A 167376-nucleotide genomic window follows, 5' to 3' on the forward strand; every position below is an offset into this window, starting at 1 on the left:
CCCGCCTCATTTACATTATGGAATGTACAAAGATAATGGCTATACAGAATGGTCTTATGACCCTTACCCACATTTACGATTATGGGAAAAGCAGGAACGGCAAAAAGCTCGAAAAAAATAAGGTGCTGGGCACCCTTTATGGGAGCCCCGCACCTTTTTTAATTTGTGCTGATTTTTTTAGCAAATAATGCAAATGCAATTAATAAAAAGACGATTGCAATAAGCGGTATTAGAATGCTTTCTGTAAATCCTAAAAGTAAATAACCAACAGAAGAAATTCCCGCAGAAATTAATGCATAAGGAAGCTGTGTGACAACATGATCCATATGATTACAGCCTGCCCCTGTCGAGGATAAAATCGTCGTATCTGAGATTGGCGAACAATGGTCTCCAAACACGGCCCCTGCAAGAACAGCAGCCATTGCTGGAAGCAATAAACCGAAATCAACCGTTGCTGCAATATCTCCTGCTATTGGTAAGAGAATCCCAAACGATCCCCATGAAGTTCCTGTAGAAAATGCCATGATCCCTGCAATAATAAATAGAATGACTGGTAAAAATGCAATATTGATCTCAGACTTTTCCACAATACCGGCAAGATATTTACCTGTTTCCAGCTGACCAATTAAATCAACAATCACCCACGCAAAAAGCAGTATATAGACTGCAGGCAGCATAGATTTAATCCCTTCTATTATCCCTCTTGAAAATACATTTGCCTTTACACCTTTTAAGATGAAGGCCTGACGGTAAAATAAAAGCAAGGTTACTGCTAGACCAAACAAACCGCCATAAAGAAGAGACGCCGCTACATCTGTATTCTCAAAAATAGCTAATATCGTTGCATTTCCTTCAACTGCCTGACTGCCTGTCCAAAGCATAGAACCAACTGTTCCAACTACAAGCGCTAAAATCGGATAAATTAAATCTCCTACTGCCCCTTTACTGCTTGTTGGAAGTTCTTCTTTTAACTCTCCTGGTGCTTGTTTATGAGGATCAAGTACTTCTCCAGTTGAGATCGCACGCTGTTCATGTGTTTTCATTTTACCAAGCTCCACATTCATGAAAGCAACGATGAACACAATCGCTAACGTCGTCCAGACATAGAAATTCATTGGAATCATTTGAATAAACGCTGAAAAAGCTGTAAATTGTGATACCTGATGTGTTGCTAAAATCCCTCCGATGATGGCGATAATATATGCCCCCCAGCTTGATATCGGAGATACGACACAGACTGGTGCAGAGGTTGAATCAATCAAATAAGCTAACTTTGCACGAGAGACCTTTTGACGATCTGTGATCGGCCGTGAAATTTGTCCAACGGCAAGTGCATTAAAATAATCATCAATAAAAATAATCATGCCAAGAATAGCTGCTACTACCTGTGCACCTGCCCGCGACTTTACACGTTTTATTGCCCATTCACCGAAGGCACGGCTGCCGCCCGAAATCGAAATAAAAGCAGTGATCGTACCAAGAATAAATAAGAAAAGGATAATATACACATTCCATGTATTTAATTCCCCTTCTGAGATAAAAAGTGCCGTCACAGCATTCACGATGATCGAAATCGCTTCAATTACATTAAATTCTGCTAATAAGATGGAAGCAGATACAATCCCGACACCTAGTGACAGGAGCACTCTTTTGGTTAAAATAACCATTAAGATCGCCACGATAGGCGGAATTAATGATAGAAAAGTATTCGTCATTTCAAATATGTCCTCCTAAGTAGTTTGACTATGGGGCAGCTCAAATATATTATGAAAAAACCACGCAAAAAAGAGCAATGATAGAGAAAAATCTACCATTACTCTTTGCAATTTTAAGTAATTCGATTCTCCATCACGATCTGTAGCTCCCCATTATGAAAGTATTTCATAATGACAGTGTTACTTTTATTCAAAGTAACCCCAGTAACATCATGCTGACCCATCATGTTACTTCGGCAAAACTTCCTTTCAGCTATGTTCATTGTTGTCATCCTCACATAACTTACTCTTAAATTCTGCTCCTCTACCCCACCGAAATGATAAGGTGTATGAAATTATGTTCCTACTATAACAAAATTCCTATATCTAGTCTACTGGTATTTCAATGGAAGGAGCCCCACTTTCTCCGCTATTATTGTAAAACTGTGGAACATCGCCTTCCAGCAACCCAAGCGCAATCGGTATCTCTTGTTCGAGCTCCGCGACTCCTGTAGCAAATGGAATAATAATTTGAACATTTACCTTCAGCTTGATCAGTACCTCGATAAAGACATTATTGATGCCAACCTCTTTGAATTTCGTTTCGATGTTTGACTCCATGTCTCCAATTGCGTTAAAGCGAACCGGTATCCGCGGTCCCAGATTCCCCAAAAGGGCATTATTTGTAGCCTGACCTAAAGGGACATAATAAACAATTCCGTTTTCACCACTAGCAGGATCTGTTTCGATTTCTACTCCGGCCACGGATTCGGCCAGGTCAGTTAGATTTCCGCTTTCTGCCTTTTTAATATTGTTCAATATTAAATTAGTGGTTTCCCCTAGTTCATTGTATATTTTTTCCGTATCAAAATTGACCATCGATGTTTCAGGGTTTTTAACAAGCACATCATTTATGTCCATTACTTTTCTTTCCAAAATCGCTTTATTAATGACAAGAGAGGCAATCTGCCTCGTTTGTGATTCTGCATAAGCCATTAATGTGGGCTTGAGGCCTTCGTTTATAATCCATAAACCTGCAGTGGTGGAAAATATAAAAAACACAAATGTTAGTAAAAAAACATACCTGAAAGGCAGCGGACCTCTCCGCGGGAGGCGACCGCGAAATTTAGGCAAAACAAATCCCCCCTTTACAAGCTATATGTATGCTCGTTAGGAGGGAACTAGCTCAAAAATATGGGTAACTTTTGAATTATTTTGAGAAAGTTGTGTCGCATCCTGTAATGACAACGGACAGCTCTTTCATTAAGTCTAACTCATACGGGGTAACATTTAAGCCATCTTTCTCTAGTATTTTCACTTTTGGCCGGTCGCTTTTACCGCTGTTTTGCTCAGATACAATGCCCTTTCTTCCATCGCTTAACTCAACGGTTATCCCAACAGGATAGATCGCAACCGCTTTACGGAAGGCATTGACGATTTCTTCTTCAAATAATGTGCCTGAACCGGCAAAAAGGATTTCCAATCCGTCATGTGGCAGCATTGCCTTGCGATAGACTCGATTCGATGTCACAGCATCGAAAACATCCGCAACGGCAATGATTTTACCAAAACGGTGAATTTCATTCCCTTTAATTCCTCTTGGATAACCTGAACCATTAATTCGCTCATGATGCTGGTATGCACAATGGGCGACAAGCAGTGAAATGGTATGTACATCTTTTAGAAGCCGGAAGCCATCTTCAGGATGCTGCTTTACAATTTGAAATTCTTCGTCTGTCAATCTCCCAGGCTTTAGCAGGATATCTGTCGGGATTTTCATCTTTCCTACATCATGCATAATCGCGCCAAGGCCAAGCGTTTCAATTTCCTTTTGCGGGAGTCCAAGTTCCATCCCGATCGCCAAAGAATATAATGTAACATTAAAAGAGTGGGTGAAGATATAATCATCATATGTAAATACATCTGATAGTATCGATAATAAGTCGCCATTATTTTTGATTTCTTCATGGAGCTGGCGTATGATATCTGTGAAATTTTGAGAGGCTCTTTCAACAACGAACGATCTTGATAAAGTTGCATCAACTTGTATTTGATGAAAAGTCGACTCAATCGACTTAATTGCTTTCACCTTTAATTCTCGTGGAAAAGCCTCTTTATATTGAATGTCCTCAGTTTTGGCATCTTTAATATAAACATAGGCTATCCCCATCTCAAGAAGTCTTTTCAGCATACGTTCATTTAACGCAACACCATCACTGAGCAAGACCTGCCCTTTATCGTTATAGATCGTTTTCGCAAGAATCGCACCTGGTTCAACAGTCGCAGTTGATACTAATCTCATTGCTAACTCCCATTTCCACATCAGTATAATTTTCCTATCTATCATTTTACGGCATTTTAACAAATTTCGACATACTTTTCATGAATTTTTTATTGTCAAAAAAAACCCGCCGGCAGCGGGTTCATGTTAAATCATCTTGAGCAGTGCGTCTTTTCCAATCATTCCTTTATGAATACCTAATGTCTCTGCTTCTAACGTAACAGATTCTAAAGGAGCTTCAAGCAGCTGATCGATTGTTTTTACACCAACTGCCCTGCCAGCAATCACTTTTCGATCTTTGAGCTTTTCATTCAATAATCCTACGTCTAAAGCACCGCACATAATATATCCTTTATCACTTGTCACAACAAGTAAATTTGTTTTAGGTAAAGCGACAGATACGCTTAAAAATGTGTGACCATTTATTTCGATTGGAGTTAGTTCAACCATTTTTTCACGCTCCTTTCCCTTCCCTTATCAATCTATGATAATGGTGGGAAAAGCGTGTATACATCTCTATTTTTAGGTATTTCCACTATTGGAAAGTGCTGGTTACCCTCCCGTAACCCCTTCATAAATTAAACGTATGCCAATAAAGAGTAAGAATAGCCTAAATAATAGTACAAGCGTTGCGCTGCCTAATTTCTGATTGACAAATGCCCCTAGCTTCGCCCCAATCCATGCACCAGGTACTAAAGCGAGAGCAAACATCCAGTTCACATTTCCGAGACTGATATGAGTAATTGAGCTTACAATCGCTGATAAAAAAATCATAAACATCGATGTTGCTACTGCTACATGGGGCGGAAATAAGAAGATAAGAATCATTGCCGGAACCATCAACGAACCGCCGCCAATCCCAAAAATCCCTGAGCAAAAACCGACGATAAATGAAATGATAATGGCAATGACAGGTTGATAGCCATACTGAAACGTTTCTCCATGTAAGTCTGTAAATGTGCGTTTGACTCCTCCGTTTACTGAAAGCGTAACCGGCTTTAGTTTTCCTCTTACCATTAATACAATGGAAATAATAATAATAAATACCCCAAAATAGATATTGAAGGATGTCATATCTAAAGCCTTGTTCACATATGCCCCGACAATGCCGCCAGGACCGCTTCCGATAAAAAAGATCATCCCGCTTTTGTAATCAACCGTCTTGTGTTTCATATAAGACAATGTCGACGATAATCCAGTAAAGATCATTATCAACAAGGAAGTCCCAACCGCAACCTGCGGGGTGATCTCCCCGAGGAGATTCGTATATGTACTAAAATAAAGCAATGCAGGGACAACAATAATGCCGCCTCCTAAGCCCATTAACGCACCGATTGTTCCAGCTGCGAGCCCGATCATTAATAAAATTAGCCACTCCACTTCCATTCCACCTCCAACTGGCATCGTTATTTTCTATATCTTTGATGCCTAGTAATTAAGTTCCTCTCTCTCAAAATAGATCCAACTGCCTTGGGGCAAGGTTATCATAATGAATCCCTAACATATCAATAAATTGCCTCCCATTATCTGCAGCGTCGCCGCCTGAATTGTTATTAAAGACAGCATAAACCTTTTGTGATTGCTTCTGTAATTCTTTGATATTGGCAATCCATGACCGTAATTCCTGCTCATTATAGCGATAAAGGTACCTGACTTCTCTCCAATTTACATCTTTTCTCTTCTGCCAGCCATGAACATTACGCCCATGGAAGCGGACAAGTACCTTTTCAGAATGAGTAGACTGAAGAACAGTCGGTACTGAGCCTTCCCCTGACTGCGGTTCGTCACGTATACTATGAATCCACTTCTCATCCCTCATAAATTGCAGCGTCTGCTTAATCAAATTTGGTGTGAACCAAGACTGATTTCTAAATTCAAGTGCACAAGGAAAATCCCCCATTTCCTCTTTGCACCATCTAAGATAGCTGACGTTTTCTCTTTTACAATCAAACCATGGAGGAAATTGAAAGAGTACCATGGCAAGCTTCCCTGCTTCAGAATAAGGTGTCAATGACTCCTTAAAGGCTTGAAACATATCGCGCTTGCTATCGAAAGGGATTTCCCCTCTTTCATGCCCTGTCATTCCCTGATAAGCCTTGACAATAAACTGAAAGCCATCAGGAGTATCCTGCACCCACTTTTGGGAGTTTCTGAGCGGCTGTACCGCATAAAAAGAAGCATCTACTTCGACCGTTGGAAAATAGCTTGCATAGTCTTTTAATTTGTCCCTCGCTGTTGTGTGCGGTCCATAGAGACTATCATGATCTCCCCAGCCTGTCAGACCGATATAAATCATTCTATCACCTCACTAAATGGCTAAAATTCTTAATTATTACTGTACATGATTAATTTATACCTGTCATTACGAAATAAAAAAATCCGTTCAGCCACATAAGGGCGAACGGAAACTATGATGTTAAAAAGAAGCAATAATATTCGTTTATATCCAGCAACATTCATGTTAAAATCAATGATATAAGAGGTTTCTAACAGTGATGCAAAAGTGAACCAAAAACAATCCGGAAAAGGGCGATTCCAATGGATGATAAATTAGATTTGCTTTTAAAAGAAATCCACGAAATTAAGACTACTATGGCTACAAAACAAGATGTTGAGATCGTTAACGTGAAATTGGACAAGCTTTCTGAAAGTATCGAGAAGAAACATATCGAAAATGTTAACTCCGACAATCTCTTACTTAAAGAAATCCAGTCACTCCGGGAAGGCGTTGTATTCGTCAATCGCAAAGTAGCTGACGCTGAGCTGGAAATTAGCATGATGAAACAAAGGAATCAATAGAAATAACTAAAAACAATAAAAAATACAAGAGATAGATTTAAGGCACCTAGAACTTACAATTTGTTTAGGTGCCTTATTATTTTAGGAGGGAACAGGTTGCAGCCGTTAATTGTTTGTAATTCTTGTGGAAGGGCAAGAATTAAATTCGGAGATCTTAATAATCAACAGCTATGTGAAGATTGTTATGGTAAATTAAATTCAATTGATGAAGTCACGAATGATATCGATTTTATTGCTATTGATTTCGAAATCGCTAACAACAAGATGAGCAGTGCATGTTCATTAGGCATGGCTTTTGTAAAAGACCATGATATTATTCACGAAAAGTATTTCTTAATACAACCTCCTTCACTAGAATTCGATAAAGAAACTACAAAAATTCATGGATTAACAGCAGATAATGTACGAAATGAGAGAAAGTTTGATGAAATTTGGACAGAAATCAGTTCTCATTTTACATTTACTCCAATTATTGCTCATAATGCTCAATTTGACATGAGTGTATTGTATTCTTGCTTAACCGAGTATTCTTTGGAATTACCAAATTTTGAATACATAGATAGCATTACGCTAAGTACAAAAGCGTGCAATGGACAAGGAATTGGAAATTCACTAATAGAACGTTTAGATTATTTCGGTATAGAACATAATGAACATCACAATGCCATGGCAGATGCTAGAGCATGTGCTCAATTAGTCATCGCTTGTATGAAAAGCAAGAAGAGAAAGACACTCCATACGTATCTCAGTATGTTTGGGAAAGGAATTACCGTTCGCAATTTTTCAGACCTTAAACCTCAAACTCACTTTATAAAGAGGAACCGATTCAAGGCCAACCGTATTGCAATATCAGAAATTTCGGTAACTGTTGACACTATTCGTACAGATCATCCTTTTTTCGGAAAAAACATTGTATTTACAGGTGATTTGAATACATTGGATAGAAAAGATGCCATGCAAAGAGTAGTGAATCTAGGTGGTGTGGTAAAAAGTGGAATTAGCGGTAAGACTGATTACCTAGTTGTTGGTACTCAAGATAAATCTGTAGTTGGGGAAAATGGTACTAGTACAAAAGAGGCGAAGGCTTATTCTCTAATTGAACAAGGTAAAGAAATTAACATAATAAACGAGCATACATTTTTGAAATTAATAAATGATTACTAAGCGTAATACAATTACTTGCTAAAACACGTTCCCCACATTAAAGAGTATGATTCTAAATATAACCGTACATTTTATAATCGCTGTCATTACGAAATAAAAAAATCCGTTCAGCCACTTAAGGGCGAACGGATTTTTTTTATCAATAGGAATTATCCAATTGAACCTTCCATCTCGAACTTGATTAATTTTGCTCGAAATGGCACGAAATGATTTATAAAAAAGTCGGTTAAACCCCGATATAAAGCCATTTCTTCAAATGGTTTAAAATGGATTATGTTTTCAACTTGGCATGGACTTGGCACGGTGTTGGCACACAGAAACTCTTCTCTTTTGAGAGGGTTTTTATCAATTCATGCTTAATTTATTCATCATCACCATCTTCTAACAATTCCCTTATCCCTTGTAGCTTTTCTTCTACTCGGTCTTGTATCTCTGCACCAATACCTGCAATGAAATTCAATTGGTGATCAGGTCCCCAAGTTTCATCCTCTAAATGATTATTGTATGCCATTTTTACATTTGGAAATATTTCAAGGACAAAAAGCATTAATAAACATGCCTTCTTTTTAATTGGATCTGGTTCTAAGAAATATCTACCAACATGACTTTGTTCATTGAATTTAAAAGTTCCACTAAGCGTTAGTTCAACTTCTAGATTCTCATCCCCATATTTAAAATCAGGGGTTAAGGACTTAAGGCTATCATTGTTAAAAAGGAAGGCAAGTGTAACCAATATTCTTGAAATTCTGTTTCCTCTACCCCACATATTATTGACTAAGTCTCTTGTATTTCCACTGTAACCAGTAAGAGCGTCAACAAAAGAATTTGATCCAGGATATAACTCCCTGTTAGTAAAATTCATATGTCTTTGAAAAACCCAATAGAAAAAATCCTCAGTAACCTCAAGATTATCAGCAACTATTTCGTTATTACTAGTACAGTTGTTAGCTGCTCGTAAAGCCGTTAAGGTATTTGCACCACTACCTCTTAATGATATAAATTTAACTCGACCCATGTATTCGAAAACGAAAAAAGTTAGCTCGATTAATTTTATTCTTCTTTCCCTAAGGGGATTATTTCTTTCGTTTGTTACAACTTTCTCTCTTCTATAATTGACTTGAGCAAAACTAATGGCATTTTCTTCTGCATTATTCAACAAAAATGCGTAGTCATCATTTTGAATAACTTCAATACTAAATTCAAGTGTCTGGTCGTTGTAGGGGTCTGTTTCTGTAACTCTCCAATTTAAGTAAGATTGATAAATTTCGATAACTTGTCCAAAATTTCTATCATTATTTAAATTCCAAATCGAAAAACTTTCCATTTAGGTGTTTTCACCCTTCGACTATTTTAATTTTAAAGGCTTCTGTGGTACTTTTTACTTTCAGTGCTCTATACTTAGGTTGTGATTTAATTTTGGGTTGAATGTTTCCTTGATAATTATTTATTCTCCTAGCAATCACCTTTAAGTTCACTTCATAACTTTCTAAACTCTTTATATTCTCATTAAATAAATGTTTTGGTTTAACTATGAGTACATTTTCATCCTTTTTATGATCAAATGCCTCTTCATCAGAATGTTTTATGCTGTCTATCTCCAAAGTAAGCCACTTAGGATAATCTAACCTTATTTCTGTTTCTATGTTTTTAATAGGTTTATCCCTTTGAACACTTATTTTACACTTTAAAGGAAGGATTTGCTCTGCTTCAGCATAATCCAATGTAACAGAATTTTGTTGTTTCCTATCAGTGATACTAACGGTATATATAATAGAAGGTTTAAATCTTGCCTTTATTAATTCATAAATAATATTTATTAAAGAAGTATTAAAAGCGAGATCAAATGCCCATTTTATTTTGTCATCTTTGATATCACTTATTGGTTTAATCCAATCAGAGATATTAAAAAAATAATAGGATATTAAAAGTGCTAAAAACGGAAATAGAAATTTAAATGAACTTTCTAGCAATAAATTCTTTGTATTCATATTACTTCTAAATCCTCACAAAAATTGGCGTAAGTATGTCCTTTATTATCTTTAAAACTCGATCATTCTTACCCAAAATTACACCATTACTGTAAATTTCAAATTTATCTCTATTCTTCATATCCAAAAATACAATTGATTTAATATCGATACTCTCATCATTTACAAGCCAATCTATTTCTTTAAGGAGAGAATTCACTAAAACTTTATTACCTTTTGCAATGTTTATTTGATTTATAAATTCTCTTATATCAGAAAAATCGTAATTATCAATCGAATCAATAAATTTGATTTCCAATAAATAATAACTGTTATCATATAACTTTTGAATGAGCTGTTTAAAAACCGAAGTAGTAAAAATTATTTGCCGTAGATCCTTTTGAAAAGCTTCATCCAAAATCATCCGATAGCTTTTTTGGGAATAATCATACTCAACAAATTCAATTTGGTTAAGCTTATCATCAATAAATATTTTGAATTGAGTTGACATGATTGTTCCCTCCCATCTCTTGTATCAAAGTAAACCTCTTCCTTTTAAATATATCAAGACTTTATGAATCTGTCTCCACATTTAATCGTAAAAACAACTTTTTATTCTATTTCTTCCCTATAAAAATAAACATATGCAAGGTTGAAATACTTATTCCTGAAATATTGTTGTTTACAAGAGTGGCTAACAAGGCAATTTATCCTCCATATTGTTTCTAAATTTCTGTTCCTCCAAAACTTTCAATAGCTGCGTTTATGTCTTGATCTCCAATAATTATTACCTTCTCCAAATTGCATACGTATTTGCCCTAATCGTTTTTTTCATTGGGGCCGACTCAATGCTTGATTTCCTCTTAATTCAAAACCCTGAGTTATCGAATCGACGTAATGAACATCACCATTTAAACAAAAAATAAGACCAACATTTCAGTGGTCTTTAGTTTTCTTATTCAACTAACGCACCCATATAGTTTAAGTGAAAAAATTCACATATTCTTCATTTTAGATTCATGTCTCCAGTTAGTGCAAAGTACCAATATCATCCTTACCTATAACTAAGATTGAAACAATATTCTAAAATTAATTTTTTCCAAGTGCTAACTTTATTCCTAAATAAATTAGTGCGATACCAGAAAATCGGTCAAAGATTCTTTCTACAGAAGGTTTTTTAAACCACGAGCTAATGTAAGTAAGAATGTAAAGATATAAAGTAAACCACAATAAAACAGTTATTATAAAAAGCCCTGCGAGTATCATTGACTGCAGAATTATATTTCCTTTTAAATCAATAAACTGTGGAAGAAAAGAAATATAAAACATAATGGCTTTAGGATTTAGAAGTGTACTTGCTAATCCTTGGAAATAAGAAGTTTTAGTTTTTGAATTTTTTTGAGCAACTTGTAATTCAGCCTCTAAATTCGATTTAATTTCTGTGTTTTCTTTTTCCTTATTCTTTATACTAGACAGGATTGCTTTAATTCCTAGATAAAGAAGGTAAACACCTCCAGTATATTTGATGACTTCAAAAAGCACTATAGATTTTGCAATAATGGCTGTGAACCCAAGTATAGAAGCTGTTGCATAAATAATATGTCCTGTCACAACTCCATATGAAGTCATACGACCTGCATATCTATTAATTGTAAGTGCATTTTTAGTAATCAAAATAAAGTCGGGACCTGGAGTCATAATGATAATAAGGGATACAAAAATAAACATATAATAATGGGACATACAAGCAAATCTCCTTCCATTCTTAATTAGCTACATGAGTTTGAATCTTAACTTCAATAGGTTGCTTCTTTATTACTACCACAAATAGACTTGCTACTAAACAAAACATTCCTGCTAGAGCAAATGCCCATGAATAGGAGTTGAAAATGTTATATATCACCCCTGCTCCCCCTGCAGCTACCGCTGCACCTAATTGGTGCGATGCAAATATCCATCCGTATACGATTCCACTTTTTTCTTTACCAAAGATTTGCCTTGAGATATTAATCGTTGGTGGTACCGTTGCAATCCAATCTAAACCATAAAATACTGAAAATATAATAAGAAAAGTCATTGACCCTTCAGAAAGTGCAAATGGGAGAAATACAAGTGATGCTCCTCTTAAACCATAATACCAAAACAACAACCATCGATTATCAAATCGATCGGAAAGCCAACCAGAAAGAGTGGCTCCAATTAAATCAAACACGCCCATCAATGAAAGCATGGATGCAGCTGCAACTGCAGTAAAACCAAATCCTATGCAATAAGAAATAAAGTGAGTGCCGATTAAACCACTGGTCGAAAGCCCACAGATAAAGAAGCTTACTGCTAACAACCAGAATTCCTTTACTTTTACCACTTCATATAACGTTTGTAAGGCAACAATGACAGGATTTTTCTTTTGGACTTTTTCACTCCCACTTACTTCTTCTTCTAACCCGTACGCAAGCAAACCTATTTCTTTTGGTGAGTTTTTCATAAATAAAAGGATGATCGATAGCATGATGACACTAAGAATGAGGATAAGACCCATTGCCCATCTCCATGAATGCGTTTCTATGATGATTGCAAGTATTGGGAGAAGGACTAATTGTCCAGTTGCCGTACTCGCCGTTAAAATACCAAGTGCAAGTCCTCTTCTTTTTTCAAACCATGTATTTGCAATATATGGGCTTAATACGGTTAGGAATAACCCAGAACCTAAGCCTATAATAACTCCCCAAATCAAGATTAATTGCCAAGGTTTCACCATAAAATAGGTAAGCAACACTCCGACCAATAACGTTGTCATGGCTAAAATCATCATTTTCTTTACACCCGTCACCTCTATTAGTGCCGCCATAAAAGGGCCCGAAAAACCGTAGAGTAGAAGGCCTACCGCAAAAGCTAATGAGATCGTTGCCCGTTCCCATCCGAACTCGGTTTCAAATGGAACAATGAAGACCCCTGATGATGAACGAACTATACCAGCTATAAGAATGGAAAAAAAAGCAACTGATAAAATAACCCAACTATAATGAATACGTTTCAAACCATCACCCCACTATCATTTAATCCCTATGTTTAATTCAGCTACTGAATATAGAACTGCTCTCCCAGCCATCTTTACTCGTGTATCTTCATGTTTACAATAAAGAGTACCGCCTCTGCTAGATAGTTGTCTTGCAACTAATTCCTGTTTTTCTAATCTTTTCGCCCAAAAAGGAATTAGGCTACAATGCAAAGAACCTGTTACTGGATCTTCGTTTACTTTTAACTTAGGGAAAAAACCTCTGGAAACAAAATCGAATTCACTGCCTTTGGCTGTAACACAAACACCCAATCCTTCTGGTAATCTTTCTAATTGGGCAAAGTCAGGAGTTACGTTTCTCACTTCTTCCTCGGACTCTAATACGAAAACAAGGTCTCTATTTAAGTACGTTTCTTTTGGCACAATTCCCAAGGCTTCGATCATTTGATCAGTTGAACAAATTTCCTCCGAAGGAACGGAAGGGAAATCCAGTTCATATAAATCATCTTGCTTATTTACCGTTAATTCTCCACTAATTGTATTGAACTTGACACTATTCAAATGCTCCTCATAATAATTCAGAATGATAAATGCCGTTGCTAACGTGGCGTGCCCACAAAGGTTAATCTCTCCACCAGGTGTAAACCATCGCAGTCGATAATGTGCTCCTTCTTTTACTGCAAATGCTGTTTCCGATAGGTTATTTTCAATCGCTATTTTCTGCATGAGTCCATCTGAAATCCAACCATTCATGATACATACTCCTGCTGGATTTCCTTCAAACACTTTTTCAGCAAAAGCATCAACTACAAAATATTTCATCACAATTCCTCCAGTGTTATAATGTGTTTAACAATTTATTGATAGTTTACATTTATTTGTATATAACACTCAACCCCTATGTATAACACTTAAAGGAGATTAAGTCATGCACATTGAGATTCAACGTAATGCTGACATTTCATTAACAAAGCAAATATACCATTCCATTCTCGATCATATCCGTTCAGATCTCTTAGAAGAAGATTTACAATTACCTTCTGTAAGAGAACTCTCAAAACAGATTGGAGTAAGTTTAGTTACTGTAGTAAAGGCCTATCAAAAGCTAGAACAAGAGGGGTATATCACATCTGTTCAAGGGAAAGGAACGTTTATAAGAAAGACAAATATCAAAGAAGCTGAAAAAAAGGAAGGAGCCATTTCCTACGATTGGCAGCTTTCCATTCAAGATTATTTACCTAGGTCTCAATTTGCTCGTTTCCATCAAGTCCCTGAAAAAATTCATCTTTCATCTTCTATGATAGATCCTGGACTCTTACCTAATCGATATTTAGAGCAAGAAATTCATAAAATGCTTTCTGAGAATCCAAAAGTTCTATCACAATATGGAGAAATTCAAGGAGATAAAGAACTTAGACAGGCTATGGTTGAGTATTTAAAAAGAATGGATGTTCCAACTACCCCAGATAATATATTAGTTACAAGTGGTTCACAACAAGGAATAGACCTAGTTGCTCGTACATTCGTTGGACCAGGTGATGTGGTAGTCATGGAAGCCCCGACTTATCCAGGAGCTATTGATGTGTTTCGTGGGAGAGGTGCAACAATCCTTACCGTACCTGTTGACAGTGATGGGATGAGAGTTGATTTACTTCAGAATTTGTGTGATAAGTATAAACCTAAAATCATTTATACCGTCCCTACTTTTCACAATCCAACTGGTGCTGTGATGCCCACAAAACGTCGTAGACAAATTCTTGAGATTGCTAAAAGTACGCAGTGTTTAGTGATTGAGGATGATCCATGTAGTGAAATCTATTTTGAAAGAAAACCTCCTGCATCGATGATAAGTCTGGACCAAGACGGTCATGTCATTTACTTGAAAGGTTTAAGCAAAATATTAGCTCCAGGCTGTAGAATTGGAATATTAGCTGCTTCTGGCTCTATATTTAAACGTCTATTAGCTGCCAAGGCTAACGCCGACTTAGGCAGTCCTTTGCTTACACAGAAAGCCATCATTCCATTTATTACTTCAAAAAGAATGATGGATCATTTAAAAAAATTAAGAACAGCTCTAAAGATAAGGCGTGATGTTGTTCTGGAGATTCTGTCACAACATTCACCTAAAGAGGTTTCTTGGTTCGTACCAAAAGGGGGATTAAATGTATGGCTCACTCTTCCTTTCTGGCTTAATACGGATCACCTCTTATTAGAAGCAAAGAATGAACAAATCACTTTTTTGCCTGGTTCAACTTGTTTTCCTACAAACCAGGAAAATCATTATCTTCGAATAAGTTTCTCATATATGAATGAGCCACAATTAGAACAGGGTGTAAAAACCATTTGTAACATCCTTCAATTGGCAATTGATTCAAAAATTAAACAAGATAGTTCGCCATATTTTTAAATAGACCTCCTATGTAAAAGCTTTCGGAGATAAATAATAAAAATACCCCATTGAACTGGGGTATTTTGTTCTAGAAAATTTCTAACCCTTCTTCAATAAGAAAAAATGACCGCCGCAGCGATCATCATCCTGAACAAAAGCACCTTTTGAGGTCCAAATTAAATTACTCTTCTGTTAAAACTCTGTCCCGTTTACTAGTAGGTTGAGAAATAACCAAAAATTCAACATCTTTATTTGAGTCATTAATCATTTGATGTGGTGTTAAAGGTAGTATTTCAACTCCCTCTTGAGGGTTCAAAATAATGCGTTCTCCATTAACTTCTAACGTAGCAGTGCCAGATAATACAAAGAAAAATTGACGTGCTTGATTATGAAAATGCCTTACTTCTGAAGTGTTAACGGGCATCCGTTCGTGAATGACACTTAATTCATTGCTATTTACTAAATGCCATCCATCACATATATTTCCCCATATGTAATGTTCTGCGTTATGTTTACTTATCTTCATACAAAAATAACTCCTCTTATTCTTTTTATTTAATTTTAAATTTCTAGGATAGTTAGTACAACAAATAAACTTATTGAAGTAACCTGCTTCGTTCAATAAAAAGCAGCTACTTTCTACATAGCTGCCTAAATAATTGAAGGTTTGAACATTTCGCTTTTTATCCTGCCATCTTTTTATAAATCCAAAAAAATACATGTAAGCATCACGCAGAAAAATTCTTCTCCCGCCGCCGGTTCCCTAACTGGAGCTTTGTTATTTTCTAGAGGGGGGACTAGGCAAGCTCTTTTTGCAACAAATCTTTTAATGTGTTTTCAATTTCTGTTATGCTATTGATTCTCCCAAACTTGGATTCATATCTTTCAATCAGATTTGGCTCTAGCCTGATCATAACAGCACGATAGCTTTCCTTCCTCCGTTGTTCCATTGATCGTTCATCTTGTTCCTTCTTAGCTTTAAACGTTCTCTTCACCTTTGTCCAAACCAATGCCCGGACAAATTCCTCCAGCGTCATCTTTGCCTTGTTAGCAGCTTGAACCAATGGTTCCTTTACTTCCTTATCAAACTCAAGCGTCAGCCAATCCTGTGGGTCACCCTCCGTTTGTGGTTGGATTAATTCATCCACCTTTTCAAAGCCTTCAATCGCTGTCCGGGCAAAAGTTTTATATCCTTGGTTATTTATATGGCACGCAGAGATAACCGCTTTATATTCCTGCTCCGTTATCCGCACCTTAACTTTCCCATCAAAAGGCTTCTCTGCCTTTTCCTCATTCTGAAACCACTGAAACCCTCTTTTTCTCTGTTCTTTACTCGGCAATTGCTCTTTTGTAATTTTCACCGTTATATACCCACTTTCAGTTTCATTAAATTTAATTGTGCTGTCATCTTTCTCGTTTGATGAGAACCTACCTGACTTCTTCCAGCAACACTTAATCCCGTCTGAATTTGATCATCAAACAGGATTTCATCAACAAAGCCATGTCGTAAAGCCTGTTCTGGTGTTAGCCATGTTTCAGCATCAAACATTGACAATAGCTCACTCTCCGTTTTGCCTGTTTTTAATCTGTAGGCATTTGCCAGAGTTTGATTCACGTTCTTTAACACACCTGACATATGATTCATGTCCCTATAATCACCGCTTGCGCCATGAATAGAGGCATTGTGAATCATTATCTGCCCCACAGGGGTGATTCGCACCACATCTCCAGCCATGGCAATGACCGATGCTATACTCGCTGCTAGACCAACAATATTGACCGTTACACGCCCTCCGTTGAGGGAGTAGGCTCTTAAAGCCGAATAAATCTCACTCCCGGCAAACACATCTCCGCCACCCGAGTTAATGTCCACTTCCACAGGTTGACCTTTAGCCTCAGCAAGTTGTTCATGAACAATTTTAGGACTTGTTGCTTCTATATCAAGCCATTCGTAAACGGGGTAATCATTGTTTGAGACGATTGCGCCTTTGATCATAATTTTTTTTGCCATTTGGTTGTCTCTTCTTTCCTCAGTAAAATGTCGGGACAGATGGCTCATGTTTCATTGCTTCTCTTGCCTCTATTTCAAGTTGCTTATTTTTCAATTGTTCCAGTTGAAATAAGGCTTTTTCTTTTGCTGTTGTTGGCTGTTTTTCTTCATTCTTTTGTGCTTCCAGTGCTTTTTTCAGATACCAATTGTTCTGCCATTCTTTTATTTTTTCCGGGTTCTGCTTTCGATAATTTCTCATGTACTCTCGATGGTAAGCCCGTTTCCCTTCTGTGATTAATTCATCCACTTTGCACACCTCTTCTAATTTATCTTTTATCCTTAATTTTAATATTCCTAATGTTTAAATTATTATTCATAAGTCATACTATTAAATGGACATTTTATAAATATTTGGTCATCACATCGCCACACCTAACTACTTTGTAGGTGTCGAAAACCTCTACAATTAAGCCAGCCATTAAAGGCTGGTCTTTTATTTTCACTTTCCATTATCTATTACCCAATGCAATAAACCTTTTACCCATAATGATGACCCGTTATTCGATTATTGCGACTCAAAAAAAACACATCGATGTGGTCAAACATGGTTAAATTGTGGTGTGCTTCAACCTTGCAGCACCAAGGATTTTTGGTAAATAACCACAAAACCACAATTTTTTACTGAAATTATTTTTTTTTCATTTTTTTAAAGCAAGGTGATCTCTTTTATTTTTATAGAAACAAAAAAGATACCAATATAAATATATAAAATTTAAATTAAGTTCAGTTGATTATTTTATTTAGCTTTTTTTTAAAAAAAAGTTGTGGTTTTGTGGTTTTTTCTTTCAATCCCTTTGAAGAGTAGAGCTAAGACCGACCACAAAAAAACCACATCGACCACGATTCAGTACAAAATTGTGGTTGATGTGATTGTTTAGATAACTTTTTTCTCTTTGAATAACCAATTTGATTTTCCTTTGAATGATGTATTCTTGAAATCTAAGCTGTGAACTTCTAAAATAGTTTCTTTTAATTGCTTATTGTTTAAAGGAGTTCCACCGACATTCTCTTTATGCCAAGTCAGATAATCATCGTGAACTTGAGGAGAACGTTTATTAATAAAATAGTCTTTGCCTTTAGAACGTACCCAAGCGAGAGAAGAATTATTTTCTTCGTGGTATTGCTCCGTATAATCCCTAATTTTCTTTGATTCCGAAAAATTCCGTTCCTTATATAACCTCTTGTATGCTTCTATTACAAGCTTCAACCAATATTCCATGGCTTCTTGCGAGGTTAATTTTTTCTGTATGTCTGGATCATCAGCCTTCGGTTTTGCAAAAGCCGGACACATTTTTACCCGGCGCTTCCACGCCTCCCCTTTTTCAGAGGTTTTTAAGATATGGTTTGTTGTAAAAATTTGAGTTGCTGAAATTGCTTCATGGAATGAACTTTTATACAAATTCCGTAATTCTATGTCATCATAAGCAGTCAAATTTTTGAGCACTTGTATTTGGGCTTTGTTAATCATTTTGTCCTCTCTCAAATCATCACAGCAGTTAGCTAGTTTCCCTCGTATACTAATTAAGTAACTTTCATCGGTGAAACGGTGTAATGGAACGGATGAAACATTTTCACTTCCCAAAAAAGTCCGTATTATATTCAATAAGACTCCTTTACCATTTCCACCATCTCCATGTAAAAATATAGCCTTTTGAAAGTGTTTACTGCCACGTTTTACATTGATGTCTGTAATAAGAGCATGGGCCATAATTTCCGGTATGAATTGAATGTAAGCTTCATCATTACCAGTGAAAGTTCTAAGGAACTCGTCCACCACTGGCACAGGTGTAGCCTCAGGATCATATGCAATATCAATGTAATAAGGTGTAAAATCTGTATAGTTAAAATCCAACCACTGACCGTTGTATAAGTATCCGTTATTAAATTTGATTACCCAACCTTCTGGTGGCGCACTAACAAATGGAGCACAAATTTCTATTTGTCTAATCACTTCGTTTACATAACGACTCTTTTGACCTTTAAGCTCTTGGGCGACTTTACTTTTAACATAATTGTCCCCTTTACAGTAATGATTCCGGTCATAAAAATATAGGGAATCATTAAATCTTACAATTCTTAATTTATCTATCAATTGTCTAGCTGCATCATATTCGTTATTGTTTTCAACCTTGATGGTGTCATCTTGAATCAGTGCGTCAAGTTCTTTTTTCTGTAATGAAAGAGGTAATGAAAAAGTATCACTAATAACAGGAGAGTTACTATTAATAAACTTTAAAATTTCTATATAATTTTTTACAACATGCTTTATTTTTAATTTATGAGCAAATAACATATTTTTTCTATTAACTAGTTCTCTGTCATAGATATCCTCTTCATCCTCATAGCGCCTTTCATCAGGATCACCTGTATATTTGTGAAACTCCTCAGCGTCTTTAATACAAGTTAAAAAATCAGGCAATTCTTGTCTATCACCTTCGTTTTCAATATCTTCTGGTATTTCCTTTTCGGTACATATCTCCCATCTTACCTTGAACCCTAAAGCACAAACTCCTTCGGGCTCATGCTTATATAAAACAGGTTTATTGAACCACATACGAATACTATTGTCTGTCTCGCACATTTCTGTTTCAATATTAAACGTGTAAAGCATGTCATCAATAATATCTATGTCTACATCTGATATATCTACCATTATTATTTCATCAACAACTGTATGTTCTTGGCTACCTTCCAATTTCATTCTTGCTTCCCTCACTTTAATTTTTATCCTGGTTTTCCACAATCTCAAAATTTTCATTGAAATCGCATTCCAAAATATCCGATATTTGCTTAGCAACTGAGGGACTTGGACTTCTTGTTCCTTTTAAAATGAATCCAATATGATGTTTTGAAACCCCAAGTGTTTTTGCCAAATCGGTATTAGAAAACCCTTTACGAATGAGCCATTTCTTTAACTTTACTTCGTCTTTAATTTGAATTTTCATATAATACCTCTTTCTTGTATTCAAATGAGAACATTATCCATCTTTTACATTCTGATGAAAATTATTCATAAAAGGATATAAAAGATAAAAAGATGTTTCTAGTGAATACATGTATGGCAATACTGATGTAAGGCACAACAGAACAGGAGGCTTTACATATGAACAAATTCGGGAGTTATTTGAAGGATTTACGAAAACGCAATTCTTTGACAACAAGAAGGCTAGCTGATCTGACTAATGTATCAGCATCTTATATCTCAAACGTGGAAAATGGAAAACGTGGAATACCTTCTGCAGAGGTTTTAGAACGACTTGCTGAAGTATTGCAAGCTGACTATGTTGAATTTCTAAAAGCAGCCGGTCATACTGCTATACCCATTCCTTTTGGCGATACATTGAATAAAGGAAATTTATTATTTAAAGTACCTTATGAGGAAAATGTTTTTAATCCAGAGGATAGGGTTATGACTACCAGAGCGCTTACAGAAGCAGAAATCATGAAAAGATTTTTTGATTTAGATCGGCTGCTGAATGCTGAGAAAACATTAAATTATAAAGGAATCACTTTTACGGACAAACAAAGGCAACTATTAAAAACATTTCTAGATGCTCTTTTAAGCAATCTAAACCCGAATGAAAACTCCGCCAATTGGCAAAATGCTAAAATAGAATAACACGCCTTTGGCTTCCCTTTACAATTTAACCATACGCCCACAGAGGCCCGTAAAGGCCATTCCCCGGCGTTTTAAGGGTATTCGATAAATATATTCTTGGAGCGCAAAGAAGGCAGCCACTAAAAAAGTGACTGCCTTAATAAGTGCTCTAATCCCATTCTATGACGCCACCTTTTTTTCTAACATCTATTTTCCAACGATTGATATATTCCTCTACGTCTTTACGATGGAATAACCACTTCTTTCCCACCCGTATAGAAGGAAAATCCGGATTGTATATAAATAATTTTTCTACCGTTGGTCTGCTTAACATAAGCATTTTACAAAGTTCCTTTGTATCCATAAATATTGTTTGACGTTCAACTTCCTCCGCCCTTTTTCGGATTTCCTCTAAATACAATTCTTTAAATTCACTTTCATCAATAGAAAAGTTAATCATGTCAGTTCCTCCTTAGTTGGTTATTGTTTTTAATACATTTCACAAAGCAAAATACAAACTGTCAGTTTATATAATGCAAATTAACACAATTAAAAAACAAATGCAAACTATCAGTTTACAAATTAAAATTTTTAGATATACTGTGAATGAAAGGAGGGGATTTTTAATGAAGAGTTTTGGAAAGTATCTCAAAACGAAAAGAAAAGAAAAAAATCTTTCAATGAATAAACTTGGGGAACTAACTGGGATTACCGCTATGTATATTTCACAGCTTGAAAGTGGGAAACGTGTTAAGCCATCAATTGAAGTATTAGAAAAGCTTTCAGAAAGCTTAGAAGTTCCATACGAGGATTTAATGGTAGCAGCAGGATATATTGACCCAGATGATTATATAAGAATGAAAAACGAAAGAGAAGATAGAGACTGGTCACTTATACAAGAAGAAATTGAAAAGGAAGAAGAACAAGAGCCATTCTACCTTGATTTTTTACTGGATTCCAATCGTCCACTATTTTTTCAGGACAGGCTTCTGACAACAGAAGAAAAAGCAAAAATAAGAAGCCTTATCGAAATTGTTTTAAAGGATTGAAAGGGGAAAATGCATCATGGCAAACATAAGAAAATTATCAAGCGGAAAATATCAAGTCCGTGTTCACAAGGATGGAAAACTAGTAAGCATTGGGACTTTCAGAACGAGTAGGGAAGCTGAAATAGCTGCAGGAAAAGCGGAAGAAAGAAAAGACTTGGGTCAAAATATAACAAATAAAAATACACCCTTCGAGTTTGTTGTGGAAGAATGGCTGAAATGGAAAAAGCGCACAACCAAAGATTCAACCTATAGGCAACTCGAAGTGATTATAAGAAATCATGTGATGCCTGCATTTGGTCACAAAAAGGTTGCAAAAATCACAAGAATTGAAATAAAAGATTGGCTTGCAGCTTTCGGTGAATGCGACAAGAGTGGAAAGCCAAAATACTCAATTGGTTCAAGACGTAAATATCTTTCAGTGATTAAAAGCATTTTGTTTTATGCTGTCCAAGAACTTCGGGTACTTGGAGATAATCCGGCAGATAGATTGAAGATAGAAGTGCAGGATAATGTTGCTTTGAAAAAAGAAGATGAAAAGGTGAAGTATTTCAGCCTAGAGGAAATGAATCAGCTTTTGGACTATTTAAAAACGTACAAGCATCAACGGTTCCCCGAATACCGAATATATTACATGTTGATTTTCTTCCTCTACAAAACTGGTTTAAGGATATCAGAAGCTCTTGCTTTAAGATGGGATGATATCGAAGGAAATATGGTCAATATCAATAAACAAACAAGTCGGGATGATAATAACAAAGTAATCATTTCAACATTAAAAAACAATTGCTCGTACCGTACAATTCAAATTGAAGATGAAGTAATTCGAGAACTGAAAAAATTCAAGGCAAAGCAAAATGAATTGATTTTAGGGAATCCAAGATTCCACAAAAATGAAGACAGCATTATCTTTCAAAATTACAACGGGCATTATCTCACACCATCAATCATTCGTGAAACGATTCAGAACTATCATCAAGCTTCCGAAGTTGAATATAGAGGCTTGCACGCTTTTAGGCACACCCACGCCACCTTATTACTTGAATCAGGTGTAAGTGAAATTTATGTAGCAAAAAGATTAGGTCATAAAGATACGAAGGAATTAAGTAGAACTTATGGGCATATCACTAATAAAATACAAACAGATGAGCTTGCAAAATTCTCTGCATACACCTCAAGATAAAAACTTACTTGGCAAAAACTTGGCTAGAAGGCAAACTCGGCACGAGCCAAATATAAGAAAAACCCCGATATAACGGGGTTTTTTCTTTATTATCCGATAGAACCTTCCATTTCGAACTTGATCAGGCGGTTCATTTCAACTGCATATTCCATTGGAAGTTCTTTCGTAAATGGTTCAATGAAGCCCATTACGATCATTTCTGTTGCTTCTTGCTCAGAAACACCACGGCTCATTAGATAGAATAATTGTTCTTCAGATACTTTTGAAACCTTAGCTTCATGTTCAAGTGAGATATTATCGTTAAGGATCTCATTGTAAGGGATTGTATCTGATGTAGATTTATTATCCATAATCAGTGTATCGCACTCGATATTAGAACGAGCTCCATCCGCTCTACGGCCAAAATGAACAATACCACGATATGTTACTTTACCGCCGTGTTTAGAGATTGATTTTGACACAATCGTTGAAGATGTGTTTGGCGCCAAATGAATCATTTTTGCACCTGCATCTTGGTGCTGTCCTTTACCTGCAATCGCGATAGAAAGCGTCAAACCACGAGCACCTTCACCTTTTAAGATTACGGCAGGATACTTCATCGTTAGTTTAGAACCAATGTTACCATCAATCCATTCCATTGTCGCATTTTCTTCACAAACAGCACGCTTTGTAACAAGGTTGAATACATTGTTAGCCCAGTTTTGGATTGTTGTATAACGGCAGTAAGCGCCTTTTTTAATAATAATTTCAACAACCGCACTGTGCAATGAGTTTGTTGTGTAAACAGGAGCCGTACAACCTTCAACATAGTGTACATGTGCACCTTCATCAACAATGATTAATGTCCGTTCAAATTGTCCCATATTTTCTGAGTTGATACGGAAGTAAGCTTGTAATGGTGTATCTACTTTTACACCTTTAGGAACGTAGATAAAAGATCCACCAGACCAAACAGCTGAGTTTAGTGCAGCAAACTTGTTATCCGTCGGAGGAATAACTTTTGCCCAATGCTCACGGAAAATATCTTCGTTTTCTCTAAGTGCAGAGTCAGTATCCTTAAAGACAATCCCTAAATTTTCCAAGTCTTCCTGCATGTTATGATAAACAACTTCTGATTCGTACTGAGCAGATACACCCGCTAAATACTTTTGTTCCGCTTCCGGAATACCAAGCTTATCAAATGTCTGCTTAATTTCATCAGGAACTTCATCCCATGAACGTTCTGTTTTTTCAGATGGTTTAACATAGTAGGTAATTTCATCAAAGTTTAATGAGTTTAAGTCTCCCCCCCATTGAGGCATTGGCATATTATAGAAATGTTCCAATGACTTTAGGCGGAAGTCGAGCATCCACTGAGGCTCCTGCTTCATTTTAGATATTTCTTCTACAATCTCACGTGTAAGACCACGTTTTGATCGGAAGATGGAAATATCTTTATCATGAAAGCCATATTTATAATCACCGATCTCAGGCGCTTTTTTTGCCATCGTCGTATTCCTCCATTCTTAAAGTGACAGGGGATTATCTCCCCTTATCACTTTATTATTGTTTGTCACCGTCGTTTAGACCTTTTTCCATTGCCTTCCAAGCCAAAGTTGCACATTTAATTCGCGCTGGGAACTTTGATACACCTTGGAGTGCTTCTATATCCCCTAAGTCTAAATCTTCGTCGTAATCCTTGCCTTGCATCATATCGGAAAATATTTTTGAAAGCTTTAACGCATCCTCAATATTCTGCCCTTTAATCGCTTGTGTCATCATTGAAGCGGAGGACATGGAGATCGAACATCCTTCTCCTTCAAACTTTGCGTCAACGACTTTGCCATCTTCCACTTTTAATGAAAGCTGAATACGATCCCCGCATGTAGGATTATTCATATTAATCGTCAGGCTGTCATCTTCCAGTACACCTTTATTACGGGGCTTCTTATAATGATCCATAATCACTTGTCGATAGAGAGTATCTAAATTATTAAAAGACATCGCTGAAATACTCCTTTGTTTTAACAAGCCCTTCGACGAGCTTATCAATCTCATCTTCGGAATTATACAAGTAGAAGCTTGCACGAGCAGTGGCTGAAGCTTTCAGCCATTTCATCAATGGCTGTGCGCAGTGGTGGCCAGCACGAACGGCAATTCCTTCTGCATCTAGAACAGTTGCCACATCATGCGGATGGACATCAGCGATATTAAAGGTCACAACGCCTGCTTTTTTCGAAGCATCTTTCGGACCATAAATCGTCATTCCTTCCACTTCATTCATTTTATTAAGCGCATAGGCTGCAAGCTTATGCTCATGAGCTTGAATGTTATCAAGCCCGATTTCTTCTAGAAAGTCAATCGCAGCTCCCAAGCCAATTGCACCAGCAATGATTGGGGTTCCGCCTTCAAATTTCCATGGAAGCTCTTTCCAAGTAGAGTCATAGAGATCAACAAAGTCAATCATCTCTCCTCCAAACTCAACTGGCTCCATATTTTCTAGAAGTTCTTTCTTGCCATATAGGACCCCAATGCCTGTTGGACCACACATTTTATGCCCTGATAAGGCAAAGAAATCACAATCTAAATCTTGGACATCTACATTCATATGCGGTGTTGACTGCGCTCCGTCTACAACCATAATCGCACCATTTTCATGGGCAATTTTTGTAATTTCTTTAATCGGGTTAATAACTCCAAGAACATTTGATACCTGCATGACCGAAACAATTTTTGTATTGGTCGAAACCGTATTTCTAACATCCTCTAAAGAGATCGTTCCGTCCTCTTGTAAAGGAATATATTTCAATGTTGCACCAGTGGACTTTGCAACCTGCTGCCAGGGGATGATATTGCTGTGATGCTCCATATAGGTGATCACAATTTCATCGCCTTCTTTTAGGTTTGCTCTCGCATAGCTTGCTGCAACTGTATTTAAAGAGGTTGTTGTTCCTCTCGTAAAAATAATCTCTTGAATATGTTTTGCATTAATAAACTTTCGAACCTTTTCTCTCGCGCCTTCATAACCATCTGTCGCTCTTGTTCCCAGCGTATGAACGCCGCGATGAACATTTGAGTTATATTCGCGATAGTATTCGTCTAAAGCCTCAATTACCTTTACAGGTTTTTGCGATGTTGCTGCACTATCCAAATAAACAAGGGGATTACCGTTCACTTCTTGATGCAGAATTGGGAAATAAGAACGAATATCTTGGATATTCATTAATTTACTTTCCTTTCAATAACCTCACGCAGCTGTTTCTTTACTCCTTCGATCGGCAGTTCGTTCACAACTGGAGCCAAGAAACCGTGAATGATTAATCTTTCTGCTTCTGTTTGAGAAATCCCTCTGCTCATTAAATAATAAAGCTGAACTGGATCAACACGACCGACAGATGCGGCATGGCCAGCTGTAACATCATCTTCATCAATTAAAAGGATTGGGTTCGCATCACCGCGCGCACCATCACTAAGCATTAACACACGTGATTCCTGCTGTGCATCAGATTTACTTGCACCATGCTCAATTTTTCCGATTCCATTAAAAATAGAGCTTGCTTTATCCTTCATAACACCATGTTTTAGAATATATCCTTGTGAATGCTTTCCAAAATGAACAACTTTTGTTGTGAAATTCTGGATTTGTTCTCCACGGCCAACCACAACTGTCTTTGTATCCCCTACAGATCCATCACCCATTAGGTTCGTTACATTTTCAGAAATGGTATTTCCATCATTCATCAATCCAAGTGCCCATTGGATTTGTGCATCTCTTCCTGCAATTCCGCGGCGATTCACATAAGCTGTCGTCCCTTTTGCTAATGTGTCAACTGCACCGTATTGAACTCTTGCATTTGTATTAGCAACCACTTCAGTAACGATGTTAAACACACCGTTTGAAGAGTCAACAGTAGAAATGTAGTTCTCAACATAAGTGACAGAGCTGTTATCCTCAGCCACTACTAACACATGGTTAAACAAGTTAGCTTCTTCTTCATCATGAATGAAAACCGCTTGAATTGGTGATGAGATTTCAACATTTTTTGGAACATATAAGAATACTCCGCCATTCAGCAATGCAGCATGAAGACTAGTAAGCTTATTCTCATCTGGTTTTACAGCATCCTTCATGTAGTACTTTTGTAAAAGTTCTCCATGTTCACGCACTGCTGTGAAAATATCAACAAAGATAACACCTTTATCTTGAAGTTCTTTTGAAACAGACAAAATAGAAGGACGATTATTACGTTGAATATATAAATTTTGATCGCCCGCTTCAATATCTACTAAAGCTCTTACTTCTTCTGGAAGTTCATTAAGTGAAGCAAAATCATCACTTTTCACAATATGCTTATCAAATTGAGTGAAGTTCCATTTATCAATTTTCGTTTTATCTGGTCTAGGAAGCGGTAATGTTTCTGCTTTCTCTAGTGCTTCTATACGGAGTTCTGTAAACCAAGCTGGTTCACCCATCTCTTTAGAAAAAGAGCTGATATACTCCTTATCAAATGGTAATTTTATTTCTGTTGTCATGAGTATCCTCCTAACGCTTATGCTTCTTGCCCAACGGTTTCGTCTTCAATACCAAGCTCTTTCTTAATCCAATCGTATCCTTCAGCTTCTAAGCGCTGTGCAAGCTCTGGTCCGCCGGATTTCACAATACGTCCTTGCATCATCACATGGACATGGTCAGGAGTAATATAATTTAATAGACGTTGATAGTGAGTGATGATTAAGCATCCAAACTCTTCATTGCGCATTTCATTGATTCCTTTTGAAACAACCTTTAATGCGTCGATGTCAAGACCAGAGTCAATTTCATCAAGGATTGCAAATTTAGGTTCAATCATCATTAATTGAAGAATTTCATTGCGTTTCTTCTCCCCGCCAGAGAACCCTTCATTTAAATAACGCTGCGCCATATCTGGGTCCATTTCTAGGAACTCCATTTTTTCATCCATTTTGCGGATGAATTTCATTAGGGAGATTTCATCTCCTTCTTCACGGCGGCTATTGATTGCTGAACGTAAGAAGTCTGCATTTGTGACACCAGTGATTTCACTTGGATACTGCATTGCTAAGAATAGACCAGCACGTGCACGTTCATCTACTTCCATTTCAAGAACGTCTTCACCATCAAGTGTAACGCTTCCAGATGTTACTTCATATTTTGGATGACCCATAATAGCAGATGATAAAGTTGACTTACCAGTACCGTTTGGTCCCATGATCGCGTGGATTTCTCCGCCTTTTATTTCAAGGTTAACACCTTTTAGTATCTCTTTATCTTCAATAGAAACATGAAGATCCTTAATTGTTAAAGTAGATCCAGCCATATTTAAATACCTCCATAATTATAAAAAAGTTATGATCTTGTTGAATTAAGTAAAAACTCTATTCTCATTTTATTCTCATTACAATCTTATAACAAATGAAATGTGATAGCAACTCTTTAGCAGGGTTTAATCATATTAAAATAAATGAATAATTTTTATTGTTAAAGTAAATACTCCTTTATTTTTCAGTCTTTTCTGATAACTATCTTATTCTGTTCTGTACAGAATAGCTCGTCTACTATATTTTTTCCTTTTGTATTTATTGTATGTATGAAGCTCTAAATGAGAATGAAGCTAGGCTTGTTGATAAAGACCTTCTTCATTATAACAAAAAAACCAATGCCTCTGTCAGCATTGGTTTCCATTTTTTTAAAATTATGATCCTCTATATAGATGCTTGCGAACCAAATCGGCTACAAGCCTCTGACATTGTAAATAATTCTCCTGGCGCCTTTTCTCGACCCGCATTCTTTCTTCATGCTTTCGACTATAAGTTGCATAGTTAATCTTATGTGATCCCTGCATGGCTTTCTCCATATCACTCGTATAATTCAGATTTAACTGACTGATAAGAACCCTTCCCTTCAGTTTTCAACATTCACAAGGCAACAACGATTATGTAAGATATTTTAACAAGTTTATTTCTAATCTACAAAGCTGAAAATTCGGAATATATCCTCGTGAAGTTTGTTGTCAGCTTGTAGGAAGAAGTACACCGTATATATACTTACAATTATGGCGGATTACTTTATTATCATACGAAAGACTGTGATTAGACAAAACAAATCAGCACATTTGATGTAATAACTAAGCAGGATGGGCTCTTAGTTGGACGGAAAGTAAATGGTAAAAAAACAGATATCCATTCGGATACCTGTTTATTCTGTCTTATTCAGTTACCGGTACTACCGCACCTTCATATTTTTCTAAGATGAAGTTTTGGATTTCCTCTGAACGAAGCACCTCAACTAATGTCTTAATCGCTTCTTTATTTTCATCTTCACTGCGTACAGCAATCACGTTGACATATGGAGAATCGCTTTCTTCGATTGCAATTGAATCTTCAAGCGGATTTAATCCAGCATCGATTGCATAGTTTGAGTTAATGAGTACAGCATCGCCTTCCCCATTGTTAAAGATCTGCGGAAGCAGTGATGCCTCATATTCTGTATCGAACTCTAAATTTTTAGGGTTTTCAATGATATCATCTATCGTTGCAGTTGTTTTTTCAACTTCTTCATTCAATTTGATAAGACCTTCTTTTTCAAGCATGCTTAAAATGCGGCCATGGTCAGCAACAGAGTTACTAATGATGATATGAGCGCCATCTGGAAGTTCATCTAAGCTCTTGTATTCTTGTGAATAAACACCGATTGGCTCAATATGAATACCGCCTGCATTCACAAAGTCAAAACCATGTTCCGCAATTTGCCCTTCTAAATAAGGAATATGCTGGAAGTAGTTGGCATCTAAGTCGCCAGCTTCAAGTGCTTGGTTTGGCAGAACATAATCTTGGAAAGTTTCAATTTGTAATTCAATTCCTTTTTCTTCCAACAAAGACTTTGCTTCTTCTAAAATTTCAGCATGCGGTACGTTTGAAGCTCCCACTACTAATGTTGTTGTTTCTTCAGTAGCTGTATCTCCTTCTGCTTCTCCACCTTCTGTTGGTTCTTCCTCAGCATTTCCACCGCCACAAGCAGCGAGTAAAAGGACAAATGAAACTGCTAATAGTAAACTTAACCATTTTTTCATGTTGAAAACTCCTATCTCTTGTCTAATTTATTTGTTATAACATCTCCAATAAATTGGAGGATAAAAACAATAATTAAGATAATAATTGTTGCCATAAGTACAACATCATTTCGGCTGCGCTGGAAACCTTCTAAATACGCTAAATTCCCTAAGCCGCCAGCACCGATAACCCCAGCCATTGCTGTATACCCTACAAGCGCAATAGCGGTAACAGTAATACCCGAAATAAGGGCAGGCATCGATTCTGGAAGCAGAACCTTCCATATAATGGTACTTGTTTTAGCTCCCATTGATTTGGCCGCCTCAATGACTCCTTTATCAATTTCTCTTAAACCAATCTCTACCATTCTTGCATAAAATGGAGCAGAACCAATAATCAGTGCCGGCAAGGCAGCATTTTCTCCGATCATCGTTCCCATAATGGATTTTGTAAAAGGAATTAAAAGGACAATTAAGATAATAAATGGAATCGATCTAAAAATATTTACAATCGAACTGATGATTTTGTTAACAAATGCATTCTCCCAAATATTCCCTTTAGCTGTCAAAAAGAGTAATAAACCTAATATAAGTCCTAAAATAAATGTAGCAACAACTGAAACGCCTGTCATATAGAGAGTCTCAACCGTGGCTTCCCACATTTTATCCCACTTTACATTTGGAAACAGCCCGTTAAGCATTTGTCATCACCTCCACTCCAACCTGCTGGGAATGGATATAATCGATCGCTTTTGTGATCTCATCATCTGCACCATCAAGATGAATAAATAATGTTCCGTATGAGCCATTTTGCGTTTGTGAAATTTTCCCCTGCAGTATATTGACCGTGACGTTAAAGTTCCGTATCAAGTTAGTAATAAGCGGCTGTTCAGCAGCCTCCCCAACAAAACCTAACTGAATGACTTTACCATTCGGAATATGCTCAAGAAGATGTTCAATTGTTTCCTTTGTTTCTTCAGGCTCTGTCACCTGCTGTACGAATCTCTTTGTGATCTCTTCTTGTGGATTTTTGAAAACATCCAGAACAGGCCCAAGTTCCACAACCTTTCCACCCTCCATCACAGCCACGCGATGACAAATCTTACGAATAACATGCATTTCATGTGTGATCAGAACAATCGTTAAGCCAAGACGTTTATTAATATCAACCAGTAGTTCTAGAATGGAATCGGTTGTTTGCGGGTCCAAAGCAGAGGTTGCTTCATCGCAGAGTAGAACCTTCGGGTTATTCGCCAGGGCTCTCGCAATTCCCACTCTTTGTTTTTGTCCTCCACTTAGCTGGGACGGGTAAGAGTCCTCTCTTCCTTCAAGACCCACAAGCTTGATTAATTCGTCGACCCTTTTCATTCGCTGACTTTTACCAATCCCAGCGATTTCTAAAGGAAAAGCAATATTTTCACGAACAGTTCTTGACCAAAGCAAGTTAAAATGCTGAAAAATCATACTGATTTCTTGTCTTGCTTTTCGTAACTCGCTGCCCTTAATCTTTGAAACAATTTTATCTGCTACTGTAACAGTCCCTTCAGTGGGAAGCTCCAGACCATTTAACATTCTAATCAGTGTACTCTTCCCGGCACCGCTGTACCCAATAACTCCAAAGATCTCTCCATCCTTGATCTCGATATTGACATTATCCACAGCCATGACATTACCAGACTTCGATGAGTAGATCTTCTTAACATTTTTAATTGAAATCACTATGTTCACCCCTCTAGATCCGAAGCAAAAACTACTATATAAAAGTTATCTTTAACCAATTGATAAAAATCATTCAACCCGCCCGAACTGTCCACACCAGAAAGACACTGTCCACGAACGGTACCAGGTACCTAAGGTACCTAAAAATGCCTTTCTGCGGATAAGCAGAAAGGCACAAGTGTATGACTAAATCCCTTTCTCTCATCTGCCAAAGCTTTAGCTTTGCGTGAATTGGCACCGTTTCAATAAACATCTTTTATTGAAGGTTGCTGGGTTTCATCGGGCACATCCCTCCACCACTCTTGATAAGAGCAAACAATTATATAGTTGTAGTGTCGTTTTTTATCACGAAAGCTATCGTATCACGGAAGGATAGGTGTGTCAACGAAAATAAGAGCTTATGCTTTAGCTGTTAAAGACGTTTTACCAGTAGCTTTTTCAATCGCTTGTTCAAGATCCTCAATCAAGTCCTCTACGTTCTCAATTCCAACAGAAATACGGATTAAATCCTCCGGAACTCCAGCTGCTTTTAAACCTTCTGCATCAAGCTGCTGGTGAGTTGTACTTGCAGGATGAATAATCAAACTCTTTGCATCCCCTACATTCGCAACATGTGCCCAAAGTTCAAGATTATTAATTAGTTTCGCACCCGCTACACGGCCGCCATCAATACCAAATATAACTACAGAGCCAGCACCTTTTGGCAGATACTTGTCCGTCAACGCTCTGTCAGGGTGTTTTTCATCACCTGGATAAGAAATCCAGTTAACAGCAGAATGATTATTTAAATAATCAATAATCACTTTTGTGTTTGCCACATGTTCTTTCATTCTGACATGAAGTGTTTCAAGTCCAAGAACAAGCTGGAATGCATTTTGCGGGCTAATTTGAGGTCCAATATCTCTCAAAAGCTGAACACGAGCTTTGGTAATATAAGCAACATTTCCTAACGCTTCACTGTAAACAATATTATTGTAGCTTGGGTCCGGCTCAATGAAACCAGGGAATTTTGGAGAATTCCAATCAAAGTTTCCTCCATCCACAATCACTCCACCAAGTGTTGTCCCATTGCCGCACAGCCATTTTGTAGCAGAATGGATCACAATATCTGCCCCAAATTCAATTGGTCTGCACAAGTATGGTGTTGCAAAAGTATTATCGATAATGAGCGGCACTCCTGCTTCATGAGCAATATCAGCCACCTTTTCAATATCTAATATTCGCAAGCTTGGGTTACCGATTGTTTCAGCAAAAAGCGCTTTTGTTTTATCAGTAATCGCCGCTTTGAAATTCTCTGGATCAGTCGCATCTACAAATTTGACATTAATTCCGTATTTTGGAAGAGTAACAGCAAATAGATTATATGTACCGCCATATAAATTACTTGCAGCGACAATTTCATCTCCTGCACCGGCTAAGTTTAGGATCGACATCGTGATCGCTGACATTCCGCTTGATAGTGCTAAAGCACCGACTCCACCTTCTAAAAGAGCCATTCTTTCTTCAAAAACAGATACCGTTGGGTTGTGAATACGAGTATAAATATAGCCTGGTTCTTTTAATCCAAACAGGTTTGCAGCATGTTCCGTATCTCTAAATTGATAAGCATTATTTTGGTAAATCGGAACAGCTCTAGCTCCTGTTACTGGATCAGGATTTAATCCGCCATGAACACCTAATGTCTCTAAACGATAATTTTTCTTCTCACTCATTTGTTTTCCACTCCCTTTAATTTAAAATAAAAAACCCCGCTTCTATTAAGAAGAGGGGGATTATGATCGACTCTCTTCTTATCTACCAGAGAATATCTCTGCAGGATTTAGCACCGTGTAAAAAAACCGGTTGCCGGGTTTCATAGGGCCAGTCCCTCCACCACTCATGATAAGAACTATTCAATTATTAGTATTAGGGAAATAGTATCATATAATTTTTTAAATAGTCAATACATCTTCAGTAATTAGTCCATTTTTAACCGGCATAGCTAACTTAAATAAACTCTCTAAAAATAAGGATGTTCGGAAAGTTGATTCTACCAGAAGCAAATTTCGCCTTTTTGCCTCCCGCAGCTTTATTTCACCCAATAAAAGAGATGATAAAACTTCCTGGTCTCCATTAATTTTCACATTAATCCTTTTATCCACCTTATTAACTATGGAAAGTGTCTCATCCTCGACCACTAAAAACAGCAACTCTTGTCCGCTTTTTATTTCGACAGTGATGCATACGTCTTTTAGTAATGATGATAGATGCTTTCTCCTGTTCACTTCCTCGACAAACATTTCCATGAGTTTTCGCAAAAATGCCAACCCCCTTAACAATCCCTTTCCCAGTAAGTAATTCGTTTCTTTATATGAGATTCCTTTTAAAATCAATCGACAAGACCTGCATGGTTCCTGCCTCTTTCTTTAACAAAAAAAGACAATGCTATCATTTTAAATAGCATTGTCTGTCATTTCCCGAGAAATATGTTGGTTCCTAACATATTTCGCAAGAGATTGTGTAAATTCAAGTCGAGTTTTTGACTGTTTCATATAGGAAGGGGACTGACTGAAAAGCATAAATCTTCTTCTTTACCTGACCATTCCTGAATAAAAGAAGACAAGGTACACTTTCTATTTCCCAATCTGCTGCGTATTCAGGAATATAGTTTAAATCACATTTTCCCCATCGCACTTGTGGAACTAACTCCGCGACTATCGAAATCATTTTTCCGGCAACCTGACATGTTCCACATAAAGGTGTATAGAGATATAACCAAGTATCCCCATCAGACTTAATGTTTTTCTCTATTTCCGGTTTTGACAATTCGTTCATTACTACTCACCCTCTATCTAAAAACTGGGTGTGTACATCAATATTTGCTGCAAGAAGCACAGTCGCTAAATGGTTATCCGGTGCTGTAGCCACTTCGCGATACATCTTATCAATATAAAGGTGCTCTGCTTCAGGAAACTCTCTAATAAACTGCTTTCTTAGTTTTTCTCCTGCAGAATCCGCATCAACGAGAATGTACACATCCTTTCCGAATAAAGAGTCAATTAATTCATCAAGCCGTGCCAAGCTAATGGTACCATTTGTACAAATTATTTCAATATCTTCCGCTACGATGTTTTTTACTTTCCGTTTGTCACTGATTCCTTCGACGATAATGATCTTTTCACCATGATCTACATTCATTTTTATCACCTATGAACGGAGTAATAATGTTGCTTATATTATTCATATTCGATTTAGCGGCATAATTCTCCTGCATTTCACCCCTGATATTAGAAAAACACTAACATTGGCGGAATAGCACGCTTACCCTTTTGAAAGGTTACACGTTCTTAAGTATAAAAATAAACAGCGATTTCCACCGCTGTTTATTTAACACCAGCCCCCTTCGTCACAATCCGTGTAACGAGCATTGGGTTGATCCGTCGTAGTGACATGCTGATAAATATTCTGAATATTACCTTCGAAATGGTTCTCCAACTGCAGATTACTGCCAGGAGGTATGGTCATTTTACCAATCTTTTCATTTTCTAAAAAAAGCTCTATTTCTCCATTATTTAACTTACCAACGATTCGATTTGTTACATCTATTTTTTGCTGATTTAATGTCATCGGGAAACATCCTTTCCTATCTCAAAATCACCCTTCTAGTCATAATAAAGGTTACATGATTAGCTTTCCCGATTTATTGTTAAAAATTAAAAATGAAAAGCGCCTCATCAGAGACGCTTTCTCAACCAATTAATCTTCTTTAACCATTTCTTCGTATTGATCCGCTGACATTAGTTTATCCACATCAGCAACATTTGCTGGCTCAAGAGTAATCATCCATGCTTTTTCATATGGAGATTCATTAACAAATTCAGGGCTGTCGTTAAGATCTTCATTCACTTCAACCACTTTTCCGCTTACCGGTGCATATAATTCAGAAACTGTCTTAACAGATTCAACACTGCCAAATGGTTCATTCGCAGTTATTTCAGCTCCAACTTCTGGAAGTTCAACAAAGACAATATCTCCTAATTCTGACTGAGCAAAATCAGTAATCCCAATACGGACCTTGTCTCCTTCAACTTTTACCCACTCATGTTCTTCTGAATAACGTAATTCCTTTGGTGCACTCATCTTTACCCCTCCAAAAACCAAATATTTTAACCCTGCAATGCAAGGCCTTTTAACAAGCATCACTTGTGTTGCTGCAAACAGTTAGCGGGCTTCTTTAAAGCCAGTTCTTTTCATAATCCTCTTCTTTAAAGCCGACTGTCACTTTCTCACCATCCGTTAACAATGGGCGCTTAATCAGCATTCCATCTGTCGACAATACATCAAGCAGTTCCTCGTCAGACGCTGTTTTAACCTTGTCTTTTAAGCCAAGCTCACGATACTTCATGCCGCTTGTATTAAAGAACTTTTTGATTTCTAAACCACTTTTCTTATACAGCTCTTCCAATTCTGCCCGGGAAGGAGGATTTTCTACAATATGTACATCTTCATAATCAATACCATGGTCATCCAACCATTTCTTTGCTTTTCGACAAGTACCGCATTTTGGATACCAATAAAAAGTTAATGCCATTCTCTCACCTTCCAATGTTATCTTATCCAGATTTGCATAAATTTTGCAACGATTATTTGAATAGTAACATATCAAAAATCAAATTCACAATAATGAGCTTTACTTTCAAAAATCACCTTTAAATTATTTCAAAATAACATTAACTCCCTTCAGCTTGAAGGGAGCCAAGTAGCTAAAAGATTAACTTACAACGTTTTTATCAAACAACAAATTTTTCAGCTTCGATCAGCTTTTCTGAAGCTTCACGTTTTTTACCAATGACATTGATCGGTGTATGGCGCGTAAACTTGCGCAGCGCAGACATCATCATGCGAAGTGTATCACCTTGTTCTACTGCAACCAGTGTTTCCTTTGCATCAGCTTCAATTTCATTGAACGCTTCCTGGCAGAAAATTTGTGTATAAAGAAGCTTTTGTTTGCTCTTTTCTAAACCATCTTTCGCAATAGCTTTTTCCGTACGCAGCACAACTGATTCCATTGCATAAGCATTTGCGACCATATCAGCTACATTCACAAAGATTTCTTGTTCTTTTTCTACCTCTTTGCCATATTTCTGTGCTGCAAGGCCTGCTGCAAGTAAAGCAATTTTCTTAGCATTTTTCACCAAGTATTTTTCTTGTGCTAACGGCTCTTCACCTGGCTCTTCTGGCATAAGCATCATAAGCTCAGCTTGAAGTGCTTGCGCCTTTTGGAACAATGGCAGTTCATTCTTTAGCGCTTTCTTCAAGTATGTTCCCAGCACTAATAGACGGTTAATTTCATTTGTTCCTTCAAAAATTCGGTTAATACGTGAATCACGGTATGCTCTTGCAATTTCATACTCTTCCATGAAGCCGTAACCGCCATGTAACTGAACGCCTTCGTCCACTACATAATCAAGAACTTCTGTATTGAAAAACTTTCCTAGCGAACACTCAATTGCATATTCAGCAATCGAAGCTGCCACCGCATGCCCGTTCTTTGCCTCTTCTTCAGATAATTTGCTCATTCGTTCTTCAAATAAGCCAACAGTACGGTAAATGGAGCTTTCAGCTGCATACACCTTAGAAGCCATCGTTGATAATTTTTCCTTTGTTAAATTGAAAGATGAAATCTGTGTCTTAAATTGCTGACGTTGATTTGTATATGGGATCGTGATTTCCATAGCACGCTTAGATGCTCCTAAAGCACCAAGACCTAACTTATAACGGCCAATGTTTAAAATATTGAATGCGATCACATGACCGCGGCCAATTTCACCAAGCAAGTTCTCTGCTGGAACTTCTGCATCTTGAAGAATCAATGTACGCGTAGATGAACTCTTGATACCCATTTTATCTTCCTCGGCACCCGTTGAAACACCTGGGAAATCTCTTTCAACAATAAATGCAGAGAATTTATCGCCATCAATTTTAGCGTATACAACGAATACATCTGCGAATCCAGAGTTTGTAATCCATTGCTTCTCACCGTTCAGCACATAATGTGTACCAGCTTCATTTAATTTCGCAGTTGTTTTTGCACCAAGTGCGTCAGAACCCGAACTTGGTTCTGTTAAGGCATAAGCTGCAATCTTATCCCCAACAGCCAATTCCGGAAGATACTTCTGCTTCTGATTTTCGTTACCGAATAATACGATCGGAAGTGATCCAATACCGACATGAGCACCATGTGTAATCGCAAATCCGCCAGCGATTGACATTTTTTCAGAAATCAATGCGGAACTGATTTTATCAAGACCTAAGCCGCCAAATTCTTCAGGAACGTCTGCCCCTAGAAGGCCAAGCTCCCCAGCCTGCTTCAATAATTTAACAGAGCGATCGAACTCATGCTTTTCTAAATAAGGTACTTCTGGCAACACTTCATTAATAACGAAGTCTTCAGATGTTTTAGCAATCATTTTTTGCTCATCGTTATAATCCTCTGGTGTGAAGACTTGATCGTACGTTACTTCCTCTATTAAAAAACTTCCACCTTTAACTAACTTTTCAGTTTCATTTGCCATTTTCATTTCCTCCAATCTATTGATAGGGAGCGATATACTCCCTGTTTTTTTCGAATCAAGCTTTTCCTATAGCAGTTCAAAAACTCCTGCAGCACCCATTCCGCCGCCAATGCACATCGTTACAACACCAAACTGTTGATTACGTCTCTTCATCTCATGTATCAAAGTTAGCGTTAGTTTTGCTCCTGTACAGCCTAGCGGATGTCCTAGAGCAATTGCGCCGCCGTTTACATTGACTTTTTCTTCATCTAAACCAAGTTCCCTGATTACTTGAAGAGATTGGGAAGCAAATGCCTCATTTAGTTCAAATAATCCGATATCTGATAGCTCTAATCCTGCTAATTTTAACGCCTTAGGTATCGCTACGATTGGACCGATTCCCATCACTTCTGGAGGAACTCCTCCTACAGCGAATGACCTGAATTTTGCCATTGGTGCGAGTCCCAGCGAATCGGCTTTCTCACGATCCATGACCATGACAGCTGCTGCTCCATCACTTGTTTGTGAAGAGTTTCCCGCTGTGACAGACCCCGTTACTGAAAAAGCCGGACGTAGTTTTGCAAGTGTTTCTACCGTTGAATCAGCACGGACTCCTTCATCTTGGCTAAACTGAAAATTCTTTTCGATCAATTTGTTGTTGGCCCCTACAGATCTTAACGTCACATCAACTGGGACAATCTCATCGACAAACTTTCCTTCAGCAATCGCTCTTGCTGCTTTTTGATGACTGCGAACCGCAAAAGCATCTTGATCTTCACGTGATACGCCATATTTCTTTGCAACTTCTTCTGCTGTATGACCCATTCCCATATAGTATTGCGGTGCCGTTTCTGCGAGCTTTGAATTCGGTCTAAGCACATGCCCCATCATTGGGACCATGCTCATAGATTCTGCTCCGCCGGCAATAATCGTATCAGCATGGCCGATCATAATTCTTTCTGCAGCATAAGCAATTGATTGCAGCCCGGAAGAACAATAGCGATTGATTGTAATTGCTGGGACCGTATCTGGGAGGCCAGCCAGTGCACCAATGTTACGCGCCATATTAAGTCCTTGCTCCGCCTCAGGCATCGCACAGCCGATAATGAGGTCATCAATATTTCCCTCATAATTTCCAGCACGCTTCAATGTTTCCTTAACCACCAACGCTCCCAAATCATCAGGCCTTGTCTGTGCAAGGGATCCTTTTTTCGCTTTTCCTACCGGGGTGCGGGCTCCTGCCACTATAACCGCTTCTCTCATTTCATTCCCTCTCTTTCTAGAGGTGGGAATTCAGTAGTTAGATTAAAATCAGTCAACGAAATTGCCGATATCTTTTCAACCACTCTATTCCCACCATCGATTTGTAAACAGTTTTATATATCTATTATTCTATTAATTTCGTAATGGTTTTCCTTTTAAAAGCATATGCTGCATTCGCTGCTGTGATTTCGGATGGGCAACTAAGCTTAGGAATGCCTCTCTTTCAAGATCAAGCAAGTACTCTTCATCTACCTTTGTACCGTATGGCACTTTTCCGCCGGCAATTACATATGCAAGTTTTTTAGCAATATGCAGGTCATGCTCTGAAATATAGCCAGAATCAAACATCGCCTGAGCGCCTAGCAATAAAGTTGCATATCCTGGTTCACCTGCAACAGGAACTTTCCTGCGCAGCGGCGGGCGGTAGCCTTTATCGGCTAATGACAGTACTGCTTGCTTCGCATCATAGATTAGATGATCTGCATTCATACTAATGCCGTCCGCATTGTCTAAGAAATTGTTTTCACGCGCTTCTTCGCCGGAAGTAGACACTTTCGCCATCGCAACCGTTTCAAACACTTTATTTGCAATGTTCTGCAAGTCAAACTGTACTCCGTTTGGAAGGTTTTCAAGATGCTTCATATAAAGCTCTTTATTTCCGCCTCCTCCAGGAATTAAGCCAACACCCACTTCAACGAGTCCCATATACGTTTCCGATGAAGCTTGAACATGAGCCGCAGGCAGGCAAACTTCTGCACCGCCGCCTAGTGTCATTCCAAATGGCGCAGCGACAACCGGCTTTTTGCTGTATTTAATTTTCATGGAAGCTTGCTGGAATTGGCGAACGACCATATCCAGTTCAAAAATATTGTCATCTTGAGCTTCCATTAAAATCATTCCAAGGTTAGCACCGACACAGAAGTTTTTCCCTTGGTTGCCGATAACAAGACCTTTATAGTTCTTTTCTACTTCTTCAATCGCAAAATTGATCATCTGCAGAATATCAAGACCGATCGCATTGCTTTTCGAATGAAACTCTAGAAGCGCAACCCCGTCGCCAATGTCGATTAAGCTTGCACCGGAATTCTTTTTAATGACACCGTTTTGCTTCTTAATCTTGCTTAAGTTAATGTTCTTTGGATTTTCATGGATTCTGACGTACTCTCCATTACAATAGAAATAGCGTTCTTCGTTCTCTTCCTTATAGAAAGAGGTGATCCCATTTGAGAGCATTTCTCTTACCCATTTTGGAACGGTTAAACCTTGTTCTTCCATTAACTGAACTGATTTTTCAACCCCAATGGCATCCCATGCTTCAAATGGCCCTTGCTGCCAGCCAAAGCCCCATTTCATCGCATTGTCGATTGAGACAATATCATCCGCGATGCTGCCTAATAACTCTGCAGAATATACGAAAACCGGACTTAGCGTTTTCCATAACAGCTCTCCTGCACGGTCATTTGCATAAATAAGCGTTTTCAATTTATTGTCTAATCCTTTTACCTGTTTGCTCATCTCAACAGATGGAGCTTGCAGCTTTTTACGAGGACCATATTCTAATGTTTCAGGGTCAAGCTCTAAGATTTCTTTTCCTTTTTTCACGAAAAAGCCTTGACCAGACTTACTGCCAATCCAGCCGTTTCCAATCATCTTTTGAATAAAGGATGGAATTTCAAAGACCGTCTTTTCTTCGCCATCTACTTGGTCATAGACGTTCTTGGCAACATGAGCAAATGTATCAAGTCCTACGACATCAAGCGTTCTAAATGTCGCACTGCTGGCACGGCCAATTAACGGACCAGTCACCGAGTCAACTTCTCCGACACTATATCCGCCTGCGAGCATTTCCCGTACCGTAACAAGCAATCCGTATGTTCCAATGCGGTTGGCGATAAAGTTTGGTGTATCCTTCGCTTCAACAACTCCCTTGCCAAGCACATCTTCCCCAAATGTTTTCATAAAGGTAAGTACTTCCGGTGCAGTATGTTGAGTAGGAATAACTTCAAGTAGCTTTAAGTAACGCGGCGGGTTGAAAAAATGCGTTCCCAGGAAATGCTTTTGAAAATCCTCTGATCTGCCTTCCGCCATTGCTTCGACTGAAATCCCTGATGTATTTGAGCTGATAATGCTTCCAGGCTTGCGGTGTTGGTCGACTTTTTCAAAAATTTGTTGTTTGATCGCTAAGTTTTCTACAACAACCTCGATCACCCAGTCAACATCACTTAAACGTTCTATATCATCTTCAAAGTTTCCAGCCTCTATTAAGGCAAGATTCTTTTTGGCTGTTAACGGTGCTGGCTTTTGTTTTAAAAGCTTTTGAAGTGCTTCCGAACTAATGCGGTTGCGAACCTGCTTATCTTCAAGGGTAAGTCCCTTCTTTTTTTCTACTTCAGTTAATTCACGAGGTACAATGTCCAATAGCAAGGTTTGAATACCTATGTTTGCTAGATGAGCTGCAATCCCCGAACCCATTACTCCAGATCCTAGAACGGCTGCTTTTTTTATTTGCTGGATCAATTACGTTTCCCCCTTATCATCACTTGAATGAAGCCTCATTCATTTTTTGCTTAAAAAAAATGTAAATGAGTTTCTGTTATTTTTATAATAAAGTAATTCTTAAATTTTCGCAATATTAAGATGCGTAATTTTATCTTTTTTTTGAAATTTTCATCTTTTATGTTCCGTCATCATTAGGGGAATGATAGTGGGAGTGTCATGTTAGTAACCAATGGGAGGTGAAAGCTATGGGTAAAACAAAGAAAAACCCATCTAAAGCTGGCGTAAGTGCAGCAAGTGTACAAGGTGATGCAGGACCAACTGTCGAAAGAGATGGCGGCGGCAAACGTAACAGTCAGAATAACCAGTATAAACGCTAATTAGAGTGGAGGAAACAGGCTGAAACAGATTCAGCCTGTTTTTGGTTACCTCTTATTCGGACTTGCTTACTGCCTCATAGCCTCTTTTGACTACCGACCCATGTCACTTTTGAGGCCGTCTTGCTACTTTTTTACAATCCCCTTAATTACAAATGCAACATTTGCAGGACGTTCAGCCAGGCGGCGCATAAAGTATCCATACCAGTCGGTTCCATATGGGACATAGACGCGCATTCGATAGCCTTCGCGCACCAAATTCAATTGAAGTTCGGGGCGGATTCCGTATAGCATCTGAAACTCAAACAGATCCTTTGAAACTTGATGATCCGAAACAAGCTGCTTCGTATATTCAATAATCTTCTCATCATGGGTAGCGATGGCTGTATAATTTCCATTCAATAAATGCATCTTGATGATTTCTTTAAAATTCTTATCGACATCATTTTTATCAGGATAAGCTACTTTTTCCGACTCTTTATAAGCCCCTTTCACAAGGCGTAAATTTGGTTTATATGGCTGTAAATCCTCTAAATCGGAAACCGTTCGATACAAATATGCCTGCAGAACCGTTCCGACCTGATCATAGCGTGATTTTAATTCTTTAAAAATAGCAAGCGTCTTTGCACAGCGAGAATAATCCTCCATATCAATCGTTACAAACACTTGATGCTTTTCCGCAGCTTCTAAAATTCTCTTCATATTCTGCATAACGGCCTGTTCTGAAATATCTAGACCCAGCGAAGTTAGTTTTAAAGAAAGCTGTGAATTCACGTCACTTGTACTGATCGCTTCTATCGCCCTTATTAAATGCCTCGCTACTTCCTCCGCTTCTTTTTCGTCATCAATAAACTCTCCCAAATAATCGAGAGTTACATCCAAGCCATTGCGGTTTAACTCCTTTATGACTTTGACAGCATGCTCCACTGATTCACCGGCAACAAAACGAGAGGCTCCAAACTGCAATCCATACTTTTTGGCTAATTTCGTTAACATCCTATTTCTTGATAAAAATAAGAAAAAACTTCGTAATAGCTGTTCCATGGTGCCACCTCCCCACTATAACTATATAAAAGAAAAAGGCACAGAATGCATTAAAGATAAAGATATATTAGATTAAGAGATGACAAATTTATTGGATACAAAAAAATGCGGCTGTCCTAGTTGGACAATCGCATTTCTCCACAGTATTCAGTTTTTCTAACTATCTGCATAGGACAAATCATTCAAGAAGTTGAATGTCATCGCCTGCAAAAATTTCACCTGTTTTGATCACAGAAGCATACACGCCAAAGTGATTTTGTCTTTCCTTAGCAATTGTTTTCAGCAAACTTGGATCTTTTGCTGCATTATCGGGATCAACTGTTGTAATCATACACCTTTTACAATGACTTTTTACCTGAAGTTCTACTTCACTGCCAATTTTAATCTTTCTCCCAAACCATGTTTCTTCTATAAACGGAATTTTTTCCTTTAACGAGATAATGATATTTGGGCGAAAACGCCTATGGTCAACCTCGGTTTTCCCCCATAGTTCTTTCAATTTTTCCAACGAAGCATCGGATACAAGTTGAATATGCTCAACTGCAATAGGTCCAATAGGTACATGTGATGGAGGGTATTCAATCGTCGTAATTTTCCGTTTCGATTTGTTTTCCAATTCTTTTATCAATTCTTCATCTTCCCACTCAAAAACCTTTCCTTCAGGTGTAATGACTTCTGTTCTTGGATATACATTTACTGTATCTTCACCTGCAAATCTTGCACTGTAACGAACCATTTCTTGGAACCTTGTGATAGTTAAGAATTCTCCATTGTTTGTTTCATCCACATAAGCATGACTGCGATCACCATATAAACCATAATCCATAATTTTTGTTTTTTCTACACTTTCACCGCGAAGGGATTTGACTGGATGACGAACGATTTCTTTGATCTGACCAATTAACATGAATTTCACTCCTCCCCCTAATTAAAACCTTCCGTAATTAACAATAGCCTGCACATCTCTAATTATGATGAAAAAAAGGACCTGTCGAAAGCAGGTCCTTCTATTGTTGGTTATATCTATATTTAGAACTACTCTTCATCTATTAAGTCTTCAATAGAATCAATTTCCGTATAAGCAGGAACAACCAGTCCATTTCGAGTACCAGTCAGGTTAACCCCGAGGTCCTCAAAATCTTCTTTATATTCTTCATAGTATGCAGCATGTGTTGTCGGCAGCCATGCACCTACCATTGCATCCGCACTTCCATCCGCAACACTCGCCCACATTGGTCCAGCATCGACTTGAATTAAATTCACAGTATAATCTAATTTATTTTCCAATACATATTTCACAACATTGGAACTAGCAATCACATCAGACCAAGCCACATACGTCACTTTTACTTCAGCTCCGTTTCCAGGCTCTACCCCTTCAATCCAAGTATTTACTAAGTCCTCATTGCTTTCAACCCATTCTTTTGCTGCTTCTTGCCCTTCTAGACCGCTTTCAATTTTCACCATGACGTCTTGAAGATGCTCCGGTTCCCATTGAAATTGATCAAAGAATGTATACGCACCAGGCAGATCTTCCTTAAGACCTTGGCGAACAATCGTGTTGATATCTTCTTCACCGCCAAACGCCCCTTTTGGATCTTCGAGCATTTTCAGATCAAATTCAGAAAATTTCCAGTGTGGAATCCAGCCTGTTACGATAATAGGTTCTTCCGCGTCATAAGCTTTTTTCAATGCTGCAGTCATAGCAGCACCGGATCCTTCCGATACTTCCCATTTTTCGTCAAGACCATACTCTGGCAGTACTTTATTGATGGTCATATCCATAAGACCAGCCCCTGGGTCAATTCCGACAATTTGATAATCGAGTTGTTCACCTATAGAAGTACTTTCACTGGTTGTTTCTTCGCTTCCACCACAAGCTGTTAGGCCTATTGATAAAGCTAATGCTGATGTAACTCCGAAAATTCTTTTAAACAAAATACATTTCCCCCTTTTATATATACGACTCCTTGTACAGTACTCCTTTAACCGGGATACTCCGCATACTAAAAGAACTTGTTGTACAAGAAAGTCGAAAGTTCACATCCTCCTCTGCCAAACTGCATCATAAAAATACTTTAGCGATATAATATAGTAAATACATAGAACTACTATGTTTTATTACAAGTAACTTTTATTCAATCCCCTCTTTCTCTGTTAGAGATTGCAAGTTACTCCTTTCGAACTTTTAATCAATGTTCTTTTCTAGGCACGATTTCAAAGATTTTGCCTGACTCCAAGCAATCGATAAAGCGCTCAATCCAATCATAATAATTCAAGGCATTTTGAAGCTTCATAAGATCAGCTTTTGCCTCAGCACGGACTTCCTCATCGGTATCTTCAGATGCAACCAGCTTATTTAGTTCGGTCATGGACTTTTCAATAGCCAAGATATTACGCGCTATACCGTATCTCCATTTAATATTGAAATAATCTGTGAAGGATTGATACCAGTCTTCCTCAACTTTGTATAGATCCTTCCTAATCCCTTTTTTCCAAACTTTTTCAACCATTTTCAGCTCTAATAAGTGCCTAACTGAAGTACTCATAGAAGTTTTGCTCATGCCAAGTTCTTCTTTCATATCATCAAGAGTCATCGGTTCATCATGGAAATAAAGCATTCCATATAATCTGCCTATAGAATCTGTGACTCCGTACAGATTCATATTCTGAGCCATTGTTTCAATAACACGCTCCCGGGCTTGATCCAGTTGTTCTTTTCCATTCATGTACTATTTCACATCCATAACTTAATTGAATTAAGTTCCCTTCACATATCTTAAAATTTAGTTTATCCCGTAATAAGGATACTTAACTTGCTATCGCATGAATTAATTTATACACTACCATCTTTTCTAGGAATGTAAAGAATGACCTTTTATAGGAAAAGGAAGGATATGCTAGGAATTTTAAGAATACTTAACATTCTGTTCGTACAGTTTTTACTGTACAAACAATACGCCGGAATATGACGTATTCTCGACTTTGCTCATTTTTTCCTCTAGTTCTACAATTAAGAAGTCCTTAAAACGGGAAAGTAGCCCAAATCACAACAGTAAATTATGCAATATTGCCTTCTTTCGGTGAGAAAAGTACTAGTTTTTATTTGGGCTTTAAGATAAGAGGTGAAAGAATGAATGAAGGAAATGTGAAAATCACCGTTAAAAATGTAACGAAGATTTTCGGGAAAAATACTAAAAAAGCCTTGCAGCTTTTAAAGGAAGGAAAGTCAAAAGGAGAAATCCTTGAAAAAACCGGTGCAACGATCGGGATAAATCAGGCTTCTTTTGATGTGTACAATGGTGAAATCTTTGTCATCATGGGGTTATCCGGAAGTGGTAAGTCAACACTAGTGCGTACACTTAATCGATTGATTGATCCAACGATTGGAGAAATCCTCATTGATGGCAATGATATTACAAAAATGAAGAAAGACGCACTGATTCAAGTGCGCCGCAAGAAAATCAGCATGGTTTTCCAAAACTTTGCGTTGCTTCCACATAAGACTATTCTTGAAAATACGGAATATGGCTTAGAAATTCAAGGAATTGACAAGGAAAAACGCAAGCAGCAAGCGTTAAATTCCCTGAAATTAGTCGGACTTGAAGGATATGAACATCAGTATCCAAAACAGCTCAGCGGAGGAATGCAGCAGCGCGTCGGATTAGCAAGGGCGTTAGCGAGCGATACCGATATTCTTTTAATGGATGAAGCGTTTAGTGCACTTGATCCATTAATCCGTAAAGATATGCAGGATGAACTGATAGACCTTCAGGCTTCGATGGAAAAAACAATCGTTTTCATCACGCATGACTTGGATGAAGCTCTTCGCATCGGCGACCGCATCGCTTTGATGAAAGATGGAGAGATTGTTCAAATCGGTACGCCGGAAGAAATTCTCATGAATCCATCCAACCAATATGTTGAGAGATTCGTAGAGGATGTAGATCTATCGAAGGTTCTAACAGCAAGCCATGTCATGAAACGAGCTGAAACAGTTCAAATTGATAAAGGGCCGCGCGTTGCTTTACAAATGATGAAGGAATTAGGGATCTCAAGTATCTATGCCGTCGATAAGAAAAAGAAACTTCTCGGTGCGGTTACAGCAGCAGACGCAAGAAAAGCCGCTGAAGCTGGGCAATCATTACAAGATATTCTCGATCGGGATGTACAAAAAGTCAGCAGTGATACATTGCTATTTGATTTATTTGATAGCGTCTCGACTGCCTCCATTCCTGTAGCAGTCGTTGATGAAAATGACAAGCTTTTAGGAATTCTTGTAAGAGGGGCCGTCATTGGTGCACTTGCAGGGAATAATGAAGTCATTAATGTTTTAGAGAAAGCCAAAACTGAAGTAGCTGCAGATCAATCTGAAAAGGAGGGGAGTAACTAATGGAGGGCTTATTACCAAAACTTCCGCTTGCTGATTGGATTGATAGTTTTGTAGATTGGTTGACGGTCACATTTGCCTTTTTATTTGACGGTATCACCGTTTCGTTAGAAGGAGTTGTGGAAGGGCTATTCGCTGTCCTGGAGATCATACCTTCCTATATTCTTCTAATCCTCATTGGTTTGTTAGCTTGGAAGTTATCATCGAAAGGAATTGCTCTATTCGCTGTCATAGGTTTGTTTTTAATTGATAATCTTGGCTACTGGGAAGCCATGCTAGAAACATTGTCATTAGTATTAACAGCAGTCATCATTACTGTGGTTATTGGAATACCGATGGGGATTTGGGCATCGCAGAAAACCGTTGTCAAACAAATTCTCACACCTATATTGGACTTTATGCAGACGATGCCGGCATTTGTTTACTTAATTCCTGCTATTTTCTTCTTTAGCATCGGTGTTGTCCCAGGGGTTGTATCTTCTGTCATCTTTGCTGTACCGCCAACGATCAGATTGACGATCTTAGGTATTCAGCAGGTCCCTACTGACATTATTGAAGCAACAGAAGCATTTGGTTCCACAACACGCCAAAGGTTATTAAAAGTTCAGCTGCCACTGGCCATGCCAACCATTATGGCAGGTATTAACCAGAGCATCATGCTTTCATTATCAATGGTTGTTATTGCATCGATGGTAGGTGCGCCTGGTCTTGGTGCTGACGTGTATCGAGCAGTCACACAGATTCAAATCGGAAGAGGTTTTGAGGCTGGTCTAGCCATTGTCGTCATGGCGATTATCCTAGACCGGATTACACAAAATGTTGGAATTAGAAAACAAGGAGGAAACTAATCATGAAAAAAACATGGCTGTCTTTTTTAATGGCACCTGCACTAGCATTCGGACTTGCAGCTTGCGGGTCAGATGAAGCAGGAAATACAAATGAGGAAGAAAACAATAACAGCGGCGGTACTGAAACAGAAGCTTCTATCGGTGAGCAGGTTGATTATGAAATCATCGGAATCGACCCAGGCGCTGGTATCATGAAAGCAACTGCCAATGTACTTGAAGAATATGAACTTGAGGATTGGACATTGGTTGAGGGTTCTGGTGCAGCAATGACAGCTGCCTTGAAAAAGGCCTATAACAAAGAAGAACCTGTTATCGTTACAGGCTGGAGCCCACACTGGAAGTTCTCTAAATTTGATCTGAAATATTTAGAAGATCCAAAAGGTACTTATGGTGAAGAAGAAAATATCCATTCAATTGCACGTAATGGCCTTGCTGAAGATCATCCATCTGCACACCAAGTGCTTGATAATTTCTATTGGGATGAAGCAGATATGAACGATGTTATGGTTCAAATTACTGATGGTGAAGATCCAGAGAAAGCTGCTCGTGCATGGGTAGATGCTAATCCAGATAAGGTAGCAGAATGGACTGAAGGCGTTGAAAAGGTCGACGGTGATGAAATCAAAATCGGTTATGTAGCATGGGATACTGAAATTGCCAGCACGAATGTTGTCGGCCAGGTGTTAACGGATTTAGGTTATGATGTAACACTTAGCCAAGTAGAAGCAGGCCCAATGTGGGCTGGTGTTGCTGACGGAAGCTTGGATGCTCATATTGCTGGATGGCTTCCATTAACACATGCTGACTACTACTCAGAATTCGAAGGAGATTTCGAAGACCTTGGTGCTAACTTAGAAGGAACTAAAATTGGTCTCGTTGTACCTTCATATGTAGAAATTGATTCTATTGAAGACTTGAAATAATAATCATATTAATAAAGAAAAGCCGTTTTGACTCTATGTCAAACGGCTTTTCTTTATTTCTTAGACTGACGATGCTGTTCATTCAGCTCCTTGATTTCAAGGATCAATTCCTTCATTTCCTCTTTTGCATCTGGATATAACTCATTCCAATGCTTAGCTAATGGCGGCATTGATTTACTTACATACGTATACATTGCCCAAATCTTCACCTTTTCCGTTAATTCCGGTGTCGAATCACCTACAAGCAATTCAGTATATTTAGTCATTAGCGCCTCAAATTGTTCACGAAAAGAATCATTCATTCATACATCCCCCTTTCATGTCATGTTACATGTTTTCGGGCAGGTTTTACAGTGTCTCGATTCACCCTCCAATAAATAATGAAAACAACAGGTTTTTCTAATCCGTACTTCATTATTTTTTTCAGTAAAAAACTTACGAAGCGGATTGCTATGTCTCTCTCCAAAAAGAGTACTTGGTGCTTCATGAATGAGAAAGTCAAAATCTGCTCCTGCTCTTGCTGCTGCTTCCTTATTCTCGGACTTCAGAAGGATCGATTCATAAAGCCAAAAAATATAAATCGCGATATTTTCCCATAGAATATGTTTGGATTGCTTTGTAACCTTTGAGATGAGGTCAAGGAGGACAGCCATATGATCTGCAAAAAAATCACGAATCGCCGCCTCAACCCATTTCTTCCGATCTAAGCTTACTGATTCAAAGCTTTGATCTTGGAGAAAAAACTTTGGCAGCCAAACTTGATCGTCATCACTTGTTATGAGAAATATATGCCGAAACGAAGGGTTTAATCTTTTATTCCAAGCACTTACTCCATATAAATATATGACGGCTAAAAACGCATATCTTTTTACAAACATTGAAGCCGTGACTCTTATATTCGGCGATCCTATTTCGCCGCTTAATGTGTTTAAATATTGATTTAGGTTTTCTTCCGTGAATAGTTTAGAAACAGAAAGAACTTGGTTTCCCGCATCCTCTTCCGCTGTGAAGCGAAACTGCCTCAATTGATTGATTTCTTCTTTACTAAGAACGTCAGCCATTTCCAACTTCAGCCCTTTTTATTATACATCTTCCCTTACCATAAGGGATGCAAAGCGGGGTACCGAATAAAGGATCAATTGTCACTTCACATTCCATATCAAAAACATTTTTGACCAAATTGCAATTGATAACATGTTCTGGTTTGCCTTGTGCATGGATCTTCTGATTCTTAATGGCGACAATATTATGAGCATATCGACAGGCTAAATTGAGATCGTGCAATACCATAACGATTGTTCTATTTTCCTTTTCATTCAGTTCGAAAAGTAGATCCAGTATCTCAATTTGATGTGTCATATCAAGATAGGTGGTAGGCTCATCAAGGAGAATGATATCTGTATCTTGAGCAAGAGTCATGGCGATCCAGGCCCTTTGCCGCTGTCCTCCAGATAATGAATCCACTGTGCGGTCCTTTAAATCTTGAATCCCAGTGGCTTTCAATGCACGATTTACCTTTTCCTCATCCTCCTCTGTCCACTGCTTCAGCCAAGTTTGATAAGGATAACGACCTTGCTTAACTAGCTGCATTACGGTTAGACCTTCTGGGGCTAACGGTGATTGCGGAAGAATCGCCATTCTCTTGGCAATATCCTTTGTTGACATTTTTGCCATTGCGCTTCCCTCTAATAACACGGCCCCTGTTCTCGGCTTTAACAGCCTTGCAATGGAACGAAGCAGTGTTGATTTTCCACAGCCATTCCCACCGATAAAGACCGTGATCTCACCTTTCGGAATCCTCAAATCTAATTCATTGATGATAATCGTATCTCCATATGTAAGCGTGAGATTTTTCGTTTCAATTGCATCTGCCATTCAACTCTCTCCCCCTTCTATTATGTGTTATGAATTCCTTGTTTTAAAAAGCAGATAAATAAAATAAGGAGCTCCTATTCCTGCCGTAAATACCCCCGCCGGAATTTCTAATGGAGAGAACAATGTCCGTCCGACCAAATCTGCCGTCATGACAAGAATCCCGCCAATTAGAGCAGACACCGGCAATAATGCTCCGAACGATGAACCAACAAGCCTTCTAGCCATATGTGGTGCCATCAAGCCAACAAATCCAATTCCTCCAGCAAAAGCAACAGCACTTCCTATCAATGCAGTACTGACCATTAAGAGCGTGAAACGCTGTTTTTGCACGTTTCCGCCGACTCCTGTTGCAATTTCATCACCCAGCTCCTGAATGTTCATTTTTCGTGCCATCGCAAATGCAATAGCAGCAAGAACCATTGTCAATGGAACAAGTACTGTCACATTTGCCCAAGTCGAACCATGTACGGTTCCTGTTATCCAAATATTCGCCTGACTTGCCCGATGTATGGGTCCTAAAATCATCATTAATGTTGTCAGTGCCTTCATAAGGGTAGAGATGCCGATCCCGATTAAGACAAGACGAATAGGTGTCACTCCATTTTTCCATGATAAAGCATATACAAATATAGCTATGATAGCAGCTCCGATAAAAGCCGTTAACGGCATCCATTTTATACTAACGGTTAAAGCGTTATTGTCATTACTAAAAAATGCTAGAAAGCCTACTACAGCCACCGCTGCCCCGCCTGTAATACCGAGAATATCAGGAGAGGCCAAGGGATTGCGAATCATACCTTGGAGAATGGCTCCAGCCACGGCAAGAGAGATCCCCACAGCAAGGGAAACGATGATCCTCGGCAGACGAAAAGACGTGACTACGAGCTTCTCCATGTCCGTTCCTCCGCCAAAAAACACATGCAGTACTGTCAGCGGATCAATCTTCATTTCTCCCAGCCCTGTGCTTAAAATGAAAACAGCTGCTGTAATTAGTATCATAATCAACAGAACTCTTACAGCTCGTTTATCAATTAAGAAAGAAATTTTTCCGTTTAAAAGTCGAAATCCTTTAAAATCATTCATTTTGCATTGAACCCCCTTCTTGCGATGTAAATAAAGAATGGAGTTCCTATTATAGCTGTCATCACACCTACAGGTACTTCTTGAGGCATAATGACATAACGAGCTAAAATATCGGCAAGCAGTAATAAAATTCCTCCTAAGAGACCTGAGATCGGTATGACCCAGCGATGGTCAATGCCTACTATCGCTCTTGCCACGTGTGGAATAACAATACCAATAAACCCAATAGGTCCAGCTATCGCAACAGCTCCACCAGATAGGAGGATAATCACTATTCCGGCTCCAATTTTTAGCATCACTGTATTTAACCCTAGACCTTTTGCTACATCGTCCCCCATTGAAAGCACATTCATTTTGGAAGATATCAAGAAAGCAATGCCCCATCCTGCTATCAAATAAGGCAGTACAGATAGAAGGATTTCTAACTTTCTTCCTTGAACAGACCCTGCAAGCCAAAAGAGGACCTGCTCTAATGCTGCTTCATCTATTACCAGGAAACCTTGTGTAAAGGATGCAAACATCGCCGCCATCGCTGCCCCAGCTAATGTCAACTTAATCGGTGTTAATCCTTCTCTGCCAACTGAACCAATTATATAGACACCAATGGCAGCTGCAGCAGCCCCTGCGAACGCAATCCAAGCAATCGCTTGCAGGTCTCCTATTGAAAATAAAGTTACAGCAATGACCACAGCAAACCCAGCACCCGCATTTACACCAAATATATCTGGAGATGCAAGCGGATTTTTCGTTAATGTTTGCATAAGAACCCCTGCAATCGCTAAACTACACCCCACTGCCGCAGCAATTAAAGCTCTTGGCAGCCGAACAGTCGTAATAACTAGGTGCTCGTTTGATCCATTGTTATGTTGAAAGGCATTTAAAGCCATTTTCCAGGTCGTGTCTGTGTATCCGTATATAATGCTTGCACAAATAAATAATAGTAATAAGATAATTGCGATGATGAGGCCAAGAACCTTTTGACCATTGTTTTTTAAAAGCATAAGAAAAACCTTTCTTCTCTTTAATTATTGTGATTAGTTTTAGTGTATTGTACGACTATTATGCTGTCAATGACTTTGATAATCATTTTCAATTAATCATTGACAATCTCATTATACCGTTTTATGATAGTGACAACTGATAATGATTATCATTAACACAAATAGGAGGAACATGATGAAATCACTTCGATCTTTACTATCTATCTTATCAATTATGCTTGTCTTCATTCTTGCTGCTTGCGGCGGAACCGAAGAAGAAAAAACAACAGAAACACAGGATGATAATACACAAACTGAAGATACTAGCTATACGGTTGAACACGCCATGGGGACAACTACCATTGATAAAACGCCAGAAAAAGTGGTTGTTTTAACAAACGAAGGAACGGAGGCCCTTCTCGCTCTAGGAGTGACTCCAGTTGGTGCAGTCCAATCTTGGACTGGCGACCCTTGGTATGAGCATATTGCCGATGATATGAAAAATGTAGAAGTAGTCGGGCTTGAAAGTGAAGTTAATTTAGAAGCAATTGCTGCCCTGGAGCCAGACTTAATTATTGGAAATAAAATGCGACAAGAAGATATTTATGAGCACTTGAATGCTATTGCACCTACTGTTTTTGCAGAAGATTTGCGCGGAAACTGGAAAATTAACTTTGAACTATACGCAAAAGCTGTAAACAAGGAGGAGAAAGGCAAAGAAGTCCTTGATGCATATAGTACAAGAATCGCTGATTTACAAGAAAAGCTAGGCGATAAATTAAATATGAAAGTTTCAATGGTTCGCTTCATGGCCGGAGACGTTCGTATCTATCAAAAAGACTCCTTCTCTGGAGTGATTTTAGATGAAATTGGGTTTGCAAGACCCGAAAGCCAGGATGTCGATGAATTTGCCATTAAAGGGGCAACAAAAGAACAGGTACCGTTAATGGATGGCGACATTCTCTTCTACTTTACGTATGAAACCGGTGATGGAGAAGCAACACAGTTAGAAAAGGAATGGCTTGAGGATCCTTTATTCCAAAACCTCGAAGTTGCGAAAAAAGGTGAAGTTCACAAGGTGAACGATGCCATCTGGAATACGGCTGGCGGTGTAATTGCTGCTAATTTAATGTTAGATGATATCGAGAATACTTTCTTAAAATAGATATTAGCTTCATTTTCCCCCTCTTTTAAATGAAGCTAAGCCCCCTATAAAAAAAACTCACAAAAGCTGTGAGTTTTTTTTATTCCATCTTCCTACTCATAATATAACTAATCCGGATAAAGCTGCCAAAAGCGGTAATAATAAACCTTAGTCATTGAAGGTAAGGGTGATGGCATTCATGAAGTTTCCATTTTTGAAGAAAAAAAATGATAGAGAAGAAATCAAAAAGGCACTGTCCAAATCAAAAGATTATACAACTGTCACATATTTAAATAAAAAAACGAATGTTACTTTTTGTTTAACATTTATGAGCACTCTTGTAGACGAAAAAATCATTAATGATAACGCCCTTCCTCCTTTGTTAGAAGGAGACTTCTATAGATTAGAGGATACAAAAAACATCCTGCCTCTATCAGATGTTCAAGTGACAGAAGAAACAGATAAGCTGGAACAGAAGCTATTTAATGGGTATGTATTATTAACGATGCAAGGTATAGAAAATAAGTTTTGCTTCTTTTCTGCTCAAAAGGAAGTCTCAAGAAACGTAAGTGTTCCTGAAGTAGAATTTAACGTAATCGGGCCGAAGGAAGCATTTGTTGAGTCAATAGATCAAAATTTAAATTTAATTCGTAAAAGGCTTCCTATAAAAGAATTAATCATTGAGGAACAGAAAGTTGGAAAGCTTTCAAAAACAACAGTGGCTATTCTTTATATCGATGGAATTACCAATACGGAAAATGTGAACACCGTAAGACAGAGGATTAGCGATATAGAGTTTGATGCTATTACGGACAGCTCGTATATCGTCCAAATGATTTCTGATAATCAACATTCACCATTTCCACAGCTTCTTGATACAGAAAGACCAGACCGTGTTGCTGCAATTTTAGCAGAGGGAAAAGTAGCGATTATTGTTGATGGTTCCCCCCATGCTTTAATTACACCAACCACATTGGTAGAGTTTTTTAGTTCCTTTGAGGACTATTTCTTAAACTGGATTCTTTCATCTTTTTTACGTTTAGTTCGTATATTTGCCGTTACGTTCTCTGTTTTGGTTACACCTGTCTATGTAGCCACATTAAGTTATCATTACGAATTAATACCTCAGGACCTTTTGGGGCTCTTGGTTACTTCTAGAAGACAGATTCCCTTTCCGCCAATTCTAGAAGCACTTTTTCTAGAGCTTACCATTGAGCTCCTCAGAGAGGCGGGAGCACGACTGCCAACTAAGGTCGGACAAACAATTGGTATCGTGGGTGGTATCGTACTTGGAACAGCGAGTGTTGAGGCAGGTCTGACTAGTAACGTTTTATTAATATTTGTTGCTTTAGCAGCTCTTGCTTCTTTTACAACTCCAATATACAAAATGAGCAATACCATTCGTTTAATTCGTTTTCCATTTTTGATTTTTGCAGAACTTTGGGGCTTACTCGGAATTCTGTTAGCTTTTTGCTTTTTTTTAACTCACCTGCTGCGTTTAACGTCACTAGGAAGGCCATTTTTAGAGCCCATTTATCCACCTAGAATACATGACTTAAAGGATGCTCTGATTCGCCTGCCTTTTAGCCAGCAGACAAATCGGCCGTTTTTTTTACAATCTAAGGCCCCTAAACGTTTCGATGATGGCACTGCAAAAGAAAAGAAAGACATTGATGAATAGAGGTATTTAAATATGACTCAAATCGTTCCCGACAACAGAAAAATATCTCCATCCCTCGTATTTTTTCTTATTCACTCTATGCAGATTGGTGTCGGGGTCCTAGGTTTTCAGCGGATAATCGCCAAATCTGCAGGCTATGATGCTTGGATATCCATTCTTATAGCAGGACTGGCCGTTCATATTATTGTGTGGATGATGTACAAAATGCTAAGAATTGCAGATGGAGATATACTGGCCATTCACACATACCTATTAGGAAAAAAGGCAGCCAAAATCCTATGTTCTATCTTAATTTTATATTTTGTTTTATTAACGACGGCGGTCTTAAGAAATTTTATTGAAATCGTCCAGGTATGGATGTTCCCGCACCTGCATACGTTTTGGTTCGGACTAGTCTTTCTCCTTTTAGTCTTGTATGTGATTTTTGGAGGCTTCCGAACGGTTACCGGCATCGCCTTTTTTTCTGTACTGTTACCTTTATATATCCTATTTTTGTTTTTATATACTGTACCGTTCTCTGATTTCACGAATATGCTTCCGATTTTGGATCATTCCATTAAGGACATCCTTTTATCAAGTCGTGACATGTCATTTTCTATAGTTGGGTTTGAGACATTGCTGTTTTTTTATCCTTTTATTAAAAATCCTGAAAAATCGAAAAAGTGGGCTCATCTTGGGATCGCCTATACAACTTTTGCCTATTTTTACTTAGCCATTATCACGTTCGCATACTTTCCAGAGGCCCAATTAGATAAAAATGTTTGGCCCACGCTGACGCTATGGAAGATCATTGAAATGCCCTTTGTTGAACGTTTTGAGTATATTGGCATTGCAAATTGGTGCTTAATCATTCTGCCGAATATTTGCCTTGCTTTATGGTGCGTAAGCAGATTGACGAAGCAAATCTTTTCGGTACAACAAAGAAGAGCTCTCCCTGTATTAGCTCTGCTTGTTTTAGTTGGAATTAGTTTATTAGTAACAAGAGACCAGATTAATACTGTAACCAACATTACAGGGAAGTTTGGTTTTTATTTTAATTTTGTCTATGTTCCAATCTTGTTTATAGTAATTTTAATTACCAAGAAGGTGAGATCTCATGGAAAGGATACGTAATTTCCTTTTGCTCATCCCTCTTTTCTTCTTACTAGTCGGATGTGTGGAAAAAGAAACCGTTGATGATATAAATTTAATCAATGGTATAGGGTTTGATTATGCAGAAGAAGGTAGAATTATCGGTACGATCCTTTTCCCTGTGTTTATGAAAGATCAGCCGCCAGAGAACAAGATTCTTACAGCGGAAGCAGCTATTAAAAAGTCAGTACTGCAGGATATTCAGAAGCAATCAGCGGACCCTATTGTAACCGGAAAAATGCGCGTAGTGCTTTTTGGTGAAGAGCTCTCCACAAAACAGGGAATCTTAGAATTAGTAGATGCCTTTCAGCGTGACCCTGGGGTAGGATCCGGAATTTATCTAGCAACGGTTGATGGAACGGCAGAGGAAATATTAAAAGGAAAGTACGGAATAAAAGGGAATGCAGCCCATATTGCCAATCTCTTAGATCAAAATGTGAAAAGAGAAGATCTCCCAAAGACCAATTTACAACGGTTTTTAGCTGACTTTTATCAAAAGGGCAAGACTCCTTATATCCCGCAAATCAAGAAAATATCAGATGAAAATGTGGAGTTAAGCGGAGTCGGTCTTTTTAAAAGCGGAAAAATTATTGATACGATTACTCAAGATAAAATGTTCTTTTTTAAGCTGCTAGTCGATAAATTCAGTGAAGGGATGCATCGAGTCGGCATCGAAAAAGGAGATGCTGCCATTCGGAGTATTCGTTCATCCCATAATTTTGAGCTGACTGGCAGGAACCCATTCGAAGTTACGGTGAAAATCAGGGTCGAAGGCGTGATCAATGAATTCACTGGTAATGAACTAACCCCCAAAATCACCAAACAATTGGCAAAGCAATTCGAAGAGGATATCGCTCGAGAATGTATGTATTTTGTTAAGAGATTTCAAGAAAAAGAAATTGACCCTGTTGGATTTGGCCACTTTGTCAAAACTCAAGAAAGAAACTTCAATATCGACAAATGGTGGGCTGCCGAATATCCAAAACTAGTTGTGAAGATTAAACCAGATGTGACGATTACCGAAGCTGGTGTGATCCAATAAGAAAAGAGCTAGGACATGTGTCCTTGCTCTTTTTTTCATTATTCTTCGCTTGCAAACATGTACTTTTTATAATGATAGCGAATAGAAAAGATTAAGCTGACAGCCAGCATATTTCCCATAAGCGAGCTTCCTCCATAGCTGATAAATGGAAGCGGAATCCCTGTTATCGGCAGAAGACCGATCGTCATGCCAATATTTTGGAAGACGTGAAAGGTAATCATGCTAATGACGCCGACACATATATACGTATAGTAGTCATTCTTCGTTTCAATGCCGATTTTGGTAATCTGATAAATAAGCAAAAAGAAAAGGCTGATTAAGATGCTTGCACCGATAAAGCCAAACTCTTCCCCTACCACGCTAAAGATAAAATCCGTATGGCTTTCAGGCAGATAGACTTCTCTAGTACCGAATCCCTTCCCCGACGTTTCACCAGAGCCAATTGCCAGCAGCGAACGCGTAAGCTGATAACCGGTGGTACTCGAATAATTATATGGATCGAGCCAAGAGTAAATCCGTCCGAATTGATACTCCTTTACACCCAGATACTTTTCTAAAATATCGGGTTTCCATAATACTAAATAGAAGATGACCGAAATAGCTGAAATCCCGAACCCAAATATAGGGGCAAGTATCTTCCAAGAGACTCCAGAGATAAAAATCATTCCGAGCATGATCGCTAGGAACACCATCGAAGTTCCTAAGTCAGGCTGCTGCATGACCAAAAAAAGAGGAGCTCCCGTAACAAGGCCAATTTTTACAAGCAGCCACAAGTCAGTTTGAACAGTTTTCATAGCATTCTTTTCATGATGATCAATAATGACTCTTGAAAGAGCCAGGATTAAGAAGACTTTAAAAAATTCCGACGGCTGCAAGGAACCCATGCCGGGTACCTTATACCAGCTTTTAGCTCCGTTAATGACAGGAGCAATGCTAGTCGGCGCAACAATTAAAAAGCCAAGTAAAAACAAGCCAAGTCCGTAAACATACCACGATAGCTTCTTAAGCTGGTCCGAATCGAAGGTAATGACGACAGCGATAATCACAATGCCTATCCCATACCATACGATTTGTTTTAATAGGAAGTTCTCGCCATACTGTCCTGTCGACTGGGCGCTATAGATGGCAATACAGCTTGCTAAAAATAATAAAAACACTATAAATGCCAAATTATAATCTACTTTAGATGTCGGCTGATGTTTTGTAGTCATGTCTATTCTCCTTTGAAGCATGTACAATACTTCATTATATTTTTATTGAGAATAAATCACAACTTTTCTGCAGAAGTTGGTACTTTTTACATTCATTCAAAATATTTGGAAGTTATGTCTTTTCTGATCCGCTCTAGGTTTGTGGGAACCTGCGGGATGGAATATCCAATATAAAGCGGTGTGGTGACATAACGGGAAACCACTTTTACGTAAATAGCATCATCCAGCCTATAAAAGAAAAGATTATAACTATTAGCCCTAAATGGAAAATGATTCAATATATAGTGTACGGCCATTTGTGTGTAGGAAGCAAAGGTCGGGATTTGATCCAGATGAGTCATTTTTACATTAAATTCATAGAAACCAACCTTTGGCTTCGTTGATAACGAAAAGGTGACGCCATTTTCTTCATGGATGTTCATTCCTTCGAAGTACATAGGTGAGATATTTTCCATATAATCGATATCATGCAGGCCCACGATTTGCATATGGGGATGCGCAATGGTACCTCCTGATAAAGGCCCATGATTTTTGAAGTAAAGCACAGAACGATATTTGCCGCTTTCTTGGAAATCCAGCCAATGCTTTATCCCGAATGTGAAAAGTCTTACTAAATGTTCCTTTGGATAGAGAGAGAGCTCGCTTAAGCAGTCATCAGTCTCAATCAGAACTGTCTGATAGGCATTCTCTAGGACAGGATATTTATTTTTCAGAAGGATAATCGAGTCATCTGTATCAATAATATCCGTCAGTTCATCCCTGGCACAGAAAGGGCAGCTAGCATTCTTGTTACGGATACTTTCTGGTTTTTTCACACCGATGGCGGTATTAAACAATAAATGTGTACTTGTCATTTCAGGTCCACCCACTTTTTCTTATTTCCTTAATTAATTGTATGAGATTTTTTAAAAATTAGCTAATTTAATGTATTTATTCTCTTTGCTTAGATACAAGCTTTTTTGGATGTGGCCGATATCTACCTGGTTTTGACCGATATATACGAAAAGTAGCCGATATATACGAAAAGTGGCCGATATATTTCAAATCTGACCGATATATCTCAAATCTGACCGATATCCTGAAAACGCATGATTAAAGACCTATTTAAATGTGAACATTTTGTGAACAATCTATACAATTCTAAACAGAACTTAACAAAACATAATAAAAGTCACAGGATTAATTCAAAATATGTAGTATTTTTTATAAAGTGAGTTTTTAAAGGGAGGTGAAATGTCACGAATCAAACATATACGCCAGATGAACTGGCCAAGTTATTCAAAATCTCAAAACATACCGTTTACGAGTTAATAAAACGAGGCGAACTTCATGCCTTCAAAATCGGGAATAAAATGCGAATCGATCATAGTGAAGTTGACAGATTTAAGAATCTTGATACACCATCAGCCGGTAAAAAAACTCCACATTCCATCGCTGAGCTAACTGGAAATATCCATATTGCCGGGAGCCATGATTTCTTAATTGAACATTTAATTAAATATGTGACAAAACAAGCCGATTTTCTTACTTTACAGCCTACCTATATCGGCAGTCTGGAAGGACTCATGATGTTGTATCGCGGCAATTGTGATGTAGCTTCGGTTCACTTGCTCGATCCATCATCAGGCGAGTATAACCTCCCTTTTATTAAAATGTTCTTTATTCACGAACCGCTGACGGTCATGAGAATCGCGGACAGGGAACAAGGCTTGCTTGTTGCAAAGGGAAATCCCAAGAAGATCATGGGGATTAAGGATTTGTCACGCAAAGACGTAACCATGATTAATCGCCAAAAAGGAGCAGGAACCCGCTTCCTGCTGGATTCACTTCTTGCGAAACATAACCTCCGCCCTTCTGACATTAAGGGTTATGAAAACGAGGAATGGACACATCTGTCGACTGCCTCTTACATAAGTCGCGGCGTCGCTGATTGCGCCCTCGGAATTCAGGCTGCAGCGACACAGCTTAACCTGGATTTCATCCCAATTGCGACCGAACAATTTGACCTCGTCTTTAGATGGACAGACAAAAATCAAACAGCACTGCAGCATTTACTAGATCTTATTCAATTAACCGATTTTAAGGAAAGCGTCGAAAAGCTTGAAGGCTACGACACAACAGAATTCGGAAAAATACTTTTTAACAATAGGCAGGAGGATTAATAGATGAATACAAAGAAGTTTCTTACAACCTTCTACATCGGTTTACTATTACTTTTATTAACAGCATGTGGAAGTGCAAACAATGATACAACAGAAGAAAATCAAACAGAGACTGAAAACAAATCAGAAGAGCAAGCAGAACAATCAGCCGAGGTAAAAGATTTAATTTTATCCACGACAACGAGTACACAGGACAGCGGACTCCTTGACGTGTTAATTCCGATCTTTGAAGAGCAGCATCCCTATAATGTAAAACCGATTGCCGTAGGTACTGGACAAGCATTAGAAATGAGCGTGAATGGTGAGGCAGATGTTCTCCTTACCCACGCACCTGCTTCAGAACAAGTTCTTGTCGATGCTGGAGATGTCATCAACTACAAGCGCGTTATGTACAATGATTTCATTATTGTTGGTCCTTCTTCGGATCCTGCAGGAATAAAAGGGTTGGAAGTAGTAGAAGCATTCCAGAAGGTCTTTGATAGCAGTGCAGCTTTTGCCTCACGCGGTGATGACTCAGGTACACATAAAAAAGAACTTGGGATATGGGAATCCCTAAACATCACACCTTCAGAAAATGAAGCCTATCTTGAAACAGGACAGGGAATGGGAAATACCCTTCAGCTTGCCGCAGAAAAGCAAGCCTATTTATTAACAGACAGAGCAACCTATTTAGCTCAGGCAGATAACTTAGCAGATATGGAAATTGTCGTAGAAGGCGATGAAGCATTGTTAAATATTTATCATGTCATGCAGGTTAACCCAGATAAGTCTGATATCATTAACAGTGCAGGAGCAGAAGCATTTGTTGAATTTATGATTAGCGACGAAATACAAAGCATCATTGAAGAGTTTGGAAAAGAAGAATATGGACAGCCGCTATTCTTTCCGTATAGCGAATAACCTGAAACTACCATCATAGTTATGATTTGCTACAATAATAGTAATGCTTTTAGAAAGTTGGAGTAAAAAATGGACTTATTACTAGAAGGACTACTTCGTGCACTAGAAATGATCGCATCCGGAGATCCGGAAATCCTCGAAATTACCTGGCGGACGCTTCGTGTATCTTTAACAGCGGTCCTAATCAGTACTTTCGTTGGTATTCCGCTTGGGATCCTATTTGGATTAAAAAGATTTCCTGGCAGAAAGATATTGCTTGTCATCATTAATATCTTAATGGGGCTTCCTCCCGTTGTTGCCGGTCTATGGATTACGATTTTACTTTGGCGTTCAGGACCTTTAGGACATCTAGCCCTTCTTTTTACTCCAACAGCCATTGTCATGGCGCAGGTGCTCGTTTCTTTGCCAATCATTATTGGTTTAACGAGCAGTGCTTTTCAACAGATTGATGAAAAGATGATCCTGCAAATTAAATCACTGGGAGCAACGAAGCTGCAATCATTACTGATTCTATTAAATGAAACGCGCGTATCCATTCTAGCAGCAATCATTGCTGGATTTGGCAGAGTGATCGCTGAAGTTGGTGCCGCAATGATGGTTGGCGGTAATATACGAGGGGAAACAAGAATTTTGACGACCTCAATTGTGATGGAGGTTTCAAAAGGAAACTTTGATATTGCATTTGCTTTATCCTTTATTATTATGACGATTACGTTCTTGATCACGTTCTGTTTAACGTTCTTGCAGCAAAGGAGCCGAAAAGTATGAATCCGCTATTAGAGTTAAAGAACGTTGGTTACACAGCACAAGGCAGGGATATCTTAAACATTCCAAATCTATTAATAAAACAAAAAGAAATCATCGGCATTATGGGGCCTAATGGAGCTGGCAAAAGCACTTTATTAAAAGTACTATCCTTACTTGATGCCCCAAGTACCGGCAGCATCTATTTTAAAGAAAAGGAAATTGATGTTCTCCACTTATCGATTGACATGCGCAGAAAGTTTGCGATTGCACTGCAGCAATCACTGCTCCTAAACACAACGGTCTTTCAAAATGTGGCCATCGGTCTAAAACTTCGCAAACTGCCAAAAAAGAGGATAAAGGAAGAAGTACAGCATTGGTTAGAGATGTTTAAAATAGAGCATTTAGCCAAAAAGCATGCCTATTATCTATCTGGCGGCGAAGCGCAGCGTGTGAATCTTGCAAGAGCGATGGCCCTCAAGCCTGAGGTGCTGTTTCTCGATGAACCTTTTTCTGCTTTAGACTTTCCGACAAAAGTCCAGCTTTTGAAAGAATTAAAGGAAATACTTCACAGCACTGAAACAACGACGGTGTTCGTCAGCCATGATCTTTTGGAAATTAAATTTTTGACAGATAGGCTGGCTATTCTCATGAATGGTGAAGTAAGACAGATTGGGAACACATCCGAGGTGATCGAGTTTCCTAATGAAACAACCGCAGGATTTATTGGGGAATGGAATTCATTTATTAAGTGAAACTTCAATACTCCTAACGAAACGATGATCCCTGTAGCGTGCCTTTATTTTGAAAAAATAACAGCACGTGGAAGGGACCATCGTGGAGTGGGTATTCTAAGAACATTAACTAAATAAAAAAGAAAGTAGCATATGGGGCTTCATCCCCTGCATGCTACTTACATATATATATTTAGGAGGTTGGGTTGGATAATGATAATTAGATGAGGCGTACTTACAAACCTTTAATTAAAAGACATCAATTTGAACGAGTAAAGCAAGTAACAATTGAAGCATTAACTGAAGTGATACAGCGATATCAGTATCAGTCATTTGAATATCAACATCACGGCTGTTTTCAATATAGACGCTTTGTCTATTAACTTGTTCAATTCTTGAGAATTGTAACAGGTCTTGAGTTACTTTTTCTGCTTGGTTGCTGTCAGCGATAGTTAAGTTAACAACTAGAGCAATCGCTACTTGCAGTGCAGCTTGCAATGAAACAGCCACTTGAGTTTCTGTTGAAGTTACATTGATATCACAGCTGTCTTTAACAACAATTACTTCTCTTGAACGCTGCTCAATACCGCTAAATTGATCTGCTTCTTGAGATACTTGTGCATCATCATTTGAAAATGGGAATTGACTAGATGGGTCTAGTGCATTCCATCTTCTTCCTCCTCTATCATTGCAGCGTGGGCAAACAGACTCTCTCTCGGATGCGCCACCAACACGGTTACGACTTTCATGACAATTTCCGCTTAACATAATTTACATCTCTCCTTTATTTTTCTTGATTTTTCTTTTTTTGCATCAAATCTCTTAAGGTTGTTCGGGTTCGACCGGCTTGATTATCAGCCGCTTCTGTGTCTTCTGTTTCCTGTTTCGTTTGTTTTACGAAGGAATTCACTTGGTCTTGTAAATCGTTGAAAATTTTCCTAAGCTGTTCCTTTTCCTCATCAGAAAGACTTCTGAGCTTTGAATTGTTATTGTCCTTCGTATTTTTGTTTAATACATCCTTTACATGAAGGCCGACCAATGACCGCGATAACTCAGTTAGTTTGTTGTTTAGATCTCCCAACATCTCACCCCCTTGTGCTCTTACTATTAGATATGTGTTTACGGGGGTTTCGTTGAGGGCTTTTCCCCTATTCTAGTAAAAAAGGGCACATGGCTTAGTAGATTTGCCCTTTTTCTTTTTGAATCATAAAAAATAAGCACCACTGTACTCCATTAAAGGCTCAATTTTTTGCTGCCAGAAACTAACGGCCTATGGATTTCACACCGTGTGTTCAATGGTGATTGCCATTAAATTTTTATAACTGACTGTTTTTCTTCTTAATATTCATAGGCTTGACACATATACATGTATGTAGGGAGGTGTTTCAAAGATGAGGAAGCTTCAGCCTTCTATCCTTGTTTTTTTTAATAGCTGGCTGTTCGGCATTTTATTTATGTTTATCCTGGCTGGAGCAGTTACTACATACTCCGGCTCCCTTATTTCTGGTTCATGGAAAACATGGTCCAATCAGATAAACGCAAGTGATTTCTTAATTTATGTGCTTCAATCCGAGAACCACTATTTTTACCAAAAAGATGATGATGGGGCTGCCGATATGCGTACCATCTCAGATTTCACATTAGGATTAGCCGCTAACGTAAAGCCGACGGATATTCGTACCTTTCTCGGCAGAGAGCTGCCAGGCTTTTCAAGTTTTGATACGGAAATAATTGTCGCTGGGGAAGGGACCGATTACACAACACTGCCGATTGAATCTGCTCCCCCAATGGAAGTACTTTTAACAGAACGTGAGATTGCGAGTGAGAAACTGGAAGAAGAATATAACGATGCTCCCTCTCCCATTAATGGTAAGAAATCTGTTCTGATTTATCACACCCATAGCTGGGAGTCGTTTACCCCGCTTCTGAAGGGGATTACGAAAAATAGTGAAGCTGTCAGTTCTAATGAAAAGGTTAATGTTGTAGCAATTGGGCAAAAGCTAGCAAATAAATTGAATGAACGCGGAATTGGTGCTGTTCATGATAAAACCAATATGACGGAGGAGCTGCATAAGAAGAATTGGAGCTATGCCAATTCCTATACCTTATCACGAGAAATTGTCCAAGAAGCCCTCGCCACGAACGATGACGTTAATTTTCTCATCGATATTCACCGTGATTCACAGCCTAAAAACATAACGACAGCCACGATTAACGGGAAGTCCTATGCGAAGATCTATTTTATCGTCGGAAAAGAGCATAGCAATTATGAAGAAAATGAAAAAGTGGCAACAGAACTTCATCATATGTTGGAAGAAAAATATCCAGGAATCAGCAGAGGAGTATTTGCTAAAGGGAAAAGTGAAGGAAATGGCATTTACAATCAAGACTTATCAGAACGAGCTATTTTGATTGAATTTGGCGGGGTTGAAAATGATCTTCCAGAGCTAAATAACACAATTGATGCATTTGCTGATATTTTTGGCGATTATTATTTAGATGCTGAGCTCGTGAACGGTTAAGATTATAGTTTTTTACGTATTATATAAATTTTTTACACTCAAGGTGAATAATAACAGCAATATCTGGTCATTATAATGGTAAAGTGTAATTCCCCCTTTTTAGGCCTCTGAAAAGAGGTCTTTTTCTTTTTCACACATAATTGTTGGATGGTCGTGTAACACTATCCTTGATCAAAGTGAAAAGGAGAATGACAGGATGACAAAGAAATACAACAAAGGCAGCCGCAATCAAAACTCACCTCAAGCAGGCGGTGCTCTGTCTGGGGATATGAGTGGAGATAATAGTAAAGGCAATAAAAGAAATAAAGATCAACGTGATAAGTCAGATATGTAGCTAAAAAACCTGTTCTCTATTGGAGAACAGGTTTTCTGTGTTATTGAATTCCAGCTTCAATTTCTTTTACCATTTCAGCTACAGATATTAATCCGCCGCCGGATAGGTACCAGTAATCTGGATTTAAGTAGACAATGTTATCGTCTTGGAAAGCTTTCGTAGTTTTCACTAATTCTGTTTCAACGATTGATTTAGCAGAAGATTCACCGCCGACTGCTGCACCTCTATCAATGACGAAGAGGTAGTCAGGGTCCATTTCCACAATATATTCTGGTGAAATATTTTGACCGTGTGTAGAGATTTCGATGCTTTCATCCACAGCTGGAATACCGAATTCATCATGAATAATTCCAAAACGTGAGCCTGGGCCGTAAGCACTTAAGTTTCCTTCATTAGCTAGTATCACTAATGCATTTTTACCAATACCTTCGCCTTTTTCCTTTAGGCCTGCAATTACTTCATCTACAGCTGCTAATTTAGCTTCTACTTCCGCTTCTTTATCGAAGATTTGAGCTAGTGTGACCATATTGCCTTTAAAAGATTCCATATAGTTTTCATAATCTAATGGCATATAAACAGTTGGTCCAATCTCAGCAAACTCTTCATACAATTCCATCTGCCTAGCGGAGATAATAATTAAATCAGGACCAAGTTCAGCGATCGCCTCAAAATCTGGTTCCTTTAAGCTTCCAGCATTCACGTACTCGTCGCCTTCATATTTTTCAAGATATGCAGGTACGGTTGCCTGCGGAACAGCTGCTACTTCTACTCCTAGTTTATCAAGTGAATCAAGGATACCAAAGTCAAATACAACCACTTTTTGTGGATTTTTCGTAACCGCAGTTTCCCCTAATTCATGGGATATCGTAATCTCATCTGTTTGTGCTTCGCCGTTTCCTTCAGCTCCGCCTTCTTGATTTTCACTGCTGTTATCATCAGCACCACCGCACGCGGCAGCAAAGATTGATAGCATGGCAATGATTAAAAATAAAGATAATTTCTTTTTCATGATGGCACACCTCATAGAATTTTTAGTAGATCTAGTTTATGAAAAATATAAGCAGTAACGTTTTTTATTTTCTTCTTTTACCGTAAAGTCCATATCATAGATTTCCTTTAGAACTTCTGGTGTTATGACCTCTTGGGTAATTCCTTCTCGTACCACTTTTCCATCTTTCATGGCTACAATATAGTCTGAATAACATGCTGCAAAGTTAATATCGTGGATTACAATAATCACTGTTTTTCCAAGGTCATCAACCAATTGTCTTAACACTTTCATGATTTGCACAGAATGCTTCATATCTAAGTTGTTAAGCGGCTCATCAAGAAGGATATACTCTGTATCTTGAGCAATTACCATCGCTATATACGCTCTTTGTTTTTGCCCGCCGCTGAGCTGATCAATGAATTTATGCTGCATTTCCGTGAGCTCCATATATTCAATCGCTTCATCGACATATTGCCAATCCTGTTTGGACATTCTGCCTTGAGAATATGGAAATCTTCCAAATGCTACAAGCTCACGAATCGTCAAGCGCAGATTAATATTATTCGCTTGCTTCAAGATAGAGATTTTTTTCGCCAGATCATTGCTTTTTGCCTTGCTGATTTCCTGGTTATCAATTAATACTTCTCCAGTATCCTTCGCAATCAGGCGGCTGACCATTGACAATAAAGTACTTTTCCCTGCACCATTTGGTCCAATAAAGGATGTGATCGTACCTTTTTCAATTTGCACTGAAACATCTTCGACAACACTCTTATTTCCATATCTTTTCGAAACATTATTTACGATTACCATGATTTACTCTCCTTTAATAGAAGATAGATGAAGTATACTCCACCGGCGAAATTAATAATGACACTGATCGTTGTTGAGAACGTAAAAATTCGTTCTACTATTAGCTGACCACCGACAAGGGCAATGATACTGATTAACACAGAACCAATAATTAAATAGCTATGACGATAAGTATTAAGGAACTGTACGGCGATATTCGCAACGAGCAGACCTAAGAATGTAATCGGTCCTACTAAAGCAGTTGCGACAGAAACTAGAACGGCAATGATGATAAGCAGTCTTTTTACTACATAATCATAATCCACTCCTAAGTTAATCGCTTGTTCCTTCCCTAAAGCAAGAACATCTAAGTATTTATATAACCTTGCAAAATAAATGCTGGCTAATATGATAAAAACAATTGAAATGACGAGAAGATCTGTTTTTACATTATTAAAACTTGCAAACATTCTATCTTGAACAATCATAAATTCATTTGGATCAATAAGAACCTGCATAAAGGTTGAAAGACTTTCAAAGAATGTTCCAAAGATGATCCCAATTAAGAGAAGCAAGTAGATATTGTTTTGACCCTCTCTGCTAAAAAGCACTTTATAGAGCAGTCCTGAAAAAAGAACCATTAAAGCCACGGATACTATAAAGTTAAAGTTATCATCCATAACGGTTAGATTCATTGACCCAAACGCAAAGATTAAAAAGGTCTGAACTAGTAAATAGAGCGAATCTAATCCAATGATACTAGGAGTCAAAATTCGGTTATTTGTAATTGTTTGAAAAATAATCGTCGTGAAGGCGATTACAGCACCTGTTAAAACAATTGCTAATATCTTCTTTCCTCTTCTCGGAAGGACATAATCCCAATTGGTTCCGATATCCACGAATACATATAGCGCTACTAAAATTAGAGCTATAACGGCAAGAATACTAAGTTTACTTTTATTACTCATATGCCTTTCTCCTCATGATTAAGTAAAGAAAAATTCCGCTTCCGATGACCCCAACTGTAACTCCAACGGCAATTTCATAAGGATAAATAATGACACGGCCGAGGATATCACAGACGAGAACAAAGATTGCTCCGAGCAATGCTGTATGAGAAAGACTGTTTTTAAGATGATCCCCACGGTACATTGTAACAATATTAGGGATGATCAATCCTAGGAACGGGATCATACCGACCGTGAGAACGACGACTGTAGTAATCAAGGCTACAATCACGAGGCCAATATTGGTCACTCTTTTATGATTAAGCCCTAAATTAACCGCGAAATCTTCGCCCATTCCCGCAATCGTAAATTTATTGGCATAAAAATAGGCAATGATTACGAGTGGAATACTGATGTAAAGCAATTCGTAACGCCCTTGAAGCATCATCGCAAAATTCCCTTGCAGCCATGACGACATGTTCTGAATCAAATCATTTTTGTAAGCAAAGAACGTTGTAATCGACCCGATGATATTCCCAAACATCAACCCTACTAATGGAATGAAAATAGCATCCTTATACTTCACTTTCTCTAAAATTTTCATAAAGAGAAAAGTTCCTAACAACGCAAAGGCAAAGGCTACTAGCATTTTGACTAACGGACTTGCAGATGTAAAGAGCATCAATGATACCAAAATTCCCAAACGGGCCGAGTCCATCGTACCAGCCGTAGTTGGTTCAACAAACTTATTTCGTGTCAGCTGCTGCATAATTAAACCGCATATACTCATCCCCATACCAGCTAGCAGGATCGCCATTAAGCGAGGGAATCGGCTCACCCATAAAATATGTGCTTGTTCTTGAGTTAAATCAAAAAGATCTAAAGGAGTTATTCCTTTTACGCCAATGAACAATGATGTGATGGATAGGATGATTAATGCTAGAACTAAATATCGTCTTTTCATAACTCTTTCCTTACTCTTTCTAATTTTTTCGAGAACAAACTATTCTGCGTAAATGAGAATGATTATCAATAAAAAGTTAAAGTAAAATCCAAGGACTGGATTTCGTTCTTGCTAATATCCAGAAACCTATAAGCAGTGTTGTTTTGTCCCATATGCTGTTTTTCATAGGTTCTATCAATTATGGTTTTGTAATGAGAATAGTTTTCACTTAATCTCAAAAAATATAAACCTTCTACTTATGATGATAACGATTATCATTATCTTGTGTCAATATATTTTAACAATGTTCACATAATATATATAAATTTCTTATTTTTATTATGCAAATAATGCTTTTCCAACTTTAAAAAACATTCACTCCTCATATATCATTTTTCTTGTCATTCCTCCATCAACGACGAGATTAATACCTGTCACAAAATCATTTTCTTCCGTGCTTAAATACAAACAGGCTCTGGCAATATCAGCAGGTTTTCCTACGCGCTTCGAGAGATGTTGAGCATGATCCTCTTCTTTTAACTGAGAATAGTCTCCGGTTTCAATCCAGCCGGGAGATATCGCATTAACGCGGATTTTATCATCGCTTAACGATGCTGCAAGAGCATGAGTCAGCGCAACAATCCCTCCCTTTGTAGCCGCATAAGCTTCAGAATTCGGCTCAGACATGATTGCACGTGTGGAAGCAATATTGACAATGGCACCGCCATTTTGATTTTCACGTATGTATTTAGCTGCCTCTCTCGAACATAGGAAGACACTCCGTAAATTCGTCTGTATGATATCATCCCACTCCTGCAGTGTCAGATCGTAAGGCGATTTGAACATTCCTTTTCCGGCATTATTAATTAGTACGTTTATTTTCCCATAAGCTTCCTTTGTATATTCCATTAATTTAATAATATCTGTCTCTTTTCTAACATCGGTTTTAATAAATGCTGCTTCTCCATGCTGCTCCTGAATGGATTTGACAACACTCATTCCTTTTTCTTCATCTAAATCCGCAACAACGACACTGCCTCCCTTTTCGGCAAAAGCTTTCGCTGCACCTTGTCCAATCCCGTTTGCGGCGCCGGTCACAATAATGACTTTATCATTAAAACTCATACCATCTTCACCATCCTTTTTTTATTATTGTACCTGCTTTTCCTCTAATAAAACAAAATAATCCCCCTCGCCTCTTATTGTTAAAAGCAAAAGGGGGAAACTTCGATGTAGTTAGAAATCATTTTCAGTGTTGAACCATCTTGTTACTTCACTGACAGGCTTTATTTTTCTCGCAGGAGGATTCATATTTGGGTAGCCCATATAAATAAAGCCCAAAACTTCCCCTTTGTCTGACAGTTTAAACAGCTTCCTCATTTCAGGGTGATAGCAAGGTTCTCCTGTTCTCCAAATGGCCCCGAGACCGAGTGCATGTGCTGCTAACAACATATTTTGCACCGCCGCATTGACCGCAGCATATTCCTCTTTTACTATCACTCTCGGGTTATCGCTAGGTTCAACCGCAGCCACGATGACAACGGGAGCGCGAAGTGACTTCTCCTTTGTTTTAGCCAGCTTTTGCTGATTTTCCTCTGTTTCCGGATTATCCATCTTTTGTGCAGCAATTTTGGCAAGAGTTTCTCCTAGCGGTTTTCTCCCATCGCCTGTTAACACAAAAAATCGCCATGGTTGTGTTTTAAAATGATTTGGAGCCCAAGTCCCAGCTTCCAACACTTGGTTAATTAACTCCTCCGGTACCACCTTGTCTAAAACAAGCCCAATGCTCCTTCTTGTTCGTAATGCTTCCAACGCATCCATTTTGGTTCCTCCGATCAACTTTACTAGTTATTTCCTTTTGATATTTTATATGATTTTGGTTATGAAATGGTTCTATTTGCGGAGTTAAGAGCCCATCACTCGGCTTTCTACTAAATATTCTAACAGACATAAAATAACCTACAAAGTAAATAGGCTGCGGGGGTATCCCAGCAGCCTTTCAAACCAGATTATAGCTTTAATTTTTGCAAACGAAGGGCATTCAGAACAACGGATACTGAACTGAAGGCCATTGCTGCACCTGCAAGCCATGGAGCAAGGAAGCCGATGGCGGCAATCGGGATTCCTAATGTGTTGTACCCAAAAGCCCAGAACAGATTTTGTTTGATGTTTTGCATCGTCTTCTTACTCATAAAAATAGCATCTGCAATGCTGTTCAAGTCGCCTCGGATTAAAGTGATATCCGCTGCTTCCATCGCCACATCTGTACCTGTACCAATCGCCATTCCGATATCTGCTACAGCGAGAGCCGGCGCATCATTGATACCATCCCCAACCATCGCTACCTTCTTGCCGGCAGCCTGCAATTTTTTCACTTCTTCCGCTTTTCCTTCAGGCAGAACCTCGGCGATCACTTGGTCTATGCCCGCTTGGGCTGCGATTGCTGCCGCTGTATCATGATTGTCACCAGTAATCATAATCACTTCTAGGTCCATTTCCTTTAATCGTTTAATGGCAGCGACAGAAGTGTCTTTAATTGTATCAGCGACAGCAACAATTCCCGCAAACTTCCCATCAATACCGACTAGCATCGCTGTCTTGCCTTCTTTTTCAAAAGCAGTCATTTTCACTAGAGCTTCTGTAACATCGATTCCTTTTTGGACCATCAGTTTTCTTGTACCAACGAAAACTTCGGTTCCCTCCACTATTGCGCGAATCCCAAAGCCTGTGATTGATTCAAAATCAGTAACATCCTTTAATTCAATACCTTTGTTTGTAACACCTTCCACAATTGCCTGAGCAAGAGGATGTTCTGATTTCTTCTCACTGCTTCCAACATTCGCAAGCAATTGTTCTTCACTAAAACCATCTGCCACGACAACATCGGTTAGTACTGGTTTTCCGTTTGTAACCGTTCCTGTTTTATCGAGGACAACCGTTGTAATACCTTGCGTCGTTTCTAAATGCTCGCCGCCTTTAAACAGAATGCCGTATTCAGCAGCGCGTCCCGATCCTGCCATAATCGACGTTGGCGTTGCAAGTCCCAAAGCACAAGGACAGGCGATGACTAGAACGGCAATCAGTTTTTCCAAAGCCTCAGCAAAGTCTCCTGGTGAAACAAATAAGTACCAGATCAAGAAGGTCACAATAGCAATCCCGACCACAATCGGTACAAAAATGCCCGAAATTTTATCAGCCAAACGTTGGATCGGAGCTTTTGTCCCTTGAGCTTCCTCCACCACTTTAATAATTTGCGCAAGGGCTGTATCCTTCCCAACCTTTGTCGCTTTCACCTTTAAAAAGCCGTTTTTGTTGATCGTAGCCCCAATTACTTCGTCTCCAGCTGTTTTATCAACGGGTACACTTTCACCTGTCAGCATTGATTCATCAATCGCTGATTGACCGTCTGTGATGATACCATCTACCGGTATCTTTTCCCCTGGTTTTACATGAAAAATATCCCCTTCTATTACCTCTTCTAATGGGATTTCTTTTTCAACTCCATCACGTTCGACAATCGCTGTCTTCGCTTGGAGCCCCATCAGCTTTTTGATGGCTTCTGAAGAACGCCCCTTTGCTTTTGCCTCAAAAAGCTTACCAAGAATGATCAGTGTGATTAAGACAGCACTTGTTTCATAATATAGTTCAGGCATATGACCGTGGCTTCCGCCAGCCTGCAGTGTTAAATAAAGACTATAAAAATACGCTGCCGAAGTACCTAGTGCTACCAGTACGTCCATATTCGCACTGCCGTTTTTCAGAGCTTTGTAGGCTCCGACATAGAACTGCTTTCCAATGATAAACTGAACAGGCGTTGCTAAAGCCAGCTGCACCCATGGATTCATCAGAATTTCTGGGACATATAAGAAGGACGTGAACTCAAAATGACCAACCATCGTCCAAAGGAGCGGCAATGAAAAGATCACAGCAAAGATAAATTTTGTTGTCTGCCTTTTAATCTCTGCTTGGCGATGATCGACGGCTTCACCATTTCCATCTTCCTTCACGCTCGCACCATAGCCAAGGTCCTGTACTTTTTTGATTACATCCTGTACAGAAATCTCGGAAGGATTATACTCGACAGAAGCCTTTTCAAGAGCCAGATTCACATTTGCATTTGTTACGCCGCTCAGTTTATTTAAGCCCTTCTCGATCCTCGCTGAACAAGCGGCGCAGGTCATTCCCGTAATTTCAAATTCCGCCTTTTCGGTCACAACATCGTAGCCTAAGTCACGAATCTTGTTTTGAATTTGTTCAATATTTGTTACCCCAGGGTCGTATTTAACCGCAGATTTCTCCAAGGCCAAGTTGACATTTGCCTCCTGGACCCCATCTAACTTTCTTAACCCTTTTTCGATTCTAGTAGCACAAGCTGCACAAGTCATACCGGTTATTTGCATATTGGTTTCTTTACTGCCACTCATATTATCTACCCCTCATACCCACCGTGGGTATAATATATTTTCAAAAGAACGTGCTGTCTTCATCGCAGCACGTTTTTTCTGTTACTCAACGTCATATCCTTGATCGTCGATCGTTTCTTTAATTTTATCAATTGACACAGCATCAGCATTAAAGGCAACTGCCACTGTTCCATCTTCAAGATTTACTTTGACTTCGTTTACTCCATCAAGCTTTCCAACGCTTCCTTCAACTGCCTTCACACAATGACCGCAAGACATTCCTTTTACATTTAACGTAACTTGTTCCATCATAAATTCCTTCTTTCTTAATAGATTTATTTTTTCATTAACTTCTGAATGGTGACTAGCAGCTCATCAATTGCTTCATGGTCGCCTTCTTGAACGCGATCGACAATACAGCTTTTCATATGGGCTTCTAATAAAATTTTAGCGACTCCGTTTAGTGCTGCCGTTGTTGCTGAAATTTGAGTAATCACATCATCACAATAAGTATCTTTTTCAATAAGCCCTTTTATGCCGCGGATTTGACCTTCAATTCGATTGAGTCTCGTCACTAAGTTCTTCTTTGTTTTCTCTGAATGATGGCTCTTTCTTACAGATCCATCACAACAGTTGTCATCACAATGAGGATCTTTGATTGGCGGATCATTCATCTCCATATTTAACAACCTCCTCGAAAATAATGTACCATACCCCTCTACCCTATGTAAAGTACTAAATAAACATTTTTTTGCCCAATTTTTATTTTGTCATATTTCGGACAAAACTTACATGTATCAGCCTGAAGTCTTAGTGGTAATTCCTTCTATAGAACAATGATGGAAGATTCTATGCATGTTACAGTATACATAAAGTGGACCATGAAAGAGGCGAAAATAATGAAAAGAGTCATGATTATTTTTCTTGCTCTTGTCGGCATCTATATTTTATTTCAATCTGCTACAGCTCTTACTGATTTCATTTTTGGAAAAAATGATACAGCCGCTGAAATTACGGATGAAATTAAAACCATTGAATTGGATGTCTCGGGAGTAAATGTCAATATCCTTCCTGAAAGCAGAAAGAACTTAGAAGTCAATCTTGATGGAAAAGGCAATGTACAGATCCATAAGGACAAAGACACGATTGCCATCACATACGAAAAAAACTGGCTGCAGTGGTTTCCGTTTTTCAACCGTGGTGATGTGAAGGTTTTTATACCAGAAGACTATAATCAGGAACTTGATGTGGAAATCGGGTCTGGCAATGTCCATTTAATTGGTAAGTCTTCCTCACAGCCTTATGAATTAGACAAACTTGCCATTGACATGAGTTCTGGGAAAGCCGCTTTAAAAAATCTATCTGTTAAAGAGTTTGAACATGATGGATCTTCTGGACATCTATCAATAAATTCTCTCACTGCAGATAAGAGCGATATTGATATCAGTTCTGGAAGCATCTTCATAGGAGAGTATACAGGTGCATTAAAAGCGGATCTATCCTCTGGAAAACTAGAAGTAAAAATGAAGGAGCTGGCAGATTCTGTTCAGGTCGATGTTAGTTCCGGCAGCGTCTTTCTAGATCTGCCTGATGATGCCGATTTTACCCTTAATGGTGAAAGCACCTCAGGGAATATATCCTGTGAATTCCCTTTAGAAATCATCAAACAAGATCAACGCACTCTTGAAGGAAGTCACGGGAAAGGCACACACCCTATTGAGATCGAGGTATCTAGCGGAAATGTAAGAGTCTATTAGAAAGGATCAACCTGGGCAGAGCTCCAGGTTCTTTTTAAAAGTGCGAAAATGCAGTAATTTCCCTGTGTATGAAAAATAAACGGAAAAATTCCTCTTAAATTGGGAAATACACATATTTCCCTAAAAATAGAGGGAGTTTTTCCGTTTATGTGATCCAAATCTCTGGATTTTGTTTTATTTAGAGAAATTAAAGGGAATTTCTCCCCCTATATCTGCTCTTTAGCTCCCTCTCTATACATTAGGGGGAAACTCTCCCCCTATCCCGGATTCTTTGTTATCCTTCTTCAACAATATGTGATCCATTTTCCCCTTTCACAAAAACAAATGTATACAGCAGAAGAAGTAAAACTAAAATCAAAATCGAGAAGCCATAGATGAAGTGATAGCCCGTATAAGAAGCTAGCAGTCCTAATCCTGTCGACCCGATCGCTACCCCAAGGTCCATTCCGGAAAAGAACATGGCATTGGCTGTCCCCTGCTTATCTCTTCTCACTGCGCTGACGGCAATGGCCTGCAGTGTCGGGGTAAGGACACCGTATGCAATTCCATAGAAGAATGCGGCAATAAGCAAGGTTGCGGTGTTATTCGTTATAGCTAACAGGAAAAGACCAATGATCCCGCTGGCCGCCGCTGGGTAGATAATTACTTTATGACCATAATTATCAAAGATTCTTCCTGAAAAAGGACGTACAGCTGCCATGACGATCGAGACAATTAAAAAGAAGAATGCGACAGATCCTTCAATATGCGCTTCCTTTCCCAGCTCATTTAAAAAGCTGATCACGCCTCCTAGTGAAACGGTAAAGAAGACGGTCAGCAAGCAGGGTAGAAAGGCCTTTTTATCAAAAGCATACTCCTTGAAGGTAACCTTGTCTTTCTTCTCTTTCTTTTGTTCTACTTTCTTAGGTGCTTTTGTAAAAAAGCTAATGATTAGTGTCGCGATAGTAAGCAGCACAGAAACAATGATTAATAGATTGTAAGAATATAGCTGAAGCAAGGACAAGGCGATCATCGGAGCCAAGCTTGTTCCAATGCTTGTTGCCAGTCCATAATAGCCAATTCCCTCTCCCAGCCTGTTTGCTGGAATAATATTGGTTGCCATCGTTGAAAGAATCGTAGATAAAATCCCAAAACCAATCCCATGTAAAGCTCGTAAAAATAGTAATAAAGGAACAGAATCTTGCCCATAGCTGAACCCGATGGTAACAGCAACAAATACCAAGCCGGCCAAACTCATCACTTTCATATTCATTTTATGAATGAGATAGCCAATTAACGGCCGCGTCACAATCGCTGCAAGCATGAACACCGTTGTCATTAACCCGCCCTGTGCGGGATTATTTTTCACATCCGTTATATAAGCTGGAAATCCTGCGGTTAAAAGCTGGACACATACAAAAAATAAAAAAGCCATCAACACAATGGCTACGTACCTACCTGTCCATAATTTAGTTGATTTACTCAAATTAATTCCTTCTTTCTGTCTGATGGTCTAAAAGATGTTGTATCGAGTCTTCCAAAGATACTAATACTTCCTGGAAAATGGTTAATTTTTCATCTGGTATTCCTTCGATGATAATTCCATAAATGTTTTCAAGGAAAGGAATCAATTCTTCCGAAAGGGAACTTCCTTTTTCGGTGATTTTAATAAAAAAAGATCGCCGGTCGTTTGGGTTGGGTATTCTTTCAACAAACCCATTTTTCACAAGAAGGTCTAGTATTTTCGTTAATGTCGCTTGATCTTTATCTGATCGCTCCGATAATTGCTTCTGGGTAATATGATCGCATTCATATAAGGTGCGGAGGACGCTCCATTGTTCAGTAGTAATACAGTAAGGCTTGAGATGATGATTAATAATCCTCGTAACTTTCTTACTGAGCCGTACTGTTGCAGCTCCAATCGATTTATCTAATGTTATTTTCATTGTGAAGCCCTCCCTTATCCGACTTACATATTATATCTCTAAATATTATTTGTGTAAATATAATTTGTATACAAACTACTTTATCACACATAAAAACGGAGCATGCCTATAAAGCAAACTCCGTTTTTTTATAAAATAGCTTATTTTACTTCACCTGTTGCCGGATCAAACGTTTTCGGGTCTGTGATTGGCACAATTTTACCATCTTGAGCTTGTGTCATAAACATCGTAGTCAAGCCATAATGGTTATCCTCTGAGAACGTCACACCTGCATAAATCGAACCTTGCCAATTATCAAATGTATTGAATGAGGATAAGAAGTTATCCCATGTCAAATCGTCACCTGTTTGCTTTAGTGCCTCTACAAAAACTTGAGCGGCTGCCCAGCCAACTTGAGAAAACCCAGCTGTTGGATCATTTGGGTAATCCTTGCTGAAACGCTCAACAAATAACTGCATTTCTTCATCATCTGGAACGATTTCAGGCATCGGGAATGTTGCACCAGTATAAGTGCCCTCCCAAACATCTTCACCAGCTAAATTAAAGAGATTATTATCATTTGCTCCTACAGATGAGACGATATAGGCAGCGTCTTTAAATCCGATTTTGTGCATTGCTTTTTTCAAGTTTGCTGCTGGATTAGGTGTTGAGAAGTTTAAAATGGCATCTGGATTAGCTTGCTGAAGCTTCTGTGCTTGGGAACTGAATTCTGTATCTGTCGCTATGAACGTTACTTCTTCGACAATTTCAACATCTGGATAATTGGCGATTGCTTCTTTTACTCCTTCATAGCCTTCTTTCCCGTAATCATCATTTTGATAAGCCAAAGCGATTTTTTTAGCACCAAGTTCATTGACAGCATAATCTAAGAAAATTTTTGCTTCAACGCGGTAGTTCATGATACTTGAACCAAAGTAATTGTTGATTGGCGGATTTACAAATTCTTTCGCTCCAGTACTAACTAGAATCATCGGAATGCCTTTATCGACATAGTAGTCCTTTGCCGCGGTGTTACATGGTGTACATACATTCCCCAGCATCGCAAATACTTTGTCTTCTTCTACTAATCTCTTTGCCACCTGAACGGTTTTTGCAGGCTGATATTGGTCATCATAGGCAACAAGCTTTAATTGTCGTCCATTGACCCCTCCATTTTCATTTACGTATTTAAAGTGTGAGTCGATTCCTTTTCTGATTAAATCATAGATGGCTACTGGTCCTGTTTGCGGGCCCAGGTGTCCAATTAAGATTTCATCATCTGATACACCTTGTGCGAGCTCTGTGCTGCTTTCATTGCTTCCTTCATTATTTCCCTCAGATGAAGAACTTTGTTCTCCCCCCCCGCTGCATGCCGCTAATACTAGCGCCATGATGCATGTGATAATGAAACCCAGGTAAAGTTTTTTAACCTTCATTCTAGCTCCCCCTTTATTTATTTAAGGTTTTGCGTAAGCCTTTTGTGTAGCTGCAGCTGCCTCGTAAGGGATCCCTGACGGCACAGCCAACAAAAAAAGCTTCAACATAACCATTGCTAAAATAAATCATGTTTCTTTCTCACATAAGACTTTTAAGTTTTCGCTTCATCAATTTACCTGTCGGTGTTTTGGGAATTTCATCGATAAACTCTACCTTTTGAATTTGTTTATATTTTGCTAACTTTTCTAAACAAAATCTTTTAATCTCTTCTTCTGTAAGGGTCATGCCCTTTTTTACCACGATGAAAGCTTTCGGAACTTCACCAAGGCGTTCGTCATGCTCGCCAATAACCGCTGCTTCAAGAACAGCCGGGTGGGTATACAGCAGATTTTCAACTTCTACAGGATAGACATTATAGCCGCCCACAATAATCAAGTCCTTCTTGCGGTCTAGCAGATACAAATAACCATCTTCATCGATTTTTCCAATATCTCCGGTATGCAGCCAGCCGTCGACAACCGTCTTTTCCGTTTGTTCCGGATTATTCCAGTATCCCTTCATCACACAGTGTCCGCGCACGACAATTTCTCCCGGTTGATTGGCAGGTAAAAGATGATTGTCATCATTCACAATTCCCACCTCTAGATGTGGGAGAGGGTATCCAACGCTATCAAACTTGCGCTTCCGATTTAGCATATCCACAGTGATAACCGGTGAGCTTTCTGTCTGCCCGTAAGCTTGTAACGTCGTCGTCTTATAGCGGGATTCGAAGTTTCTTCGCACCTCAAGCGGCATATGACCTCCGCTTGTAATGCAGATTTCCAGTGAAGATAAGTCGTACTCAGGTACTTCTGGCATATTGAGAAACATATAGTACATCGCGGGAACTCCGATAAAGAAATTAATTCTTTCTTGATTGATTTTCTCAGCAACGCCCGTCGTACTAAACTTTTCAAACAGATAAAATTTGCCGCCCTTCATAAAAATCAAAATGAGACCGGCCATTAAAACGAGTAAATGCGATAGCGGTGTAACAATCGCACCATAATGATGTTGTGTAAGGCCAATGCTATCAGCATAAAATTCTGCATTCGTATTCAAATTATAATGAGACAGTTCAACACCCTTAGGGTTGCCAGTCGTTCCTGATGTATATAAAATACAGGCACCGTGATCAGGAGAAAGGTCTAGAGCTGGCAAATTACCAGCGGTACTTTCTAGCAGCGATGTTAAAGCTGTGAACGGTTTTTCAACACGATGATCGCTATCAGTGATTAAGATATTCTCCAAGACCCCCATCTTGGAAGCGTTACCATTTAACAGCGGCATTTTTTCTTTTGTTGTAAAAAGAACCTTTGCTCCTGAATGATTTAGAATATATTGAGATTCTGCTTCTTTAAATAGATAATTAATAGGCACAGCCAATGCTCCTATTTTTAAAATACCGTAGAAACTATAAATAAATTCCATCCCATTGGGAAGCCAAATCGCCACTCTGTCGCCTTTTTTCACACCATGTGAAAGCAATACATGTGCAAATTGATCGACTTTTTGATTTACTTGTTGATATGTATACTCTTTCTCTTTGAAAATTACTGCTGTTTTGTTCTCATTAATATATGCATGCCTCTCAAGAGCATGAGCAATGTTCATCCAAACACCTCCTGGGAAATTGTCTATTCTTATTAAAGCACAGAATACTCTAAATAGTAAATATCTTCTGATAATTTATTTTTCAAAAAAAATTTACTTTTTTATTCTTCTCTGTTAGGAATCAATTTACTATTGCTCTCTTAATCTCTTTATATTAAAATATGTTCTTTGGCACAGTCCACGTGGTTCGTAACCATCCCACGATAAAAAACTAAGGAGAGGTACCTATGAATATTAAAACACTTGTAACGAATGCGATTTTAGCAGCTCTGTATATTGCTGTTTCAGCATTGGTTCAGCCTTTTGGGTTTTCGCAAATACAATTTCGTGTTTCAGAAATGTTTAATCATCTCGTCGTTTTCAACAAAAATTATGCATATGGAATCGTCGTCGGTGTTTTTATCACGAATTTGCTCTTTTCCCCAATGGTTGCTTATGACTTAATCTTTGGAGTGGGTCATTCGATACTTTCTTTAACGATTACGATCATTCTCTGCCGTTACGTCAAGAACATTTGGCTTCGAATGACGATCAATACGGTTGTGTTTACATTTATGATGTGGCTGATCGCACTTGAACTAAATCTTGCACTTGGTTTCCCGTTTATGTTCACATGGCTGACTACAGCAGTCGGTGAATTCGTCGTATTGGCAGTGGGTATCCCAGTTATGATCGCGCTGAACAAGCGCATAAGATTTGATCAGTTAATGAGTAAATAGAGTTTCGTAAGGCCCAGAACTTGAATTGGGCCTTTTTTTATTTTTCAAAAATAAGCCGTTGTCTATACACAATGCTAACAGCCGCCACACTTGGAAAACAGCTGCCTTCTCTTCCGTATTATTCCCATGTATGAAAACCTTTATCGGACGAAAAATATATACGTATTTTGATTTTTCATCAAAGGGGGTACACGAAAATTGAAAATTTATGTGCTGCATTCGAGCATGTTTGGCCATACGGAAGTGTTAGGCGGTGCCATCGCTGATGGTACAAAGCAGGTCAACGGCGCTGAGGTCATTTATAAATCGGTAGATGATGTAGATCCTGAAGAACTGAAAGAAGCGGCGGGGATTATTTGGGGATCTGGGGGAATCTTTGGTGAACCAAATCCTAAAATGTCAACTTTCTTAGCAAAACTTGGAGGTCTTTGGGCAACTGGAGCACTGCAAGGGAAGGTAGGCGGTGTGTTCGCGACGACTACTACTCAGCATGGCGGCGTGGAAAATGTTTGCCGTGCGCTGCAAACGCCTATGTTCCACCATGGGATGGTCGTCGTATCCAATACAGGTCCAATCACACCTGACCGTGCACAATACGGAAACCCTTATGGTGCGACAGCTTCCATTCCTACGGAGGAATCGAAGGAAGCACCAATGAACAAACCGAATGACGCTGAAATGCAGCTTGCCAGAGATTATGGTAAATTAATCGCCGAAACGGCCATGAAGATGCATGGATAGGTTTTAGCAAAAAGCGGGCCGAAAATACGACCCGCTTTCCTTCTATGCTATGATGGATTACTAGCTGCTAATGCTGATTCATATATTTTTTTAAAACGGGTGTCGACTTTTTGAAAAATCGTATCTTCAGGAAAATCACAAGATTCTCCGCGAATATTTCCAGCTCGAATCCCTGTCAGTATTTCAATTCCTTCTGTAATATGGCTGACTGCCCAAATATGAAATCGTCCATGACATACTGCATCCACTACTTCTGAATGAAGCATTAAGTTTTTCACATTCTGCTTCGGAATGATTACTCCTTGATCCCCTGTAAGACCTTTTTCCTTGCAAATTTCGTAAAAGCCTTCGATCTTCTCATTTACACCGCCAATTGCTTGAATCTCTCCCCATTGATTTACCGATCCTGTAACCGCAATTCCTTGATGTATCGGAACTTCGGCAAGTGATGAAAAGAGAACATATAATTCCGTACTTGAAGCGCTGTCCCCATCAATAGGCGAATATGTTTGTTCGAAGGTGATGCTGGCCGACAGCGGTAGTGGTTTATTTTTAGCAAACTCTCCTGATAAATAGCCTGTTAAAATCATTAATCCTTTATTATGGATCTGTCCGCTTAAAGCCGCTTCTCTTTCAATATTCATAATCCCCGCTTTCCCGGCAAACGTCTGTGCAGTAATTTTTGTAGGAATACCGAATACCGAATCTCTCGTCCCCATTACCGCTAATCCATTAATCTGACCAATACGAAATCCGGATGTATCCACCATAATCGTTTCATTTCGAATTAAATCCCGATAATGCTGGGAGACATAATTAGATCGCTGCACCTGCTCAGAAAGAGCCTTTAATACATGATGATCATCAACAAAGCGAGCATCGCTCTTCTTTGCCCAATAGCTTGATTCTACGAGCAGCTTCGTTATGTCATGAAAACGCGTTGTCAGCTTTGACTGATCCTCTACCAATCGAGAGCTGTAATCAATCATTTTCGCGATGGCTCGTTGATGAAATGGCAGCAGTCCTTGCTGTTCACAATAATTTTTTACAAAGCGTGCCATCTTTAAGCTATTTTCATCATCCTTCTTCATAACGGTATTAAATTCGACCTTTACTTTGAAGAGCTTGTGAAAATCTTCGTCAACACCGGAGAGAAGATCGTATATATAATAAGAACCAATAATCACCACTTTGACATTTAGCGGGATGGGCTCTGGCTTAATGGCACTAGCTGGAAATGCACCGCTTTCTTCATAAGGATTTTCGATTTGGATTTTACCATTTTGAAGAGCGCGTTTTAATCTTGTCCAAGAATTTGGATGCTGCAGCAATTCTGCGGCCTGAAGGATTAAATAACCTCCATTCGCTGCATGCAGTACTCCTGGTTTAATATAAGTAAAATCCGTCACCCAGCTCCCAAGCTGTCCTCGGTATTCGACTTTCCCAAATAAATTTTGATAAGTTGGACTTGTTTCATAAATCACTGGGGCTCCAGCTAGTTTCTTATTGTTAACAAATAAATTGACGGTATAGCGATGAAGCTGCTGCTCTTTTGAGCCGATCAAAGCACTCATGACATTATCTTCCTCGTTTTCATCAGAGATGAAAAAGAAGAAATGCTCAACCACATCATGAAAATACGCATCCAAATAGGAAAGGACCTTTTTATGATCACGATAAACTTCCTTTAGAGGCAAGAAAAGCTCGTTAACCGCTTCATAGGTTGTCTTCTTCATAAACTCATTTACTTGCTTTCTTAATTCTTCATCCATCTTGCGAATTTGATGAACGGTATCCTGGATTTTTTCCTCAATCAGTCTCTCTTTTTCTTTCAATAAATCTTTATGAACTTGAGACAATTGTTCATACTCCTGCATACTCATGGGTCTGCCAAAGCGAAGAGGGATTGTATTAATTCCCATTTGCGTTCTTTCAATCTTATAATTCTGTTCTGAAGCAAATCCATCTGTTTGGGCCCATAGCTCATCTACTTTTTCCCGAAAGGAATCCAATATAGCACGCTTATTCTTTTCAAACATTTCACTTGAAAAATAAGCTCTGATCTCACTTTCTATTTCAACAAGCAATGATTCTATTTCACGTTGAAATTTCTGTCCTTGGCCTGCTGGAAAAGAAATCACAAGCGGCATGTCAGGGTTTTCAAAATTATAAACATAACACCAATCCTCTGGAACTGCTCTTGTTTTAGCCTTCTTTTCAACACTATCCAGAGCATACGTCATTCTCCCCGTGCCAGCCGGACCTACCACAAAAAGATTATATCCCGTTTGTTCAACGGTTAAGCCAAAGTCCATTGCCTGCTCAGCTCGTTCCTGCCCAATCATCTCGTTAGGGAGTTTTTCCATCTCAGCAGTTGTTGTGAAAGGTAACTTACTAGGATCAAATTCTGATCTTAATTGCGAGACAGGCACACGATGCGTGTTCAATACATTTTCATATTCTTCTCTATTCAATTGGAATCTCCTCACTTCCTATTTTTCCCGTTAGCAGCTATAAACTCTTTCTATTCTTACAAAATTCGCTAAGTTAAATTCCTTCCCCTTCCTTTTTACCAATTGTTCATTAAATATCTACAAATTTCGCAAAAAAAAACACCCCTTGGGTCTGACTGACTCTGCTAGGAGTGCTTTCGTTATTTAAGCATTTGAACCATTGTGCCTTTTTTCTTTAATGCACTATAAATTTCTTCGATATGTTCTTGATCCCTCGTTTCAACGGAGATGACTAATTCAACATAACCGGGATAAATCGTTTCGCCCATATGATTTACATTAATATTGATAATATTTCCCTGCTCTCCCGTAATCACATTTAGCACTTTTTCAAGATATCCAGGCTTGTCCTGCAGGATCGTATTGAATCTTGTATACCGTCCGGCCTCTACCATCCCTCTTTTGATAATACTAGAGATGAAGTTTACATCGACATTGCCTCCGCTTATGATGGAGACGATCTTTTTATTTTTTATAGGAAGCTTTTGATAAAGCAGCGCTGCAAGTGAAGCCGCCCCGGAGCCTTCCACCAGGAGCTTATTTCTTTCAAGCAGCATTAACATCGTTCTCGCAATTTCCATTTCGTCCACTGTGTAAATATCATCAATATACTTCTGTACAATTTCATAGGTCAATTGCCCTGGTTTTTTGACGGCGATTCCATCTGCCATTGTTGGATCAGAATCAATCATGATCGGTTTCTTCTCTTGCAGTGAAAAAGCCATACTTGGACAAGCCTTTGCTTCAACACCATAGATTTTTATATTGGGGTGTTTTTCCTTAATGGCCAGGGCGAGCCCTGCAATCAAACCGCCTCCGCCAATCGGACAAATGATACCATCGACATCTGGGAGCTGATCGATGATTTCCAGACCAATCGTCCCCTGCCCTGCTATCACAGCCTCATCATCAAACGCATGAACAAAAGAACGACCTGTTTTTTCCTTTAATTCCAGGGCATACGCCAGCGCTTCATCAAATACATTTCCCTGCAACTCCACATTTGCTCCATACTCTTTCGTAGCCTGCACCTTGCTTAACGGAGCCCCTTTTGGCATCACAATCGTACAAGGAACCCCAAGCATGCTGCTCGAGTAAGCAACTCCCTGAGCATGGTTTCCTGCAGAAGCCGCAATCACTCCTTTTTCCAAATCTTCTTTACTTAAAGAAGTCATTTTGTTGAAAGAGCCCCGCACCTTGAAGGATCCTGTTTTCTGAAGATTTTCGAGCTTTAAATATATCTCGTTATGGGAAAACTCACTAAAGGTTTTTGAGTAGTCCAATGGTGTTTTATGTACAATGCCGATCATTTTTTCTTGCGCCTTTAATATATCTTCATATGAAACCATGGAAATCCCCCTTTTTTGGTATTTTTTGCAGCGGAGGAAATGTTATTCAGTTCTAAACTAAGAGGTTAGAATTAGCACTAAAGACTCTTTTACAAAATTCGACAAAATATGCTAAGATTTCTTTTAGGCAAACTTCAAACAACTTCGCAGCAGTATTCCTCTGCTTACTATCTAGAATTACGCCCTTTCCTAATTTGCCTAATACAGCTTAAGAAAGGTGTACTGTCACGTTGATTTATCCTACTTTTTATAGTGAAAAATCCAATTTAAGGCATATTGTAAAAGATCAAAATAATTGTTTATGCGGCTTAAAGTACCATGTATTTCCAACATTCTGCGACAAAGATTTCAAGAAAATTCAATTTCGATCAGATGATGAAATTAACTGTCCACACTGCAGATCCATCATGAAATAACATGATGGATCTTTTCCTTTTTCTATAGACCGCCGCAGAAGTCTGGATCTTCCTTTTGTTGCTCGACAGAGTTGTCAACAGATTCTAGTCCATACCCAGTAGAACTGATTTCTAATACATCTTGTGACTGATTCGCCTCTACTGTCCCATTTTTATTGGTAAGGGAAGAACTTTTCTCTTTCTTATTCAAGGTTACCCCTCCTTCCTGCACACCACGGATTGGTATATTTTGCGCAAAATAGAAGCGGTTATGATAGTGGACAGGAAGTATTTTCACTTTTTATATTTTATACTTTCAAGTATAATAAGATGAAACTTTGTTCGTGAGATTGGTAACTTTTTAAAATGAGAATCGAGGTGTTTCTACCCATGACCATGAAGATGACGACGAAGGACAAAATTCTTGATTTGCTGAAAAAGGAAGTTTCATTAGCGGTAAATGATTTGACACAGCGTCTGAACATTACACATATGGCCGTAAGAAAACACCTGGATTCACTGCAAAAGGATCACCTGGTACAAGCCTCAGAGTTAAAACAAGCAATGGGCAGGCCTCTGCAAATCTATTCTTTAACGGAAAAAGCTGAAAAATCTTTCCCAAAAAATTATGAAGGCATCACACTGGAATTCCTGTATGATATCAAGGATTTATACGGAGACGATGCGGTTGAAAAATTATTTAATAAAAGAGAAGAAAGATTAACAAAAGAATACTCACAGCGGATCGCACATAAAACGAATGTAGAAAAAATCAATGAGCTTGTCACCATCCAAAATGAAAAAGGCTATATGGCGGATGTTTCACTCATCGATGAAGATGTCTATGAACTTGTTGAACATAATTGCCCGATCCTTGCTGTTGCCAATACTTTCAAAACAGCATGCCAATGCGAGACGCAAATGCTGCAGAATGTTCTTCACACAGACAACGTCCGCAGGGTCAGCTGCAAAACAGATGGCGATAATCATTGTAAATTTATTATAAACTTCAAACAAAAAACACTTTTAGGAACATCCTAAAAGTGTTTTTTGTTGTTTTTAATTATTTTGCAGCTTGGTAGCGCTTGTTTACTTCATCCCAGTTCACAACGTTAAAGAATGCGTTGATATAATCTGGACGCTTGTTTTGATACTTTAAGTAGTAAGCATGCTCCCATACGTCAAGACCAAGAATTGGCGTCTTGCCTTCCATTAATGGGCTGTCTTGGTTAGGTGTGCTCGTAATAGCAAGCTCGCCATTGTCGACAACCAGCCAAGCCCAGCCAGAACCGAAACGGCCTGTCGCTGCTTTAGCAAACTGATCTTTGAAAGCATCGTAGCTTCCGAATGCTGCAGTGATGGCTTCTGCCACTTCACCAGTTGGAGCTCCGCCTGCATTTGGAGCAAGGATTGTCCAGAAAAGACTGTGGTTTGCATGTCCGCCGCCATTGTTACGTACAGCAGTGCGTACGTTCTCAGGAACCTCATCAAGGTTTGCAATTAGCTCTTCCACGCTCTTGCTAGATAGTTCATCTAGACCTTCCAGTGCTGCATTTAAATTGTTTACGTATGTAGCATGATGGCGATCATGGTGAATCATCATCGTTTGTTCATCGATATGTGGTTCAAGTGCGTTGTTTGCATATGGTAATGCAGGTAGTTCGTATTTAGCCATTGGTAATTCCTCCTAAATAATAATCTATGTACGATTTTGATTATAGTTTAGAATTTTAACTTTTTCAACTAAAAAGTATAAAAATAGATTCTAATAAGAAGCTGACCTGCTAAATCAGCTTCTTATTAGACTTTAAGTGAATAATTTAATATAAATCCCAAGAGCAATTAAAGATATGGTGATAATAACAACATAAATCATCGTTAAATTAGTCGTGTTTCTTTTTGTAGATTTGCTATAATCTTCGTCACCCTTGCCAGCTATAAGCAGTGTTGCAACGATGGATATAATAACGATGATGATTACCAATGCATATAGTACGTTCATGGAACCCCTCTCTTAGATTGTATTTATACTTCTTACCATTCTACTATTCTTTTAAAAAAAGGTCTCCAAGTTAATCTAATCTGTAGTAACCATCCAGTTTGCAGGTAAGACCAATCAATTCTTGCTTTCGGCCAATCTTTTTAAATGATCCAATAATTCTTCGCTATCCTTAGCAGCTATAAACTCTCCATCGACGATTGCATAGGGAGAGTTCTTGCATTCCTCGCATCTGCTTTGACATTGATATTCTTTATAGGTAATGTTTTTCCCCTTCAAAAATGCATCATAAGATGGGAAATTCTCTTTCGTTAAAAAACGGTCAAGATTTTTTTCACAAAATTCTACTGTTACGTTCTGTTTTTTCTGTCGTAATTTATGAAAAAGTTTCACTTGCGATAACATCCTTTTTGAATTTTACGTCTCGACTGAAGATGACTCTTAATAAATATTCCCTTCGCGAATCCACTTCGTCGCTACCCACTTTTCCCCTTCTTGCACCGGGATGCTGCTATGAACGGATAATCGATCCACTTGACCTATGCTGTTCCCATAGTGGAAATAGACAGCGCTTCCTTTTTTTGGAACGACGGAGAGACCGATTTTTTGAAAAACCGTTTCTCCGCCGGCAGGGACATCATTTAAGTAGATTAATAAAGTAGCGACCCGCTGTCCGCCTTTATCTCTGTCAATCTTATTTGGTGGAAAGAAATCAAAATGCGGCTTATATTCTTCTCCAATTTCGTAATTCAACACCTGAAGGCCCTCTCCATTTTCAATAGGAAAGTTTGTCATCTCTTCTATTCTTTTTTCAATCTTCTCAATGAATTCATTTTCTCTTATTTGAAAGTACATGCCTTTACTTGTTCTGCCAGGGACTACTTTTTCTGCTCCAGTATTAGGGTCGACAACTCGAGATGGTTGTAAACGTTCCTTCGCAAGGGAGATAAGCTCGTCACATTCTTCGATGCTAAGGACGTTATCTAAATGAAGTGTGAATGGCTTTTCAATTCTAGAAAGCACCTTAATATCACGGTCAGCCGTGGTGATCATATTGCCTTTTTGACCAATACTCGGTACCTCATACTCATATGGAATTTCAGTACTTTCCGTCGTCTTAATTTGTTCATTTCCCACAATTTTAAATAACGATTCGTACGCAAACCTTGGATCAAAGCCTTTTTTAATCAAAGCATCAGCAATCGCAACCGGGCTTACACCCGTTTTTAATGTTTGAATGATCCAATCTCTCAGCTCAGATGACAGCTGTTTTATTTTTGTCATCCAGATCCCCTCCCCTAACCTTTGCGAAGTCATGGCTTTTTATAATCAAATTCTAATTCATCACTACTTTTATTGTACTCCACATAGAGATCATGTTCATCAAAAAACCACAAATCTCCTTCTTCAATGAAAAAAAGAATGCCCTCCACCTCGGTACTTACCACGACATTAATAGGGTCTGGATCTTTTGTAAATCCCAGGCTAAAGCCCTCTTGTACTGGGCTGGTGCCATAAATTTTTGAAAAAAACTTAATTTTATCGCCTGCCTCCAAATCCATTTCATCCTTGAACCATTCTATCGCGTTGTCACTAATATGTATGTTCATGATTAATTTTCCTCCTATTGGTAATTAGTCTTCTTTATTGTCTGCAAAATGGTATTTATTATTTAATTTGTTCTGAACCAGCTAAAAATGAAAAACCACTGTTTTTAATATGCACAGTGGATTTTACAAAGGTTGTTTATTGTTCAATGTGAGAAGATTTTTTTAGGAAAGAGTCAAGGACCAGGTTGCCAAAAGGAATAAAGGCAACGGCGACAGCACTTACAACCCATTTAAATGACCACCTAATCTTAAACGTTGTATAAGCAATCACGAATAAATAGAGAATGAAGAAAAATCCATGCAAGGAGCCAACCACTCTCACTGCTTCCGGCAGTCCCGCACCATATTTTAATGGCATTGCAATAAACAATAAGATTAATAGAGATGCCCCTTCAATATGCCCGAAAAACCGAAAACGCCCAATCGCTGTTTTTAACACATAATCACCATCTTTTTAGTAATAATAGTAGTCTTCATAAACAGCATTATATCATTTTATGTATGAACTTTTTAGTTATTTCTACTATTAAAAAGGTGCAGTAAAATCGTGGCCGACTTTACTGCACCTTCATTTTGATGTCTAATTATGCTAGTACTGCTGATAAATTCTTTGCTGCTTTTTCTACTTTTGCCAGGCCTTCAGCAATGATATTTTCCGCTTGATCCGGAGCAGCTGCATGTCCTTCAATGATAACTTCATCGATTACTTCCATACCGAATACGCCAGCACAGATATTTTTCACATAGGTTGCAGACATTTCAAGTGGAGCCATTTCTGGTGTAGAGTAAATGCCGCCGCGAGCACTTAGGATAACCACTTTCTTATCTCCCATTAAGCCAACTAATTGACCATTTTCATCATACTTGAATGTGTAACCAGCTTGATATACATAGTCAATGAATGTTTGTAATTTAGCAGGGATTGTTAAGTTCCATAATGGGAACGCAAAAACGATAACATCTGCTGCTGATAATGCATCCATTGCTTTTTTCTTTGCAGCTAAAATACGTTGTTCAACGTCTGTCATTTCTTCGCCTGATTCAGCTTTACCAAAAGCATTGAATAAATCTTGGCCAAAATAAGGCATATCTTCAGCAAACACGTCGAAAGTTGTTACATTAACACCTTCAATGCTGTTCATAAATGTTTCATACATCTTACTAGAAACTGCTTCTGAAGCAGGACGGTTATTTGCTTTTACAACTAAAACGTTTTTCATTATATTAAAATCTCCTTTAATCTTGTTAATTTAATTATCTCGAATTAATAATATATGAATATATTAACGTTGTCAAAGGAAGTGATTGGATGCCCGTCATGTATCACATAACAATTTCTAAAAACCACTTAAAGCTGCTGCATAGGTGAGCGGTGTTTTATAAAGTGTCGAGATTAATTCTTCATTTTTCATTATATATAAACTCTTTTTCCCATAGAGATTATTTACTTCTAATACCCATGGTTTAAAATCCTGATCTATGATTACGTCCAACGCTATGTCTCCAAAATGTCCCAAATTGTAATCTAAAATTTGACAGATTGCTTTACAAGCCTTAATGGTACGATTTATAATCCGCCTTGCTTGTTCATCATCGACTTTGTATATAATCTGAAGTGCTTTTTCTCCGGTGGCTATATGGGCAAGATGGTCTAAATTTGTAACGATGCTATTCTCTTGCGCCACTCTGCCAATCGTCCCTTGACATACCCAATTCTTTTGGGCATCTTTCTGAAAATACAATCTAAAATCAAAATGTTTATTTCTATATACGCTGGGAATTCCTTGTTGGAGGAGATAAATTTTATTTGGAAGTATCTTCTTTAGTTCTTCCATAACCTCAAACAATGACGGAAATGTCTTTTTATCCTTTCTTTTATTAATAATCGATATTCCATCCTGCTCTTCCTTAATAACAAAGATTCCATTTCCTTGCATCCCTTTTGCTGGTTTAAGATAGACCGTTCCAAATTTATAAAGCATTTCTCTAAGATCCCCGATTAATCTAAACCTTTTCGTTTCAGGTAATATACTTCTTACCTCTTTATGTTTCGAGCATGCTTCCCAAAATTCAAATTTAGTAAAAAAGTTTGTATTAAATAACCTTTCATCAGTTGACTTCCTTAGTTCCAGTTCAATCTTTTCTGGTATCCTAATTTTTTTGAACACACAATCAGGAAAAGGAAATGTCCCTTTTACCCATCTTGATGTGTTCTCTTTTTCATTTGGCATACAGTAAAAGCCTGTAATTTCCTTATTCATTAGATCTATGGAATCGATACAACAAAAAATAATGTGATAACCTTTCATCTCATGTAATCGATAAAGCATCTTATAATGATTTAATGTATCAACTGATAAACGTTCCATTTTCTTTTTTACAATTAATCCAATGTATGGACCGATATGCAGTACATCCCTCTCCACCTTTAGGTTTAAAAACAAGTTTCCAGGTATGTTAAAAGAATGGTTGTTCTTGATCAGGCCAATTTCATTCTCAGATAACGAATTATCAATGTATACACTAAACTTTTGGAGCCAGCTCCCGAACTTAATAAATATGAATCTAGACTTAATGTTATATTTTTTTAGAAAAGTATTTGTTAAATATACAATAGGAAGACCTTCTTCACCTGAGATAGTCCAAACCTTATTTGTACTTTTTCTTTTCTTGGAGGACGTATAAATAACTTTTATCATAAAGAAATAAGCACTCCATATCTGTATAAAATAGGATCCATGTATAGTATGTAACACAGAGTACATTTGCCAATATCATAAAAACTCTTCTATGGAACCACAAAAAACATTACCGCTATAAGCAGTAATGTCGCTATATAATCTTTTTTAATTTTGTCTCACTAACTCATTAATATCAGCTAGAATCTGTTCCTTTTCAACTGGTTTTTTGGCATTAGCCATATCATATAAAGCTCTTAATTGGTTATTGCTGTCAATCAAATACATGGTCACGGAATGCGTAAAAAAATCCCCTTCGATTTTTCGGTATTGCATTTGGAATTCCTTCGTAACTGCTTTTGTTTGCTCTGTTGAACCCCTTAACCATTTCCAGCCAGCTGGATCTGTTTCGAATGCCCTGGCATAGTTTCTTATCACCTGTTTTGTGTCGTGTTCAGGGTCTAAAGTGATTGAAACTAATTCAACTGACTCACCGAACAGACCCTCATTTTTTAGTCTCTTTTGCAAAATTTGAAAGTCAAACATGGTTAATGGGCAAATATCAGGACAATTGGTATAAAAAAAGGCAACTAATTTAATTTGACCATTATCAGATTTATATACATCATGATGGACATCTTCAAGTTCAAAGCTCTCTATTCTGTCTAAGACAGGCAGTTTTTCACCACTTGGCCAAAACCAATAGATGCATAAAAATCCAGCAAGACCAATCAATAAAAACGGCCAGAATATTTTCTTTCCCATACCTTCACACCTTATTAAGGAGTTTTTCACCTCAATTTAGCTTGGCATTAGAGTTTTTTAACGGAAGAAGATGTACTTGCTTATTTTTATGCACTCGAATAATTCCCCACATCCCTTGTTCAATATCCCAGCGTATATTGCCTGAACGATACATGTAGTCACCAGGGAAATTGAAAAAACTTCCTGCTCCGTAGTGCAATTGCAGATCCCTTGCATGCCCTAACACAACGTGATCCTCAATAGATTTGACCTGAGAAAAAATATCCTTATCGTCTGTGTTCCAATAATGACCATGTAAATGGAAGGTATGTGCACGCCTGCGTTCGGATGGATTCACAAGTCTAATCGTTATCGGATCACCAGGATATGCTTCAAATACTGGTGTGGATGGATCCCCATGAACCTTCGAGCTAAATAAATCCTTCAGGATAGGATGTTCATTCAGGCGGTTTATTAATCTCTCAGTCCGATAGTTAAAACCTCTTGATCCATTATCATACGTATCTACTAGATCATCAAGTTCATCAGGATCAACATCTGTTAAAATACCATCTACGGGATCGATGATGACACAGCCATCTCTATCCACCAACCTGGCACCATCGTACATAACTAGCACAAACTCTCTTCTGTCAGGCGAAAATGGATGGTTTAATATGACATTTTCACTTGTAATAACGGCCGGAGTACGTGTTTTAGGGTTTAATATTTGCGTTCCTCTCGATTCAGCAATAAACGTCCCATAAGTCCCTAGTGATCTATGATTTCTAATATCCGCCATGTCCCACATTCCACAGGCACCTACAGCAACATCAACATACCATCGATACGTCACCGTTTCTCCTGGCCCAGCCGTTTGATCAGGATTGAACCCCACTGTTTCTCCTGCAGAGGATTTTACGTCATATTGAATAAGCTGCGGATGTAATGAAATTCGAACAGATGGCGGATAAAATGCTTGTTCTTTTACAGGTGGGTACGGCCAAATTCCATCCGGGAAAGGGAATTTTTCAGACTCTAGGAAACTGGTTAAATGAACCTCGACAACGTCTCCCTGATTAGCACGTAATATTAAAGGCACTGGCTCCTTCTTTCCTGAAAGGATTTCATCCATATCTTCCTTTAGTGCAAATATAATTCCATATGGATCTTGTTCTCCCCATTTGCTATAGCGGATTGGGACGTGGAAGGCAGCAATATGAAAAACTTTAACAGGTGCATTTAGAGGTGCATCGACCTCTACTTTTTTTGCTGGCGGCGGGGGATTCCCTGTACAAACTGGTAATGGTTTCGTTCGTTTCGGCGGAGAAGGGCGATCCTCCAAGGGGATTAGGAAATCGACTTCTTCATCATACGCACGAATCAGCCCCCAGCAGCCATTCCATAGATCCTCTTCGGTTTCAAACGTCCAAAGATAATCTCCTGATCTGGGAACCTCCATATCAAATGTGAATGATTCAGAAATGCCGATATGTTCCTGAGATTGAAACTCTGTCTCAATATCAGGCCTCTCCTTTTTCCACCTCAAACCATGTACATTAAAGCTGTGTGATTCTTCCTGTGCCCCTTGGAGTAAACGGATGCGAATGGGGTCCCCCTCATAGCAATGTAAGATCGGTGTCACAGGATCGTCATTTACAAAGGAGCTAAAAGAATATGCTGGATCACAATCCTTTCCTAAACGGAATTGCAGCGGTTCATTTTTATAATTTACTGCAAATAAACCTGGGTCATCTTGAGACCCTGGAAATTCAGGTGGATTTAAAGGACATCCATCTTTATCAAAAAGGAGTGCAAAGTCATGAACCATCAAAGCAAAATCTCTGTAATCTGGAATTAAAGGATGTGTAACAGTCACTTGTGCACCTGCTTCCACCTCTTCACCCGTTTTTGGATCCAGAACCTTTGAAAATCTGCCATGAACAACAGTGGAACCAAATACACCATGCTGCTGATGATAACTGGCAAATAAATGATCATGGAAAAACCATGCTTTCAACTCTACATCAGCAAAGTATTCATAGCGAATCGTTTCACCTGGCAGTACACTGGAGTCATAATTCCAGCCAACATTGGCCCCATCACTCACCAATACATCAAATTTGACAAAGTGAACATGAAAAGACGTCTCATAGGTTCTTGTTACAAGCTGAAACGCATCTCCACTTGCTACTTCTGGGAGACGATTTGTAAAATTGACAGATAAACATGTTCCGGCATTCATATGAAGTATTAAAGGCTCTGGTTCTTTTCTGCCAGCTAAAACATCCTCTAAATCCTCGTCGCGAACATAAATTCTGCCTTTAGGGTCATGCCATCCTTGACGGTTATAAACAAGCGGAAGTTCAATAAGGGAAACATTTATCTCCTGTACGGCTGGATTCTCCTCGATGATACATGGATCCGTGAACACCGCTCCAGGTCTTGCAGTTGGTACAGCCGCATTTCTCTCAAGCTCCGTAAGCCCCCTGCCCCCAACAACACCAAGCGGTGGACGAGGTGCCTTGCAGCCTACTTTTCCTGGAATGAAATTAGGAAATCCCGGTCTTTCCTTTGTAGGTGCAGGTGGACACGGACGGTCAGGCAAAGGCTGCAGCGCTTTAATCGGAACGCCATTCGGATAACACTGACTGCCATCCTGAAGCGTATCGAACACTCTGTTGATTGCCCACATCCCTACACCAAAATGTGGATACAAATGGCAATGGATAATGAAATCACCAAATGCCCCTACCAAGGATCCTAATCCATATAATGTATCAATGGTATACCACGATTGTGGACTAACAGATATTGCATCAAACACATCCGAATCAGTATTAAGGGGATCTCTAAAAAAGCTATGAGCATGGTAATGGAACACATGAGTTTCCTTGACCCCTGCATGAACTAATCTGTATTTGGCCGGATCGCCCCGGTAACCTCGAAAAATTGGTGTTGCCGGATCGCCAAACACCCATGAATCATGATGGACTTCTTCCCCCTCACAATCAGGACATACTACTCCTTCTTCAATCAGCCTCTTGCGATTTTGTTCAGGTTCGTAACGATAACTAATCGCATGTGTAGACTCTCTCTCCTGATTTGTAACAGGATCAAGCGGGCGATTTCCAGTTATATCCTTTGTTGACATTTCATCATGGAAAATAAATGCATATTCACGAAATGAAGGGGCAAATGGATGGTGTACATCAGCAAACATCCCGCTATTTAACGGTCCTCCAGTTTCCGGGTCTGTCCACCATGATCCTCGTTTTTCAATAAAGAGGCACCCAAATAATCCATTAATACTTGTTCCTTCATCACTGCTGTCAGGATTTCCCAAGTCTGTAAATATGGATACTCCCTCATGATTAAATTGCAGACGGTAAAGGATTTTCTCACCCGGCTCTGCCAATGTATTTGGGTTAAAACCGACATTTGCACCATCTGAGTTCAATACATCATAGTCTGCTTCTTGAAAGTGCATTCCAGTTGCATAATGAATCTTGTTTTCAAATAATATTTCAACGGTGTCACCTTGATTCGCCCGAATACACAAAGGCTGCACTAAGTCTACCGGTGTAAATGGATTCTTTTTAACAGCTTCCTTCACTTTCTCTTCATTTTCTTTCAAAACGTACATCATGCCCGTTTCATTGTAGTCACCAAAATTGTTTAATACTATTCGAATTGGGATCGCAACAACATGATAAAATCTCTTCATACGCACTCTCCCTTTTCCTAAATATCATCTCTAAGTTCCGGTATTCTCGGCATTCCTTTTTGTTCTATATAAAAAACTTCTATCTGATGAGCATGGATATACCATAATCTATTTTCAAGTTCTCCGATCGTTGTCACTTTTACATCAACTACAACAGCATCACCAACTACTTCCACAATTCTTCCAATAAAGACAAAAGGAAAAGATGGAGTCATGATTAAAACATTTTTCCCGATTCCAGCCACAAATTCATTTATAAGTGCTTCATCATGTATATCATTTACGGATGGTAAACTAATCTCAGTTAATCGAATGTCTTGTTCCATGGTTAAGAAGCCTCCTTACATTTTCTTGATGAGTTCAAGCTGATCACGTAAGTGGAATCCTGTCATTACAATCAAAGTCAGGCGAAAAATGGGATATTTTTTCTAGCGGGATGCTTAATGGAGTAGGAAATTGATAAAATGGAGCATTAATCATTTTTATGTTTACTGGGAATAATGTAACATCACCTTGTGTCACTCTTATGATCGTTCCGCAAAAAATCGGACGAAATGTTTGGCCAAATAAATTTAACTGATCTGAATTGGTCACGACTAAAATACTTTTACCTATCATTCCATTCAATTCATCAAACAATTGATCTTCAACATTGGCTATATTTATCCGTATCATACCGTCAAAAAATCGTTCATCGTCCATTACCCGTTTTTCATCTACCTTCTTTTCATTGTCTTTTTTTTCGTTTGACATATAGCCTCCTCCTTTACTCATAGAAAAATATTTATCCAAGAGAGCTATCCTTTGTAAATCTTTTAAATAAATACGAAAACATTGTCATGATCCGAATTGTTTCTACGTATTTCAAATCAATTAAATTAATATGACTACTCTCTCCAAAAAATGAAAGGGCTAGTTTGTTATCTTTACAGCTTAGTATTTTACCAATCTTTTTTTCATCTCCTCTCAAGTGAGCAACCACCCACGTTTCCTTCCAAGCTTCCAAGTTAGTCTGAAGTGATTCCTCAAAAAACTGCTGCATTAAAAGATTTCGCTTCGAAACGGTTTCACCAAATTGCAGAATCAGTTTATTACGCAAATTATTGTCATAAAGAAAATGTTGATGTGTGTTAGAATAGTTCGGTATGCCAAATGGAATATTAGCACTTTCAATAATTGAATAAGGGATCCACATTCGTTCTTTGAGATTGGTAATCATCACAAAATCCCGGCCAACGGTACTAACTTTCCCGACTTTGTGTATGGATTCACTTCCGCATTTTGCATAAATCTCAATTTGCTGATTCCGTTTTGCTTTAAAAAATTTTCTCAGCTTTAAATATTTTCCTCTTTTTTCATTATGCTTGGAAATATTAAACATATTTGCACGGTCGATATATTCCATTAACAACCGTGTTTCCTCAGTTGTTGTTGATGTAGTCGGTGATGTTAATCCTTTTCCCCTCTTTATATTGAACTCATTAATAATATCCTCTTTTTTCTCTTCATTTTTCACCCTTTCGAGCAGCTCTTTTCTGTATTCATGTAAGTGAAGCCTTTTTCCCTTTTCATCACCCTTTTTCTGTTCCACAAAATGATGCTCCTTTCCATTGGATTAGACTTTTAAAGAATAAAAGACAAAAAAAATTGTAACTCCAGCAAGAAAAGTGCCGAATACACCAAAAAGCATCATGTTTTGATTTATATTCGTAAGATAGGCAGCCGGTAAGCTGCATATACTTGGATCCTTAATGACTAATCCAAGCATATTTCCCATTAAGCCTCCTACAATTCCATTAAAGAAACCTGCTAAAAGTGATTGGAATTTTACTAAAGAGCCAAACAGCACTCCAATAAGTCCGCAGACAATAACAGATATAATCATAACTATGGAAAAATTCTCCGGAAATAAAAACTGTACAATCATTGATAAATTCAAGCTCAGAATGCCACTGCAGCTCATTGCCATAATCATTCCAAACCGATCATCATATAATTTCCTTTTCTTATAAAAAATCTTATAAATCATGAAACCTATAAAACTATTAAGGCATAGTAAACTTATAAGAAACATGGTCAATTCGCATCCATCCTCCTATCTATGTATGCTTGGCTGACAGAACCAACAAGAACAGAGAAAGAAGAAAGATCCCCTCCAGGAAAGTTAAAAAAATATAACTATTTTTTGCTGCTGCCCCAATCATTGGTGCCATTATACCCATCATTAACCCATTGCCATAACCAGTTAACATTGTTTGATAATCGAACAATGAGCCAAATAGACCTCCAGCCGCCACACCAATTAAGGTTGTGATTATGGTTACGACTACGAAGTTAAGCGGAAACTGATATATCAAAATCACCCCGGTTACAATGGCAATAAAACCGCCGGCCATATTTGAAATATTCATGCCCAACTGATATCCAATCAGCCTACGAATCCGAAACAGGTACAAATACGTGCAGACAAGTATCAACACATTTCCATAGAGAAGATACCCCAGATATCCAGCCAGCATTCTTAACCACCTCTTGAATGTCCTATGATTCATTTTTATTAGACAAATGCTTGTCATTATTCTATTTATTATTTTTTGTCATCCTAACCGCCCAGACAAAAAGGGTAGTTCACCCATAAACTAGGTATATATTTAGGAAAGGAGTGTGCCTAAAATAAGTTTCTTTAGAGAGAAGAATAATGTCGACGGTTTCAATGAGTTTAGGTGTCCTGAATGTATTTCAGGGGAACATGATGGGGATTTTTTTTGTTCAGCATTAAGATGTCCTGAACAAATTCCTCAGCCGAAATTCCCATCTGCTAATAGCTCGTTTCCACCGGAAGAGCTAGCTGAAATTACCGAATGTATTGAGGAAGCAAATGAAATTCTACTTACATTAGGTGTTGAGAGGGATTCGGAAAACCTGAGGGCCATGCAGGAAAGCTTAAGAAAATTGAGAAACCACCGCTTCCTAGTAACGATAAACTGTGGTGAAGATCAAGAAACACAAACCATCAAAGGACATCTGGCAGACGCGGGATTAGATTTTATTATTATCCAAACAGATGTGGGGAATATTGTTATGATTCCTTTTGAACGAATAGTACAGATGAAACGACTGCTCAAGGAGAAAGTACAAAATCGAAGGGAGCAAGAGCTGCTTAACATAGACGCATGCCTGCGAAGAGCTCTTACTTTCAATTTTGGTAAGGTTGTGCCGAAAAGTCCGTTTTTACTCAATTTATTTTTCGGGCTTAAATTGAAGCTTTTTCTTGAAAGCTACGTTGACAGTTTTATCTATGTAAAATCCGAAAATCATAAAATGGAAAAAGACGGTAAACTGATAAATGTTAATAAAAGAAGAATAGTAATGGAGATTGATCACGAAAAACAAGGTATTGATTTTGATGAGTTATGTTATATTGAGATTGAAAGAGGACTCCTTGCTAGAGAATATTTAATTTGTAATCAAAATCCTATTGTACAATAAATCTTTACATTGATATCATGAGCAGAAGCCTTCGGAAAGGTCCGAAGGCTTTTGACGTTAACCAATTTGTATCTCAACTTTACATCCTTTATGCTGTAACAACTTAAATTTTAAGTCATCATTCAATCCAGCTAGCCGCAATTCAAATCGCTCATCGCAAAACGGAATGGCATGGTCACAAAAACATGTGAATTTTTGATGACAACAGCGGTTATTTCGCATATGGTAAAAGTGTTCGGAGTAATCATATCTTCGGTCATGTTCGTCATGACAATGAGGACAGTGGTCGTGCCTTTCTCGGTGCTCGTGATGGCAATGAGGACAACGGTCGTGTTTTTCCCGGTGCTCGTGATGGCATTGAGGACAATGGTCGTGTCTTAACTCATCAAATTTCTTACGTTTATTAGTATGTTTCACGCCCCTGTGATTTTTGCTATAACATTGACAAGGGGTTTTATTACAGCCTTTACAACTATGATGAAATTCCTTATCCTTTTTCCTTTTTTTCTCTCGACGATCATTAAAATCTGATAAGCGCCCAATTTGTACACAATGACAATTTCCATGGTGCTTACATTGTAATACTCTTTCTGAAGCCCATTGGCCAGGCCATTTTATATGTGTAATCCTATCTGTTAAAACACTTATTATAAGATGATCATCCTGTAATATTTCAACGAAATCAATTCCAACATCAACTATTTTCCCTTTGATAGTTAAAGGATCCTCTTTAATATATTTAAACCTCATGGTATCTGGACCAGCTTTATTCTGTTCTCTATTTGTTAATAAGTTATTGATATCTTTCCTTAAATACATTTTCTCCCCTCCTATAACATGGACTAATTTAACATATGACTAAAGTATTTAGAGTGTTCAATAATGGGGTGAAAGCCTATTTGAAGTGTTTGGAACTTTAATACTTAACTAAATTAGCCTAGTAGAATATTAATAAATAAGGAGCTCAGTAAGAAGGAGTGAGTGCTTTTGAAGAAAGAACAGAAAGACCAGGAATCAAATTCCGTATCATTTTCTAAAACGGAGGATAAGGAAACTAGAATTCTAAGATTAAAACAACAAATTGCAGCCAGTGTTTGGATCCAGGCCCTTGCACTAATATCTGAAGCAGTGAATGTAACGAAATTATTTTATTTAGAGGATGAAGAACCTGGATCGCTTGAAATACTGAATGGAGTTTGGATTCAAGCCATTGGGCAATTAATAGAAGCAATCGGTGTGTCTCACCAAATTTTATCCGAAGACACTCCATCACTATTAATTGGTCAAAGAACTGCCATCACAGGAGACTGGCTCCAATCAATTGGTGCTGCTATCGAAGCAGTGGGAGGAGAAAAGACGCATCAAGATGCCATTCGTCAACAGGAAGATGGTTTTGTTCCGTAATGCTAAGAGTAATAACTCTCTATCATAAATTGCTTTCTATTTATACACTCGTCAAACTTAAAAACTCCCATAACCGGTTAGGTATGGGAGTTTTATCTTTTTAAAATGTAAGTTCAAACGACAAACGGTCTCTCCTTATTACTCAATCGCATAACTTTTACTTTGTTTCTAGCTCTTCCCAAGTTTTCTCCCTTTTTTTATTCTTATTATTAAAACAGTGTCATTCAGTTTTAAATTAGATACCTGCTGATAAAATTTTCATTGAAAAATACGAACATTTGTTCTAAAATAAAAATATCTAATCAATGCATTTATAAAAAGTATTCGGGAGAGGAAATTATTATGAAAAACTGGGAAGCTGCCTATTTAGCTGGAATAATTGATGGAGAAGGAACAGTTACTTTGACCAGAATGCATGAAAACGAATACCGACGGCCATGTATTACGATAGCTTCAACCGATAAAGAACTTTTAGACTATATTCAAACACTAACAGGTGGCACAATTACAAAAAAGAAAAACTATAAACCAGATATACATAAAAATTCCTACTCACTAATGATCAAAAAAAAAGATACAGTTTTTTATCTGTTAAGAAAAATTTCTAACTTTTTACGAATTGAGAAAAAGAAACAGCGAGCCTTATTGATACTTGAGAATTATGAAAAAGTAACCCCGAGAAATGGAAAATACAGTCATGACTTATTGCAGAAAAAATTGGCCTTCGAAGAACAATTTTTTCAAATATAAAATAAACAAATAAAAAACCACCAAATATGTATTTGGTGGAGACGGTGGGACGTGATCTTCCATGCTTTCGTCATGGCACTGACTATATCTTGAACCTGTTTTTTTACAGGTCCTTCGGCGTGTTATGCAAAATGTAAATTTACTTGATTCTCAAGTATATTTTGCATCCTAGTACTACCATCATGATGGCAGCCTATAAGTCGATACACGGCTGTTGGATTACTCCACATACCGCTCGGTATTGCCTTATCACATTTAAGTGACTTAGGTTTCACCGATAAAGCCGAATTTTCACTTATGTGTTACCACACAAGGCGACTATTTACTAATCGAACCCACGTCCAGAAATATCGCCACTTAAGCTTCTACGAGTGTAGTCGACATATTCTTGTTTCGCTAGTCCTTTTGCCTGCCGACAGGCGGCCGGCTAGCTAGTCTGGTTGTTCTCTTCCTTCTTCCTCAGACGGTGGAATCCGGCGTAGCCCACTAAGAGTGAGTCCGCTACCCTACCACATGGGCGATGGAGGGGCGAACCGCTAAAGTGCTATTAGGCAGCTAAAGCGAAGTTGTTTTGTTGTTTGCCAGTTATAGGCTTTGACGTTTTAACGAGGCCGATCCCCTCGACTCGCAACCTAAGCTCGAACTACCCCTGTCGAATCCGTAGCGTCCCCATGTTAAAATGTACGCTGTGGTATTTCACACAATCGTCCATGGTATGAAACGGAATGCTCGAAATAGATGAGCTATAAGTTATGTGTGTTAGTCGTGCTGACAAATATTATTATAACATATTACAACATCAAATCAATTGTAAACTTTTGTAAATCCACTACATTTTCTGACGATCACGAAATGCGCGTTCAATATCGCGTTTTGCTTCTTTTTGTTTCAATGCTTCCCGCTTGTCATAATTCTTTTTACCCTTTGCAAGTCCAAGCAAAACCTTTGCATAGCCATTTTTTAAATATAATTTTAATGGCACAAGAGAATAACCTGTTACTTTCGTTTCCCCGGTCAGCTTATCAATTTCTTTTTTATGAAGCAAAAGCTTTCGTGTCCGTTCTGGATCATGATTATAGCGATTTCCTTGTTCATATGGACTGATATGCATCCCGACAAGAAACACTTCGCCGCCTTTAATCTGTGCATATGAATCCTTTAGATTGACGCGGCCCGCACGTATTGCTTTGATTTCCGTTCCTTGCAGAACAATCCCGGATTCATACGTATCTTCAACAAAATAATCATGATATGCTTTTTTATTTTGGGCAATAACCTTACCAGCGCCTTTTGGCATATACTTTCCCCCTTACATCCTGAACCTTATTGTAGCAAATTTTACCGCGAGCTACAAATTGTAAGAAGGGGCCTCTTAACCACTTCGGAAAAGGAGAGCCAAAGCCGATTTGACTCTCCTTCGAACACCTTAGCGTTTCTTCTTTTTCCGCTTCGCTTTAGGTGCATTCTCGAAATGCTTTTTCTTTTTCTTTGGACTTCCTCCAGAGCCTTTACCGCCGTCTTTTCCTCCGCCCTTAGCAGGTTGACCTGACTTTCCTTTGCGAGGTTTTTTCTCGGTGCTACCCGTTTTAAAAATCTTCGCTGGACCTTCTGTATTACGCGGACGGCTGCCCTTCATTCCAACTACTTCAAAATCAATCGAGCGCTCATCTTTATTCACATTGACAACACGAACGGTGATCTCATCACCAATCCGGAATACTTTTGCCGTTCTTTCTCCTACCATCGCATAGTTACGCTCATCATAGCGATAATAATCATCTGTCATATAAGAGACGTGAACTAAACCTTCAATCGTATTCGGAAGCTCTACAAACATACCGAAGTTGGTAACAGAACTAATGATACCGTCGTATTCTTCACCAATTTTATCAGCCATATATTCGGCTTTCTTCAGTTCATCTGTTTCACGTTCCGCATCAACTGCTCTGCGTTCCATTTTTGAAGTATGGTCAGCAATCTCAGGCAGTCTAGCGTTCCATTTTTCCCTCGTACTTTCATCTAATTTTCCTTCGATTAAATACGTACGGATTAAACGATGAACAATTAAGTCAGGATAACGGCGAATCGGTGACGTGAAATGCGTATAAAATTCAGCAGATAAACCGTAATGTCCTAGACTTTCTGGATCATATTTCGCTTTTTGCATCGATCTTAACATCACAGTGGAAACAACCATTTCCTCCGGCTTCCCTTGAACTTCCTCAATGATTTCCTGAAGTGCCCGCGGATGAACCGAATTCGCAGTTCCCCTTACAATGTAACCGAAATTTGTAATGAACTCGAAAAATCTTCTTAGCTTATCTTCTTTCGGATCTTCATGAACACGGTAGATGAATGGGACATCCAGCCAATGGAAATGCTCAGCAACCGTTTCATTTGCTGCCAGCATAAATTCCTCGATGAGACGTTCAGCAACAGACCGTTCTCTAATCACAACGTCTTGCGGCTTTCCTTCCTCATCAACAAGAACCTTAGCTTCTTTAAAATCAAAATCAATCGCACCGCGTGTCATCCGTTTTTTACGTAAAATAGCCGCCAACTCTTCCATGAGCTGGAACATCGGCACTAACGGTTCGTAACGTTTGATCAATTCCTCATCTTGTTCTGTAAGAATCTTATTCACATCATGATACGTCATTCTTTCCGTTGTTTTGATCACACTTTGGAAAATTTCATGGTTAACCACTTGACCTTCCGGCGAAATTTCCATTTCACAGGATAACGTTAAGCGATTCACCTTCGGATTTAAAGAACAAATTCCATTTGATAAACGGTGCGGAATCATCGGAATAACACGGTCCACTAAGTAGACACTCGTTCCGCGGTCAGCCGCTTCCCGGTCGATCGGCGTTTCTTCTCTTACATAATAGGAAACATCCGCAATGTGAACACCTAATTTATAGTTTCCATTATCAAGCTTCGTGACCGTTACCGCATCATCCAAGTCCTTGGCATCTGCACCATCAATCGTCACAATTGTTTGGTCTCTTAAATCACGGCGATTTTCGATTTCACTTTCATCGATCTCATCAGGTGTTTCATTTGCTTGCTGAATGACATCATCAGGAAACGGGCCTGGCAATCCATGCTTATGAATGACCGAAAGAATATCAACACCCGGATCATTTTTATGTCCTAGTATTTCAATAACTTCTCCTTCGGCACTTTTACGCCCTTCAGGATAAGTGGTTAATTTTACGACAACCTTATGTCCTTCTACTGCTCCAGCAGAAGCTGCCTTTGGAATAAAGATGTCACTCGTAAACTTTTTATCATCAGGGATGACAAAGCCGAAGTGTTTGCTTTCTGTGTAGGTTCCAACGATTTGCTGGATTCCCCGCTCAATAATGCGGACAACCGTTCCTTCCCGTCTTTGTCCCGAAGTTTCTGTTGATACACGAGCTAACACCGTGTCTCCATGCATCGCATTATTCGTTTCATTTGGCGGGATAAAAATATCATCCATTCCCGGTTCGTCCGGAATGACAAACGCAAATCCTTTAGAATGCCCTGTCAGCTTCCCGCGAATTAAGTTCATTTTTTCCGGAAGTCCATAGCGGTTGCTTCTCGTCCTGACGACGTACCCCTTTTCTTCCATAATCACTAATGCTTTTACAAAATCCTTAAAGTCCGCGGAGTCTTCTATGCCAAATGCTTTCTCTAGCTCCTGTACGGTTAATGGTTTGTATGCTTCATCTTCCATATAATGCAGGAGCTTATCAATATGCTGTTGAATATTTTCTTCCAACATAACCCCTCCTTTTACTAATTTTTTATCTTATTGTTCCCAATCAAGTTTTTCTAAAAACTGATAAACATCCTCATGCAGCTGATCTTTTTCTTGATCGAAGGTAATGACATGGCCTGATTCTTCATACCATTTCAGTTCCTTTACCTCTGATTCAATTTCGTTGTAAATAATATTGGCACTGTCCGGATTGATCATTTTATCGTGTCTGCCTTGAACCACAAAGGTTGGAGCATATACATGATCGACATGATCTCTGACATCAGCTATCAAATCTTGAAGTGATTTCAATGTGTTCATTGGAGTTTTTTGAAACTCGTCCATTTCTTGTTCTATTTGCTCTGGATCTTTTCCTTCGCGCTTTTTATATTCACGGGCAAATTCGAGAACTCCTTGATACATAACTTCTTCACTCTTTATGTACATGGGGGCACACATCGGTACAATTCCCTTTATAGGTACAGTGTAACCCAATTTTAAAGAAAATACGCCACCTAGCGAAAGACCCACGGCTGCTATTTCGGTATAGCCTTTATTTTTTAAAAAATTATAGCCTTCCATCACGTCCTTCCACCAATCTTCTGGTCCTGTCTGAACCAGCTCTTCTGGCGGCGCACCATGTCCTTTATATTGAATTCCATGACAGGTGTAGCCTTTCTTTTCTAAAAAGCGTGCCAGCATACGGCAATCTGCACTATTCCCTGTAAAACCATGCAGAAATAGCACAGCTCTCTTTCCCCTTTCAAATGTAAATGGCTTTGGTAAGGTAATTTTCATTATGTATAAACTCCTTTTTCTAGTTGCTGTATTTAGTTTAAACAATGTCCCTTCTATCAATCCACTAATACGATTCTCGAAAGACGAAAAAAACCTGACCCTCAAAGGCCAGGTTTGTATGTTCTATAAGAAGTAAGCAACGATAATCGTTAAGATGAAGAATAGAACGGATAAGACAATCGTAAGACGGTGGAGAACAAGGTCAAGTCCACGTGCCTTTTGCTTGCCGAATAGTTGTTCCGCTCCCCCAGAGATGGCACCGGTAAGACCTGCGCTTTTTCCTGATTGAAGTAATACGACAACAATTAACGCGATTGAAACAATCACTAGTAACGTTACAAATAATGCATACATAAAGTCCACCTCCATAAACGAACATTCACAGTAAGATTAATTTTATCATAGTTGATATTGTATCACAACAATTATATGTAGAGGAATTTGGCGGAGCATGTCGAAATATAGTTTCGAAAGGAGTGATTGCGGTGATTTTAAAAGAGCTTACCAAACCAATTCATATTCATAAACTGGAAGCACTGGTAACGCGGATTTTGGCAGAACACCCTAAGCTGCCCGACATCAGGCAAAGGCTCGTTAAACAATTATCTGGATTTAAAGGTGAAAAAGCTGCTGCCTATTATATGGACCACCTCTCAAAAGAAGGCTATGTCGTACTTCACAACCTCCGCCTCCCCAGTGGAAAATACCATTTTCAGATTGATTACTTATTATTAACGCACTGCTTTGCGATGATCCTTGAGTGCAAAAATTATTATGGCACCGTTTATTTTGATGAAAACTTCCAGCAGCTTACTCGCAATGCCAATGAACAAGATGAAGGCTTCCCAGATCCCCTCGCCCAAGCCAGATGGCACCAGCGTCAATTACAGGACTGGCTTCGACTTCACCATTTTCCCTCATATCCAATTGAATACCTCGTCGTATTCGCCAGTCCATCTACCATTCTTAAAGCAAACCCTAGGAATCGAGAGGTTCTAAAACGCGTCGTGCACAGCCAATTAATTGTCGAAAGAGTTGAAGAGTTAGGTTCCAAATACCATAGTGAATGTTTTGATGAAAAAAACTTACGTAAATTAGGGAAATCTTTGTTGAAAAGTGATGTTCCGGAGGATGGGGATATCCTTGATCGGTTTGGACTGGTTCCCTCTGATATTAGGACAGGGGTTCAATGTTTAGATTGTGGCTTTTTCGGGATGGAACGTGGCTATGGTACATGGATTTGCCCAAAATGCGGCGGGAAAAGTAAAGATGCGCATGTTAAGGCGGTGGGGGATTATTTTCTTTTGATCGATAAAACGATAACCAATCAAGAATTTAGAAGCTTTCTGCATTTATCCGATCCTGACACAGCAACCAATCTTCTAAGAACGATGAATTTACCCCATTCTGGTACAAAAAAAGGACGAATTTATCATCGACCGACGATATATCCGTAAGAAAATCGATATATCCGTAACTTTTTGCATTTATCCGTAAGTATTCGGTTATATCCGTAACTTTTGCATTTTATCCGTAAGAATACACATTATTTCCGTAACTCAACAAAAAAAGGCGCCAACGCATTCCGCGAAGGCACCCTCCAAAACTAACTTACTTATCTAAATTATAAAAGCTTTTCAAGCCATCGTATCTTGCTTGGTCGCCAAGTTCGTCTTCGATGCGAAGAAGTTGGTTGTACTTCGCGATACGGTCTGTACGAGACATTGAGCCAGTCTTGATTTGACCAGCGTTTGTTGCAACCGCAATGTCAGCGATTGTCGCATCTTCTGTTTCACCAGAGCGGTGAGAAACAACAGCTGTGTATCCAGCGCGCTTCGCCATTTCGATCGCATCAAACGTTTCTGTTAAAGTACCGATTTGGTTCACTTTGATTAGGATGGAGTTGCCCACGCCCTGCTCAATTCCTTGAGAAAGCTTCTTCGTGTTCGTTACGAATAAATCGTCTCCAACAAGTTGAACTTTTTTACCAAGACGGTCTGTAAGAAGCTTGTGACCTTCCCAGTCGTTTTCGTCAAGACCATCTTCAATTGAGATGATCGGGAATTCATTAACAAGCTGCTCGTAGAATGTAACCATATCTTCTGAAGATAAGCCAGTACGGCCTTCGCCAGCAAGATCATATTTGCTCGTTTCTTTGTTATAGAATTCAGAAGAAGCAACGTCCATTGCAAGATAGATGTCTTTACCTGGCTCATAACCTGCAGCACGGATCGCTTCCATAATTACTTCAAGAGCTTCACGGTTAGAACCAAGGTTTGGCGCAAATCCACCTTCATCCCCTACTGCTGTGTTTAACCCTTTACCAGCAAGAACTTTCTTCAAGTTATGGAATACTTCAGCACCCATGCGAATTGCTTCTTTAAAAGAAGGAGCTCCAACAGGCATGATCATGAACTCTTGGAAGTCCACGTTGTTGTCTGCGTGTGAACCGCCGTTGATGATGTTCATCATTGGAGTTGGCAGCTGCTTCGCATTGAATCCGCCAAGGTAGCGGTATAATGGAAGACCAACAAAGTCTGCTGCAGCATGTGCACAAGCCATTGACACACCAAGAATGGCGTTTGCACCTAATTTGCTTTTGTTTTCAGTTCCGTCTAATTCGATCATTAAGCGGTCAATTCCCACTTGATCTGTTACATCTAAGCCGATTAGCTCTTCAGCGATGATGTTGTTTACATTTTCAACTGCTTTTAAAACGCCTTTTCCAAGGTAACGATCTTTGTCACCGTCACGAAGTTCGACAGCTTCATGTTCGCCAGTTGAAGCTCCAGATGGAACTAAAGCACGGCCAAAGTAACCAGACTCTGTTAACACTTCAACCTCAACTGTAGGATTACCGCGGGAATCAAGTACTTCACGAGCATAGACATATTGAATATAAGGCATAATTTATTCTCTCCTTCAAAATATGATTATTTTATTAGGCTTTGTAATGAATATTGTAGTTGTACCACTCCACGATGCCCCCTTCCACGTGCTGTTATTTTTTTAAAATAAAGGCACGTTACAGGGACCATCGTTCCGTTATATTACGAACGATAAATTTTGTTAATTATCAGAGCTTTTTATCAAACTAGTACCAGTCATTTCAGCAGGTTTATTTACATTTAGTAAATCGAGCATGGTTGGAGCAAGGTCCCCGAGGATCCCGCCATCGCGAAGCTCCAGTCCTTCTTTTGTCACAATAACAGGCACTGGGTTTGTTGTGTGTGCTGTCATTGGATTGCCTTCAATGGTAATGACTTCATCTGCGTTGCCGTGGTCTGCAGTAATAATCGCGGCGCCGCCCTTTGAAACAATCAAATCAACAATTCGGCCTAGACATTCATCCACTGTTTCCACTGCTTTAATGGTAGGCTCAAGCATCCCTGAATGTCCAACCATATCAGGATTAGCAAAGTTTAAAATAATTGCATCAAAATTATCATTTTCAATTTCCTTCACAAGCGCATCTGTTACTTCATAAGCACTCATTTCAGGCTGTAAATCATATGTAGCAACCTTTGGAGAATTAATGAGTATTCTCTTCTCTCCCGGAAACTCCGCTTCACGCCCACCGCTCATGAAGAAGGTGACATGAGGATATTTCTCTGTTTCCGCAATTCGCAGCTGAGTCAAACCATTCTGAGACAGCACTTCCCCGATCGTGTTATCTAAGTTTGATGGTTTAAAAGCAACGTAACCATCTACAGACTCACTGAAATGCGTTAAACAGACGAAATGTAGTTTATTAGGATGTCCTGGTCCACGATCAAATGAACGGAAATCCTCATTCGTAAATGTGTTCGAAATTTGAATCGCCCGGTCTGGACGGAAGTTATAGAAAATGACAGCGTCATTGTCCTGAATCGTAGCGACAGGCTCGCCATTTTCTTTTTTAATAACAGACGGAAGGACGAACTCATCGTAGATGCCGTTATTATATGAGTCATCAATCACATCTAACGGATTTGTATATGACGGACCCTCACCATAAACCATGGCACGGTACGACTTTTCGACACGTTCCCAGCGCTTGTCTCGGTCCATAGAGTAATAACGACCGGAAATCGTCGCAAATTCCCCGATGCCATACTCCTTCATTTTGTCCATTGTTTCTTTTATATATGAGCCTGCCGTTTGCGGGCCCACATCACGACCATCTAAAAATCCATGAACATAGACATTCTTGACACCGGATTCAGCCGCTAGACGAAGCAGCGCATATAAATGCTGGACATGGCTATGCACACCTCCATCAGACAAAAGACCAAAAAGGTGAAGATTTGTGCCATTCTTTTTCACATGTTCCATCGCATCAATAAAGGTTTCATTTTTTTCAAAATGTCCTTCGCGAATTGCAATATTTACTCTTGTTAAGCTTTGGTATACGATTCGCCCAGCACCGATGTTCAAGTGACCCACTTCTGAATTCCCCATTTGTCCTTCAGGCAAGCCAACTGCTTCACCGGATGCTGTCAACGTTGAATGGGGATATTTTCCCCAATAACGATCAAAATTTGGTTTATTCGCTTGCGCAACCGCGTTCCCTTTTTTCTCATCTCTAAAAGCAAAGCCATCTAAAATAATTAATGCAACTGGACTTTTACCCATTCTGTCCTGCCTCCAATAATTTCACAAAACTTGCAGGTTCCAAACTTGCACCGCCCACAAGCGCACCGTCAATATCTGGCTGTCCCATATACTCTTTAATATTTTCAGGCTTGACACTGCCTCCATACTGAATGCGGACTGCACTAGCAACCTCTTCAGAAAATTGTTCTGCAATCACTTGACGGATATGAGCACAAACCTCATTAGCATCTAGGGCTGAAGATGATTTTCCCGTTCCAATTGCCCAAATCGGTTCATACGCAATCACCGTTTGCTTCACTTGCTCATCTGTCAGCGCCGTTAACGCCTTGCGTACCTGTTCACCAACAAGCTCATTTGTCTTCCCGCTCTCGCGCTCCTCTAACGTTTCCCCACAGCAAACGATCGGGATAAGACCATGTTTAAATGCCGCCATCGTCTTTTTATTCACCGCGTCATCTGTTTCATTAAACATCTCACGGCGTTCAGAATGACCAAGGATCACATATTTTACACCTAAATCCGCCAGTGCCACCGGGCTGATTTCACCTGTAAAAGCACCGCTTTCTTCAAAGTGCATGTTCTGGGCACCAATTTCAATATCATATTCTTTTGCAATCTCCACTAATGATTCTAAAAATAAAGCAGGAGCACAAACAACCGATTCAATTTTATCAGCTGAAGGAACGAGTCCCTTCACCTCGCTTAAAAAGCTTTTTGCTTCCGATAGAGTTTTGTGCATTTTCCAGTTTCCTGCAATGATTGGTTTACGCAAAAGTATCAGTCCTTTCATGAATGCATTTTCTAAGACGTAAAGTACTTATTTATCGTTAAGCGCGACTACCCCTGGAAGTGCTTTTCCTTCCATAAATTCAAGTGATGCACCGCCGCCTGTTGAGATATGGCTCATGCGATCTGCCAAGTGGAACTTTTCAACCGCTGCTGCTGAATCACCGCCGCCGATCACTGAATATGTATCATTTGCCTCCGCAAGGGCCTCTGCCACAGATCTTGTCCCGCCAGAGAACTTAGTCATTTCAAACACGCCCATTGGTCCATTCCAAATGACTAGTTTTGAACCTTGAATGACTTGGCTGTAGTGTTCAGCTGTCTTCGGCCCAATATCAAGCGCCTCCCAATCTGCTGGAATTTCCTCGATTGGAACAATTTTTGTATTGGCATTTTCTGAAAAATCATCAGCCACAATGGCATCGACAGGCATGTGGAATTGTACGCCTTTTTCTTTTGCTTTTTCCATAAAACTGCGTGCCAAATCAATTTTATCTTCTTCTAACAATGACTTACCGACCTCATGGCCTTGCGCTTTTACAAACGTATAAGCAAGCCCGCCGCCAATGATTAAGTGATCGACTTTTTCAAGAAGATTTTCAATGACACCGATTTTATCTTTTACCTTTGCTCCGCCAATGATCGCTGTAAATGGTCTTTCTGGATTAGAAAGTGCTTTTCCAAGAACATCTAGCTCTTTCTCCATTAAAAGGCCGGAAACTGCTGGAAGATGGTGAGCAATCCCTTCTGTGGAAGCATGGGCACGGTGTGCAGCTCCGAAGGCATCATTCACATACACATCCGCTAGCTCTGCGAAAGCTTTTGCAAGTTCTGGATCATTCTTCTCTTCTCCAGGATAAAAACGAACGTTTTCTAAAAGAAGGACATCTCCCTCATTTAACTTCTCGACTTCTGCTTTAACAGAATCTCCGTACGCTTCATCTACTTTTTTCACATCTTTTCCTAACAGCTCTGATAAGCGTTTCGCAACAGGAGTTAACCGCATCTCTTCCACTACTTGGCCTTTTGGGCGTCCTAAATGGCTTGCAAGAAGAACCTTTGCTCCTTGTTCCATTAAATACTTAATGGTTGGCAAAGCTGCACGAATGCGTGTTTCGTCCGTAACTTGTCCATCTTTCATTGGGACATTAAAATCAACACGGCAGAATACACGTTTTCCTTTCAAATCAACATCTTTGACACTCTGTTTGTTCATTACAAGAACCTCCTAAGGTAAGGGATGATCAAGCATGCTTACCACTTTCATGTAGTGCTAGTTCCTCTATGTGTAAAGCAAAAGAAAAAGGAGTGGGGAATCTTCCCCGCTCCCCTTTTAAGCTTTAAGCCTGCTGTCATTTTAGCAATACGCCTAAAGTGGCAATATTATACAAGAAATGAAAGTTTTTCACTTTATCATTATAGACGTTCTCGACATTTATCGCCACATTGAAGTAAATATTTCTTATAGACCTTTTCCAGCAATATAGTCGATTAAATCAACGACACGGTGAGAATAGCCTGATTCGTTGTCATACCAAGAAATAATCTTCGCCATATTTCCTTCCATCACCATTGTTGATAGAGAATCAATTGTAGAAGAATTCGGGTTGCCATTGTAGTCTCCAGATACAAGCGGCTCTTCGCTGTATCCAAGAATTCCTTTTAGGTCGCCTTCTGCAGCTGTTTTTAAAGCAGCGTTAATATCTTCAGCTGTTACGTCTTTATCTAACTCCACAACTAAGTCAACTAATGAAACGTTTGGAGTTGGAACACGTACAGCACCACCATTTAATTTCCCTTTAAGTTCTGGAAGAACCAATGCTACTGCCTTTGCAGCCCCAGTAGTTGTTGGGATCATGTTCTCTGCAGCAGCACGTGCACGGCGGTAGTCTTTATGTGGTAAATCTAAAATTTGCTGGTCATTTGTATAAGAATGGATCGTTGTCATCATACCGCGTTTAATACCAAACTTGTCGTTAAGAACCTTTGCAAATGGCGCTAAGCAGTTTGTTGTACAAGAAGCATTTGAAATGACGTTATGGTTTGCTGGATCATATTGATCATGGTTAACACCCATAACAATCGTAATATCTTCATTAGACGCAGGAGCTGAAATGACTACTTTTTTCGCACCAGCTTCTAAATGTTTCGCTGCATCCTCGCGCTTTGTAAAGCGTCCAGTTGATTCAACCACCACTTCAACACCAAGGTCGCCCCAGCCGATTTGAGCCGGATCACGTTCCGCTTTTACCTGTACTTTTTTACCATTTACGATTAGGGAATCTCCATCAACAGCAACTTCTCCATCAAATCTGCCATGAACGGAATCATATTTTAAAAGGTGAGCAAGCATATTTGCATCTGTTAAATCATTGATCGCAACAATCTCCACATTTGGATTTTTCAATGCTGCACGAAATACGATACGTCCAATTCTTCCAAACCCATTAATTCCAACTTTTACTGCCATTATAATTTCCTCCTTCAAGGATGTATTTTTATAGTAAGGGAATTACCCAAGTAACAACTGTTTTGCTGCTCCTTCATCTGTAATGAAGATGGTCTTTTCCGGAGCCTGTTTCATATAAGATCGTATGGCTTTTGCTTTCGACGCCCCGCCTGCGACGGCGATGACACTGTCAGCACGTTCTAGGTCATCTAATTGAAGACCGATCGTATGAAGCTTATGAACGATTTCTCCATCTTCGTTAAAATAATACCCAAACGCTTCACCAACGGCTTTCTTCTCTTGGAGCTTATTCAGATCGCCAGAATTAGTTTTACGGCGTTCTGCCATTGTAATAGCATCTCCAATGCCGTGTAAAACCATGTTTGCTGATTTGATCAAGGTTAAAACTTCCTGTATGAGTGGTTCATCCATAATGGATTGATACATTCCGCTGCTGACTTCATCAGGTACATAAAGAACACGATGTTTGGAATGCGTCTTTTCTGCCATGATTGCACAAATGGTATTGGCCTGGTTTTGAACATCCTCACCAATGCCTCCTCTTGCTGGTACAAAAAGCAGGTCATCGCTTAATTCAGGAGTCAACATTTCTGCAACAGCAGCCATCGTTGATCCACCCGTAACAGCAATGATATTTTCCCCTTTGAGGCGGGCTTTCATACAATTTGCCGCAGCTCTTCCTAATTCTCTTTTTACCCAAGGAGATTCATCACTGTCTCCAGATACAACCATGACTTTCTCAACACCCAGCTCTTTGTGAAGCTGCTCTTCTAAGATGTTAATTCCGAGAAGATCTCTCATCATGCCTCGCAAACCATGAAGTACAGTTCGGCCCTCGGGGGTTATGCTCATTCCAGCATTGTTAACGATGATCAAGTTTTGATCCTTTAAGATCCCGACTTCACTTCGCAAGACGCGTTCTGTTATTCCCAAGCTTACTGATAAGCTGCGCCGGCCAACCGGCTCCATTAACCCTATGTATTGGAGGATGTCAAATCTTCTTTGCATGACCGGAAGCAAATCAGGTAATAATCTCTTTTGAATGTCAATCAATGAATTCATTCATGACATCTCCTTCAATCATTCATCTCATGGTCATTATATGTCCCTTATGGACGTATTGTGTCCCACTGATGCAAAAAAAAATCACCCCGAGCACATTTTCATTCTAGCAGGAGTGATTTACTTATTCAACTTAAATGTTTTCGTGAAAGCGCTTCGTTCAAAAAAATTTTATCAATTTGCCCAAATTGCACTTCCTCCCCATCAATTTCAACTACGGGAATCATTAAACCGTACTTCTCTGTCAGCTCATCGCTTCTATCTATATCTTCTTCTTCATATTGAAAATTCCATTTTTCTTTCAGCTCCATCACAATAGCTTCTGCATTTTCACAAAGATGGCAGCCCTTTCTGGTGTATAACTTTACATATGTCTTCACAGTGAAACCCCTTTAATTATATCTTTTTCGTTTCGATGATGATAAAATCCCCAATTGATCGCGATATTTAGCAATCGTTCTTCTAGAGACCACAATGCCCTCCTGCTCATTGAGCATGTTAACAATTTCTTGGTCGGATAATGGCTTGTATTTATTTTCATTTTCTATTAAGTTTGATATCGCATTTTTAACTTGCTGGGATGATGTGCTTTCCTCAGAGGTCGTTTGAATGGTGCTCGTGAAAAATGATTTTAATTCATATGTGCCAAAAGGAGTTTGAACATATTTTTCTCTTACCGCCCTGCTGACGGTTGATTCGTGTATCCCTAATTCCTCTGAAATATCTTTCATGGTCATTGGTTTTAAAAAAGCGGGCCCTTTCACAAAGAAATCTGGCTGTTTTTCAACAATCTTTACCGCAACCTTTGTCAATGTTTCCTTTCGCTGCTCTAAACTTCTAACAATCCAAAAATAGTCCTGCTGCTTTTCTTGCAAAAAGCGGCTGACCTGCTTGTCTTCGTAGGATGAAAACTGCTTATAGTAATCTTGATTAAAGCTTATTTTAGGCAATGCTTCGTCGAAAACACTGATCGAAAACGATTCTCCGTCCCATTTCACGACTACATCTGGAACAATATAAATCGGGTGTTCTTGTTGAAAATTAGAAGCAGGCCTCGGATTCAATGTTTGAACTAAATCAAACACTTTTTGAATGTCGACCGGTTTCACCCCTAGGAGCTTTGATAGCTCTTTCCACTTTTTATCAGCAAAAAGCTCAAAATATTCAGTGATAATTTCTTCTGCTAATTCATTTCGGTTTGGAAGCCGTTTTAACTGAAGGTATAGACATTCCTTTAAATCTCTCGCCCCAATTCCAGCCGGCTCCAGTTCCTGAATAATCTTTAAATAAATCTCAGCTTTGTCAGCTGCAATGTTAAATTGTTGGGCAATTTCTTCGACTTCTCCACAAAAGTAACCGTTTTCATCGATGTGTTCAATAAGGTGATTCATCACCCTGCGAATGGCAGGAGTGAGCTGCTTCATATCCATTTGTGAGTATAGATACTCATCCAGTTGTTTACTGACGGTTCCTATTTGTTCAATCCAGCTTTGTTTATCTTTTTCAACCTTTGAGTTGGTCTTCTTTGGCCTGTCCTTCCGAGGATCCATACTTTGAACATTCCCTGATTCAAGCTGCAAAAGGGGATTTTCAATAGCCTTGTCTTCTAAAAAAGACGTAAGTTCTTGATTGGAATATTGCAATAACGCGATCGCCTGTGACAACTCCTGCGTCATCGTCAGTTTTAAAGTTTGCTGCTGCCATAAACCAGCCTTTAAATTCATTTCTTACTCCCCCCTAACTCCATTTTACAATAACACTGTAAAATGTTGTATCTAAAAAATTTCCATATGTACTATCTACTATATGCTTATTATCTTTTGTTTTTGATTTACCAGCATAAAATAGAGGAATTTAAAGATAGGAATAGAAAGAGGAATAACAGCATAATAGAACAATAGCCCCTCGTCGCTAGTCGACAAGAAGCTATTGTTACGCCCTCGGAGGGAATCGAACCCCCATTTTAAGAACCGGAATCTTACGTGCTATCCGTTGCACCACGAGGGCAATATAATTTGCATTACGTTTATCTATTATATGTTATGTTATCATAGTTTGCAAGGTCAAAATTTGGTTTAAAAGATAATTTTATGGGTATCATGGTAGAAGAAAAAGCGGAAGCGCCTTGACCACCCCCGACAAGCACAAGACGAGCCAGCCTGAAAGGTGTTCTTTACCTTTCTGGGTGGATCGGCTTGTGACCTCGAGGGGGTAGGCGCTGGAGCTGGACAATTATCAAAGTTACCAACACATAAATCCGTTCAAAAAGTTGTCGAACAAATAAGGTAAAAAATTCATTTGTATTGTTTGACCTTATTTGACTTATTAGTGTATGATTACATACATAGAGGTACAAAAGAATACTTAGATTTTGACTCTTATTTTGAAGGAGGAACAAAAATGAATTTGATTCCAACAGTTATTGAACAAACCAACCGCGGTGAGCGTGCTTATGACATTTATTCACGTCTATTGAAAGACCGTATCATCATGCTGGGAAGTGCAATTGACGATAACGTAGCCAACTCGATCGTTGCGCAATTATTATTCTTAGAAGCCGAGAATCCTGAAAAAGACATCTCCATTTACATTAACAGCCCTGGCGGCAGTATTACAGCTGGTATGGCGATCTACGATACAATGCAATTCATTAAGCCGCAGGTTCAAACGATCTGCATTGGGATGGCTGCATCAATGGGTGCATTCCTGCTGGCTGCCGGCGAAAAAGGAAAGCGTTATGCATTGCCAAACGCTGAAGTAATGATCCATCAGCCACTAGGCGGTGCACAAGGTCAGGCAACAGAAATTGAAATTGCCGCAAAACGTATTCTTTTCTTACGCGAAAAGTTAAATACAATCCTTTCAGAACGTACTGGTCAGCCGCTTGAAGTAATCGCTCGTGATACTGATCGTGATAACTTCATGACAGCTGAAAGAGCAAAAGAGTACGGTTTAGTTGACCATATCATTACTCGTAATGATAAAAAAGAAGAAAAATAATTTGAACATAAAAACTCGCACCATATGATGGGGCGAGTTTTTATTATGATTGGATTACTTTAGTCTTGTACCACATATTCCGCAAGAGCCTCTAAAGCTTCTTCCTCATCACTGCCTTCAGCAATTAATGTGATGACAGCACCTGAACTAATTGCTAGACTCATCAAACCCATGATACTTTTTGCGTTTACTTTCTTACCATCTTTCTCAATGAACACTTCAGAAGAAAAGCGCGTTGCTTCCTGCACAAACAAAGCAGCCGGGCGTGCCTGTAAACCTGTTCTTAATTTGACTTCAACTTGTTTTTCTACCATTTCCATTATCCTCCCAAAAATTATCTATAATCTATTTATGTTTTACTGGTTCGCCAGCACGTAATTTCTCCGCAATTTCATCAATCTTGCGCAGACGGTGATTGATTCCCGATTTGCTGATTGTGCCTCCTGAAACCATCTCTCCAAGTTCCTTCAAAGTAACATCTTGATACTCAACTCGAAGCTCCGCTATTTCTCTTAACTTATCAGGCAAAATCTCAATCCCAACCGTTTCTTTAATGTATCGGATATTCTCGACTTGCCTTAACGCAGCACCAATCGTTTTATTTAAATTAGCTGTTTCACAATTGACTAATCGATTAACGGAGTTTCTCATATCTCGAACAATTCGAATATCTTCGAACTTTAGTAAAGCGTTATGAGCACCAATAATATTTAAGAACTCTGTGATTTTTTCCGCTTCCTTCAAGTATGTGATATATCCCTTTTTACGTTCCAATGTCTTACTGTTAAGACCGAACGTATTCATCAATTCACAAAGAGCATCATTATGTTCTTTATAAAGGGAAGCCACCTCTAGATGATAGGAAGATGTCTCCGGATTATTCACAGAACCTCCAGCAAGGAAAGCTCCTCTTAGGTACGAACGCTTACAGCATTTCTTTTTTACTAATGATTCGGAAATATTGTGTACAAATACAAAACCGGTTTCTAAAATTTTTAGATCCTCTAGTATTTCTTTCGCTTGATTGGAAAGCCTTACAATATATACATTGTTCTTTTTCAAGCGCATTTTTTTACGAACTAACAGCTCAACTTGAACATTATAATCCTTTTTAATCAATGTGTATATTCTTCTGGCTATGGCGGCATTTTCTGTTTGTATGTCTACAACCAGTTTTCGATTTGAAAAGGATAAGGATCCATTCATTCGAATCAGTGCTGATAGTTCAGCTTTAGCGCAGCAAGCTTTTACTTCTAAGTTGGTTAACTCTTTCTTTGTTTCTGAAGCGAATGACACCCCTGCACCTCCTTTTAAAAATCGCTGGACCCCACAATAAATCTTATTTGATCGACAGCTCTTTTCTACAATAACCGTTATTCATTACTATTGTTTGGCGTATGAACTGCACAACGCCCCTTCCATGTGCTGTATTTTTAAAAAATACAGACATGTTACAGGGATCACCGTTCCGCCTGTGTTTCGATAAAACGCCTTAACAGTATTACGCTTCAAACCTGCGATTGGTTTCATCCAACAGCATAGAATACAAAATTTGTGCAACCTGGTTCGTATCATGCCGAATGACTCCCTGTTCAAGTGTCATGATTTCGCCTTGAACCACTTCCAATCCCAGCTCGTAAAGACCATTGAAATCAAAATGAACAGGCTTCGCATGCTCTTCGCTATACCTTTCGAGAATTTCTTTCGGTATATTTTCACTATTTACAAGAATCGTATTGATAAAAGGATGATTCAAATGATCATAAATGGCTTTCACATGATCACTGGCCGTATAATCAAGCGTTTCCCCAGCTTGTGTCATCAAATTACAAATATACACTTTCTTAGCTTTTGAACGGCACACCTCGTTGCCTAATTTAGGAACAAGTAAATTGGGAAGTATGCTTGTATACAAACTTCCTGGGCCGAGGATAATCAAGTCTGCCTGCCGTATCGCTTGGATGCTCTCCGGCAAGGCCTTTGCCGTCTCCGGTGTTAAAAATACACGTTTAATTCTTTTTCCAGAGTAAGGAATTTTCGATTCTCCTGAGACAATCGTCCCATCTTCCATTTCGGCATGAAGGACGACACTGTCACTAGCAGCAGGTAAAACTCTTCCATGGACATTCAATACTTTACTCATTTCTTGAATTGCCCGGACAAAATTTCCTGTAATCGATGTCATCGCAGCCAAAATCAAGTTCCCAAGGGAATGGCCAGATAATTCATTAGTGGTTTTAAAACGATGCTGAAACATTTCCTCTACTAATGGCTCAACATCTGATAAGGCCGCTAACACATTTCGCACATCACCCGGAGGAGGAATGTCCATTTCGTCCCTTAAACGTCCAGAACTTCCTCCGTCATCTGCAACGGTAACAATTGCTGTAATATCGAGAGGGTATTTTTTTAATCCTCTTAATAATACGGGCAGACCTGTTCCGCCTCCGATGATCACGATTTTGGGCTGTTGTTGTATGGTCATGTTGACCTTTCCTTTCTCCTTTCGATGTCACGGTGCGTAATGCGAGTGTGGTAATCTTTTTCAAAATGATGACCAATATGTTCAGCAAGTGCAACTGAACGATGCTGACCGCCAGTGCAGCCAATCGCAACGACTAGCTGAGCTTTTCCTTCCCGCTTATAATGCGGAAGCATGAAAGTTAACAGCTCCGTAACCTTTTCAAGGAATTTATTCGTCTCATTCCATTTCAAAACATAACTAGACACTTCTTCATCCAACCCTGTCTTCGGCCGCATATGATCGATATAGTGAGGGTTGGGTAGGAAGCGTACATCAAAAACTAAATCTGCATCTATCGGAATTCCATGCTTAAAACCAAATGATACGACATTGACTGTGAAGGTAGTCTTCTTATTCACAGAAAACTCGGAGATAATTCTCTCCCTCAGCTCTTTCGGCTTTAAACTTGACGTATCATAGATGATTTGTGCCCTGCCCTTTAGCTCGTCAAGAAGCTCCCGTTCTAGTTTGATCCCCTCAAGCGGCAATCCTGACTTCGCCAAAGGATGTGAACGCCTTGTCTCTTTATATCTTCGAACTAATGTCGCATTGTCTGAGTCGAGGAACAAGATTTGGGGTGTTACCCAGGACTTTTCGGAAAGATCATCAAGAGCTTTAAATAACGAATCAAAAAACTCACGACCTCGAAGATCCATAACAAGTGCCACCTTATTCATCTTATTCCCTGAATCCTTCATCAGTTCAAGAAATTTTGGCAAGAGGGTTGGAGGCAAGTTATCTACACAAAAAAAGCCTAAGTCTTCAAAGCTTTGGATCGCGACTGTTTTGCCTGCTCCTGACATTCCAGTAATGATAACCAATTGTGTTTCATGAACTGCTCCAGTACTCATGTTCTTTCCCCCTTATATAGTAAAAAAACCACTCTATTTCGTAAAATCGTTCCACTGCTTGTATCCATTAACTTGGATCAAGCCGATATTGAATCAATTTAAAGTCTGGTGTGTACGTGAAGGTTCCATAAATAATGCCATTGCCATGCACCATATAGTCTAATATATGATAGTCACCTTCTGCCATTGGCAAATTTTTGATCTCATCAAAAGAGTGCCAGGAGATTTTTCCTTCGTCAGATTCGTCCAAATTGACACCATCAGAATTTTGCGCAAAAAAAGTGAACATCATCCATTCTGATAGAACTTGGTCGCCATCCTTCATGATAAAGGTAAAAATCCCCTTTATATTCGGATTTCTTAAATAGATGCCTGTCTCTTCACGAAATTCACGAATACAAGAATCTCTGACAGACTCCCCCGGCTCCATCTTTCCGCCAGGAGCTACCCACCAGCCTCGTTTTGGCTTCTGTAATAACAATACTTTATCATCTTTCATTAATACACAATTCGTTACTCTTTGCATCCTTTTCACCTCTACTTCGGGGAAGCTGTATGTAAATCTAAGGAGCACCACATATTAATGTATTAATTATACTATTTTTGTTAGAGCGCCACAATGAATTGGATATAGAGAAATAGAGGAGGGAATTGATGCCAATTTAAATGTGGACAAAACGAAGAAGCCATTCCTTCTCTGCTGCTTTTTTTATGTAAAAAAAAAGAGCACAAGTTTCCCTGTGCTATCCAAAGGATTTTATTTTAAAAGGGGGTCAATTTCTATTATTATCATAACTGATTTTTATTTCACCATTGTTACAGGAGAGTTAAAAGCGAATGACTTTTTGTAAATTTTATGTGGAATTTTGTCATCGGGGCCGCTTGGAACGGTTATTCGCGATTAGCTGGCTATATTCGCGAAAAAAGTAATTTATTCGCGTTCATGGGAATATATTCGCGGAAGTCATCCTTTTATTCGCGTTCGTCGGAATATATTCTCAAAAGCAAAAAAACCCGCACAAACGCGGGTTTTCATGTAAAGCCTTATGCTTTAGTCTTTAGTGATTCCATTAATTCTTCCACATAGTGCTGTGCACTTTGAGCGGCAATACTTCCATCGCCTGTTGCTGTAACAATTTGACGAAGCATTTTTTCGCGGATATCACCAGCTGCAAAGATGCCGGGAACCCTTGTTTCCATTTTTTCATTTGTTTCAATGTATCCATTCTCATTTGTAATCCCTAAGTTTTCAAACGGTTTAGACAGCGGGATCATACCGATATAGATAAAGACACCATCGGCTTTGAATTCCTGCTCTTCACCTGTTTGAGTGTGAACCAGCGTTACACTGCCGACTTTTCCTTCTTGTTCGTTGATTTCTTTCACCGTATGATTCCAAATGAAATCAACTTTGTCATTGTCAAATGCACGCTGCTGCAGGATCTTTTGAGCACGAAGTTCATCACGGCGGTGAACAATCGTTACCTTATTAGCAAAGCGGGTTAAGTAGACACCTTCTTCAACAGCGGAATCTCCGCCGCCGACAACAACCAATTCTTTGCCTTTAAAGAATGCACCATCACAAACCGCACAATAGGAAACCCCGCGTCCACCCAGTTCTTTTTCACCGGGAACGCCGATCTTTTTATATTCAGCACCTGCTGTGATAATCACAGCACGAGCTTTGTATTGTTTCGCGCCAGCTACAACGGTTTTATATTCTTCACCGTCGATGACTTCTTTAATATCGCCATATGCATATTCTGCACCGAATTTCTTCGCATGCTCAAACATTTTTGTTGATAAATCAGGTCCTAGTATATGATCAAATCCTGGATAGTTTTCAACTTCCTCTGTATTAGCCATTTGACCGCCTGGTATTCCACGTTCGATCATCAGAGTTGACAGATTCGCGCGGGATGTATAAACAGCAGCCGTCATTCCAGCAGGGCCTGCACCAGCAATAATAACATCATATATTTTTTCTTCTGACATGGTACTCCACTCCTTTAAACTATCCTATGTTGTCTTATCGGTCATGAATAGTATTTACTAACTATCCATATCCTATAAAACAATAGCAGTTTCGTCCAAAGTTTTGCTCAGTTTAAATAGGAGTTCACAATTTTTACATATTTTTGAATCGTGGAGAGTGAAAGACCATATTGTTCTGCAAAATAACTTTGTGAAACTTTTTCACGGCGCAGCTTTCTCCAAACATACTCAGCTGCTGCAGCATAAGCTTTTTCATTCTTTGTCAAGTGCTGCTGTTCTTTTTCAATTTCTACATAAATGGAAAACCATAATAAATACAATCCAGCTTCAGCCGTACCAATTGGATGATGAAAGCCGTAAAGCTGGCTTGCCGTCCTGTGGGCAATTTCAACACTAGAAGCATCAGCAGCCATCGGGTCGCTGACAATTCGCAAATATTGCTCTTCTAACGGAGTTTCCGCTTCATAGCCTTCCAGAAGCTCATTCTTATGGTCTGATAGCGATGTTAAAAAAAGGCCAAACAATCTCTCTTCCAAGTTTTCACTTTGAAGCTTTTGCTTGATGCTTTCAGCATGTTCTTCAAAGTGTTCAACAGAAGATTTTTCATCATTCCAAGGTTCCAATCCTTCCTTTTCAGGGTTGAATTGCAAAACCTTTTTCCAAGCTTTTTCCGCCGTGCTGTTTCTGCCGGTATGATAAGCTGAATAAGCAAGCCAGTAATAAAACGGACCATCGCCTTCATAGCCTTGTTTATGAAGCTTTTTCAGCCATGCGTAGGCAGCATCATATTCACCGATCAACGCAAACGTCGTTCCAAGCTTAAATTGGTGTTCGATGAGCAACGGCTTGATTTTTTTGAGAGTTTCCTTCATCACACTAACCGTTTCATGGTCGTTTTTATATTGAGCAAAAACAGTCTTATTGCACAGTGCATGAAGATTACCCGGGTTCTTTTTAAGCACTTCATTCAGGATGTTTTTCGCTTTCTTCGTTTCTCCTAAATAAAAATACGCTAAAGCCAAATTATTATAAGCAGACCAATATTCAGGGAAGTCTTGAATGACATTCTCCAGCAAATCTACCGCTTTAAGAAAATGACCATTTTCAAGCAGTTCACGTGCTTCCTCTTGCATCGAGATCAAGTCATCTGCTTCATACAAATCATCATCCTCGATATCATCTGCTTCAAGCATCAATAATTCAATGAGGTCCTCGGTTTCTTCCGCGAATTCTCCATCGTCACCAAGCTCCATATACAGCGTTGCGTGGTGATAAGCATCCTTAAACATGCCCATATGCGCAAAATTGTTGGCAAGAAAATAATGGCATTCGACCATGTCTTCATCCCATTCTTCCAAAATCATGCGCAAGATGTCATTTGATTCTTTATATTGCCCAAGCTCCGTAAAGACAATCGCTAATTGGCAGGCAATCATTGGTTCACCTGGTTCAAGCTGCATCGCACGTTCCAGGTATTTTTTTGCTTTATGAAAATCCCGTCGTTGGTAAGATTTTAATCCTTTTGAAAAATAATACTCACCTGTAGGAATAAATGGCAGTAACGTTCCCATTTTTGATTTTATCGCATTAGAGTCTCTATTCATGAAATCCTCCATATATACAGATTAACCTACAGTAGTATAACACAAATGCTACTATGTGGGGTACCTGAATATTTTGTTTCACTGAATGGAACCAGCCATAAAAAATAGGCCGCCTCAATATCGTATGCGAATATCAGGCAGCCTGTTCCTCATTTTTAAAAATTATTTTTGATGACGCTCGTGTAAGACATTGAGAACTTCACTGAATGGAAGTTTTTGTTCTTCTAGCAGGACAAGCAAGTGATAGATCAGATCAGCTGCTTCCCATTTTAATTCTTCATGATCACGATTTTTGGCAGCGATAATCACCTCAGAGGCTTCTTCTCCCACTTTTTTCAGAATCTTGTCTACCCCTTTTTCAAACAAGTACGTTGTATAAGCACCTTCAGGACGTTCTTGTTCACGAAGCTTAATAATTTTTTGAAGTGAATCAAGAATCTGATAATCTTCTAAATTACTTCCTGCAGAAAGGTTGGCTTCTCCATAGAGATTTTGATTAAAACAGCTTACAGTACCTTGGTGGCATGCTGGACCAGCTGGCTCTACTAAAACAACAATCGCATCTTGATCACAATCAAGCTTCATTTCAACGATTTTCTGTGTGTTTCCGCTTGTTTCACCTTTATGCCAAAGTTCTGCACGAGAACGGCTGTAAAACCAAGTTTCTTTTGTTTCCAATGATTTTTCTAGAGATTCCTTATTCATATAGGCGAGAGTAAGAACTTCCTTCGTTACCGCGTCCTGGACAATTGCTGGAATAAGCCCCTTTTCATCAAACCGTACATTTTCTAAGTTCATCTTACATTCACACCTTTTTCCTTAAGATAGGATTTCACTTCTTCTACAGATGTTTCTTTATAGTGAAAAATCGAAGCAGCTAATGCCGCATCCGCTTTTGCTTCTAAAAAAGCTTCCGCAAAATGTTCCGCATTCCCAGCTCCGCCTGAAGCAATGACAGGAACTGAAACAGCTTCAGAAACCGCTTTTGTTAACGCCTTATCAAAGCCTTTTTTCTCACCATCACAGTCCATGCTCGTTAGGAGGATTTCGCCTGCGCCTCGCTCGACTCCCTCACGCGCCCAGGCAATAACTTCCTTATCAGTCAGTGTCCGGCCGCCGTGAGTGTAAACACGCCATGAACCTAATTCTTCGTCATACTTGGCATCAATCGCAAGCACAATACACTGTGATCCGAAGAAATTGGCTCCCTCTGTAATTAAGTCTGGGTTATTGACGGCAGCTGTATTCAAAGAGACTTTATCAGCACCAGCGCGGAGGATTCTTTTCATATCTTCTAACGCATTGATTCCGCCGCCAACTGTAAACGGAATCGCCAATTCTGAAGCTACCGCCTTTACAACTTCAACCATTGTTTTTCTACCTTCATTTGATGCTGAGATATCAAGGAATACAAGCTCGTCCGCTCCTTGCCCGTCGTAAAAACGAGCCAGTTCAACCGGATCCCCTGCATCGCGGAGCTGCACAAACTGCACCCCTTTTACAACACGGCCATCTTTTACATCAAGACATGGGATAATTCGTTTCGTCAGCATTTATTTTTTCACCTCAGCTAGCGCTTCTTCCACATTAAATCTGCCTTCATAGATGGCTTTTCCGATAATGGCACCTTTAACGCCTTTAGATGAAAGTTTCTTCAATGCTGTTAAATCAGCTAACTCGCTGACACCGCCTGAAGCGATGACTTCTTTTCCAGTAGCGATAGCCATTTGTTCAACCGCTTCTAAATTAGGGCCCGAAAGCATCCCGTCTGTTGCGATATCGGTAAAGATAAATGTTTCTGCACCCTCATCAGCAAATCTTTTTCCAAGATCAACCGCTTTTACTTCAGATGTGTTCAGCCAGCCGTGCGTCGCCACATAGCCATCTTTTGCATCAAGTCCAATCGTAATTTTGCTGCCATATTTGCGAATCATTTCAATTGCAAAGTCTGGATTCGAAACGGCGATGCTGCCAATGATTACACGATCAACACCGTTATTTAAATAATGAAGAATATCTTCCTCGGTGCGAATGCCCCCGCCGATCTGCACTTTTGCAGGCAGTTCCTGCGCCGCTTTTATCACGAATGAATCGTTCACACGGTTTCCTTCTTTCGCACCATCTAAATCAACCATATGTATCCACTCTGCACCGGCGTCAGCAAATTGTTTCGCCATATCAAAAGGAGAGTCGCCGTATACTGTTTCTTTATCATAATCCCCTTGCAGCAATCGTACACATTTTCCGCCTCTCATATCGATGGCTGGATAAATCGTAAAGCTCATGCGCTTTCCACCCTTTCTTTCGTCAATTGTGTAAAGTTGCGAAGAAGCTCCATTCCAAGCTTACCACTTTTTTCTGGGTGAAACTGCATTCCAAAAATATTATTTCTGCCAACAACTGCAGGAACATTTACATCATAGTCCGTACTCGCAATCAATACTTCTGGATCATTTGTTTTCACATAATAAGAATGCACGAAGTATACAAATTCTGCATCTATGTTTTCGGTCACAAGAGAAGGACGTGAGAATTTAAGCTTGTTCCAGCCCATATGCGGTACCTTATATGCTTCGCCGTCTTTTGTAACGCCGGGGAAACGAACGACTTCCCCCGGAAGCAGACACAGCCCTTTTGTTAAGCCATTTTCTTCACTTTGTTCAAAAAGCAGCTGCATGCCGAGGCAAATCCCTAAAAGCGGCTTTCCTGTTGCGACATAATCCTTGATCATGTCCGTTAAGCCTGCTTCATTAAGGCGATCCATCGCATCTTTAAAAGAACCGACACCCGGAAGGATTAAAGAATCTGCCTTTAGCAGTTCCTCTTTTACATCAGAAATGAAATAGTCTGCATGGAGTCTCTCCAATGCCTTGCTGACACTGAATAAATTCCCCATTCCATAGTCAATGATTCCGATCATTTATAACATTCCTTTCGTTGATGGAACACCTTTGATTCGCGGATCAATCGTCGTTGCGTCATCAAGTGCACGTCCCAGCGCTTTGAAAATCGCCTCGATGATATGGTGCGTGTTCTGTCCGTAATGAACGATGACGTGAAGGTTCATTCTTGCTTCCAGTGCAAGCTTCCATAGGAATTCATGAACAAGCTCCGTATCAAATGTTCCTACTTTTTGACTTGGAAACTCTGCTCTCATTTCTAAATGAGGACGGTTGCTCAAATCAACGACCACCTGTGCCAGCGCTTCGTCCATCGGTACAAATGCATTTCCATAACGTTTAATGCCTTTTTTATCTCCAAGCGCTTCTCTTAGGACTTGGCCAAGACAAATACCAATGTCTTCCGTTGTGTGGTGATCATCAATTTCCGTATCACCGTTAGCATTGATATTCAAATCAAATTGACCATGCTTTGCAAACAAATCAAGCATATGCGTCATGAACGGTACACCCGTCTCAAGGGTTGATTTTCCCTCACCATCAATATTCAAAGAAAGCTCAATATTCGTTTCATTCGTTTTTCTCGTAACACTAGAAGTTCTGCTCATACATAATCCCCCATTATTTCAAATTGTCCGTCCACAATGGACACTGTCCACAAAGGGTACCAGGTACCGCCCGTGGACAGTGTCCACGGCTGGTACCTGGTACCTATTATTTTTTATTTTAGGCGTTCTTCAACTGCTCTTGCGTGGGCTTCGAGGCCTTCTGAGCGTGCGAAGGCTGCAATTTTGTGTGCGTTTGTTTTTAAGGCTTGTTCGCTGTAGACGATGATGCTCGATTTCTTTTGGAAATCTTCGACGTTCAGCGGGCTTGAGAAGCGCGCTGTTCCATTCGTTGGCAGAACATGGTTTGTTCCTGCAAAATAGTCGCCGACAGGTTCAGAGCTATAGCGTCCAATGAAAATTGCCCCTGCATGCTTAATTTTCCCAAGAAGCTCCATCGCATTTTCGGTAATCACTTCTAAATGCTCCGGGGCCAGCTGATTGATTGTCGCAACAGCCTCGTCCATATTGTCTGCCACATAAATTGCCCCATAGTCTTCGATCGATGCCGCAGCGATCTCTCTTCGCGGCAGGTCTTCAAGCTGCTTTTCTACTTGGGCAGACACATCATTCGCTAATTTTTCAGATGTTGTCACCAGCACGCTGCATGCTCTTTTGTCATGCTCCGCTTGCGATAACAGGTCGGCTGCTACTTCGTTCGCTAATGCCGTATCATCTGCTAGTATCGCAATTTCGCTTGGTCCTGCAATCATATCAATGTCAACGTCCCCAAATACTTCTCGTTTAGCAAGTGCGACAAAGATATTTCCAGGTCCAGTTATTTTATCAACTGGTGAAATCGACTCTGTTCCATAAGCAAGTGCCGCAACAGCCTGCGCTCCGCCGACTTTATAAATCTCTTTCACTCCAGCAATCGAGGCAGAAACTAAAACGGCCGCAGGAAGCTTTCCATCTTTGCCGGGAGGAGAAACCATCACGATTCTTTCAACTCCTGCCACTTTTGCCGGCATCACGTTCATTAAAACCGATGAAGGATAGGCAGCCGTACCGCCTGGAACATAAAGGCCAACAGAATCAAGAGGTGTTACTTTCTGCCCTAGAATACTGCCATTCTCATCCGTTGTCATCCACGAATTTCGCAGCTGCTTCTCATGGAAGGAACGAATATTCTCAGCCGCTTCTTCAATAACCGCAACTAAATCCGCATCAACCTTTGTGAAAGCTTCGTCGATTTCCTCTTGAGTCACAGCCAAAGAGTCGAGAAGTGTACCATCAAAACGTTCGGTGTACTCTTTTACCGCAGCATCTCCGTTTTTGCGAACATTTTCAATAATCGATTTAACCGCTTGCCGCTGCTCCTCTGTTCCTCCTTCAACACTTCTTTTTATGGAAAGTGCGTCACTCACCTTAAGAATTTTCATCGAAATTTCATCCCTTTCAATCCTACTCTACACTGACGGCTCCTTGAATAACTCCTGCCAGACGTTCAACCAGTTCACTGATTCTCTCTTCTTGGATGCGATAGCTGACCGGGTTCACAATCAATCTTGAAGTGATATCGACAATCCGTTCATACTCGACAAGTCCATTCTCAACAAGCGTTCTCCCTGTTGAGACGATATCAACAATTCGGTCAGAAAGGCCAATGATCGGGGCCAATTCAATCGAACCGTTTAGCTTAATAATCTCCACTTGCTCGCCTTGCTCACGAAAATAAGCAGCTGCCACATTCGGATACTTCGTCGCAACCTTTGGTGCAACATCGTTCATTTTCGTATTCGGAAGACCAGCCACCGCTAAATAACATTCACTGATCTGCAAATCCAACAGCTCATAGACGTCTCTTTCTTCTTCAAGCATCGTGTCTTTTCCAGCAATCCCAAGATCGGCAACACCATGCTCAACATATGTAGGAACATCCATCGGCTTTGCTAAAATAAAGCGGAACTTCTCTTCTTCAACATCAATAATCAGCTTGCGTGAATCCTCGAACTCAGGAGGCAGTTTGTATCCAGCCTGACGGAGAAGCTCAGCCGCTTCTTCAAAAATTCTTCCTTTTGGCATTGCAATTGTAAGATAGTCGTTCATTATAATGACCCCCTTCCCGCTTTTCCGACTAAAAAGGTGACTTCTTCATACTGTTCTGTATAGCTGTCAATGCTCTTCACACCGTTAATGTCTTGAAGAACCACTCTTTCTCCACTTTCGCGTTTCTCTTTCGCTAAATTCACTGCTTCTTTTCGGCGTTCTTCACTAAATAAAATGCATCCGGCCGGCTTTCTCTTTGTTAATGTACCCAATGCTTCTAAAAGTCGATCAAGTCTTAATGCAAAACCAGTAGCACCTGTTGTTTTACCGAATTTTTGCAGCAAAAGATTGTACCTGCCGCCATTTCCAATCGGAAAACCAACTTGGTTTGCGTACACTTCAAACACGATTCCTGTATAGTAGCTCATATGACTGATTAGCGTTAAATCAAATTTCAGCTTCGATTGCACACCATAGTCCACAATTACATCCCAAAGCTGTTTCAGCTCCTGAATGTTTTCCTCTCCTTTTTCATTTTCAATCAGCTTCAAAGCCCACTCAATGACTTCTTCGCCGCCTCGTAATTTTAAAAATTCCAACAGGCGCTGCTTATCAATAGAAGATAGGCTTAAGCTCTTTACATGCTCACGGTAGCCTACATAATTTTTTTCATAAAGGAATTTCGTCAACGCATTAGCACGTTCTTCTGTTCCTAAAATTTGCACAAACAGTTCTTTCACAAATCCGATATGTCCTACGGAAATCTTAAAATCTTCAATTCCCGCTTTTCTCAATGTTGAAATCATTAAGGCAATCATTTCTGCATCCGCACTTACCGTATCATCTGCAATGCATTCAACACCGATCTGTTCAAATTCAGCCGGTCTGCCGCCTTCTCTTTGCTGAGCTCTGTACACATTAGCTGAATAGGCAAGGCGCAATGGCAAGTCCTCTTTCAAAAGCTTAGAAGCTGCCACCCTCGCAATCGGCGCCGTCATATCCGGACGAAGGACGAGCGTATGGCCTTGGCTGTCCAAAAGCTTAAATAACTGCTGATCCAAAATCGCAGAAGCACTTCCCACTGTTTCGTAGTATTCAAGAGCAGGAGTTTCGATAAATTGATAGCCCCATGCTTTCATCTCTTCTCCAATTGCTGAACGAACCTGACTCTTCGTTTCATATAGTTCTGGCAGTGTATCTCTCATTCCTAACGGCTTTTCAAACATAAATAAGCGACTCATGTACATTCCCACCTTATTTTCCGAATCCTTTAGTTCGCTAATATATTAGCGAGTTGAAGTTATATGTATTGTATCGTTCATTACATCTTCCGTCAATAAAAAAACAGAAAAATCTGGGCAATTTTACATGGCAGAATAAAGAAAAGCTCCATTAACTTTTTGTTAATGAAGCATTATTTTCCGTATATCGGGTCCTCGTTCCACCTTTCTTGGAGTTCTTCTTTTGTATAAATGACTTTCATTGGGTTTCCGCCGACAAAGGCACCAGCAGGAACATCCTTATGGACCAGTGTCCCTGCAGATACAATCGCCCCGTCACCAATCGTAATCCCTGGAAGAATCGTAGAATTTGCACCAATCATCACTTCGCTGCCAATTCTGACTTCACCAAGGCGATATTCTTTAATTAAATATTCGTGTGCCAATATCGTTGTGTTATAACCAATTACCGTATTGCGGCCGACGCTGATTTTTTCAGGAAACATCACATCAAGCATCACCATGAGAGCAAAGGATGTCTGCTCGCCGACTTTCATTTTTAAAAATGACCGGTACAGCCAGTTTTTCATTCCTAAAAATGGCGTGTACCGAGCAAGCTGGATAACAATAAAGTTCTTGACTACCTTCCCAAAAGGAACGGTTTTATAAACATGCCATAGTGAATTCGCACCCTCGACAGGATAACGAGTCGTGTTTCTCATGATCTTCCTGCTCCAATGATCGGCAGTAAATCCTTCATATTTTGCAGCATATAATCCGGTTTAAATTGACGAAGATAGTCTTCACCCTTAAGCGACCAAGCTACTCCGGCCGTCTTCGTTCCTGCATTTTTCCCGCCAACGATATCATGATGATTATCGCCGATCATGATCGCTTCAGCTGGGTCTGAATTCAATCTGTCCAATGCCTTTAGCAGCGGCTCGGGATCAGGCTTAGGTTTCTCAACATGATCAAGCGCAACGACCACATCGAAAAAGGAATCCAATTTTGATAATTTTAAGCCCTTTTCCACAGTATGAAGCATTTTTGTCGTTACAATACCAAGCTTATATCCCTGTTGATGAAGGATTTGAACAGTATCATAGACACCGTCAAATTCCTTCACATAGTCATCATGCTGTGAAATATTGAAATCACGATATACTTTGATCATTTCTTCTGTTTTTTCTTTATTAATAGATTCAAAAGTCTCTGAGAGAGTCGGCCCCATAAACGGCAGGACATCTTCTCTTTTATATTGTCCGGGATAGTACTGATTTAATGTGTGTAAAAATGAATGAATGATAAGATCATTTGTATCAAGCAATGTTCCGTCTAGATCAAATAAAATGGTTGAAATATTAGTATTCATAGGTTGCTTCCTTTCTTTTTGCAAGTTCCGCGCGATTCCATAGTGCCGCTACAACCATGGTAATTAAGATAGCCATGAAGACTCGCACTAATAATAACGGTAAAATCGGGATTCCTAACGGGATAAAAATCAATGTATCTTCTACAACAGCATGACAGGTAATTAAGAATATGAAAGCCAGCGTGATATCTTTTTTGCTGACTCCATCCTCTTTGATCGCCTGAATCATCACACCGGCCCCAAAGGTAAGCCCAAACAACAGCCCTGCCGCAAGTGTGGTCGAAGTATTTTCCTGAATGCCAAGCTTTCTAATAAGAGGAGCCATCCACCTTGAAATTGTATCAAGCCATTTTAGATCCTTTAGTACTTGAATCACTAACATTAGCGGAATGACAATGACCGCTAATTGGAATACACCTAGCCCAGCCTTTTGCAAGGCATCTAGCGTAATCCCAGCTAAACCAGTTACTGTTTCCTCCTGCTGTGACACCAACCCATATTGGGCAATTTGTTCTCCGCCCTTCCATACGAGGTTAATGACAACAGCAGATATGAACGCAAGCGCTAATCGAACGCCAACCGCAATCCACAGCTTTACCCCTACCTTCACAGCTACGCTTGATTCAATGATCAAGGCATGCGAGAAGGACAGCATGACAGCAATAATAAACACTTCCTTAACCGTCAGTTCCATTGTAAAAATTGCCCCAATGGCTGCGTAAATGTTAAGAAAATTCCCCAGCACAAGCGGAATCGCTGCATCCCCCGACAGCCCCAACACGCCCATGAACGGCGTAATTAATTCAATCACCCATGGCAGGATCGGTGTATGCTGAAGAAATGCCACGATCATCGTAACCGGAAAAATAATTTTCCCCAATGACCAGGTCGTACTTAAACCCACCTTCAACCCTGTTTTAATTGTTTGTTGCCACATTCTCTCTTCTCCCTTTGATTTTTTCGTAATGATCTCTGTTTATAAATCCAAACCTAGCAGAGGTGATGGTCCTTGGAGCGTGCCTTTATTCTGAAAGAATAACAGCACGTGGAAAGGTTCATCGCCTTGCGGTGTTCGTTCAACGATACAAATAATAAGGCTATTTTTTAAAAAGGACTCTCCCAAACTGACAGGATAGCCCTCTTTAAAAGTTCTACATATTTTTATTCGTATAACGCAGTTTCGCTAGGCCTTTTACTCTGCGGTAAATAAGCAAAGCAATGGCGCCGATTATTAACGCAATGGAAATTGTTTGGGCCATTCTTAATGATTCTGTCAGCATTAAGCTGTCTGTCCGCATTCCTTCAACAAAGAAGCGTCCAATTGAATACCAAATCACATAAGAAAGGAATATTTCTCCTCTTCTTAAATTCACATATCTTAATCCGATCAGCAGCAGGACTCCAGCAAAATTCCATACAGATTCATATAAAAATGTCGGATGATAGTACGCGCCATTTATATACATTTGGTTAATGATAAAATCTGGCAAATATAAGTTTTCTAGAAAAGCACGGCTGACTTCACCGCCATGCGCTTCCTGATTGATAAAGTTTCCCCATCTTCCAATCGCTTGACCAAGGATAATGCTTGGCGCAGCAATGTCAGCAAGTTTCCAGAAAGAAATATTTCTCTTTTTACAAAAAACATATGCAGTGATTACAGAACCGATTAAAGCACCATGAATGGCAATCCCGCCATTCCATATTTTAATAATATCACCGGGATTTTGCGCATAATAGTCCCATTCGAACGCGACATAGTAAATTCGAGCGGAAATAATCGCAATGGGAATGGCCCAAAGCATTAAATCCGGAAAGGTATCTTTATGAATCCCTCTGCGGTCTCCTTCTCTTATCGCTAACACAAGCGCAAGAGCAATCCCTACTCCAATGATGATTCCATACCAATGAACATCAATCGGACCTAAGGAAAAAGCAACCGGATTAATCGGCTGTATATTTTCTTCCATGAAATCTTCTCCTTTTCTTTATATTATTCGTGTTCTTTTATCGATCTTCGTGTTCACCATCTTCAATTACGTCTGATAAACGATTTGAAAATTGCTCAGCCGCATTCACGCCCATTCTTTTCAGACGGAAATTCATTGCCGCAACTTCAATAATAACAGAAAGGTTTCGACCAGGTCGTACCGGAACAGTCAGTTTCGTTACTGAAGTATCAATAATTCTCATCGTCTCCTCATCAAGTCCAAGACGGTCGTATTGTTTCGTCTGATCCCAAAGCTCAAGATTAATAACGAGCGAGATTTTTTTATGACTGCGGACCGCTCCTGCACCAAACAGGGTCATGACATTAATAATCCCTAATCCGCGAATCTCAAGAAGATGTTCAATCAGCTCTGGAGATGTCCCAACAAGGGTATCATCATCCTCCTGACGTATTTCTACACAGTCATCTGCAATCAAACGGTGTCCTCTCTTAACCAGTTCCAGCGCCGTTTCACTTTTACCGACTCCACTTTTCCCAATAATCAACACCCCGACCCCATAGATATCAACAAGAACACCATGAACAGCCGTTGTTGGTGCCAGCTGGCTTTCAAGATAGTTGGTCAGGCGGCTTGAGAAACGAGTCGTTTTAAGCTTCGATCGCAGCACGGGTACCGCTTCTCGCTCTGATGCCTCAATCAGTTCTTCAGGCACTTCAAGATCTCTTGTAATGATAATAGCAGGAGTAATATCTGTACATAGTCGTTCCAGCCGATCGGTCCTCGCATCTTGGTTCAGCTGGTTAATAAAGGTTAATTCCGTCTTGCCAAGCAGTTGAATTCGTTCTGCAGGATAATAATCGAAAAAGCCTGCCATCTCTAGACCTGGCCGTGATATATCCGTCATCGTGATCAAGCGGTTGATCCCTTCTTCTCCGCTAATCAGCTCAAGTTTAAATTTCTCAATAATATCTTTCGTGCGAACTTTTGCCAAAACGTGCTCCTCCTACTTTCTCATTTTCTAGTTTTCTATATTAAAATGAACATCATATAACTTGTCAGAAGTTACATTGTATATTTTAGCATTTTTTTGACAAGAACCAAATTTTTGTTTTTTGGGATTTTTTATATTGGGATAGCAGGGAAAGCAAGAGGCTATGTGGATTTTGTGATCTATCCGCCGGTATATACCAATTTCAACCAAAAATTAACTCAAAAACAGGGCCTGACTCCTTAAAAAGTCAGGCCCTCACCAAGTTATTTTTCCTTTTTCGAATCAAAAAGCATATTTTGTATGATGATATTTCCGATCGACATGATTAAAGAAATCAGCACAGCCATCCAAAAGCCATCGATTTCAAATGAGCTGCCCACAATTTCATCTGTAATCATCAGCGTTATACCATTAATGACGAATAAGAATAACCCTAACGTCAGCACAGTCACAGGCAGTGTTAACAGGATAATGAACGGTTTTACCAAAATATTAATGACCGCCAGCACAAAGCTGGCCCCGAGTGCCGCCCAGAAGCCTTCAATATAAAAGGATTCTTTAAAAAAGCCTGATATCGCAATAAACAGGATTGCATTGATTATAATTCCAGTGAACCATCTCATAGTAAACATCCTTTTTCAGAAACTTAAGGGAGAGCGAATTATTTTATTTCACTCTTTTCATCGTAATTGACCCTGTTTTCGTTTCAGCCGCCACTTTTGCCACATGAAAGGTTTCATTTAATGGTTCAAAACGTAACAGTTTTTGCACCACTTCACTTTTTTCCTCCGTTGTTGTAATGCCTTCACGGTCGACCTGAAACGCACCTAAATTGGATTTAAATTCACCTCTTATTGCCAATGTCTCAGGCAAATAGAGCTTAATGCCGCCTGTTGTTGATTTCGCTTCGATGATTTCACAGCTGCTTTCGCCTGCAAGAGAAAACGTAATATTGCCATTAAAAGACTGCAGATCGACCCTTTTGAATTTCCCGTCTACTTTTATCGCACCATTGATCGTTTCTGCTTCGAAATCTTCAATCTGACTGTTTCGCAAATCGATTTGACCATTCGCCGTTTCAACTTCAACATACTTGCTGGACATGCCGGTCAAATTGATTTTTCCGTTTGCGGTTTTGGCGTTATACTTTGTCACAGCTAAGTTTTCACTTTCAATCGAGCCGTTAAACATCCGTACCTTAATATTTTCATATTGAGTTTGCGGGATATAAATCTTTGCATTTAATTTCATCCATTTTTGCTGTGAAAAGAATTTTAGCTTATCATTTTCAATCGCAAACACGACATCATTTAGAAAAATATTGCGCGCTTCTTCTGGAGTATCAACACGATAAACCTTCACATCGCACTCTACTCTAACATCATCTTGATCCCATGGAATCAGCTTTGCTGATCCATTCGCCATATCGATATCGATGCTGCTTATACTGGCTTCAGCATGCTGAAAAATATGAGAAATATCGACGGAATGGCCAAAATTCAAATCAAGATCAAGATCTTTTATTTTTTTTATCGTTGTATCGACAAATTCAAATAGTTTTTCCTTCGCTGATTGAAACTTATAACTTGAAGATCCATCTTCTTTTTTCGCCTCTTCAAATTTAGCTCCTTCTGATTTCACCATGGTCGAGAGCTCACCATAGAGCTGCTCTTCCTTCTTTTTCATCGATTCACTTGACTTCCCTAGTTCATCCAATAAAACCAATGCCTCATCTACAGTAAGCTTGCCTTCTTGCACCATGTTTAGTATTCGTTTTCTTTCTTGTTCCATGGAACTCGCCTCCATCATTTTCCACCACTATAAATATATGTTTCACTATTCTTTTTACGATAGGAAAGCAGGGAAAGTTTCAAAATCCTTTCCATACAGCAGAAACCCGCCATTTCCAGCGGGTTCCTCCTTATTTCGCAGCACTTGCTTCTTTTTCTTTAATAATTTCCTTCATTCTTTGACGATCTCGTTCCAAAATGGGTTTTAAATACTTCCCAGTATACGATTCTGGAACCTCGGCAACTTTTTCAGGAGTACCGAAAGCCACAATCGTACCGCCATTGTCTCCGCCTTCAGGACCAAGGTCGATCAAATGATCAGCAGCTTTAATGACATCTAGGTTATGTTCAATGACCAATACGGTATCACCGTTGTCTACGAGGCGCTGCAGGACCGTCAGCAATCTAGAAATATCATCAACATGCAGACCTGTAGTCGGTTCGTCCAAAATATAAAGCGAACGCCCATTGGTGCGGCGATGCAATTCAGATGCCAGTTTAACCCGCTGTGCTTCCCCGCCAGATAAAGTTGTCGCCGGCTGCCCGAGTTTTACATAACCAAGCCCGACATCAAAAATCGTTTGCAGCTTCCGCTTGATTTTCGGGATATTCTCGAAGAACTCGAGTGACGCTTCCACAGTCATTTCTAACACATCAGATATGCTTTTCCCCTTATACTTTACTTCCAACGTTTCACGGTTATAGCGTTTTCCATGACAAACTTCACATGGTACATACACATCCGGGAGAAAATGCATTTCAATCTTAATGATTCCGTCTCCTCGGCATGCTTCACAGCGTCCGCCTTTCACATTAAAACTAAAGCGCCCTTTTTTATAACCGCGCACCTTAGATTCATTCGTGGCAGCATACACATCACGAATATCATCAAATACACCAGTGTAAGTAGCCGGATTTGACCGCGGTGTTCTTCCAATCGGCGATTGGTCGATATCGATCACCTTCTCTAGATAATCGATCCCTATTATTTCCTTATGCTCACCAGGCTTGCTTTTTGCACGATGAAGTTTTTGCGACAATGTCTTAAGAAGCACTTCATTCACAAGCGTACTTTTCCCTGACCCAGATACACCGGTAACCGCAACAAAGCAGCCTAGCGGAATTTTCACATTCACATTCTTTAAGTTATTTTCTTTCGCTCCTTTAATTTCCAGGTAGCGTTCGTCTCCTTTTCGGCGTTCGAGCGGCAGTGGAATGAATTTTTTTCCGGACAAGTACTGTCCTGTTAATGAGTTTCGATCATTCATTACCTCTTGAGGAGTCCCCGCAGAAATAATTTCACCGCCGTGAATTCCGGCACCAGGGCCGATATCGATTAAATAATCAGCAGCCATCATCGTATCTTCATCATGCTCGACGACGATTAACGTATTTCCGATATCCCGCATATTTTTGAGCGTATCAATAAGTTTATCATTATCCCGCTGATGCAGACCGATTGACGGCTCGTCAAGGATATAGAGAACGCCCGTTAAGCGCGAACCAATTTGCGTGGCAAGCCGTATCCGCTGCGCCTCCCCGCCGGAAAGTGACCCTGCCGCACGATTTAATGTTAAATAATCAAGACCAACATTAATCAAAAACCCAAGCCGTTCTTCAATTTCCCGCAGAATCAGTCTCGCAATCTGCATATCTTTTTCAGACAGAGATAGACTTTCGAAAAACTGATAAGCTTCCCTTACTGACAATTCTGTAGTCTGCCCAATATGGCTTCCATTAATCAATACAGCAAGACTCTCTTTTCGTAGACGGTTTCCTTTACAAGTCGAACAAGCTTGCGGAGCCATGTATTTCTCCATTTGCTCACGAATCCAATCTGAGCTCGTTTCCCGATAACGGCGGCCAACATTGCTGATGACGCCTTCAAAGAGAATATCACTTTCCCTCACTTGACCGAAGTCATTTTCATAATGGAAAAAGATATGTTCTTCACCAGATCCGTAAAGGATTTTATCCAATTGATGCTTCGGAATATCCTTAACAGGCACATCCATATCAATGCCGTAATGAGTACATACCGCTTCGAGCAGCTGCGGGTAATATTGCGAGCTCGTCGGCTGCCATGGGGCAATTGCATGCTGCTTCAATGTCAATTCAGGATTCGGAATGACCAATTCTTCATCAACTTTAAGCTTTGAACCTAATCCATCACATTCCGGACAAGCTCCGAACGGATTGTTGAAAGAGAACATTCTTGGTTCCAATTCACCGATTGAAAAGCCGCAAAGCGGGCAGGCATGATGCTCGCTGAACAGCAATTCTTCCTCCCCAATGACGTCGATGATGACTTTTCCTTCACCAAGGCCTAAGGCAGTTTCAAGAGAATCAGCTAAACGCGCTGCGACCCCTTCCTTCACCACAATCCTGTCAACGACAACCTCGATGTTATGCTTTTTATTTTTTTCAAGCTCAATGTCTTCGCTTAAGTCGTGCATCTCCCCATCAATACGCACCCGCACAAACCCTTGCTTCTTGATATCTTCCAAAACCTTCACATGCATCCCTTTTCGCCCAGAAACCACGGGTGCCAGGACCTGAAGCTTTGTCCGTTCTGGATACTCCATTACACGATCGACCATTTGTTCAATCGTCTGTGAGGTAATTTCGATGCCATGATTTGGACATGTCGGCTTACCTACTCTGGCGAATAAAAGCCGTAAATAATCATAGATTTCCGTAACAGTACCGACGGTTGAACGCGGATTATTGCTCGTTGTTTTTTGATCAATTGATATCGCTGGTGATAATCCTTCGATTGAATCCACATCCGGCTTGTCCATTTGTCCTAAAAATTGCCGGGCGTATGCAGACAAAGACTCTACATATCGACGCTGCCCTTCCGCATAAATCGTATCGAATGCCAAAGAGGACTTTCCAGAACCGGAAAGCCCTGTCAAGACCACTAGCTTATCTCTCGGAATGGTGACATCAATGTCTTTAAGATTATGAGTCCGGGCTCCTTTTATCGTTATTTTTTCCATTGCCATTGTTTCGTCATCCTTCCGCTTTCAACTCTAAAATTAAATCACGAAGCTCTGCCGCTCTTTCGAAATCGAGCGCTTTTGCCGCTTCCTTCATTTCTTTTTCCATATCTGCTATGACTTTTTCTTTTTCTTTCTTATTCAGCTTGCCAAGCTTTTCAGCTGGAGAATACGTTTCCTGCTCCTCTGCTGCATGTGTCGCACGAATCGCTTCACGAATTTCTTTTTGTATCGTCATCGGCGTAATGCCATGCTTTTCATTATATTCTTCTTGGATCGCACGACGCCGTTTTGTTTCACTAATCGCCAGTTCCATTGAGTTGGTGATTCGATCTGCATACATGATGACGTGACCGTTTGCATTACGTGCTGCACGGCCCATCGTTTGAATCAGCGAACGTTCAGAACGGAGGAAGCCTTCTTTATCGGCATCGAGGATGGCCACCAATGACACTTCAGGAATATCAAGACCTTCTCTCAATAAGTTGATCCCCACAAGCACATCATATTTTCCAAGGCGGAGCTCGCGGATGATTTCAATCCGTTCCAGCGTTTTTACTTCAGAATGCAAATATTGAACCTTGATGCCGATTTCCTTTAAATAGTCGGTCAAGTCTTCGGACATTTTTTTCGTCAAAGTTGTAATCAGCACACGCTCATTCTTCTTGATTCTATCTTGAATTTCACCAATTAAATCATCAATTTGCCCTTCAATCGGCCGTACGTCGATCGTCGGATCAAGAAGCCCGGTTGGCCGGATAATCTGCTCAACCATTTCAGGTGTATGTTCAAGTTCGTATGGCCCTGGTGTCGCTGATACAAAGACAGCTTGATGGACATGTTTTTCGAATTCTTGGAATGTCAGCGGGCGGTTATCCAGCGCGGACGGAAGTCGGAAACCATGGTCAACGAGCACTTGTTTTCTCGCTTGGTCCCCATTATACATCCCTCGAATTTGCGGCAGAGTTACGTGCGACTCATCAATTACGATTAAAAAGTCCTTCGGAAAATAATCAAGCAAGGTATAAGGAGTCGACCCCGGCGACCTCAGAGTCAAATGGCGCGAATAGTTCTCAATTCCTGAACAAAAGCCCATTTCCCTCATCATTTCTAGGTCATAGCGTGTCCGCTGTTCAAGGCGCTGTGCTTCTAAAAGCTTGTCATTGTCACGCAGTTCTTTCAGGCGTTCCTCTAATTCTTTTTCGATATTCTCAATGGCCTTTTGCATCTTTTCATCTCGTGTAACGAAGTGGGACGCTGGGAAAATAGCGACATGGTCTCGTTCTCCTAGAATCTCACCTGTTAGTGCATCCACTTCCCGAATACGGTCGATTTCATCTCCGAAAAACTCGACACGCACACAATGTTCATCACGTGATGCTGGAAAAATTTCCACAACATCGCCGCGCACCCGGAATGTACCGCGCTGAAAATTCATATCGTTGCGGTCATATTGGATGTCCACAAGACGGCGGAGAAGCTGATTCCGTTCAATCTCCATTCCTGTTCTGAGTGAAAGTACAAGCTCCCGATACTCTTCCGGAGAACCTAAACCATAAATACAGGAGACACTGGCAATAATGATGACATCCTTTCGCTCAAATAGAGACGAAGTCGCAGAGTGACGGAGTTTATCAATTTCATCATTAATGCTGGCATCTTTTTCAATAAACGTATCGGTAGATGGGACATATGCCTCCGGCTGAAAATAATCGTAGTAGCTGACGAAATATTCCACAGCATTATTAGGGAAAAATTCTTTGAATTCACTATATAATTGTCCAGCGAGAGTTTTGTTATGTGCTATCACAAGGGTAGGTTTGTTGACTTCTTTAATGACGTTTGAAATCGTGAACGTCTTCCCTGTTCCAGTTGCTCCAAGTAATGTTTGATGTTTTTTTCCTTCATTAATGCCCGCTACAATCGTTTTGATTGCTCCCGGCTGATCCCCTTGGGGTGAATACTTCGAAACTAATTCAAACTGATCCTTCACAAACAAAGCCTCCCTGACAAGTTTTCTTTTCACTATTCTCGATATTTCCATTCTACCACAAACAGGTAAAAACTAACCAATAATATGCGAACTGGTATTCGATTTTTAACTAGATTTTAAATGACAAATGCGTTAAATAACTAAGTTGGTCATAGAATACTCAAGCTGAATGATGGTCCCTGTAAGGTGCCTTTATTTTCAAAAAAATAACAGCACATGGAAGGGATCATCATGGAGCGGATTCATCAACAATACTTATTAGATGATAAAAAGCCTGGGATTTTAATGCCCAAGCTTTTCTTTCATCTTTATTCGTTAATCCTGCTGCTTCGCTTTTCTTGTCATTTGATTGGAATACCAAAAGCCGACGGTTAATGATAATGCATCCACAACAATTAATCCAAAGGCATCCGTATACCCTTTATAAACCGATGCGGTAATGAGCGCTACCGTTAAGACAAGAGCAATGACCGTATTGTACGCCACTCTTGTAAACAGCACCACTAACAGCCCTGGCAAAATTAAGGCAGATAAGTATTTGATCAACATTCTGTTCCACCTGCTTATTACGGTTTCTTCTATTAATAAGGATAGCTTTTCCATTACAGTTAGACAAGAACTTTGGACATTCTAAGAAAAAGAATGTAAGGAGGCTTTTTATGGGCAGAAGAAAACGGCGTCCATTAGTACCGGAAGCGCGTGAAGCTTTAGACAGACTAAAAGCGGATGTAATGAAAAAACAAGGCTATAATGTCAGCAGTGAGAATTCAGAAGATGTGAAATTTGAAGTAGCCAAAGAAGCACATATACCATTGCAGCATGGCTATAACGGCAGACTTACCTCCCGGCAGGCAGGAAAAGTGGGCGGGCCTATTGGAGGAAATATGGTAAAAGAGCTTGTCAAAATGGCGCAAGAACGATTAAAGAACAATTAAAACGGTTATATAATCTCTACATGCACTGACTATATGAATTGTCAGTGCTTTTTTTCATCAGAATCTTTATGATTACCATACTAGTATAATTTAGGCAGCCTTTCTAATAAGATACAATTACTTCATTGCAACAATAATTTTTTGGAAAAAAAATATAAACAATCACTTCTTAAATAGCTCATTTTTTTAAAAAAAGCTATTATTCTGCTCTCTACACACCCTTCCTAGCATAGAATTCTTGAACATTCTGTGACATAAATCACGGTGTATTTTTGAACATTTTGTGACAAACCTCACAATTAGTTGTCGTTTCAACTCTATGATACTAAGATAATAACGAAAGAGATCAATTATGAATACTTTATGAAATTTTCTTAGCGATAAGTTTTATAAGAAAGGGGTATCACCATGAAATTAAAATGGGCTTTACTAGCAGTATTTTTCACCATTACCACAGTGTTAACAGGTTGTGAACCGCTTTTGGTTTTGGATCCAAAAGGTCCTCAAGCTGAAAGACAGGCCAACGATATTATGTTATCGATTGGGATCATGTCCTTCATTGTCATTGCTGTCTTAGCGATTCTGACATATATGTTGATCAAGTATCGCGCATCAAAACAAAGTGAAGATTATGAACCACCTCACATTGAAGGAAACCCAATTGTAGAAGCAATTTGCGTTGGAATTCCAGTTATCATCGTTATTTTCCTTTCTATTGTTTCAGTTAAAAGTAACTACATTGTTGAGGCAACCCCTCAAGGTTACGAAGATCAAGAACCGCTCGTTATTTATGCTTCCTCATCAAACTGGAAGTGGCATTTTAGTTACCCAGAAGAAGATATTGAAACCGTTAATTACCTATACATTCCGACAGACCGACCACTAGAATTTAAGCTTTATTCTTATGGCCCTATCACTAGTTTTTGGATTCCTCAGCTTGGCGGACAAAAATATGCGATGGCTGACATGGTTACGACCCTTCATTTAGCCGCTGAAGTACCTGGCGAATATATGGGACGAAATGCAAACTTCTCAGGTGAAGGTTTTGCGGAAAATGCCTTTAATGTAAAAGCAGTTCCTCCAGCAGAATTTGATGAGTGGGTAGAAGAAGTAAAAGAAACAGCTTCACCGCTTACAGAAGAAAAGTTTAATGAATTATTAGAGCCTGGACATCTTGGTCAATCAACTTACACAGGCACACATTTAGAATTCAGTCCTGCTCCTGAACATAACCACGGTTCAAGTGAACAGGATGAACATTCAACTGACGAGCATCATGAATCTGGTCATTCAGAACATGATGACGAACATAGCCAACACTGATATTAGAAGCGAAAGCGATCGTATGACGAACCGCTTTCGCTAGACTATAAATCTACTATTTCTGAAAGGAGTCACATAGAATGGAGTTCTTTGAACGATTTGCCGTTCCGCACCCAAGTCCTGCGATATACGCCTCCATGGTTGCGATTGGCCTTACCGTCATCGCGATTATTGCTGGCTTAACTTATTTTAAAAAATGGGGTTACCTCTGGCGTGAATGGTTGACTACCGTCGATCATAAGCGCATTGCGATTATGTATTTAATCTCAGCTCTTTTGATGCTATTCCGCGGAGGCGCAGATGCCATTTTGATGCGTGCTCAGCTCGCTGTTCCAGACAACAAAATGTTAGACGCACAGCATTATAATGAAATTTTCACAACTCACGGGGTTGTCATGATCATGTTTATGGCGATGCCATTCGTATTCGCCTTTATGAACTATTTGATTCCATTGCAAATTGGAGCACGTGATGTTGCATTCCCGCGTTTGAACGCGATCAGCTTCTGGCTATTCTTTGCCGGTGCGATGTTATTTAATATTTCATTCGTTGTCGGCGGTTCACCTGATGCAGGCTGGACATCATATTTCCCACTTGCCGGAAATGATTTCAGTACATCAGTCGGAACGAACTATTATATGATTGCTTTACAGATTTCTGGTCTTGGTACATTGATGACCGGGATTAACATGATTACAACAATTTTTAAAATGAGAGCACCTGGCATGACATTGATGAAAATGCCGATGTTTACATGGTCTTCTCTTATCGCGAACGTCATCATCGTTTTCGCTTTCCCTGTATTAACTGTTGCGTTAGCAATGGGAACGATGGATCGACTATTTGGAACAAACTTCTTTACAACATCAAACGGCGGTATGGATATGCTTTGGGCCAACTTGTTCTGGGTTTGGGGACATCCTGAAGTATACATCTTAATCCTGCCTGCATTCGGACTTTATAGTGAAATCATTGCTACATTCTCAGGACGTAACCTGTATGGATACAAATCAATGGTTGCATCAATGGTACTGATTTCATTGCTTTCATTCTTAGTTTGGACTCACCATTTCTTTACGATGGGTCAAGGTGCTTTAACTAACAGTATTTTCTCTATTACCACAATGGCAATAGCCGTCCCTACCGGGGTTAAAATATTCAACTGGCTGTTCACTTTATGGAAAGGGAAGATCCGTTTTACCGTTCCAATGCTTTATTCTTTAGGTTTCATTCCGCTATTCACTGTTGGGGGAGTTACCGGGGTTATGCTGGCAATGTCAGCAGCTGACTATCAATATCATAATACGATGTTCTTAGTTGCCCATTTCCACAACACGATCATTCCAGGTGTCGTATTCGCGATGCTTGCCGGCTTTACGTACTACTGGCCAAAAATGTTCGGATTTATGCTGAATGAAAAGATCGGTAAATGGACGTTCTGGATGCTGACAGTTGGATTCGTTCTAGCATTCTTCCCAATGTATATCTCTGGTTTAGACGGTCAGGCTCGCCGTATGTACACTTACTCTGAAGCTGCTGGCTTTAGTATGTTAAATATGCTTTCATTCGTAGGTGCAGCAGTGATGGCATTTGGTTTTGTTCTCATTGTCTACAACATCTACTACAGCGTTCGTTATTCACCAAGAAACATCGGGGCAAACCCATGGAATGCACGTTCACTTGAATGGGCGACACATACACCTGTCCCTGAATATAACTTTGCGATTACACCTAATGTTGCTTCATCAGAGGCACTTAGAGATGTTAAAAATGGTCATGACTTATTCCCAGGCAAATATGAAAAAATTCATATGCCAAATAACAGCGGTCTGCCATTCATTATGGGTGTTATCTTCTTTGTATGGGGATTCTCGTTTGTATTTGCAATGTGGATCCCACTGATTATCGCGACCATCGGAATCTTTGCTTGCATGGGATATCGTTCTGCTGAAAAAGATCATGGACGTTATATCTCTGTAAAAGAAATTGAAGACACAGAAACAAAATTGCGAGGTGCTTAAAAAATGAAAATCGATAACTCGCTGCCACTTGAATATAGTACAGATCAAAATCAATTAAATATTCTAGGATTTTGGATTTTCCTTGGAGCGGAAATCATGCTGTTTGGTACGCTTTTCGCTTCTTATTTTACACTCGTGGACCGGACAGGAGCCGGTCCTGCGGGGGCAGAAATATTTGAAATTACGCCAGTATTAATTGAAACACTTCTGCTTTTAACAAGTAGTTTTACAATCGGCTTGGCCGTACATGCGATGCGTCTTGCTAACAAAAAAGCGACGATGGCCTTTATAGGTATTACCTTATTGCTTGGCCTAGCCTTCCTTGGTGTTGAGATTTATGAATTTGTTCACTATGTTCATATAGGAGCCGGTCTGCAAACAAGTGCCTTCACGGCCATTCTTTTAACAACATTAGGAACACATGGAGCTCACGTTACATTTGGTTTATTCTGGGGTACATTCATCCTCTTGCAAATCAAAAAGCGCGGACTCACTCCTGAAACAGGGAATAAATCATTTATCTTCTCACTTTACTGGCATTTCCTAGATGTTGTCTGGATCTTTATCTTCAGCTTCGTCTATTTGAAAGGAATGATGTAGAATGAGTGAATTATTTCCACGCAAACAAGTAATGGGCTTTGTTTTTTCACTAGTCCTTACAGCCATTGCTCTATCCGTTTATTTTCTCGACATGTCCTTTACAACAGGGATGATCATTCTGCTTGTGACAGCATTTATCCAAGCAGGATTGCAGCTGGTAGTCTTTATGCATGCTGGTGAAAGTAAGGATAAAGGTGTGATTTACACAAACGTCTACTACGCCTTAATCATTGCCTTAGTTACGATCTTTGGAACACTCTTAATCTTACTTTGGGATATGTAAAAATAGCTAACTTTCTAGTAAGAGGTACAAATCAACCTAAGATTTGTACCTCTTATTTTTTTGTATAAAAGAGCATTGTAGAAAGTATTTTAAAAATTACTTACTGAATAGCTTGTTATCCCTGAGAATTATATACATGTTAAAAGTTGGTATGAGTTTAGTAAATTCCTAACTTTGTTGGTGAACAATTATGGAAATCCGCTGATTTTCAAACAAAGTTTGGAATCATGCGCGTTCAAGGGAATAAAAAAGGTATCTATACCCGTTCACGGGAACCAAAGATGGTTGTTCGCTACTTGAGTAACCGTTGTAATAACATTCCGAACTTTGGTTATAAAAATTAATCCCTTAAAATAAATAAAATCATGCTTCAAAATAGGCTGCATATCCTATTCTTGAAGCATGATTTTTGTTATGATGTATTATTCTTTCACGATAAGGAAGTCTTTTTTCACATTTAACGAAACGACCTCGATTCCTTTATCAGAGTTCTCGAGCATTTCATCTGTCGCTACAAAGAATACCCCCATTAAAAAGATAAACGTCGCACCAATGACCGCTCCAATCCCAATAGAAGTCATGGTTATGGAATCGCTTACAAAAAATCCTAATAAAAAAGTTATAATGCCCATTGTAAGGATTGTGCCGCCAATGTATTTTACTGCATTTAAAATCGTCTCTCTTGTTTTCATGTGACTTCCCCTCCCTTTTACAAATATTATCAGCTCTGTTCACAGAATTGTCAATATTTTATTAAAATTAATCTTGCATCCTTGACTTTTACTTTCATTTACTTAAAAGTTAATTCCATGTAAAAACCCGATAGCCGCTTTTTGGCAATGGGGTTTCGTCTATCTATTAAAAGGATCATTATGCGCTTACTTCACTATCCTTTTGCATTGCCTTTTCTTTAATTTCAGCGATAGCTGTTGAATTTCTGTCATTCTCTTATCATCTAATTCATAAAACTTCATTGTTATAAGTGAAATCACTAATCCTAATAATGGTACTCCAAAAATCATAAGTGGGAGATCAAAGATCCGATTGATTCCACTAACCTTCAGTGGGGATGAAGGCAAACTAAGTGCGCGATGTCACGAACGCAACGTCTGCACTAGCCAGTTTAACTTTATGGCGATTTGTTTTTGTCCTAAAAGTCGAATAATAATTGGAAAGACCATCCAAATTTCTTTTAAACTGCATGAAAAAAGCCGATATTCTCAGGAGAAAACCGACTTTTTATAATCCCTATCAAAATAGTTCGCATATGGGCTGTCTGGCTGGTAGAGATCCTCCCACAATTGAATTGGTTCAATAATATGCTGTTGTACAACAGCTTCGATCTCTCCTGTTTGTTGCTGCTCAATGATATCAATAATCTTTTTATGTTGAAAGATAGCGTCTTCAAAGTTGTGTTCCATTTCAGAAAGAAGTCTAATGCGATTATAATGTGTGCTCAATCGTGTGATAGCAGACCATGCATTTTCTTTATTGTTTCCTCGATAAATGATGCAATGAAAATCTTTATCTAATCGATGAAATTCTTGTTCCATGCCTTTTTGTCCAATTAACACCTCCTGGTGGGCCACATTCTTTTTCAGATCAAAAAGTGTGTCTTTGGGAAATGATTCACAAGATAGCTTTAAGATTTCCCTTTCAAGCGTAACACGCACAAATGCAGCTTCTTCTATTAAAAGAGGGTTAATCTTTGATACATAAGTACCAACCTGTGGTATAACTTCAACTAAGTGTTCTTCTCTTAATTTCGCCATCACCTCTCTGATTGGTGTCCGAGAGATCTGCAGCAGCTCCGCAAGCTCAATTTCGCTTATGGACTGCCCTGGCTCTAATTGTAGTGACATAATCGCTTCTTTGATGACTCTGTAAGAATAATTGCGGTTATTCTCACCAGGCAGCTTCGCCGACACTGTGAACATTTTGTACACTCCCTAATATCTATAACTGTAATTTAAAATATTATAGCACCGTTCTGTTTCCTTGGATATGTCCGTTTTTTAATAAAGAAGATAGCTAAAGGGTTGAGTCATCATCTTCTTTAAAGAATTTTTTATTGTTGTACTTTTCTCTTTTCAGCCAAATCTGCAGCAAGCATTACGGAAGCCATTGATCCAAATGGTATATTAACCGTACTATACATGCCCCCATACAATGTAAGTTACGAAAGCCCATGCAGATAAAACTGTCGACATACCAGGTATTTAAACAAACATTAATACCCCTGTAATAACGAGCGGGAAAGACATTCTAAAAGTCCATGGTCTAAATTTTATATTCAGTGTAGAATAAGTGCTTGCATTCCTTCTTTCAAAAAGCATACTAGCATACCAGAATGCATGTATTATCTTTGCCAAGTAATTTTTGCAACCGGAAACAATTTGTTCGTTTTTTAACTTAAGCATTTTCCATAACCTCGTCATTTTGCCAATAAAAGCAAAAATGGCACATGTTATGCCATTCGATTTTCTATTATTCACCTGTTTCACCAAAACGCTTAATCCTATCTCCAATTTCATCACGGACACGCTGGAAGAATGCCCATTTTTCTTCATCTGTACCCTCTGCCTTCGCCGGGTCATCGAAGCCCCAATGCACCCGTTTTACCTTTGGCGGTGTTACCGGACATTTGTCTGCTGCGTCCCCGCATAGCGTCACCACAAGATCCGCGTTATTTAGAATGTCGGGATCAATGATATCGGATGTTTGCGTGGAAATATCAATTCTCGCTTCCTTCATTGCTTTCACTGCATTAGGGTTCAGTCCGTGCGCTTCAATCCCAGCACTGTGAACTTCCCATTCGTCACCTAGGTACTTTTTTGCCCAGCCTTCTGCCATTTGGCTTCTGCAAGAGTTGCCTGTACATAAGAAATAAATTGTTTTTTTCGCCATTTAAAGATTCTCCTTTTAGAAAAGTAATAATGTTATATAAAGCCCAACGAGTGTGAAGAATAATATCGGAATTGTTAAGACAATCCCCGTTTTAAAATAAGTCCCCCAAGAGATTTTGACTCCTTTTTGCGATAATACATGGAGCCATACTAAGGTAGCCAAAGAACCAATCGGCGTAATTTTCGGACCTAAATCTGAACCGATAACATTAGCGTAAATCAATGCCTCACGGATCATCCCTGATGTATTTGTTTCAGCAATCGCCAATGCGTCAATCATGACGGTCGGCATATTATTCATAATCGATGACAGAAACGCTGCAATAAAGCCCATGGCAACTGTCGCCACAAACAATCCTTGATCGGCAGCAGCTTGAATGACGCCTGCTAATGAGTTGGTAAGCCATGCATTTCCAAGACCATAGACCACGACATACATCCCAATTGAGAAAAAGACGATGCTCCACGGCGCCCCTTTAATGACAGCTTGCGTATTAACCGCTTCACTTCTTCTTGCCATCATAATAAAGAAGATCGCCACAATTCCGGCAATAATTGATACGGGTAGACCAATGAATTCGCTGGTAAAATAACCAATCAACAAGATCGCAAGCACATACCAGGAAAGATGGAACATTTTAAGATCCTTGATTGCTTCTTTTGGTACTCTTAATTTTGATAAATCATAGTTTTTCGGGATGCTTTTACGAAAATAAAGCAATAACACAAGAATTGTTGCTGTTAGTGAAAAAAGGTTTGGAATGATCATTCTTGAAGCATACTCCACAAACCCAATTCCAAAGAAATCAGCTGATACAATGTTCACTAAGTTACTTACAATAAAAGGAAGAGAAGTCGTATCAGCAATAAATCCGCTTGCCATGATAAATGGAAAAATCATTTTTTCGCTAAAGTTCAAGTTTCGGACCATTGCCAGTACAATCGGTGTCAAAATTAATGCTGCCCCGTCATTTGCAAAGAGGGCAGCAATGACGGCGCCAAGAATACTGACGTAGACAAACATCTTGATTCCATTGCTTTTCGCAAATCTGGCCATATGAAGGGCCGCCCATTCGAACAGACCGATTTCATCTAGTATTAAAGAAATGAGAATAATCGCCACAAACGTTAATGTCGCGTTCCATGTGATATCGACCACCTCGAGAACATCTTGAAAGTCGACCACTCCTAGAAGTAAGGCGATTAACGCTCCGCCACATGCGGTCCAGCCAATCGACAGGCCTTTAGGCTGCCAAATGACAAGGACAAGTGTTAGTAAAAATAGTAATGATGCGATGATAGCTGTTGTCAAACCTGTTTCCCCCTATTAATCACACGAAATCCGCAATCCTTGTTTTTCTAGGTCATGAAGTTTGTGATCCTGGCTTGGCAAATGCTCAAGCAAGGCCTTCACAACTGAATAATACTCACTGCCTTTATGAAGCGAGTAAATAATCCATTGCCCTCTTCTTGCCTCTTTTACCACTCCCAAGTCTTTTAATTTTCGTAAATGCTGACTGACAGCCGGCTGGCTAATCTTGAATATTTCCACAAACTCACACACGCAGCAGTCATGGGAATCCAGGATTTTCACCATCGTTAATCTTGTTTTGTCACCAAGAAGTTTTAAGATCATGGCCATTTTTTCAATTTCAATCATGTTTTCTTGCACGGAGTTCACCTCTATTTTTTAACTAGATAATTATATGTTTATATATCAATGATGAACTATCTTTATCATTTGCTGTGAGGGCCTGCCGTATACGGATAGAGCAGGCAGCCTCCATATAACCAATTACTTATATAATACTTTGGTTATATGTTGGATTCAACTGTTTTTTTGTAAAGAAAAAACTGGTACCCGTTTTTCTAGGCAACCAGTTTCTTCATCATGCTAATATTCAGCTAAAATTTTTACGATATCTTCTGGATTTAAGACTTTCCCGGCCGATACTACCTTTTCATCGATCACAAGAGCGGGTGTGGACTTTACTCCATACTCTTGAATGGTGCTTTTATTTGTAATTTTAATGATTTCCACATCTTTTCTGAGTTCCTTTAAAGCCGTTGCGGTGTTTTCCCCCAAAGTAACACAATTCTGGCAGCCTGACCCTAGAATTTTTATAATCACGCGATCACTCCTATATGTGATGATAAAAAAATATATGCTAGCAGGCCGTGGAACATAACAAGGAAATGGAAATTTACTTGAAGTAGGCGTTTATTCGCGGTTGGGGGGCGTTTATTCGCGGAAACAGCTGGGATATTCGCGCTCATCATGATTTATTCGCGAAAACCCAGAAGATATTCGCGTTTATTTTAAAATATTCGCGAAACCTCAAGTATAGGACGGATATTTTTAACAATATTTCTTAAGCGTTACACCATCATTAAGTTTTTTAAAATAATATAAAGATCCGAAATTAGGTTTAAAAATTGTAACCCTATTAACACCTACTCTAGCAGTAGTTTGATGACTTTTTATAAAGTCAAACGTAAATAGTAGTTTTCATTTGTATAGAGAAGCTAACAGTTACGTTAAACCGTTGTAATATCGGATAAAAACGACAATTTTTTTAAAAGGGCTTGTATATACTGACTCTAGCTTTAAGGAATTAAAGCCAGAAAATTTTAGGAGGATATAACATGATCTTAAAAAAATTTCGTAAGTTGTCTATCCCTGTTTTTGCTTTAATGGTGGCTACAGCATGTGGAAATGGAGAAGTGATAGAGGAAGAAATGGTTCCAGAAGATGCTCCGGCTAATGTGGATATGGATACCGAAGAACAGCCTGCTGGATCAGAAATGGAAATGGAAGAAGAGCCAGCTGAAGAAGAGCTGGAATCAGAGGACTCTTCGGAAAGCGGACTTGGAGAAGAAGGAGCTGAAGACCCTGCAGGCGAGGGCACAGAAACTGAAGAACTAGATGAAGCCGAGATTGAAATGGAAGAAAGCGATGATATGAATATCGAAGAAAGCAAATAAAACTTTACCCAGCCTCTTACCGCACAATTACTGCGATAAGAGGCTTTTTCTTAATCTGGAAGTTTAACGCCTTGGGACAACCATCGCTTTTATGTGAAACATCCTGTGAAACAAGATTATTCGGGTCGTCACAGTGACCATTTTTAAAGTAAAATACAATCAGGTGATATTTATGAATAGGTTGTCTGTTAAGCTTGGGGTTTTGTTTTTCTTTATTATTTTTGGGTTGATGGTTTTTATGTTTTTCTTTTTGCATCAGGGGATTGCGGATTCTAGGGCAGAGTGGTTTCCGGATCAATCATGGCTGGCAGCAATCGTCAGCATTTTACTTAATATCGTTATAGCCATTTCCGGCGTTTTGCCAAGTGCCTTTATTACAGCTGGGACAGTTGGCGTTCTTGGTTTTCAAACTGGTTTAGTTGTTTTGATTATTGGGGAAGCAGCGGGCGCCATGGTGAGCTTCCTTCTTTATCGAAAAGGGGTTCATAAGCTTTTTCCTAAGGTAAAAATGATCAAACATCCGCTATTAGTTAGGCTTCAGAATACCGAAGGCGGAGAAGCATTTTTGATGGTGATACTATTAAGATTACTGCCATTCGTTCCTTCTGGGCTCGTGACCCTCACGGCTGCCATCAGTAAAATGGGGTTCCTTCCTTTCAGCATTGCCAGTACCCTGGGTAAAATTCCAGCATTGTTTATTGAAGCTTATTCAATTTACCATGTTTTAAATTTAAAATGGCAGTGGCAGCTCGGTCTGCTTACTGTTGTCATCTTGTTTTATCTTCTGTATGTTTTGTGGAAACGTCAAAGATGAATCTTCACAATTTCCTCATAAGTTCTCGATAAATTCTGCATTCCTTCGAGCTATGATAAAAGCAAGAAAGGAGATGTAGAAAATGAAAAGAAAATTATTTGCAGGAATTTTTAGTGCAGCCTTTATTTTAGGCGCTGGGACATTAACGTTTGCTGCATCAAATGATGGAATCTTTGACTTCGAAGAGATGAAGCCATATATGGAGGAAATGCACCCTGATCTGACGGAAGAGGAGCAAAAAGAAATGTTTGAAGCCTGCCATGGTGAAGGCGGCATGATGGAAAATTTCAAAGGTGAAAATACCAGCAATATGATGAACAGATTCTAAGCAAGTGCTGCTAGAATAATGAAATTAGGAGGCGCCCCATTGTGGTTACGGTGCACCTCCTTTCTAAACTGCTTAATGTGTATCAATATTCCCCTGTATCATTCCACCGTTTCTTGGCTGTTCTTCCTTTTCTGCTTCATTTAAGTTATTTACAAACAGGTTAATGAGGATAAATAAGATAATGAGCAGCAGTACCCACCACTTTGACATGATTTTTTTCATTAGAACACCTCTTCCTTAGTGTTCAGTTTTGTCATAAAAAACCATTTAAGTCAACTATTTATCCCCAGTAGGTGATGGTATCTAGTATCCCTAGAATCATAATGATGATTCCTGCACCTCTTTGCACCATGATACCGATCTTTCTCCCAGTCTTTTTCATAAACTTTCCACTTAAGTCCAAATACCAGATGAGAAAAACGGCTAATAACAATGGTAATGATGTTCCAACCGCAAAAATGCTGGGAAGGATACTGCCGTAGGATACTGACATGGCCATTGGCATCAAGGTGACGAAAAATAACACAAACATCGTCGGACAAAACCCCAGCGTAAAGCTGACACCCATCAAGAACGCACCCATTTTCCCCTTTCGTGTCAGCCTTTCAGGGATGCTTCCAAATGAAAAATACTTTTTGAATTTAATAATACCAAGCATGAACAGGCCGATAAGGATTAATATGGGCCCTACCGCTTTCCTAAACCAAGGGAAATAGCCTATTAACACCTCTTTTACCTCGCTGCCTAAGATCCAGAATATCCAGCCAAATACGGAAAAGACAACGATTTTCCCCAATGTAAAAAAGAGTACCTCAGCCCATGCGACTTTTTGCTGAACAGATTTATTTCCATAAACCATCACAGCACCTAAATTGGCTGTGAATTGGCAGGGCGCAAGAGCACCTACAATCCCCAGCAAAAAGGCGAACAAGATTGGAATTCCTTCCATGCTTCTTGCTAGATTATAAAAGGGCTGAGTGAAAAGATTGCTGATGCCGCTAAAAACTTCATACATGACTCAAGACTCCTCACACTTTCATGGATAGATTAGAGAGATACAATCCAATATCATTCTATTATAAAGGGAAAATATGAAGTTTTTATAAAGAATCTCTAATCTATTTCATGATGCTGATTCCATTTGGAACCTTACCAACCTCGATTGTTTCAATCGCTTTTTGCTCCTCCGTATCGATGACCGTTACTGTATGATCGAACATATTGGTAACATACAGAAATTTGCTGTCCGAACTTGTTACAGCACCATGTGCTCCTTTTCCTGTTGGTATCGTTGCGGCAGCCTTTTTTGCAGCTAAATCAATAACCGTTACGGATGCGGATGGGGCATCAGCAGTGCCTTGATTAGCCACATAAGCGAACTGATCATTGCCATCAATATATACTTGAGCAGGGCCATGGCCAACTTCGACCTTTTCGATCTGATCTTTCTCTAAATCTACAATTGCCAAGCTATTTTCTGCGTTTAAGGTTACCACTAATGTTTTTCCATCAGAAGTAATCCCTGTCGTAACCGGCGCTGCACCAACGGTAATTTTCTTCTCTTCCTTCATGGTTACAAGGTCGATCACACTCACACTATCTTCATTCATATTGGCAATATAAGCTTTCTCGCTGTCTGAAGAAATTCGAAACCCATGCGGTCCCTTTCCAGTTGCAATCTCAGCAGTGACGTTCATACTTTCCATATCAATAACGGAAACATTGTCATCTTCATTATTGGTGACAAGTGCATATTTGCCATCCTCAGTGAAAACAAAATGCGCAGGGTGATTTCCGATTGGTACAGATTCTATCAATTCATCTGTTTCGATATTAAAAAACATTGCTTGTCCCGGTGTGCCATCACCATGTCCGTGTCCATCACTCTCAGGAGCTGCTTCTCCATGTGGATCTTCCCCATGATCACCATGTGAATCATTTCCATGCGTTTCTGTTTCATGACCCGCTTCACCTGTATTCATTGGGATGACCGTTGCTCCTAGCATTTTTCCATCAGGAGATACTTGGACATTATGAACTACACCGTCCACTTGAATTGTTTCAACCACTTCATTGGTCGAAGCACTTATTTTGGTAATACTCCCACCTTCATCCGCTGTAAAGTAAAATTTTTCATCCTCCTCATCCGAAGTTAGTTCCTTTACCTCTTCCGTTTGTGTTGGTTCCTGGACTTTTTCTGCAGATGCTGAACTTTGATCAGATCCCGAACTGCACCCTGAAAGAACAACTCCTGATATTAAAAATGCCATAATTGTTAATTTTGTTTTATTCATATCCTGCTTCCTCCTTCATTAAATCTATTGATATCATAATGACTCTGAATAGATTCAATATGTGACGTACTTCACTTTAGAAAAAAAGATAGGAAGCCATCTTAAAATTTTGTGAAAATCCACAGAAACTGCAAACTTTGCTTTTAAAATAAGCTCATTTATTTCGCGGGAATCCCTCCTATACAAAAAAATAGCCTGTTCCATAACGGAACAAGCTGCCTCAAAAATATTATTCAATTGGTGACAATTCACTTTCCGTCACCCATTTATGGTTGGTCACCTTGTCTCCTCCGGTAGTCGGGGTGAAATCAATCATATAAACAGTGGTTTCCTCTGCGAAGTCAATCTCAGCTGCAGCACCGTCCATTCCCTTCATATGATCGGCATTCAAGGTGACTTGCGCCCCAGGTTCTAGAGGCTGCTCCCCAGCCTCCGGAATCTCCTCATGAATGACCCATTTATGATTTTCTACCTTTTCCCCGCCATCAGTAGGAGTATAAGAAACGGCATACGCTATCGTATCATAAGCACCGGCAATTGTTGCTTCTGCACCTTCCATGCCTGCCATATGACCTGTTTTGATGATAGTTTTACTCCCCACTTCATAAGTTGGACTTTCTGCAGCTTTTAAATCACTTGGAACTTCCCCTGATCCAGAATGCTCCATGTCTGAATGATTCATTTCACTATTTTCATTTTCGTTTGGAGTTTCTTCTTTCGTTTGCTCATTCTGTGGTGAGGCATTTTCCTCGGTTTCGCCTCCACACGCTGACAAGGCCAACATGGAGACGATCAAAATAGTGCTCATGATTCTTTTCATACTCTTCACCTCTGTTAACTTTATTCTCAAAAACAATTTCGCTTAAACACGCTGTTCAACCTTTAAGAATTAACATAACAGGAAAATCTGCAGAAAGTATGCATGTTAAGAAATTGTGAATTATTATTGTACGTTTAGTTTTTCTATATAAAAAACTACTAATATATGCTATAATATAATCATAAGATTCTAAATAGTCTTATAATTTTTCATTATATGAGGAGGTCATTTATGTACCAGGTTAAAGAGCAAGAAAGAATATTTATTTATACTGGTCCCGATGGTTCTGGACGAAAGACACTTGGAAAAATGGTGGCAACTGCCTTTGACATGGAAACGGTTCTATCCTATACGACCCGCCCGCCCAGACATTATGAAATAGATGGAGAAGATTATCATTTTGTTACAAAGGAAACGTTTTTAAAAATGGCAGAAGAAGATGAATTCCTGGAAAGCGTAGAAATTGACGGATTTCACTATGGCATTCGCGAGAAAGATATTGTGGAAACCTTCCAGAAACATAACTTAGTTTATTTAGCCCTCAACCATGAAGGAGCAGAAAAATTAAAACAGATGTATGGTGAAAAAGTCATTCGAATTTTCATCTATGCGAACCGTGAAACGGTCATTCAAAGGCAAAAGATGCGTCAAGATGACGAAGCGTCCATTAAGCGTCATATGTCACATTACGATGAAATCATGGATTATAAAAATCAATGTGAACATGTCTTCGAAAATTATGATTTACCTCAAGTTTCATTCCAAATTAGCGAAACAATCGAAACCTACTTAGAACGTAATTTGATTGAAACAGATTATTAAATTGTTGAATGTGTAATTACATTCCTAGCTTCAAACCTCTTTACAACAGCCGCTATTAAAAGGTTTCATGTTACTAAAACCCCTGATAAAACTAAATAGCATTTCCTAAAAAACGAAAAGCGCGTAGAACACGTGCGTAAAACAAAAGACAAAAGGCATTCCGAGTCACGATTCGGGTCCCTTTTGTTCCAACGTACGAATTTACTCGTTTACGTCGCTTTCACCCATTTCAATAAAAAACTTTATAAAAAAAGCGATGGTATTGTACAACTGTACAATACATCGCTTTTTTCATGTTTATTTTAGAGAGAACGGTACCCAGCATCCCATTTTTCAAATTCTTCTTTAGGGAGCGGCTTGCTGAATAAATAGCCTTGCATATGAATACAGTTATGCTTTAACAGAAACTCTTTCTGCCATTCTTCCTCTACTCCTTCAGCAATGATATTTAATCGAAGGCCGCGGGCTAAGTTGATGATGGCTTCAGGGATTTCTGCATGTTCATAATTCTCATTAATGTCTTGGATAAATGAACGGTCTATTTTGAGATTATTGACTGGCAATGAACGCAAATAACTAAAAGACGAATATCCCGTTCCAAAATCGTCTATAGAAATAGAAATACCATATTCTTGCAATCCCTTTAATGCTTTAATCGTGTCATTTGTATTGTAAAGCAATGTACTTTCCGTAATTTCAATTTCAAAATAGTCTGGCTGCAATCTGCACTGAGTTAAGATTTCCTTCACTTGATTGACTAAGGAACAAGGATCTTGGAATTGTTTCGCTGAGAAATTAACAGCAAGCCTTAATGGTTCTTGTCGATCTTCATTCCATCTGCTTACCTGCGAACAAGCTTCCTTCATAGCAATTTCCCATAAACGATGGATCAGTCCTGTTTCTTCAGCAATTCCTATAAAAACATCTGGGGGCACAAATCCCAGCTCGTCATCATTCCATCTTAGCAGCGCTTCTACCCCAGTCACAACATTGGCTCGAGCATCTACTTTTGGCTGATAATACACTTCAATTTTTTCATTAGCGATCGCTTTGCGCAAGCGTGCTTCAATCTTCAGCTTTTCATTTTTTTCCTTTGAAATTTCTTCATTGTAGAGGACAACTTTATTACCGCCTTGCTTCTTAGCCGCATACATCGCACCATCTGCAAATACCATTAGAGTATCCGTATCCTCTGTATGTTCTGGACACAGACTGATTCCGCAGCTGGCACTTACCACGACCTCCTGGCCTTCGATGAAATAAGGCTGATGAATGGCAGCAACAATCATATCAGCTTTAGCGATCACGTCTTTCTTCGCAAAACCGCTGACTAAGATCAGGAACTCATCGCCACCCTGCCTAGTTAATATACTTTTTTCGTTAGACAAGGAATGCTTGATCCGTTCTGAAATGAGCTTGATTAGTTGATCTCCTTTGGCATGTCCCAGCGTATCATTAACATCTTTGAATCGATCGATATCAATAAAGATGACAGCAAAGGTTTCACCATTTTTCTTATAATTGTCAATACGCTGATTTAATACCTTGTTAAGATACCTTCGATTGTACGCGCCTGTAAGTGGATCGTGAAAAGCTTGGAATTTGATGACTTCCTGACTCTGTTCTAGATCGGCAACATATGTCTGCAAAGAATTTGATAGTGCATTGACATTCTGCGCAAGATGGCCCAATTCATCTTTACGTTTTAACTCAAAGCTTCCCCCAAAATTCCCTTTCGCAATTTCATTGACCTTTTCAACAATCGTTCCAATTGGCTTTGTAATCGAACGTGAAAAAATAAAGCTGGCCAGCATCACAAGCAATATAAATAGGATCATAAATAGGACGTGCTGCACTAATTCATTTTGAAGTTCTTTTTGAATTAAATCATAATTGTAGGTTACCCCGATGACATATGGATCCTCTATACCTTGATTAATTGGGACAAATGTTTTTGTAACCATCTTTCCGTTAATTTCATCTCTATAATTTCGTGTTTCACCTGTCTTAGCCGCTGCATGCACATGTTCTGCATCCACTTCTTGATTTTTAAATTGATAAGAATCTTCTCCGTACCAAATTGGCTGATCTGCTATGCGGATAAAGGTATTTCCATTTTTATTAACCACCCGCGTCTCTTTCCCGAATTTTTCAGGATTAAATACCGTGATTTCGAGAACACCTTCGAGAGTATTCTCGAAACGTTCCATGACATTCTTTGGACCAAAACGCTTCTCATACTCTAATACCTGATTGTCACGAAAATAAGGATTGATAATATAATTGGTGGATCCATCATAATAATAGCCCCATTTATCGGTATGATTCGGGTTACTTGCTGCTACTTCAATCGGACCAGACCAATAATGTCCTAGTGTTAGGCCATCCTTAACCGCAACGGTTTTTAAATCAAGGAGCTGGTGAAAGGCATCGTACCAAAATCCCCATTCCTTCGTTCCCATCCCCACCTCATGAGGATCAGAGGATTTGACTCCGACAATGTTGTCTTCCGTCTCAGCCAATAAGGTAATATGCGAGACCATTAGCTCATCGGCCAGCTCTTTTAACTGCTCATTTGTAATATCTTCATGTCTCGGGGGCAGAGCATTTCTGATCGCAATCGAAGCAGTTCTCAGCTCTCTTCCCAAAATATTCTCTACATAAAGAGCCCCATGATTTGAGTTTTCAATTTGATAGGAAACTTCTTGGACAATTAATTCTATTTCTTTTTCATTGAAGTCTATTAATTTTTGTTTCGACCGCATATAATGTAACGTACTATTTGCGATTAAAATACACAGTACAAGCAATGTAAAAATTAAAGGCAGCTTCTTTTTTATAGACACAATGGATACCTCCTTACTGTTAAAAAACCACCTTTAGTGATTCTAGTTTTAAACACTCAGCTGTACTTTTCTCTCGAGCCAATCGACTGGGTTTCTTTTAAGAAAATCGTGGAATAAATACATGAACAGCTCATGCTGATGTGCATGCGCAGCATGTCCAGCATGAAAAAGCTCGTTATACTCTACATGGGGAACAAGTTGTTTCAATTCCGCAAGTGTCCCTTTATGCAATTCATCGTATTCTCCCATTACCCAAAGGATCGGAGTTTCTAACCCGGACAGCGCTGCTTTTGAATCGAATTGATATTGTATTTGGAAGGCTTTTACTAATACTTCGGGGTGAACTTGAAGAGCAAATTTCTCAAAGATCATTTCTGAGTCTTCAGGCAGATGCTCTGAATTTGGGTTAAGAAGTTTCGCACATCGTCTTACCCAGTTACTAGTATCGTATTTTCTATTGTCTTCCAAAACTTTTTTCATATGATAATTCCATTGTGAAGGAACACTGCAGAGATATCCACCTACTAATGTCATGGTTGCTACCATTTCTGGGTACTTTCTCGCAAAAGCCTTCACGACCACCGACCCAAAACTCAATGCACATAGATGGGCTTTTTTTACTTTGTTCTGAATGAATACGGTATAAAGCTGTTCCACCAATGCTTCTAAACTAAGGTCTGCCAGCTCATCCTCTAAGTAGTAATAATTATAGGATATACAATGATAATGAGCTTCCAGCTGCTCCATTTCTTTTTTAAAGGCATTCTTATTTCCGACGATTCCATGTAAAAAAATAATGGTCTCTTTATTCATCAAGATCCCCCTCGTATAGTACTAGTAAGAGCTCTTTCTAGAAGAATTTCCAGTTGATCCGGATCCTCTAAAATTCACTCTAGATTCCTATAGGTTATCAAGGTTAGCCTTTCGGCTTCCCCATCTTAAATATTTTAGTTTTACCCTTGTTTCACCCACCTGATGGGGAAGCCGAGGTAAAGTTCAAACTATCAATAATAGATTAATGTGTTGTTCTTATTTCGCAGGGGGATAGTTTCCCTACTGCTTCTTTGAAATGCCTTTAACTGAATATCGAGAAATGGCGGAGAATGGAGGAAGCTCCAGCGTTTTACTCCGTCATTTTTTTATAGCGTTCATAGACCTGCTCATGGGACAATGGAACCGACAGGATCGTATCAGGATATTGCTTCTCCCCCTTGCGGACACTTTGGTGTACTGCTTCATAAGCCTGCTACCCATGGTTCATTATTGAAGGTCTAACCACTGGTTGCGCCGCCGTAAAAGAAGTGAGTGTAGCGCTCATGATGGACTTCTTTTCTTTGAGTGCTGATGACGAGGAAGACATCGATGATTCCCGTGGGCACCCAGGTCTGAACGTTCTTGATTAACTTACATACTGGAGGTGATTGGTATGTCACAAATGCTTGTTGGTGTAGATGTAAGCTTGAAGTCCCATCATGTCCATTTCATGAAGGAGGACGGGTCCACACTCGCCGACTTTTCTGTTTCTAATGATCAAACCGGGGCCGAAACCCTGATCAAACGAATGCTAGAAACTGCGGAAAAAAGTCAGGCCAACCAATTGAAGATTGGGATGGAAGCCACTGATCTTTACAGTTGGCACCTTGCCCATTATCTACAAGACCAAATGAAAGGCTATGAACCTAAGTTTCAAGCCTCTATCTACGTACTAAATGCGAGAAAAGTCGCTCGTTTCAAAAAAGGGTATGATTCTCTTGTAAAAAACGATCGCATAGATGCCTGGGTCATCGCTGACCACTTGCGCTTTGGCCGACTGCCAGCCCAAATGAAAGATGCCATACAATATGAAGCTCTTCAGCGCTTAACGCGAACAAGGTTTCATTTTATGCGGGAGATTGCCCGAAATAAAACGTATTTCCTTAACCAGCTCTTTTTAAAGTTCAGTGGACTGAGACAGGATAATCCATTTTCAGATAAATTCGGAGCTACGAGTATGGCTGTCATGGAGGAACTAGAGCCCGAAACGATCGCTGAAATGAGCCTCGAGGAACTCGTCGAGTTCCTGCAAGATAAAGGAAAAAACCGATTTGAAAAGCCAGAGGAAATCGCAAAATACCTTCAAAAGTTGGCTAGATCATCTTACCGGCTGAATAAGGCTATGCAGGACCCCGTAAATATTTCGATGTCTGTTACTTTAAGTACCATTCAACATATCGAGTCACAGGTAAAGCGTCTGGATAAAGAAATTGCCAAGTTAATGAAAGGCATACCGCAAACCCTAACGTCTGTAAAAGGAATTGGAGACGTTTATGCGGCAGGGTTGATAGCTGAAATTAGCGATATAAAGCGATTTAAAGATCATCATGCCTTAGCGAAATATGCAGGTTTGGTATGGAACCAGAACCAATCAGGCGAATTCGAATCCCAGGAAACGGCTAGAATGAGGACAGGTAATAAATACCTGCGTTACTACCTTATTCAAGCTGCCGATAAGATCCGAAAGTACGACTCTGAATATAAAGCTTTTTACACAAAGAAGTACGATGAAGTTCCAAAACATAAACACAAACGCGCTCTCGTCTTAACCGCAAGAAAACTGGTACGATTGGTGTTTTCGCTACTACGCACCAATCAGTTGTACACACCACCCGAAAGGAGAGATTAAAACTTCTCATTCACACCCTTTCAAACACCCAGCTTCACACTTGAAAGTATTGGTAAAAAATTGAAAATAGTGTGAGGTTTATTAGGTATACTCTTTTTTAAACACTTTTCAATGAAAGACAATATTAATTTCCAATTCATTGAATTTTAGTGCTTGACATATTACCACTGGGCTT

At 39.3% G+C, this 167376-nt stretch carries 171 protein-coding genes, 1 tRNA gene, 1 other RNA gene, 2 pseudogenes and 4 riboswitches; of the genes and pseudogenes, 41 read left to right on the forward strand and 134 right to left on the reverse strand.

All coding sequences use genetic code 11. The annotated features are described in order from the left end of the window. A pseudogene (locus CZ487_RS26400) lies at window positions 1-121 on the forward strand (peptidase M23); the annotation flags it as partial. A 37-nt stretch (window positions 122-158) separates the two neighbouring features. On the opposite strand, the gene CZ487_RS22505 reads toward CZ487_RS26400, so the two are convergent. The 6 genes from CZ487_RS22505 to CZ487_RS22530 all read right to left on the reverse strand — a co-directional run bounded on the left by CZ487_RS22505 (window position 159) and on the right by CZ487_RS22530 (window position 6271). Then, on the reverse strand, window positions 159-1715 hold the full coding sequence (locus CZ487_RS22505) for a Na+/H+ antiporter NhaC family protein (RefSeq protein ID WP_077214485.1): 1557 nt from the start codon (window positions 1713-1715) through the stop codon (window positions 159-161). A 135-nt stretch (window positions 1716-1850) separates the two neighbouring features. After that, window positions 1851-2030: riboswitch (Lysine riboswitch) on the reverse strand. A gap of 51 nt (window positions 2031-2081) precedes the next feature. After that, window positions 2082-2828, reverse strand: coding sequence for a sporulation protein YunB (gene yunB, locus CZ487_RS22510; protein ID WP_077214486.1), 747 nt, complete (start codon window positions 2826-2828; stop codon window positions 2082-2084). Between the two features lie 76 nt (window positions 2829-2904). Continuing rightward, the gene (locus tag CZ487_RS22515) at window positions 2905-3996 is read right to left on the reverse strand and encodes an HD-GYP domain-containing protein (protein WP_077215431.1); all 1092 of its coding nucleotides are present in this window, start codon (window positions 3994-3996) and stop codon (window positions 2905-2907) included. Between the two features lie 126 nt (window positions 3997-4122). Continuing rightward, window positions 4123-4425 (reverse strand): YunC family protein, encoded by a 303-nt coding sequence (locus tag CZ487_RS22520; RefSeq protein ID WP_077214487.1) that lies wholly within the window; start codon window positions 4423-4425, stop codon window positions 4123-4125. A 102-nt stretch (window positions 4426-4527) separates the two neighbouring features. Continuing rightward, a complete protein-coding gene (locus CZ487_RS22525; protein ID WP_077215432.1) occupies window positions 4528-5355 on the reverse strand; it encodes a sulfite exporter TauE/SafE family protein in 828 nt (275 codons plus the stop codon). A gap of 70 nt (window positions 5356-5425) precedes the next feature. Beyond that, the gene (locus CZ487_RS22530; protein WP_077214488.1) at window positions 5426-6271 is read right to left on the reverse strand and encodes a DUF72 domain-containing protein; all 846 of its coding nucleotides are present in this window, start codon (window positions 6269-6271) and stop codon (window positions 5426-5428) included. A 242-nt stretch (window positions 6272-6513) separates the two neighbouring features. Between CZ487_RS22530 and CZ487_RS22535 the strand changes: the two genes are divergently transcribed. Both CZ487_RS22535 and CZ487_RS22540 read left to right on the forward strand, forming a co-directional pair. Continuing rightward, window positions 6514-6774 carry a hypothetical protein gene (locus tag CZ487_RS22535; protein ID WP_077214489.1) on the forward strand — a complete coding sequence of 87 codons (261 nt, stop codon included), beginning with the start codon at window positions 6514-6516 and terminating at the stop codon, window positions 6772-6774. Window positions 6775-6870: 96 nt separating this feature from the next. Further along, window positions 6871-7938, forward strand: coding sequence for an exonuclease domain-containing protein (locus CZ487_RS22540; protein ID WP_237562927.1), 1068 nt, complete (start codon window positions 6871-6873; stop codon window positions 7936-7938). Window positions 7939-8299: 361 nt separating this feature from the next. Here CZ487_RS22540 and CZ487_RS22545 read toward each other — a convergent pair whose 3' ends face one another. The 6 genes from CZ487_RS22545 to CZ487_RS22570 form a co-directional block, all read right to left on the reverse strand. Then, complete coding sequence (locus CZ487_RS22545; RefSeq protein ID WP_077214490.1) at window positions 8300-9262, reverse strand: hypothetical protein; 963 nt, start codon at window positions 9260-9262, stop codon at window positions 8300-8302. A 10-nt stretch (window positions 9263-9272) separates the two neighbouring features. Continuing rightward, entirely contained in the window at window positions 9273-9926 is a 654-nt protein-coding gene (locus CZ487_RS22550; protein ID WP_077214491.1) for a hypothetical protein, read from the reverse strand. Window positions 9927-9933: 7 nt separating this feature from the next. Beyond that, window positions 9934-10416, reverse strand: coding sequence for a hypothetical protein (locus CZ487_RS22555; protein WP_077214492.1), 483 nt, complete (start codon window positions 10414-10416; stop codon window positions 9934-9936). 578 nt (window positions 10417-10994) lie between these two features. After that, window positions 10995-11648: a LysE family translocator gene (locus CZ487_RS22560; RefSeq protein ID WP_077214493.1), complete on the reverse strand. Its 654-nt coding sequence runs from the start codon at window positions 11646-11648 to the stop codon at window positions 10995-10997. Between the two features lie 22 nt (window positions 11649-11670). Continuing rightward, complete coding sequence (locus CZ487_RS22565) at window positions 11671-12942, reverse strand: MFS transporter (protein WP_077214494.1); 1272 nt, start codon at window positions 12940-12942, stop codon at window positions 11671-11673. A gap of 15 nt (window positions 12943-12957) precedes the next feature. Beyond that, window positions 12958-13743, reverse strand: a complete 786-nt coding sequence (locus CZ487_RS22570; protein ID WP_077214496.1) for a PhzF family phenazine biosynthesis protein — start codon at window positions 13741-13743, stop codon at window positions 12958-12960. Window positions 13744-13849: 106 nt separating this feature from the next. On the opposite strand from CZ487_RS22570, the gene pdxR reads away from it, so the two are divergent. Continuing rightward, the gene (gene pdxR / locus CZ487_RS22575; protein ID WP_077214498.1) at window positions 13850-15328 is read left to right on the forward strand and encodes a MocR-like pyridoxine biosynthesis transcription factor PdxR; all 1479 of its coding nucleotides are present in this window, start codon (window positions 13850-13852) and stop codon (window positions 15326-15328) included. Window positions 15329-15491: 163 nt separating this feature from the next. Here the strand turns inward: pdxR and CZ487_RS22580 are convergent, their stop codons facing one another. The 6 genes from CZ487_RS22580 to CZ487_RS22605 all read right to left on the reverse strand — a co-directional run bounded on the left by CZ487_RS22580 (window position 15492) and on the right by CZ487_RS22605 (window position 20305). After that, a complete protein-coding gene (locus CZ487_RS22580) occupies window positions 15492-15836 on the reverse strand; it encodes a cupin domain-containing protein (RefSeq protein WP_077214500.1) in 345 nt (114 codons plus the stop codon). Window positions 15837-16107: 271 nt separating this feature from the next. Then, complete coding sequence (locus CZ487_RS22585; RefSeq protein WP_077214502.1) at window positions 16108-16671, reverse strand: P-loop NTPase family protein; 564 nt, start codon at window positions 16669-16671, stop codon at window positions 16108-16110. A gap of 2 nt (window positions 16672-16673) precedes the next feature. Further along, on the reverse strand, window positions 16674-17369 hold the full coding sequence (locus CZ487_RS22590) for a head maturation protease, ClpP-related (RefSeq protein WP_084783351.1): 696 nt from the start codon (window positions 17367-17369) through the stop codon (window positions 16674-16676). Continuing rightward, window positions 17341-17607 carry a hypothetical protein gene (locus tag CZ487_RS22595; protein WP_077214505.1) on the reverse strand — a complete coding sequence of 89 codons (267 nt, stop codon included), beginning with the start codon at window positions 17605-17607 and terminating at the stop codon, window positions 17341-17343. Before CZ487_RS22595 ends, CZ487_RS22590 begins: the two co-directional genes overlap by 29 nt. A gap of 627 nt (window positions 17608-18234) precedes the next feature. Then, complete coding sequence (locus CZ487_RS22600) at window positions 18235-20061, reverse strand: DNA primase family protein (protein WP_161949677.1); 1827 nt, start codon at window positions 20059-20061, stop codon at window positions 18235-18237. A 16-nt stretch (window positions 20062-20077) separates the two neighbouring features. Further along, complete coding sequence (locus CZ487_RS22605) at window positions 20078-20305, reverse strand: helix-turn-helix transcriptional regulator (protein ID WP_077214509.1); 228 nt, start codon at window positions 20303-20305, stop codon at window positions 20078-20080. A gap of 158 nt (window positions 20306-20463) precedes the next feature. Here CZ487_RS22605 and CZ487_RS22610 point away from each other — a divergent pair, with 158 nt between their 5' ends. Continuing rightward, window positions 20464-20979 (forward strand): helix-turn-helix domain-containing protein, encoded by a 516-nt coding sequence (locus tag CZ487_RS22610; protein WP_077214510.1) that lies wholly within the window; start codon window positions 20464-20466, stop codon window positions 20977-20979. A 148-nt stretch (window positions 20980-21127) separates the two neighbouring features. On the opposite strand, the gene CZ487_RS22615 is transcribed toward CZ487_RS22610, so the two are convergent. Continuing rightward, window positions 21128-21418 (reverse strand): helix-turn-helix domain-containing protein, encoded by a 291-nt coding sequence (locus CZ487_RS22615; protein WP_077214511.1) that lies wholly within the window; start codon window positions 21416-21418, stop codon window positions 21128-21130. A gap of 166 nt (window positions 21419-21584) precedes the next feature. Here CZ487_RS22615 and CZ487_RS22620 point away from each other — a divergent pair, with 166 nt between their 5' ends. Further along, the gene (locus CZ487_RS22620) at window positions 21585-22007 is read left to right on the forward strand and encodes a helix-turn-helix domain-containing protein (protein ID WP_077214531.1); all 423 of its coding nucleotides are present in this window, start codon (window positions 21585-21587) and stop codon (window positions 22005-22007) included. 16 nt (window positions 22008-22023) lie between these two features. Further along, window positions 22024-23187, forward strand: coding sequence for a tyrosine-type recombinase/integrase (locus CZ487_RS22625; protein WP_077214534.1), 1164 nt, complete (start codon window positions 22024-22026; stop codon window positions 23185-23187). Between the two features lie 89 nt (window positions 23188-23276). Here the strand turns inward: CZ487_RS22625 and sufB are convergent, their stop codons facing one another. From sufB to CZ487_RS22720, 19 genes are all read right to left on the reverse strand, one after another. Then, window positions 23277-24674 (reverse strand): Fe-S cluster assembly protein SufB, encoded by a 1398-nt coding sequence (gene sufB, locus CZ487_RS22630; RefSeq protein ID WP_077214537.1) that lies wholly within the window; start codon window positions 24672-24674, stop codon window positions 23277-23279. A 55-nt stretch (window positions 24675-24729) separates the two neighbouring features. Further along, window positions 24730-25170 carry a Fe-S cluster assembly sulfur transfer protein SufU gene (sufU, locus tag CZ487_RS22635; protein ID WP_077214538.1) on the reverse strand — a complete coding sequence of 147 codons (441 nt, stop codon included), beginning with the start codon at window positions 25168-25170 and terminating at the stop codon, window positions 24730-24732. After that, complete coding sequence (locus tag CZ487_RS22640; RefSeq protein WP_077214567.1) at window positions 25160-26389, reverse strand: cysteine desulfurase; 1230 nt, start codon at window positions 26387-26389, stop codon at window positions 25160-25162. The genes sufU and CZ487_RS22640 overlap by 11 nt, the downstream gene beginning before the upstream one ends. Beyond that, complete coding sequence (sufD, locus tag CZ487_RS22645; RefSeq protein ID WP_077214577.1) at window positions 26389-27699, reverse strand: Fe-S cluster assembly protein SufD; 1311 nt, start codon at window positions 27697-27699, stop codon at window positions 26389-26391. The genes CZ487_RS22640 and sufD overlap by 1 nt, the downstream gene beginning before the upstream one ends. A gap of 17 nt (window positions 27700-27716) precedes the next feature. After that, window positions 27717-28502, reverse strand: coding sequence for a Fe-S cluster assembly ATPase SufC (gene sufC, locus CZ487_RS22650; protein ID WP_077214580.1), 786 nt, complete (start codon window positions 28500-28502; stop codon window positions 27717-27719). Between the two features lie 375 nt (window positions 28503-28877). Further along, window positions 28878-29039 carry a YuzK family famiily protein gene (locus CZ487_RS28200; RefSeq protein ID WP_474091361.1) on the reverse strand — a complete coding sequence of 54 codons (162 nt, stop codon included), beginning with the start codon at window positions 29037-29039 and terminating at the stop codon, window positions 28878-28880. A gap of 351 nt (window positions 29040-29390) precedes the next feature. Then, the gene (locus CZ487_RS22660) at window positions 29391-30254 is read right to left on the reverse strand and encodes a MetQ/NlpA family ABC transporter substrate-binding protein (RefSeq protein WP_077214593.1); all 864 of its coding nucleotides are present in this window, start codon (window positions 30252-30254) and stop codon (window positions 29391-29393) included. Window positions 30255-30265: 11 nt separating this feature from the next. After that, on the reverse strand, window positions 30266-30934 hold the full coding sequence (locus tag CZ487_RS22665; RefSeq protein ID WP_077214596.1) for a methionine ABC transporter permease: 669 nt from the start codon (window positions 30932-30934) through the stop codon (window positions 30266-30268). Then, on the reverse strand, window positions 30927-31898 hold the full coding sequence (locus tag CZ487_RS22670) for a methionine ABC transporter ATP-binding protein (RefSeq protein ID WP_202617898.1): 972 nt from the start codon (window positions 31896-31898) through the stop codon (window positions 30927-30929). The genes CZ487_RS22665 and CZ487_RS22670 overlap by 8 nt, the downstream gene beginning before the upstream one ends. Window positions 31899-32150: 252 nt before the next feature. After that, window positions 32151-32264, reverse strand: a riboswitch (SAM riboswitch). A gap of 86 nt (window positions 32265-32350) precedes the next feature. Then, window positions 32351-33664 (reverse strand): O-acetylhomoserine aminocarboxypropyltransferase/cysteine synthase family protein, encoded by a 1314-nt coding sequence (locus CZ487_RS22675; RefSeq protein ID WP_077214601.1) that lies wholly within the window; start codon window positions 33662-33664, stop codon window positions 32351-32353. A 75-nt stretch (window positions 33665-33739) separates the two neighbouring features. Next, a riboswitch (SAM riboswitch) is annotated at window positions 33740-33840 on the reverse strand. Window positions 33841-33883: 43 nt separating this feature from the next. Continuing rightward, window positions 33884-34249 carry a hypothetical protein gene (locus CZ487_RS22680; protein ID WP_077214603.1) on the reverse strand — a complete coding sequence of 122 codons (366 nt, stop codon included), beginning with the start codon at window positions 34247-34249 and terminating at the stop codon, window positions 33884-33886. Between the two features lie 208 nt (window positions 34250-34457). Continuing rightward, window positions 34458-34766, reverse strand: coding sequence for a thioredoxin family protein (locus CZ487_RS22685; RefSeq protein WP_077214613.1), 309 nt, complete (start codon window positions 34764-34766; stop codon window positions 34458-34460). A gap of 6 nt (window positions 34767-34772) precedes the next feature. Next, window positions 34773-35129: a toprim domain-containing protein gene (locus CZ487_RS22690; protein ID WP_077214615.1), complete on the reverse strand. Its 357-nt coding sequence runs from the start codon at window positions 35127-35129 to the stop codon at window positions 34773-34775. Between the two features lie 189 nt (window positions 35130-35318). Beyond that, window positions 35319-35558, reverse strand: coding sequence for a YusG family protein (locus tag CZ487_RS22695; protein WP_077214619.1), 240 nt, complete (start codon window positions 35556-35558; stop codon window positions 35319-35321). Between the two features lie 129 nt (window positions 35559-35687). Then, window positions 35688-36071: a glycine cleavage system protein GcvH gene (gcvH, locus tag CZ487_RS22700; protein ID WP_077214622.1), complete on the reverse strand. Its 384-nt coding sequence runs from the start codon at window positions 36069-36071 to the stop codon at window positions 35688-35690. 94 nt (window positions 36072-36165) lie between these two features. Then, window positions 36166-36522, reverse strand: coding sequence for an arsenate reductase family protein (locus CZ487_RS22705; protein ID WP_077214632.1), 357 nt, complete (start codon window positions 36520-36522; stop codon window positions 36166-36168). 199 nt (window positions 36523-36721) lie between these two features. Continuing rightward, complete coding sequence (locus CZ487_RS22710; RefSeq protein ID WP_077214635.1) at window positions 36722-38506, reverse strand: acyl-CoA dehydrogenase family protein; 1785 nt, start codon at window positions 38504-38506, stop codon at window positions 36722-36724. Between the two features lie 66 nt (window positions 38507-38572). Then, a complete protein-coding gene (locus CZ487_RS22715) occupies window positions 38573-39748 on the reverse strand; it encodes an acetyl-CoA C-acetyltransferase (RefSeq protein ID WP_077214637.1) in 1176 nt (391 codons plus the stop codon). A gap of 132 nt (window positions 39749-39880) precedes the next feature. Continuing rightward, on the reverse strand, window positions 39881-42265 hold the full coding sequence (locus CZ487_RS22720; protein WP_077214644.1) for a 3-hydroxyacyl-CoA dehydrogenase/enoyl-CoA hydratase family protein: 2385 nt from the start codon (window positions 42263-42265) through the stop codon (window positions 39881-39883). A gap of 227 nt (window positions 42266-42492) precedes the next feature. Between CZ487_RS22720 and CZ487_RS22725 the strand changes: the two genes are divergently transcribed. Continuing rightward, entirely contained in the window at window positions 42493-42624 is a 132-nt protein-coding gene (locus tag CZ487_RS22725; protein ID WP_077214646.1) for a YuzL family protein, read from the forward strand. 123 nt (window positions 42625-42747) lie between these two features. On the opposite strand, the gene CZ487_RS22730 is transcribed toward CZ487_RS22725, so the two are convergent. The 4 genes from CZ487_RS22730 to CZ487_RS22745 form a co-directional block, all read right to left on the reverse strand. Continuing rightward, window positions 42748-43665 carry a proline dehydrogenase family protein gene (locus tag CZ487_RS22730; protein ID WP_077214649.1) on the reverse strand — a complete coding sequence of 306 codons (918 nt, stop codon included), beginning with the start codon at window positions 43663-43665 and terminating at the stop codon, window positions 42748-42750. A 178-nt stretch (window positions 43666-43843) separates the two neighbouring features. Further along, window positions 43844-44572 carry an MOSC domain-containing protein gene (locus CZ487_RS22735; RefSeq protein ID WP_077214659.1) on the reverse strand — a complete coding sequence of 243 codons (729 nt, stop codon included), beginning with the start codon at window positions 44570-44572 and terminating at the stop codon, window positions 43844-43846. Window positions 44573-44700: 128 nt separating this feature from the next. Then, window positions 44701-45603: a glycine betaine ABC transporter substrate-binding protein gene (locus CZ487_RS22740; protein WP_077214662.1), complete on the reverse strand. Its 903-nt coding sequence runs from the start codon at window positions 45601-45603 to the stop codon at window positions 44701-44703. Between the two features lie 254 nt (window positions 45604-45857). Beyond that, window positions 45858-46394 carry a GbsR/MarR family transcriptional regulator gene (locus CZ487_RS22745; protein WP_077214664.1) on the reverse strand — a complete coding sequence of 179 codons (537 nt, stop codon included), beginning with the start codon at window positions 46392-46394 and terminating at the stop codon, window positions 45858-45860. Window positions 46395-46798: 404 nt separating this feature from the next. Here CZ487_RS22745 and CZ487_RS22750 point away from each other — a divergent pair, with 404 nt between their 5' ends. The 3 genes from CZ487_RS22750 to CZ487_RS22760 are packed head-to-tail and all read left to right on the forward strand — an operon-like array spanning window position 46799 to window position 49826. After that, window positions 46799-48058 (forward strand): quaternary amine ABC transporter ATP-binding protein, encoded by a 1260-nt coding sequence (locus CZ487_RS22750; protein WP_077214666.1) that lies wholly within the window; start codon window positions 46799-46801, stop codon window positions 48056-48058. After that, window positions 48058-48903 carry an ABC transporter permease gene (locus CZ487_RS22755; RefSeq protein ID WP_077214668.1) on the forward strand — a complete coding sequence of 282 codons (846 nt, stop codon included), beginning with the start codon at window positions 48058-48060 and terminating at the stop codon, window positions 48901-48903. The genes CZ487_RS22750 and CZ487_RS22755 overlap by 1 nt, the downstream gene beginning before the upstream one ends. Before the next feature lie 2 nt (window positions 48904-48905). Then, on the forward strand, window positions 48906-49826 hold the full coding sequence (locus CZ487_RS22760; RefSeq protein WP_077214669.1) for a glycine betaine ABC transporter substrate-binding protein: 921 nt from the start codon (window positions 48906-48908) through the stop codon (window positions 49824-49826). A gap of 53 nt (window positions 49827-49879) precedes the next feature. Here the strand turns inward: CZ487_RS22760 and CZ487_RS22765 are convergent, their stop codons facing one another. The 5 genes from CZ487_RS22765 to CZ487_RS22785 are packed head-to-tail and all read right to left on the reverse strand — an operon-like array spanning window position 49880 to window position 53785. Beyond that, window positions 49880-50128 carry a YusU family protein gene (locus tag CZ487_RS22765; protein WP_077214670.1) on the reverse strand — a complete coding sequence of 83 codons (249 nt, stop codon included), beginning with the start codon at window positions 50126-50128 and terminating at the stop codon, window positions 49880-49882. Window positions 50129-50143: 15 nt separating this feature from the next. After that, a complete protein-coding gene (locus CZ487_RS22770) occupies window positions 50144-50887 on the reverse strand; it encodes an IucA/IucC family C-terminal-domain containing protein (protein ID WP_139339661.1) in 744 nt (247 codons plus the stop codon). After that, window positions 50880-51701 (reverse strand): ABC transporter ATP-binding protein, encoded by an 822-nt coding sequence (locus CZ487_RS22775; RefSeq protein WP_077214672.1) that lies wholly within the window; start codon window positions 51699-51701, stop codon window positions 50880-50882. Before CZ487_RS22775 ends, CZ487_RS22770 begins: the two co-directional genes overlap by 8 nt. 27 nt (window positions 51702-51728) lie before the next feature. After that, window positions 51729-52784: a FecCD family ABC transporter permease gene (locus CZ487_RS22780; protein WP_077214673.1), complete on the reverse strand. Its 1056-nt coding sequence runs from the start codon at window positions 52782-52784 to the stop codon at window positions 51729-51731. Further along, window positions 52781-53785: a FecCD family ABC transporter permease gene (locus CZ487_RS22785; RefSeq protein WP_077214674.1), complete on the reverse strand. Its 1005-nt coding sequence runs from the start codon at window positions 53783-53785 to the stop codon at window positions 52781-52783. Before CZ487_RS22785 ends, CZ487_RS22780 begins: the two co-directional genes overlap by 4 nt. 172 nt (window positions 53786-53957) lie before the next feature. Between CZ487_RS22785 and CZ487_RS22790 the strand changes: the two genes are divergently transcribed. The 4 genes from CZ487_RS22790 to CZ487_RS22805 all read left to right on the forward strand — a co-directional run bounded on the left by CZ487_RS22790 (window position 53958) and on the right by CZ487_RS22805 (window position 58762). Beyond that, window positions 53958-54929 (forward strand): ABC transporter substrate-binding protein, encoded by a 972-nt coding sequence (locus tag CZ487_RS22790; protein ID WP_077214675.1) that lies wholly within the window; start codon window positions 53958-53960, stop codon window positions 54927-54929. A gap of 178 nt (window positions 54930-55107) precedes the next feature. Continuing rightward, a complete protein-coding gene (locus tag CZ487_RS22795; RefSeq protein WP_077214676.1) occupies window positions 55108-56589 on the forward strand; it encodes a spore germination protein in 1482 nt (493 codons plus the stop codon). A 12-nt stretch (window positions 56590-56601) separates the two neighbouring features. Next, window positions 56602-57702 (forward strand): GerAB/ArcD/ProY family transporter, encoded by a 1101-nt coding sequence (locus CZ487_RS22800; RefSeq protein WP_077214677.1) that lies wholly within the window; start codon window positions 56602-56604, stop codon window positions 57700-57702. Next, window positions 57686-58762: a Ger(x)C family spore germination protein gene (locus CZ487_RS22805; protein WP_077214678.1), complete on the forward strand. Its 1077-nt coding sequence runs from the start codon at window positions 57686-57688 to the stop codon at window positions 58760-58762. Before CZ487_RS22800 ends, CZ487_RS22805 begins: the two co-directional genes overlap by 17 nt. 38 nt (window positions 58763-58800) lie before the next feature. Here the strand turns inward: CZ487_RS22805 and rodA are convergent, their stop codons facing one another. Together rodA and CZ487_RS22815 are read right to left on the reverse strand one after the other, a co-directional pair. Continuing rightward, window positions 58801-59973, reverse strand: a complete 1173-nt coding sequence (gene rodA, locus CZ487_RS22810; protein WP_077214679.1) for a rod shape-determining protein RodA — start codon at window positions 59971-59973, stop codon at window positions 58801-58803. Window positions 59974-60065: 92 nt separating this feature from the next. Continuing rightward, window positions 60066-60827: a DUF4931 domain-containing protein gene (locus CZ487_RS22815; RefSeq protein ID WP_077214680.1), complete on the reverse strand. Its 762-nt coding sequence runs from the start codon at window positions 60825-60827 to the stop codon at window positions 60066-60068. A gap of 405 nt (window positions 60828-61232) precedes the next feature. Between CZ487_RS22815 and CZ487_RS27785 the strand changes: the two are divergent. The 5 genes and pseudogenes from CZ487_RS27785 to CZ487_RS22835 form a co-directional block, all read left to right on the forward strand. After that, window positions 61233-61349: pseudogene (locus CZ487_RS27785) on the forward strand (helix-turn-helix domain-containing protein); the annotation flags it as partial. Next, complete coding sequence (locus CZ487_RS22820; protein ID WP_272914228.1) at window positions 61326-62135, forward strand: substrate-binding domain-containing protein; 810 nt, start codon at window positions 61326-61328, stop codon at window positions 62133-62135. The pseudogene CZ487_RS27785 and the gene CZ487_RS22820, both read left to right, overlap by 24 nt. Window positions 62136-62138: 3 nt before the next feature. Further along, complete coding sequence (locus tag CZ487_RS22825) at window positions 62139-63035, forward strand: ABC transporter substrate-binding protein (RefSeq protein ID WP_077214682.1); 897 nt, start codon at window positions 62139-62141, stop codon at window positions 63033-63035. A 69-nt stretch (window positions 63036-63104) separates the two neighbouring features. After that, on the forward strand, window positions 63105-63803 hold the full coding sequence (locus CZ487_RS22830; RefSeq protein ID WP_077214683.1) for an ABC transporter permease: 699 nt from the start codon (window positions 63105-63107) through the stop codon (window positions 63801-63803). After that, window positions 63800-64534: an ABC transporter ATP-binding protein gene (locus CZ487_RS22835; protein WP_077214684.1), complete on the forward strand. Its 735-nt coding sequence runs from the start codon at window positions 63800-63802 to the stop codon at window positions 64532-64534. Before CZ487_RS22830 ends, CZ487_RS22835 begins: the two co-directional genes overlap by 4 nt. Window positions 64535-64762: 228 nt before the next feature. Here the strand turns inward: CZ487_RS22835 and CZ487_RS22840 are convergent, their stop codons facing one another. Both CZ487_RS22840 and CZ487_RS22845 read right to left on the reverse strand, forming a co-directional pair. After that, on the reverse strand, window positions 64763-65281 hold the full coding sequence (locus CZ487_RS22840; protein ID WP_084783353.1) for a spore coat protein: 519 nt from the start codon (window positions 65279-65281) through the stop codon (window positions 64763-64765). 16 nt (window positions 65282-65297) lie between these two features. Next, complete coding sequence (locus CZ487_RS22845) at window positions 65298-65597, reverse strand: hypothetical protein (RefSeq protein WP_139339602.1); 300 nt, start codon at window positions 65595-65597, stop codon at window positions 65298-65300. A 307-nt stretch (window positions 65598-65904) separates the two neighbouring features. Between CZ487_RS22845 and spoIIP the strand changes: the two genes are divergently transcribed. Both spoIIP and CZ487_RS27330 read left to right on the forward strand, forming a co-directional pair. After that, on the forward strand, window positions 65905-67035 hold the full coding sequence (gene spoIIP, locus CZ487_RS22850) for a stage II sporulation protein P (protein ID WP_077214686.1): 1131 nt from the start codon (window positions 65905-65907) through the stop codon (window positions 67033-67035). 196 nt (window positions 67036-67231) lie between these two features. Continuing rightward, on the forward strand, window positions 67232-67369 hold the full coding sequence (locus CZ487_RS27330) for a hypothetical protein (protein WP_202617867.1): 138 nt from the start codon (window positions 67232-67234) through the stop codon (window positions 67367-67369). A gap of 40 nt (window positions 67370-67409) precedes the next feature. Here CZ487_RS27330 and CZ487_RS22855 read toward each other — a convergent pair whose 3' ends face one another. The 9 genes from CZ487_RS22855 to CZ487_RS22895 all read right to left on the reverse strand — a co-directional run bounded on the left by CZ487_RS22855 (window position 67410) and on the right by CZ487_RS22895 (window position 76125). Then, window positions 67410-68378 (reverse strand): siderophore ABC transporter substrate-binding protein, encoded by a 969-nt coding sequence (locus tag CZ487_RS22855; RefSeq protein ID WP_077214687.1) that lies wholly within the window; start codon window positions 68376-68378, stop codon window positions 67410-67412. 36 nt (window positions 68379-68414) lie between these two features. Further along, window positions 68415-69173, reverse strand: a complete 759-nt coding sequence (locus CZ487_RS22860; protein ID WP_077214688.1) for an iron ABC transporter ATP-binding protein — start codon at window positions 69171-69173, stop codon at window positions 68415-68417. Further along, window positions 69167-70120 (reverse strand): iron chelate uptake ABC transporter family permease subunit, encoded by a 954-nt coding sequence (locus tag CZ487_RS22865; protein WP_077214689.1) that lies wholly within the window; start codon window positions 70118-70120, stop codon window positions 69167-69169. The genes CZ487_RS22860 and CZ487_RS22865 overlap by 7 nt, the downstream gene beginning before the upstream one ends. After that, the gene (locus CZ487_RS22870) at window positions 70113-71063 is read right to left on the reverse strand and encodes an ABC transporter permease (protein ID WP_077214690.1); all 951 of its coding nucleotides are present in this window, start codon (window positions 71061-71063) and stop codon (window positions 70113-70115) included. The genes CZ487_RS22865 and CZ487_RS22870 overlap by 8 nt, the downstream gene beginning before the upstream one ends. A 354-nt stretch (window positions 71064-71417) precedes the next feature. Then, window positions 71418-72167: a glucose 1-dehydrogenase gene (locus CZ487_RS22875; RefSeq protein WP_077214691.1), complete on the reverse strand. Its 750-nt coding sequence runs from the start codon at window positions 72165-72167 to the stop codon at window positions 71418-71420. A 111-nt stretch (window positions 72168-72278) separates the two neighbouring features. Next, the gene (locus CZ487_RS22880; protein WP_077214692.1) at window positions 72279-72863 is read right to left on the reverse strand and encodes a nitroreductase family protein; all 585 of its coding nucleotides are present in this window, start codon (window positions 72861-72863) and stop codon (window positions 72279-72281) included. 188 nt (window positions 72864-73051) lie between these two features. After that, window positions 73052-75466, reverse strand: coding sequence for a heavy metal translocating P-type ATPase (locus CZ487_RS22885; RefSeq protein WP_077214693.1), 2415 nt, complete (start codon window positions 75464-75466; stop codon window positions 73052-73054). A gap of 81 nt (window positions 75467-75547) precedes the next feature. Then, window positions 75548-75754 carry a copper chaperone CopZ gene (gene copZ / locus CZ487_RS22890; RefSeq protein WP_077214694.1) on the reverse strand — a complete coding sequence of 69 codons (207 nt, stop codon included), beginning with the start codon at window positions 75752-75754 and terminating at the stop codon, window positions 75548-75550. A gap of 26 nt (window positions 75755-75780) precedes the next feature. Then, window positions 75781-76125: a metal-sensitive transcriptional regulator gene (locus CZ487_RS22895; protein WP_077214695.1), complete on the reverse strand. Its 345-nt coding sequence runs from the start codon at window positions 76123-76125 to the stop codon at window positions 75781-75783. Between the two features lie 219 nt (window positions 76126-76344). On the opposite strand from CZ487_RS22895, the gene liaG reads away from it, so the two are divergent. Beyond that, entirely contained in the window at window positions 76345-77202 is an 858-nt protein-coding gene (gene liaG / locus CZ487_RS22900) for a LiaG family protein (RefSeq protein WP_077214696.1), read from the forward strand. A gap of 274 nt (window positions 77203-77476) precedes the next feature. On the opposite strand, the gene CZ487_RS22905 is transcribed toward liaG, so the two are convergent. The 4 genes from CZ487_RS22905 to CZ487_RS22920 form a co-directional block, all read right to left on the reverse strand. Continuing rightward, the gene (locus CZ487_RS22905; protein WP_084783355.1) at window positions 77477-78667 is read right to left on the reverse strand and encodes an MFS transporter; all 1191 of its coding nucleotides are present in this window, start codon (window positions 78665-78667) and stop codon (window positions 77477-77479) included. 1 nt (window position 78668) lies between these two features. Continuing rightward, a complete protein-coding gene (locus tag CZ487_RS22910; protein ID WP_077214697.1) occupies window positions 78669-79127 on the reverse strand; it encodes a MarR family winged helix-turn-helix transcriptional regulator in 459 nt (152 codons plus the stop codon). A gap of 140 nt (window positions 79128-79267) precedes the next feature. Then, window positions 79268-80542 carry an ABC transporter substrate-binding protein gene (locus CZ487_RS22915; protein WP_077214698.1) on the reverse strand — a complete coding sequence of 425 codons (1275 nt, stop codon included), beginning with the start codon at window positions 80540-80542 and terminating at the stop codon, window positions 79268-79270. 139 nt (window positions 80543-80681) lie between these two features. Continuing rightward, complete coding sequence (locus tag CZ487_RS22920) at window positions 80682-82196, reverse strand: class I adenylate-forming enzyme family protein (protein WP_077214699.1); 1515 nt, start codon at window positions 82194-82196, stop codon at window positions 80682-80684. 176 nt (window positions 82197-82372) lie between these two features. Beyond that, a riboswitch (PreQ1 riboswitch) is annotated at window positions 82373-82417 on the forward strand. A 6-nt stretch (window positions 82418-82423) separates the two neighbouring features. Between CZ487_RS22920 and CZ487_RS22925 the strand changes: the two genes are divergently transcribed. Next, window positions 82424-82915, forward strand: coding sequence for a QueT transporter family protein (locus tag CZ487_RS22925; protein ID WP_077214700.1), 492 nt, complete (start codon window positions 82424-82426; stop codon window positions 82913-82915). Between the two features lie 198 nt (window positions 82916-83113). Beyond that, window positions 83114-83656 (forward strand): NAD(P)H-dependent oxidoreductase, encoded by a 543-nt coding sequence (locus CZ487_RS22930; RefSeq protein ID WP_077214701.1) that lies wholly within the window; start codon window positions 83114-83116, stop codon window positions 83654-83656. A 47-nt stretch (window positions 83657-83703) separates the two neighbouring features. Here the strand turns inward: CZ487_RS22930 and CZ487_RS22935 are convergent, their stop codons facing one another. The 3 genes from CZ487_RS22935 to CZ487_RS26790 all read right to left on the reverse strand — a co-directional run bounded on the left by CZ487_RS22935 (window position 83704) and on the right by CZ487_RS26790 (window position 88124). Continuing rightward, a complete protein-coding gene (locus tag CZ487_RS22935; RefSeq protein WP_077214702.1) occupies window positions 83704-86130 on the reverse strand; it encodes a Lon protease family protein in 2427 nt (808 codons plus the stop codon). A gap of 179 nt (window positions 86131-86309) precedes the next feature. After that, window positions 86310-87518: a threonine ammonia-lyase gene (ilvA, locus tag CZ487_RS22940; protein ID WP_077214703.1), complete on the reverse strand. Its 1209-nt coding sequence runs from the start codon at window positions 87516-87518 to the stop codon at window positions 86310-86312. Between the two features lie 438 nt (window positions 87519-87956). Then, a complete protein-coding gene (locus tag CZ487_RS26790) occupies window positions 87957-88124 on the reverse strand; it encodes a hypothetical protein (protein WP_154676056.1) in 168 nt (55 codons plus the stop codon). Between the two features lie 179 nt (window positions 88125-88303). Here CZ487_RS26790 and CZ487_RS22945 point away from each other — a divergent pair, with 179 nt between their 5' ends. Then, complete coding sequence (locus CZ487_RS22945) at window positions 88304-88954, forward strand: helix-turn-helix transcriptional regulator (RefSeq protein WP_077214704.1); 651 nt, start codon at window positions 88304-88306, stop codon at window positions 88952-88954. A 22-nt stretch (window positions 88955-88976) separates the two neighbouring features. On the opposite strand, the gene CZ487_RS22950 is transcribed toward CZ487_RS22945, so the two are convergent. The 15 genes from CZ487_RS22950 to CZ487_RS23020 all read right to left on the reverse strand — a co-directional run bounded on the left by CZ487_RS22950 (window position 88977) and on the right by CZ487_RS23020 (window position 101190). Further along, on the reverse strand, window positions 88977-89588 hold the full coding sequence (locus CZ487_RS22950) for a superoxide dismutase (protein ID WP_077214705.1): 612 nt from the start codon (window positions 89586-89588) through the stop codon (window positions 88977-88979). A 132-nt stretch (window positions 89589-89720) separates the two neighbouring features. Continuing rightward, the gene (locus CZ487_RS22955; RefSeq protein WP_077214706.1) at window positions 89721-89915 is read right to left on the reverse strand and encodes a hypothetical protein; all 195 of its coding nucleotides are present in this window, start codon (window positions 89913-89915) and stop codon (window positions 89721-89723) included. A 114-nt stretch (window positions 89916-90029) separates the two neighbouring features. Continuing rightward, window positions 90030-90305 carry a DUF1450 domain-containing protein gene (locus tag CZ487_RS22960; protein ID WP_077214707.1) on the reverse strand — a complete coding sequence of 92 codons (276 nt, stop codon included), beginning with the start codon at window positions 90303-90305 and terminating at the stop codon, window positions 90030-90032. A gap of 48 nt (window positions 90306-90353) precedes the next feature. After that, window positions 90354-91196, reverse strand: a complete 843-nt coding sequence (locus tag CZ487_RS22965) for a 2OG-Fe(II) oxygenase (RefSeq protein ID WP_077214708.1) — start codon at window positions 91194-91196, stop codon at window positions 90354-90356. A gap of 29 nt (window positions 91197-91225) precedes the next feature. Further along, window positions 91226-91522 (reverse strand): HesB/YadR/YfhF family protein, encoded by a 297-nt coding sequence (locus tag CZ487_RS22970; protein WP_077214709.1) that lies wholly within the window; start codon window positions 91520-91522, stop codon window positions 91226-91228. A 136-nt stretch (window positions 91523-91658) separates the two neighbouring features. Next, complete coding sequence (locus CZ487_RS22975; RefSeq protein ID WP_077214710.1) at window positions 91659-91961, reverse strand: DUF3817 domain-containing protein; 303 nt, start codon at window positions 91959-91961, stop codon at window positions 91659-91661. 145 nt (window positions 91962-92106) lie between these two features. Beyond that, a complete protein-coding gene (locus tag CZ487_RS22980) occupies window positions 92107-92742 on the reverse strand; it encodes an FMN-dependent NADH-azoreductase (protein ID WP_077214711.1) in 636 nt (211 codons plus the stop codon). Window positions 92743-92859: 117 nt separating this feature from the next. Continuing rightward, complete coding sequence (locus CZ487_RS22985; RefSeq protein ID WP_077214712.1) at window positions 92860-94221, reverse strand: YheC/YheD family endospore coat-associated protein; 1362 nt, start codon at window positions 94219-94221, stop codon at window positions 92860-92862. 147 nt (window positions 94222-94368) lie between these two features. Next, on the reverse strand, window positions 94369-94965 hold the full coding sequence (locus CZ487_RS22990) for an SCO family protein (RefSeq protein ID WP_077214713.1): 597 nt from the start codon (window positions 94963-94965) through the stop codon (window positions 94369-94371). 31 nt (window positions 94966-94996) lie between these two features. Next, the gene (locus CZ487_RS22995) at window positions 94997-98671 is read right to left on the reverse strand and encodes a multicopper oxidase domain-containing protein (protein WP_077214714.1); all 3675 of its coding nucleotides are present in this window, start codon (window positions 98669-98671) and stop codon (window positions 94997-94999) included. Window positions 98672-98688: 17 nt separating this feature from the next. Beyond that, a complete protein-coding gene (locus CZ487_RS23000; protein WP_077214715.1) occupies window positions 98689-98997 on the reverse strand; it encodes a hypothetical protein in 309 nt (102 codons plus the stop codon). A gap of 43 nt (window positions 98998-99040) precedes the next feature. After that, a complete protein-coding gene (locus CZ487_RS23005; RefSeq protein WP_084783357.1) occupies window positions 99041-99424 on the reverse strand; it encodes a hypothetical protein in 384 nt (127 codons plus the stop codon). 31 nt (window positions 99425-99455) lie between these two features. Next, the gene (locus CZ487_RS23010; RefSeq protein ID WP_077214716.1) at window positions 99456-100262 is read right to left on the reverse strand and encodes a hypothetical protein; all 807 of its coding nucleotides are present in this window, start codon (window positions 100260-100262) and stop codon (window positions 99456-99458) included. Between the two features lie 24 nt (window positions 100263-100286). Continuing rightward, entirely contained in the window at window positions 100287-100751 is a 465-nt protein-coding gene (locus CZ487_RS23015; RefSeq protein WP_077214717.1) for a hypothetical protein, read from the reverse strand. A 19-nt stretch (window positions 100752-100770) separates the two neighbouring features. After that, window positions 100771-101190 (reverse strand): hypothetical protein, encoded by a 420-nt coding sequence (locus CZ487_RS23020; RefSeq protein ID WP_139339603.1) that lies wholly within the window; start codon window positions 101188-101190, stop codon window positions 100771-100773. A 145-nt stretch (window positions 101191-101335) separates the two neighbouring features. Here CZ487_RS23020 and CZ487_RS23025 point away from each other — a divergent pair, with 145 nt between their 5' ends. After that, the gene (locus tag CZ487_RS23025) at window positions 101336-102160 is read left to right on the forward strand and encodes a hypothetical protein (protein ID WP_077214718.1); all 825 of its coding nucleotides are present in this window, start codon (window positions 101336-101338) and stop codon (window positions 102158-102160) included. Window positions 102161-102217: 57 nt separating this feature from the next. Here CZ487_RS23025 and CZ487_RS23030 read toward each other — a convergent pair whose 3' ends face one another. Further along, the gene (locus CZ487_RS23030) at window positions 102218-102979 is read right to left on the reverse strand and encodes a hypothetical protein (protein WP_077214719.1); all 762 of its coding nucleotides are present in this window, start codon (window positions 102977-102979) and stop codon (window positions 102218-102220) included. A 168-nt stretch (window positions 102980-103147) separates the two neighbouring features. On the opposite strand from CZ487_RS23030, the gene CZ487_RS23035 reads away from it, so the two are divergent. Both CZ487_RS23035 and CZ487_RS23040 read left to right on the forward strand, forming a co-directional pair. After that, window positions 103148-103564 carry a hypothetical protein gene (locus CZ487_RS23035; protein ID WP_077214720.1) on the forward strand — a complete coding sequence of 139 codons (417 nt, stop codon included), beginning with the start codon at window positions 103148-103150 and terminating at the stop codon, window positions 103562-103564. A 342-nt stretch (window positions 103565-103906) separates the two neighbouring features. Further along, entirely contained in the window at window positions 103907-104314 is a 408-nt protein-coding gene (locus CZ487_RS23040; protein WP_077214721.1) for an LAGLIDADG family homing endonuclease, read from the forward strand. A gap of 326 nt (window positions 104315-104640) precedes the next feature. Here the strand turns inward: CZ487_RS23040 and ssrA are convergent. The 5 genes from ssrA to secG all read right to left on the reverse strand — a co-directional run bounded on the left by ssrA (window position 104641) and on the right by secG (window position 109214). Beyond that, window positions 104641-104977, reverse strand: a transfer-messenger RNA (tmRNA) gene (gene ssrA, locus CZ487_RS23045). A 166-nt stretch (window positions 104978-105143) separates the two neighbouring features. Continuing rightward, window positions 105144-105611 carry an SsrA-binding protein SmpB gene (smpB, locus tag CZ487_RS23050; protein ID WP_077214722.1) on the reverse strand — a complete coding sequence of 156 codons (468 nt, stop codon included), beginning with the start codon at window positions 105609-105611 and terminating at the stop codon, window positions 105144-105146. A 129-nt stretch (window positions 105612-105740) separates the two neighbouring features. Continuing rightward, window positions 105741-108083 carry a ribonuclease R gene (rnr, locus tag CZ487_RS23055; protein ID WP_077214723.1) on the reverse strand — a complete coding sequence of 781 codons (2343 nt, stop codon included), beginning with the start codon at window positions 108081-108083 and terminating at the stop codon, window positions 105741-105743. A gap of 30 nt (window positions 108084-108113) precedes the next feature. Beyond that, the gene (locus tag CZ487_RS23060; protein ID WP_077214724.1) at window positions 108114-108860 is read right to left on the reverse strand and encodes an alpha/beta hydrolase; all 747 of its coding nucleotides are present in this window, start codon (window positions 108858-108860) and stop codon (window positions 108114-108116) included. 123 nt (window positions 108861-108983) lie between these two features. Next, window positions 108984-109214 carry a preprotein translocase subunit SecG gene (secG, locus tag CZ487_RS23065; RefSeq protein ID WP_077214725.1) on the reverse strand — a complete coding sequence of 77 codons (231 nt, stop codon included), beginning with the start codon at window positions 109212-109214 and terminating at the stop codon, window positions 108984-108986. A 131-nt stretch (window positions 109215-109345) separates the two neighbouring features. Between secG and CZ487_RS23070 the strand changes: the two genes are divergently transcribed. Then, window positions 109346-110317, forward strand: coding sequence for a nuclease-related domain-containing protein (locus CZ487_RS23070; RefSeq protein ID WP_077214726.1), 972 nt, complete (start codon window positions 109346-109348; stop codon window positions 110315-110317). Window positions 110318-110471: 154 nt separating this feature from the next. On the opposite strand, the gene eno is transcribed toward CZ487_RS23070, so the two are convergent. The 9 genes from eno to CZ487_RS23115 all read right to left on the reverse strand — a co-directional run bounded on the left by eno (window position 110472) and on the right by CZ487_RS23115 (window position 119781). Continuing rightward, window positions 110472-111767: a phosphopyruvate hydratase gene (gene eno / locus CZ487_RS23075; RefSeq protein ID WP_077214727.1), complete on the reverse strand. Its 1296-nt coding sequence runs from the start codon at window positions 111765-111767 to the stop codon at window positions 110472-110474. A gap of 162 nt (window positions 111768-111929) precedes the next feature. Beyond that, window positions 111930-113474, reverse strand: coding sequence for a 2,3-bisphosphoglycerate-independent phosphoglycerate mutase (gpmI, locus tag CZ487_RS23080; RefSeq protein ID WP_077214728.1), 1545 nt, complete (start codon window positions 113472-113474; stop codon window positions 111930-111932). Further along, window positions 113467-114228 (reverse strand): triose-phosphate isomerase, encoded by a 762-nt coding sequence (gene tpiA / locus CZ487_RS23085; RefSeq protein WP_077215437.1) that lies wholly within the window; start codon window positions 114226-114228, stop codon window positions 113467-113469. The genes gpmI and tpiA overlap by 8 nt, the downstream gene beginning before the upstream one ends. 45 nt (window positions 114229-114273) lie before the next feature. Beyond that, on the reverse strand, window positions 114274-115458 hold the full coding sequence (locus CZ487_RS23090; RefSeq protein ID WP_077214729.1) for a phosphoglycerate kinase: 1185 nt from the start codon (window positions 115456-115458) through the stop codon (window positions 114274-114276). A 246-nt stretch (window positions 115459-115704) separates the two neighbouring features. Then, complete coding sequence (gene gap / locus CZ487_RS23095) at window positions 115705-116712, reverse strand: type I glyceraldehyde-3-phosphate dehydrogenase (protein ID WP_077214730.1); 1008 nt, start codon at window positions 116710-116712, stop codon at window positions 115705-115707. 42 nt (window positions 116713-116754) lie between these two features. Beyond that, window positions 116755-117774, reverse strand: coding sequence for a sugar-binding transcriptional regulator (locus CZ487_RS23100; RefSeq protein ID WP_077214731.1), 1020 nt, complete (start codon window positions 117772-117774; stop codon window positions 116755-116757). A gap of 128 nt (window positions 117775-117902) precedes the next feature. Further along, on the reverse strand, window positions 117903-118154 hold the full coding sequence (locus CZ487_RS23105) for a glutaredoxin family protein (RefSeq protein WP_077214732.1): 252 nt from the start codon (window positions 118152-118154) through the stop codon (window positions 117903-117905). A 12-nt stretch (window positions 118155-118166) separates the two neighbouring features. Further along, entirely contained in the window at window positions 118167-119498 is a 1332-nt protein-coding gene (rpoN, locus tag CZ487_RS23110) for an RNA polymerase factor sigma-54 (protein WP_077214733.1), read from the reverse strand. 211 nt (window positions 119499-119709) lie between these two features. Beyond that, window positions 119710-119781 (reverse strand) — tRNA-Arg (locus tag CZ487_RS23115). A gap of 393 nt (window positions 119782-120174) precedes the next feature. Between CZ487_RS23115 and clpP the strand changes: the two genes are divergently transcribed. Then, entirely contained in the window at window positions 120175-120774 is a 600-nt protein-coding gene (clpP, locus tag CZ487_RS23120; RefSeq protein WP_077214734.1) for an ATP-dependent Clp endopeptidase proteolytic subunit ClpP, read from the forward strand. Window positions 120775-120833: 59 nt separating this feature from the next. On the opposite strand, the gene CZ487_RS23125 is transcribed toward clpP, so the two are convergent. From CZ487_RS23125 to CZ487_RS23250, 25 genes are all read right to left on the reverse strand, one after another. Beyond that, window positions 120834-121088 (reverse strand): HPr family phosphocarrier protein, encoded by a 255-nt coding sequence (locus CZ487_RS23125; protein ID WP_077214735.1) that lies wholly within the window; start codon window positions 121086-121088, stop codon window positions 120834-120836. A 31-nt stretch (window positions 121089-121119) separates the two neighbouring features. Then, complete coding sequence (gene whiA, locus CZ487_RS23130; RefSeq protein ID WP_077214736.1) at window positions 121120-122070, reverse strand: DNA-binding protein WhiA; 951 nt, start codon at window positions 122068-122070, stop codon at window positions 121120-121122. Between the two features lie 205 nt (window positions 122071-122275). Beyond that, on the reverse strand, window positions 122276-123259 hold the full coding sequence (locus tag CZ487_RS23135; protein ID WP_272914215.1) for a gluconeogenesis factor YvcK family protein: 984 nt from the start codon (window positions 123257-123259) through the stop codon (window positions 122276-122278). Then, window positions 123256-124149, reverse strand: coding sequence for an RNase adapter RapZ (gene rapZ / locus CZ487_RS23140; RefSeq protein ID WP_077214737.1), 894 nt, complete (start codon window positions 124147-124149; stop codon window positions 123256-123258). Before rapZ ends, CZ487_RS23135 begins: the two co-directional genes overlap by 4 nt. 67 nt (window positions 124150-124216) lie before the next feature. Next, a complete protein-coding gene (locus tag CZ487_RS23145) occupies window positions 124217-124675 on the reverse strand; it encodes an NUDIX hydrolase (RefSeq protein ID WP_077214738.1) in 459 nt (152 codons plus the stop codon). A 518-nt stretch (window positions 124676-125193) separates the two neighbouring features. Then, on the reverse strand, window positions 125194-126144 hold the full coding sequence (gene trxB, locus CZ487_RS23155; protein ID WP_077214740.1) for a thioredoxin-disulfide reductase: 951 nt from the start codon (window positions 126142-126144) through the stop codon (window positions 125194-125196). A gap of 107 nt (window positions 126145-126251) precedes the next feature. Further along, window positions 126252-127748 carry a tetratricopeptide repeat protein gene (locus tag CZ487_RS23160; RefSeq protein ID WP_077214741.1) on the reverse strand — a complete coding sequence of 499 codons (1497 nt, stop codon included), beginning with the start codon at window positions 127746-127748 and terminating at the stop codon, window positions 126252-126254. A 162-nt stretch (window positions 127749-127910) separates the two neighbouring features. Then, window positions 127911-128546: a bifunctional phosphoribosyl-AMP cyclohydrolase/phosphoribosyl-ATP diphosphatase HisIE gene (gene hisIE / locus CZ487_RS23165; protein ID WP_077214742.1), complete on the reverse strand. Its 636-nt coding sequence runs from the start codon at window positions 128544-128546 to the stop codon at window positions 127911-127913. Then, entirely contained in the window at window positions 128543-129301 is a 759-nt protein-coding gene (hisF, locus tag CZ487_RS23170; RefSeq protein ID WP_077214743.1) for an imidazole glycerol phosphate synthase subunit HisF, read from the reverse strand. The genes hisIE and hisF overlap by 4 nt, the downstream gene beginning before the upstream one ends. Beyond that, on the reverse strand, window positions 129302-130033 hold the full coding sequence (hisA, locus tag CZ487_RS23175; protein ID WP_077214744.1) for a 1-(5-phosphoribosyl)-5-[(5-phosphoribosylamino)methylideneamino]imidazole-4-carboxamide isomerase: 732 nt from the start codon (window positions 130031-130033) through the stop codon (window positions 129302-129304). Further along, window positions 130030-130668: an imidazole glycerol phosphate synthase subunit HisH gene (gene hisH / locus CZ487_RS23180; protein WP_077214745.1), complete on the reverse strand. Its 639-nt coding sequence runs from the start codon at window positions 130666-130668 to the stop codon at window positions 130030-130032. Before hisH ends, hisA begins: the two co-directional genes overlap by 4 nt. Then, on the reverse strand, window positions 130669-131256 hold the full coding sequence (hisB, locus tag CZ487_RS23185) for an imidazoleglycerol-phosphate dehydratase HisB (RefSeq protein WP_077214746.1): 588 nt from the start codon (window positions 131254-131256) through the stop codon (window positions 130669-130671). It abuts the gene before it with no gap. Between the two features lie 113 nt (window positions 131257-131369). Beyond that, window positions 131370-132635 carry a histidinol dehydrogenase gene (gene hisD, locus CZ487_RS23190; RefSeq protein ID WP_077214747.1) on the reverse strand — a complete coding sequence of 422 codons (1266 nt, stop codon included), beginning with the start codon at window positions 132633-132635 and terminating at the stop codon, window positions 131370-131372. A gap of 22 nt (window positions 132636-132657) precedes the next feature. Next, window positions 132658-133302 (reverse strand): ATP phosphoribosyltransferase, encoded by a 645-nt coding sequence (gene hisG / locus CZ487_RS23195; RefSeq protein WP_077214748.1) that lies wholly within the window; start codon window positions 133300-133302, stop codon window positions 132658-132660. Next, window positions 133302-134483, reverse strand: coding sequence for an ATP phosphoribosyltransferase regulatory subunit (locus tag CZ487_RS23200; protein ID WP_077214749.1), 1182 nt, complete (start codon window positions 134481-134483; stop codon window positions 133302-133304). Before CZ487_RS23200 ends, hisG begins: the two co-directional genes overlap by 1 nt. A 173-nt stretch (window positions 134484-134656) precedes the next feature. Further along, entirely contained in the window at window positions 134657-135184 is a 528-nt protein-coding gene (locus CZ487_RS23205; protein WP_077214750.1) for an acyltransferase, read from the reverse strand. After that, window positions 135181-135834 (reverse strand): pyrophosphatase PpaX, encoded by a 654-nt coding sequence (gene ppaX, locus CZ487_RS23210; RefSeq protein WP_077214751.1) that lies wholly within the window; start codon window positions 135832-135834, stop codon window positions 135181-135183. Before ppaX ends, CZ487_RS23205 begins: the two co-directional genes overlap by 4 nt. Then, a complete protein-coding gene (locus tag CZ487_RS23215) occupies window positions 135824-136771 on the reverse strand; it encodes a nucleoside recognition domain-containing protein (protein ID WP_077214752.1) in 948 nt (315 codons plus the stop codon). Before CZ487_RS23215 ends, ppaX begins: the two co-directional genes overlap by 11 nt. Window positions 136772-136985: 214 nt before the next feature. Next, the gene (lgt, locus tag CZ487_RS23220; RefSeq protein ID WP_077214753.1) at window positions 136986-137804 is read right to left on the reverse strand and encodes a prolipoprotein diacylglyceryl transferase; all 819 of its coding nucleotides are present in this window, start codon (window positions 137802-137804) and stop codon (window positions 136986-136988) included. A 37-nt stretch (window positions 137805-137841) separates the two neighbouring features. Then, window positions 137842-138777: an HPr(Ser) kinase/phosphatase gene (gene hprK / locus CZ487_RS23225; RefSeq protein ID WP_077214754.1), complete on the reverse strand. Its 936-nt coding sequence runs from the start codon at window positions 138775-138777 to the stop codon at window positions 137842-137844. 263 nt (window positions 138778-139040) lie between these two features. Then, window positions 139041-139400, reverse strand: coding sequence for a phage holin family protein (locus CZ487_RS23230; RefSeq protein ID WP_077214755.1), 360 nt, complete (start codon window positions 139398-139400; stop codon window positions 139041-139043). A 43-nt stretch (window positions 139401-139443) separates the two neighbouring features. Next, entirely contained in the window at window positions 139444-140568 is a 1125-nt protein-coding gene (locus CZ487_RS23235; RefSeq protein ID WP_077215439.1) for a DUF4097 family beta strand repeat-containing protein, read from the reverse strand. A gap of 130 nt (window positions 140569-140698) precedes the next feature. After that, the gene (uvrA, locus tag CZ487_RS23240; RefSeq protein WP_077214756.1) at window positions 140699-143575 is read right to left on the reverse strand and encodes an excinuclease ABC subunit UvrA; all 2877 of its coding nucleotides are present in this window, start codon (window positions 143573-143575) and stop codon (window positions 140699-140701) included. Window positions 143576-143582: 7 nt separating this feature from the next. After that, on the reverse strand, window positions 143583-145562 hold the full coding sequence (gene uvrB, locus CZ487_RS23245) for an excinuclease ABC subunit UvrB (protein WP_077214757.1): 1980 nt from the start codon (window positions 145560-145562) through the stop codon (window positions 143583-143585). A gap of 315 nt (window positions 145563-145877) precedes the next feature. Then, the gene (locus CZ487_RS23250; protein ID WP_077214758.1) at window positions 145878-146111 is read right to left on the reverse strand and encodes a CsbA family protein; all 234 of its coding nucleotides are present in this window, start codon (window positions 146109-146111) and stop codon (window positions 145878-145880) included. Window positions 146112-146221: 110 nt separating this feature from the next. On the opposite strand from CZ487_RS23250, the gene CZ487_RS23255 reads away from it, so the two are divergent. The 5 genes from CZ487_RS23255 (at window position 146222) to qoxD (ending at window position 150724) form a co-directional block, all read left to right on the forward strand. Continuing rightward, window positions 146222-146497 carry an alpha/beta-type small acid-soluble spore protein gene (locus CZ487_RS23255; RefSeq protein ID WP_077214759.1) on the forward strand — a complete coding sequence of 92 codons (276 nt, stop codon included), beginning with the start codon at window positions 146222-146224 and terminating at the stop codon, window positions 146495-146497. 408 nt (window positions 146498-146905) lie between these two features. Further along, window positions 146906-147820, forward strand: a complete 915-nt coding sequence (gene qoxA, locus CZ487_RS23260; RefSeq protein WP_077214760.1) for a cytochrome aa3 quinol oxidase subunit II — start codon at window positions 146906-146908, stop codon at window positions 147818-147820. Between the two features lie 80 nt (window positions 147821-147900). Then, window positions 147901-149841 carry a cytochrome aa3 quinol oxidase subunit I gene (qoxB, locus tag CZ487_RS23265; protein WP_077214761.1) on the forward strand — a complete coding sequence of 647 codons (1941 nt, stop codon included), beginning with the start codon at window positions 147901-147903 and terminating at the stop codon, window positions 149839-149841. A 3-nt stretch (window positions 149842-149844) separates the two neighbouring features. Next, a complete protein-coding gene (qoxC, locus tag CZ487_RS23270) occupies window positions 149845-150441 on the forward strand; it encodes a cytochrome aa3 quinol oxidase subunit III (RefSeq protein ID WP_077214762.1) in 597 nt (198 codons plus the stop codon). A 1-nt stretch (window position 150442) separates the two neighbouring features. After that, window positions 150443-150724 (forward strand): cytochrome aa3 quinol oxidase subunit IV, encoded by a 282-nt coding sequence (qoxD, locus tag CZ487_RS23275; RefSeq protein WP_077214763.1) that lies wholly within the window; start codon window positions 150443-150445, stop codon window positions 150722-150724. Window positions 150725-151146: 422 nt separating this feature from the next. Here the strand turns inward: qoxD and CZ487_RS23285 are convergent, their stop codons facing one another. From CZ487_RS23285 to CZ487_RS23315, 6 genes are all read right to left on the reverse strand, one after another. Continuing rightward, window positions 151147-151416: a hypothetical protein gene (locus tag CZ487_RS23285; RefSeq protein ID WP_077214764.1), complete on the reverse strand. Its 270-nt coding sequence runs from the start codon at window positions 151414-151416 to the stop codon at window positions 151147-151149. A 528-nt stretch (window positions 151417-151944) separates the two neighbouring features. Next, on the reverse strand, window positions 151945-152661 hold the full coding sequence (locus tag CZ487_RS23290; RefSeq protein ID WP_077214765.1) for a GntR family transcriptional regulator: 717 nt from the start codon (window positions 152659-152661) through the stop codon (window positions 151945-151947). Between the two features lie 550 nt (window positions 152662-153211). Then, window positions 153212-153631 carry an arsenate reductase (thioredoxin) gene (gene arsC / locus CZ487_RS23300; protein ID WP_077214766.1) on the reverse strand — a complete coding sequence of 140 codons (420 nt, stop codon included), beginning with the start codon at window positions 153629-153631 and terminating at the stop codon, window positions 153212-153214. A gap of 15 nt (window positions 153632-153646) precedes the next feature. Then, the gene (locus CZ487_RS23305) at window positions 153647-154942 is read right to left on the reverse strand and encodes an arsenic transporter (RefSeq protein ID WP_077214767.1); all 1296 of its coding nucleotides are present in this window, start codon (window positions 154940-154942) and stop codon (window positions 153647-153649) included. Between the two features lie 15 nt (window positions 154943-154957). Next, a complete protein-coding gene (locus CZ487_RS23310; RefSeq protein ID WP_419865761.1) occupies window positions 154958-155290 on the reverse strand; it encodes an ArsR/SmtB family transcription factor in 333 nt (110 codons plus the stop codon). 234 nt (window positions 155291-155524) lie between these two features. Then, entirely contained in the window at window positions 155525-155761 is a 237-nt protein-coding gene (locus CZ487_RS23315) for a thioredoxin family protein (RefSeq protein ID WP_077214769.1), read from the reverse strand. A 515-nt stretch (window positions 155762-156276) separates the two neighbouring features. On the opposite strand from CZ487_RS23315, the gene CZ487_RS23320 reads away from it, so the two are divergent. The 3 genes from CZ487_RS23320 to CZ487_RS23330 all read left to right on the forward strand — a co-directional run bounded on the left by CZ487_RS23320 (window position 156277) and on the right by CZ487_RS23330 (window position 157757). Further along, window positions 156277-156615 (forward strand): hypothetical protein, encoded by a 339-nt coding sequence (locus CZ487_RS23320; protein ID WP_077214770.1) that lies wholly within the window; start codon window positions 156277-156279, stop codon window positions 156613-156615. A gap of 172 nt (window positions 156616-156787) precedes the next feature. Beyond that, window positions 156788-157429 carry a TVP38/TMEM64 family protein gene (locus CZ487_RS23325; protein WP_237562928.1) on the forward strand — a complete coding sequence of 214 codons (642 nt, stop codon included), beginning with the start codon at window positions 156788-156790 and terminating at the stop codon, window positions 157427-157429. Window positions 157430-157511: 82 nt separating this feature from the next. Further along, complete coding sequence (locus CZ487_RS23330; RefSeq protein ID WP_077214771.1) at window positions 157512-157757, forward strand: hypothetical protein; 246 nt, start codon at window positions 157512-157514, stop codon at window positions 157755-157757. A gap of 72 nt (window positions 157758-157829) precedes the next feature. On the opposite strand, the gene CZ487_RS26795 is transcribed toward CZ487_RS23330, so the two are convergent. The 4 genes from CZ487_RS26795 to CZ487_RS23350 form a co-directional block, all read right to left on the reverse strand. Then, complete coding sequence (locus CZ487_RS26795) at window positions 157830-157979, reverse strand: hypothetical protein (RefSeq protein ID WP_154676057.1); 150 nt, start codon at window positions 157977-157979, stop codon at window positions 157830-157832. A 58-nt stretch (window positions 157980-158037) separates the two neighbouring features. Further along, window positions 158038-158772, reverse strand: coding sequence for an urease accessory protein UreH domain-containing protein (locus tag CZ487_RS23335; RefSeq protein WP_077214772.1), 735 nt, complete (start codon window positions 158770-158772; stop codon window positions 158038-158040). A 103-nt stretch (window positions 158773-158875) separates the two neighbouring features. After that, window positions 158876-160051 carry a YncE family protein gene (locus CZ487_RS23340; protein ID WP_077214773.1) on the reverse strand — a complete coding sequence of 392 codons (1176 nt, stop codon included), beginning with the start codon at window positions 160049-160051 and terminating at the stop codon, window positions 158876-158878. A 229-nt stretch (window positions 160052-160280) separates the two neighbouring features. After that, on the reverse strand, window positions 160281-160871 hold the full coding sequence (locus CZ487_RS23350; RefSeq protein ID WP_077214775.1) for a YdhK family protein: 591 nt from the start codon (window positions 160869-160871) through the stop codon (window positions 160281-160283). A gap of 231 nt (window positions 160872-161102) precedes the next feature. Here CZ487_RS23350 and CZ487_RS23355 point away from each other — a divergent pair, with 231 nt between their 5' ends. Next, window positions 161103-161693: a guanylate kinase gene (locus tag CZ487_RS23355; RefSeq protein ID WP_077214776.1), complete on the forward strand. Its 591-nt coding sequence runs from the start codon at window positions 161103-161105 to the stop codon at window positions 161691-161693. A 302-nt stretch (window positions 161694-161995) separates the two neighbouring features. On the opposite strand, the gene CZ487_RS23360 is transcribed toward CZ487_RS23355, so the two are convergent. Both CZ487_RS23360 and CZ487_RS23365 read right to left on the reverse strand, forming a co-directional pair. Next, window positions 161996-164539 (reverse strand): EAL domain-containing protein, encoded by a 2544-nt coding sequence (locus CZ487_RS23360; RefSeq protein ID WP_077214777.1) that lies wholly within the window; start codon window positions 164537-164539, stop codon window positions 161996-161998. 48 nt (window positions 164540-164587) lie between these two features. Continuing rightward, window positions 164588-165352 (reverse strand): alpha/beta fold hydrolase, encoded by a 765-nt coding sequence (locus CZ487_RS23365; RefSeq protein WP_237562929.1) that lies wholly within the window; start codon window positions 165350-165352, stop codon window positions 164588-164590. Window positions 165353-165965: 613 nt separating this feature from the next. Here CZ487_RS23365 and CZ487_RS23370 point away from each other — a divergent pair. Next, a complete protein-coding gene (locus CZ487_RS23370; RefSeq protein ID WP_077210804.1) occupies window positions 165966-167201 on the forward strand; it encodes an IS110 family RNA-guided transposase in 1236 nt (411 codons plus the stop codon). Window positions 167202-167376: the final 175 nt, after the last annotated feature.

It is taken from the genome of Robertmurraya dakarensis (assembly GCF_900156875.1).
Taxonomy (GTDB): Bacteria; Bacillota; Bacilli; order Bacillales; family Cytobacillaceae; genus Robertmurraya; species Robertmurraya dakarensis.

Coding starts and splice junctions, on each gene's coding strand:
- CZ487_RS23255 (WP_077214759.1), top strand. CDS start 146,222: ATGGGCAGAAGAAAACGGCGTCCATTAGTACCGGAAGCGCGTGAAGCT.
- pdxR (WP_077214498.1), top strand. CDS start 13,850: ATGCACATTGAGATTCAACGTAATGCTGACATTTCATTAACAAAGCAA.
- CZ487_RS27330 (WP_202617867.1), top strand. CDS start 67,232: ATGACAAAGAAATACAACAAAGGCAGCCGCAATCAAAACTCACCTCAA.
- CZ487_RS22985 (WP_077214712.1), bottom strand. CDS start 94,221: ATGATAAAAGTTATTTATACGTCCTCCAAGAAAAGAAAAAGTACAAAT.
- CZ487_RS22820 (WP_272914228.1), top strand. CDS start 61,326: ATGCGAATCGATCATAGTGAAGTTGACAGATTTAAGAATCTTGATACA.
- CZ487_RS23020 (WP_139339603.1), bottom strand. CDS start 101,190: ATGCTGGCTGGATATCTGGGGTATCTTCTCTATGGAAATGTGTTGATA.
- hisIE (WP_077214742.1), bottom strand. CDS start 128,546: ATGAACTTAGAAAATGTACGGTTTGATGAAAAGGGGCTTATTCCAGCA.
- CZ487_RS22560 (WP_077214493.1), bottom strand. CDS start 11,648: ATGTCCCATTATTATATGTTTATTTTTGTATCCCTTATTATCATTATG.
- CZ487_RS26795 (WP_154676057.1), bottom strand. CDS start 157,979: ATGAAAAAAATCATGTCAAAGTGGTGGGTACTGCTGCTCATTATCTTA.
- CZ487_RS22665 (WP_077214596.1), bottom strand. CDS start 30,934: ATGCTTAACGGGCTGTTTCCAAATGTAAAGTGGGATAAAATGTGGGAA.
- trxB (WP_077214740.1), bottom strand. CDS start 126,144: ATGTCAGAAGAAAAAATATATGATGTTATTATTGCTGGTGCAGGCCCT.
- clpP (WP_077214734.1), top strand. CDS start 120,175: ATGAATTTGATTCCAACAGTTATTGAACAAACCAACCGCGGTGAGCGT.
- hisA (WP_077214744.1), bottom strand. CDS start 130,033: ATGAGCTTTACGATTTATCCAGCCATCGATATGAGAGGCGGAAAATGT.
- CZ487_RS23000 (WP_077214715.1), bottom strand. CDS start 98,997: ATGGAACAAGACATTCGATTAACTGAGATTAGTTTACCATCCGTAAAT.
- sufU (WP_077214538.1), bottom strand. CDS start 25,170: ATGTCTTTTAATAATTTAGATACTCTCTATCGACAAGTGATTATGGAT.
- gcvH (WP_077214622.1), bottom strand. CDS start 36,071: ATGAGTGCACCAAAGGAATTACGTTATTCAGAAGAACATGAGTGGGTA.
- CZ487_RS22505 (WP_077214485.1), bottom strand. CDS start 1,715: ATGACGAATACTTTTCTATCATTAATTCCGCCTATCGTGGCGATCTTA.
- hisB (WP_077214746.1), bottom strand. CDS start 131,256: ATGAGCAGAACTTCTAGTGTTACGAGAAAAACGAATGAAACGAATATT.
- CZ487_RS22800 (WP_077214677.1), top strand. CDS start 56,602: ATGACTCAAATCGTTCCCGACAACAGAAAAATATCTCCATCCCTCGTA.
- CZ487_RS23350 (WP_077214775.1), bottom strand. CDS start 160,871: ATGAAAAGAATCATGAGCACTATTTTGATCGTCTCCATGTTGGCCTTG.
- CZ487_RS23340 (WP_077214773.1), bottom strand. CDS start 160,051: ATGAATAAAACAAAATTAACAATTATGGCATTTTTAATATCAGGAGTT.
- CZ487_RS22995 (WP_077214714.1), bottom strand. CDS start 98,671: ATGAAGAGATTTTATCATGTTGTTGCGATCCCAATTCGAATAGTATTA.
- gap (WP_077214730.1), bottom strand. CDS start 116,712: ATGGCAGTAAAAGTTGGAATTAATGGGTTTGGAAGAATTGGACGTATC.
- CZ487_RS22970 (WP_077214709.1), bottom strand. CDS start 91,522: ATGAACATACATATTAGTGACAACGCGATAGAATGGTTCAAGGATGAA.
- CZ487_RS28200 (WP_474091361.1), bottom strand. CDS start 29,039: ATGGAGAAAGCCATGCAGGGATCACATAAGATTAACTATGCAACTTAT.
- CZ487_RS22945 (WP_077214704.1), top strand. CDS start 88,304: ATGACCATGAAGATGACGACGAAGGACAAAATTCTTGATTTGCTGAAA.
- CZ487_RS23310 (WP_419865761.1), bottom strand. CDS start 155,290: ATGATTGAAATTGAAAAAATGGCCATGATCTTAAAACTTCTTGGTGAC.
- CZ487_RS22860 (WP_077214688.1), bottom strand. CDS start 69,173: ATGGTAATCGTAAATAATGTTTCGAAAAGATATGGAAATAAGAGTGTT.
- CZ487_RS22685 (WP_077214613.1), bottom strand. CDS start 34,766: ATGAACGAATTGTCAAAACCGGAAATAGAGAAAAACATTAAGTCTGAT.
- CZ487_RS22865 (WP_077214689.1), bottom strand. CDS start 70,120: ATGAGTAATAAAAGTAAACTTAGTATTCTTGCCGTTATAGCTCTAATT.
- CZ487_RS22695 (WP_077214619.1), bottom strand. CDS start 35,558: ATGACATTAAATCAGCAAAAAATAGATGTAACAAATCGAATCGTTGGT.
- CZ487_RS22950 (WP_077214705.1), bottom strand. CDS start 89,588: ATGGCTAAATACGAACTACCTGCATTACCATATGCAAACAACGCACTT.
- CZ487_RS23125 (WP_077214735.1), bottom strand. CDS start 121,088: ATGGTAGAAAAACAAGTTGAAGTCAAATTAAGAACAGGTTTACAGGCA.
- CZ487_RS22875 (WP_077214691.1), bottom strand. CDS start 72,167: ATGAGTTTTAATGATAAAGTCATTATTGTGACCGGCGCCGCAAACGGG.
- CZ487_RS22580 (WP_077214500.1), bottom strand. CDS start 15,836: ATGAAGATAAGTAAACATAACGCAGAACATTACATATGGGGAAATATA.
- ppaX (WP_077214751.1), bottom strand. CDS start 135,834: ATGAATACTAATATTTCAACCATTTTATTTGATCTAGACGGAACATTG.
- CZ487_RS22735 (WP_077214659.1), bottom strand. CDS start 44,572: ATGTTAATTGGTCAGATCAAAGAAATCGTTCGTCATCCAGTCAAATCC.
- CZ487_RS22770 (WP_139339661.1), bottom strand. CDS start 50,887: ATGGCTGACGTTCTTAGTAAAGAAGAAATCAATCAATTGAGGCAGTTT.
- hisG (WP_077214748.1), bottom strand. CDS start 133,302: ATGAACGACTATCTTACAATTGCAATGCCAAAAGGAAGAATTTTTGAA.
- CZ487_RS23235 (WP_077215439.1), bottom strand. CDS start 140,568: ATGGAACAAGAAAGAAAACGAATACTAAACATGGTGCAAGAAGGCAAG.
- sufD (WP_077214577.1), bottom strand. CDS start 27,699: ATGACAACAGAAATAAAATTACCATTTGATAAGGAGTATATCAGCTCT.
- hisD (WP_077214747.1), bottom strand. CDS start 132,635: ATGAAAATTCTTAAGGTGAGTGACGCACTTTCCATAAAAAGAAGTGTT.
- CZ487_RS22885 (WP_077214693.1), bottom strand. CDS start 75,466: ATGAGTGGCAGTAAAGAAACCAATATGCAAATAACCGGTATGACTTGT.
- CZ487_RS22815 (WP_077214680.1), bottom strand. CDS start 60,827: ATGACAAGTACACATTTATTGTTTAATACCGCCATCGGTGTGAAAAAA.
- CZ487_RS22520 (WP_077214487.1), bottom strand. CDS start 4,425: ATGGTTGAACTAACTCCAATCGAAATAAATGGTCACACATTTTTAAGC.
- sufB (WP_077214537.1), bottom strand. CDS start 24,674: ATGGCAAAAAAAGCGCCTGAGATCGGTGATTATAAATATGGCTTTCAT.
- CZ487_RS22670 (WP_202617898.1), bottom strand. CDS start 31,898: ATGGCTGTGGATAATGTCAATATCGAGATCAAGGATGGAGAGATCTTT.
- CZ487_RS22855 (WP_077214687.1), bottom strand. CDS start 68,378: ATGAAAAAGAAATTATCTTTATTTTTAATCATTGCCATGCTATCAATC.
- CZ487_RS23365 (WP_237562929.1), bottom strand. CDS start 165,352: ATGAATAAAGAGACCATTATTTTTTTACATGGAATCGTCGGAAATAAG.
- CZ487_RS22570 (WP_077214496.1), bottom strand. CDS start 13,743: ATGAAATATTTTGTAGTTGATGCTTTTGCTGAAAAAGTGTTTGAAGGA.
- CZ487_RS23030 (WP_077214719.1), bottom strand. CDS start 102,979: ATGTATTTAAGGAAAGATATCAATAACTTATTAACAAATAGAGAACAG.
- CZ487_RS22760 (WP_077214669.1), top strand. CDS start 48,906: ATGAAAAAAACATGGCTGTCTTTTTTAATGGCACCTGCACTAGCATTC.
- CZ487_RS22605 (WP_077214509.1), bottom strand. CDS start 20,305: ATGAAAATTCAAATTAAAGACGAAGTAAAGTTAAAGAAATGGCTCATT.
- CZ487_RS22910 (WP_077214697.1), bottom strand. CDS start 79,127: ATGAAAATAACATTAGATAAATCGATTGGAGCTGCAACAGTACGGCTC.
- CZ487_RS22870 (WP_077214690.1), bottom strand. CDS start 71,063: ATGAAAAGACGATATTTAGTTCTAGCATTAATCATCCTATCCATCACA.
- qoxD (WP_077214763.1), top strand. CDS start 150,443: ATGAGTGAATTATTTCCACGCAAACAAGTAATGGGCTTTGTTTTTTCA.
- CZ487_RS22620 (WP_077214531.1), top strand. CDS start 21,585: ATGAAGAGTTTTGGAAAGTATCTCAAAACGAAAAGAAAAGAAAAAAAT.
- CZ487_RS23160 (WP_077214741.1), bottom strand. CDS start 127,748: ATGAATAGAGACTCTAATGCGATAAAATCAAAAATGGGAACGTTACTG.
- secG (WP_077214725.1), bottom strand. CDS start 109,214: ATGTATGCATTATTTGTAACGTTACTAGTGATTGTTTCAATCGCGTTA.
- smpB (WP_077214722.1), bottom strand. CDS start 105,611: ATGCCAAAAGGCGCTGGTAAGGTTATTGCCCAAAATAAAAAAGCATAT.
- CZ487_RS22830 (WP_077214683.1), top strand. CDS start 63,105: ATGGACTTATTACTAGAAGGACTACTTCGTGCACTAGAAATGATCGCA.
- CZ487_RS22795 (WP_077214676.1), top strand. CDS start 55,108: ATGAAGTTTCCATTTTTGAAGAAAAAAAATGATAGAGAAGAAATCAAA.
- rodA (WP_077214679.1), bottom strand. CDS start 59,973: ATGACTACAAAACATCAGCCGACATCTAAAGTAGATTATAATTTGGCA.
- CZ487_RS23135 (WP_272914215.1), bottom strand. CDS start 123,259: ATGACCATACAACAACAGCCCAAAATCGTGATCATCGGAGGCGGAACA.
- spoIIP (WP_077214686.1), top strand. CDS start 65,905: ATGAGGAAGCTTCAGCCTTCTATCCTTGTTTTTTTTAATAGCTGGCTG.
- CZ487_RS23355 (WP_077214776.1), top strand. CDS start 161,103: ATGTACCAGGTTAAAGAGCAAGAAAGAATATTTATTTATACTGGTCCC.
- CZ487_RS22515 (WP_077215431.1), bottom strand. CDS start 3,996: ATGAGATTAGTATCAACTGCGACTGTTGAACCAGGTGCGATTCTTGCG.
- lgt (WP_077214753.1), bottom strand. CDS start 137,804: ATGGAAGAAAATATACAGCCGATTAATCCGGTTGCTTTTTCCTTAGGT.
- CZ487_RS23215 (WP_077214752.1), bottom strand. CDS start 136,771: ATGTGGCAACAAACAATTAAAACAGGGTTGAAGGTGGGTTTAAGTACG.
- CZ487_RS23290 (WP_077214765.1), bottom strand. CDS start 152,661: ATGTTCACAGTGTCGGCGAAGCTGCCTGGTGAGAATAACCGCAATTAT.
- CZ487_RS22835 (WP_077214684.1), top strand. CDS start 63,800: ATGAATCCGCTATTAGAGTTAAAGAACGTTGGTTACACAGCACAAGGC.
- CZ487_RS22895 (WP_077214695.1), bottom strand. CDS start 76,125: ATGGAGATGAATGATCCGCCAATCAAAGATCCTCATTGTGATGACAAC.
- CZ487_RS22550 (WP_077214491.1), bottom strand. CDS start 9,926: ATGAATACAAAGAATTTATTGCTAGAAAGTTCATTTAAATTTCTATTT.
- CZ487_RS22925 (WP_077214700.1), top strand. CDS start 82,424: ATGAATATTAAAACACTTGTAACGAATGCGATTTTAGCAGCTCTGTAT.
- CZ487_RS22915 (WP_077214698.1), bottom strand. CDS start 80,542: ATGAAGGTTAAAAAACTTTACCTGGGTTTCATTATCACATGCATCATG.
- rpoN (WP_077214733.1), bottom strand. CDS start 119,498: ATGAATTTAAAGGCTGGTTTATGGCAGCAGCAAACTTTAAAACTGACG.
- hisF (WP_077214743.1), bottom strand. CDS start 129,301: ATGCTGACGAAACGAATTATCCCATGTCTTGATGTAAAAGATGGCCGT.
- CZ487_RS22675 (WP_077214601.1), bottom strand. CDS start 33,664: ATGAGTGAGAAGAAAAATTATCGTTTAGAGACATTAGGTGTTCATGGC.
- CZ487_RS23090 (WP_077214729.1), bottom strand. CDS start 115,458: ATGAACAAACAGAGTGTCAAAGATGTTGATTTGAAAGGAAAACGTGTA.
- CZ487_RS23040 (WP_077214721.1), top strand. CDS start 103,907: ATGAAAAACTGGGAAGCTGCCTATTTAGCTGGAATAATTGATGGAGAA.
- CZ487_RS22555 (WP_077214492.1), bottom strand. CDS start 10,416: ATGTCAACTCAATTCAAAATATTTATTGATGATAAGCTTAACCAAATT.
- liaG (WP_077214696.1), top strand. CDS start 76,345: ATGAAAAGAGTCATGATTATTTTTCTTGCTCTTGTCGGCATCTATATT.
- CZ487_RS22845 (WP_139339602.1), bottom strand. CDS start 65,597: ATGTTGGGAGATCTAAACAACAAACTAACTGAGTTATCGCGGTCATTG.
- CZ487_RS22990 (WP_077214713.1), bottom strand. CDS start 94,965: ATGGGAAAGAAAATATTCTGGCCGTTTTTATTGATTGGTCTTGCTGGA.
- CZ487_RS22920 (WP_077214699.1), bottom strand. CDS start 82,196: ATGAACATTGCTCATGCTCTTGAGAGGCATGCATATATTAATGAGAAC.
- uvrA (WP_077214756.1), bottom strand. CDS start 143,575: ATGGCAATGGAAAAAATAACGATAAAAGGAGCCCGGACTCATAATCTT.
- CZ487_RS23330 (WP_077214771.1), top strand. CDS start 157,512: ATGAAAAGAAAATTATTTGCAGGAATTTTTAGTGCAGCCTTTATTTTA.
- CZ487_RS23230 (WP_077214755.1), bottom strand. CDS start 139,400: ATGAGATGGTTCACTGGAATTATAATCAATGCAATCCTGTTTATTGCG.
- CZ487_RS22780 (WP_077214673.1), bottom strand. CDS start 52,784: ATGAATGATTTTAAAGGATTTCGACTTTTAAACGGAAAAATTTCTTTC.
- CZ487_RS22785 (WP_077214674.1), bottom strand. CDS start 53,785: ATGCTTTTAAAAAACAATGGTCAAAAGGTTCTTGGCCTCATCATCGCA.
- CZ487_RS22610 (WP_077214510.1), top strand. CDS start 20,464: ATGAACAAATTCGGGAGTTATTTGAAGGATTTACGAAAACGCAATTCT.
- CZ487_RS22660 (WP_077214593.1), bottom strand. CDS start 30,254: ATGAAAAAATGGTTAAGTTTACTATTAGCAGTTTCATTTGTCCTTTTA.
- CZ487_RS22545 (WP_077214490.1), bottom strand. CDS start 9,262: ATGGAAAGTTTTTCGATTTGGAATTTAAATAATGATAGAAATTTTGGA.
- CZ487_RS22730 (WP_077214649.1), bottom strand. CDS start 43,665: ATGGAACAGCTATTACGAAGTTTTTTCTTATTTTTATCAAGAAATAGG.
- hisH (WP_077214745.1), bottom strand. CDS start 130,668: ATGATCGGAATCATTGACTATGGAATGGGGAATTTATTCAGTGTCAGC.
- qoxC (WP_077214762.1), top strand. CDS start 149,845: ATGAAAATCGATAACTCGCTGCCACTTGAATATAGTACAGATCAAAAT.
- CZ487_RS22640 (WP_077214567.1), bottom strand. CDS start 26,389: ATGAATATCCAAGATATTCGTTCTTATTTCCCAATTCTGCATCAAGAA.
- qoxA (WP_077214760.1), top strand. CDS start 146,906: ATGAAATTAAAATGGGCTTTACTAGCAGTATTTTTCACCATTACCACA.
- arsC (WP_077214766.1), bottom strand. CDS start 153,631: ATGGCGAAAAAAACAATTTATTTCTTATGTACAGGCAACTCTTGCAGA.
- CZ487_RS22880 (WP_077214692.1), bottom strand. CDS start 72,863: ATGGATGCGTTGGAAGCATTACGAACAAGAAGGAGCATTGGGCTTGTT.
- CZ487_RS23370 (WP_077210804.1), top strand. CDS start 165,966: ATGTCACAAATGCTTGTTGGTGTAGATGTAAGCTTGAAGTCCCATCAT.
- ilvA (WP_077214703.1), bottom strand. CDS start 87,518: ATGGTTTCATATGAAGATATATTAAAGGCGCAAGAAAAAATGATCGGC.
- CZ487_RS22965 (WP_077214708.1), bottom strand. CDS start 91,196: ATGACAAAAATAAAACAGCTGTCATCTGAGCTGAGAGATTGGATCATT.
- CZ487_RS23320 (WP_077214770.1), top strand. CDS start 156,277: ATGATCTTAAAAAAATTTCGTAAGTTGTCTATCCCTGTTTTTGCTTTA.
- rapZ (WP_077214737.1), bottom strand. CDS start 124,149: ATGAGTACTGGAGCAGTTCATGAAACACAATTGGTTATCATTACTGGA.
- CZ487_RS23200 (WP_077214749.1), bottom strand. CDS start 134,483: ATGAGTCGCTTATTTATGTTTGAAAAGCCGTTAGGAATGAGAGATACA.
- CZ487_RS23005 (WP_084783357.1), bottom strand. CDS start 99,424: ATGTCAAACGAAAAAAAAGACAATGAAAAGAAGGTAGATGAAAAACGG.
- eno (WP_077214727.1), bottom strand. CDS start 111,767: ATGCCTTATATTCAATATGTCTATGCTCGTGAAGTACTTGATTCCCGC.
- CZ487_RS22840 (WP_084783353.1), bottom strand. CDS start 65,281: ATGTTAAGCGGAAATTGTCATGAAAGTCGTAACCGTGTTGGTGGCGCA.
- CZ487_RS23335 (WP_077214772.1), bottom strand. CDS start 158,772: ATGTATGAAGTTTTTAGCGGCATCAGCAATCTTTTCACTCAGCCCTTT.
- CZ487_RS22955 (WP_077214706.1), bottom strand. CDS start 89,915: ATGAACGTACTATATGCATTGGTAATCATCATCGTTATTATATCCATC.
- CZ487_RS22590 (WP_084783351.1), bottom strand. CDS start 17,369: ATGAGCCATCTGTCCCGACATTTTACTGAGGAAAGAAGAGACAACCAA.
- CZ487_RS22530 (WP_077214488.1), bottom strand. CDS start 6,271: ATGATTTATATCGGTCTGACAGGCTGGGGAGATCATGATAGTCTCTAT.
- CZ487_RS22765 (WP_077214670.1), bottom strand. CDS start 50,128: ATGAATGATTCTTTTCGTGAACAATTTGAGGCGCTAATGACTAAATAT.
- CZ487_RS23100 (WP_077214731.1), bottom strand. CDS start 117,774: ATGAATTCATTGATTGACATTCAAAAGAGATTATTACCTGATTTGCTT.
- CZ487_RS23205 (WP_077214750.1), bottom strand. CDS start 135,184: ATGAGAAACACGACTCGTTATCCTGTCGAGGGTGCGAATTCACTATGG.
- CZ487_RS23145 (WP_077214738.1), bottom strand. CDS start 124,675: ATGCAAAGAGTAACGAATTGTGTATTAATGAAAGATGATAAAGTATTG.
- gpmI (WP_077214728.1), bottom strand. CDS start 113,474: ATGGGTAAAAGTCCAGTTGCATTAATTATTTTAGATGGCTTTGCTTTT.
- CZ487_RS23285 (WP_077214764.1), bottom strand. CDS start 151,416: ATGAAAACAAGAGAGACGATTTTAAATGCAGTAAAATACATTGGCGGC.
- CZ487_RS22775 (WP_077214672.1), bottom strand. CDS start 51,701: ATGGCAGATGCAATTGAAACGAAAAATCTCACGCTTACATATGGAGAT.
- CZ487_RS22980 (WP_077214711.1), bottom strand. CDS start 92,742: ATGAAAAACGTTTTAGTTGTAAAAGCAAATAACCGTCCTGCTTCAGAA.
- CZ487_RS22725 (WP_077214646.1), top strand. CDS start 42,493: ATGGGTAAAACAAAGAAAAACCCATCTAAAGCTGGCGTAAGTGCAGCA.
- CZ487_RS22690 (WP_077214615.1), bottom strand. CDS start 35,129: ATGAATGTAGATCATGGTGAAAAGATCATTATCGTCGAAGGAATCAGT.
- CZ487_RS23060 (WP_077214724.1), bottom strand. CDS start 108,860: ATGAAAATTACCTTACCAAAGCCATTTACATTTGAAAGGGGAAAGAGA.
- CZ487_RS22535 (WP_077214489.1), top strand. CDS start 6,514: ATGGATGATAAATTAGATTTGCTTTTAAAAGAAATCCACGAAATTAAG.
- CZ487_RS23325 (WP_237562928.1), top strand. CDS start 156,788: ATGAATAGGTTGTCTGTTAAGCTTGGGGTTTTGTTTTTCTTTATTATT.
- sufC (WP_077214580.1), bottom strand. CDS start 28,502: ATGGCTGGATCTACTTTAACAATTAAGGATCTTCATGTTTCTATTGAA.
- qoxB (WP_077214761.1), top strand. CDS start 147,901: ATGGAGTTCTTTGAACGATTTGCCGTTCCGCACCCAAGTCCTGCGATA.
- CZ487_RS22625 (WP_077214534.1), top strand. CDS start 22,024: ATGGCAAACATAAGAAAATTATCAAGCGGAAAATATCAAGTCCGTGTT.
- CZ487_RS22750 (WP_077214666.1), top strand. CDS start 46,799: ATGAATGAAGGAAATGTGAAAATCACCGTTAAAAATGTAACGAAGATT.
- CZ487_RS22600 (WP_161949677.1), bottom strand. CDS start 20,061: ATGAAATTGGAAGGTAGCCAAGAACATACAGTTGTTGATGAAATAATA.
- CZ487_RS22715 (WP_077214637.1), bottom strand. CDS start 39,748: ATGAGAGAAGCGGTTATAGTGGCAGGAGCCCGCACCCCGGTAGGAAAA.
- CZ487_RS22805 (WP_077214678.1), top strand. CDS start 57,686: ATGGAAAGGATACGTAATTTCCTTTTGCTCATCCCTCTTTTCTTCTTA.
- CZ487_RS22825 (WP_077214682.1), top strand. CDS start 62,139: ATGAATACAAAGAAGTTTCTTACAACCTTCTACATCGGTTTACTATTA.
- CZ487_RS22745 (WP_077214664.1), bottom strand. CDS start 46,394: ATGAATGGAAAAGAACAACTGGATCAAGCCCGGGAGCGTGTTATTGAA.
- CZ487_RS23250 (WP_077214758.1), bottom strand. CDS start 146,111: ATGTTGATCAAATACTTATCTGCCTTAATTTTGCCAGGGCTGTTAGTG.
- CZ487_RS22755 (WP_077214668.1), top strand. CDS start 48,058: ATGGAGGGCTTATTACCAAAACTTCCGCTTGCTGATTGGATTGATAGT.
- CZ487_RS22710 (WP_077214635.1), bottom strand. CDS start 38,506: ATGGCAAATGAAACTGAAAAGTTAGTTAAAGGTGGAAGTTTTTTAATA.
- CZ487_RS22790 (WP_077214675.1), top strand. CDS start 53,958: ATGATGAAATCACTTCGATCTTTACTATCTATCTTATCAATTATGCTT.
- CZ487_RS22705 (WP_077214632.1), bottom strand. CDS start 36,522: ATGGCATTAACTTTTTATTGGTATCCAAAATGCGGTACTTGTCGAAAA.
- CZ487_RS22615 (WP_077214511.1), bottom strand. CDS start 21,418: ATGATTAACTTTTCTATTGATGAAAGTGAATTTAAAGAATTGTATTTA.
- copZ (WP_077214694.1), bottom strand. CDS start 75,754: ATGGAACAAGTTACGTTAAATGTAAAAGGAATGTCTTGCGGTCATTGT.